General features: G+C 42.7%; 186 protein-coding genes, 2 tRNA genes and 5 pseudogenes (2 of these 193 only partly in view). 78 read left to right on the top strand and 115 right to left on the bottom strand.

What is annotated here, in order from left to right:
• Together HWQ47_RS19390 and HWQ47_RS19395 are read left to right on the top strand one after the other, a co-directional pair.
• Positions 1 to 1737 carry the 3' portion of a TonB-dependent receptor gene (locus HWQ47_RS19390; protein ID WP_269967679.1) on the top strand. It extends 492 nt beyond the left edge of the window, so 1737 of the gene's 2229 nt are visible here — the last part of the coding sequence; its start codon lies off the left edge, out of view; the stop codon is at positions 1735 to 1737.
• A 95-nt stretch (positions 1738 to 1832) separates the two neighbouring features.
• Entirely contained in the window at positions 1833 to 2513 is a 681-nt protein-coding gene (locus HWQ47_RS19395; protein WP_269967680.1) for a Fe2+-dependent dioxygenase, read from the top strand.
• 18 nt (positions 2514 to 2531) lie between these two features.
• Here the strand turns inward: HWQ47_RS19395 and HWQ47_RS19400 are convergent, their stop codons facing one another.
• Genes HWQ47_RS19400 through HWQ47_RS19410 form a run of 3 tightly spaced genes read right to left on the bottom strand, consistent with a single transcriptional unit; the run spans position 2532 to position 6779 of the window.
• The gene (locus tag HWQ47_RS19400) at positions 2532 to 3677 is read right to left on the bottom strand and encodes an NAD(P)/FAD-dependent oxidoreductase (protein WP_269967681.1); all 1146 of its coding nucleotides are present in this window, start codon (positions 3675 to 3677) and stop codon (positions 2532 to 2534) included.
• 16 nt (positions 3678 to 3693) lie between these two features.
• A complete protein-coding gene (locus HWQ47_RS19405; RefSeq protein WP_269967682.1) occupies positions 3694 to 5793 on the bottom strand; it encodes a LodA/GoxA family CTQ-dependent oxidase in 2100 nt (699 codons plus the stop codon).
• A gap of 11 nt (positions 5794 to 5804) precedes the next feature.
• On the bottom strand, positions 5805 to 6779 hold the full coding sequence (locus HWQ47_RS19410) for a ferritin-like domain-containing protein (protein ID WP_269967683.1): 975 nt from the start codon (positions 6777 to 6779) through the stop codon (positions 5805 to 5807).
• A gap of 269 nt (positions 6780 to 7048) precedes the next feature.
• Between HWQ47_RS19410 and HWQ47_RS19415 the strand changes: the two are divergent.
• Positions 7049 to 7126 (top strand): annotated as a pseudogene (locus tag HWQ47_RS19415) (PKHD-type hydroxylase); the annotation flags it as partial.
• Between the two features lie 424 nt (positions 7127 to 7550).
• Here HWQ47_RS19415 and HWQ47_RS19420 read toward each other — a convergent pair.
• From HWQ47_RS19420 to HWQ47_RS19435, 4 genes are all read right to left on the bottom strand, one after another.
• A complete protein-coding gene (locus tag HWQ47_RS19420) occupies positions 7551 to 8063 on the bottom strand; it encodes a superoxide dismutase family protein (RefSeq protein ID WP_269967684.1) in 513 nt (170 codons plus the stop codon).
• Positions 8064 to 8611: 548 nt separating this feature from the next.
• A complete protein-coding gene (locus tag HWQ47_RS19425; RefSeq protein WP_269971797.1) occupies positions 8612 to 8962 on the bottom strand; it encodes a VOC family protein in 351 nt (116 codons plus the stop codon).
• A 241-nt stretch (positions 8963 to 9203) separates the two neighbouring features.
• Positions 9204 to 9722, bottom strand: coding sequence for a YgjV family protein (locus HWQ47_RS19430; RefSeq protein WP_269967685.1), 519 nt, complete (start codon positions 9720 to 9722; stop codon positions 9204 to 9206).
• A 94-nt stretch (positions 9723 to 9816) separates the two neighbouring features.
• The gene (locus tag HWQ47_RS19435) at positions 9817 to 10395 is read right to left on the bottom strand and encodes a Crp/Fnr family transcriptional regulator (protein WP_269967686.1); all 579 of its coding nucleotides are present in this window, start codon (positions 10393 to 10395) and stop codon (positions 9817 to 9819) included.
• A gap of 315 nt (positions 10396 to 10710) precedes the next feature.
• Between HWQ47_RS19435 and HWQ47_RS19440 the strand changes: the two genes are divergently transcribed.
• Both HWQ47_RS19440 and HWQ47_RS19445 read left to right on the top strand, forming a co-directional pair.
• The gene (locus tag HWQ47_RS19440) at positions 10711 to 12222 is read left to right on the top strand and encodes a catalase (protein WP_269967687.1); all 1512 of its coding nucleotides are present in this window, start codon (positions 10711 to 10713) and stop codon (positions 12220 to 12222) included.
• Positions 12223 to 12404: 182 nt separating this feature from the next.
• Positions 12405 to 12983 (top strand): ankyrin repeat domain-containing protein, encoded by a 579-nt coding sequence (locus HWQ47_RS19445; RefSeq protein ID WP_269967688.1) that lies wholly within the window; start codon positions 12405 to 12407, stop codon positions 12981 to 12983.
• Positions 12984 to 13034: 51 nt separating this feature from the next.
• Here HWQ47_RS19445 and HWQ47_RS19450 read toward each other — a convergent pair whose 3' ends face one another.
• On the bottom strand, positions 13035 to 14669 hold the full coding sequence (locus HWQ47_RS19450; RefSeq protein ID WP_269967689.1) for an endonuclease: 1635 nt from the start codon (positions 14667 to 14669) through the stop codon (positions 13035 to 13037).
• Positions 14670 to 15203: 534 nt separating this feature from the next.
• Positions 15204 to 16523 carry a coproporphyrinogen III oxidase family protein gene (locus HWQ47_RS19455; RefSeq protein ID WP_269967690.1) on the bottom strand — a complete coding sequence of 440 codons (1320 nt, stop codon included), beginning with the start codon at positions 16521 to 16523 and terminating at the stop codon, positions 15204 to 15206.
• Between the two features lie 432 nt (positions 16524 to 16955).
• Here HWQ47_RS19455 and HWQ47_RS19460 point away from each other — a divergent pair, with 432 nt between their 5' ends.
• A complete protein-coding gene (locus tag HWQ47_RS19460) occupies positions 16956 to 17456 on the top strand; it encodes a GNAT family N-acetyltransferase (protein WP_269967691.1) in 501 nt (166 codons plus the stop codon).
• A 42-nt stretch (positions 17457 to 17498) separates the two neighbouring features.
• Here the strand turns inward: HWQ47_RS19460 and HWQ47_RS19465 are convergent, their stop codons facing one another.
• Positions 17499 to 19094, bottom strand: coding sequence for a methyl-accepting chemotaxis protein (locus tag HWQ47_RS19465; protein WP_269967692.1), 1596 nt, complete (start codon positions 19092 to 19094; stop codon positions 17499 to 17501).
• A 373-nt stretch (positions 19095 to 19467) separates the two neighbouring features.
• On the opposite strand from HWQ47_RS19465, the gene HWQ47_RS19470 reads away from it, so the two are divergent.
• The gene (locus tag HWQ47_RS19470) at positions 19468 to 21285 is read left to right on the top strand and encodes an alpha-1,3-galactosidase-related protein (protein WP_269967693.1); all 1818 of its coding nucleotides are present in this window, start codon (positions 19468 to 19470) and stop codon (positions 21283 to 21285) included.
• A 123-nt stretch (positions 21286 to 21408) separates the two neighbouring features.
• Here HWQ47_RS19470 and nqrF read toward each other — a convergent pair whose 3' ends face one another.
• From nqrF to HWQ47_RS19505, 7 genes are all read right to left on the bottom strand, one after another.
• Positions 21409 to 22626: an NADH:ubiquinone reductase (Na(+)-transporting) subunit F gene (gene nqrF, locus HWQ47_RS19475; RefSeq protein ID WP_269971798.1), complete on the bottom strand. Its 1218-nt coding sequence runs from the start codon at positions 22624 to 22626 to the stop codon at positions 21409 to 21411.
• A 77-nt stretch (positions 22627 to 22703) separates the two neighbouring features.
• Positions 22704 to 23312: an NADH:ubiquinone reductase (Na(+)-transporting) subunit E gene (gene nqrE / locus HWQ47_RS19480; protein WP_269967694.1), complete on the bottom strand. Its 609-nt coding sequence runs from the start codon at positions 23310 to 23312 to the stop codon at positions 22704 to 22706.
• A 9-nt stretch (positions 23313 to 23321) separates the two neighbouring features.
• Positions 23322 to 23945, bottom strand: a complete 624-nt coding sequence (locus HWQ47_RS19485; protein WP_269967695.1) for an NADH:ubiquinone reductase (Na(+)-transporting) subunit D — start codon at positions 23943 to 23945, stop codon at positions 23322 to 23324.
• Position 23946: 1 nt separating this feature from the next.
• Positions 23947 to 24717: a Na(+)-translocating NADH-quinone reductase subunit C gene (locus tag HWQ47_RS19490; RefSeq protein ID WP_269967696.1), complete on the bottom strand. Its 771-nt coding sequence runs from the start codon at positions 24715 to 24717 to the stop codon at positions 23947 to 23949.
• 2 nt (positions 24718 to 24719) lie between these two features.
• Entirely contained in the window at positions 24720 to 24857 is a 138-nt protein-coding gene (locus tag HWQ47_RS19495; protein WP_269967697.1) for a hypothetical protein, read from the bottom strand.
• Positions 24847 to 26061: an NADH:ubiquinone reductase (Na(+)-transporting) subunit B gene (locus HWQ47_RS19500; RefSeq protein WP_269967698.1), complete on the bottom strand. Its 1215-nt coding sequence runs from the start codon at positions 26059 to 26061 to the stop codon at positions 24847 to 24849. Before HWQ47_RS19500 ends, HWQ47_RS19495 begins: the two co-directional genes overlap by 11 nt.
• A gap of 91 nt (positions 26062 to 26152) precedes the next feature.
• On the bottom strand, positions 26153 to 27514 hold the full coding sequence (locus HWQ47_RS19505; protein ID WP_269967699.1) for a Na(+)-translocating NADH-quinone reductase subunit A: 1362 nt from the start codon (positions 27512 to 27514) through the stop codon (positions 26153 to 26155).
• A 413-nt stretch (positions 27515 to 27927) separates the two neighbouring features.
• Between HWQ47_RS19505 and HWQ47_RS19510 the strand changes: the two genes are divergently transcribed.
• Entirely contained in the window at positions 27928 to 29121 is a 1194-nt protein-coding gene (locus HWQ47_RS19510; RefSeq protein WP_269967700.1) for an Nramp family divalent metal transporter, read from the top strand.
• 16 nt (positions 29122 to 29137) lie between these two features.
• Here HWQ47_RS19510 and HWQ47_RS19515 read toward each other — a convergent pair whose 3' ends face one another.
• Positions 29138 to 29581 (bottom strand): hypothetical protein, encoded by a 444-nt coding sequence (locus HWQ47_RS19515; RefSeq protein WP_269967701.1) that lies wholly within the window; start codon positions 29579 to 29581, stop codon positions 29138 to 29140.
• A 58-nt stretch (positions 29582 to 29639) separates the two neighbouring features.
• Between HWQ47_RS19515 and HWQ47_RS19520 the strand changes: the two genes are divergently transcribed.
• A complete protein-coding gene (locus HWQ47_RS19520) occupies positions 29640 to 29816 on the top strand; it encodes a hypothetical protein (protein WP_269967702.1) in 177 nt (58 codons plus the stop codon).
• Positions 29817 to 29886: 70 nt separating this feature from the next.
• On the opposite strand, the gene HWQ47_RS19525 is transcribed toward HWQ47_RS19520, so the two are convergent.
• Together HWQ47_RS19525 and HWQ47_RS19530 are read right to left on the bottom strand one after the other, a co-directional pair.
• Entirely contained in the window at positions 29887 to 30606 is a 720-nt protein-coding gene (locus HWQ47_RS19525; protein WP_269967703.1) for a pseudouridine synthase, read from the bottom strand.
• 144 nt (positions 30607 to 30750) lie between these two features.
• Positions 30751 to 32358, bottom strand: a complete 1608-nt coding sequence (locus tag HWQ47_RS19530) for an NAD(P)/FAD-dependent oxidoreductase (RefSeq protein ID WP_269967704.1) — start codon at positions 32356 to 32358, stop codon at positions 30751 to 30753.
• 224 nt (positions 32359 to 32582) lie between these two features.
• Between HWQ47_RS19530 and fdxA the strand changes: the two genes are divergently transcribed.
• Positions 32583 to 32906, top strand: coding sequence for a ferredoxin FdxA (gene fdxA / locus HWQ47_RS19535; RefSeq protein WP_269967705.1), 324 nt, complete (start codon positions 32583 to 32585; stop codon positions 32904 to 32906).
• A gap of 113 nt (positions 32907 to 33019) precedes the next feature.
• Here the strand turns inward: fdxA and HWQ47_RS19540 are convergent, their stop codons facing one another.
• Together HWQ47_RS19540 and HWQ47_RS19545 are read right to left on the bottom strand one after the other, a co-directional pair.
• Positions 33020 to 33364 (bottom strand): hypothetical protein, encoded by a 345-nt coding sequence (locus HWQ47_RS19540; RefSeq protein WP_269967706.1) that lies wholly within the window; start codon positions 33362 to 33364, stop codon positions 33020 to 33022.
• A gap of 16 nt (positions 33365 to 33380) precedes the next feature.
• Complete coding sequence (locus HWQ47_RS19545; RefSeq protein WP_269967707.1) at positions 33381 to 35651, bottom strand: lipoxygenase family protein; 2271 nt, start codon at positions 35649 to 35651, stop codon at positions 33381 to 33383.
• A 560-nt stretch (positions 35652 to 36211) separates the two neighbouring features.
• On the opposite strand from HWQ47_RS19545, the gene HWQ47_RS19550 reads away from it, so the two are divergent.
• From HWQ47_RS19550 to HWQ47_RS19560, 3 genes are all read left to right on the top strand, one after another.
• A complete protein-coding gene (locus HWQ47_RS19550) occupies positions 36212 to 37081 on the top strand; it encodes a LysR family transcriptional regulator (protein WP_269967708.1) in 870 nt (289 codons plus the stop codon).
• A 172-nt stretch (positions 37082 to 37253) separates the two neighbouring features.
• Positions 37254 to 38057, top strand: a complete 804-nt coding sequence (locus tag HWQ47_RS19555) for a hypothetical protein (RefSeq protein ID WP_269967709.1) — start codon at positions 37254 to 37256, stop codon at positions 38055 to 38057.
• A gap of 63 nt (positions 38058 to 38120) precedes the next feature.
• A complete protein-coding gene (locus HWQ47_RS19560; protein WP_269967710.1) occupies positions 38121 to 38990 on the top strand; it encodes a hypothetical protein in 870 nt (289 codons plus the stop codon).
• Between the two features lie 68 nt (positions 38991 to 39058).
• Here HWQ47_RS19560 and HWQ47_RS19565 read toward each other — a convergent pair whose 3' ends face one another.
• Complete coding sequence (locus HWQ47_RS19565; protein WP_269967711.1) at positions 39059 to 39454, bottom strand: hypothetical protein; 396 nt, start codon at positions 39452 to 39454, stop codon at positions 39059 to 39061.
• 324 nt (positions 39455 to 39778) lie between these two features.
• On the opposite strand from HWQ47_RS19565, the gene deoD (HWQ47_RS19570) reads away from it, so the two are divergent.
• A complete protein-coding gene (gene deoD, locus HWQ47_RS19570; protein ID WP_269967712.1) occupies positions 39779 to 40483 on the top strand; it encodes a purine-nucleoside phosphorylase in 705 nt (234 codons plus the stop codon).
• A gap of 243 nt (positions 40484 to 40726) precedes the next feature.
• Positions 40727 to 41902 (top strand): MFS transporter TsgA, encoded by a 1176-nt coding sequence (gene tsgA / locus HWQ47_RS19575; protein WP_269971799.1) that lies wholly within the window; start codon positions 40727 to 40729, stop codon positions 41900 to 41902.
• Between the two features lie 296 nt (positions 41903 to 42198).
• Here the strand turns inward: tsgA and HWQ47_RS19580 are convergent, their stop codons facing one another.
• Entirely contained in the window at positions 42199 to 42873 is a 675-nt protein-coding gene (locus tag HWQ47_RS19580) for a Crp/Fnr family transcriptional regulator (protein ID WP_326515482.1), read from the bottom strand.
• A 372-nt stretch (positions 42874 to 43245) separates the two neighbouring features.
• Between HWQ47_RS19580 and HWQ47_RS19585 the strand changes: the two genes are divergently transcribed.
• Entirely contained in the window at positions 43246 to 43473 is a 228-nt protein-coding gene (locus tag HWQ47_RS19585) for a nuclear transport factor 2 family protein (protein WP_269967714.1), read from the top strand.
• Positions 43474 to 43734: 261 nt separating this feature from the next.
• Here HWQ47_RS19585 and HWQ47_RS19590 read toward each other — a convergent pair whose 3' ends face one another.
• From HWQ47_RS19590 to HWQ47_RS19605, 4 genes are all read right to left on the bottom strand, one after another.
• The gene (locus HWQ47_RS19590) at positions 43735 to 44610 is read right to left on the bottom strand and encodes a DUF3465 domain-containing protein (RefSeq protein WP_269967715.1); all 876 of its coding nucleotides are present in this window, start codon (positions 44608 to 44610) and stop codon (positions 43735 to 43737) included.
• Between the two features lie 321 nt (positions 44611 to 44931).
• Complete coding sequence (locus HWQ47_RS19595; protein WP_269967716.1) at positions 44932 to 48000, bottom strand: PKD domain-containing protein; 3069 nt, start codon at positions 47998 to 48000, stop codon at positions 44932 to 44934.
• A 327-nt stretch (positions 48001 to 48327) separates the two neighbouring features.
• Entirely contained in the window at positions 48328 to 49044 is a 717-nt protein-coding gene (locus tag HWQ47_RS19600) for a DUF599 domain-containing protein (protein ID WP_269971800.1), read from the bottom strand.
• Positions 49045 to 49309: 265 nt separating this feature from the next.
• Positions 49310 to 51133, bottom strand: coding sequence for a S8 family serine peptidase (locus HWQ47_RS19605; RefSeq protein ID WP_269967717.1), 1824 nt, complete (start codon positions 51131 to 51133; stop codon positions 49310 to 49312).
• Positions 51134 to 51579: 446 nt separating this feature from the next.
• Here HWQ47_RS19605 and HWQ47_RS19610 point away from each other — a divergent pair, with 446 nt between their 5' ends.
• Positions 51580 to 52251, top strand: a complete 672-nt coding sequence (locus HWQ47_RS19610) for a DUF2461 domain-containing protein (RefSeq protein ID WP_269967718.1) — start codon at positions 51580 to 51582, stop codon at positions 52249 to 52251.
• A 93-nt stretch (positions 52252 to 52344) separates the two neighbouring features.
• Here the strand turns inward: HWQ47_RS19610 and HWQ47_RS19615 are convergent, their stop codons facing one another.
• Positions 52345 to 52932 carry a TetR/AcrR family transcriptional regulator gene (locus HWQ47_RS19615; RefSeq protein ID WP_269967719.1) on the bottom strand — a complete coding sequence of 196 codons (588 nt, stop codon included), beginning with the start codon at positions 52930 to 52932 and terminating at the stop codon, positions 52345 to 52347.
• A 122-nt stretch (positions 52933 to 53054) separates the two neighbouring features.
• Between HWQ47_RS19615 and HWQ47_RS19620 the strand changes: the two genes are divergently transcribed.
• Together HWQ47_RS19620 and HWQ47_RS19625 are read left to right on the top strand one after the other, a co-directional pair.
• Positions 53055 to 53687, top strand: coding sequence for a glutathione S-transferase family protein (locus tag HWQ47_RS19620; protein ID WP_269967720.1), 633 nt, complete (start codon positions 53055 to 53057; stop codon positions 53685 to 53687).
• Positions 53688 to 53754: 67 nt separating this feature from the next.
• The gene (locus tag HWQ47_RS19625; protein ID WP_269967721.1) at positions 53755 to 54423 is read left to right on the top strand and encodes a glutathione S-transferase family protein; all 669 of its coding nucleotides are present in this window, start codon (positions 53755 to 53757) and stop codon (positions 54421 to 54423) included.
• Between the two features lie 135 nt (positions 54424 to 54558).
• Here HWQ47_RS19625 and yqfB read toward each other — a convergent pair whose 3' ends face one another.
• Positions 54559 to 54891 (bottom strand): N(4)-acetylcytidine aminohydrolase, encoded by a 333-nt coding sequence (gene yqfB, locus HWQ47_RS19630; RefSeq protein WP_269967722.1) that lies wholly within the window; start codon positions 54889 to 54891, stop codon positions 54559 to 54561.
• 305 nt (positions 54892 to 55196) lie between these two features.
• On the opposite strand from yqfB, the gene HWQ47_RS19635 reads away from it, so the two are divergent.
• The 4 genes and pseudogenes from HWQ47_RS19635 to HWQ47_RS19650 all read left to right on the top strand — a co-directional run bounded on the left by HWQ47_RS19635 (position 55197) and on the right by HWQ47_RS19650 (position 58793).
• Positions 55197 to 55643 carry a hypothetical protein gene (locus HWQ47_RS19635; protein ID WP_269967723.1) on the top strand — a complete coding sequence of 149 codons (447 nt, stop codon included), beginning with the start codon at positions 55197 to 55199 and terminating at the stop codon, positions 55641 to 55643.
• 321 nt (positions 55644 to 55964) lie between these two features.
• Positions 55965 to 56534 (top strand): NAD(P)H-dependent oxidoreductase, encoded by a 570-nt coding sequence (locus HWQ47_RS19640; RefSeq protein ID WP_269967724.1) that lies wholly within the window; start codon positions 55965 to 55967, stop codon positions 56532 to 56534.
• Between the two features lie 11 nt (positions 56535 to 56545).
• Positions 56546 to 57792: pseudogene (locus tag HWQ47_RS19645) on the top strand (NupC/NupG family nucleoside CNT transporter).
• A gap of 368 nt (positions 57793 to 58160) precedes the next feature.
• A complete protein-coding gene (locus HWQ47_RS19650; RefSeq protein WP_269967725.1) occupies positions 58161 to 58793 on the top strand; it encodes a DUF2076 domain-containing protein in 633 nt (210 codons plus the stop codon).
• 592 nt (positions 58794 to 59385) lie between these two features.
• Here HWQ47_RS19650 and HWQ47_RS19655 read toward each other — a convergent pair.
• The 7 genes from HWQ47_RS19655 to HWQ47_RS19685 form a co-directional block, all read right to left on the bottom strand.
• Complete coding sequence (locus HWQ47_RS19655) at positions 59386 to 60339, bottom strand: copper resistance D family protein (protein WP_269967726.1); 954 nt, start codon at positions 60337 to 60339, stop codon at positions 59386 to 59388.
• On the bottom strand, positions 60332 to 60730 hold the full coding sequence (locus tag HWQ47_RS19660) for a copper resistance CopC family protein (RefSeq protein WP_269967727.1): 399 nt from the start codon (positions 60728 to 60730) through the stop codon (positions 60332 to 60334). The genes HWQ47_RS19655 and HWQ47_RS19660 overlap by 8 nt, the downstream gene beginning before the upstream one ends.
• 44 nt (positions 60731 to 60774) lie before the next feature.
• On the bottom strand, positions 60775 to 61497 hold the full coding sequence (locus HWQ47_RS19665; protein ID WP_269967728.1) for a copper resistance protein B: 723 nt from the start codon (positions 61495 to 61497) through the stop codon (positions 60775 to 60777).
• 10 nt (positions 61498 to 61507) lie between these two features.
• Entirely contained in the window at positions 61508 to 63376 is a 1869-nt protein-coding gene (locus tag HWQ47_RS19670) for a copper resistance system multicopper oxidase (RefSeq protein WP_269971801.1), read from the bottom strand.
• A gap of 5 nt (positions 63377 to 63381) precedes the next feature.
• Complete coding sequence (locus tag HWQ47_RS19675) at positions 63382 to 63921, bottom strand: DUF411 domain-containing protein (protein WP_269967729.1); 540 nt, start codon at positions 63919 to 63921, stop codon at positions 63382 to 63384.
• Between the two features lie 222 nt (positions 63922 to 64143).
• The gene (locus HWQ47_RS19680) at positions 64144 to 64530 is read right to left on the bottom strand and encodes a hypothetical protein (protein WP_269967730.1); all 387 of its coding nucleotides are present in this window, start codon (positions 64528 to 64530) and stop codon (positions 64144 to 64146) included.
• A gap of 303 nt (positions 64531 to 64833) precedes the next feature.
• A complete protein-coding gene (locus HWQ47_RS19685; protein WP_269967731.1) occupies positions 64834 to 64956 on the bottom strand; it encodes a hypothetical protein in 123 nt (40 codons plus the stop codon).
• Between the two features lie 89 nt (positions 64957 to 65045).
• On the opposite strand from HWQ47_RS19685, the gene HWQ47_RS19690 reads away from it, so the two are divergent.
• The 3 genes from HWQ47_RS19690 (at position 65046) to HWQ47_RS19700 (ending at position 73698) form a co-directional block, all read left to right on the top strand.
• Positions 65046 to 65456, top strand: a complete 411-nt coding sequence (locus HWQ47_RS19690; RefSeq protein WP_269967732.1) for a helix-turn-helix domain-containing protein — start codon at positions 65046 to 65048, stop codon at positions 65454 to 65456.
• Positions 65457 to 65878: 422 nt separating this feature from the next.
• The gene (locus tag HWQ47_RS19695; RefSeq protein ID WP_269967733.1) at positions 65879 to 70924 is read left to right on the top strand and encodes a 2-oxoacid:acceptor oxidoreductase family protein; all 5046 of its coding nucleotides are present in this window, start codon (positions 65879 to 65881) and stop codon (positions 70922 to 70924) included.
• Positions 70925 to 70926: 2 nt separating this feature from the next.
• Positions 70927 to 73698, top strand: coding sequence for a sulfide/dihydroorotate dehydrogenase-like FAD/NAD-binding protein (locus HWQ47_RS19700; RefSeq protein ID WP_269967734.1), 2772 nt, complete (start codon positions 70927 to 70929; stop codon positions 73696 to 73698).
• 75 nt (positions 73699 to 73773) lie between these two features.
• Here the strand turns inward: HWQ47_RS19700 and HWQ47_RS19705 are convergent, their stop codons facing one another.
• From HWQ47_RS19705 to HWQ47_RS19715, 3 genes are all read right to left on the bottom strand, one after another.
• Positions 73774 to 74097 (bottom strand): hypothetical protein, encoded by a 324-nt coding sequence (locus HWQ47_RS19705; protein WP_269967735.1) that lies wholly within the window; start codon positions 74095 to 74097, stop codon positions 73774 to 73776.
• Between the two features lie 101 nt (positions 74098 to 74198).
• The gene (locus HWQ47_RS19710) at positions 74199 to 74564 is read right to left on the bottom strand and encodes a cupin domain-containing protein (protein WP_269967736.1); all 366 of its coding nucleotides are present in this window, start codon (positions 74562 to 74564) and stop codon (positions 74199 to 74201) included.
• A 265-nt stretch (positions 74565 to 74829) separates the two neighbouring features.
• A complete protein-coding gene (locus HWQ47_RS19715; protein ID WP_269967737.1) occupies positions 74830 to 75810 on the bottom strand; it encodes a transposase in 981 nt (326 codons plus the stop codon).
• 29 nt (positions 75811 to 75839) lie between these two features.
• Here HWQ47_RS19715 and HWQ47_RS19720 point away from each other — a divergent pair, with 29 nt between their 5' ends.
• The 5 genes from HWQ47_RS19720 (at position 75840) to HWQ47_RS19740 (ending at position 80810) form a co-directional block, all read left to right on the top strand.
• The gene (locus tag HWQ47_RS19720; protein ID WP_269971802.1) at positions 75840 to 76553 is read left to right on the top strand and encodes an alpha/beta fold hydrolase; all 714 of its coding nucleotides are present in this window, start codon (positions 75840 to 75842) and stop codon (positions 76551 to 76553) included.
• A 75-nt stretch (positions 76554 to 76628) separates the two neighbouring features.
• Complete coding sequence (locus HWQ47_RS19725; protein WP_269967738.1) at positions 76629 to 78749, top strand: oxidoreductase; 2121 nt, start codon at positions 76629 to 76631, stop codon at positions 78747 to 78749.
• Between the two features lie 336 nt (positions 78750 to 79085).
• Positions 79086 to 79607, top strand: a complete 522-nt coding sequence (locus HWQ47_RS19730) for a DUF1003 domain-containing protein (protein WP_269967739.1) — start codon at positions 79086 to 79088, stop codon at positions 79605 to 79607.
• Between the two features lie 258 nt (positions 79608 to 79865).
• Complete coding sequence (locus HWQ47_RS19735; RefSeq protein ID WP_269967740.1) at positions 79866 to 80387, top strand: DUF1003 domain-containing protein; 522 nt, start codon at positions 79866 to 79868, stop codon at positions 80385 to 80387.
• Positions 80388 to 80513: 126 nt separating this feature from the next.
• On the top strand, positions 80514 to 80810 hold the full coding sequence (locus HWQ47_RS19740; RefSeq protein WP_269967741.1) for an HdeA/HdeB family chaperone: 297 nt from the start codon (positions 80514 to 80516) through the stop codon (positions 80808 to 80810).
• A 181-nt stretch (positions 80811 to 80991) separates the two neighbouring features.
• Here the strand turns inward: HWQ47_RS19740 and HWQ47_RS19745 are convergent, their stop codons facing one another.
• The 3 genes and pseudogenes from HWQ47_RS19745 to HWQ47_RS19755 form a co-directional block, all read right to left on the bottom strand.
• On the bottom strand, positions 80992 to 81378 hold the full coding sequence (locus HWQ47_RS19745; RefSeq protein WP_269967742.1) for a VOC family protein: 387 nt from the start codon (positions 81376 to 81378) through the stop codon (positions 80992 to 80994).
• Between the two features lie 392 nt (positions 81379 to 81770).
• Positions 81771 to 82869 (bottom strand): annotated as a pseudogene (locus HWQ47_RS19750) (IS4 family transposase); the annotation flags it as partial.
• An 84-nt stretch (positions 82870 to 82953) separates the two neighbouring features.
• Positions 82954 to 83550, bottom strand: a complete 597-nt coding sequence (locus HWQ47_RS19755) for a hypothetical protein (RefSeq protein ID WP_269967743.1) — start codon at positions 83548 to 83550, stop codon at positions 82954 to 82956.
• A 526-nt stretch (positions 83551 to 84076) separates the two neighbouring features.
• Between HWQ47_RS19755 and HWQ47_RS19760 the strand changes: the two genes are divergently transcribed.
• Together HWQ47_RS19760 and HWQ47_RS19765 are read left to right on the top strand one after the other, a co-directional pair.
• Positions 84077 to 85126, top strand: a complete 1050-nt coding sequence (locus tag HWQ47_RS19760) for a lipase family protein (RefSeq protein WP_269967744.1) — start codon at positions 84077 to 84079, stop codon at positions 85124 to 85126.
• A gap of 683 nt (positions 85127 to 85809) precedes the next feature.
• Positions 85810 to 88287, top strand: a complete 2478-nt coding sequence (locus HWQ47_RS19765; RefSeq protein ID WP_269967745.1) for a PKD domain-containing protein — start codon at positions 85810 to 85812, stop codon at positions 88285 to 88287.
• Positions 88288 to 88817: 530 nt separating this feature from the next.
• Here HWQ47_RS19765 and HWQ47_RS19770 read toward each other — a convergent pair.
• The 3 genes from HWQ47_RS19770 to HWQ47_RS19780 form a co-directional block, all read right to left on the bottom strand.
• Complete coding sequence (locus HWQ47_RS19770) at positions 88818 to 90404, bottom strand: sulfatase family protein (protein ID WP_269967746.1); 1587 nt, start codon at positions 90402 to 90404, stop codon at positions 88818 to 88820.
• Positions 90405 to 90470: 66 nt separating this feature from the next.
• Complete coding sequence (locus HWQ47_RS19775) at positions 90471 to 92087, bottom strand: sulfatase-like hydrolase/transferase (protein ID WP_269967747.1); 1617 nt, start codon at positions 92085 to 92087, stop codon at positions 90471 to 90473.
• Positions 92088 to 92147: 60 nt separating this feature from the next.
• Positions 92148 to 93632 carry a sulfatase family protein gene (locus HWQ47_RS19780; RefSeq protein WP_326515445.1) on the bottom strand — a complete coding sequence of 495 codons (1485 nt, stop codon included), beginning with the start codon at positions 93630 to 93632 and terminating at the stop codon, positions 92148 to 92150.
• A 317-nt stretch (positions 93633 to 93949) separates the two neighbouring features.
• Here HWQ47_RS19780 and HWQ47_RS19785 point away from each other — a divergent pair, with 317 nt between their 5' ends.
• From HWQ47_RS19785 to HWQ47_RS19800, 4 genes are all read left to right on the top strand, one after another.
• A complete protein-coding gene (locus HWQ47_RS19785) occupies positions 93950 to 94855 on the top strand; it encodes a GntR family transcriptional regulator (RefSeq protein ID WP_269967748.1) in 906 nt (301 codons plus the stop codon).
• A gap of 325 nt (positions 94856 to 95180) precedes the next feature.
• On the top strand, positions 95181 to 96569 hold the full coding sequence (locus HWQ47_RS19790) for an RsmB/NOP family class I SAM-dependent RNA methyltransferase (RefSeq protein ID WP_269967749.1): 1389 nt from the start codon (positions 95181 to 95183) through the stop codon (positions 96567 to 96569).
• A gap of 162 nt (positions 96570 to 96731) precedes the next feature.
• The gene (locus tag HWQ47_RS19795; RefSeq protein WP_269967750.1) at positions 96732 to 96905 is read left to right on the top strand and encodes a hypothetical protein; all 174 of its coding nucleotides are present in this window, start codon (positions 96732 to 96734) and stop codon (positions 96903 to 96905) included.
• A 231-nt stretch (positions 96906 to 97136) separates the two neighbouring features.
• Positions 97137 to 100256, top strand: a complete 3120-nt coding sequence (locus tag HWQ47_RS19800; RefSeq protein ID WP_269967751.1) for an NAD(P)-binding protein — start codon at positions 97137 to 97139, stop codon at positions 100254 to 100256.
• A gap of 85 nt (positions 100257 to 100341) precedes the next feature.
• Here HWQ47_RS19800 and HWQ47_RS19805 read toward each other — a convergent pair whose 3' ends face one another.
• Positions 100342 to 102012, bottom strand: coding sequence for a sensor domain-containing diguanylate cyclase (locus tag HWQ47_RS19805; protein ID WP_269967752.1), 1671 nt, complete (start codon positions 102010 to 102012; stop codon positions 100342 to 100344).
• Between the two features lie 502 nt (positions 102013 to 102514).
• Positions 102515 to 103054: a YfaZ family outer membrane protein gene (locus tag HWQ47_RS19810; protein ID WP_269967753.1), complete on the bottom strand. Its 540-nt coding sequence runs from the start codon at positions 103052 to 103054 to the stop codon at positions 102515 to 102517.
• A gap of 324 nt (positions 103055 to 103378) precedes the next feature.
• Between HWQ47_RS19810 and HWQ47_RS19815 the strand changes: the two genes are divergently transcribed.
• On the top strand, positions 103379 to 103864 hold the full coding sequence (locus HWQ47_RS19815) for a glutathione peroxidase (protein ID WP_269967754.1): 486 nt from the start codon (positions 103379 to 103381) through the stop codon (positions 103862 to 103864).
• A gap of 517 nt (positions 103865 to 104381) precedes the next feature.
• Here HWQ47_RS19815 and HWQ47_RS19820 read toward each other — a convergent pair.
• Positions 104382 to 106172, bottom strand: a complete 1791-nt coding sequence (locus tag HWQ47_RS19820) for a M1 family metallopeptidase (protein ID WP_269967755.1) — start codon at positions 106170 to 106172, stop codon at positions 104382 to 104384.
• 135 nt (positions 106173 to 106307) lie between these two features.
• Between HWQ47_RS19820 and HWQ47_RS19825 the strand changes: the two genes are divergently transcribed.
• On the top strand, positions 106308 to 107189 hold the full coding sequence (locus tag HWQ47_RS19825; protein WP_269967756.1) for a collagenase: 882 nt from the start codon (positions 106308 to 106310) through the stop codon (positions 107187 to 107189).
• 678 nt (positions 107190 to 107867) lie between these two features.
• Here the strand turns inward: HWQ47_RS19825 and HWQ47_RS19830 are convergent.
• From HWQ47_RS19830 to HWQ47_RS19845, 4 genes are all read right to left on the bottom strand, one after another.
• On the bottom strand, positions 107868 to 108839 hold the full coding sequence (locus tag HWQ47_RS19830) for a PstS family phosphate ABC transporter substrate-binding protein (protein WP_269967757.1): 972 nt from the start codon (positions 108837 to 108839) through the stop codon (positions 107868 to 107870).
• Positions 108840 to 108971: 132 nt separating this feature from the next.
• Positions 108972 to 110273, bottom strand: coding sequence for a phosphate regulon sensor histidine kinase PhoR (gene phoR, locus HWQ47_RS19835; RefSeq protein WP_269967758.1), 1302 nt, complete (start codon positions 110271 to 110273; stop codon positions 108972 to 108974).
• Between the two features lie 103 nt (positions 110274 to 110376).
• Positions 110377 to 111066: a phosphate regulon transcriptional regulator PhoB gene (gene phoB / locus HWQ47_RS19840; protein ID WP_269967759.1), complete on the bottom strand. Its 690-nt coding sequence runs from the start codon at positions 111064 to 111066 to the stop codon at positions 110377 to 110379.
• A 205-nt stretch (positions 111067 to 111271) separates the two neighbouring features.
• The gene (locus HWQ47_RS19845) at positions 111272 to 112237 is read right to left on the bottom strand and encodes a porin (RefSeq protein ID WP_269967760.1); all 966 of its coding nucleotides are present in this window, start codon (positions 112235 to 112237) and stop codon (positions 111272 to 111274) included.
• Between the two features lie 293 nt (positions 112238 to 112530).
• Here HWQ47_RS19845 and rdgC point away from each other — a divergent pair, with 293 nt between their 5' ends.
• Positions 112531 to 113442 (top strand): recombination-associated protein RdgC, encoded by a 912-nt coding sequence (gene rdgC, locus HWQ47_RS19850; RefSeq protein WP_269967761.1) that lies wholly within the window; start codon positions 112531 to 112533, stop codon positions 113440 to 113442.
• A gap of 112 nt (positions 113443 to 113554) precedes the next feature.
• Here rdgC and HWQ47_RS19855 read toward each other — a convergent pair whose 3' ends face one another.
• Entirely contained in the window at positions 113555 to 115327 is a 1773-nt protein-coding gene (locus HWQ47_RS19855) for a M61 family metallopeptidase (RefSeq protein WP_269971804.1), read from the bottom strand.
• Between the two features lie 384 nt (positions 115328 to 115711).
• On the opposite strand from HWQ47_RS19855, the gene HWQ47_RS19860 reads away from it, so the two are divergent.
• From HWQ47_RS19860 to HWQ47_RS19875, 4 genes are all read left to right on the top strand, one after another.
• Complete coding sequence (locus HWQ47_RS19860) at positions 115712 to 117268, top strand: GGDEF domain-containing protein (protein WP_269967762.1); 1557 nt, start codon at positions 115712 to 115714, stop codon at positions 117266 to 117268.
• 101 nt (positions 117269 to 117369) lie between these two features.
• Positions 117370 to 118722: a nucleotide 5'-monophosphate nucleosidase PpnN gene (gene ppnN, locus HWQ47_RS19865; RefSeq protein ID WP_269967763.1), complete on the top strand. Its 1353-nt coding sequence runs from the start codon at positions 117370 to 117372 to the stop codon at positions 118720 to 118722.
• Between the two features lie 99 nt (positions 118723 to 118821).
• Positions 118822 to 119580 (top strand): flap endonuclease Xni, encoded by a 759-nt coding sequence (gene xni, locus HWQ47_RS19870; RefSeq protein ID WP_269967764.1) that lies wholly within the window; start codon positions 118822 to 118824, stop codon positions 119578 to 119580.
• 155 nt (positions 119581 to 119735) lie between these two features.
• Positions 119736 to 120131: a DUF3192 domain-containing protein gene (locus tag HWQ47_RS19875; protein WP_269967765.1), complete on the top strand. Its 396-nt coding sequence runs from the start codon at positions 119736 to 119738 to the stop codon at positions 120129 to 120131.
• 30 nt (positions 120132 to 120161) lie between these two features.
• On the opposite strand, the gene HWQ47_RS19880 is transcribed toward HWQ47_RS19875, so the two are convergent.
• The 4 genes and pseudogenes from HWQ47_RS19880 to HWQ47_RS19895 all read right to left on the bottom strand — a co-directional run bounded on the left by HWQ47_RS19880 (position 120162) and on the right by HWQ47_RS19895 (position 124358).
• The gene (locus HWQ47_RS19880; protein WP_269967766.1) at positions 120162 to 120317 is read right to left on the bottom strand and encodes a hypothetical protein; all 156 of its coding nucleotides are present in this window, start codon (positions 120315 to 120317) and stop codon (positions 120162 to 120164) included.
• A pseudogene (locus HWQ47_RS19885) lies at positions 120307 to 120803 on the bottom strand (SDR family oxidoreductase). The gene HWQ47_RS19880 and the pseudogene HWQ47_RS19885 overlap by 11 nt, the downstream one beginning before the upstream one ends.
• A gap of 47 nt (positions 120804 to 120850) precedes the next feature.
• A complete protein-coding gene (locus tag HWQ47_RS19890) occupies positions 120851 to 121318 on the bottom strand; it encodes a methyltransferase family protein (RefSeq protein ID WP_269967767.1) in 468 nt (155 codons plus the stop codon).
• Between the two features lie 211 nt (positions 121319 to 121529).
• Positions 121530 to 124358 (bottom strand): alpha/beta hydrolase family protein, encoded by a 2829-nt coding sequence (locus tag HWQ47_RS19895; protein ID WP_269967768.1) that lies wholly within the window; start codon positions 124356 to 124358, stop codon positions 121530 to 121532.
• A gap of 299 nt (positions 124359 to 124657) precedes the next feature.
• On the opposite strand from HWQ47_RS19895, the gene HWQ47_RS19900 reads away from it, so the two are divergent.
• Positions 124658 to 125665 (top strand): isocitrate dehydrogenase, encoded by a 1008-nt coding sequence (locus HWQ47_RS19900; RefSeq protein WP_269967769.1) that lies wholly within the window; start codon positions 124658 to 124660, stop codon positions 125663 to 125665.
• Between the two features lie 89 nt (positions 125666 to 125754).
• Here the strand turns inward: HWQ47_RS19900 and rlmM are convergent, their stop codons facing one another.
• The 4 genes from rlmM to HWQ47_RS19920 form a co-directional block, all read right to left on the bottom strand.
• Positions 125755 to 126834, bottom strand: coding sequence for a 23S rRNA (cytidine(2498)-2'-O)-methyltransferase RlmM (gene rlmM, locus HWQ47_RS19905; RefSeq protein WP_269967770.1), 1080 nt, complete (start codon positions 126832 to 126834; stop codon positions 125755 to 125757).
• A gap of 117 nt (positions 126835 to 126951) precedes the next feature.
• Positions 126952 to 127341, bottom strand: coding sequence for a DUF423 domain-containing protein (locus HWQ47_RS19910; protein WP_269967771.1), 390 nt, complete (start codon positions 127339 to 127341; stop codon positions 126952 to 126954).
• On the bottom strand, positions 127334 to 128011 hold the full coding sequence (locus tag HWQ47_RS19915) for an alpha/beta fold hydrolase (protein WP_269967772.1): 678 nt from the start codon (positions 128009 to 128011) through the stop codon (positions 127334 to 127336). Before HWQ47_RS19915 ends, HWQ47_RS19910 begins: the two co-directional genes overlap by 8 nt.
• Positions 127992 to 128903 (bottom strand): transcriptional regulator GcvA, encoded by a 912-nt coding sequence (locus HWQ47_RS19920; protein ID WP_269967773.1) that lies wholly within the window; start codon positions 128901 to 128903, stop codon positions 127992 to 127994. The genes HWQ47_RS19915 and HWQ47_RS19920 overlap by 20 nt, the downstream gene beginning before the upstream one ends.
• A 181-nt stretch (positions 128904 to 129084) precedes the next feature.
• On the opposite strand from HWQ47_RS19920, the gene HWQ47_RS19925 reads away from it, so the two are divergent.
• Positions 129085 to 129312 (top strand): hypothetical protein, encoded by a 228-nt coding sequence (locus tag HWQ47_RS19925; protein ID WP_269967774.1) that lies wholly within the window; start codon positions 129085 to 129087, stop codon positions 129310 to 129312.
• Positions 129313 to 129672: 360 nt separating this feature from the next.
• Here the strand turns inward: HWQ47_RS19925 and thiI are convergent, their stop codons facing one another.
• The 3 genes from thiI to pomA all read right to left on the bottom strand — a co-directional run bounded on the left by thiI (position 129673) and on the right by pomA (position 133049).
• The gene (thiI, locus tag HWQ47_RS19930; RefSeq protein ID WP_269967775.1) at positions 129673 to 131127 is read right to left on the bottom strand and encodes a tRNA uracil 4-sulfurtransferase ThiI; all 1455 of its coding nucleotides are present in this window, start codon (positions 131125 to 131127) and stop codon (positions 129673 to 129675) included.
• 187 nt (positions 131128 to 131314) lie between these two features.
• Entirely contained in the window at positions 131315 to 132277 is a 963-nt protein-coding gene (locus HWQ47_RS19935; RefSeq protein ID WP_269967776.1) for a flagellar motor protein MotB, read from the bottom strand.
• A 4-nt stretch (positions 132278 to 132281) separates the two neighbouring features.
• Positions 132282 to 133049 carry a flagellar motor protein PomA gene (gene pomA, locus HWQ47_RS19940; RefSeq protein WP_269967777.1) on the bottom strand — a complete coding sequence of 256 codons (768 nt, stop codon included), beginning with the start codon at positions 133047 to 133049 and terminating at the stop codon, positions 132282 to 132284.
• Between the two features lie 440 nt (positions 133050 to 133489).
• On the opposite strand from pomA, the gene xseB reads away from it, so the two are divergent.
• From xseB to dxs, 3 genes are read left to right on the top strand one after another with little or no spacing between them, the layout of a single operon-like run.
• A complete protein-coding gene (gene xseB / locus HWQ47_RS19945) occupies positions 133490 to 133729 on the top strand; it encodes an exodeoxyribonuclease VII small subunit (protein WP_269967778.1) in 240 nt (79 codons plus the stop codon).
• Positions 133730 to 134611: a (2E,6E)-farnesyl diphosphate synthase gene (gene ispA / locus HWQ47_RS19950; protein WP_269967779.1), complete on the top strand. Its 882-nt coding sequence runs from the start codon at positions 133730 to 133732 to the stop codon at positions 134609 to 134611. It begins immediately after the preceding gene.
• Between the two features lie 20 nt (positions 134612 to 134631).
• The gene (gene dxs, locus HWQ47_RS19955; protein WP_269967780.1) at positions 134632 to 136497 is read left to right on the top strand and encodes a 1-deoxy-D-xylulose-5-phosphate synthase; all 1866 of its coding nucleotides are present in this window, start codon (positions 134632 to 134634) and stop codon (positions 136495 to 136497) included.
• A 125-nt stretch (positions 136498 to 136622) separates the two neighbouring features.
• Here dxs and grpE read toward each other — a convergent pair whose 3' ends face one another.
• Positions 136623 to 137240, bottom strand: coding sequence for a nucleotide exchange factor GrpE (grpE, locus tag HWQ47_RS19960; RefSeq protein ID WP_269967781.1), 618 nt, complete (start codon positions 137238 to 137240; stop codon positions 136623 to 136625).
• A gap of 92 nt (positions 137241 to 137332) precedes the next feature.
• Here grpE and nadK point away from each other — a divergent pair, with 92 nt between their 5' ends.
• The gene (gene nadK / locus HWQ47_RS19965; protein ID WP_269967782.1) at positions 137333 to 138211 is read left to right on the top strand and encodes an NAD(+) kinase; all 879 of its coding nucleotides are present in this window, start codon (positions 137333 to 137335) and stop codon (positions 138209 to 138211) included.
• Between the two features lie 78 nt (positions 138212 to 138289).
• On the opposite strand, the gene HWQ47_RS19970 is transcribed toward nadK, so the two are convergent.
• Together HWQ47_RS19970 and HWQ47_RS19975 are read right to left on the bottom strand one after the other, a co-directional pair.
• Positions 138290 to 139387, bottom strand: coding sequence for an energy transducer TonB (locus tag HWQ47_RS19970; protein ID WP_269967783.1), 1098 nt, complete (start codon positions 139385 to 139387; stop codon positions 138290 to 138292).
• Between the two features lie 194 nt (positions 139388 to 139581).
• Entirely contained in the window at positions 139582 to 140637 is a 1056-nt protein-coding gene (locus HWQ47_RS19975) for a CobW family GTP-binding protein (RefSeq protein WP_269967784.1), read from the bottom strand.
• A 296-nt stretch (positions 140638 to 140933) separates the two neighbouring features.
• Here HWQ47_RS19975 and HWQ47_RS19980 point away from each other — a divergent pair, with 296 nt between their 5' ends.
• The 3 genes from HWQ47_RS19980 (at position 140934) to HWQ47_RS19990 (ending at position 143664) form a co-directional block, all read left to right on the top strand.
• On the top strand, positions 140934 to 142331 hold the full coding sequence (locus tag HWQ47_RS19980) for an endonuclease/exonuclease/phosphatase family protein (protein ID WP_269967785.1): 1398 nt from the start codon (positions 140934 to 140936) through the stop codon (positions 142329 to 142331).
• A gap of 236 nt (positions 142332 to 142567) precedes the next feature.
• Positions 142568 to 142981, top strand: coding sequence for an antitoxin Xre-like helix-turn-helix domain-containing protein (locus HWQ47_RS19985; protein ID WP_269967786.1), 414 nt, complete (start codon positions 142568 to 142570; stop codon positions 142979 to 142981).
• Positions 142981 to 143664 (top strand): RES family NAD+ phosphorylase, encoded by a 684-nt coding sequence (locus HWQ47_RS19990; protein WP_269967787.1) that lies wholly within the window; start codon positions 142981 to 142983, stop codon positions 143662 to 143664. Before HWQ47_RS19985 ends, HWQ47_RS19990 begins: the two co-directional genes overlap by 1 nt.
• A gap of 222 nt (positions 143665 to 143886) precedes the next feature.
• On the opposite strand, the gene HWQ47_RS19995 is transcribed toward HWQ47_RS19990, so the two are convergent.
• On the bottom strand, positions 143887 to 145185 hold the full coding sequence (locus HWQ47_RS19995; protein WP_269967788.1) for a DEAD/DEAH box helicase: 1299 nt from the start codon (positions 145183 to 145185) through the stop codon (positions 143887 to 143889).
• A 180-nt stretch (positions 145186 to 145365) separates the two neighbouring features.
• Here HWQ47_RS19995 and HWQ47_RS20000 point away from each other — a divergent pair, with 180 nt between their 5' ends.
• The gene (locus HWQ47_RS20000; protein WP_269967789.1) at positions 145366 to 145812 is read left to right on the top strand and encodes a thioesterase family protein; all 447 of its coding nucleotides are present in this window, start codon (positions 145366 to 145368) and stop codon (positions 145810 to 145812) included.
• Between the two features lie 53 nt (positions 145813 to 145865).
• Here HWQ47_RS20000 and HWQ47_RS20005 read toward each other — a convergent pair whose 3' ends face one another.
• Together HWQ47_RS20005 and HWQ47_RS20010 are read right to left on the bottom strand one after the other, a co-directional pair.
• Positions 145866 to 147377: a putative bifunctional diguanylate cyclase/phosphodiesterase gene (locus tag HWQ47_RS20005; RefSeq protein WP_269967790.1), complete on the bottom strand. Its 1512-nt coding sequence runs from the start codon at positions 147375 to 147377 to the stop codon at positions 145866 to 145868.
• 91 nt (positions 147378 to 147468) lie between these two features.
• Entirely contained in the window at positions 147469 to 148311 is an 843-nt protein-coding gene (locus tag HWQ47_RS20010) for an HDOD domain-containing protein (protein ID WP_269967791.1), read from the bottom strand.
• A 308-nt stretch (positions 148312 to 148619) separates the two neighbouring features.
• Between HWQ47_RS20010 and trhP the strand changes: the two genes are divergently transcribed.
• Positions 148620 to 150005 (top strand): prephenate-dependent tRNA uridine(34) hydroxylase TrhP, encoded by a 1386-nt coding sequence (gene trhP, locus HWQ47_RS20015; RefSeq protein WP_269967792.1) that lies wholly within the window; start codon positions 148620 to 148622, stop codon positions 150003 to 150005.
• A 79-nt stretch (positions 150006 to 150084) separates the two neighbouring features.
• Positions 150085 to 150345 (top strand): YfhL family 4Fe-4S dicluster ferredoxin, encoded by a 261-nt coding sequence (locus tag HWQ47_RS20020; RefSeq protein WP_269967793.1) that lies wholly within the window; start codon positions 150085 to 150087, stop codon positions 150343 to 150345.
• Positions 150346 to 150411: 66 nt separating this feature from the next.
• Here HWQ47_RS20020 and ubiT read toward each other — a convergent pair whose 3' ends face one another.
• Entirely contained in the window at positions 150412 to 150924 is a 513-nt protein-coding gene (ubiT, locus tag HWQ47_RS20025; RefSeq protein WP_269967794.1) for a ubiquinone anaerobic biosynthesis accessory factor UbiT, read from the bottom strand.
• A 173-nt stretch (positions 150925 to 151097) separates the two neighbouring features.
• Here ubiT and ubiU point away from each other — a divergent pair, with 173 nt between their 5' ends.
• Both ubiU and HWQ47_RS20035 read left to right on the top strand, forming a co-directional pair.
• Positions 151098 to 152099, top strand: a complete 1002-nt coding sequence (gene ubiU, locus HWQ47_RS20030) for a ubiquinone anaerobic biosynthesis protein UbiU (RefSeq protein WP_269967795.1) — start codon at positions 151098 to 151100, stop codon at positions 152097 to 152099.
• A gap of 14 nt (positions 152100 to 152113) precedes the next feature.
• Positions 152114 to 152977 carry a U32 family peptidase gene (locus HWQ47_RS20035; protein WP_269967796.1) on the top strand — a complete coding sequence of 288 codons (864 nt, stop codon included), beginning with the start codon at positions 152114 to 152116 and terminating at the stop codon, positions 152975 to 152977.
• Positions 152978 to 153056: 79 nt separating this feature from the next.
• Here HWQ47_RS20035 and HWQ47_RS20040 read toward each other — a convergent pair whose 3' ends face one another.
• The gene (locus tag HWQ47_RS20040) at positions 153057 to 153737 is read right to left on the bottom strand and encodes a hypothetical protein (protein WP_269967797.1); all 681 of its coding nucleotides are present in this window, start codon (positions 153735 to 153737) and stop codon (positions 153057 to 153059) included.
• A gap of 574 nt (positions 153738 to 154311) precedes the next feature.
• Here HWQ47_RS20040 and HWQ47_RS20045 point away from each other — a divergent pair.
• The 3 genes from HWQ47_RS20045 to HWQ47_RS20055 all read left to right on the top strand — a co-directional run bounded on the left by HWQ47_RS20045 (position 154312) and on the right by HWQ47_RS20055 (position 160024).
• On the top strand, positions 154312 to 155667 hold the full coding sequence (locus HWQ47_RS20045) for a YjiH family protein (RefSeq protein ID WP_269967798.1): 1356 nt from the start codon (positions 154312 to 154314) through the stop codon (positions 155665 to 155667).
• A 163-nt stretch (positions 155668 to 155830) separates the two neighbouring features.
• The gene (locus tag HWQ47_RS20050; protein WP_269967799.1) at positions 155831 to 159526 is read left to right on the top strand and encodes a two-component regulator propeller domain-containing protein; all 3696 of its coding nucleotides are present in this window, start codon (positions 155831 to 155833) and stop codon (positions 159524 to 159526) included.
• 90 nt (positions 159527 to 159616) lie between these two features.
• Positions 159617 to 160024: a CBS domain-containing protein gene (locus HWQ47_RS20055; protein WP_269967800.1), complete on the top strand. Its 408-nt coding sequence runs from the start codon at positions 159617 to 159619 to the stop codon at positions 160022 to 160024.
• A gap of 77 nt (positions 160025 to 160101) precedes the next feature.
• Here the strand turns inward: HWQ47_RS20055 and HWQ47_RS20060 are convergent, their stop codons facing one another.
• On the bottom strand, positions 160102 to 161478 hold the full coding sequence (locus HWQ47_RS20060; RefSeq protein ID WP_269967801.1) for an NCS2 family permease: 1377 nt from the start codon (positions 161476 to 161478) through the stop codon (positions 160102 to 160104).
• A 561-nt stretch (positions 161479 to 162039) separates the two neighbouring features.
• Between HWQ47_RS20060 and HWQ47_RS20065 the strand changes: the two genes are divergently transcribed.
• Genes HWQ47_RS20065 through torD form a run of 4 tightly spaced genes read left to right on the top strand, consistent with a single transcriptional unit; the run spans position 162040 to position 166629 of the window.
• Positions 162040 to 162210 (top strand): periplasmic nitrate reductase, NapE protein, encoded by a 171-nt coding sequence (locus HWQ47_RS20065; protein WP_269967802.1) that lies wholly within the window; start codon positions 162040 to 162042, stop codon positions 162208 to 162210.
• Positions 162211 to 162265: 55 nt separating this feature from the next.
• Positions 162266 to 163444: a pentaheme c-type cytochrome TorC gene (gene torC / locus HWQ47_RS20070; RefSeq protein WP_269967803.1), complete on the top strand. Its 1179-nt coding sequence runs from the start codon at positions 162266 to 162268 to the stop codon at positions 163442 to 163444.
• 20 nt (positions 163445 to 163464) lie between these two features.
• On the top strand, positions 163465 to 165957 hold the full coding sequence (gene torA, locus HWQ47_RS20075) for a trimethylamine-N-oxide reductase TorA (RefSeq protein WP_269967804.1): 2493 nt from the start codon (positions 163465 to 163467) through the stop codon (positions 165955 to 165957).
• 51 nt (positions 165958 to 166008) lie between these two features.
• Entirely contained in the window at positions 166009 to 166629 is a 621-nt protein-coding gene (torD, locus tag HWQ47_RS20080; RefSeq protein ID WP_269967805.1) for a molecular chaperone TorD, read from the top strand.
• 148 nt (positions 166630 to 166777) lie between these two features.
• Here torD and HWQ47_RS20085 read toward each other — a convergent pair whose 3' ends face one another.
• The gene (locus HWQ47_RS20085) at positions 166778 to 168037 is read right to left on the bottom strand and encodes a DEAD/DEAH box helicase (RefSeq protein WP_269967806.1); all 1260 of its coding nucleotides are present in this window, start codon (positions 168035 to 168037) and stop codon (positions 166778 to 166780) included.
• A 311-nt stretch (positions 168038 to 168348) separates the two neighbouring features.
• Here HWQ47_RS20085 and HWQ47_RS20090 point away from each other — a divergent pair, with 311 nt between their 5' ends.
• Positions 168349 to 168870 carry a YgjV family protein gene (locus tag HWQ47_RS20090; RefSeq protein WP_269971805.1) on the top strand — a complete coding sequence of 174 codons (522 nt, stop codon included), beginning with the start codon at positions 168349 to 168351 and terminating at the stop codon, positions 168868 to 168870.
• Positions 168871 to 168918: 48 nt separating this feature from the next.
• Here the strand turns inward: HWQ47_RS20090 and torS are convergent, their stop codons facing one another.
• Positions 168919 to 171888, bottom strand: coding sequence for a TMAO reductase system sensor histidine kinase/response regulator TorS (gene torS / locus HWQ47_RS20095; protein WP_269967807.1), 2970 nt, complete (start codon positions 171886 to 171888; stop codon positions 168919 to 168921).
• Positions 171889 to 172048: 160 nt separating this feature from the next.
• Here torS and torT point away from each other — a divergent pair, with 160 nt between their 5' ends.
• Entirely contained in the window at positions 172049 to 173089 is a 1041-nt protein-coding gene (torT, locus tag HWQ47_RS20100; protein ID WP_269967808.1) for a TMAO reductase system periplasmic protein TorT, read from the top strand.
• Here the strand turns inward: torT and torR are convergent.
• On the bottom strand, positions 173086 to 173817 hold the full coding sequence (gene torR, locus HWQ47_RS20105) for a two-component system response regulator TorR (RefSeq protein WP_269967809.1): 732 nt from the start codon (positions 173815 to 173817) through the stop codon (positions 173086 to 173088). The genes torT and torR overlap by 4 nt on opposite strands.
• Before the next feature lie 246 nt (positions 173818 to 174063).
• On the opposite strand from torR, the gene HWQ47_RS20110 reads away from it, so the two are divergent.
• The gene (locus HWQ47_RS20110; RefSeq protein WP_269967810.1) at positions 174064 to 174441 is read left to right on the top strand and encodes a PilZ domain-containing protein; all 378 of its coding nucleotides are present in this window, start codon (positions 174064 to 174066) and stop codon (positions 174439 to 174441) included.
• Between the two features lie 396 nt (positions 174442 to 174837).
• Here HWQ47_RS20110 and HWQ47_RS20115 read toward each other — a convergent pair whose 3' ends face one another.
• Positions 174838 to 175413 (bottom strand): sugar O-acetyltransferase, encoded by a 576-nt coding sequence (locus HWQ47_RS20115; RefSeq protein WP_269967811.1) that lies wholly within the window; start codon positions 175411 to 175413, stop codon positions 174838 to 174840.
• Positions 175414 to 176178: 765 nt separating this feature from the next.
• Here HWQ47_RS20115 and HWQ47_RS20120 point away from each other — a divergent pair.
• From HWQ47_RS20120 to HWQ47_RS20130, 3 genes and pseudogenes are all read left to right on the top strand, one after another.
• On the top strand, positions 176179 to 176541 hold the full coding sequence (locus HWQ47_RS20120; RefSeq protein WP_269967812.1) for a VOC family protein: 363 nt from the start codon (positions 176179 to 176181) through the stop codon (positions 176539 to 176541).
• Positions 176542 to 176912: 371 nt separating this feature from the next.
• Positions 176913 to 177137: pseudogene (locus tag HWQ47_RS20125) on the top strand (GNAT family N-acetyltransferase); the annotation flags it as partial.
• A gap of 267 nt (positions 177138 to 177404) precedes the next feature.
• Positions 177405 to 177626, top strand: coding sequence for an amphi-Trp domain-containing protein (locus HWQ47_RS20130; RefSeq protein WP_269967813.1), 222 nt, complete (start codon positions 177405 to 177407; stop codon positions 177624 to 177626).
• Positions 177627 to 177740: 114 nt separating this feature from the next.
• On the opposite strand, the gene radA is transcribed toward HWQ47_RS20130, so the two are convergent.
• Positions 177741 to 179114 (bottom strand): DNA repair protein RadA, encoded by a 1374-nt coding sequence (gene radA / locus HWQ47_RS20135; RefSeq protein WP_269967814.1) that lies wholly within the window; start codon positions 179112 to 179114, stop codon positions 177741 to 177743.
• A gap of 388 nt (positions 179115 to 179502) precedes the next feature.
• Here radA and HWQ47_RS20140 point away from each other — a divergent pair, with 388 nt between their 5' ends.
• Together HWQ47_RS20140 and HWQ47_RS20145 are read left to right on the top strand one after the other, a co-directional pair.
• On the top strand, positions 179503 to 181935 hold the full coding sequence (locus HWQ47_RS20140; protein WP_269967815.1) for a PilZ domain-containing protein: 2433 nt from the start codon (positions 179503 to 179505) through the stop codon (positions 181933 to 181935).
• A gap of 151 nt (positions 181936 to 182086) precedes the next feature.
• Positions 182087 to 183322: an alpha/beta hydrolase gene (locus tag HWQ47_RS20145; RefSeq protein WP_269967816.1), complete on the top strand. Its 1236-nt coding sequence runs from the start codon at positions 182087 to 182089 to the stop codon at positions 183320 to 183322.
• A 104-nt stretch (positions 183323 to 183426) separates the two neighbouring features.
• Here the strand turns inward: HWQ47_RS20145 and nrfD are convergent, their stop codons facing one another.
• From nrfD to HWQ47_RS20165, 4 genes are all read right to left on the bottom strand, one after another.
• Complete coding sequence (nrfD, locus tag HWQ47_RS20150; protein ID WP_269967817.1) at positions 183427 to 184374, bottom strand: NrfD/PsrC family molybdoenzyme membrane anchor subunit; 948 nt, start codon at positions 184372 to 184374, stop codon at positions 183427 to 183429.
• The gene (locus tag HWQ47_RS20155; RefSeq protein WP_269971806.1) at positions 184371 to 184943 is read right to left on the bottom strand and encodes a 4Fe-4S dicluster domain-containing protein; all 573 of its coding nucleotides are present in this window, start codon (positions 184941 to 184943) and stop codon (positions 184371 to 184373) included. The genes nrfD and HWQ47_RS20155 overlap by 4 nt, the downstream gene beginning before the upstream one ends.
• 12 nt (positions 184944 to 184955) lie before the next feature.
• Positions 184956 to 187235 (bottom strand): thiosulfate reductase PhsA, encoded by a 2280-nt coding sequence (gene phsA / locus HWQ47_RS20160; protein ID WP_269967818.1) that lies wholly within the window; start codon positions 187233 to 187235, stop codon positions 184956 to 184958.
• A gap of 349 nt (positions 187236 to 187584) precedes the next feature.
• Complete coding sequence (locus tag HWQ47_RS20165; RefSeq protein ID WP_269967819.1) at positions 187585 to 189369, bottom strand: sensor histidine kinase; 1785 nt, start codon at positions 189367 to 189369, stop codon at positions 187585 to 187587.
• Between the two features lie 232 nt (positions 189370 to 189601).
• Between HWQ47_RS20165 and HWQ47_RS20170 the strand changes: the two genes are divergently transcribed.
• On the top strand, positions 189602 to 190213 hold the full coding sequence (locus HWQ47_RS20170; protein WP_269967820.1) for a response regulator transcription factor: 612 nt from the start codon (positions 189602 to 189604) through the stop codon (positions 190211 to 190213).
• A 25-nt stretch (positions 190214 to 190238) separates the two neighbouring features.
• Here HWQ47_RS20170 and HWQ47_RS20175 read toward each other — a convergent pair whose 3' ends face one another.
• Positions 190239 to 191165, bottom strand: coding sequence for an alpha/beta fold hydrolase (locus HWQ47_RS20175; protein ID WP_269967821.1), 927 nt, complete (start codon positions 191163 to 191165; stop codon positions 190239 to 190241).
• A 239-nt stretch (positions 191166 to 191404) separates the two neighbouring features.
• The gene (gene serB / locus HWQ47_RS20180; protein WP_269967822.1) at positions 191405 to 192385 is read right to left on the bottom strand and encodes a phosphoserine phosphatase SerB; all 981 of its coding nucleotides are present in this window, start codon (positions 192383 to 192385) and stop codon (positions 191405 to 191407) included.
• 114 nt (positions 192386 to 192499) lie between these two features.
• Between serB and HWQ47_RS20185 the strand changes: the two genes are divergently transcribed.
• Entirely contained in the window at positions 192500 to 193129 is a 630-nt protein-coding gene (locus tag HWQ47_RS20185; protein ID WP_269967823.1) for an AhpA/YtjB family protein, read from the top strand.
• A 115-nt stretch (positions 193130 to 193244) separates the two neighbouring features.
• Here HWQ47_RS20185 and deoD (HWQ47_RS20190) read toward each other — a convergent pair whose 3' ends face one another.
• The 11 genes from deoD (HWQ47_RS20190) to pnp form a co-directional block, all read right to left on the bottom strand.
• Entirely contained in the window at positions 193245 to 193955 is a 711-nt protein-coding gene (gene deoD, locus HWQ47_RS20190; RefSeq protein WP_269967824.1) for a purine-nucleoside phosphorylase, read from the bottom strand.
• Positions 193956 to 194075: 120 nt separating this feature from the next.
• Positions 194076 to 195293, bottom strand: a complete 1218-nt coding sequence (locus tag HWQ47_RS20195; RefSeq protein ID WP_269967825.1) for a phosphopentomutase — start codon at positions 195291 to 195293, stop codon at positions 194076 to 194078.
• A 16-nt stretch (positions 195294 to 195309) separates the two neighbouring features.
• Positions 195310 to 196641, bottom strand: coding sequence for a thymidine phosphorylase (deoA, locus tag HWQ47_RS20200; protein ID WP_269967826.1), 1332 nt, complete (start codon positions 196639 to 196641; stop codon positions 195310 to 195312).
• A 206-nt stretch (positions 196642 to 196847) separates the two neighbouring features.
• Entirely contained in the window at positions 196848 to 197621 is a 774-nt protein-coding gene (gene deoC / locus HWQ47_RS20205) for a deoxyribose-phosphate aldolase (RefSeq protein ID WP_269967827.1), read from the bottom strand.
• A 453-nt stretch (positions 197622 to 198074) separates the two neighbouring features.
• On the bottom strand, positions 198075 to 198908 hold the full coding sequence (locus HWQ47_RS20210) for a nucleoside-specific channel-forming Tsx family protein (protein WP_269971807.1): 834 nt from the start codon (positions 198906 to 198908) through the stop codon (positions 198075 to 198077).
• Positions 198909 to 199266: 358 nt separating this feature from the next.
• Positions 199267 to 200526 carry a NupC/NupG family nucleoside CNT transporter gene (locus HWQ47_RS20215; protein ID WP_269967828.1) on the bottom strand — a complete coding sequence of 420 codons (1260 nt, stop codon included), beginning with the start codon at positions 200524 to 200526 and terminating at the stop codon, positions 199267 to 199269.
• A gap of 175 nt (positions 200527 to 200701) precedes the next feature.
• A complete protein-coding gene (locus tag HWQ47_RS20220; protein ID WP_269967829.1) occupies positions 200702 to 201502 on the bottom strand; it encodes a TatD family hydrolase in 801 nt (266 codons plus the stop codon).
• Positions 201495 to 201665 carry a hypothetical protein gene (locus tag HWQ47_RS20225; RefSeq protein ID WP_269967830.1) on the bottom strand — a complete coding sequence of 57 codons (171 nt, stop codon included), beginning with the start codon at positions 201663 to 201665 and terminating at the stop codon, positions 201495 to 201497. Before HWQ47_RS20225 ends, HWQ47_RS20220 begins: the two co-directional genes overlap by 8 nt.
• Before the next feature lie 270 nt (positions 201666 to 201935).
• Complete coding sequence (gene prfC / locus HWQ47_RS20230) at positions 201936 to 203516, bottom strand: peptide chain release factor 3 (RefSeq protein ID WP_269967831.1); 1581 nt, start codon at positions 203514 to 203516, stop codon at positions 201936 to 201938.
• A gap of 264 nt (positions 203517 to 203780) precedes the next feature.
• The gene (nlpI, locus tag HWQ47_RS20235; protein WP_269967832.1) at positions 203781 to 204689 is read right to left on the bottom strand and encodes a lipoprotein NlpI; all 909 of its coding nucleotides are present in this window, start codon (positions 204687 to 204689) and stop codon (positions 203781 to 203783) included.
• A gap of 187 nt (positions 204690 to 204876) precedes the next feature.
• Positions 204877 to 206985, bottom strand: coding sequence for a polyribonucleotide nucleotidyltransferase (gene pnp / locus HWQ47_RS20240; protein ID WP_269967833.1), 2109 nt, complete (start codon positions 206983 to 206985; stop codon positions 204877 to 204879).
• 196 nt (positions 206986 to 207181) lie between these two features.
• On the opposite strand from pnp, the gene HWQ47_RS20245 reads away from it, so the two are divergent.
• Positions 207182 to 209215 (top strand): putative bifunctional diguanylate cyclase/phosphodiesterase, encoded by a 2034-nt coding sequence (locus HWQ47_RS20245; protein WP_269967834.1) that lies wholly within the window; start codon positions 207182 to 207184, stop codon positions 209213 to 209215.
• Between the two features lie 273 nt (positions 209216 to 209488).
• On the opposite strand, the gene rpsO is transcribed toward HWQ47_RS20245, so the two are convergent.
• The 14 genes from rpsO to rlmE all read right to left on the bottom strand — a co-directional run bounded on the left by rpsO (position 209489) and on the right by rlmE (position 223044).
• Complete coding sequence (gene rpsO, locus HWQ47_RS20250; protein WP_012326155.1) at positions 209489 to 209758, bottom strand: 30S ribosomal protein S15; 270 nt, start codon at positions 209756 to 209758, stop codon at positions 209489 to 209491.
• Positions 209759 to 209876: 118 nt separating this feature from the next.
• Positions 209877 to 210830, bottom strand: a complete 954-nt coding sequence (truB, locus tag HWQ47_RS20255; protein ID WP_269967835.1) for a tRNA pseudouridine(55) synthase TruB — start codon at positions 210828 to 210830, stop codon at positions 209877 to 209879.
• The gene (gene rbfA / locus HWQ47_RS20260) at positions 210830 to 211255 is read right to left on the bottom strand and encodes a 30S ribosome-binding factor RbfA (protein WP_269967836.1); all 426 of its coding nucleotides are present in this window, start codon (positions 211253 to 211255) and stop codon (positions 210830 to 210832) included. Before rbfA ends, truB begins: the two co-directional genes overlap by 1 nt.
• A gap of 93 nt (positions 211256 to 211348) precedes the next feature.
• Positions 211349 to 214015 (bottom strand): translation initiation factor IF-2, encoded by a 2667-nt coding sequence (infB, locus tag HWQ47_RS20265; protein WP_269967837.1) that lies wholly within the window; start codon positions 214013 to 214015, stop codon positions 211349 to 211351.
• A 26-nt stretch (positions 214016 to 214041) separates the two neighbouring features.
• Complete coding sequence (gene nusA, locus HWQ47_RS20270) at positions 214042 to 215541, bottom strand: transcription termination factor NusA (protein ID WP_269967838.1); 1500 nt, start codon at positions 215539 to 215541, stop codon at positions 214042 to 214044.
• Between the two features lie 28 nt (positions 215542 to 215569).
• Positions 215570 to 216025 carry a ribosome maturation factor RimP gene (rimP, locus tag HWQ47_RS20275; protein ID WP_269967839.1) on the bottom strand — a complete coding sequence of 152 codons (456 nt, stop codon included), beginning with the start codon at positions 216023 to 216025 and terminating at the stop codon, positions 215570 to 215572.
• A 156-nt stretch (positions 216026 to 216181) separates the two neighbouring features.
• Positions 216182 to 216258: transfer RNA gene (locus tag HWQ47_RS20280), tRNA-Met, on the bottom strand.
• 118 nt (positions 216259 to 216376) lie between these two features.
• A tRNA-Leu gene (locus tag HWQ47_RS20285) sits at positions 216377 to 216463 on the bottom strand.
• Positions 216464 to 216573: 110 nt separating this feature from the next.
• Positions 216574 to 216918 carry a preprotein translocase subunit SecG gene (gene secG / locus HWQ47_RS20290; RefSeq protein WP_269967840.1) on the bottom strand — a complete coding sequence of 115 codons (345 nt, stop codon included), beginning with the start codon at positions 216916 to 216918 and terminating at the stop codon, positions 216574 to 216576.
• 1 nt (position 216919) lies between these two features.
• Positions 216920 to 217702 carry a triose-phosphate isomerase gene (tpiA, locus tag HWQ47_RS20295; protein ID WP_269967841.1) on the bottom strand — a complete coding sequence of 261 codons (783 nt, stop codon included), beginning with the start codon at positions 217700 to 217702 and terminating at the stop codon, positions 216920 to 216922.
• 206 nt (positions 217703 to 217908) lie between these two features.
• The gene (glmM, locus tag HWQ47_RS20300) at positions 217909 to 219246 is read right to left on the bottom strand and encodes a phosphoglucosamine mutase (RefSeq protein WP_269967842.1); all 1338 of its coding nucleotides are present in this window, start codon (positions 219244 to 219246) and stop codon (positions 217909 to 217911) included.
• Between the two features lie 139 nt (positions 219247 to 219385).
• On the bottom strand, positions 219386 to 220228 hold the full coding sequence (gene folP, locus HWQ47_RS20305) for a dihydropteroate synthase (protein WP_269967843.1): 843 nt from the start codon (positions 220226 to 220228) through the stop codon (positions 219386 to 219388).
• Positions 220229 to 220301: 73 nt separating this feature from the next.
• Entirely contained in the window at positions 220302 to 222266 is a 1965-nt protein-coding gene (gene ftsH / locus HWQ47_RS20310) for an ATP-dependent zinc metalloprotease FtsH (protein ID WP_269967844.1), read from the bottom strand.
• Between the two features lie 148 nt (positions 222267 to 222414).
• The gene (rlmE, locus tag HWQ47_RS20315; RefSeq protein ID WP_269967845.1) at positions 222415 to 223044 is read right to left on the bottom strand and encodes a 23S rRNA (uridine(2552)-2'-O)-methyltransferase RlmE; all 630 of its coding nucleotides are present in this window, start codon (positions 223042 to 223044) and stop codon (positions 222415 to 222417) included.
• Between the two features lie 91 nt (positions 223045 to 223135).
• Here rlmE and yhbY point away from each other — a divergent pair, with 91 nt between their 5' ends.
• Positions 223136 to 223435: a ribosome assembly RNA-binding protein YhbY gene (gene yhbY / locus HWQ47_RS20320; RefSeq protein ID WP_269967846.1), complete on the top strand. Its 300-nt coding sequence runs from the start codon at positions 223136 to 223138 to the stop codon at positions 223433 to 223435.
• 109 nt (positions 223436 to 223544) lie between these two features.
• Here the strand turns inward: yhbY and secF are convergent, their stop codons facing one another.
• The 4 genes from secF to greA all read right to left on the bottom strand — a co-directional run bounded on the left by secF (position 223545) and on the right by greA (position 227828).
• The gene (secF, locus tag HWQ47_RS20325; protein ID WP_269967847.1) at positions 223545 to 224489 is read right to left on the bottom strand and encodes a protein translocase subunit SecF; all 945 of its coding nucleotides are present in this window, start codon (positions 224487 to 224489) and stop codon (positions 223545 to 223547) included.
• A 1-nt stretch (position 224490) separates the two neighbouring features.
• Positions 224491 to 226305, bottom strand: a complete 1815-nt coding sequence (gene secD, locus HWQ47_RS20330) for a protein translocase subunit SecD (protein ID WP_269967848.1) — start codon at positions 226303 to 226305, stop codon at positions 224491 to 224493.
• A gap of 205 nt (positions 226306 to 226510) precedes the next feature.
• Positions 226511 to 227005 (bottom strand): hypothetical protein, encoded by a 495-nt coding sequence (locus tag HWQ47_RS20335; RefSeq protein ID WP_269967849.1) that lies wholly within the window; start codon positions 227003 to 227005, stop codon positions 226511 to 226513.
• A gap of 346 nt (positions 227006 to 227351) precedes the next feature.
• Complete coding sequence (greA, locus tag HWQ47_RS20340) at positions 227352 to 227828, bottom strand: transcription elongation factor GreA (RefSeq protein ID WP_269967850.1); 477 nt, start codon at positions 227826 to 227828, stop codon at positions 227352 to 227354.
• Positions 227829 to 228250: 422 nt separating this feature from the next.
• On the opposite strand from greA, the gene HWQ47_RS20345 reads away from it, so the two are divergent.
• On the top strand, positions 228251 to 228904 hold the full coding sequence (locus tag HWQ47_RS20345) for a TorF family putative porin (protein ID WP_269967851.1): 654 nt from the start codon (positions 228251 to 228253) through the stop codon (positions 228902 to 228904).
• Positions 228905 to 229006: 102 nt separating this feature from the next.
• On the opposite strand, the gene HWQ47_RS20350 is transcribed toward HWQ47_RS20345, so the two are convergent.
• A protein-coding gene (locus HWQ47_RS20350) for a methyl-accepting chemotaxis protein (protein WP_269967852.1) crosses the window boundary here: on the bottom strand, positions 229007 to 230686 show its 3' portion. 639 nt of this gene lie beyond the right edge of the window; the window shows 1680 of its 2319 coding nt (coding positions 640-2319); the start codon falls outside the window, past its right edge; the stop codon is at positions 229007 to 229009.

Below are 230686 nucleotides of genomic sequence, written 5' to 3' on the forward strand. Positions count from 1 at the left end.
GGCTCGTCAGGAGGAACCATCAACCTAGTCACTAAACGTGCCTTACAAGATGATTTTGTTACCAGTAACATCAGTTATGACCAAGCCGAACGTTTACGCTTTACTGCCGATGCTAACCAGCAGTTTTCAGACTCGGTTTCCGCGAGAATCAATGCCCTTTACACCAAAGGTGGTGATCCGTTAGATAATGATGTTGAAGATTATAAAACCTTAGCTATCGCCCCTTCTATGAAGTTTGTCGTCGGTGAAAAAACCAATATAGTGGCTGATTTTCTATATATGAAACAAGATAATAATCCTATGTTGGGCTTACCTTGGATTAACGCTAATGCAGCAACTCAGTTAGGACTACCAGAGGGCCCTATTGATACTTCATCATGGGGTAACTACTACGGGGTGGCAGATCGAGATTTCGAAAAGGTTGAAGTCGCAATGGGAACCTTGCTGATTGAACATCAGGTGAGTGATAACTTGATGCTTCGCAGTCAGACTCGTGTAGCAAGAAACGAAAAAAAGTCCACCGTTTCACGCCCTATCTTAAAAAATGATCGGGATCCCGAAACACGTGAATATACCTATTACAATGAAATAGATATTCACTCAAGAACGCAAAACATTGATCAAGAAAATAGCTTGTTTGTCACTCAATTTGATGCTGTCACTCAGTTAGATACAGCAGGCATAAATCATGATCTGGTACTGGGCGCTGAATACTATATAGAGGAAGTCACTAAGCAAAAGCTCATCGATAACCGAGTCTTTACTAATCCCTATGTTTCACTGACAAATCCTAACCCTAACCTCCCCTATACAGGCTCTGTCGATATCGATGGCAAACCGGCAAAGACCAAAGGAAAAGGTTGGGCCATCTATGCACTAGACACACTAACCATCACTGAAAATTGGTTACTGACTTTAGGGGCAAGATTCGAAGATTACCAAGCCACAGGATCGACTTATTTCCGTAGAGATCCAATCTTATATGAAAATATCAAAGTGGATGGTACCTTCGTCAGCTGGAATAGTTCAATTGCTTACAAGCCAAACGTAAACAGTACCTACTATATTGGTGTCGCAAACTCACAAGATCCAACTGGTGGAGAGTTAGCCTTCAGTGGCCGCAGCGAGGAGCAATTAAAGCAATACAATGCGTTAGATCCACAGGAAGCCACCAGTTATGATTTAGGCGCTAAATGGGATCTGTTAGATCAATCTTTGCAAATCAGTGCAGCCCTTTTCTTAACCAGAAAAACCGTGATAGACAGGGATGATAATAGAACGCCGTTTCTCAGCGGAGAACAGGAGGCAAAAGGTCTAGAACTAACCGTAACAGGAAAATTAAGTGACAACCTCAATATACTTGCCGGTTATACCCACCAAAAAACAGAAGTCACCCAAGATTTAAGTATAGAAACACAAGGTAATGGCTTAACAGCCGCCCCCGAAAATAGTGCAAATGTGTGGGTTACCTACGATATGGATAAATTAACCTTAGGGGCTGGAGGGCAATACTCATCAGGGGACATTTATTGGCGTCGTAACACTGAATATTTCGACTCAGGTAGCTTAACCCTCTTTAATGCGATGGCCTCATACACCTTTAGCGACAATTTGTTACTGCAATTTAACGTCGACAATATCGCCGACAAAGAGTACATAATAGATTTTAGTGCTAAAGGGCATTTCCGTCCAGGTCCAGGTCGTAACATGAAACTCAGTTTACGCTATCAGTTCTAGCCATAGCCATTAACCATAAGCAATATCGGCAGCTATTACTTAACACTGTCCATTAAGTAATAGCTGCCTTCATTTCATTAAAATAGGAATGCAAGATGTTAGTCCAAATCCCCAATGTATTGTCAAAAGCTCAGGTTGAAGAGTGCTGCAATTTATTAGAGCAAGCCAATTGGGTCGATGGTAAGAGCACCGCAGGACATCAAGCCATAAAAGCGAAACACAACCTGCAACTGCCACAAGGTTCTGAGTTATCCAATGAACTGGGTAACTTTATTTTGGCAACCTTAGCAAGATCGCAAACTTTTATGGCTGCAACCCTACCTAATAAAATCTACCCACCCATGTTCAACTGCTACCAAGGTGGTGGCACCTTTGGCGACCACGTAGATAACGCCATTCGCAGCATTCCAAATAGCCCAATAAAGGTAAGAACCGACATCTCCATGACACTGTTTCTCAGTGAACCACAAAGCTATGAGGGCGGTGAACTGATCATACAAGACACCTATGGCGAACAAAGCGTCAAGCTTGCCGCTGGCGACATGGTTATCTACCCTTCCACCAGCCTACACCAAGTCAGTCCAGTCACTTCAGGGCGCCGTTTAGCTTCATTTTTTTGGTTACAAAGCTTAATTCGCAGCGATGAACAACGGCGGATATTATTCGATCTTGATAACAGTATTCAGGCATTAACCAACCAAGACCCCAATCAGGTAGAGCTTGTCAGGCTTGCAGGGGTTTATCACAATCTGTTGCGTCAGTGGAGTGAGACATAGAACCCTTTCTATAGATTATCAGCATTCACTCTTAACCAATTGTGATAACTCAATACTATTACTTAACCGATTACGCCAGAAATGAGCATGACTCCAGCGGCGTTCAAGACTGTAAACATGGTTGCGATTGCGTATGTAGTCACCATATTGATTTTTTACCTGTTGCGAAAAGTGTAAATTATCTTCCCTGTTTTCAAACCAAGCCATGACTTTCTTACCAGCCTGCAATCCGTGACTTAATCCCTTATATATACCTTGCGCCGCTATTGGATCAAAACTGGAGACTGCATCACCAATCGCCATCCAATTGTGACCTTCCGCAGCCGATAACATGCCAGGCCGAATACAGTAGGTGTGGTAGCAGGGCTCTTTTAGATCCAACTTAGCAATACTTGGACCAATGAGAGTGGTGCTTCGCAGCGCATCATCAAACCCTTGAAACTCATGTTCTCGAAGGCTAACAAGATGCTTTTTTTCGGTGACAATCATGCTCACCACCTGTTCGGCCGGCAAGAGTGCGTGATAACACCAGCCATCTTCAAAAGCCTCTAACTGGATCTGTTTCGAACCTCTACCATGGACTAGAGTAGAAAAACGTACTGTGGCAAAAAGCTCATCATCGACAGATTTATTAATATCCAGCTTCCCAGCAAAACTGGCTTTCGATCCGGTGGCATCGATGACAAATCCTGCCTGAAGTTCACACTCTACCTCCTCTGATTTGCTAGCAAACTCTAATGTGAAACCTGCAGCTTCGGTGTCATTTTTTTGCGCATTGATAAAACGCGTCGACCAAGATATTTGAACACCGCAGGCTTGCGCTCTATCGGCTAACATCTTATCAAATACTTGTCGGTTTAAGCGCCAAGACGGTCCTTGAGGATTAACGATAAAATCATTGTAGCCCGTTGTGGCACGTCCCCATACAGAAGCATAACCTGGGCAAGTCTGATGGCCTGCAGCGTAAAACTCTTTTGCAACCCCAAGCTGCTTTAACAGTAGAACAATCTCTGGAGGGCAATTCTCGCCAACACGTATCTCACCTTGGGCTTGTCGCTCAACAAGCAATACTGATGCATTTGTGTTGGTTCGAATCGCGATGGCCGCCGCTAAACCAGCGGGGCCACCTCCCAAGATGACAACATCGTATCTTGTATTTAACATGTCGTTACCAACTCGATTAATGTGAACACTTTCGCTTCGCTTTGGGTGGATTAGCATTAAATGGCCATGCTGGTACCGGATCTGTTGCATCCCCAGGCCTGCTAAGTTGGCTCTCCACTTCAAGGTAGAACTCAGGAGAGAACTTTTGTGAATCGATCTCCACGTTAGTGCCTTGAATAATGAAGCCAATCTTATGCCAATCATTGACTGATTGTAACGGATCTTGGAAGGTAGCTGCCGCCGCAGGGTTTATCGCATAGGTTCCAGGCCCTCGAATAGACCACTGCTGTTTCGGCAGCACATTATTAAACACTTCCTCTGCCACATAAACCGCATCTGGACGCTGTGCTGGCCATGACCAGTACAAGGTCGATTCTGCGCCGTTACTTTTATTCACCCCATCAGTATTAATTGCTGTGGCGTGAATAGAGCAAGAGTTGTAGTCCGTTTGCCAAGGGGTAGCCATGAACTTAGAGATATCACCCGGTTGCAGCCCATCTTTCATCTCATGCATAGGGATCCAGCCACTGGTGAGGTAGGGAGTATCTTGCTTTAAATTGCTATAAGCTAATGCTGCAACATCATGTTTGATTCGAAATGGCCCAGAGCCAGACTCTTTCCAATCCTGAATATAGATCTCCTTATCCATAATGGTATAACTCACCTCAATACCCGGCACGTAGCGACCACCGAGACAGTTTGCCATTGACGCCATATCAATTCGCTCACCAGCAGAGAGTTTACTGTCGTCCCCTTTGGTAAACAGGCCGTTACTCCACTGCTCTAACATAAAGTACTGGGTTTTAGTGACCGTCATAAAGGATGTCCCCGCGGCACCTAAAGATAGAGGCATCAATGGAGCACCTATATTTGTTTCATCCTTATTGGGGTTTCTCACAAAGTTGAGCGCCGCCATAATGGTTTCATTTGGATCGTTCTGCTCTGTAATATTCACTACAGCACTGTGGGCATGTAACGCCATCGGTGGCAGGTTGGCAGTCCAACGCTGCAGATCGCAGGCGATGAAAATAGGTTTGATATCTTCGGCAAAATTAGGCTTGTAACTCTCTTTATAACTGCCCTCTGACTCACCATTTTTTTTGCTATAAAGATTATCTTGTAAGCTTAGTTTCTGCACAAACATGTCATAAACATCATCCCATACCGACACCACATTGCGGATTTGCGGCGCATATGCGGGATCTCCGCAGACAACCCAAGCACCGAAGGCCGCTTCAGTGCGGCCGTCGTCAAAGACAAGAGTGACATTAACAGGACCATCAGCAGCAGAATCAAACCAACCGACATTATTAAGATCGCCTGTCATCTGAATCGGCACACCATACTCATCATATTGACCCACAGCATTACCTGAACTTGGTAAAACCAGCAAACGGCCCTGATCATCGGTTAACATATCACCCAAGGTGTTTAATGGGCCATTAGGCTCGTAAAGCTCATCGTTATAGTCTTCTGGAAAGCGGATGGGATAATTAGGTAAGGGCTCTATCTGAGCATTTTCTCTGACACATGATGCTGTGGAGCAACGATTAAAGCTGGCGGTTTCATTACTCGAAGCGCGAATGGCCCTTGGCCCAGCATCAATCATCAAGACATTAAGCCGTGAAGGAGCATCTATCTCACCATGCACCTCAGGGTTACGCATCTGCGGAACTTGACCATCGGCATAAGCCTTAATGCCTTTATTGTTTACCACGTTATAAACCGCCGCCTTTTTGTTGGCGAGGTGGCTGGACCAGACAAGATCTGTCACCGTACGGCCATCTGGTAACTTGGTACCGATCGTCACTTCGATATCGACGCCATGGCTGTCCTTAAGCCCGTTGTTATCGGGGTAAGTTGCCTCACTCTGTTTTTCGTAGGCATAAATGCGAAAACGGGCTGCTTGCTTCTTTAAATTACCATCTTCATCACGCAAGTCTTTACTTGAGATCGGGGTAGTGTCAGTCCCTTTCTTAATCGGGAGGCCGCCAGTTACCTTGCTCCCTTTTTGGGGTAATCCTGCACTCGTTTCGGGCGAAAGAATATACTCCTCACTAGTACCAAATCGAGCAAAGTTAACGGTTGGGTGTACCCTAAATACGATATTATTCATTGCGACTTCCCTTAAAGTTGATTAGTTTTGCTGTACTTGGGTGTGACGCCATGCTTCCAGCAGTTAGTGATAGCAGCGCCTACGCCAGCCATCACAGGGAAGAAGTTCTGCGGGTTATCACCATTAAACAGGGCTTGAAGAAGTGCGGTTAACTGACCAAATTGCTGAATAAGGATCTGTTCTAATTTTTTATCTTCCGCAGTGTAATCACGAGGGTCTTTAACGGCATAGGTTTCTGGGAGTTTGCCGCTGTCTTTGATTTGCCTAAACTTTTCAAAGTGATCAATTTCTGGTTCTATGTCATCTGCTGTATTTTGAAATACTGCAGGTACCTCTATGCCATTTTTGCATTGTCCCTCTCCCTGATCGGTAATAAGGTCAATTAACAGATTCACTTGATCAAGACCCGTTCCTCCAGATTCAGAGATCACCATATTAGGCATGTTGCGATAAAAGGCAGAAAAAGCGTCAACCTGTTTTACGCCGCCTTTTATATCATTCTTTAAGGCTGATGCCCCAAAACGCAATGCATCGTAAAATGCACCAATACTGCTGTATTGATCGATGAGCGTTTCTAGTATTAACTCTGGTTTTGTCGTGCCTTGATCTGGCAGTTCAACAAAACACATGCCATTAACGCGCTCTTCATCAAGTGGCCCAATATCAAAACTATGATTCATGTATGGTTCAGTTACTGATGAAGGGTTAAAGCTCAAGTTGAGGTGTGGAATTTTGTTCTTTTCGTAAGTTGGTGGAGCTATGGTCGGCGATAACCCAAAGGCATTAGCAATATTGGCAGCAGATTGTAAGTGAAGCATCTCTTGATTAATGACGGTTCTAATTAATTGATATGCCTCTGAACTACGGTCTTTAATCGAATACATGGCTGACATGTAATAGGGGATAGTCCAAAGTTCTAGCTCTACTGCGCCTTGTAAATGGCTATTAAAATGTGTCGTAGCCCAGTCTAAGTGTTCTTTTTTCATGAGACTCCATTTCTCTAGGGTAAATAGGCACTAAAGAAGCACGGCTTATAATGTATATTGCAGTGTCATTCACAGCAGTCTTTGATACTTGAATGAGATACAAGATCAAACACTTACTAAGTGCCACTGATGGTGGTTTCAAAATACTAGTACCCCTATAATCAAAAAAATATTACACCGCATTACAAACGCTTAACATGTGAAATAATAGTTAGCATTTCCACAACACCGTTTCTCAGTGGTGGTTATCTACCCTTCGATTAGCCAACCAAGATCCCAATCAGGTAGAGCTTGTCAGGCTTGCAGGGATTTATCACAATCTGTTGCGTCAGTGGAGTGAGGCTTGACGTTTCAGTGAAAGTAACAAGGTTGATCAACTTGCCAGATAACAAGTTTAAAATTCTTTTTTGGGGTTCATTTAGCGGTTTGGGGATTTGGTTGGTTTGCTGGATACCATTACTTCAATGTTATTTATTGCTTGCAGCAGGCCAAATGTGTAAACGCTTCTGTGACACGGTGAGTGAAGCGCAGCTTCAAGCTCACGAACGAGAAGCATGGATGCTGAACTGGCACTGTAAAGTACAACTCCTCAGCATCCTTGCTGTCGAAACTCACAGCCGCATTCACACCTGAGTATTTATCTCTTCGATTTACCTTTTGGTTAGGTAGACCAGATGTTGTGAAGGATAGAAGAGCAACTAGGCCTCTTTTTCAGAGAGTTACCTAGCGTTAACTCATTTGGGTCATAAATCATCTTGATGTGGTTGTATATTATTTGATGACACCACAGACTAAACGAGCACCTCCGCCACCTAATGCACGGGGGTGATCTGAATGATTATCGCTACCAGCATGAATCATTAGTGTACGGCCGAATAGATCAGAAAGTTTAATTCGAGGAGACAAGACGGGCTGAACAGCATTTCCTCCCATATTAATATAAAGCGGTGGAAGATCACCTAAATGATTGTTAGTTGACCACGGAAAACCATGCTGACCTGTTTTCGTTGGATCGTAGTGTCCACCAGCAGCCCCACCTAAAACTGTTTTGCCATTATTCTCAGCAGTGCCACATGAATTATTTTCGTGGATATGAAAACCATGTAAACCTAGCGGTAATCCAGATAAGTTAGGACTAAAAACAACCCCATATTCATTTTGGTCTATCAATATAGAACCAACTGTTTTGCCTGAATTTAAATCCTTCATATCAACTGAAATAGTAGATGCACTAACTGCGGTTGATGCTAAAAACAAAGTGGAAAATATAAGTTTATTTATCATGGAATTATCCTTAGTTTTTAATTCCATTGTTTTATAGCATTATTGACACTTTAGAAATAACGGATAAAACCTGACCACCTAATCGCTTATACCTGTTAGGAGGTTATATCGAAAAAATAATTCAGGTTGCTCTCACTGCACAGCATGGCCAGCTTCTGGTATTACAAGTGTTTCACTACCAGATATTTCACGAATAGCGGTTCTCATCTTTGAAGGCGGTTGATATAAATCGGCTCCACCCGTGATAAAGAAAATTGGAGTATTAAGGCCGCAGATTTTATCCCACGTTATTTTACTTTTAACTGTTTGATGAATGCTAAGAAGAGTTGTGATCTAGAATTCAATGTTATGAGATGGTTTCATTGGGAAGCACCAAAAGCTTAAGTCTAGCTATTGGCGCCATAGTTTTTGTTAGATTTATTCTGCAAGTATACTAACTTTCGTTTGCGAAGATTCTGCTAAATCTAAAACCCCATACACAGAACTAATAAGGGAGACAAACCAACCGACAAGCTTAATGCTCCCAGCCTAGCTTTATGTGTATATAATCACTCAGACCAAACCGCAAATTCATTTCCATTTGGATCGCTAAAGTGAAACCTTCGCCCTCCAGGAAATGAGAATATAGGCTTAATTATTTTACCATCTGCTTTCTCAATTTTGTCTTGGGTTATCTCTAGTGAATTACTGTAAAGTACAATTAATGGACTGCCATTATGAGTGGATACAACTAAATCTGATTTAAAAAAACCTCCGTCGACCCCCTGAGCAGCGAAGCTACAATAATCAGGTCCATAATCCACAAAAGACCAACCGAAAACACGATTAAAGAAAGTTTTAGTAGCTTCAATATTTTTAGCCGGAATTTCAATATAATTAATTTGATTGTTTTTAGTCATTTCGGTGCTTCTATCCTTAATTTCACCTAAGTTTATTGCACTTGTGCTAGCAATAAATAAAGATAGCACCAATGCTAGAATATATTTCATAAACCATCCTGATCACATAGTGTCTTAATATGCTACCTGCGCGTTTCACTCCCTTTAGATAATCAATAACCTATCAGCAAACATTCAAGTTAGCCACTGATTTTCTGGATTATTAATGCACATACCTTCTAGAGAAAAATGTCATCAACCTTCACTCTATAGCCACTTCTTTAACCTGTAGACTACACCCATAATAGCGATAATACCCAACCAGATTACTGCCAATAAACAACACTTCCATCAAGACAGCTGAGGGCGATCCCGCAAGATAATTGTGTACTAACCAGAGTGATGTGCCGACTATCATCAGTTGCCGCAACCTTTGGTCGCTCAAGCAAAACGCAGCAGTGGTTTGAAAGACGGTGGCGCTGAAACTTAACACACTGAGTAAGCCTGAAAAGGTGCCGATGGTGATTGTTAACGCCGATAACAAAAAAACAGACATCAGACGTTTTGAGGTGGTAAAGATACTGCAGAAATATCGAATACTTGCCAGCATCAGCAAGCCTGCCGCCGTCCACTGTTCAAGTAATATAAAGTGCACACTAATCAAGACACCCGATACACACAAACAGCCGATAATCTGCCGCCGCTGCTTAAATTGAAATGAGGCAATGTCGAATACGATGGCAATGGCGATTAACACTTGAGACCAAACAAATACTGACACTAGATTCCCCTTACACCGCATCAATTAAACGAAACTGGATTATGCAGTTAAGTGATACCAAAGCAATTAACTTAAGTTAATCTCGCCAAGAAGTTTAGCGGATCAGACGGGCTTTCAATCTCGATAGGCTTACTGGGCTAATGCCGATATAACTGGCCAATTGAATATTATTGAGTGTTTCAGCCCATAAAGGCCACTCTGCTAGCAAATGCAGATATCGCTGCTCTGGGGTTTTTAGTAGTAAAAAAGCCTCTTTCTGCTCTTTAAACAGTAATTGTTGTTTCAGTAAATTCAGCTGAGCGGGGATCCATTTTGGCTCTGAGAGTAGGTTCAACGGCAGTTGGATCACCCGCACCTTGTCTATAGTTTCAATCTGATATTGTGCTGGCTCACCGGTTAACCAACTGGTGTAGAGAAAACACAGCTCGCCGGGGAAATAGAACTCCTTGCAGCGCACGACTCCCTGTTCCCCGAAATGACAGGCTCGTAAAATGCCCGCCAGAATAAAGTAACCATATTTCTGCTCACTGTTTTGAGTCAACAACACTTCACTACCACGTAAAGAGAGAGGTTTAGAGCGCAGAAAAGTGGCTTCGATGCTTGCGCTATCGAGCCCCAACTCTGATAGAAATTGAAATAGTCTTGCTGTCTCTTCTGGGATCATATCGGCCATCTGTTATTGCTGATTCATCGATTTTGGGCTGGATTTCATCATATGTGATAAAGCGAAATACTTGTTCGAACACTTTTACATATACAGGAGCAAACACAAGAACTAATGCCTCACCTTACGTCAGATTCAAATCAAATTTCAAGGGATAATATTTAGTTGATAATACTAAAAAGAATTAACAAATCCACATTAAATATAGGCTTAATAGGTTTTAATGATTCATCCAATCGATAAAGATCGCTTCTTTTAATCTCTATTTCCGTTCTACACTGTTTGCAGGCAGAAAGAGCGTGTGTTGTAGATAAAGAGAATCCAATGGATATAACAAAAAAAAGCTGTTTAGTACTATCGATGAGTTTGGTATTTAGTGTTCAGGCTGAAACCTTAACCCGTGACAATGGCGCTCCGGTAGGCGATAACCAAAACTCAATCACTGCAGGCAGTAACGGCAGCGTGCTTTTACAGGACGTTCAGTTGATTCAAAAACTACAACGTTTCGCTCGTGAACGTATTCCAGAGCGTGTTGTTCACGCCAGAGGCACTGGTGTGCATGGTGAATTTGTTGCCAGCGATGACCTAAGCCGTCTGACTCAAGCCGCCCCATTTGCCGAAAAAGGTAAAGTCACACCGGTATTTGTTCGCTTTTCAACTGTTATTCATTCAAAAGGCTCGCCAGAGACCTTGCGTGATCCTCGTGGATTCGCGACACGTTTCTATTCAGAGCAAGGTAATTGGGATCTGGTGGGTAATAACCTGCCTGTGTTCTTCATCCGTGATGCAATCAAGTTTCCAGACATGGTGCACTCACTAAAGCCGTCACCTATTACCAATATCCAAGACCCTAATCGTTACTTTGATTTCTTTAGTCATGAAGGCACGGCAACCAACATGCTGACCTGGGTTTACACTAATTTAGGCACGCCATCGAGCTACCGTAAAATGGATGGCTGGGGCGTACACGCCTATAAGTTTATTAATGACGATAACCAAGTTAAATACGTGAAGTTTCACTGGAAGAGTCAGCAAGGCGTTGAAGGGCTAAGACCAAGTGAAGTCACACAGATGCAAGGTAAAAACTTCAACCATCTGACCGACGACCTTTATACACAAATTAATAAAGGTAACTTCCCCAAGTGGGATCTGAAAGTCAAAGTTTTGAGTCCTGAAGATCTTAGCAAGTTTGATTACAACCCACTTGATGCAACTAAGATGTGGCTCGATGTGCCTGAAACAACAGTAGGCACCATGACTTTAAACCGTGTTCCAGGTAACTTCTTTCAAGAAACCGAACAGGTTGCATTTGCCCCTTCTAACTTGATCCCTGGTATCGAGCCATCGGAAGACAAACTGCTGCAAGGACGTATATTTTCCTATGCCGATACTCAGTTTTATCGTTTAGGCGCCAACTTGTCACAACTGCCGATTAACCAGACACGGGTGAAGATTGCAAACCACAACCAAGATGGTGCATCGAACTACGGCCACACCACCAGTGATGTTAACTATCAGCCAAGCAGTCATTTAGCGCTGGCAGAAGATAACCGTTATCGCTCAGTTAATACGCCAGTGACAGGAACCGTACTGCAACAAGTCATCTATAAACAGGATAACTTTACTCAAGCAGGTATCTTCTATCGCGGATTAAGCAAGCAAGATAAGAGCGACTTGATTGCTAACTTATCGGGCGATCTAGGACAGGTAAAAGACAACAATGTTAAGCACCAGATGTTGAGTTACTTTTACCGTGCTGACCAAGATTTTGGTAAACGACTCACTAAGGCCGTTAATGGTGACCTACACCAAGTGAAACAAAGGTCAAAAAGTTAATTTTCACAACAGCTAGAGAGACATCAAACGCTAAAGGGCAAGCATTGACGAGTACCGAGTAAGACCCGCAAGACGTAATTTTGCTCTTTTCTGCCCTGTTTAGAGTGCGTCTTGCGGGCAACTGGGAATCACCCGATATACAATCAAATCAATGGTATCGTTTTCTAATCGAGGTCTAATTAATGCTTAACTCACTGTCACTGAAATCAGTTTTTGTTTTGCTCAGTGCTAACTTAACAGCAAGTGTTTTCATCTCTTTGCTCTATGTCTCTTATTCACTAGCAGAGCCTGTTAAATTTGAACACGTTCAAAACAATGAGCAAGTAGAACTTGCCTCTACTGACAAGGATTTGAATAAACAGACCCAGTTGCTCATGGACTACTTCTTTGCCGCTGCCAGAACCGGTGATGTCGAGGTGTTAACCCACTTTATCCAAGCTGGATTTCCCGTCGATCAACGTAACGCACAAAGCTATACCGCGCTTATGGTTTCGGCCTATAACGGTCAGGAGCAAGCAACAACGGCTTTGCTCGAACAAGGTGCCAATGCATGCCTGCAGGATAAACGGGGGAACACAGCAATAATGGGCGCAGTGATCAAAGCAGAGTTTTCAATCATAAAGCAGCTTTACAGCCAAGAGTGTGACACTGAAATGACCAATAAATCTGGTATGTCACTTGACGATTTTGCCAGCTACTGGGGCCAAAGTGACAAGCTAAGAGATGCTAGCTTGGCGACTAAACAACAAACGCAGCCATAGGGTTGCGTTTGTTAAAAAACAGATTATATATCGTGATGTCACCTTAGCGATTTAAGGACAAGAACTCGCGTATATATCACTGGCCCAAGTGCTGTTATCGATAAAGGGATTACGATTGGTCTGCCATTCGAAAATACGGTTATTACGACGGCGCTCCCAATCACTGACAGGATCTTGTAAATGCCAGCTAAGCAAGGTACAAAGATCACCAAGCAAAGGCTGGCCAGTGCTTGTCGTCCCATTGGCAATGCTTAGATCTGGTGTGCCACTGCTATCATTACCTTCATACCTGACATCCATATAAAAAATCATACGCGCCACGTCACCCTTAACTTCATCTTTTGGCTCAAAACTATCAGAGTCAGTTCTGTTACCCGGCGCTTCAGATATTTCACTGCCGCCCATGGCAAAATCCTTATTACCTCGGCTACCGTTCACAGAGACATCTGAGGGACGTAGATGGTGCATATCCGTATAAGCGTGTTTGCCACTACTAGGGAAACCATGACTTTTAGCCCAAACATGCTCACGGTTCCATGCATCGGGTGAGTTACTCATGCCTGCACGATTGCTTTTCGGCTCAGAGCGGCCTGTGTATAGCAAAATCACGTTATTAGTATTGGCAGGATCTTCATCGGCATAACCCAAGCCATCCCAAACTTGGCTATAGCTGAAACGCGTATGGGCCTTAATTTTGCCATTAAGACTCGATTTTAATGCTGCACCTGTCTTACCTATGGCATTGGCATAATAGGTAGCATAGACATAGTCACCATTATCTCCACCAGAACCATCTCCTCCTCCGCCATCACCACCACCACTTCCTGCGGTGTAATTCAGCACTAAGCTCACTCCGCTAAAAGATTGGTAGGCTTGAATATTAACATAATAACGCCCGGCAACGGGATTGGTCACAGCGCACTGCTCATTATTACCCGTAAGGTAAGGAGCACAATCATAAGTATTCAATGTGGGTTCACTGCCTTGACGCAGATAAAGATCGGCATCACCTGTTCCCCCGCTCAGGATCACACTCACCTGCGTGGCACCAGCTGGAAGATCGGCAATATACTTAAGCGTCTGGCCTATACTTGCATTTAACCCTGTTTTAGCTTGGCCATTACCCAGTTGGTTATTATCCCCCCCTCCTCCATCTCCATTACCACCACAGCTTGTGGTTAAAGAGCCTGCACCTGGATCGCCAGCGTTATTACTGGCCGCCCAATCCGCCTCAGATTGAGTATTGATAGCTGTGGTGCGATGCAGAGATACATTACGCACATTCAACGACCAACCACTTATCCCGCCTTCCCAGGCCACAAGATCAACCTGCTCAGCGCCTTTTTTCAATCGAACAAAATCTCCTGAGTTACCCAGCGCTAGTGGCATAGGGAATTGATCTGGCGTAGCATTAAACAGATTGTTAAACCCAGATTCATTTGCTGCAATGGTAAAGTAAGCTCCCGACGCTAAATTGCCCTGTAGGTTATAACTGCTATTGTTATCACTGATTTGATATTGACTCAGATCAACGCTACTGCACCCTGCATTAAACAGCTCAACAAACTCCTCGACACTGTCATTATTAGGTGCGTCATATAAGACTTCACTAATCAATAGATTAGCATTGGCACTGAATGCCAATGCTGACAGCAGTGCGACCATAGATAATTTTGATATTTCCATCGTTAATATCACCCTTAGTTTTACGGTTATTAATTCAGCATCGATACCAAAACAGCTCCAAGATTCAGCAGATTGAAGTGGCTAAAGCATTCTGAACTGACCCCATGCTCTTCATCCATATTGATGAATTTAGAAAAGCACATGTAGCATACTAACCATACAAGGTTGCAACTTGAAACATTTAAAAAATACAATGTAACAAAAAGTGAGGATGTATATATAACGAGCAGACGTTCAAGATTAAATTAAATGAGATAGAACTCATTTAATCTCATTATTCAGTCATATAAAATTGATATGCTAGCAGATTAATTTATGTATAAGGATCAAGTATGCCAAATTCACAGTTTAAAACGGATTTCCTTAATCTATCTAATAAAATATTCACTGTGTATTTTGGCATTAACGCTTTACGGTAAACAGTGTGGTAATTATTGTGTAACAGACAGTTAAAAGATAATTTTCGGTGATCAATCTGCCACATTTTAAGCTCTTACTTCGCCAATATTTACATCAACGATTAAATAAACAAATCTACGCCATCTCGAACTCAACGTTTTTATAAGATAAAGGCAGTTCTCTTGCTTGCTCTCTCAAATAATCCATTCCCGAGAGGAAACCCGTGAACATCTTAAGGGCTATGAACTGTCCCTTTTCGGTAGTAATGTAATGCTTACCCTGCTTTTTAATGGCTCCCACCCCAAGCAGATAACTCATCTCTAACGGGAAAGCTTGCCATAAAGTTTTACCCGTATGGCTACTGAAAATCTGATTATCGAGACGTCCATGGCCCATCATTATCATTAAATGATGTTGCAGTAGTGCACTATTTTCAATATATTTAGTATAACAAGTGCCATTTTTTTGCTGTTTTATCCGCTCGATATAATCTGGAATATCAAAGCTTGAAATCCTGAACTGCTCACCAAATCGTCCAAAAGCTCCTGAACCAACACCTAAACAGTCTTCACCATCGAGTACATATTTGTTCTCTACAGGCTGGCCGAAATTACGGCTGAAGGTCCAAGGAAAATCCATCAAATAACGACTGCTAAGCGCCTCTTTTACCGCTAGAAATTGTGGCCACAACTCATGTGAATGTCCAGCGAGACAACCCGCCTTTTTACGGTTTTGTCCTATGCCAATCGTCAGTGGATAGGTGGTAATTTGATCGGGATGTAACCTGACCGTCTGGGCAAGATCCCAATGAATAGATTCAGGAGTCTGTACTTTAAAGCCATACATCATATCCAAATTAACGGTCGGGAAGATGTCGATAGCACGACTCACATAATCCGCCTGTTGCAGACCAGAACCAAACTTCTCAAAACGTCCACTGGCTTTTAAAATTTTGTCATCAAAACTCTGCACACCTATGGACATACGATCAACTAAGCCATTAAGCAGCTCAGGATGTCCCTCTTTAAAATAGATAGGATCACTCTCACAAGACACTTCTCTAATTTGAGTCAGGCCTTTAATCATCTCTATGGTTTTAATCAGTTCATCTTCTAATATGGTCGTGGTTCCCCCGCCAATATAAACTCGATTAAAACGATAACCTTTAGCAATAACTTCGCGGATCTCCTGCCGCAACGCTTTAAAATACTCCCTAGCCAAGGGCTCACTAAATTTTACTTTATGAAAAGAGCAAAATCGACACAAGGTGTGACAGAAAGGAATATGGATATATAAAGTTTCTATCGACGTATCAGGAATCAACTCTTCACGGCCACCCAAGGCTAACGGAGACGCATCATTCAAGGACAGTGAGTGTAGTATCGTCCGGTTTATCATCCAATCTAAACTATCAGTGGCAAGTGAAAGATATGCGCTTGAGAGTGATTTTTTCATTACATATTCCCCTACTGTTAACGCAATATCTATGATTAATATCATTCGAAATATTATAGATAAATGAAAACAATACTGAACAGAAAAACAAAGTATGCTCAGATTAATCAAAGCTGGGTTATTAAAATGATACATAAGCGAGGTATTGGATATTATCTGTTGAATTTCACCAAATTTGTCTATTAGCGCACATTCTTCAACTCTATGAGGGAATAGATTAACGATGACAAGGAACTCGTGACTATTTACCTATCGATTACTTAGTATGCTAAATTAACTATTTTCATGAAACTGAGTGCGTTAAACCTTTATTAGAGCTATGCCTGAGCAAGGGCTTGGACTAAACAGACCAAATTATGTTCAATAATGGTATAGTGTGTATTGATAAACAGAAATTAGAGGGCTTGATTACCTCAATAAGGAGAGCAAGCTTTGATTATTACCGAAACTGAACGACTCATATTACGCCGCTTCACCGCGGAGGATAAACATGCAGTTTTTCAATTAAATAGTATTCCAGAGATATTAACCTATATCCCAGGAGAGCCAATGTCGTCGGTTGATCAAGCCGAACAGATCTTAAACGACCTTGTCTTTCCTGGTTATGAAAAATTTGGATTTGGTCGTTGGGCAGTTGAGCATAAAGCTGATAACAAGGTGATCGGATTTTGTGGCCCCACATTTGTTCAGGAGTTTAATGAGGTTGAACTGGGTTATCGCTACCTTCCTGAATATTGGGGAACAGGAATAGGCTTTGAAGCAGCAAACGCCGCACTTGCGGTAATACCAAGCTTTGATGTTGACCATGTAATCGCCCTAATTCTATTAAGCAACAGAGGCTCAGAAGCGCTGGCCAGAAAAATAGGCATGACGGAACGAGGTCGCGACAGTTTTATGGGGCATAAAGTAAACGTATTCGAGAAGCAGCTTTAGATTTCAGTTGCAGAAATCTAAAGCACTATTGCTACGACGCACTTAAACAGCCTTAAATCCAACTCTAAAGCCGCCCCAATGTTTGCCTTTTACGAAAATAGGGACAGAAAGGTCGTGCATCACTTCCCCTGTATCTCGTTTATAGGTTTGCAATAAAACAGCCTGTGTATGCTGTCCACAGCGAATTCCTGTCGGATCATCAAACAGCCGCTTGGTACGATTATTAACGACATCTATTTCGACTCTACCAGTTAACTTTCTACTAAAACACAGGTTATGGGTCGGAAAATAGCCCTTCATATCCACACATCCCGCATACACTATCTCTTTGTGAATGCCGAGTATGGGTTCCTGAATCCCTGGAAAGTGGAGATCTGTGTAAGCATCAAACTCGGTTCTGTACTTCACAGGTTTAGTGTTCGCTATGGGCTGATAATGGGGAGAGAACAGCGCTCGCTCCTTAAACGTCCCCTTATCTAATCCTAATTCCAATAGTGCTCCGCACCGTTTGGCCCCCTCCTGAGCCTGTTTGAGTACGCTTTGATCTAAGGTCTGAGTATCGAAACTTGCCAGCTCAGTGAACACCACTTCTGTGGTCTTAGATAAGCCGAATGCTTGTTCTGATACCTTAATGCTTTGCGCAGCCGTACTTTCTAGCGATTCACGTATCTGACCTACAGAGTCTGAGATCTCATGGGTGGTATTGGTCGACTCTTTGAGTGCCTCCTCCATCTGGCTCAATGAGTCGGCTGATTGCGCTACCGATAAGGAGATTTGGTTAAAGCTTACATCTAGCCTTGCCATCACATCTACCGTTTGAGAAGTTCGGCTCACGACTTGCTCCATCAAAGCCGAAGTACGATCAGTTTCATCGCTGACCTCAAGCAGCATTTTAGCTATGTCACTGGTTGCTTGTGCCGTTTTACCTGCCAGATTGCGAACCTCATCGGCAACCACAGCAAAACCACGGCCCTGCTCACCTGCCCGTGCCGCTTCGATCGCCGCATTAAGCGCCAATAAGTTGGTTTGCTCAGCCACTGAATTAATCAATTCTGTAATATTTTGAATACTTTGTGCTTTCTCTTTTAATGACTGAACTTGACTAGCCGCGGTATTAATATCCAAGCTCAAAGATTCTATTGTATTAACGCCCACTTCAGCTTGAGCGCGCCCCTCAACACTGAAACGTTCAGCATCTTGCGCCTGCTGTAAAATGCGCGCCGCATTGTCACTTAGCTCACCAGTCGTCACACTTAACTCTTCTGCAGCCACTGAGATCTGACTGGCACTCTGGCCATTTTTATCAATAGAAAGATTGAGTCCGTCAATGAAGTGAGAGACTTCTGCCGCACCTATCGCAATCTTACTGGTGTGCAGACTTATCTGTTTAGCTGCCCTGTTAACCCGCTCAGTTTCAGCGGTTTGAAGTTGAGTACTCTCTACTTGATGTTCTCGACGATCTGCCCAGTGAAAACTCCCCCAGATACTCAAGGTGCCAACGAGGGCAATAAGCAAACTAGATAAACCTACATTTAACTGCCAAGGCACGCTTTCTAGCAGTAAACTACTAAGTAAAATAGTAAGGAAAATAGCAATTACTCGGTTTAATTTTAGATTTTTCTTTATTTGTTTAGCCATAGTTCACCAAGAGTTTTGCTCACTATCCATCAGCGTTGATAAAGAGATCAACACTCATTTATTGTCATCTCTTATAGTGTGCAAATTTTCATCTATTGGGGATTAGACTTTAGTCGCCTCTAACCAAAGCATCAAAAAATGGTGACTTTGACACAAAACAGGCTTTTTAAGCAATGAGCATCCATAGGTATTTAACTTTGTCAGGATAACTGACTAAGCTTAAATCGTTTGATAACAGCCAATTATATTTACAAACTACCATATCGCCACACCTTCATTGGTTAATGAAATGTAATGTTTCTTTCTTCTTAGTTATAAAGTAGTATAAATATTACTTATTAAATTAATTCCCCTCCTCGGATAAGAGATAGAGATGATGAAGTTTTTGTTACCCTTAGCGCTATTGATTGGTTGTAGCGTTTTTACTACCGACAGTGGAGCTGTACAGACTATCAAATTATCCCCTACGGCAGATGACATGACACCTGTGGTGCGTAAGGCACTGGCAGCAGTAAAGGATGATGAGTTAAAAATTGTATTTGAAGAAGGGATATATACTTTTTTACCTGATTATGCAGAATCTGGTTATAGGGTGATAACCAATCACGGTAATGGCGTAAAAAAAGTGATTTTCTCTCTAGAAGATTTCTCCTCAGTTGAAATTGAAGGTAATGGTGCAGAGCTAGTTTTTCATGGTCAAGTCGCCCCTTTTCAGTTTTACCGTAATAACAAAGTTTCAGTCAGTAACTTGTCTGTTGATTGGGATACGCCTTTTACCTTTACAGCTGAGGTAGTTGCAGTGAATCGTAAACAAGGCTGGTTGGATGTTAAACCTTTGCCAGGTATGAGTTTTAAGCTGGCTGGACAGAAAATCCTTTTCCCTAATATCGATGGTTTTAATTATCAATATTTAGGTTCAACCCTGTTTTTTGAGCCTGAGAAAAAGAAAGTGGTGCACGGCGCCTGGGATATTCACAGTAAACCCAGCAAAGTGGAAAAACGCACTGATGGTGTGCTGCGAATTAATGAAAAACTGAAATATTATCCACCAGTAGGCTCATGGTGGACATCAAAAGGGGATCGACACAACGACCGTTATGCTCCCGCTTTTCAAGTTCGCAATTCAAAAAATATACGCTTTAAAGATGTGGTGGTTCATCACGCATTAGGGATGGGATTTTTATTTGAACGCTCTGAAAACATTAAATTAATATCAAGTGGCGTCTATCTGCGAGATAAAGAAAACGGTAACCGAGTTATATCCTCCACTGCCGATGCGACTCATTTTGCCAACTGTAAGGGCGATATACTGATTGAAGACAGTCGTTTTGAAAACATGCTCGATGACGGTGTTAACGTACATGGTACCTATGTTGTTGTCGATGACTTGCTTGATAGCCATACGCTACGAGTAGAGCTCAAACATTTTGAACAACAAGGTTTTCAATTTGCTGTACCAGGGGATGAAGTGTGGTTTATTCACCAGCCCGATGTTCATCGCCGTACGGTGAATGAAGTGAGCGCCGTTGATACAATTAATGAGCAATATATACAGCTGACATTTAAAAAACCTTTACCCGCTCAACTCAAGACTGGCGATTTACTCGAGAACAAAACATGGAACCCGACATTCACTCTGCGCGATAGCTATATTGGCGATCATAGAGCCAGAAGTATTGTATTAAAAACCCCGAAGAAAGTGTTAATAGAAAATAATCACTTCTATTCCATGATGTCCTGTATTTTCTTTCGTGGGGAAAGTTTTTACTGGTATGAATCAGGGGCTGTTAACGATGTCACTATTCGTCAAAATAATTTTAATAACTGCGCTCACTCAGCTAAAGAACATGCGGTTGTCTACATCACTCCACGTTTGGGAAAAACCTTTGATGACACTCTATATTTCGACAGCAACATTCGTTTTGAAGACAACAATGTCACCACCTTTGATAATCGAATTATATGGGCCGACAGAGTAAACGGTCTAGTGATAAAAGGTAATACAATCACTAAGACCAAGGATGCTATGACCCCCTCTTTGCATGCCGATGCGCCAGTATTTGAATTTACCAATAGCAAGAATGTAGAGTTGATAAATAATCATTACTCCGGTGACATAGAAGAACTGCTCAAAACCGATGATGCCTCCCGTGCAACCCTTAAAAATGATGATTCGATTATCGAGAATTAACCATATCACTGTGATAACGAAATCCCACACCTCACTGTTTCGGATTTCATTCAAAAAACGCAGCCATCTGGCTGCGTCTCCTATTAACTATCTCATTTTCTGTTTCTGTTGCTAGTCTGAAGACTAGTCACCAAAGTCATCTAACAAGATATTTTCTTCTTCCACGCCGAAGCTTTCAAGCATGCTGATCACGGAGGAGTTCATGATCGGAGGTCCACACATGTAGAACTCACAATCTTCTGGTGCCTTGTGATTCTTAAGGTAATTCTCAAACAGCACATTATGGATAAAGCCAGTGTATCCAGTCCAATTATCTTCCGGAAGCGGCTCCGACAAGGCCACGTGCCAAACAAAGTTATCATTTTCAGCAGCCAACTTATCAAAATCTTCCTGATAGAATACTTCACGAGTTGATCGCGCACCGTACCAGAAGCTCATCTTACGCTTAGTCTTCTCACCTTTAAGTTGGTTAAAGATATGAGAACGCATAGGCGCCATACCCGCACCACCACCAACAAAGATCATCTCGGCATCGGTTTCTTTAACGAAAAACTCGCCAAATGGGCCAGAAATAGTGACCTTATCACCCGCTTTTAAATTAAAGATATAGGATGACATCTTGCCCGGTGGCAGTCCTTCCGATGGAGGCGTAGCAATACGCACGTTGAGCATGATGCGACCTTTCTCATCTGGGTAGTTCGCCATTGAGTAAGCACGCAATACATCTTCATCGACTCTTGAGACCAACTTAAACAGATCATACTTATCCCAGTCACCACGGTACTCTTCAGGGATATCAAAATCACTGTAGTTCACCTGATGCGCCGGCGCTTCGATCTGAATATAACCCCCAGCTTTAAACTTGACATCTTCGCCTTCAGGTAGTTTCAGTAGCAACTCTTTAATAAAAGTGGCCTTGTTATCGTTTGAGATAACCTCACATTGCCACTTCTTCACGCCGAAGATCTCATCCTCTACTTCAAGTTCCATGTCCGTTTTCACGGCAACCTGACACGCCAAACGACAGCCCTCTTTGGCCTCTTTCTTAGTAATATGATCGCGCTCTGTCGGCAAAATATCACCACCGCCAGATTTAACGATAACGCGGCACTGACCACATGTACCACCGCCACCACAGGCCGATGGGATAAAGATCTCCTTGTTTGCAAGTGCACCTAATAACTTATCACCCGCCGACGTAGTAATGCTTTTTTCATCGTCATCATTGATGCGAATCGTGACATCTCCCGTGGAGACCAGTTTACTTTTGGCGAATAAAATCACCATAACCAACACACTCACAACGAACGTGAACATGCCGATACCAATTGCCATTTCCATCGAATCTACCTTTTCTATCATTCGTATTCTTTAAGCCATGCTCTCTATAACAGGAGTTATCAATAAGAGAGAGTGACTTAAATAGAAATACCTGAGAAAGCCATAAAACCTAGTGCCATCAAGCCCGTCGTGATAAAGACAATGCCTATCCCTTGTAAGCCTTCAGGAATCGCATGAAACTTCATTCGTTCACGCAAGCCTGCCAGCATCACAATGGCCATTGCCCAACCAAAACCAGACCCCGCGGCAAACACCACCGACTCACCTAAGTTGTAATCACGGTTAGCCATGAAAATAACACCGGCGAAGATGGCGCAGTTTACGGTCAGTAGTGGTAAGAAGATCCCTAATGAGTCGTAGAGACTTGGGATGTACTTATCCAAAAACATCTCCAGAATCTGTACCAGCGCAGCTATCACACCGATAAAAGTAATCAACTGTAGGTAGCTCAGATTCAGCTCAGGATATCCAGCCCAAGCCAGTGCGCCAGGCGCAAGTACATTGGCGTAGATGATTTGGTTAATCGGTACTGCAATCATCATCACTGCGATAACGGCCACACCTAAACCAAAGGAGGTTGACACCTTCTTAGATACGGCAAGAAAGGTACACATGCCCATAAAGAAAGACAGCGCCATGTTGTCGATAAAGGCTGCTTGAATAAACAGATTAATGTAATGTTCCATATATCTTCCTTAACCTCGTTTACGTTGGATAACGTTAATGGACCAGATCATTAATCCAATGAGGAAAAACGCACTTGGAGGGAGTTTGAACATCTCATTGGCGAGGTACCAACCGCCGTTTTCAACGGTTTGTAGTACTTCATAGCCAAACAAGCTGCCGCTACCAAGAAGCTCACGCACAAAGGCAACGCCAAGCAAGATCACGCCATACCCCATCGCATTGCCTAAGGCATCAACGACCGCTAGGTGTGGCGGATTCTTCATGGCAAAAGCTTCGGCTCGACCCATGATGATACAGTTGGTGATGATCAGTCCGACAAAGACTGACAGCTGACGAGACAACTCGTAAGCCACGTCTTGCAGCACCATATCAACAATGATCACTAAGGATGCGATCACGGTCATCTGCGCAATAATACGCACGCTGTTTGGGATGAGCCTACGAATAGAGGAGATGATCAGGTTAGAGAACACCAATACGAAGGTCACAGCTAAGGTCATCACCAAAGCCGTTTTCATTGAGTTACTGACGGCCAACGCCGAACAGACCCCAAGCACCTGCATAGCAACAGGATTATTGGCAAAAATAGGACTCGTCAGTATATCGCGAGTGGATGTTGTATGAGTGCTCACCTTAAACCTCCGAAGCTTTTAACTTGTCAAAGAAGGTTTGATAACCTTCTTTGCCGAACCAAAACTGGATCGAGCGCTGGACACCACGACCGGTCATCGTTGCGCCGCTGACGGCATCAACACTATGGTTGTCACCCTCTTTTACGCTACCTTTAACAACTTTTATCGCCACATTGCCTTTCTCATCAAAGATCTGCTTATCACGGAATTTATCCGTCCACTCAGGATCATTAAGGAAATCACCAATACCAGGAGTTTCACCGTGCTCGTAAATAACCAAGTTTTCTATGGTGTTCATGTCAGGTTTTACTGCCACAAAGCCGTAAAGCATTGACCATAGACCTTTGCCATAAACAGGTACCACTAAACTTGCCAGCTCGCCCTTATCATCAAGAACCTTAAATACGCGTACTTGATTAGCTCGGGATTTAATTCTGGCGGTGTCTTTCTTTGGTTTGATTGAGGTCTCGGGATTGATGGACGCCATGCGATCATCAAAATCCATCACATTGCCTTCAGTGCTCACCACACCGGTGTCGAGTTCCACAAGCATAGGGATAACCGAGGTTTTGAATATTTCGCGGAAATCTTTATCACCGCTAATATCAACGTCAGCAGCTATCAACACATAACGTTGAAGCTCATCGCGTTTTTTGACTAACTTACGTTCTTTAAGCAGCTCAGCGGTGCCAGTGATCATAAATGAGCACAGTAAACAGAGCGTAACGGTAAAGATCATCGTTCCGACAATGGTATCTTTCTTAAAGGCCATACTTACTTAACCCCTACTTTATCTTGATCCGATGTATTTGAACGACCATACAAAAGGTATTCAAATATTGATGTCCAGATGTTGGCAACCTGAATCGCCAACATGCCTGCTGCAGGTGCAACTTTGTTGTTAGAGGGCATGGCGTTTCAATCTCCGCTTGATGTTCGCTTGCGCAACAAGATAATCAAAAATAGGTGCCCACAAGTTAGCGAATAGAATGGCTAACATGATGCTTTCTGGCATTTTTGGATTTATCACGCGGATAAGCACGGTCATAAAACCGATCAACAAACCGTAGGCTACTTTGCCTTTACGTGTGTATGAGGTCGTCACAGGATCGGTGGCCATGAACATCATACCCAACGCGAAACCACCGGTAACCAAATGCCAAGTCCATGGCATAGCAAACAGGTCATTCTTAGTCGAACCAATCAGGTTGAACATGATGGCAGTCAACACCATACCTAACATCACACCGGCAACAATGCGCCAGTCAGCTAAGCGGCTTAACAGCAATAATCCACCACCAATCAATAGAGCTAATGTACTGGTTTCACCAATGGCACCAGGCGTAAAGCCTAAGAAAGAGTTCCACCAATTAGGATCCTTAAACGCATCAAACCAAGCGTAATCGACAAAGCTAATTTTGCCCGCAGCGGTTTGCGCTAATGTTGTCGCCCCTGAGAAACCATCGACAGCCACAAGTTGACCTACGCTGGCAACTTCGGTTGGGTAAGCAAAGAAGATAAACGACAAACCCGCTAATGCTGGGTTAAGGAAGTTATATCCCATGCCGCCAAAGAGCTCTTTCGCTATCACAACACCAAAGGTAATACCCATAGCAACAATCCAAAGCGGGGTTGATACAGGCAAAATCAAAGTAAATAGCAGTGCGGTAACAAAGAAGCCTTCATGAAGCTCTTGACCACGCACCTTAGCAAACACCATCTCCCAAAACAGGCTCACCAACAGCGCAGTAAGATAGATAGGGAAATAGAAGCTCAAACCATAGAGGAACAAACCAATCAATCCGGTTTGTTCAGTTAAGCCGCCGGAAATAAGGTTGAATAAACCTAACTGCCACACATTCGGTGTCGATAAGCCAGAAACAACGGCAATTTGCGCCTGTAATCCCAAGTTATATAGACCAAATAGAATTGCTGGCAATAAACACAAGCCCACCATAGTCATGGTACGTTTCACGTCAATGGCATCACGAACATGCACTTTACCTTTAGTGCTACGACCATTAGCAATCACAAGGGATCTAAGATAGCCCTTCATCGCCTGACCAGGAGCATAATAGTCATCTTGTAAATCAGGCTTATTATCCTTGGCACTCATCAAGCTTTCCTCTCAATAGATACTTTTAAAAGCCCAGGCACATTCATTAATGACCCCAGTAGATCAGGGCTATTGTTAGCGTTAAAACTCATCACCCTTCCCTCTCAATAATATCTAGGCAAGCACGCAGCTCTTTACCAAAATCGTATTTGCCGGGGCAGACGAAGGTACAAAGTGCTAAATCTTCCTCATCCAATTCTAAAGCGCCTAACTGTTGTGCTTCATCGGTGTCACGAACCACAAGATCACGTACTAATAGGGTTGGCAGAATATCAAGTGGCATCACGCGATCCAGTTGACCAAAAGCCATCATGGCGCGAGCAGAACCACCGGTATGAGTTGTCATATCAAACAGCTTCTTCGCACCTTTAAAGCGTGAAGTCACTGCACGAGTGATAGAGAATTTTTCAGAACCGCCGCGCACCCAAGAAAGAAGCTCATGCTGAGCATCTTCAGTCAGTGCCGAGATCTGGTTGTGGAAACGACCTAGGTAATCATGCACACCCGTTGCAGTGTGTCCTGACAATACAGAACCTGATACCACTCGAGAGAAGCCAGGCTTAAGTTGGTCATTCACAATCTCACTTAACTCAGCGCCCAATTGGGTACGAATTAAACGAGGATTAATCACATTAGGGCCTGCCAGTGACACAACGCGGTCAGTGCATAACTCACCGGTCTGGAATAGCTTACCGAAGGCAATAACGTCCTGATAACCTATGTGCCAAACTTGACGCTCCAGACTCACTGGCAAGGTGAAGTGAATATGAGTGCCCACAAGACCGGCCGGATGAACGCCCGCGAACCGTTTAGTTTCAACTTGTGAAAAATCATTACCTGGTAATGCGCCACCACTATCCTGACACAAATACACTTTACCTTGGGTCAAACGTGTTAATGCCGCCATACCAGTAGCAAAGGCATCGGTATGCTCAGCAATAATAATGCGCGGGTCTGCAGCTAAAGGATTGGTGTCTATTGCAGTAACAAAAATGGCAGCAGGAGACGTATCAAGCTGAGCTAAGCGTGAAAATGGACGTGTACGCAGTGCTGTCCACAAACCACTATTGACTAAGTTTGCTTGTACCAGTTCGCGACTTAAGCGAGACACGTCTTTGTGGGCTTCAAATACCAGCGCTTCATCACCGTGACACTTGATCACAACGGATTGTAATACGCGGCGCTCACCACGGTTAATCGCGATGATTTCACCACTTGCTGGCGCAGTAAAGAAGACGCCCGGTGTCTTTTTATCTTCGAAAAGTGGTTGGCCTTTTTTGACCAGATCACCTATCTCAACCATCATAGTAGGTTTTAAACCGATATACTCTTCACCGAGAAGTGCGACATGAGAGGCATGGAACCTCTCTTCAATCACTTGTTTAGGCTCACCGGCTATGGGCACATCTAGCCCTTTTGTTACTGTTTTTATCTGGTCTTTAAACTCAGCCATCACAAACATCAACCGTTAAAAAATTGGATGCGTAATTCTAAATGTTTGTTAACATAAGATCCGATAAAGAGGTCACATTCCACCCCGAATCCGTAAGTCACAAACACAATTTCACTCAGTTATGTGACGATAATCACTTAATGCGGTAATGAATTAATCGGTATGTTGTTTTATGACAAAAAAGACAATAATAAGCCTTACTAAATGAGTATGAAGCCAAGCTTAAAAACCCATTTGAAAAATGATATTTTTTATAAACAGTTTATAAGAAGAACATATAATTCATTGCTAGCATTTTGATTCAGATAAGCGCTCTATTGATTGAATGTAATTTAACGACTGAGTCACCACTTCCAATTCTGAACTGCCTATGCAATATTACATTTGTTAAAAACAATAACAATAGATCAACTATGCAGAAACAATTATTCAGAGTTGGGCCTGGCGCTTTTGTTGCTGCTGCGTTTATTGGTCCGGGTACCATCACATTATGTACCCTAGCAGGTGTTCAGTTTGGCTACGGCTTACTCTGGGTAATGTTGCTGGCAATAGTGGCGACTTATACCCTGCAAGAGATGTCTGCTAGATTGGGACTTATTACACAAAAGGGTCTGGCTGCGGTCATTAAGGAGCAGATCCCCTCAGGTTGGCTACGCAATATTACCGTTCTGCTTATCTTTTCTGCCATCGTCATCGGCAATATAGCTTATGAAGCCGGTAACATATCAGGCGCCTCACTGGGTTTGTCAGCCCTATTAGGTCAAGATAGCTTACCTTTTCTGCCTATGTTTATCGGCACTGTATCAGCCTTGCTGCTGTTCATTGGCAGCTACAAGCTACTTGAGAAAGTGTTGATTGGACTCGTGCTCGCGATGAGCCTGTCATTCTTTATCACCGCTCTACTCACTCAACCTAATATAGGTGAAGTATTAAGTGGCTTATTCACCCCGCAAGTCTCGTCTCAAAACCTATTAATGGTGATTGGGCTGATAGGCACAACGGTGGTGCCTTACAACCTCTTTCTGCACGCCTCACTCGTCAAAGAGGTGTGGCATCACCCCAATGAACTTAATCTCGTCAAACAAGACACCTTTATCTCTGTAGGATTTGGCGGTGTGATTTCGATAGCTATCATCATCTGTGCAGCCTCAATACAGGGAGATAATGTGGAAAACCTGCTGGATCTAGCCAAAGGTCTGAATCCCCTGTTCGGCACTTTCTCGACCTTGTTTCTGGGAATTGGTATGTTCGCAGCTGGAATAACATCGGCTATCACAGCACCATTAGCCGCCGCATTTGTAGGTCAACACTGTTTTGGTTGGAAAGCGAACTTAAAAGACTTCCGGTTTAGATTAATCTGGCTAACGGTGATCATCACCGGCGTTACTTGCTCCTCTTTGCAACTTAGGCCAATTGAGATCATTAAGTTTGCACAGATCACCAATGGCTTATTACTGCCGCTTCTCGCGGCTCTTTTGCTTTGGATAGTCAACAAGACACAAGTGTTAGGACAATACAAAAACACACTGATACAGAATCTGTTCGGCGCCATCGTCGTTATTATCACTTTGATGTTAAGTGTAAAAACGCTCTACACTATTATTTAATACCCAGCACAAGTATTTAATATGGCGCGCAAGGCTGTGCGAGTAAATATTCCAGCTCATCTAGCACGGTTAACTTTTTCTCTTTATCGAGCTTATTATACTCATTAAATGCCAGCATCAACTCTGTGGATTGTTGAGTTGAAAAAGAAGCCATCAGAGGGTTAGATAAGCCAGCGTAAAGAGGCATATTTACCCCATCAAATTGATCCGCTGTGATGTCATAACTAAAGCCATTAACGACTAACCAATAATGATTTTCATGCATTAACTTGTTACAGCCATGGATTAGCTCAATATGAGCAGTAGGGAATCTGGCATTGATTAACACACCTAAATAGAGGGATGCTAACTGGCAACAGTTCTTGGGAAAGTGAATAAAGTTTGGTAGCTCAATATTCGCAGCTTCAGCCTCAAAGATCCCCCTAAGTCTCTGACTAAATCGCGTTATTTCTCTCTGCATCTATACTCCTTGTTTTTTGTTCTCACTTTCGTTGTTTCACGAAGGACTAAACCATATTATGGATCATAAACAACCGCTAGCCATGACCTTTTTAGCTCTGGCTGTTAGTAGTAGTTGCATTGCAGCCGATTATCAAGATCTCAACGATATTCCATTCCAAGACAGTCATTTTAAAACCTGTGTATTATCACAAAAAATTCTAAGCTCGATGACTATGAAGTGGATGACGATGTGAAAGTAAACGAATAGTTTAAGAATAAGAGGCTGTTGTTAATGCCCTTTTTACTTTCAACTCATGATAAAAGCTAGCTATATTGCGGAATGGAATCAACTTCATCAGCGGTTAGAAAGCGCCATTGTCCGACCGCTACATCGAGCTTAATCTCACCAACACTTTCGCGATGCAGACCATTGACTCGATTTCCTATACAAGCAAACATCCGTTTCACTTGATGATAGCGCCCTTCAGTAATCGTCAGTAATACTTCATTAGATGAAATAAACTCAAGTTTTGCAGGCAGAGTGAGCGCTTCCTCCCCCTGTAGTTGAAGTCCCTGTTCGAAGCGATTGCGAATATCCGTTGATATTTCTCCTGCTATATCGCCTTCAATGGAATCACGTAAGCGTACCCGATAGACCTTTTCACAGCGGTATTTAGGATTAAACACATTAAACGACCAGCGACCATCATCAGTTATCAAGAGTAAACCAGTGGTGTCAGCATCTAAACGTCCAGCAATGTGCAACTCACTGGTGTTATCCAGTTCTATACAATTAAACACACTCGGGTGATCGCCATCGACATTTGAGCTCAATGTATCGACAGGTTTATGCAACATAATATAGCGAGAAGCGCGCGCAGTAAGTTGCTGTCCATCTAAGGAAATATGGTTATTTTCATGAACCTGAGCCGAAGCACTATTCACACACTCTCCATTAACCTGCACGTTTCCGGCGAGGATCAAAGCGGTAGCCTCGCCACGAGTTAACTCAGTACTTTTACATAGAAATTTATCGAGGCGCATATGGCAACTTTTGACAAAAGTAAACGCTATCGGTTAATAGCTAGAGTGAATTTATACCCATGTCCTTCAAGAAAGTTAACATCGGTATTATAGATATAAAAAGGGCCCCAAAAGGCCCTATCTGTACTGAACAATCAATAGGGATTATTTAACTTGTTCGTTCATGCTTAACGCCATCGCTTCAGCGACTTTAATCCCATCAATGGCTGAAGACATAATGCCACCTGCGTAACCAGCACCCTCTCCCGATGGGTAGAAACCTTTGGTATTGATACTCTGGTAATCATCGCCACGCTTAATGCTGACCGGTGATGATGTCCGGGTTTCAACACCTGTAAGGGTTGCATCTTCCATGGCAAAACCGCGGATCTTCTTATTAAATTCAGGAATGGCTTCGCGTATTGCATCGACGCAGTATTGAGGTAATAAGCTCGTCATGTCGGTCAATTTAACACCTGGTTTATATGATGGCTCTACACCACCAATTGCAGCTGATGAGGTACCTTTCATAAAATCACCCACTAACTGAGCCGGTGCATCGTAATTTTCACCACCAAGTATATAGGCTGCTTTCTCAAGTTGACGCTGCAGATCAATCCCCGCCAAAGGATGATCAGGGTAATCACTTGGATCGATACCCACCACAATTGCGCTGTTTGCGTTACGCTCATTACGTGAATACTGACTCATACCATTAGTGACAACAGCAAACTCCTCAGAGGTCGCTGCAACAACGGTTCCACCTGGACACATACAGAAACTATACACAGAGCGACCTGACTTACAGTGGTGAACCAACTTGTAATCCGCCGCTCCTAAAATCGGGTGTCCAGCAAACTGACCAAACAAAGCTTTATCTATAACTGACTGATTATGCTCAATTCTAAAGCCCACAGAGAAAGGTTTAGCCTCGACATAAACGCCTCTGTCGTGGATCATCTGAAACGTATCGCGCGCACTATGCCCAATAGCTAGGGCGATATGCTTCGATTTTATTTCGGTGCCATCAGCTAAGGTTAATCCGAGTATTTGGCCATTTTCGATATGCAGATCGTCTACTCGAGCACTGAAACGGATCTCACCACCCAACTCGATAATCTTAGCGCGCATCTTCTCGACCATGCTAACCAGCTTAAACGTGCCGATATGAGGCTTGCTCACATATAAGATCTCTTCAGGTGCACCTGCCGCTACAAACTCATTAAGCACTTTACGGCCATAATGTTTCTTATCTTTAATCTGAGTCCAAAGTTTACCGTCAGAGAAAGTCCCCGCGCCGCCTTCACCAAATTGCACATTTGATTCAGTGTTTAACTTCTTGGTACGCCAAAAACCGAAGGTATCTTTAGTTCGCTCACGCACCTCTTTACCACGCTCAAGAATAATAGGCTTGTAGCCCATCTGAGCTAACACTAAACCGGCAAAAATACCACATGGACCGAAACCAACAACGACAGGTCGCTCGCCTAAATCTTTGGGTGCCTGAGCCACAAACTTATAGCTCATATCCGGCGTTGCTTTAATCGATTGATTATCAGCAAACTGCTCAAGCAAGGCTTCATCTTTTGATGTCGTCACGTCGAGAGTATAGAGTAGGAAGATTTGGTTTTTACTACGGGCATCGATACCACGACGAAACACCACGGTCTCGATCAGCTCATCAGCCGAGATGTTAAGCATGGTTAAGATAGCTTGAGTCAGCTCTTCGGGAGCGTGATCTAGGTCGAGTTTAATATTAGAGAGGCGTATCATGGTTTTTCCAGATTTATGTTACTTGGTTATAGTAAAAATAAACGTCAAAGTGGTGCGGTATACTGAGCAGACGGTTTTCATATGTTTATCAGGTCAATTCTGTCGTATTTGATGATATCGAAAAACATTGAAATTCGTGATTGGATCCGTATGATCCCGGCACTGCGAGTTAGACTTTCGGGCGGAAGTTTAACAGAAATCAAATCAAAGTTGCGAAGAATAATATGGCTTTTGTTGTCACAGATAATTGCATTAGATGTAAATACACAGACTGCGTAGCAGTTTGTCCCGTTGACGCGTTCCATGAAGGGCCTAATTTTTTAGCCATCAATCCAGATGTATGTATTGATTGTGAGCTCTGCGTGCCTGAATGTGCCGCAGGGGCTATCTTTCAAGAAGATGAACTCCCTGAAGGGATGGAGCAATATCTTGAGCTCAATGCCGAGCTCACAGAGATCTGGCCAGTGATAACAGAGGTAAAAGAGGCCCCTGTTGATGCCGAGGAGTGGGATGGCGTTAAAAATAAAAGAGAGCATTTAATTATTTAACGGCTTAACTCAAAAATACTTCACTTTACATCACAATCAAATAGCGAAAAAAAGTAAGCCAAAGGGGGAGACCTTTGGCTTAAAGCCATTAAACAGCTTAATTTCTTTGGGAACTATACAGCTCTATATTTCACACTCACCACAAACTCCCTCATCAAGGTCAACTCTTCTAAAGGAGACTTCAAACTCTCTTTTGGGTCAAAGTGCTTACCTTGATGCTGAATATAGCCCTGTGAGAATAGTCTTATTTCAGCAAGTGTAACTTGCTTATTATTCGCAAATTTCCGTGATAAAACCTTAACGATATACTCTTCAGGTGTAAGCGAGGCTGTATCAGCATCCTTGGATAGCAAAGCTGAAGTTGCCCTCACACTTGTGGAGGACAAGACAATACCGGCTGCTGTCACATTACCCACCAACTTCATCGCATTTCTACGGTTTATAGTATTTTCTGACATTTTTATCTCCTCTGTATTAGTTCCAAGGACTCACCGTCATTGTGGAAGGATACCTAAGATCATAGGCCCAGCGTCGGTTATCATTTTTCTCTCTTAGTCCATCATCAATCTCTTGGATTCGATCTTGAAAACGATGTAAGTGAGGATACACACGCGGATCATGCATAAAGTTCCCTTGCGGATATTTACCTAAAGAACGATGCCAAGGTGTAGGCAGGTCGACAAACAGACGAGTAAATTCAAATAGCGCCATACCCACGTTTAAGCGTGGACAAGCACCAAGCCAATCATATTTACTGCGGCCATGATTAGGATCCAGCGGTAAAGAGGAGTAATAACCCAAAGCACCTAAAGGCTGGAATGCGGAGAAGTTACCCAAAGCATGATTGACACTCATCCAATAAATAAAGTGAGTTAATGTCGTAACCAACTCGTCTACTGAAGAGGCTGAATGAGGGAAACCATTCACACCTGCGCCAGCAACATCGGTTAAAAATGCTTGTAGCTCATAGTCATCTATAACATCAGCGTTATTACTATAATAAAGACCTATGTAATCTTGTACCCATTGATGGATAGCGCCCCAAGTTTCGGTATTATCATCATGATGTGGAAAGTCACCAATGGCATTAAATGCAGGTGTTTCTGCGCGATTCACCGGCTGACCATGCTCAACAAAGTGATAATGTTTCGAACGTCTCACTGTGCCATCTAAAAATGATTTACTGCTGTAACCGGAGATCAACCTTACCGCACCTGTCAACAAACCATTATGTGGATCACCGTAAATCACATCCCCATTTTCATCTTCCAATTTAGTCCCCACTTCAAAGAAGATCCCGGTGAAATTGTTGAATGCTAACGACGTCAAATGCGGTAACAGCAGCGCTGAAAGCGGATGCATCTCGGGTATATTACGATAAAAACCCGTGGCTACTGGGTACAAAAATACATGGGTAGAGAGATGGTCGACAACATTGGACATCGAATACATGGTCGTAAATGTATTTTTGGCCATTTTCCATGTCCACTCGCTGTCTGCCGGAGTGATGATTTTCGAAGGCGGATTAGCATGATTACCCAAGCCAAAGGTGTACCACCAGAACCATTCAAAATCATGCGCTGGTGCTCTTTGTGTCGGTTGTATCGCAATAATTTTAAGCTTGTCACTATTTTGAGCGACAGCAAACAATGCGATAGAAGCATAGAGACGCCCACCTGAGCCTGGAACGTCTGAATCAGACCGGCCTGGTTGGAACTGAGCTAAAACTTCATCATTAAACTCATGAAAATCGGTAATAAACAATCGACCTTCATTCATCGCACCATCAAGATCATCATTTTCAAAACCCGCAATACGCCTAAACATGCTATTGGTGATGGGGAAATTATCCTGATGTTGAGTGTAAGGCTTAAAGTAGTCAAAAACGGGCGTTTGAGCGGCTGTTTGTAAATCCGCGATCACATCATCACTTTCCCAATCTTCATGCCAAGAAGGACGCGGGTACTGAGGGTCATCATGTCTTTGACCATTGGCGTCTACATCATAAGGGTAGAACAATAGATCACTTGCATCATGAACGCGCACAGGCGGCACTGCTGCAGTGATAGGCTCAATGATCTCAAATTTTGCATCTCCACCGGTTAAAATTAATTCAATTAACTTCGTCAGTAGAAAAATGAGACCAGATACCAGTGCTGGGCCACCAATGAGCACTAACCGCCCTAAGTTAGCAGTAACGTAACGAATACTTGCATCAAATAGTTGCCAATCATCTTCACGCTGTAAACACGCATCATCAACACCAAAGTCTCGCTCTTGTGCTCTATCTGCGCGAGATGCTGCCGTTCCTCTGATTGTCCAAGGAGTATTATTTTCCACCTCATCTGAGTTCACATTTCCATGAACAGGGGTACCATTTAATCTATCAAAATCATGCCAATTATTCTCAGAAGCGAGTTGGATTAACCGCTTACGTAAAATCTCGGTTGTCGTATCAGAATCCTGTGGCAGAACAGGAAATGGAAATTCTGCTAATTCATGCATACCTGCACCAGTGACCGCTCCAGGTTGATAGTTTGGATTATCAGGATCTATCGGACATAATCTTTGATAATCACTGACTGCAGCACGCTCAGAACTTCGGGTTGACATCGCACTACGTTGAAAAGCTGTATTTTCAGGGACACCATTTTTTCTTAAGTCCTCATACAGTGCCAGCTGTTCCTGTAGCTTAAGATATTCAGGCGAATCTAAAAACGCTTGATTGTCATTCTTATTTGTCATAACTGTGCCTATCTCACTCTAAAAAAGTGTGACCAGCTATGACTCATCATTGTTATGAATTGTCTTAAGCTAACCACAACCTAAATTTTAACAAGCAGTCAATACATCTAACTACTTGTCCCTATACCCTCTCGGGAAATGGATGTGGCCGCAGGAGTGAAACGTTAATTATCGTCTATCTATATACATACCGAACAATAGACAAACCTAGTGAAGCACCACATCTACATTTAATCTACACAATTTAAGTCATCTTTCGTTGTCATTGCATGCCAGTTTCTTATCTTGAAAAATACGGCTATGAAATAATAATTTTAAACAGTCACTTACAGTTACCCCATCCACTATGACATGCTGTTCTCCTACCGATTACAGTCACAGTATTAGGTTACATTTCACTTTAATGGGTCATTAACAACACTCATTACCCTGTGTAACGCTTCATTGATACAAAATATCATGGCTCTATTCGAGTACACTTTACGGTATGAAAAATAGACTACTCATCCTTTTTTACTTGTGCAAAAATACACCTCTAATACTCACTTAATGGGGTTGTGATGAAGATAAATAAGGACCGATTATCGGCTTTCTATCAGGTCGCCATTTCAAAGAATTTCCACAAAGCTGCCAGCGTCTTGTGTATCACTCAGCCCGCACTATCCCAGAGAATAATTAAATTAGAGCAGGAGATAGAAACCACGCTATTCATTAGAGGAAGTGGTGGTGTCACCCTCACTCAATCTGGCCAGTTGCTCTTAGAGTATGTTCGTAACATCTCCAGCATGGAATTAGAAGTGTTAGCTAAAATATCAGGGCATAGCAATGGACGAGGATGTGGCACCCTTAGAATTGCAGCCTACAGTTCGGTGTTGCGCTCGGTTATTATGCCGGCCCTTAAACCGATATTAGATAGCTCAGTGGATATCCATGTGGAATTTTTCAGTCGCGAAATGAGAGAATTACCTGGCATGTTAAAAACTGGGGAAGTTGATTTTATTGTGTTAGATCATTTCAACGATCTGGTTAACTTCAACAAAGTAAAAATAGGAGAAGAGGAGATAGTTCACGCTCGTCATAGGGATTGCACAGATGAAAATCAGGTATTTTTAGACCATGATATCCAAGATATGACTACTTTCAGTTTTTTTAAGAGTCAAGGATTGGGCGATGTCTGTCTAAAGCGCTGCTATTACGATGATATCTATGGGGTGATCGACGGTGTCAAACTAGGATTCGGTCAAGCTATCGTCTCCCGTCACCTGATCACAGAGTTAGGCCAAATAGAAATAATTCCCTACCCACAAGCCGTCACTAATCCATTGGTACTCTATTACCATAGTAATCAATACTTAACTCATCTCTATCAAGAAGTGATTAATACCTTGCTCAACAGAACATCTACATTTTTACGCCTTAAACAGTCCTAATTAAGCCGATTAAGTTCTTAGATTAAGCTTCAATCTTAAATCATCACCTTCTCCCATGATTAAAACTCCCGGTGATTAATTTAACTAATCATTCAATTGAAAATGACGATTTCACATGCTGTTTGAAGCCTTATATGGTGTTTGCTACGTAACACGCAGCGAGAACAAGCATATGAATGGACTCATCAAACCACAAACCAACCACACTCGAACTCATCTCTTATCGCTTCTTATTGCCATCAACTTGTGTATAGCTAATGTCAATGCCACCTCCCTAGAATTACCCAACGAAGAGGAATTAGGTTATCTCTGTTATGCCGATGGATATGAACAGAAAATATCAGTCGAAATGGCCAGTTGGCTCGCGAGAATGATAGATGGTGAAACCTATGGCCATCCTTCAATAACTGAGGCCAATACCATGTTATGGGCCGTAGCACAGCTATCCGCGGTTCGAAAAACAAAACCTAAACTAGTTTGGAAGCTAACAGAACTCGTCCAACTCTATTCACAGCCAATTAATCATAAATGGACCAAAACGGGCCATAAATGTAAACGATATTACGCTAAAGATTTTAAAGGACAGATCCCCAATAATTGCAGTAAGAAAAAGGTAACTCGACGTGAGAAAAACAGGATAAAACCTTGGAGTGAACTTGCGCCTGTCGCACAACAAGCAGTATTGCACTTTGCGAAAGGTAGCTCAACAAACTCTGCAATTGGCGTACAAGGCTGGTATGCCTCCGGCCTTTGGAATCGACGAGACAGGAAAAATATTAATACTCGAGAACATAAATTGTATCACTCAAGAATTGATAACAACGTGTTTTATACCCGCACTAAAAACCCAGCAACAAACAGGTGGGATGGTTTCGAAATCACAGTCGTTGGAGCAGATTCATTTTGTCCCATGATTATCAACCTCTCCTCTAACAATGATCCTGACTCTTTAACAAATAACTCAGAGAGAAGATAGAAAAACACCGCGACAAAGTTCAACAAATGGAATTCATTATTTAAAAAATAAAGGAGCTTCACCATGAAATACTTAACGTTAGCTTGGCTTATCACCCTGCCCCTATTGGGTATATCGAACGGCTATGTAGAGAATAGAAATCTGCCACAAAAAGCGACCATGATTAAGATGCAATATTTAACAAAGAGTAGCACTCAAGTAATGGATAAAGCGCTGGCTTTTAGCATTCCTAAGAGCATGAATAAAAAACTCAACGCCATTCAATGGACCATGAAGGCCGGCACGGTGGGGCGTCCCATACTCAGTGGCAATCATTATCAATTAGTCAACTTAGCCAGTAACCGAGGATTAAAACGTCAATCAAGAACCATAGCCGCCAACCTTGGTTTTCTGAAAACGTCTTCGAAGAAGATGAATATGTTAGTGAAGAGAAAAAAAGGAGCTGGACAGCTCAAGTACGGCGATATTGTCGCCCTTAATTTAAAGCCCTATGGCTGGTTAAAATATAAAAAACAAAGAAAAGGCATTAATATCAGTGATGATGATAGAAGACCTCATTATATTTGGAAAATTGGTGGAGGAAAAAATGGCACTAAACTACTTTCTGGTATGCCTTTTTCTCTGTACAACACGACACCTGAAAAAAACTATGTCGTTTACTGTAAAAGAACTTGGGGTATCGATCTTGGTTGGCTCAAAACCTCTAAATGTGGGGGGTGGGCAGCCAATCTATCTGCAAAGGCCTTCGGTGCAAATGGTGCACTATCCGGTGATGGTATGGCTGGAGGTCTAGCAAAAAATTGGCGGGATAAATTATGTAAAGCCGCCGTTGGCTCAGCATCAGCTTATATTACCGCACAATCCGGCGGCACTACTGGGGCAGCTGTTGCTGCTGCGGCGCCAAAGGCTATTAAGCAATGTAATAAATGGTAATGGCCTTAGGTCAGCTTGGTTCGACAAGCTGGCCTTTCAAAGCGATGAATACTTAGAGGAGGCTTGGCTTATTCCAACACTTTAGATGCCTGCACTGTATATTCAAAACCCGCTCCATTGGCGACGTTTCCCGAACTGGTCATACCTAAATGGAGCTTCTGATTTGCAGGTATTGTGTATGAGTCCGTTTTTTCCCAGCCAATTTCATTATTATATCTGGTCATCACATTTCTGAGAGTAACCTCTATGGCGACATCCAACATATTAATAAGGTACACAAACTGCCCAAAGAAACTGGGTTCCCCCTCTTTGTGTATTCGAGCAAAGACGGGGAATACATCTTTGTTATTCTTGTCTAGACTTTCATGCTGAAAAAGCTGGTTTCCCACCATCTCGACCAAGGATAAATCACTATATATCAACTCCAGTTCAACACTTATCTCATCTGCTAACGGTTTACTCATAACCCATCTCCTTGTTCTTTAATCTCATATATACATCCTTGTATTTCAGGCTAATTAACGGAAAAATAACTTACACTATTCGATACTACCAAAGTATTACATCAGATAACAAAGGAATACATTAGCAGAAAGCCTACCTTGAAGCAGACTCATATTCAGCCGACTAATTATTTCCCGTTTGAGTGAGGTAAAAGTCACTTTTATTTTGCAATGCGGACTTTTGTCCTCAAAGGTTTAGTCACACCGTCTTACCATCGGATAAATTTACTGCCTTCGTGCATCGTTAACGATGACAAAAAGCCTTTTGAAATAAAGAGTCCATATATGACCGCTCACATTAATGCCCAAGAGGGCGACTTCGCCGAAACCATTATCATGCCAGGCGATCCACTTCGTGCTAAATATATTGCAGAGACTTTTCTTACCGATGCAGTTGAAGTCACCAACGTACGTAACATGCTGGGTTATACTGGCTTCTACCAAGGTCAGCGTATCTCAGTGATGGGCCACGGTATGGGCATTCCTTCAATGGTGCTCTATGCTCATGAGTTAGTTAACGACTTTGGCGTCAAACGCATTATCCGTGTAGGAAGTCTAGGCGCGACTCAAAAAGATGTAAAATTGCACGATGTTATATTAGCTCAAGCGGCGGGCACTGACTCTCCGACCAATGCCAAACGCAGTAGCGGTTATCAAATGGCTACTTCAGCCACATTCTCACTACTGCATAAAGCCTATACAACAGCCCAAAATAAGCAGATCAGTGTCAAAGTCGGCAACATCTTCAGCGGCGACATGTATTACGATCCCGATGAAGATATGATCCCAGCTCTCGAACGCTTTGGGGTATTAGGTGTCGATATGGAAGTGGCTGGGCTATATGGATTAGCTCACCAACAAGGAATAGAATCTTTGGCCATTTTAACGGTTTCTGATCACTGTCTTACCGGCGAAGAGACCTCTGCTGAAGAGCGTCAACTGTCGTTTAATCAGATGATTGAGCTAGCATTAGAAACAGCCTGTAGCTGAACATAACCATCGCCTGAAACAGACAGTTATGACCATAGCAGTAGAGGAATATTGACGGTTTAAGCCTGTAGCGCTAACTGCAGACACTAAAAATAACCAACAATACTATCAAACATTTATTACATTAAACCACCGTTATCACAATGCCTAAAATAATTTTAACCTGTGATGATCTGTTGGTCATTGAGACTACAAAATGATGAATGCCTCTATTGTTATATCAAAAAGATTAAGGGATCTATGATGAGAAACAAAATTTCTTTAACGGTATTAAGCTTCCTCGCCAACTTCATTATGGCGGGTTTTGCGACCCAATTTGGCATGTTGATTGACCCTATTGCAGAGAAGTTTTCTGCAAATATTAATGAAGTGGCCTCTATATTTTCGCTACTCAATGGTGGTGCACTAGCAGGCACAATAGCGGCCTTCTTCCTGATTGAGAAGATAGGCGTTAAACGTATTACATTAATCAGTTATCTATTGATTGCAATCAGCGCCGCTAGCTTGCATTTCACCGCATCGTTAAGCGTAGTGATGATTGCCATGACCATTATCGGTATTTGTGGTGGTGTGGGTCTGTGTATCGCTGGCACTATCGTCGTATCCGTGTGGAAAGATAAGATTCAAAGCACCATGCTCGTGGTTCAAGATGCGACCTTCAATGTCGCAGGTGTCGTGTTCCCATTAATTACAACTTACGCCCTAAGTCATGCTCTTAACTGGAGTTACAGCTATCTAGCCGTAGGACTGGTAGCACTGGCCACCGCCAATATGGCACTGATGACTAACTTCGATCTGTGCGAGCCTAAGAGTGATGCGACGGGTAAACAGATCACCGAGAAATCAGAGTGGAACTTCTCGATAATAAGCGCAGGTATCGGCTTATTCCTTGGCATGTTAGCCCTGTATACCTTCTTAACTTGGGCACCGATGTTCGTTAAGGGTAAGTTCGATATTCCTTTTGAGGAAGCAGGCAATATCATTACCCAGTACTGGTCTGCAGCCCTTGTGGGGGCTTTAATTTCAACACTTATTGTTTCCAGAGTGAAGATTCAGTATTTCTTAATGGCCATGATGGCGCTGGCATTAGTGATCACTAGTTTGATTGTAACTACAGATAAACTGGAATGGATGGGTTACTTAACCTATGGCTACGGTTTCGCTTGTGCGGCCCTTTATAACGCCTTTATCGCCTACGGTGTCTCGTTTGTAAAACAGGCCAGCAGCAAGAATGTCTCTTATATTTTGATCAGCGGCAGTGCTGGTGCCATGTTTAGTCCTGCCATTAGCGCGATGTTCGAGACCATTATTGGTTTACAGGCTGTGATGTATGCCATCCCAGTCATATACGCCATCATTTTTGGTATGTTATTGTTTTCTCGTCGTCAAACGACCAAAAACAGTGTAGCGACCGCCTAATGTTGACAACAAGAAATGTTATCGTTAGCTCAACTTCAATGTTTAAAATGACAGAGATAGCCTAACAGCCATGCGTAAACCCAGAACAATTAGCGTTAAGACGAGAGTACGAAACATTAGAATGAGACGAACTAAAAGACGCTGTTTACTGCTGATGAAGGTCAATCAACAGCAAGAAAAACAACAGAATCTGTCGCAGTCTAATAATGAACAGTATAAAGCGGCTTAGATTAGCGGAAATGGTATAAGCTAGCCCCGATAAACTGACGTTTAGCGGGGCTTTTTCTAAGCTAAAATTACTCAATATAGCTTTTTAATCCTTCAAGATCACAGATCACTATGCCCTCCTCTTTATCACGCTGTATCAACCCCAGCTCCTCTAGCTTCTTTACCGCACGTCGATATACACGATCTGTTGTGGCAAAACGCTCAGCTTCCAAATAGCACTTAGTAAAGCCATCCACAGGCTGATCATTAAGGTGTTGATGATAGAGATCGTAGGCGATGTTATACGCGATGGGGTAGAGCATTCTGCGGGTAAAAATATCAACCGTATCTTGATAATCGATAGCAATAGCACTGGCAAAAAACAGAGCAAACATAGGTTTCTCTGTTAAAGCCCGTTGCAACTTATCACCACAAATAACTTCGATCTCCAGATTATCTTCAGCGATGATATCAAGTTGACACAGATAGTTACTAAAGAACTCCATCTCTCCGAATATTTGCGAGTCACATTCCATGGTTCCTAGTTGAAAACAGCGACCATTTCTGGCGGTATACCCCATAGAGATCCGTCCTCGCTTAACCAAAATAAGTGAGCTCACCTTCTGACCTTGCTCCATCAATTTATGATGAGCAGCCACTGTTCGGGTATCGCTGATGCAATCGGACATGATCTGCTCAATATCATGGTGCTCTTGCTGCCAGAGCGAGTGGAAGCGACCTTTAGAGAGTGGTTTAAGCTGCATATAAGTTAAGCGAATAGAGAAAGAAGCCCCCATTATAAGGTAAGTTAGACTGTAATTAACCTCTATCGCTGATATATTTGATCGATACAACTGAGAGCCCATGATAGAGTCTTTGTTAACATTGGGATAATCTGACAGAAAAATCTACGCAGCTAAATCCAAGTGGCCACAGTCAAACTGATGGTGCATCTCAAGCCGTTGATCTAGATAAAACCGCAGAGAATAAGAAATTAGTTAACGATTTAGTGAACACCATATTGGTAAAAGATGAGTTTGATAAACTCGCTAACTACTTCAATGGCGATCAATATATACAACATAACCCTCAAATAGGGTGATGGGGTTTCAGGCTTAGGAAAAGTGCTCGAAGCTATGGCTAAACAAGGCATTAAAATGGTCTATAGCCAAAACCATAAAATACTGGGGGAAGGTAACTTTGTCCTCAGTATCAGCGAAGGAACCTTTGCCGATAAAGAGAGTTCTTTCTACGATCTTTTCCGGATTGAAAACGGCAAAATTGCTGAACATTGGGATGTGATTGAGACCATAGCACCCATGGGGGAATGGCAGAATCAAAATGGCAAATTTGGCGGACTCTAAAGATATGATCGCTCAGTGAGAGTTTAGCGCTTCTGAGGCAAGGTCATTAATTGCTCCTGCATTAACGACATTCAGAACATCCATCTTCTTTACAACGAGTTAGGAACGTAGTTGAACTAGGTTTAAGCTCACAAGGGAACCACCATTCCATCATCCATTCGCCTTGAATTAATTTGTCAAAAAACACGCTGAGTAGATCACTTTCTTATACTGATTGGTATTAGACACCAATGCGACCTCGCAATTTAAGGTCGCTTATCACTATTTATAGATTTGTCCATCATGCTTAAGCCAGCCACCCGGATGACGAGCCTGAGGATCATCATGCGTCCAATGAACAACGCCCCCCTTATTATTAAACTCATACTGACCAGCAAACTCGACCTTATCCCCTAAACTAATGCTCTCGATGCGGGGAGCAAGGTCGATATTATGGGCTACCAGAAGAGTCTGATTATTGGATAAACGTAAGATAAATCTCTGATGTCGACTGCCCTCATTATCATCTTCTAATAATGTAATCACTGTACCTGAAGCTCTAACCTGTACACCGTTTAACTTATCTTGATATGCCTTAGCAAGGCTTACTACACCAGAATCTGTTGACCCTAGAGAACGGCTATCCAGGTTGACCGCAGACCCAGTCGATGCAGCAACAATGTGAGTGACACTATCAGATGGGTTGTTGCCAGTCCCGCTAGAGTTAACCACTCTGTTATAGGCAAAGCTAGCTCCTGCGAGGAGTAACATCATGATCCCAATACGGTAGAGTATTCCTCTGGTCGGACTGTCACTGTGGTCGCTAACCTTATTAGTTTTTCTTCTATCTGTGGCCACGTCTCTTTGCTGGCTGCGAAGACCTTTTTTAGTCTTGGAGTTATGCTCTAAGTCCGATTTAACCTCGACGCCATCAATATGCGCCTCAATAGCGTTGAGTTTACCATCAGGTTTATGCTCAATTTGAAAGAAGATAATGTCTCCCTCTAACGGACGTCGACTCATATGAGTTAATCGCGATGCGTGAATAAACACATCTTGTGATTTAGGCTCACCATTGACCTGCTCAGGTTCAATAAAACCAAAGCCTTTGTCATCTCTCCAACGAACTAATGTCCCTTTTACAATTTTGTTTTGCATCAATTTCTATTTGTTTCCATCAGAGCTAAACATTATGAGTACAATATAACACTGTTATACAGAGTGTTACCCACTATAACTCATTAAAGATCATTATATTTAGTCACCATTTTAATGGTCTCATAAGAAAGACTAAAGTTAATGGGGTAGTTAAGAGGTTGAATTTAAGTTCGATGATGAGATCCTGTAATGCCAATGCGTATCTTCGCCCAATGCAGAAAGTGAATACATTTTACTCATTGCGCTTAAAACCCAAAATATTTCACATAAAAAGCCAACTTGAAGGCCCCCAAGCTGGCTCTATGCCATCACTATAAACGCTTAAGGGTAACCTTCCACTTTAATATCATCGATGGCAATATCACCTTTCCAACCTCCGGCAGCTTCAGCACGGAATCGAACTGTAATATCACCCTCAAAAGAGGAGAGATCGACCTCTTGATACTGATAAGCTTCACTGCTGCTAAGCTGCTGCTCACCACTGACTTGAAAAAGCGCTGTTTGCCAGTTTCCTTGGTGGAAAATATCGACAGATAGACTCCCTATTTCAGCACCATACATATGGTAATGAAAACTAAGCAGACGTGCAGTTCCTGCTAATGTTGGACTGTCGAGGTATGCTGTATTTCCCGCGCTATAGGCAAAATCTTTTGAGGTTTCCAGATAAGCATAGGTACTTTGAGTATTGGCACCTGCAGCGGGTCCGGTTGAACTCGATGGCGTGGTTCCGGCTTCCGTTTCCCACTCGTGACTAGCACCAGTCCCATGACTCCAGCCATTGTTGAAACCAGCCTCAAAATCCAATGACGTGAGTGCTATTATTGTTGCCTCCACCACGTAAAGTTCAACTTGAGCCTCACTTGATGCACCTTGTGGATCTGTCACTCTAACCTGCATAGTATTCAGCCCAAGATCGGCACTTTCTGGTGTTCCCGAAATCAGACCATTCGCGGTAAGACTTATCCAAGCGGGAGCAGAAATAATACTGAAAGTAAGCACATCGCCGTCAGGATCGGTTGCTGCTGCAGAGATATCAGCGCGATAAGCAAGATCCACGCTAGCATCTGCAATGACACTTGGATTAAGTGTGAATACAGGTGCTTGATTTTCTGGTATAAACGGTGTGCCATACACTTGTAAATTATCAATGGCGATATCCCCTTTCCAACCTCCAGCAGCCACTGCCCTCAGTCTAAAACGGACAGCACCTGAGTATGCGGATAGGTCGACATTAGCTTGACGATAATCTTCTGTACTTGAGCTTTGCTGCTGACCAGATATCTGCCAAATATTATTGTTCCAACTGCCATCTTTAAACATATCGACCACCAAAGTGCCTATATTGGCACCATACATATGATAATCAAAACTAAAACGTGGCTGACTAACATTCCAATCACGACTTTCAATTACAGCCTGCTCGCCAGCGGTATAAGCGCCTTTGTTATTTGAAGTTTCAAGGTAGAGATAATAACCTTGCCCACCGACACCGGAATCAGGACCCGTTGAACTTGATGCTGTTGCACCGCTTAGACGGCTCCAATCCCAATCACTGCTGCTATTGTTGCTCCAATCTCCTAGACCCGACTCAAAATTCTCAGATGAGATTAACGTCTGGGCAGTAATCTCAATCAAGACTCTATGGCTGCTATATTCGCCTTCATTATCCGTCACCAACAACTCAACCCAATAGTTACCCGCTGTTTGATAGACATGCTTAGGTGCCTGTTCACTCGATTGACTATTGTCGCCAAAGTCCCATAGCCAGGATACTATCTGCCCATCAAGATCTTGGCTTTGATCGATAAAGTTGATGGTTAACCCCTGCGCGTTATAGATAAAATTAGCATCGGGTGCTTGATTCACGGCCCCTGCAGTAACACTGATAGTCTGACCGTTAGTGTTACTGGATCCCGCTTCGTCCGTCACCCGTAAAGAGACCTGATATTGTCCATTCGCTTGATATACATGGGTCGGTGATGATGCATTTGAAGTGGCGCCGTCACCAAAGTCCCATAATGTGGTCAAAATTTGATTATCAGGATCGCTGCTAACATCAGTAAAATCGACGCTCAAATCATTCGCGCTATAGATAAACGCTGCCACTGGAGGCAAATTACCATCGCCACCACTTCTGAATCCCGCCACTGTCGCGGCGGTTAAATTGAGTACTCTTGCGTTATCGTGGGTGCCCGTTGTTCCTCTGACAACACTTTGAAAACTGCGGGTAGGGTCGGACCAAAAGTTCTGCCTAGTACAGCAACTATTGCTGTTATAAGACATGATAGAACGCCAACCGCCTTGGCTATAGAGGAATCCATGACCAAAAGCATAGGGGGTGGTATTGCTGTCTTTTTCAGGGTTGTGACGCGCCGACATCAGGTGACCAAGCTCATGACCAAAAGAGTAATAACCGGTCGCACAACTGTCCTTTATCACCATAAAAGCAGTCTCTTCTGACGCCCCTATTTCTCTTGCACGCCCACATGCACTCGCATCGCCAATTAGGATCGCAGCCACATCGGCACTGTATTGCTCTCGAATCTGATAGACATCGTCCATATAACCATCATTTGGCAGATGAAATCGGTCCAGATCTAAACCGTGATCTCCTGATTCTGCATAGTTAAGCTCATAGCTATGGGCTAACTCAACCTGTGCATTGACTCCTGAATCTGTAAACCCTTGATTGGTTTCTGCAACGGCCAGATCGATTAACGCCTGCATGCCGGGATTTTGATTTAACGCTTCGCTGGTAAAACCCACGAGCACCCTAATCACAGAACTTGTTGTCGCCGATGGACTCACCGATAATGGTTTGACTGAGTATCCGCCTCGCTCGTTGAATATACTATTTTTACCTTCAGTTAACTCTTCACTGTGTTCATCGGGTAACAGAGTTTGATCTATCTCTTTTAGCTCAATCTGTTGGTTATTTGATGGCTTCATCTTAAACAATCGACCATTAAATTTGATCGTTGCCGACAGAAACTCATCTGATTTAACTAAGATAATCTGATTGTCACCGGGGAATAAAGCAGCATTTTGGTTAACTATCTCTCCTTGCCAAACCAAAGAGCCTGAGCCAGTAATATAGGCGAGTGTCTTTTTAGCAATAATGACACTTGCGTCTGGCAGTTCAAACTTTAGTGAACTGGTCTCCTGTTTAAAGCCCTCTAATTGCATGTTATAGCGTGTGACGCTTTTAACCTCCCGCTCTTTCGCCACTGCTTGTTTTAAAGCAGACTGAGTCCATGGAGCCTTGGTGATGATTTCAACTTCGCTACTTACCGACCACGCAGGCGCGATAAATAAACTGCTTAATATCACAGCTGAAATAGCCTTTAACTTGGGATATTTTACTTTTCTTGGGTTACTTAAGGTTATCATATGTTTATTCCTGTATAGGTTACACACAGCGAACAGCCATCAATACCGCTTTATTTGTCAGCAAGATCACTAAAGGGTCTAAAAACGAAGCCACGACCAGCTCCGAAATCAGACTGCTAAGCTATAACCGAATAGCGAATAGAAACACATGGGATAAACATCGTTTTTATCTCTATTTTCAGAGATGAAAAATAGATGTTTTATATAAACATACTCAATAAAAAGTGAAAATAAATGGGAGAGGTAACAAGATAAAAAATGCAGAACTATATTAAGAAAAAAACTGCGAGGTTAGCTCCTCACAGTTTTATATTTATCAATTAACTATTAATTTCCACGTTTATTATGCTCATTTAATACCTGCATTCCAACGGTAATGGCAATAACCGCCTTAGAGTTAAATTCACGCTGATATAAGGTGTACACCACGAACAAACTCACGCCAATAAATAGAATTGGGTGGAAAAACCAACTCAACACAGCCATGGCGAAATAGTAAGCTCGAAGTCCATAATTGTATGAATGCGCAGCTTGATCTTGAACAATGGCCATCTGAATCGCATAACTTTTCAAACGGTCATCTTTCATTAACTTATCAACTGGAGAAGCTCCAACCATCACATTAAGGAAACCATATTGGCGCATCGACCAAGTAAACTGAAAGAATGCCATTACAAAAATAAAGGTCAACAACGTGAGTTTAAGTTGGATCATCGTATGATTAGGCACACCAGTAAAAGGAATTGTGGCAATCACTGACTCTAATTTGTCGACTTGAGCAAATAAGGTTAATACACCAGCAAGTACCAATATTGTGGTGGAAGCAAAGAAGGTGATATTTCGCTCTAGGTTAGCCAATAATGCAGCGTCCCCAACTCTCACGTCTCGGCGAATCAATTCATTCATCCAGTAAATTCGATGTTGCTGCAGACAACGAGCAATACAATTTGTGGTCTTCGCCTTACGACGAGCAAAGCTGGTATAGCCTATCCAGCAAACAAAAAAACAGATAAGAGCAATGAGATCTAACACAGGAAAAAACATAACTAACTTTAAATACCATAGAGTCATTCTATTAAAGCACCTTTTAAACTTACTGGCCACACAGTGCTGATTAAATTCACGGGTAACGACTTGTTTTCAATGCCTATGAGTATAATAAAGTGATCTACTCAGCATTATTTTGAACAAACTAACTGTAGGAAATTAGATATGGGAATAGTCTTCTTGCTTAAATGATTTATCCTGAAGTAGGCCGTAAAAAAACCGCAAATAAATCTGCGGTTTTTTACCCTATCAAGCAACTTAATTAGAATATAACAACTTGCTCACTAGTACAGCTTGTTGTGCCTTCATCACATGCTTTATAAGTGTAACTTCCACCACCTTTACTGGTAATGGTATCGGTATAGATCGAGCTGGCCGACGTTGTGGCAATTATGCTGCCGTCACGGTAAACATCAACATTGCTACCTGCTGCACCATTAAAGCTTAGATCCACCTTTTTTACACCTTTGCTCTTATAACCATTTGCACTTAGGCTGAAATCGCCACCGGGTTCACCACCATCGCCACCCGCACAGCCATTAGCCGTTAGATAAGCGTCTGCTGCCGCAGCTTTGACAATTCCGTAGCCAAAATAAACATCGTTACCCGCTACACCAGCGTCCATCGCCGTCGCTTTTAATGCTTCACGGATTTCGTTACCGCTACACTGATTATGATTAGACCACACCAGCGCTGCGACACCCGATACTGCAGGAGTAGCCATCGAGGTTCCACTCATAAATCCATAATCAGATGTACCAATATCGATACTAATGTTAGATGCTGCTAACATAGCTGCGCGGTCTTCAAATGCTGCACCAACAGCCGGAATAGTCGTCGCATTAGTGTCACCTAAAGTACCAAATAACATACCTGCTTGATTATTGATAATGACCGCACCAACGCCTCCCGAACCTTCACAATTAGCGACCTTATCATGGAAAGAGATCATCCCTCGGTCGATAACACAAATATTGCCGTTTGCACCACTATCCATGACTTCGGCAGTACCCATATAGTAGGTGCCACCAGCAATTCCCCCTGCATTTTCCATTGCAGAGCTAGCATATGCAGCACCATCGACGGTCATATTTGATGCTGTCGCCATGCTTGCTGGATAGGTCGACAGCGTGTCAACGCCACCTGCGGTGACTTCAACACAGATGGTCTCGTCAGTCTTAACCTTCTTACCACGGCCAGTAGTACAACCTGGGAACTGTGAGAAATCGGCAATATTATTGTCTGCATCATTAGCACCGATCATCATTACTGATGGGTAACCTGCAGGATATGAACGAACATTATTACCATCATTTCCTGCAGCCGCGACAACGAGGCCACCTGCATCAACGAAAGATTGAAATGCATTCGATTCCGTTGAGTTTGCACCACCGCCACCTAAACTCATACTGATAATATTCGCACCAGCCGCACTACAAAGGTTTGCTGCGTGGGCTAAATCAGAAGAATATCCCCATCCATCATCATTAAAGACTTTAATGATGTGCATATCGACGCCAGGTGCCATACCGATCACGCCCACGCTATTGTCAGCAGCGCCTACAGTACCGGCTACATGTGTGCCGTGTGGACCACCATTTTCGTTCCAATTACCCGTACCAGAATCATTGTCACCTGAAATATTGTTCCACTCAAAGTCACTGTTACTAGCATCCAAACCTGAGTCGATAATACAGACTTTCATGCCTGCACTGGCGTTAAATGCCACTTGGTTAGCTTGAGATTGATAAACCGCATATGGCGTCACTTGTTGCGTCATCGGATTGCCCGCATCATCACTGTATGCCGACATTAATTGACGGCGTTGATCGGCTTCGACCAATTTAATATGTGGGTTCTTCAGCAAGCCTTTTACTTGAGAGAGATCTTTACCCGTAAATGTAGCCGAGATAAAACCATTACCATCAATATGAATCTCTCCCCCAAGCCTATTAGTTAGCGCCTTAACAACACCTTTATTACCATTGTCCACTTGAATAATGTAACGATTGTCATCAGCTTTTGCGGTCGTAGATACACTCACAGTCAGGGCTATGATAGCGCTCGCAATTTTCGATAATTTCATAAAGCTTCTCCGTTATATTTTTAATATAGAGTTACTGTTCAATCTGAAAATAGCGCAAAAACTATCGGCTGCGACTAACGCCATTTACGTTACTTTCAATTGGTTACATTGCCGAACCTACCAGAGGCCTTCTAAATTAACAAGTTACTAACATAGTGTATTGTGAGAAGTTTTGATTATTGTATAAAAAATACAGTAAAATAATTAGATCAGATTAAATCATTAAAATGAGCTGTCATCTCAATCCGATGGCGTTAGAGAGGAGTCGATAAGTCATCGTTAGTAGCAAACAAATACCCGTTGGAATAAAACCACTCTGTAACATCTATACCCAAACTACTTGGGTATAGATGAACTCGGGCCCGTTAATCTCAACTTATTTAATGTCAATGATATTGCACTTATGATACGTTTTATCATCCCTCTAAGTCAGGTGCCATATCCCTATGTTTAGCCCTAAGAGCTTCTCGTTTCTATCCCTACTCGCCAACAACAATGATCGTGAATGGTTCAAAACCAATCAGGTTCAATATGAGGCCGAAGTGCGTACCCCAGCCCTTAAGTTTATCGAGGCGATGCAACCTCATATTCTTACTTTGTCGCCTAGGCTCGTCGCACTACCTAAAAAAGTAGGCGGTAGCCTAATGCGTCCCCAAAGAGATGCTAGGTTCAGTAAAGATAAGACCCCCTATAAAACCAATGTCGGTATTCAATTCAGGCATTTTCAGGGCAAAGATGTTCACGCTCCGGGACTCTATATCCATATTGCTAATGAAGGTTGTTTTCTCGGCGCAGGGATTTGGCATCCAGATTCAAAAGCGCTCAATAAACTGCGTACTTGCATTGATGAAAATCCCAACGCTTATAAGAAGGCTCTCACTCAATTAAGATCAGCTGGGTTTGAGATGGAAGGAGACAGCTTAATCAGGCCACCAAAAGGCTACGATAAAACTCACCCTATGCTCGATGAATTAAAACGCAAAGACTTTATCGCCATCAAACCTATCGAAGCCACACAGATCCAAGATAAAGACTTTGTCCCTTGGTGTGCGAAAGAATTTGAACAGACGCAAAAGTTAATGGCCTATTTATGTTTTGCACTGGATCTGGATTACTAATTCGAACTGCGGAATAAAACCTCTTAATCAACGCTATTCATCACTGTGGTTAGAAAAGAAATTCTGTGGAGTGCTCCCGTTAACCTCACTCCGCTAACCCTGTTCTTTTAAAGAGATAAGATAGCTTTTCAATACCTGATAAGCCCCCTCAATCACCTCAAACTGGCCCGCTTTACCGAGTACCCGTATGCCCTGCATCTGCATTAAGAGGAAACGGCTGATCTGAATCGGATCAACATCAGTTCTGAGTTCACCGCTAGCCTTAGCATACTCAAGACTTGTACTAAACGCAGTGAACATGCCCTCGAACAGTCGCTCACACTGCAGCTTAACCACATCATCAGAGATAATTTTCTCCAGTATCGCATTTTGCAGGAAACAGCCATATTTTTGCTCCTTTTGTATCGCCACAAAGCGCTCAATATAGCTTAACAGTTCATCAAACCCTCCATTAGTAGCTAACGATTTCAATTTAGGCTGTGAGTACTGCTCTAAGTAATAGTTAAGTGATTCACGGTACAGACTTAATTTATCACCATAACTGTTATACAAGCTGAAGCGGTTTATCCCAAGGTAGGCAACCAGATCTGCAATTGAAGTGGCCTCATAGCCCTGTTGCCAAAATAGCTCCATGGCCAGTACCAATTTCTCTTCTCTGTCGAAATTACAACTTCTTGCCATAGATCTTTTTACTCTTATTTAGTCGAAACTTATTCTTGACCGAACGTTCAGGTATAGTTTAGATTCTAACCTAACCAATCGTTCCGTTAAAGTATTTACTGCCACTAACAGAAGAAACAATAATGAAATTATATGAACTGGCTCCAAGTCCAAGTGCTAGACGCGTTAATATCTTCCTTGCTGAGATGGGCATCGACGTTGACAGAGTCAGCGTCGATATTCGTGGTGGAGAAAATTTAACCGATGAGTTTAAAGCCATTAGCGTCAATGGTCGCATCCCCGTACTCAAGTTCGATAATGGTCAAACTCTGTGTGAATCCGTAGCCATCTGCCGCTACTTCGATGAGCTACACAAACCCGCTAATTCACTTTTTGGCAACAGCCCTATCGAAAAAGCAAACGTAGAGATGTGGCAACGAATCTGCGAACTTCAGGGCTTATTCGTCGGCTTTCAAGCCTTTAGAAATATCACAAAAATATATGGAGATAGAGAAAACTGCATCGAGGCTTGGGGAGAGGAGTCAAAAAAGAGGTTAATCGACTTTTTGCCCACATTAGACACTCAACTCAGTCAGCATGAGTATATTGCGGGTAACACTTTTTCTATTGCAGATATCACCGCTTATGTCATGGTAAGTTTTATTCAACATCTGGATGTCACCCCAAACTCGAAGCAGGTCTATCTCAAGCGATGGCAACAACAGATAGAACAAAGAGAATCGGTACAAACTGTCAATGCCGGCACTAATACTTAACCCAATTCTGTTCGAATTAACGGTTCAAATGAAACCACAATATTAACTAACACATTTTGGAGTCATCATGATAGACCTCTACACAGCAGCGACACCCAATGGCCATAAAATATCTATCGCATTAGAGGAGATGGGGCTCGAGTATCAAGTTCACCACCTGGATTTAATGGAGGCTGATCAAAAGAAGCCTGAATTTTTAACCATCAATCCTAATGGCCGGATCCCAGCCATCATCGATCGGGACAACGATGACTTCGTGGTGTTCGAATCCGGTGCAATTTTACTCTATCTAGCAGAAAAAACAGGCAAACTACTCCCTGCAAACCCTAAAAAGCGTTCTCAGGTTATTCAATGGCTGATGTTTCAGATGAGTGGGGTTGGACCTATGATGGGGCAAGCCAATGTATTTTTTCGTTACTTTCCAGAGAAGATCCCAGCAGCCATCGAGCGTTATCAAAACGAGAGTCGCCGTTTATTTGAGGTAATGGATAAACAACTCGCCACCAACCGTTACTTAGCTGGCGATGATTACACCATAGCCGATATTTCGACCTGGCCTTGGGTGCGTATTTATGAGTGGAGTGGCGTCGACATCTCAGGTCTGGATCACCTGCAACGTTGGATGAGCGAACTAGCAGAGCGTAAAGCTTGTCAGATAGGCATTGCCACACCGCCACCATCAGATCTTAGCGACGAAGAGCGGGCTGAACAGATTAGAAAGATGGTCTCTAAATAGAGAGCCACAAGTCTCCTGACGGCGACTGTTTTCCAACACTATAGATATCTGACTCCATACCTCAATGGAGTCAGAGATCAAATTACTCAAACAGGTACTCAAGCCAACCACATTCGTTCAATTTCATGATCAGCTTTATTTTACCAAATCATTAACCAGTTTGTATGAGATCACATAAAGCTGCTCAGTGTTTGGATACACCTCTGAAATTATCTCCTTGAGTTTAGCCAATTCCAGATACTCTTGCTTCGCGTGGAACTCATTTATCTCACTAAACAGAAGCGGCGCAACCGATAGTATCTCGATATCACAAACCTTAGTATCCGTTTCAAGGGTGAACACTTCCACTTGAGTACCAGGCACATAATGGCATTCAGACTCATCCCGAATGGTGATAGTCTTTTTCCCCGATGCTACAAAGGGCGTCAGGAACTCAAAAAAGGTAATCTTTGTTGGTATCTGTTTCATTTTTACTTCCAAGTTATCAATCCCATTCAGTCTGGTGCTCTCTGACTTCAACCACTACTTTACGCAAGTTTGATCCAGTACTAAAGCGGTATCAGCTCACTTTCCATCTCCAAGAATAATGCTGGTATCACTACTTAATAGATCACTTAAATTTCAAATACTTAATTAACGAGTAGGCCTTGCTCAAATTCACATTCGCGTACATGATATTGATAATTGAAGGTTAGATAAAAACTAAACAGAGTAACAAGCATCAACACAACAACAAAATAAGAGTTCAACATTGGAAGTTGCAGGAGTTCATTATGCGTTCACGACTGTGTATTACCGCTTTTCTCCTGCCATTTTCGCTAAGCTCAACGACAAGTCAGGTAACAAATATTAAACTCACCACTTACCTTGGTGGCACTCAGGGAAAGCTAACCGATAAACCTGCACTAATTTTTAAATTTGGCAACGGTTCAGCTGATAACACCTGTCGCATTATCACCACTGAACATTATCTTAGGCACGCTAAAAACCGCCTAGAGAATATTAATCTGAGTGAGTCTCGCTTTTACTTTGACTGTGAATGGAACGGAAACTATTATTTTTTATCGAATCGATACCGTACTTACGCAGAAGTAATAATCAAACAACCGGATACCCATTTCCCAATGTCGATGCACATAGAAGCAAAGCTGGTCAATCTACTAGGAGAAAAAGTCGACATTGTTAGTGGAGATATCTCACTAAGAAAAAACCATAAATAGTAAACCCATATATAATGAACAGCTTACAAAAAAATGCATCAAGTACGGTATCACCTCTGGCTATCTCTGATGAATTTACGTGCACCACTCGCAAGCTGATTAAAAACCTCCCAAAACCCAGCTTAAGTGTGACTTTAATATCAATATCTAACCAAGCCAATCTACTTTAACAGTCGCTTGTGCAATATTAGCGCGCTGCTGTTCTACACCTAATAAATGTCATTAACATATAACAATTGGCGGCCTCAAAACACCATCTCTTGAGGCGAGTTCAGTCAGCATTTTGATATTATTTTTTACTAACTTTTAAGTGCAGACAAAATGAACCACACAAACAGCAAGGTGCTGCTGATCTCGGGTCACCCCGATCTCAAACGCTCAATTGCGAACCATGAAATTCTGAAGAGACTGCAAACAGTGAGCCCTCTTTCAGTCCATAAGCTCGACCAAGCTTGTGCTAATTACAGTGTTGATGTGTCAGCGGAGCAAGCTCTTCTTGTGCAAGCCGACATTATTATCTTTCAGTTTCCCCTTTATTGGTCAACTTACCCAGCGTTAATGAAGCTTTGGTTTGATGAAGTGTTTTGCTACAACTTCGCTTTTGGCCCCAAAGGCGACCAGCTCAAACACAAAAAAGTCATTATCTCGATAACCTGCGGCGCCACCGAAAATTCCTATCAAGCAGGTGAGTTTAACTTCCTACCACTTGAGCAGTATCTACAGGCGGCAGTGCATCCGATTAAAGCGGCGCAAATGGATATCGTCGACACCATTATTAGCTTCGAAATGAACTCAACAGCCGATGAGGGTGGCAATCAAAACACGGTTATCGAACTGTCTCAGCAACATGCCGAGCGCTTAATCAATTCAATTAATCACATTCAACAATAGGTCTTGCCATCATGTTGCAATCTTTACTCGGTATCGCTGCCCTACTAGCCGTGGGCTATCTTTTTTGTAATGCTAAAAAAATGTTAACTGGCGCACTGTCGGTGGCGCGTTAATTATTCAGTTCTCTATCGCGGGCTTCGTGCTGGCCACCAGCTTTGGCGCAAACATGTTATTAGCTGTCTCAAATGGCGTAGCAAATGTGCTTGGCTTTGCAACCAAGGGCATTACCTTTGTGTTCGGTAACTTGGTGACATTCCAAGTGGAAAACTTAGGCTTCATTTTTGCTTTCCAAGTGCTACCAGCCATTATCTTCACCGCATCATTAGTCAGCTTGCTGCACTATATGGGGATCATGACATTTTTTGTCAAAATCCTCGGTGGCGGATTGCAAAAGGTGATTGGTTCCTCTAAAGCAGAATCGATGAACGCGATAGCTAACACTGTCTGTGGACAAACTGAGGCACCACTTTTTGTAAAGCCTTGGCACCCATATCTAACAAAATCTGAGATTTTTGCCATCATGGTTGGTGGTTTAGCCTCGATTGCAGGCTCTGTTTTGGCAGGCCTTGCCGGTATGGGCGTTGAAGTGCGATACCTAGTGATGGCGTGTTTTATGAGTGCGCCAGCAGGTTTATTGTTTGCAAAGTTGATGATCCCAGAAACAGAGCAGCCAATGAATGATGTCCCTGCCTTACCTGACGATCAGAAACCAACAAACTTTATCGACGCGATAGCTAAAGGCGCAATAACAGGTATGCAAATTGCAGCGGTTGTGGGCGCTATTTTGATTGCCTGTATTGGCTTAATGGCGATGCTCAACAGCATGATAGGCTGGACAGGCGGATTGTTTGGCTTTGAAAATATTACGTTAGAGCTATTACTAGGCTATGCGTTTTCGCCTATTGCTTGGCTAATTGGCGTTCCTTGGGTTGAAGCCAACATCGCGGGTAACTTCATTGCGCAAAAGCTAGTATTAAACGAGTTCGTTGCCTATGCAGGCTTTGCACCTTATATCTCTGGTGAAACTGTCGTTGCAGCCACTGGCGAAGTGATGTCACCTAAAGCCGTAGCCGTCATTACCGTTGCCCTATGTGGCTTCGCCAATATAGGCTCTGTGTCTATGGTAGTCGCAGCGCTAAGTACCATGATCCCTAAGCAGTCTAGCTATATTGCTTCTGTGGGCATGAAGGTACTGTTAGCTGCAACCCTTGCTAACCTACTATCAGCGACCGTTGTTGGCCTGTTTATGTCTATCTAAGACATAATTATCCGCGCCATAACAACTGCAAAGCGGTGATTACAGCACTGGCTATCATCACAAAATGCTTAGCTCATTTATCTGAGTCTAAGCATTTTCTATTCAGCCCTTTGCACAGCTAAGTCGTTCTAATCTCATCAAACCAGCCCCACACCTCTCCCTAAAAAGTGATACCCAAGGATCTCTTTTAGATAAAACTCTCTTAATCTTTGTAAGTTTTTAAAGCTGCTTGTTTGTTAATTGTTGTTAACCGGCTGTTATTTAAGCTGTTGATAATAATTAGCTTTATTATTTGTACGTCTGGAGTGAACCTTGAGATAGGATGCGTATTAAATATAAAATGATGTATCCCTTATTTAGGAATTAACATGACTCCACAAGAGAAAGAACTGATTCAAAGCGTCGCTGATAAATTAAAGGCGAGCCCAAATAATCCAAAAGACTCTGAAGCTGATAACCTCATTAGCCAAGAGATCGCATCTCAAGAAGATATCGTCTACAAACTGACTCAAGCTGTATTAGTGCAAGAGATGGCACTTAAAGACATGAAGTCAAAAAATGACTTTTTAACCTCACAGGTTGAGCACTTCAGAAAAGAATCTGAGCGTGGCACTTTGAGCCGTATGATAGGCGGCACCACTCCTGCGCCAGTTCAGCCGCAACCTGTTCGCCAACCAAGTGCCTTTGGTGGCTTTATGCAAACCGCCGCAAGTGTTGCAGCGGGTATGGTTGCAGGTCATCTTATTAGTAACGCACTGTTTGGTGATGATGAACCAACTGCAGAGGCGACACCTGAACCTGACGCAACAGATACTCAAACTGCAGCCACTGAACCTGACGCAGGAACCTCAGCAGATGACGGTGCAGATTCAAGTTTCTTAGGTGATAACTCAGGTTTTGCCTCTGAATATAACGATCCAAGCTCAGACTTCGGAGCTGACACATTAGCGAATAATGGCTTCGGTGAAGAAGAAAGCTTTGGCGACGACGAAGAGTTCTAATCGTTTGCACTGATACTAACCAATACCTTTGTTGATATTGGTATCATAACCCTCTTCAACCAGACTAAGTTGTCGAGGGTTAAAGGATAACTGAGAACCTCTTTAATTCTATCTTTGCGGCCCGGCTCACAGGCCAACAAAAACATAACAACCATTCAAACCTAAACAACTGTTAATAACAAACCACTCGTATATTATCGCCGTCTAATTTAATCATTAATCCATATGCAATGGCTTTAGCTTGCCTTAACAGGACGTTGGTATGGACAACAGCACAAGTGAAAAGCAACACCTGCAACTGGAACATAAGAAGTCGAATGAGATTAGCCCCTCATCCGACTTTATCGCACCGAGCTAATAATCTATGCTTTCATAACATCGTTAGTACTGGCGTATTCAAAAAATTCAAGGCAAATGGCGAAGGTGCTATTTTTCTTTAGTTAGACCAATGAATATGGACAATTTGCCAGAGACACAGGGGAAAACATAATGCTAGCGAGCAGCAATACGCTTGAAAATAGCATTGATATACCATTTATTTTATCTTTGTTCATTACACTTACTTCCTTTATTTGAACCGTTAACTTAGGCGTCAGGAAAAAATTTTAGGTCCTAAAACACTTGAAACGAACGCTGTGATGGATAAAATTAAGCAGGCGATAAGGATCTCAACTCCGATAGATCTCTTCAGTAATAAGCTTGGTCTTGGATCATTATCACTCGCACTCAGTCCGGGCACTAAGTTGAACTTATTCAGTGCCGCGATCATTAAGATTAGGGCAATGATAGACAGCTTGATTAATATTCCGAGACCGTAGTTGCTAGTAATGATCTCCATCGGAGTTTGCAAGAGTTGAGTCAGTAATATGCCACCCGTCAATGCAACAATGGCAACAATAAACATGGCGAGTCGACCGAATGATTCCATATATTGTTTCAGCTGTTCAGACGCTAAACAGCCACACATAGACCACAAGGGTAACAATGAACCTATCCAGACACCGATAGCGACGACATGAAGTGCCACTAACCACTTAGCAAACTTACCTAGCTCAGTACTGTGTCCTATTAGGGTAAAAGAATAGGCTAAACAAACCGTAGCAATTAACAGTAAGCTAAAGAGGAAAAAACGATTAGTTCGATTGAGCTTATTCGGGATCAGTGCCGCCAGTAACACTAAGCTAAACCCGGTAATACGCCAAGCAACTGAGCTGCCAAGATCACTCAGCCACAAAAGTTCGCTCATGGTGGGATCAAACAATCCCGCCCAGCCATCTTCAGCAAATGAGCCCACTTGAAGATAGAAATTCACCACCACGGCCCCTCCCCCGATGATTGCCCCTTTACACATATAACGGGTGAGTTCACGGTACTGAGTTAACAATCCCTGTTCTTGCTTATGGGTAAGACGTTTGCTCTCTAGCCCGGTGATCAGCATCATCATAAATAGGCCACCGATCACACTCGCTACCCCCCCATAGATTATCCATTTGGTGATAATTGCGACTAAATCGAACGGGTTGGTTTGTCCAATAAGATCAATCATTGGCGAGACCGTTCTGTTTCAAGTCATCGGTATCTGGGACAGTGGGACGCACCATAAAGCTAAAGGTGCCTTTCATTTTATGGACATCCTCTCCCATTATCATCCAGTTAACCGAATAGTTTGAGGACATCAACTCAGGCAGCGCTATAGCAAATTGCGTTGAACTCACAGAACGAGGTTTGAAGCCGATATTGATCTTCTTACCCTTGACATCATGCAGAGTCAGTTTGACGAGTCGGACCGAACTGTTAAATGAAAGTTCTAGAACTTTTGGCGAACCTTGTAACACCCCTTTGTTTGCCGGACTCGATGCTGTTAGTCCGGTATGGGCGATCGCGACAGAGCTGAAGATGAATGTAACGAGAACGAGTAATATTTTGATTATTTTCATTTTTATTTCCTTAGGTGGTATTAGTAGGTCTACATCAGTCGAGTTTAGAACCATGATCTGAAGCCTATGACGAACTGAGTTTCACTCTCATCCTCTCCCTTATCTCTTGCATAATCTGCGGTCTTACCAAACCTCTTGTTCCAACTTATGCCTATATAGGGGGCAAATTCCCTGACTAGCTCGTAACGTAATCTCAACCCTGCACCTAAATCTGACAACCCAGCCCCAACGCCGATCTGCGGATCATTTTGACCATAGAAATTTATTTCAACCTCTGGGGTTAAGATCAGTTTTTGGGTGATAAGCAGTTCATATTCACTGCTGAAACGAAAGGCTGTGCGACCCGCTTCGCTAATAAATAAGGCCGTATCGATTTCAAAAAAATAGGGCGCTAATCCCTGAACACCGAGTACAGCCCAATTTCGGGAGGGAGAGGATTCGATATCCCGCCTAATTCCCAGCTGTAGATCCCAGTAGGCCGCGATAGCACGACTATAGAGCGCCTGTATCTCGGCATCTTGGGTTTCGCTATCTGAATATTCCCCCTCAGTCTTAATCCAGAGTTTATGCAGATCATAGCCAAGCCAAGCTTGAGCACTCCAACTCGCGGTGTTACTGAGATCGCTTTCAACCTCATCTAACATCACCTTAGTTAAAAGAGGATCGTCGACCTCGGCAGCTAAGACTTGATCTATGCTGCTGAAATTGACCAGCATAAAGAGAACAAAAGCGGTTGTGAGGTAATGCTTTAACAGTATAATTTTCATATTTAACACCTTATGTAACAATGATTTTTCTGAACATACCTGCCATATGAAACAGCAAATGGCAGTGATAGGCCCAGCCTCCCATCGCGTCGGCTGTAACGAGGTAACTGATGGTCGATCCCGGTTGTACTATCACAGTATGTTTACGTGGGATAAAATCTGGATCCCCCGTCTCTAATTCACTCCACATACCATGTAGATGCATGGGATGAGTCATCATGGTGTCATTGACTAAGACTATTCGAACCCGTTCACCAAACTTAAGCTCCAGTGGGGCTGCATCGGCAAACTTGATGCCGTTTATCGACCACATGTAGCGGCTCATGTTTCCGGTGAGGTGTAGTTGGATCTCTCTGGTCGGTTCACGTTTATCTTGGGTTGGTGTGAGTCCTTTGATATCGGCGTAGGTGAGCACTTTACGTTGATACAGGCTCATATGTTCTCTCAGGCCTATGCCTGGATCGCGCAGACCATTCTTTGGGCTTTGGGCACGCATATCCACGTGAGGCCCAAATTCACTGGACTGATGCAAGATCTCACTGGTGCTGCCGAGTCCCGCTAAACCTAAAGCTGTGCTGCCTGAGCTCATTCCATCGCTCATGTCACTGCTCATCTTTGGAGTACTAATATCGGGAGCATCATGCCCCATGGCACTGTGATCTGTTAATTTAGACTTGTTCGAATCCATCTGCATTGTGCCATTATCCATCTCCGCCATGGCCATCCCCATATCTGAGTGGCCTAACACTGGCGCAGGATCCATATCTGGTAGTGTCGGCTCCAGTGCCATATCCGAGGTCAGGCTGCCATAGGTAAAGCCCGTTCGGTCATTACTTTGGGCAAAAATACAGTAAGCATTGTCGACTTGTGGTTCGACGATCACATCGTAGGTTTCCGCTACGCCTATGCGAAATTCATCGACACTGATAGGTTGGATATTCTGACCGTCGCTGGCTACAACCATCATCTTTAATCCTGGGATCCGTACATCGAAGATGGTCATCGCGGCACCGTTTATGAATCTGAGCCTAACGCGTTCGCCCTTACGGAATAACCCCTGCCACCCCTGTTCCGGTGTATTACCATTGAATAGGTAGGTATAGGTATAGCCAGTTACATCGGAAATATCCCTGTCACTCATGCGCCCCTTATTCCACATCGAACGCGCACTCCAGGTATTGGTTAAGCCATTTGTCCCTATCTCATCAAAGAGATCCATCAGGGTTCGTTCGCGAAAATTGTAGTAATCGGATTGTTTTTTGAGTTTGGCATAGATGGTCGAGGGATCTTCATCGGACCAATCTGACAGCATCACCACATATTCCCTGTCATAGAGCACGGGATCTACATCGATCGGATCGATGACTATCGCACCATACATTCCGGTTTGCTCTTGATAACCTGAATGACTGTGATACCAATAGGTGCCACTTTGCTCCACGTTAAATTGATATTCGAATGTTTCTCCGGGTTTAATCCCGGCATAACTAATCTCTGGAACACCGTCCATATTCGGTGGCAAAATGATGCCGTGCCAATGAATTGAACTATCATGGTCTAAATTATTAGTAACCCTGAGTATCACAGTTTCTCCCTCTTTCCAGCGCAGTACCGGTCCTGGGATACTTTGGTTAATGACCGTTGCCCTAGCTGTATTTCCGGTAAAATTGACTGTTTGATAATCGATACTTAGATCAAATACCTTGCCACTCAATATCGTTAGTCCTTTGCTTATAGAATTGGCTAATACACTTCGGCTAAAAGGTAAGTTGCTTAATACCATGGCCGCCGCGGCTCCCATGACGAAGCGACGACGCGAATTATTTGCCTCAATTTGCTCTGGAGATTGTGCCGCAGTTAATTGAGTTGATGTCTGCATCGTTTTCATAAAGTTGCTCCTGCTAATGCCTTGACTTCGGCGTAGACCTGACTCGATCCATCGCTGTTGAGTAATAACACCTTATAGGGTCTAAATTTGTCTCCGTATTCCATTCCCGGACTGCCGACTGGCATAGTGGGAACAGCTAAACCTATTGATCCTGAAGGAGTATTGTCTAAAAATTGATGCAGGTATTTGGCTGGGATATGACCTTCGAATACATAGCCTTCCGAGGATATTGCGGTATGACAGGATCTAAGGTTTATGGCTATGCCACTGGCCTGTTTGATGTTAGCCAGATGCTTGCTGTCGTGTGCCTTGGCATCGAATCCATGCCGGTTTATGTAGTTGATCCATTTATTGCAGCAGCCACATTTGGGATTTTTATAGACGTCCAATGATGGAATGAATGAGGTTATTTCCGCTTTGGTATTACTGGCTAATGTCTTAGGGGAGAAGACATAAACAATTGTACCAGCAACGAATAACGTCAATGTGATTAGAATTGAGGTAAATTTTATTTTAGCGCTAATTATTGAAAGCATAGAGCCTCCTGCACTCGCTCACCTGAAAATGACAACATGTTCAATTATGCTGCACTGGATACAGTGATATTTACCCTTGAGGGTCAATATATTTTCGGGCTCAGAGCTGAGTTTACGTTATTGAGAACAGGGAAAAGGTATCGATTAAACCCTGATTAAAAAGCGTGGATAGCTGGAAAGCACAGACAGAACGAATAAAATGTAGACGTAAGTGTGCCTTGTTTAGGCAAGTATCGGAGGACGATACAGAGAAGATGGGTACTGGTTTAACGTAAGCACTCGATATTGGCTGATGCCGACAAGAGCAAGTGGTGTAGTGATAAGCAGAGGAATGTCCATCGGAAGTGCGACAGAGGAGCAAAACTCCATGTTGCAGTGACAGGTACAAGTCTGATGTTCGTCATTCACCATAATTTGTGAGGGATTGGAATGAACTTGGTTCATGTCCATGGTGTTGACCTTGACCTCTAAATCTCCCTCATACATCGAGGCATTATTCACTTGCATCGAGCTCATTGACATAGCATAAGGCATTATCACGGCCGCGTATGCCTGACCGACAAAAGTCAGCAGCATAAACACCATGATTAACCTTTTACTAAGATTCAAAAAGACTCCAATAACACAAATATAACTTTCGCCAGCATAACGTAGGTATTAAAAAAATCAACACTATCCATGTAAACATTGTTAATCATACGTTTAGTTAGGTAAAGAATTCGGACGAATTGTTCAACCTAACTTCATTTAACGATCAAAAACAACTACAAAAATAACAAGTAGACTTGTTATTATGCCAATTTAATCAACACCCTAATTGAATGACTTTTAATATCCCCTTTGAATACGGAAAGCTTCGCTGCATAGGGTTCAAATTAACCAGCGTAGCCTCATCTCAATAACCATGCCGACTCAACGGCTTCCTTTTTCAAGGCCCAAGTTCGCAAAATACGTCACCAAAAGAGGATTTTCTTCCTGTTCGTGAAATGCGATCTCTCCCATCTCCCATTTTTTATGCCAAAAACTTGCCTTCATACAGCCTCCATTAATACTTCAATTTAGTATCAGCAGTTCAAGTCGACTTTAAATCAAGAGGCCATTACTCTCGAATAAAGGAGAAAAGTATGGATATTGGAAAAGTGGCTAAAATCTCTGGGCTACCCGCCTCAACGTTAAGGTTTTATGAAGAGAAAGGCCTGATTCGTGCCAGCGGTAGAAATGGATTGCGAAGAGTTTATCACTCAAGTGTTATAGAACGGCTCGCATTAATATCTTTAGGGCAAAATGCGGGTTTCTCACTCGAAGAGATAGGCGAGATGTTTACCTCTGAAGGGCCGACAATTAATCGAAGCCAACTGTTAACGAAGGCGGATGAGTTAGATAAAAAGATTGAAGACTTGATCGCCATGCGTGAAGGCCTGCGTCACGCTGCTGCTTGCAAATTTCCCAACCAATTAGACTGTCCCAAATTTCTTCGTATTCTGCGCATTGCGGGTAAAAACCGTTCGAGACAATCAAATATATTAAAGAGGTAACAACATAAAGCGACATGGAAAATCATCAATGCTTCTATCCGCTTTATTAGAGGAATATGAAGCCTTATTAGAATATTTAGGCATAGCTGTGGCTCTCAGAGCGACTATCAAAATGATTCTTTGGGTGATAATGCTATCATTATGATTCTAGAGGGTTTTAATTACACATTAGTTGGTAGTATTTCGAAAAACTCTCGTTTTTTTTGTGACGTCCCCCTCGTTTTCATCCTCAAAAATTGATGTAGTATCGAAGTATACCTCTTTTTGTATACCTGCATTTTAGGTATTTCTACCAACATTAGGCCTGAGCTAAGCGACGTCTTTTTTATTAGCGCCATCGGCGCTTTATGCAGATCAAATAGATAATTGATCACATATGGTAGACGACTGAACTAGCCTAATAAACTTAGGAACGTCATGCAATGTCTTCATCTGAGCAAAAGATCTGTAACAATAACAAACAAGAATGCACCTCTACACAATACCCAGGTTTAGATACCGTCATCCATGGAAATGGCGCGGTAGCCCACGTAATGAATTATGTTTGTGGCGGTGTGATTGGCTACCCCATTACACCATCGACAGAAATATCGGAAATCTATGAAGAGTTCCGCGCCCAAGGTGGTTGTAACCTTTGGGATCAACACCCTTTCTTCTTCGAGCCAGAAGGTGAGCACTCTGCACAAAGTGGTGCATTGGCCGCAGCCTTGACAGGGGGTAAGTACATCTCTAACGCTTCATCAAGCCAAGGTATTCTCTACGCATTAGAGTCCCACTATGTCACTGTTGGTAAGAAAACCGCAGGATTTGTGCTACATGTTGCAGCCCGCTCGGTTTCTCGCCACTCGCTAAACGTGATGGCAGGTCATGATGATGTTTACGCTCTACTTTCAGCAGGCTACACCACACTATTTGCCAGTAACGCCCAAGAAGCGGCTGATATGGCGGCTATCTCCTATAAAGTGAGCGCACAATCGCTTATCCCTGTGGCGAATGTTATGGATGGCTTTGCCACCAGCCACATTCAAAGCAAGGTACAACTTCCTGAGCCTGAGCTACTTAAGCACTTTCTTGGCAATCCAAGCGATCGCATTCCAGCCCCCACAGAAGCCCAACGCCTACTTTATGGTGCCAAGGGACGAGTATGGCAGCTAGGCCTCTTTATCGAGCAGAACCAAGATGAGTTCTGGCCAGAGAAGCTCACAGAACTGCAAGCGTACCTTGAACAGCACAGTGAGCAAGTCGAGATTGACAGCAGCGGCGAGCTAATTGGAGCAACAAAAGAGTGGGTTCCAACTGAGCTGAAAAACAAGTGGCGCCGCGCCTGGTTGAATGCCTATGAGAAAGACACTCGCCAACGCGTGCCGGCACTGGTTGATACCCACAACCCAGGATTAACCGGTGGCGTGCAAAACCAGCCTGATTATCAAGCGGGCATTGTCGACCATCACACTCACTTTTTAAGCGATGTACCCCAGTTTATCGAACAAGCTATGACTGAATACGCCGCGCTTTCAGGCCGTCACTATGAGCCAGTTATGGGCTTTATGTGTGAAGATGCCGAGCACGTCGTCATCGGGCTAGGCTCAGTCACCGATGACGCCGAAGCCGTTGCTAGTTACCTGCGCGGCCAAGGTAAAAAAGTCGGTGTACTCTCTATTAAGCAGCTCTATCCATTCCCTGAAGCAAAACTCATTGAAAAGCTTGTGGGCAAAAAATCGGTTACTGTGCTTGAGCGCTGTGATGAAACAAGATTGACTGCCAGCGTGTCACGCTCACTCATGAAAGCCGCTGAAAACGCCGACCAAGTACGTCACCCTGGTATTATGCCGCTGAAAAAGTTACCTCAACTAAGCACTGGTATCTTCGGCCTAGGTGGCCACGATCTGCAGCCATCTCACCTTATTGCTGTATTTGATAACATGTACGCCAAGGCGCCCAAGCCGTTTTTCTATGTGGGTACCACCTTCTTCGATAAAGAGGCTACAGGTGAATTAGAGCGGGTACAAAACCGCCTTCGTCAAGCTTATCCAGGCACAGAGCTGATGGCATTAGAGGTGGGTGAAAATCCAAATCTTCTTCCCGACAGCGCCATACGTATCCGTTTCCACTCTGTCGGTGGTTACGGCACTATTGCCACGGGTAAACTGCTTACCGATATTCTCTCTGGCGCACTGGGCTTACACTCTAAGTCGATGCCTAAATATGGTTCAGAAAAAAGTGGCGCCCCGACTAACTTTTTTATCACTTTATCACCGGATCCAATCAAGCTAACCAACGCCGAGCTACAGCAGGTTGAAGTGGTATTGTCACCGGATCATAAGGTGTTTATGCATACCAATCCGCTATCTGGTCTGCAAAAAAATGGTACCTTTATTCTACAAACCCAGCACAGCCCTGAGCAGGTATGGCAGGAGATCCCTGCCAGTGCCCGTCTGTATATTCGTGACAACAACATCCACTTCTACATTGTCGATGCGTTTGAGGTAGCACGTAAGCACGCGCCGACACCGGATCTCGAGATCCGCATGATGGGGATCGCCTTTATTGGCGCGTTATCGGGTCATGCGGATCAGGTCACTGGCGACACTGACCCTAAGCAGATGCTTGAGCGTATCGAGAAACAGATCAACAAGAAATTTGGCGCTAAAGGAGAGAAGATTGTTGCCGGTAACATGGCGGTGATCAATGATGGTATCGAAGCGACTCAAGCGGTTAACTATGCTGATTTTAGTGATGATATCCCAGCGGCACCTGCAAGTTCATGTAGCAAAAAACAGTCTCAAAGTCAGGCAAGCTGTGGTCTGTTCGATCAAAGCTATTTCAATAATATCGCGGGTCAAAAATATATCGACGGCACTATCGGTGATGCACCAGTGATCCCAGGATCTGGTATGTTTATCCCGCCTTCGAGCGCGATCACCAAAGATAAAGGACTGTTTCGCCTCAACGTGCCTAAGTTTAATCCGGACGCCTGTACTGGTTGTATGGAATGTACTATCGCCTGCCCCGATGGCGCGATCCCCAACGGAATTTACGAGTTACACGATCTACTCAGCTATGCCCTCAACAAGCTTGAGATCCCACCTGTTCAGCTAGAGCAGACTAAATCTCAGTTACAGCCCATTTGCGATGGTATTCGTCATAGCTATCGTAACCTTGCTAAAGGTGAGACACCCTCGCTGCCGCAAATCGTGGCACGGGTGGTCGATAAAATGGCCTTTACCGGTCCAGCAATGAAGCATATCGCCAGTATGTGCGTGGTACTTGAAACCATCCCTATGAGCTTTACTAAGCCATTTTTCGACGCGATGGAAAATGATATTTCAGGTTCAGGCGGGTTATTTAGTCTGGCGGTAGATCCAAGCAAGTGTACAGGCTGTATGGAATGTGTCGATGTTTGTGGTCCTAAGGCCCTTGAAAAATCGCGCCAAACCACTGAACTTAGCAATGAGATCCAACAACATTTCGATACCTTGGCCGAGCTACCCAATACGCCTATTCGGTTCCTTGAACAAGCCACCAAAAATCCAGGTGAAGCTAAGCGCCTACTACTGGATCGCAACAACTACTACGCCATGAGCTCAGGCCATGGTGCCTGTCGTGGTTGTGGTGAGGTCACTGCACTTAGACTCGTGACTTCGATTAACCGTGCCCTACAGCAACAGCGCTACAAGGCACATATAACTCAACTAGAGGAATTAATCGAGCAGCTAGAAACTAAGCAGGTTTGCCTTCTTGACGAAAACCTTTCAGATAGCAGCGATCCACAGCGCTTAGCCCGTATCAAACAAACCATTGCTCTGCTAGATAAGCGATTATATCTATTTGAGCAAGGTCCAACGGGCAAGGGGCCATCGGATGCATTGATCGCTAACGCCACAGGTTGTAGTAGTGTTTATGCGTCGACCTTCCCATCGAATCCATATCAAGATCCTTGGATAAACAGCCTATTCCAAGATACGCCAGCTATCGCAAAAGGCTTGTTCGAAGGGGAAGTGGTCAACCAACTGGCACAAATTAAAGCGGTTCGAAGTGCCAAGCTAGATATTAATGACCAATACGATCCACAGGTGCACGATAAGCAGCTTCGCTACCTTGAGTGGACAGGTCTTAGTGACAGCGAGCTTGCGCTACTGCCCACAGTATTTAGCATCGGGGGCGATGGTGCCACCTACGATATCGGTTTTGGTGCCTTATCCCGCCTACTGACTACATCGACGCCAGTTAAAGTACTGGTACTTAACACGGGCAGTTACTCTAATACTGGGGGTCAGGCTTCAACCTCAAGCTTCACCGGACAGGACTCAGACTTGAGCCGTGTTGGTCAGGCGCACAGTGGTAAGCAGGAGGTGCGTAAAGAGCTAGGTATTATTGCGAGTTTCCACCCTAAGGTGATGGTGATTCAAACCTCTACTGCACTACAAGGCCACTTTATGTCGAGCCTGATAGAGTATATTAACTATCAAGATGCCCCTGCACTGCTTGATGTTTACACCCCATGTATGGGTGAGCATGGTATCGCCGATGATGCCAGCACTCGTCACTCTCGCTTAGCCGTTGAGAGCCGTATGAACCCTGTGTTTATCCACGATCCACGCAAGGGTGAAACCTTAGCCGAGCGCTTCTCGCTGGACGGAAACCCTGAAGGCGATCAAGACTGGGCAACCCAGACCATCACTTATGTCGATAACGACGGTATGACCCAACTTAAGCAAATGCCATTTACCCCCGCCGACTTTGCCCTATTTGAGGGACGTTTCAAGAAGCAGTTTAAGGCCGTCAGTGCCAATGATGATGTCATCGAAGTGGCTGAGTACCTCAAGCTAAGCAAAACTGAACGCGCGGGTAAAACCCCGGTGATCTGGACAACAGATAAGCAGCAACACCTTATCCAGCTGGGTATCGTCGATTCTCTTGTCGCCCTTTGTGAAGAGCGCCTGCGTAACTGGAGGATGCTGCAATACCTAAGTGGTCAGCATATGAAGCAAGTTGAGCTTAGCTACCAACAGCAACTTAAGCAGTGGCGTCAGCGCTACGAGCAAGCGATGGAAGACAAAGAGCTCACTATCGACAACATGGCCAATGGCCTCGCTGAACTTGCGATGGCGGCAGGATCTTTTGCCTCTAACAATCTTGATCCTAAGAGTCGTATTGCGGTGACTCAGATAGATAACAGCACAAGTACAGCACAAGCTGCAGCTGGCAATCTGCCTATTGTGGTGATCAACGAAGATGAAAAAGCTGACTGTAACGATTGCAAGTCTTGCTACCAACAGGTGGGCGAACTGTTCCAAAAAACCACCATTATTCATAACGGTGAAGCTAAAGTAGTTGCTCAGGTGATCCCTGGTGCTGTCGACAGTGTCACGCTAACGGATGATCTAGTTCGCCGAGCGGCCCGAATAGTCGATGAATGCGACGCTGAGATCATCCACTTTAACGCACCAGCTAAGGTAGGAGCATAGTTATGACGGTTTCTTTATCTCAGCCCCAGCGCGACTTGCTGATGCTACGAATGGAGCAAGATCCCAAGCACTTCCAGCAGATGGTGATTGACGACAGCATGCAAGTCATTCGTCAAACCCTGAAAAATGGCAAACTTAACGCTGAATTTACCAGCAAGCTATGGGAGTTACTGCTAGAAGACAACGATCTTAGTGTCGCACTGCAGCGCTACTTGTGGCGCATTCCACTCAAACAGAAACGCGCCTTTGTTCTTGGGTTAGATCAGCACTTAAGTGATCGCTACCCCATGTTCAAAGGGCTATCAGAGGGCTGGCCGGGTAAAAACAATATTCCGCCCTATGTTCGCCCAGCCGAGGAGCGTCGCCGCGATTTCGACTTAGTCACCCAAGGTTACCTTGGCTATATGGGGCTAGGTTATAGCTTGCGGGAAGTCGAAATGTTTGTCTGGCTGGAGGTGATCCGCGACAAACAGTGTGAAGACCGACCCTGTGAAATTGGTGTGCCCGTCTGTAACGACAAAGGTGAAACGCAGGCCGAAAATGATGGTGGTTGCCCGGTTAAGATCCATATCCCTGAGGTATTAAACCTCATGGCCGAAGGCAAGCTCAGAGCCGCATTTGATCTGATCCGCGAAGCCAACCCACTGCCAAATATGACGGGGCGAGTCTGTCCCCAAGAGCTGCAGTGTCAAGGGGTATGTACCCATAATGAGTGTCCGATTGAAATTGGTCAACTCGAGTGGTTCCTGCCTCAACGTGAGCGTGAACTAGGCACTGATCTCCCTAAAGAGTGTGTCGTTAATCCCTGGGTTGCGGCAAATAAGCCACCCATCGCCATCATAGGTTCAGGCCCATCGGGACTGATCAACGCCTACCTGCTGGCCAATGAAGGGTATCCGGTCACGGTATTTGAAGCCTTCCACGCCTTAGGTGGGGTGCTGCGCTACGGTATTCCTGAGTTCCGTCTGCCCAACCAGCTGATCGATGATGTTGTCGCCAAAATTAAAGCCCTTGGCGGCCGCTTTGTGACTAACTATATCGCGGGTAAAACTGCAACCTTTGCCGATCTAAAACGTGCTGGTTTTACCCGGGTGTTTGTCGGTACGGGAGCTGGCCTACCGCGTTTTATGAATGTGCCCGGTGAGCACCTCAATAACATCATGTCGGCTAACGAGTTCTTAACTCGCGTCAACTTAATGCAGGCCCACAAAGAGGATTACGAGACGCCGCTGCCTGATGTGTACGGTAAAGAGGTGGTGGTTATTGGGGGTGGTAATACCGCCATGGATGCTGCACGTACTGCGTGTCGTCTAGGCGCAAACGTCACCATCGTCTATCGTCGCACCAAAGATGAGATGCCAGCCCGGGTCGAGGAGCTTCATCACGCACTTGAGGAGGGCATAATAGTTAAAGAGCTCTGCTCACCGAGTGAATTCCATGGCGATAGCCACCATGTACTTGCCAGTGCAACGCTCGACTTGATGTCATTGGGTGAGCCCGACGCTTCGGGCCGTCGTCGCCCACAGCGTACTGGTGAAACTGAGAGAATGAAGATCGACCTTGCCATTATGGCACTAGGTAACGATTCAAACCCTATCGTTAAAGATGCCGAGCCACGGCTTGAAACCTCTAAGTGGGGCACGTTAGTGGTCAAGAAGGGCTCGCAAGAGACCTCACTTAAGGGGATTTACAGCGGCGGTGATGCGACTCGTGGTGGTTCGACAGCAATTAAAGCCGCCGGAGATGGACAAGCCGCTGCGAAAGAGATCATCAACAGCTTGGATTTCAATCCTAAAGAGATCCAAACTATGGTTGCTGCGGCCAAAGCCTATACCGATATTGGTCAAATGCCCTCTAAGATAGTCGGTCGTCGTCAGCTAACCGAGGAGATTGTTGAGTTCACTATCAATGCGCCCTTTATTGCGCGCTCAGCCAAAGCGGGACAGTTTGTGCGGGTACTCGCCACCGAGAAAGGCGAGCTTATCCCGCTGACTCTTGCCGATTGGGACGCGGAAAAAGGCACCATCGACCTCGTTATTCAAGGTCTAGGTAGCAGCTCAAATCTTATCAATCAGATGCAAGAAGGCGACTGCTTTACCGCTATCGCTGGCCCACTGGGTCAACCTAGTCATGTACAGCCACATGATGGAAAGCGAGTCGTATTTGCCGCAGGTGGCGTAGGTCTACCCGCAGTACACCCCATCATGCGCGCTCACTTAGAAATAGGTAACAAGGTCACCTTGATCTCCGGTTTTAGAGGCAGCGAGCAACGCTTCTGGACTGATGAGGGCGATAAGGTCGAGGTATTGCGTGATAAATACCCAGATCAGTTAGCGGTGATCTACGCTAGTAACGATGGCAGCTTTGGTATCAAAGGCTTCGTGACGACTCCCCTTGAAACTATGTTGGAGCAACATAAGCAGCTGAGTGAAGGTGACAATGAGTCGATTTCTGGGCTAATCCCAGAGCTAATTGCAGAGGTCATCACCATCGGTCCACCTATGATGATGCGCGCAGTCAGCGATCAGACTTTGGGCTACAAGGTTCCCTGTGTCGCGAGCTTAAACGCCATCATGGTTGATGCTACCGGTATGTGCGGCGCTTGTATGGTGCCAGTGATGGAAAATGGCAAGTTGGTGCGAAAGCACGCCTGTATCGATGGCCCTGAAATTGATAGTCACACCATCGACTGGGATAAGTTGCTCCCTCGGTTTAATCAATTTAAAACCCAAGAGCGGCGCAGCCAGATAAAACATAAATTTATCGAAGAGTAGTAGGAATTAATCAGTCTAGTTTACACAACGGCTCTCTTTAATAGAGGGCCGTTTAATTGAGACCTGTAGCAGTAATTAACTAAACATTCCCATGACTAGGATTTCAGCCCCTATAGTTGTTATCAAATAAATAGCAGAAAGACTTGCTGCTCGTCGCTTGCTCCAATCAAATGCGTTCTTTGACATAAAAAAGACAATCACGATTCCAGCAATCAAAGCTATCAATAAAAACAGTTCATTTAAACTAAAAATAGCTATCGCCATATTGGCTAAAAAAATAACGATCGCAGGGACTAGAACCAACATAAACACTAAGCCAAAATCAACAACATCTCGATCTTTATGCATGAGTTTGATAGCACTGAACATAACTGTCGTTGTAATTAATAACGAAATCAAATCTTTCTCCTAAGATAAATAATTAGTTTATTTTTCACTCACAACCACGTCAAAAAGATCAAAGTAGAGATGATGCTATCAACTCAAATTGCAGTTGCTGTTTATATCCAAATATCGGTTTCTGCTGTGAGAACTCCCCCCGCATCCCCCGTATTAATAACCCCTTTGGGCTCAATAAGAAGAACCTGACATATGCCCTTTGCAAAAGGCTTGTGTTCAACACCTTTGGGGATGACAAACATTTCACCATCGGTGAGAGTCACGATCCCATCCCTAAATTCAATGTCTAATGTGCCATCTATGACCATGAAAACCTCATCCGTATCTTGATGAGAATGCCATACAAACTCCCCCTCTCCCTTCGCCAATTTAAATTGATAGTCATTCATCTCTGCTATTACTCGGGGAGACCAGAGATCCTCAAATTTAGAGAACTTATCTTTCAAATTTATTGCACTATATTTCATGATTATCTCGGTTGCTGCAGCTTGCTCATAAAACTATCACTACTAACAAACAGCTGCAAATTGATTGTTTTTTATTCTCAACAAGAAAGTTCAGAGTGACTATAAAAAGAAAAATATTGAACCATCCATTATTAATCAATAACATATAGAGTCTTTAGCAAGCATTCAACGATCTATAAAGTATCGACTATTTATCTGAAATCCAAACATAAAAAGTGCCAAACGGATGTCTGATTATAGAGTCGGTAGGTGACTTGTAGAGTTATTATGCGCTATCTAACCACCGGCGGCAGTTTGCTGCTCCTTGCCTTCGTTTACGCTCAGAGTGTGCACAATAAGCATCAAGCTCTTGAAGCGTTCCTACAGCGCCTTTAAATAGCTTGGTAAATTCACTGGTGATTTTCAACCAGTTTTCTTGGGGGAGGTTAAGCCTATCTAGCAACTGTAGTGAACTTTGAGTAATAGCCCCACGTTTATCACTTCTGATTATTCGCCCTGTATCATCAACAAGTTGCAGATAGTCCTTAGCATTAAACATCAACCCGTTGACCATATCTTTCCGCTCGTCCCCTACAAACGGTAACAATGACGTTGGTTGCTCACCTTTCATAGCTGCCTTAATGCGTCTTTGAATGCTGGTGAAATCGGAAGTGTCTGGCGTCTTGGCTATTTTTGCGCGTATCGGGTTTAAATCGACATATGCCATGCAAGCAAGAACCGCGGTTTCATCAAGTAGCGCTTGGGACTTAAACCTCCCCTCCCAAAATCGGCCTTTACACTTATCTTCAGCATTAGCTTTACGGGCAATAGGTTCATTCAATGCTCGCATGAACCACGAGATATCCATCAACCTTATACGATACTCTTTAACCCGTTTATTGATGATGGTTTGTTGATAGGATTCAAGTGTTTCACCTTTAATGAAGTCATGATTAAGGCTATCGCCTTTGAACAACTTTTGCCATTGAGACACCACTTCTATATCTGACCAGCTTCGAACCAAATCAGCATCAACTCGCAATACCAGATGTATATGATTACTCATCACTACATAGGCACAAATATCGATAGCGAACACAGAAGCTAACTCTAACAGTCGATTTTCAACCCAGCCTCGTCTATGCTCATATGACTGACCAGTATAACGATCAACTCCGCATAAAAAAGCCTTTCTAACACAACGAGATACACAGTGATAATAGAGTGTATCCTCCAAACTAACTAATGCTTTCCTTGGGGTTGGCATAACAAATCCTCCTCTACAACGCTTACTTAATCTTAGTCAAGGGATCTGCTTCTAACAATTTTGGGTGTCTTGGTTATTTTTCCAATGCTGGTTACCGTAATATTGTGTTGGATTTACCCGGCTTTGGTCGCTCAGATAAACCCGCTGACGTACAATACAATTTGGATTTTTTCGTCAGCGCACTCAATGGATTTCTGCAAGCATTAGACATTAAATCTTGTACTCTACTGGGTAACTCTCTTGGTGGTGCCATTGCGCTTGGGCAGGCATTAAAGCACCCAAGCACTGTCGAACGTCTTATTTTGATGGCACCCGGTGGAGTGGAAGAGAGAGAAACCTACTTTGCAATGGAAGGGATACGCAAAATGGTCGAGGTATACAGCCAAGGCCCAATGGGAGTGGAGCAGATGCGCACCGTCATGAGCCTGCAACTTTATGATGCCAGTCAACTTGATGACGCTATTTTAGCCGAGTGCGCTGCCGTGGCGGTGACCCAACCTGCCAATCTATTTTCCACCATGATGGTGCCTAATATGACGCAACAATTATCAGAATTAAGCTGCCCTGTTCTGGGGTTCTGGGGCACGGATGATGTGTTCAACCCACCAGCCGGAACCTTCAAGTTTCTCGACAATGTGCCACAAGCCAGATTCTTAATGCTCAACCGTTGCGGTCACTGGGTGCAGGTGGAACATCAGTCCTTATTTAATCGCACCTGCCTCGACTTTTTGGCCAATGGTTGAGCGGAACGTCTACCAAGATCCAGCTTGAAAGGTCATTGATACGAAAAGATGTAACGCTTATTAAGGAAAACACCCATGGCGAAATTTGAACAACTACAAAAGCCAGGCCAAATTGGCAGTATGACGCTTAAAAATCGAATGATTATGGCCCCAATGGGCTCAAACTTTGCCGAAGCGGATGGTCATTGTGGTGAGCGGATTCAAGCTTTTTACGAGGCAAGGGCCAAGGGTGGTGCGGCCATGCTGACCATGGGGGTCGGCGCTATCGCCTACCCAGCCGGAACCGCAGAGCCTTTTCAAGTTGGGATCTCCAGAGATGATTTTATTCCAGGGCTCAAGCAATTGACTGATCGAGTGCACAAGCACGGCGCAAAAATCGCGATACAACTGCAACATGCAGGTAAAACCGCAGTAAGAGATCTCGCCGAAGGCCGCGACCTATGGGTTCCCTCCATGCCACCGCCAATGAAAACCGACATGATGCAATCGCTGACTCAAGCTGAACTGGCTTCCTTTATTCGCCCCCAAGCGGGAGGCAAGATTTCCATTAGAGTGATGGATAAAGCTGATATTGCTCAAATGGTCGAATGGTTTGCCGCAGCCGCATTACGGGCTAAAACAGCAGGCTTTGATGGCATAGAGTTACACGCCGCGCACACTTATATTATTGCGGGTTTCCTCTCTCCCTATTACAACCAACGTAAAGATGAATACGGCGGGAGCCTTGAAAACCGAGCCAGATTACTACTTGAAGTCATCGACGCGGTGCACCTTAGGGTTGGTGCCGATTTCCCCCTTTGGCTTAGGCTTGATGCTGCTGAGCTTAGAACCCCAGGGGGCATTACCATTGATGACTGTATCGCCGTTGCCCAATTAGTTGAACAAGCCGGACTCGATGCGGTCAGCATCTCGGCCTATGCCAACACCAACACTGGTGATGCCTTTACTGAAGCGCCCTTGGTGCAGAAACCCGCAGGATTTTTAGACTGGGCAGCCGCGGTGAGTGAGAGTGTGACGATTCCAGTGATTGCCGTGGGGCGTTTAGAGCCTGAACTGGCCAATCGAGCCATAAGTGAACACAAATGCGCTTTTGTCGCCATGGGACGCAAACTATTGGCCGATGCTGAGCTGCCGAATAAAATTCTTGAAAATCGCCCAGCGGATATCCGCCCCTGTATCTACTGCTATGCCTGCGTTAGCCAGATTTTTATTAATCAAAGGGTGAAATGTGCGGTGAACCCCTTTACCGGCAAAGAAGCAGAACTGAACGTTATCATGACCGATAAACCTAAACACATCGTCGTCATCGGTGGTGGCCCAGGTGGCATGGAAGCGGCTAAAATCGCCAGTGACCGCGGCCATAAAGTGACCCTAATCGAGCGCTCAGGACGACTAGGTGGCATACTATTTTTTGCCGCTATGGCTTACCCAGAAAATGGCAAACTATTGAGTTATTTAAAACATAAACTAACGCAATCTAAGGTGGATATTCGACTCAATACCGAGGCGACTATTCCCTTGTTACAACAACTGACCCCCAATGAAGTGATTGTTGCCACCGGCGCTCAACGTAACTTACCTGATATCAATGGCGCTAAACTGCCCCATGTCTGGTCTGGCGATGAACTACGTCAATTGATGACAGGTGAAGCTAACCCTAAAACCTTAAAAAAGTTGGGTGGCACTTCAGCGTTACTACTTAAACTTGGCGCTATGACAGGCATTACCAGTAGCATTCAAGCCAGTCGAAAACTGTCAAACTTATGGATGCCGCTGGGCAAGAAGATCAGCATTATAGGGGGTGGCTTGGTCGGGCTGGAATTGGCTGAGTTTTTAGCTGCCAGAGGCCGACAAGTCACCGTACTTGAACCTGGACGAGACTTTGGTGCCGAGCTGTCTATCGTTCGCCGCTGGCGCGTATTGCACGAATTAAAACAGCTTGGGGTTAACTTAATTAATCAGCTACAACTTGATGCTATTCATCCCCGTCATATTGATTACACAGATAAAGAGGGAATAAAACAGACGCTCACCCTTGATACCGTGATCATGGCATTAGGCACAGAGCCAGACAATCGTTTAGTCCTAGAGATTGCCGCCGCAGGCTTTAAGGTGACCAATATCGGCGACAGTGATGAGATTGGTTATATTGAAGGTGCACTTAAATCAGCCACTCTAACTGCAGTATCGATTTAAATGCCTCACCAATGCGTCTTGAACTGAAAAGTTCTAAACCATTCTGAACTGATCACTCATGTAGTAGAGTTTGTATACATTGACTGAGCCCCTCTTAGCGGGAGCTCAGTCAATGTTCTCAAGCGATAGACTCAGCTACCAATTCACCTCAACCACCATACAATCCACTAACCAGACCTTTCCAGTCAACACAAAATGTTGTATTAATTAGAATCAAACACACAAAGGGGGCACAAAAACAACTTGTCGTAACAGATTATTCACCGTCATTACTACAATCAGTCAAGTTGATGCAGACGTTAGATTTCAAGTAGACATCCATCAAAAGGGGTTAATATGAACAATGGACCAGAAAATAATAATCACCATTTCAGGTTTCACATGCCATTTGCTCGTCTGTTCTCAGTATTTGGCGATGACTGGTTTTCGTTAAAGGCCGAGGCATTTGCACGATTTTTTGGTACACCTGTTTTTCTTATCACTCAAACTATCGTGGTTGCTACATGGATAACCCTCAATTTAACGGGTGTCGTAACCTTTGATTTGTATCCTTTTATATTATTAAATCTGGCTTTTAGTCTTCAGGCTGCTTATGCGGCACCATTAATTCTTCTGGCTCAAACTCGTCAAGCTGACAGAGATAAAGTGCATGCCGAAGCCGATGCTCAACATAGAGAGTCCCTTGCATCGGCGAGTGAGGAAAGAGAACTGTTTGCTAGAAAACAATCTGAACAATTACTGATCCTAATGGAACGAAATAACAAGCTCACAGAGATCACCATAGGGTTAAGTGAGCGAATTGAGTCGCTAACAAAGGAGATACACGGCAAGTTTATTAGTGACAAAAAGGGCGACTGAGCGTAAAGCCATTAATTAAAGTCATGGCCAGTAATTTCCCGCCGCCACACAAGTTCATTAGCACCAATCAAACAAATAGTGTCCAAGCAACACCTTCAAACATCTCCTTCTGTGAGATACTTTGTGTGCGAGCTATTTATATGTGACGTGTTGAGCTGACTGATAAGGCAAGTGAGCATGATCCAATAGCAATCTCGACCATCTGCCATATAGTCCCAAACATTAGGCTGAGAATAGAGATACATCCAAGGAATAAATATGAACGATGAACCAGAAAAAAATAATCATCATTTAAGATTTTACATGCCATTTTCTCGAGTGTTCTCAGTATTTGGCGATGACTGGTTTTCGTTAAAAGCTGAGGCATTTGCACGATTCTTTGGCACACCTACTTTTCTAATAATCCAAACGATAGTGGTAGGTGGATGGGTAGCCCTGAATTTAACGGGGATCTTAACATTCGACTTATATCCTTTTATATTATTAAATTTAGCATTCAGTCTTCAAGCAGCCTATGCGGCACCATTAATTCTTCTGGCTCAGACGCGTCAAGCAGATAGAGATAAAGCTCATGCAGAAGCTGATGCGCTTCATAGAGAGTCCCTTGCACTAGCATGTGAACAACGAGAACTGTTTGCCAGGAAACAGTCAGAACAGCTGCTGGATCTCATGGAGCGAAATACCAAGCTCACGGAAATTACGATTGGCCTAAGTGAAACCATCGAGTCACTCACAAAGGAGATACACGGCAAGTTTGTCAATGATAAAATAGCGGATTAGGGAATGCTTAAGTATGATATTACTTAAGCAGACTGAGATGTTGTTGCCCCAGCGCTTAACCATCGTTTAGACTCACCTCGAAGGCTGACATGGTCTTACATGCGCCCTTAATCTAAAGGTGATAATATGAAATTGAAAAATATACTATTTATCTCTCTGGCTTTATCCGTTATTCCTGCCGCACAAGCTGAAGCATCAAAAGGAATAGATGTTAAAGATATGACCTGTGCCCAGTTTTTAGATGTTGATTATGCAACTGTCCCTGTCGTGGTTGGCTTCCTATATCATTACAACTTCTGGACTGGTGACACGAGTGTCATAGAGGTTGACGATCTAGATGACGTCGAAGTGGATGACGTGATTGATTATTGTCAAAAAAATCCAACAGCAAAGGCAAGTTCTGCTGTTAAAAAAGCTAAATAGCTTAAACAAGCCTGAATGAAATTAAAACATGATTGTTCATTCAGGCTCTTTATTTAGTTTATAAGTACCTCACTAGATACTTAAATAAAAAGTATAAGCAGGCTTCGTTTGAAGGCTGCACACTATATGGTAGACCAGATAGTAGGTAGACTGGTGCTTACAACATGGCACATGAGGCATTTCATTGACCTTCTGGTGGTTGCCACAACTCAACCTTATTTCCTTCAGGATCTATAACCCAGGCAAACTTGCCAAACTCAGAGTCCTCATTCTTGTCGAGAACATTGCAGCCCTCGGTTTTAAGTACCGCAACTAAAACATCTAGGTCTTCAACGCGATAGTTAACCATAAATGGTGCATTGTTTGGTCCAAACTGCTCGCCGCTATCCGAACCAATACACCAAACCGTCGTTCCACCAGTAGGGTTACCATCCGAGTCAGCCCAATTGAATGCAGTGCCGCCCCAATCCTGAACATCTATACCAAGGTGGCGCTTGTACCAAGCCTGCAAAACCGCAGCATCCTTTGCCTTAAAGAAGATACCGCCAATACCCGTTACTCGCTTCATATAAACCTCCTGTATGTACATATGGAATGTCGCCAGCTCGATACCCTGACATTCAGTAAACTTATTTCTACGAGCAATTCAGCAAAGCTATTGATTAATGATTACCCTAACAAAATAGTGCTGAAATAACGAACTGCCACACTGAGCTCACGGAGAAGACTTGAAAGTAAAAAAGCTTTTGGCAATAGTTTCCTCCGTGTCCTTCGTGATCTCCGTGGTGAATAGCTTTAATTTATAAGCTATAAATACGGGGGTACAATGACTTAATTGCTGGGGCCATAGTTATTTAGCTAGTCATTTATTAGGATTTGAACTTAACCAATGTTGAATGTGGTGATTATCATTATTACCAATTATACCTATTGAAGGGTGACTTCGATTACCCACTACATGTAGGCTCTCAAGCCAATAAATTGGTTTGAGAGTACGTTACGATGTTTGATTGAGTTAGCTTGTTATTGTCTGTGCTTATCAGCAGCTTTGACAGCTAAACCTAGCAGATACAATATAAATTGAGATAGACAAGCAATGAGTAAGAGCACGCTTAGTTTATGCATAATCCTTGAGTCACTATCATTCATTTTAAAACCCGTTTTTATGTCCCTAAAACTCTCCTCTATCTGCATTCTCGTCGCATACATTTTAATAACTCGTATAGCAGTATCGCTGTTGATATACAGCGATGTTGCCAGTAACCAAGGCTCTTTTTCTCGTTCAGCACTTGCACGAGACTGCTTGCTCTGCCTGGCTTTATCACCTGTTGTTGTTTTATCTTTTCGCCCTTTAGGATTGCGCTTGAAAATAACTAAACGAGATTTGAAAGATACCTGTTCACCCAAAAGATATATGCCTAGATGTTTGGCTCTGGACTTTGCTTGAACATATAGTTTTTTAACTGGATACCAATCATCCTCTGAGCACTTTTTACAGTGAGTTCTATTTCTAAAACGCCCCACATAATCCCAGTTAAGTGACAAGATTTGCTTAAACCAAGGAATACGAAAACCTGCATCAGTTACGATGATAGCTCTGCAGTCATTAGGCAACATAGCCTTAAGTTTTGTCAAAAATAGTGGATGGGTTTTAAGTTTCTCTTTTTTATTTAGCCGATGTATTTCTTCATAGAGTGTAAGTGAGCATCCTTGAGAAGCGAGAGATGCTCGAATGAGAAAGTGCTGCTTCCTATCATCAAGATCTGACCAGTCAATATGAATAATTGGTTGCTTCATTTTACCGACTAATAAATGGACCATTCGAGTATACACAAACTCCATCTCACGATGGAGATTAGCATTATTACAAAGCCGATCTACACGTTTAATCTTATATTTTTCCTTAGCTTTATTTGTAATGTTACGGTCAAGGCTAGTAATGGAGAGAGCCTCCATTCATTGAACTTTCAGTCGCAGCAAACAGGCTTAAGCGTAACGTTTTGTGCATTAATGGGGTGACAAGTGAGAGGCATTTTGATAAAACTTGCTTTGCATTCATGGCATTTACTCGTGGTAATTTTTGTTTGGCGATAAATTTGATCACCAAATGCCATGAATGTTCCTCACTATTTTACCTATCTCATTATTTATTTTTATCTTTTTGTGGGGATTCGTCAGGGCTGAGTCTAACTGGGTGGAATAAGATGCGACTATCTTGTCCTCCGAGAAGGGGATCAGTAAAGCTAGTTTGCTGTATTGAATCAGCACTCTGAGCTATTTGTTGAGCATTTTCAGACCACATAGTACTTAACGAGGGAGTGTATTGGTTCTCTTGCTGTTGCTGTTGTTTTATCAGATTAGAGAGTTGAACAATATTGTGAACGCCATAGCTGTTAGCATTGCCTAATATCTTATTCTCACTATTCGCAAGCAAGATATCATCAAAGTTAATGTCTAATTGAGAGAGAACTTCGTTCAATTTTATATAAGAATATGCTTTACTCCTCCCCACTAACCTCTGTATACAAAGATGACCATCTCCCCCCATGTTGATTAAAACCTTAACACCATCTTCATTGTTAGTGTTTGAGTCATTGTCAGTCAGTTTATTAATAGATTGAGATGGAAATGACTTTTCACACACTCGACCATGGTCATCTTCTTCGTAACTATTACATTGGCTTCTTAGCGCCTGTATATCCTCATAAACAGTGAGTGCCTTGATTCTACTTAATTGCATATTGAGATTATCTTCCGCTTCTGAAAGTTGACGGAAGTAGTCGATATTTTTTTGATAAGTAAAGTAAATATAATAAGAGAGCCCGGCAGCAAGGACAAGTACAATATATGCACTGAAGTTATGATTTTTTTACCTTATTGGTAGTGTCCATAACAAGAGACGCCCATTCCTTAAGCCTTTGCTTAACTTACTCTTGGCGTAGTCAACAATCAACCCGTAAAGTCGGCAGCAAAAGAAATTCATCTATAATTTTATACTGGTTAGCATTAGGTAAACCACAGCTCCAACTTGTACTTTATCATGTTAGAAATTCAACTTAAGTAGAACAAACCTACTTTATGTTAAATTATTTTATTTATTCTTCTTTATGTTTTTCAAGAGGTTTTATTAAAACATCGAAAATGATTAGACCAAAGTATAGCGTGTTTTATTTGAATCTCCCTCAGTAAATCTGTACATATAATAAACACTGAATATTCAGCATTCATATTACATTTTTAATTTTAATTAATACGTGGAGAATAAGATGTTGAGTAACATAATAAAAAATTGTTTTATTAGCGCTATCATTTCAATGTTATATATTAGCCCTCAGGTACTTGCTGATGATACTGATGTTGAAAATTTTATAGGCTTTTTCAATAGTATAGGTAATCCAAATTATAACTATACTGACAGTAACACTGGCACCATCTACCCAGACAACAATCCACCATCTGTCAATAAAGCTCGCGGTGCACTGCAAATGCTTGAGTTTGCAGAAGCGTCTTATACAAGTGAACAAACCCCTAATGGATGGTCAAGACTGGAGGAACATGCAGAGGATTCTGGATTTAACGCTGTCGTATTTAGAGCTGAACCACACATAATCATCGCTTATCGAGGTAGTGAGCTTGGTAGTTCTGATTGGGTAACTGATGGAGAACTCACCGCAGGAGAGTTCCCCGAGCAGTATGCTCAGGCTATGGAGCTTGCCGAAAGTATCAAGGACCGTTACCCCAACGATGAGATCAAGCTTACTGGCCATAGTTTAGGCGGCGGACTCGCCACCGTGTCGGCTTTACACTCAGGTCTTAGCTCAACAGTATTTGATGCCACAGGGATCAACAACAATATATATCAGAATTTAATCAATGAGAAAGGAGAGGCTAGGGTTAAATTAAATGCTAAGTTAATTACCAATTTTAATCTTGAAGGGGAATTTGTTTCCGATACCGATCATCAACAAGATGCCGATGTTGTGGGTAATTTAGAGTCAGGAACTTTGCAATATGGAGATATATATTATCTTTCTGACAATAGATTCAACCCAATAATTTTTAGCCACTATCGAGTATTACCACTCGCTAAACACCTCACTCCACCATTGAGGGAGGAACTTAGTTTCCTATCTAATCCTTTTCATCGGTATAATCCATTTAACCTTAATGGAGCAAATAATGATATTAACCCATTTAACTTATATGTTGATTTAACCCCTGACGATATTGATATTGCCTTCTTCGTCATATTCTACATAGGCAATTCGCTCCCAAGTTTGATTAATGATTTTAATAGCATTATAAACAATCATTAAACGTTATACTAATTATTCATTTAGAACAAAGGACTAACAGTGGAAAACCCCTTTTCCTCCTTCACTGCAATGGAATGCATTTAGTTAATCTTGTGCTTGATCTTTCAAATTTGTTCAAATTCAAAGTTAAAGTGAGAGTTGAAAACACAGGATGATGAATATCAGCTCCCTATGTATAACGGCATTCAGTAAAAATGGAGTATGACTAGAGAGGTTTAATCTAATCAGAAGAATTGTTACAAACTTTATAAGTAGTAGATAAGTCGTAATTTTACAAATGAATTAAATATAAAAAAATGCATTTTAAAACAAACTACACGTATGCATTACCTCTACCCAAAATCAGAAACCCACTCCGAATATACGCCAAGCCACTAACTTATCTATTTAAAAATTAAACAACGTAAATTCACTGTCAATAAAACAACAAAATATTATAACTGATAAAGCATAAAAATGAACACAAATGAGCATAACCCATCAAAAATAGACAGTTTCATTTAAGTAAAAAAACAAATATAAAACTGATAGCGTTTTTGTATTTTAGACATAGTGGTGAAAATTTATCTGGGGCTAAGTTCGCAGGTACTTTTACGGTCTTATTTATTGAGTACGTTTAAATATTTCCATTAGTTTAATCCTCAATTTTGGATTAAAACTTCTGTCAAATCAATGAGGGTTTTATGAATATTAAATACATTAAATATCTTGGCTTAGCAGGTGCGTTTCTTTGCTTAAGCGCACAGAGTGCTCAAGCACCTCTGTCCTTGTCTCAACCTGACATATTAAATCAAACAAAATTACAAAAAATGCCGCCCTTGGATAACACCAAGCTCAGACAACGTGATGCGCTCGAACGGGCAACAAGCTCAGAAAACGTAATATTAAAATTTGCTGAGCCTATCAAGGTGGCTATCACGCCTAGCGATTGGCAATCACAACGCCAAACTCAAAATGGCAAAACAAGTGATATGTCTGTTTGGCGTACCAAAATAGTCTCTTCCGGTGCATTATCCTTGAACTTCGGTTTTAGCGAATATTTTATGCCAGAAGGTGGCTCATTACATATTTACACTCCAGATTATGCTCAAAAAATTCGCCCCTTCACGGTGAAAGACAATGATGACCACGGTCAATTGTGGACGCCAATGTTAAAAGGCGACACCGTCATCATTGAGGTCAATGTCCCCACCAAGCAACTTAAGCAACTTAAGCTCAAACTCAGTGCCGTTAACCACGGTTACCTAGGATCAGACCCTAAAGACATCTATGAAACACTGTCTGGTTCTTGTAATGTCGATGTATCGTGTAGCGCCGGAGACGAGTGGAGAGATCAGGTTCGCTCAGCTGCGGCAATTAGCTTGGGAGGCTCAGGATTCTGTTCAGGCGGCGCCTTAAATAACACTGCAAACGATGGGCGTGGATTCTTCCTAACCGCCTTTCACTGTGGCATTAATGCAGGTAACGCGCCTTCACTGGTAACCTACTGGAATTTTGAGAACAGTTTTTGTCGTGCGCCTGACAGTGGCGACAGTGGTGGACCGGGTGATGGTACTTTGGATCAGTTTAATACTGGCGCGATCTTCCGTGCAGGTCACTCACCTTCTGACATGACCTTGGTCGAGCTCGATGATCCTTTTGATCCTGGTCATAACGTTTTCCTTGCTGGTTGGAATGCGGTAGATGAAACCTCGACTTCTGCTGTCGCCATTCATCACCCCAATGTAGATGAAAAGCGAATTAGCTTTGAGGATGACGCGACTACAATCACTTCCTATAGCGGTAACGCAACGCCAGGAGATGGCACCCATGTTCGCGTCATCGATTGGGATTTAGGGACGACCGAAGGTGGCTCATCAGGTTCTCATCTGTTCGATCAAAACAAACGCGTCATTGGACAACTCCACGGCGGCGGTGCAGCATGTGGCAATGACCAGTCTGATTGGTATGGTAGAATTCACACTTCATGGGATGGCGGCGGTACAGCTAGCACCCGTCTAAGTACTTGGCTTGATCCGGAAAGTACTGGTCAAATGGCCATCGACGGCATGAATGCAACCGATCCTGGAGATAACCAACTTCCAGTTGCGAGCATCAATGGTCCATACCTAGGCTTTGTTGATACCGTCGTTAACTTCAGCAGCACAGGATCTGAAGATCCAGATGGTACTATTGTCAGCTACCTTTGGGGCTTTGGCGATGACAGTGATGCCAGTGAACTTGAAAATCCATCACACGTCTATTCTGCACGCGGAAACTTTGAAGTGTCTCTGAAAGTGACCGATGATGAAGGTGCATCAAGAACAGCCTATACTCAGGCAGCTGTTTTCGATCAGGGTCAAGATGAACTCATTTCAGGTGAACCAAGAACCGATCTCAGCGCTGAAACCGGTGAGCCAATCTACTTTTATATGCAAGTCCCCGCCAACGCCACGGCGTTGGAATTTGTCACCGCTGGCGCATCTGGTGATGCCGACCTGTATGTTAAGCAAGGTTCACTGCCGACATTAAGCGACTATGATTGTCGCTCATTCTCTGGAAGCAGTAACGAGACTTGTAGCTTCCCGACACCTGAGGCTGGGGTCTGGTATGTGATGGTCAATGCTTATGCTACTTACGATGGACTGACACTCACTGGCTCATTTGAAGCCGATGAGACGAATCAGCCACCTGTCGCCAGTTTCGACGCCAGTTTTAATGATGCTGATGGAACCTTCACCAGCACCAGCACAGATGCTGATGGCAACATCGTTAGCTGGGCTTGGGATTTCGGAGATGGTAATACTGACACTGGAGAAAATACCAGCCATAGCTATATCAGCTCAGGAAACTACACCGTTTCCTTAACCGTTACTGATGATGGTGGTGCTCAAGAGACAGCGAGTCAGAGTTACGATGTTACTGTGCCGGTAAGCGATATCGAAGCCTCCATAATCCGCACACTTAAGTCACGTCGAGGCAGTGTGATGGTTGATCTGTCTTGGAATGGTGCAAACGGTGACAAGGTCAGCATCTATCGTGATGATGAGATGGTTGCTGAAACCAATAACGACGGCCGCTTCCGTGACCGCTTCAGAACCAATGCCGACAGTCCAGACAGCGTTGACTACAAAATTTGTGACGCTTCAGGCTGCTCTAACACCATGACCGCTAACTACTAGATTTAATCCACTAAGAGGAAAAGACACGCTTTTCCTCTTATCTTTTACTCTCAATACACCTAAGCACCTAAGCAATAACAAAGCCATTCATCAACAACACACCTAGCTTATCGGCACTGTTCTATCCCAGTTCAATGATTAAACTCATCAATATCAACACTAGCCACAACATGTAGGTAATTCGATATTTCCCCCCTCCCATAGACAGCAACATCCATAGCTAATAATGTATAGCAATGCACAAACAACCTGCTAATGTAAGCTCTTGTATCTATTGAGCGCCCATAGGGTCATACTGATATCGTTATGTACTGACCTTAATAGCGTCACTGCGTAACCTCAGTCCTCAGGTTGGCTCAAACTGACTTTAGATTTTAGAGTTTACCTAAAAAGGAAAGCATTATGAGTAAAGGCCAAGACAGTAAAAAAAATGTCAAAAAGAAACCTCTTTTAACAGCAAAAGAGAAGAAAGCAGCAAAGGCTGCTAAGAAACCAGCAAGCGGTTCTGCCGTTCATTAAGCATCAAAAGGTCATCGAATTTTTTCGGTGACCTTTTTGAAGTTAGATGCATCAATGTTGTGCTCAGTGGGACGTGAATAGCCTTGCAGACGTATTTTCTGCAGTAACGTCTTAAGCTCTTCTGCCTTTTCAGGATGCTTTTCAATAACATTATGCCGTTGGCCACGATCGTTTTTTATATCAAACAATTGACCTTTCTCATTATCATCCGTTCGGTAACCATGCCTTTTCTGCCAATCGGCATAATTAAACCTGTCTAAGCGACCATTGTGATTACCTGTTTTAGCGGCAATTAAACTCCAGTCATGGCTGCGAATAGCATAGCTATTTTCATAGGTGTTATGAATAATCGAATCTCGTGTACTTCGTTTTGATTGACCCGTCCACAATGGCAGTAAATCATAAGAGTCTTCTGCAGCACTATTAGGTAATTCAAAACCGACTAAACTAGCAAGTGTTGCCATAATGTCGATCTGAGACACCAACTCATCGGTGTTACTGTTCATAAGGACTTTCCTCGGCCAACGCACTATCATAGGCACACGGTGCCCCCCTTCATATATATCTCGCTTTAATCCTCTATATGGAAAAGACGACCAGTGATCAAATTTTTCATCTCGTAAATATGCATAATTCTCTGGCCCATTATCCGATGAAAAAATCACTAACGTATTGTCGGCAATACCCGCCTCATTTAATGCGGTTAACAACTGACCAATAGAGTCGTCGGTTTCAACCATCAAGTCACCATAGGGGCCTGCTTTAGACGTATTATCAAATTCATCATTAGGAATAATCGGCGCATGGGGTGAAGGATAGGCAAAATATAAAAAAAATGGTTTATCACCTTTAGCCTGTTTTTTGATGTAATCAATTCCTTTTTGTGTGGTCATAGGAATATTCTCATAAGGATCCCAACCGGTGATCATGGGTCCCTTTCTGTATTCCATTTTACCTTCTTTATTTTTCCAAAGTCTTGCATCAACCATAGTATCGGGGACTTCAGTTACACGATCATTTTCTATCCAAACATAGGGAGGGAAATTAATCACAGTATCACCAAAATAATAATCAAAACCATGATCCAGTGGACCATCCGGTATCGCTTTAGACCAATCAAAATCCTCATGACTCACACCAAGGTTAACACCATTTTTGGGGCGAGCATCTTTACGAATAGCATCCCAGTTCCAACCAAGGTGCCATTTACCAATCGCTGCTGTGGTGTAACCTTTCTGTTGTAACATTTCAGGAAGAGTTAAACGCTCATCAGCAAAAACTGAAGGCCCGAAAGATTTAACAATACTATGGAATTTACGCCAATGATAACGGCCCGTGAGTAGAGCATAACGTGAAGGTGAGCATATTCCTGATGAAGAGTGTGCATCAGTAAAACTCATCCCTTGAGCAGCCAGTTGATCTAAATTAGGAGTGGGAATTTTGGAGTTTTGATTAAAACTGGTTAAATCACCTGAACCCATATCATCAGCATACAAAATAACAATATTGGGCTTAACCTCTGAAGCTAAAACATTGGTATGAGTAAACAAACCAATAACAAAGATAATATTTATTATCGTGACTAACTGTTTACACATACATATTCCTCATAATAACTTACTCCACAATTCGTGCTTGTTCGATAGCGGTTTAACCTTATTGATTCAAAAACGTCTCTTTTCATTGATGTGAGTATTGAGCGGTTTATCGCCTCGGTACTCCTTAACCAAATCAGCATTTATTGTCCGCAATTTTTTGATGACTTTTTGGTTTGCAGGCTCCTTAATAAGGTTTTTAATCTCGTTCGGATCATTAACTAAATCAAACAACTCCTCATAAATAGGCTGTTCACCATTAATAGAAGAAACACTCATATCAGCATAAAGCTGATCATTTCTTTTATCAAAATAACGGATATATTTCCATTGATGTGTTCTAACACCTTCCATACGAGGATAATTTTGAATGGTCATCATATTTTCAAGAAAAATTTCTTGTCGCCATTGAACTGTTTCAATTTGAATATCTTGCATTAATGGCTTCAAACTTTTACCTTGCATTTCATCAGGTACAGGCGTGTCGGTTAAATCAAGTAAGGTTGGTGCAAGATCAATCAAAGCGACGAGTTCATGACTTTTGTCTGCTTTATTTTTAATTCTAGGGTCATAAACCACCATTGGAATACATACCGATGGATCATAAAGGTGTACCTTCCCACCTAGACCAAATTCACCATGCATCAAGCCATGATCAGAGGTAAAAACGATAATAGTATTATCTGCGATTTTTTGTTTTTCTAAATTACCAACTAATTTCCCTAGTAACTTATCAATACCGGATATAGTTTGCATCTCTCTAATTTTACGCTCTTTCAAGTCATCTGCCGTTTTTACATAATTATAAGATTTGATATACTCGCCGCTGTAGACTGACTTTGGTAATTTAGGCATTTTGATATCTTTTTCTGCAATATAAGTTTCAGGAATAGTGACTTCAGCTAACTTGTCTCGATACGTTGTTTTATACAGTGCTAAATCACTATCTCGTAGTTGCATAGAGCCTGTGCTATTCGAATGAGGTACATTGAAATTGATTAATAAAGCAAAGGGCTGATCTTTAGGGCGACTATCAAGAAAGGTATATCCTGCTTTAAACGCCTCATTTGGCTCCATAAAGTTTTCCATACCTTCTTCAAGGATCTCAATTTGGCTGTCTGCTTGTGCATTTTTAAAAATAGCGTGACGTTTATGATCTTTTGGATAAAAGCTTAAATGACCATGACTGGCATACCAATAATCAAAACTACGCTCCATGACACCGCTGTTATAACCCAAAACACCTTGTGCATTTTTACCAATTGGAGTGTGATTTTTCCCCACCCAGCCAACAAAGTAACCAGCATCTTTGAGTAGCATTGGATAAGTTTGATTGTAAGCCTGCTGTATCATGCTGCTATTCGAATTAAAATTAATCCCGTGGCGTCGTTCGTATAAGCCGGTTAATAAGCTGGTACGACTTGGCATACAGACCGCACTAGTAGCAAAGCCTTTAGTAAACACAGTGCCATTGCGAGCCAACTTATCAATATTGGGGGTTTTGATAATCGGATGACCTTCATAACCAGTCACTCCTACTTGCATATCATCAGCAAGAATAACAATTATATTAGGTCGGTTCCTTGCTTCATTAGCTAAGCTCGCTACAGTCGTATTTTTAGAAACATAACAAGCTGCCACACTCAAAACAACGGCTATGCTTGATAATAATTTGAAAAGTTTCATTTTAATTTTCCATCATTGAGACGAAGCTCATCGTCTTATATTCCACTTATGGCCACTCCCTTATGGGAAGCTTTGTGGCCAACTATCAACGACTTTGAAATTTTCATTTGGGTAATCTTCACCACGATGACTTGCTTTTGCCGAAGCAATGAATATTTTAATTTTTCTTGTCATTGCTTTAACTATTTGAGGGTGTTTCATTGCAATATCGGTTGTTTCACTCCGGTCTAACTTCAAATTATATAACGTTGGTTTTTCAATATGATTAAAACTAGTTACTAACTTATAGTTGCCTTCTATTAGAGATAACTTATCTCTAATAGAAGGGATGGCTTTAGTGCGCTTCAATACTTGCTGCTCAGATTGCGTACTGTGAGAATTAGCGTTACCACCGACCAGTAATGATAAAATACTTGCGCCGTCTATTGGTCGATTATCAGGCATTTGATAATCAACGATTTCATTAATGGTAGGCAGGTAATCTAATGTAGAGGAAGCTGTATTAATAGTACTGCCAGCTTTAATATTGCCAGGCCATAAAGCAAAAGTTGGTACGCGAACTCCCCCCTCGTATAAATCTCGTTTCCGCCCTTTTAAGCCATCAGTTACGCCCGCGCTCCTGCCGTTAGCTTTCTCACCTTCCGGACCATTGTCACTAGTAAAAGTAATTAAGGTATTTTTATCTATACCAAGTCGTTTTAGCTCGTCTCTAAGACGGCCGATCTGTTGGTCCATTTCAGTCACTACGCCATAATAATGTGCCGCTTCACCATGACCTTTGTATTGTGCGAGATATTCAGGTCCTGCAACGACATCCATATGCGGTGCATGAAACCAAATAACAGTGAAAAACACTTGCCCTTTTTTAACCGCTTTCTCTATAAAAGGTAACACCCTATCCATAACAACTTTACTTGCTCCCCCTTTTAAGCTGACATCAGCTGGTTCAAGTGCAACGCCGTCAAGCCCAAATGGGGTATTAACAGCTATTTTTCCTTTGGATGGATCCCACAAGGCTACCGCTGATTCAGTCACAAAGGAGCTATCATAACCATGCAAAGTAGGCGGAGAAAAGTTTTCTAAGGGTTTACGTTTCTTACCCTTAGCTGAAAAGTCTTTACTCAAAGTCCCTAAATGCCACTTACCAAAATGTCCTGTCATGTAGCCCTTCTGCTGGAGAATTTCGCTTAGAGTGATCTCCTCTTTTGGTAAACGCCCAATATTTGCCCAGAATATGCCATAACGATAATGATGACGCCCAGTAAGGAAGGTACCACGCGTAGGAGAACACACAGAACCGCCAGAATGAAAGTTAGTCATAACAACGCCTTCTTTGGCCATTTGATCTAGACTTGGCGTTTTGATGATATTGTTACCAGTAAAGCCCGTATCACCGTAACCAAGGTCGTCCGCCATAATAAGAATTATATTAGGTCGGTTAACATTGACCCTTTGGCTATTTTCAGCATAGGCAGACCAACTACTGAAAGCAGAAACTAACCTAACAAAAAAGCACAACACAGTATTATTAAAGGACTCTGTCACTTAAATAACCCCACTAAGCTTTTGAGATCGACGACGGTCGACTTCACGATAGATTAATATACATTTTTATTGGCACTTCAAACCCAACCGATAGTTCTTTTATATATAAAAGAACAACCCTACTTTGATGAAGCTAACAAGTCAAGCTCACAAAAACAACACCTTCACAACGTAAGTTATTAACCAACTGTATTTACTGACATAAAAATACAGGTGCTATTTGTTTAAATGTAGATTTACCATTAAATAACTGTAAGATTGGGTATAAAGAACATTTTGAATATACGAATAGATTAAGGACATTAAGGAAGCTTTACATGAGCAATAAAACCTATTTATTTAAACAGTCTATTAATCGTATGCTGCAACATATTGCAGATCTTCCTAGTGGACAAAATATTATGGCGAATGATATTGAACTCACAAAATTACTGAGTATTAGTCGCACAACGGTGAGAGCCTGTGTAGAACATCTTTGTGAAATGGGAGTAATTAAGCGTAGTGGCCCGAATAAACTAGTGCTTCGCCAAGCAACTAAAAATGACTATTACGATATAGAAGACAAAAACTCAACCAAAGATGTACAGATAGAAAAATACTTCCTTAATCTTATCAATACAGGGAAACTACTGCCTGGAGATCGATTTTCTGAACTTAACCTTGCACAAAATTCTGGTTGTACCACCATTACCGTTCGTGAGTTTCTCATTAAATTTTCAAGTAATGGTTTAATAGAGAAAATACCTCGTGGTCGCTGGAAGATGGTAAAGTTTGACGAAGATTTTGCTCATGAATTAGTCTTGTTCAGACAAATGGTAGAAATGCGAGCTATCACTGAACTGCTAAAACAGCCTAAAGAAGATCCAATTTGGCATGAGCTTACACAATTGTTACTCCAACACCAAGCTGTGAGAGCTGATATAAAAAATCGTTATTTAGAATTCCCTGATTTAGATAAAGCATTACATTATGCGATTAAAAAAAGCACTAGAAATCGCTTTGTTAATCAATTTTACGATATTGTTTCTTTTGTCTGTCATTACCACTATCAGTGGGATAAAACAGGAGAGTTTGAACGTTTTACTGTCGCAATTGATGAACATATAGACATATTAAACAATCTTGTTACCCATAACACAGCAGGCGCTATTATGAGTATGGAGAAGCACTTACAAACGGCAGAAATCACATTACTTCGTTGTGTACATGGTTTAGAGCATTAATCGTTTCGGCTTACCAAGCTTATATTTAGATTAGGTAAATAGCCATTAAAATCAAACGCTTAACACAAGCTCGAATAAGGTGGGAGTTGAAACCATGAGCGGCTTAATTCAACTTTTGTGGACTTAACACCAACCAGTGATGAAAAATTAAGAAGTAAGGTGTCCGATTGGAGCTGATCAGAATATTCCAAGTGGCTTGACCATCGTTGTTCAACGACGACACTGCATCTATTTATAAGCTCACCTTCCTTTCAAACTCATCATATCGACAGAATCGAGCTTCTGTTATAATCCCAACATTGATACCACCCCTTGATAATTACCCATGGTCGACGCCTTGAACACAAGCCAAACTAACTCAACAGAGCAAGAAACAGATGCGCTCTCTTTCGACAATCTACACGCTGAGACTCCGGCACAAAAACGCGCGCTAAGTTATGCCAACACCATTTTCCAGCTATTTCATCAGGTCATGGATAAGCAACACCCCGCAGATCGCGTGGTGGGTGAGTACTTTCGAATCAATAAGAAACATGGTTCAAAAGACAGACGAGTGATCCGTGAGAGCGTATTTGCACTATTTCGTTGGTGGGGCTGGCTAAGCAAGTTCAATGTTCTACAAGAAACAGAACAAAAGGAGCAAGCTTGGTTCACCATTTTGACCATCAACGCCCATTTAGAATCTCATCCTTGGAATGACTTTATTTCGGCTTGGGAAGCATTTTCTGGTATCAAACAGATAAAATCAGTTACACAGTTCAACAGTGCAGTGCAAAGATGTGACTGGCTCAGTAATCAATTTGATTCACTCTCATTTACCACCGATGAACTGGTACCCGATTGGTTCTGGAAAGTGTGTCCCAACGACAATACAGAACAACGTTTAGCGTTAATAGAATCTCTGTCATCCCGTCCTCCAATCTGGGGACGGGTGCAAAACATTGATGTTCATGACGCCATAAACACGCTAACTAAATTAGATATCCCAGCGACTGGCAGTGAGTTTTTCAGTGATAGCATCAATCTAGGTAACAAGAATATTAACCTTAACGGTCTAGCACTTTATAAAGATGGCGAGTTAGAAATTCAAGATCTCGGTTCTCAAGTCGTTGGCCAGATCTGCCAACCTAAAGCTGATGATAACTGGTGGGACACTTGCAGTGGAGCCGGTGGAAAAAGCTTGCAGTTAAGATCTTTAATGCTGCAACAAAACAAACACGCGACAGGCACTATTGTCGCTTCTGATATTCGCAGAAAACCGCTTGAGGAGCTAACTAAACGCGCCAAACGTGCTGGTTTTAAAGGCATCACCACCGCCCCGTGGAAATCAGATGAATTGCCTGTTAAACATGCTCACTTTGATGGTGTGCTAGTGGATGCCCCTTGTAGTTGTACCGGCACTTGGCGGCGCAACCCTGATATGCGTTGGATAGATAACCTAAACGCAGTCATGGATAAACCCGCTCTTCAATTAGATATCTTGAGTCGTTCCAGTAAAGCGGTGAAAACCGGCGCTACCTTGGTATATGCCACATGCTCTCTCTCGCCTCTAGAAAATGAAGCGGTGGTTAAGGCATTTTTGGCATCAAATGATGACTTCAGCTTAGAGGTCACCACACATCCATTTACCAGTGTTCAAGCTACTATGCACACAGTGATGCCTTATCAGGCTGATACCGATGGTATGTTTGTAGCTCGAATGATTCGTAATTAACCGTTAATAAACAGCAATATTAAAGCGGCCTTAGGCTGCTTTTTTTTTCCTTGAAATCACTTTAATACTCTTGTCATAGAAGCTTTTTACTATCTATAATATGTCATTAAGTGAAGACTCTACATGCACTTAAAAAAACCTAGACTAAATTTTGGAATTCTAATGTCAAACTTCTACGATAATGATGATCTTCTCTGGGACAGTGAAATAAGTGACGCTCCCGAAGACAAGAGTAAAAGCAAACGAAATAAACATAACCGCAGACAATTATCAGATCAGAAACGCCAATCTCTCGATCAAGATCAGCCAAGCAACGCAAGTCATAGAAGAGGGTAACCCTATTAAAGATTTGATCTTACGAATTAATGGCTAAACGGCAACGTATTAGCCATTAATCTTATTGTGTTAAGCTGTTAACATATAAACACAAATTAATACCTGTTTTCCCCTTCCTACAATGTCATTATTCCTTAAACTCTAATATCCTAAACCTTTCATACGTAAGAGATACTCCCCGAAAATCATCCATCAGAGATGTAACAGTCATCATTAAGAAGGAATAAGTCTATGGAACAGATGCGCCCCGATTTTATCTATCCCTCCGGATCCATGTTAATGCACTCCCCTCTCATCCTGAACAGAGCCGATATGTACGGCTTCTTTATGAAGGGCAAAGAGAAAAACCTGCAAAAATCTATCGATACTAGCCTTAATCAAGTCGCCGGCAGTCGTATGTATTTTAAAGTCCTCTCTCCCTATGTATTAACCAGCTTTACTCGAGTGGATAAAGCCTATTCAGGTTATCCTGAAGACAGGGAGAAAGGCTGGATACAAGAAACAGATATCGTCACTTGGGTCATGGTTGGTAGACAAAATAGTGCTGACAGTGACGATATTAGTCATGTGTATTTTCACCCGCTTCATATATTTGTTAATGATGCCATGGCCCTAATCAATGGACGTGAGCTTTTTGGTTATCCAAAGTATCTATGTGAATATGAGATGCCGATGCCAGACCAGCCTCTCACAAAGCTAAGTCTATCCGCCAAGAGCTTTAAAATCTTCTCCCCCGAAACTGAACTATCGATGCACCCTCTACTAGAGGTTAATTGCGAAGCTAAAGAGGAGGATCAACTCTCTACCATCGAAGCAATAGCTCAAACCTGGCAACTACTTAAACAACAGACTGATTTCATTCCAGAGCTGGATAAATTAGGAGAAGATCAACTTTTCAGTTTGCTGTTTAAACCCGCTATCGATCAAGTTTTCTTAAAGCAACTTCCGGACTCATCAGGGCATAAAGCGGTTTATCAAGCGATCACAGCCTCGCCCGCTAAGATCAACAAGGTTCATTCACTCTCCCTGCTCGACAATGATCTCATCGCCACCGTTTTTGATAATGCCAGTTTCCCCTTCAAGGAGTCTCTGGGGGTGGAATTAGGTGAGCAACATGTGCTGCTCCCCTACCATGTTAACTTTGATTTCGAAGTGCCTGAGGGCGAAGTTCTGGTTGATAATTCAGTGGTTAAAAAAGAAAAAATTGCCATTTTGGGTGGCGGTGTTGCAGCCATTACTGCCGCTGCTTGTTTGACCGAACAAGCTGGGTGGCAAAACCGTTACGAGATAGATATTTACCAGATGGGTTGGCGAATTGGCGGTAAAGGAGCCAGTGGCCGTAATGCCGAGTGTGGTCAACGAATAGAGGAGCATGGCCTGCATATCTGGTTTGGTTTCTATCAAAATGCCTTTAACCTAATGCGCAAAGCCTATGAAGAGCTAGACCGTCCAGCTGGCAGTCCCCTTGCCACTTTCCTAGACGCCTTTAAACCTCATAATTTTATCGTACTTCAGGAAGACGTTGGCGGAGACTCTGACAGCTGGCCCATTGAGTTCCCTGAGCGAAGTGGCATACCAGGAGACAGCACCGAAATCCTCACTCTGTGGAAAGTAGTTAAAGCCGCTTTTAGTTGGATCCGTCACTGGTTATCGGACATGGATGACATTCTAGGTGAAGTGAATGCCGAATCAGCTAAACCCATTCATTGGTTTAGCGAAGCGTGGTTTGACCACCTTAACGATAAAATTGATGACTCTTTGGAAGATGCCAGAGAGAGTTTATTAACATTGGGGGACAAGTTGGAATGTCACATCAACCAGCTGATTGGACATGAATGTGAAGGTCATGTTCACGATATTGATCAAGGTTTATTTGAGGGTGCTGTAGACAGTCTTAGAGCCAGATTGGATGCACGCTTCATCGACAAATTAGAGTCCAATGATGAGCTACGCCGTCTCTACATTGCAACCGATCTTGGCCTGACCATACTAAAGGGGATGTTTACCGATGATGTATTCAAACAGGGATTCGATATCATTAATGATTACGATTACCGTGAGTGGCTTACTACACATGGGGCAAACCAAACATTCACAGTAGATTCTGCACCTGTTAGAGGTTTTTACGATCTGGTGTTCGCTTACGAACAAGGTAACTTCGATAAACCTAATCTTGAGGCGGGAACGATCATACGTTCAATGTTACGTATCGCACTATGTTATCAAGGCAGTGTAATGTGGAAGATGCAGGCGGGCATGGGAGATGTGGTATTTACTCCCTATTATGAACTCCTCAAACGTAGAGGTGTGAACTTCCACTTCTTTAATCGGGTCGACAACTTAGTCTGTGAAGATAATAGTATTCAAGCTATTGAGATCACTGAACAAGTGAAATTAAAAGATGAGATGAGTGAATACTATCCTTTCGTCGATGTAAAAGGATTAAATTGCTGGCCCAGCACACCTAATTATGATCAATTAGCCCCTGAACAAGCTCAGCTACTTAAAGACAACAATATCAATTTAGAGCAGTTTTGGAGTCATTGGGAGCAAGTCTATCAAGCTGAATTTAATGCCCCTCTACCCACTAAGCGACTAGAGAAAGGGGTGGACTTTGATAAGGTGATCTTCGGCCTGGCTATTGGCTCTGTCCCCCATGTTGCAAGCGAGGTTATGGCACAGAGTCAACCATTAGCTCAAGCCGTTGATAAGGTACAGACAGTAGCAACACAAGCCTATCAACTTTGGTTGAATAAAGATCTCCAAGAGATGGGCTGGTCTATCGAGAACGAGAACGGAGAGCAGCCAGTACTCTCAGCCTTTACAGAACCTTTCGACACTTGGGCCTCAATGGATCAGCTCCTCGATAAGGAGGATTGGCAAGGTATTGAACCTAAAAATGCCAGTTACTTCTGTTCAGCGCTTCCAGTCGATGAATATCCACCTCAAAGTGATATTAGCTTCCCTCAGATTAAAAACGCAGAAGCTAAATCTGGTGCTATCGGTCAGCTTAAGACCCAGATCCACAAACTTTGGGGCAATGTGGGTGATACATTCCCATGGGAGTGGCTACACGATCCAGAAAACAGGCAAGGAGAAGCCAGATTCGATAGCCAATATTGGCGGGCTAATGTTGACCCTTCAGAGCGCTATGTACTCTCAGTGAAAGGCAGCTCTCAATATCGAATCGATACTGATGGTACTGGGATCGACAATCTATTCGTCACCGGAGACTGGATTAATACAGGCATCAATGCGGGTTGTGTTGAAGCTGCAACGATGGCGGGGATGCACACATCCAAAGCCATTAGCGGACACCCGAATGTGATAAAGGGAGAGAAGGATTTCTAACACTCATGGTTTAATATCAATCGGTAAATAGTTATTAAATGAAGTGCTGGGAACCCAGCACTTTTTATTCGCTCCATAATACTTTTTAAACCAAGCGCTCATCTTGTAGCGCCATTTTTTCGATCCGCATCTCCCGCCGCTTTGCCGTTTTGCGTTTATACATGTCTCTATCTGCAGCCCTTAACCACTCACCGGCGTCTTTAACCTTAGTATTAAGTGCGTAGCCAAAACTGATACCAGTATTTTTATAAATCTGATTGGTAATAGAGTTTGATAGCTCCTCTATTGCTTTCAATATATCGGGTAGTTGCTTCTCTGAAATTAAAATAACAAAATTGTCCCCTCCTATACGGAACACCTTGGCTTTTTCCAACAGATCACAGCTTACTTTAAGTTCTTTGCCCGCATGAACCAATAAGCTATCCCCTTCATGATGCCCTAAGGTGTGATTCACCTGTTTCAAGCCATCGAGATCAAGCAAAATAAGGACTAAGTTTTTTTCAGCATTATCGACAAAAAAATTCTCAGACTGAATATACTCATCGAAAGCATGTCGATTGGGTAGCTGAGTTAATTGATCTTGTCTTGCCTTCTCCCAGGCAAGGTCTAAGGTTTCAATATAATTTTGGCGCTCTTCGGATAATAGTTTGATCTTATAAGCCAATGCCAGAGATAACATCAATGCATCCACAGTGCCGCCGATTAAGGTCGCCAACTCTGCATTTTCAATAAAATCCGATGTTATTCCCATATTTCCCGGCAATATGATCACAGCGGGGAGAAGCAGGCAAGTAAAAGCAAAAATAAAGTAACGTGCAGGGTAGAAACCTTTGATCAAACAGACATTACCACAAGTAATGGCCAAGGCTATCCAGAGCATGATCAATACCGAAGCGATAAGGGCTGTGTAGGAAACCAAAAAGATACTGGTAGGTAAAGCAAGAATACAGGTCCACATCAGTAGCTTACTTAGCCGCCATAGTTTAGGCGAATACTCTGGAAGCTGTAGGAAATGCTTATAAAATAAGATATTGAAGATCGGTAAGCCAATAAAAAATAGGTGATGTATCTCTAAACTATGGAAATCCCAAAGGTGAGCCCCAAGGTGAAAGGTTAACGCCCAACCAGTGAAGTAGGTGATAACATAAAGCCCATAATAAAGAAACGCTCGGTCTCGAATAGAGAAATAGATAAGCAAGTTATAACAGGCAATAAATAGCAAGCCCCCCAAACAGAGCATAACCAACATAGCTTCGATATCTGAACTGGCTTTATACTCACCGTACGGTTCAAGCTCTACCTTAGGTATCGATGAAAAGTAGCGACTTTCCATTCGGATCACAAACCAATAATCAACGCCATAATCGAGCTCAACCTCACGACCATAATCAAACAGAAACTCATAAGGTGCGTAATAGCCACTTTGACGATATTGTTTACTGCCATTACTGCCTAATAGCGTGTAATCCAATGACTCAAGGATCGAGTTTCGAACATTAATAACCCAATTTGTCTCCCTAGAATACACTTTAGTCGGTATTACCACCCAGTAACTTCCCCCCGTCAAACTGATGCCATCAGCCTTATCTAAGCTAGACATCCAATCGGTGACTTCTGGGTAGGTTGTCGGTGCAGTTTGACCCTCTTTCGCGTAAAAAATAAAAGATTGATCTAGCGAAGGAGCCCCGATAGATGTAAAGCTGCAGCCAACAAGACTAAATAATAAAAGTAAACAAGCTGTCACTCTGTGGCTCATTCAGTTAACACCCTTGATTAGCAAAAACTAGTTCCAAGATACGTGGACCAGCATGTCGAAAAATAACAGAGTTAAGAGTCAGTTATTAACCCTCTATACCTGTTATTCCCACCAGCTATGCTGATCTTCATGAAATAGCAGTAATCCTCACTCCAATTTCAGACTTTATTAAACTTAAACATAACGTTAACAAGCTACTGCCAATTCTATTAACACAAACAAGATAATTCAATACAATTCTCAAGCTCAAAGGTGTTTTCTGCCTTATTCGCCATTGTACCAATCAAATATAATGCCTAAATATGTGGCAACTTATGTATTTTCAGCACCCATTATCTAAGCTTAGACCTATTTATTATGAAGTGAGGAAAAAGGTAACTTTAGCTGTACCTAAGGGAGAAAAACCCATTGCGTTGAGCGGCAATGGGGCAACGTTTTTCCTAACCAATCGAATTTTGATATTGAAGTGATTTAAGGATATTAATAAGGTGATAAATTTAGACTAAAAACGAGCTGCAGCACCGATGTAAAATCCGCTGTCAAAGGTTGAGTTACTGGTATTATCATACTGAAAACGAATATATCTATAACCGGTAAACAGCGCCAAGTTTGGATTTAACTGAAACTGCATCTTACTGTCTAATTCATATTGACCATCAACACTGCCAAATGACAACACTGAAGGAGCATAGTATCCTGACGCATTGAATGATAAGTTGGAGCCTAAATCCATTTTATAACGTCCACCTACACCAACTGCACTGCCGTTGGGGCTTTTTTTAGCCCAAACATATGAGAACTCGGCACCGACTTCGAAATGATGAACACCTGCATCATGGGAAACGTGTATAGCAGCAGAAGTGAGGTGACCGCCATCATTGGAATAGATGTAACCTAAAACCGCATTAATATTCTTATTCAAGTCGAGAGCAAAATCGGTCGAAATCACGTCATCGTTTAACCCAACACTGAAATCATTAGCGTAAGCCGTCGTAGAAACACATGATATAAAAAGCAAACCACTCAATAATGTTAATCGCATATAAATCTCTAATTTTCTGTTTTGCGAATAGTATCAAACTCAACAAGAACATCCACTACAACACTGTTTTTAAAGATTAAACCAACTTACAAACACAACAACAAACCAAACAAACTGCAACATTTGTGTACCAAGCGTCGCCATCGACAACATAAGCTATCGTTAGGCAACAACTTGCATCAATCCGATCAAGTTTGTCCAATAATGATAAATAAGCAGCTATGGTTTAATTCGACACATGATATATAGGTTGCGCGCAATTTACATGCTCGCTATTATTTTAACTTTGTACCTTGGATTAACAATTAGAAATGGAGAAGAGAGATGTCAACATCAATTTGGGATTTTACCGTTAATAGTATACAAGGCAAGCCTATCCCTTTTACCGATTTCAAAGGTAAAGTACTCTTGATAGTTAATACCGCAAGTGGTTGTGGTTTTACTCCCCAATATAAAGGCTTACAAGCTCTGTATGACGCTTATGGACCTGATAAGTTTGTCGTTCTAGGCTTCCCATGCAATCAGTTCGGCCAACAAGAAAGTGCAAGTGAAGTTGAGATCCAATCTTTTTGTGAACTCAACTTTAATGTCAGTTTTCCACTATTTCAAAAAATAGAGGTTAACGGAGAGAATGCAGATCCACTGTATAGATACCTAAAATCTTCAGCTAAAGGGATCTTGGGTAGCGAAAGAATCAAATGGAATTTCACTAAATTCTTAATCGATGCCAATGGCAAAGTATTAGAGAGATACGCTCCAACGACTAAGCCTGAAGAAATAACAAAAAAAATTGAAGAATTATTATTGTAAATCAGGTGACTAGGAATTAGATCGCGGATCTTATAAAAAAGATCGATTGTTTTTTGAACTTTTGACATTCTGCAAACTCAAAGTTTATGAGCAGCGAAGAGTTTTTTCATGTTCATCATTCTCCCCGGGGCTTCTAGCGCAGTCCCCTTGACCTAACAGGTCATAAGGCAATCCTATGATTGCCCTTTTTTTTGCTTTTTTTACCAACGTCTATTCACCTTAAACAAAATAAATTGAATTATTTTAAGGAATGAATGAACTATTTTAATCAATGAGACTCTGACTATATGTAACGTTTGTAGTGTTACTCGTTTAATGTTTTCATCTGGTTCATCACCTCCCTTTAGGGCGCTCATTTGAGCCCCAGTGAGAAGAATTAAGTTTGACTGCTAGCGCTGACAGCTTAACTATTCTACATACTCATTCTTTAAAGAATGAAACGGCATCCCATCTCAGTAGAGATAATGGATGCCTTTTTTTTATCTGCTACCCCATAGGCATAGATAAAATTTCGGCTCTATTTAGTAAAATTCAAAATCTTATCTAACTGAGAAACGATGGAAGGATGATAGCCTTTACGCGCTTGGTTATAGATCTGTTGCACCTCAGTCTCATAACCCGCGACTTGTAACTCAGAGAAAAGTGGTCTGACAAACTTACCTCGACCGATACGAATAAGATAATCACTTAACGCGGGAAGCACTGGATCATAATGATTACGAATCGCTACCCTAAACCAGTCACAAGCGATCTCTGCATTTGTCGATTCAGTAAGCTTAAATTGTTCATCAAGATCCATAAGTTGTGACTGTGTTTGTATCTCTGGCAGACTATTTAAAAAATACTGCCAGTGATGGACACGCCAAAGTGTTGTATCTAACGAATTAGCTTTCGCACCTTTAGCCCACAAAGTGAGTGCAACATCGACTTTATCTAAACTATTCGATACTGGCGCCGAAAAATACTCAGGCATACCGCAACCATATACCCATTCATTAAGTTCTGCTGCTGAGATCTTGTCAACGTGCTCAACCAGCAAAGTAGTTTTAGCGTATTCAATAAAGATCTCTGTTGTAATAGCCTCAAACGCAAAGTGTTCAACATAAGTAAACAGAAACTTATCGAATGCCTCACGACCTATTCTTCTCTCAAGATCATGAACAAACATCGAAGCCTTATCATAAGTAAAACGATTGAATGCTTCATTTGGATCTTGTTGCTGTACATTAGCTGGTAAGTTTTGCTCAGCAAATTCAGTGGTGGCCAACTCCTCTTTTAAGCGCCCATATTCCAGAACGACTTCTAGCTCAGCTTGCTCCTTACCAAATACCGCTTCGACGATCCTATTGGTAAAGTAAGTGGTAAACCCTTCGTTTAACCAAAGATCACGCCAAGTCGCATTACTCACTAAATTCCCAGTCCAAGAGTGCGCTAGCTCGTGAGCAACCGTCGACACTAAACTCTTGTCACCTGCGATCAGCGTTGGTGTCATGAAGGCGAGGCGAGGGTTCTCCATACCACCGAAAGGAAAACTGGAGGGCAGCACTAACATGTCATATCGACCCCATGGATATGGACCTAACAAAGATTCAGCAATCTCAACCATCGTCTCTGTATCCTCAAACTCCTTTACTGCGGCCTCAAGCACCAGAGGTTCGGCATATACTCCGGTTCTTGGACCTATCTGGCCAAATGCTAACTCCCCCACCGCAATCGCAAGTAGGTGAGTTGGAATAGGTTTTTCCATGGAGAAAGTAAACTCGCCATTTAATGTCGCTGTCGCATCATTCATCGCACTCATCACTGCACGCATACCTAGGGGGACTGTGACGCTCGCTTCAAACGTGATCCGCGCTTTAGGCGTATCTTGCAGCGGGATCCAACTTCTGGCATTGACGGGCTGAGATTGACTAAATAAAAAAGGAAGCTTTTTGCTACTGGTTTGCTCTGGTGTAAGCCACTGCAGTCCTTCAGCATTGGCTGAGGTCACATAATGAATAGTGACTTTACTGGTCAGTGAAGATAACGCGATATTTAAGCGCTGACCCAATACGGGATCGTGTTTATCGATGGCATAATCCAGCTCAGATCCCGCATCATCTTCTACTTGAACAATGGTTAACTCTCTTAAGTCTAACCAAAGTTCACAGCAGTCTTTATCCACACGATCCAACTCCAGAGTGGCAATCCCCGATAACTGTTTAGTTTGGAAATTGACATCTAATACCAATAAAAGATGCGTTACTCTCACCTTCTCAACGTTGGAAAAAGAGTGATAGTCATGATTGTTATCCCATCGATTCAGCACTTAAATATCCTTTTGATTAACATGGTTTTAATAATAGCCATAGCAAAGCCAATTGTCATTGCCATCGTAATTGACTTCATTTCATTAAGATGAAAGACTTAATGGATATTATATACAAAATAAAGGTAATCCTTAATGAAGGTATTAAATCTGCTCCCTATCACTGCTATTTTATCCCTTTTCACTGTTACAGCAGAGGCTAAACCCGTAGCTCCTATTTCTGAAATCTTGGCTCAGGAGTATGCTTGCAGCGATACCATTGTTATCCGTTCCCAAGCTTTAACAACATTTCAAATAGAACAAGCATGTAAGTTACTGGGTAAGCAGGAAGCTAAGTTTCATCAACTCTTCGACACCCAAGGTAAACCCGTCGCCAATGACAACAACATCAGCATGCGAGCAAACGTCTATCACTCTCGGGAAGATTACACTCAATATGTCACCGCCCATTTTGATGTACCCAATGACAATGGTGGCATGTTCTTAGAGGGATCCCCTCATAAAGCAGGTAACCAAGCTGAGTTTGTCGCCTATGAAAAGAAAAGAGAGATTTGGAACTTAGCCCACGAATATGTGCATTATCTCGATGGTCACTTCAATCTCTATGGTGATTTTTGCGCATCACTCCATGATTCCCATAGTGCACCTGAATATTGCCCTAAACCTGCACCGCTCTTACCTCATCTTGTATGGTGGAGTGAAGGTTTAGGTGAATACATTTCTCTGGGAGATAACAATAAAGCAGCCATTGAATTAGCTAAAGAATCTTTGGCAACCGCAAGCACTTACTCTCTTAGTGAGCTATTTAATACCAGTTATGAAATAAACGGAGGTTCAGACAGAGTTTACCGTTGGGGCTATTTAGCCGTTCGCTTTATGATGGAACAACACAAAGACAAAATTGATACCATGTTAACCTTCACTCGAAAGGGAGATTACCCAAGATACCAGGCCTTGATTAAACAATGGGGTACTGATATGGATGCGAATTTTCAAGCTTGGCTCAACACACTTTAACCCAGTAAAGATATATTAAAATAATAATTGGTAAAAATATTGAACCAATGACATAAAGCTTAGTCTTATATAATGAACCTGTTGCACTGCATGATTATTTTGCTCTGTTTTTTGTTCATCATCATCTCCCTTTAAGAAACCTATTGGCTTCTTCTAAGAAGAGATAAGACTTTGCTAGCGCACACTGGACTTGAGTTTCAACCTAAACTTTGATAACCCAACGTCAGTGAATAGTCCTCTCCTCTTACTTTAATATGAAAGATCTTTGTGGCAGCCCTCGATTGTAGGAGCTGCCATTTTTTTATCTCTAACTTCCCTTTTACAGTCAATATTCAGTTCTAGTAAGCTCACTTTTCAACTTGATAGATCTTGGGATCAAAAAAAGATCCTAAATTTTGAAAATAATCTGAACTTTATCAACAAACAGGACTCTGAATATATGAACCGAATTGTTGTGTAAAGTTAACTTGTTATGCTGACTCTGCATTTTTTCACTGTTCATCATCATTCTCCTTAATTAGATAGTGTCTAGTACAGCTATCACCCTATTCCAAGTTTGGAACATGTAGCGACCTGATTAGGTCGCTTTTTTTTGTCTATCTGAAAGTAGAACATTTACGGCAGACACAAAAAAGCCTCACAAGGAAGCCTCTATCAAGTGTCGTTTAGGGTTTTAGTTTAAAGACGGATGCCGGCTTTAGCTAAATCCTTGGCAGTAACATTGCGAGGCAGTGGTACATAGCCATCTTTCTCAACAATTTGCTGACCTTGTTTAGACAGGACAAACTTAAGAAATTCACGGTCCATAGGAGATAAATCTTTATTGGGGTGCTTGTTCACGTAAACATATAAGTAACGCGATAGCGGGTAGGCACCACTTGCTGCATTAGCAGCAGTTGCTTCTATGTACTTAGTTCCTTTCTTCGCTATCGCTACCGCTTTTACACCAGCCGTCTTATAACCGATACCAGAGTAACCGATAGCATTAAGTGATTGAGACACAGACTGAACAACAGACGCTGAGCCAGGTTGTTCATTCACGTTCGCTTTAAAGTCACCTTTACATAGGGCTTTCTTTTTAAAATAACCGTAAGTGCCGGATACTGAGTTACGACCATAAAGCTGTATATCTTTGGCAGACCAGCCGCCTGCTAGCCCTACTTCGCCCCAGCGCCTAACGTCATCACCGCCGCACTTATGGGTTGCAGAAAAAAGGCTGTCGATCTGCTCTATGCTTAATCCTTTAATCGGATTGTCTTTATGGACGAATACAGCCAGTGCATCAATTGCAACACGAATAGCGGTTGGCTGGTAACCATAGCGCTTTTCAAAGGCTTCTACTTCATTAGGCTTCATTTTACGGCTCATAGGACCGAACTGAGAAGTGGCTTCTGTCAATGCCGGTGGTGCAGTAGAAGACCCAGCAGCCTGAATTTGAATGTTAACGTTAGGGTATATCTCTTTAAATTCTTCAGCCCAAAGTGTCATCATATTCGCCAAAGTATCTGAGCCTACCGATGATAGGTTACCCGATACGCCACTTGTTTTTTCATAAACAGGCAGTGACTTATCAATTGCAGCGATAGAGGTTGCAGAAAAAACACTTGCGACAGTTAAACTTACTGCACCGACAATTTGTTTCAGTTTCATTATTTGCTCCAGTAATACACGTACTTGCTTGAATAAATTAATAGCAAGTATCAATTGTCAGCGTGACAAGTCTATTACCTTGACGTGACATTTAGATGACATCCTAAATTCTGTCCTATGAAGTAATACAATTTAATAGTATGAGGTCGATATCAAATTTTCGGGAATAAGGAAACTAAACTGACTTCCCTCACCCAGTTCACTGGTAATAATCAGTTCACTCTGGTGATGACCAAGCGCATGCTTAGTTATCGCTAAACCAAGCCCTGTTCCTCCTTTTTGGCGTGTTCGAGCACTATCAACTCGATAGAAGCGTTCAGTTAACCGTCCAATATGTTGTGGTGCGATACCATCACCCGTATCAGCAACCGTAAACATCGCCCCTGAAGTCACTTTTTTCCAACTCACATCAATTTTTCCACCAGGTGGTGTATAACGGATCGCGTTTGAAATTAGGTTTGAGCATGCACTACGCAGTTCAATCTCAATACCGTATAAGTGGCAGTCTTCCTCACATATAAAGTTGAGATAATGCTGCCCGAGAGATAACGCTTCCGCCTCCTCTGTGAGTACATCCATCATGTGTGACATATTCACTTTGACCTCCAAATTATTCTCCGCAGAATCCTCAATACGCGACAATACCAGTAACTGTTCAACCATAGAGCGCATCCTGTGAGTCTGTTGTTGCATCTGCTCCATCGCTTTGGTGTTTGGAGAGTCGGGTTCTGCCATCTCCTGCATCATCTCAAGGTAGCCCTGTAATACCGTAAGTGGAGTCTTAAGCTCATGTGACACATTGGCCACAAAATCTTTACGCATACTTTCTAGCTGTCTGACTCGGGTAATATCACGGGCTATAAGTAGAAACTGCCCTGTCCCATAGCCCATGATTCGAATCTCAAGTACACGCCGCTCAGACAGCGGAGACGCTAACTCAAAGGGATCATGGTATATCTCTTTCTTTAAATAATTTGAAAAATCAGGGTGACGCAATAAGTTATCTATTCTCTGACCACTGTCTAATGGCCACACTAAACCCAGCAGCAGCTGAGCCAACTTATTACACCAAACAATATTGTAATCGGCATCAAGCACGACAGCAGCGTCCGGCAGCGCTTCAGCTCCCTGTCGAAAACGTCCCAAAAGAAAAGCTAGCTGCGACACTCGTTTGCGATTTTTTCCCTGCAGACGGTAGATGCCATTAAACACCCCTTCCCAACTGCCTTTTCCATTGGGGGGCGTGAGACGTTTATCTCGCCATAACCAAAAATTGAGTCTTGAAAGTTGGCGATAATGCCAAAAAAGAAGAGAGATAGCCCCGATAAGCAGGACCCAAACGATCTCTCCGATAAGGAGACCTAAAATAAAGCAGAGTATCAGGTAGGTTATTAAGCGAGATAACAGCCGATAACCTGAATATGATTCAAACATATATTACCAATTGCATTAAATATATCCAGACCATAGGAGAAGGTGAAGCGCAAGTTAACTCAAGTCACATACGCGCCTAACCTATCAAAACAGCTCATCGGTACTATGTTCGAGTAGAGAAACGGTAACCCGCACCTCGAACCGTTTGAATTAAACGATCATGACTCGAAGGTTCAATTGCTTTTCTCAATCGTCTGATATGCACATCTACCGTTCGATCTTCAACATAAACATTGGTACCCCATACATTATCGAGTAACTGTTCACGACTGTACACTCTCTCTGGATGCGTCATAAAGAAATGAAGCAACCTAAATTCAGTAGGCCCCATCTCCAATACTTTGTTGTCCACTGTTACTCTGTGGCTAATAGGATCTAACATCAAGCCCTGAACATCAATAGGTTCCTCAAGGCTCGTTGGAGAACTACGGCGGATCACAGCCTTAATTCTTGCCACTAACTCCTTTGGAGAAAATGGCTTAGTGATATAATCATCGGCTCCGACTTCCAAACCTCGTACTTTATCTTCCTCCTCACCACGAGCAGTCAACATAATGATGGGAATTTGGCGGGTAAATTCATCTTGGCGTAAACGTTTGGCCAATTGAATGCCGCTACCACCAGGAAACATCCAATCTAGTAAAACAAGATCGGGATAGGGTTCACAAACCATGTCTAACGCAGAGTCAAAATCTTCAGCAGCGGTAACAACAAAACCATGTTGTTCCAGCACAAAAGTTAGCATCTCTCTAATCGCTAACTCATCTTCAACAATCAATATCCTAGCAGCCATAAGCGATCTTCTGTCCGATGAATGTTCACACGTCTATTATTGGTCAGTTTTATTACAAAATTATGATCATCGGCACTATTTTGTCATAAATAGAGAAAACTTGTCATAAACTTAATCTTGCACTCTCAAGTAGCTTGGTTTTTTTTGCTTTTTATAAACAGCAATAAAAAGAGGCCTAAGCCTCTTTTTATTGCTGAATAGCACTTTAAAACTTGTGTTCTAATCCTAAACCTAAGAATTTGTCATCATTTTCAATATTGTCATATGAACGGTTCGAATAGAAAGCAAACAGCTTCGTCGGTTTACCTAACTTATAGTCACCACCGATTGACCAAGAATTACCTTTATCTTCCATATTTTGGTACTGAGCTTTAAGTACTATGGCATCGATAGCATAGGCAGCGCTGAACAGATAACCAGTATAACTATCACCATTGTATGGGTTAACTTCTCCATCGCTATCTAGGGTATACACCTTCTCTTCCTGCTGATACATACCGCCAAGTACTAGGCCTGCAATCTTCCCTTGCACTGTAGCACGCGCTATTTGGTAACCTTTAACATCTGAATCATAAGCGATAGATGCGTAGATTGGAGAACTCTTTAATTTAGCATCACCATACATAGCAGCTAAGCTGTAACCATCTTGCTTTAACTGGTCACTGTCTCCGCTAGCGGCATAGGTGACACCTAACTTAACGCCACTGAATGACGGCGAAAGATAAGTGGCTGTCTGAGCTAAACGACTCTCACCTTTAAACAAGTTTTTCAAGTCTGCAGAAAGGTCATTAAATTGATCTATTTTACCTTGAGATTGCTTAAGCATAGTATCATTACGACCAACAGATATGGCACCAAAATCTCCTCTTAACCCCACAAATTGATTGCGTGCCTTAAAGTTATTTTTAGTATCATCGCCGGTATCCACTTCATACTCTATGGTATAGAAAGCTTCCAATGAACTACTTAACTCAAAAGCTCCCTTCACACCTAAGCGTGACGCATTACTTTGAATGGTCGTTTCTGACTCACCGTTGACATCATTAGATTGAGCCGTGACGTTTAACTTACCGTAAACCGTTAATGGCTCAGCAGCATTTGCTGAAGCTGAAGCCAAAGTCACAGTAGCAAGAGCGGAAGCAAATAGTGTTTTACAAAAAGTGTTCATCATTAAATCCTTTCGACGTATCAGTTCGTCTTTGGTTATTGGTTTGGACGCCGAGGAGTTTGCAAGTTTTATGTTGCAGTTTTATTTCAATAAGGTTCTGTTCTGCCCAAGTATCATTAATTTAATATTAATATTCACATCAATCCCTTTAACACCAAGGGATACAAGCTTAAAAAAACCTATATGACACTTTTGTGAAATATGCATTAGACCTGAAGTTAGATAACTATATTTACGGTTTACCCGAGCTCTGCAATCGCTTACACTGCGCCTTTAATTTTGATTGGGCGCTCACTATGTGGTTTAAAAACCTGACTGTTTACCGTTTTAATAAACCTTTCTCTGTTGATCCTGAAGCGCTTGAGAAGTCATTGGAAGACTTCACCTTCTCTCCATGTTCAAGCCAAGATATCAGCAAGTTCGGCTTCTCTAATGCCTTAGGTAAGAAAGGCATTTCATTGGTACACAGTGCGAGCGGTCGTCACCTTATTTGTGCCACGAAAGAAGATAAAATTCTTCCTAGCCAAGTGATAAAAGAAGCACTCGAAGATAAAGTGGCTCAAATCGAAGCCGAAGAAGATCGTAAATTGGCGAAGAAAGAAAAAGACGCAATGAAAGAGGAGATCATCATGACTCTACTTCCTCGCGCCTTCACAAAACGTAGCCAAATCCATGCCTTAATCATCCCTGAAATTGAAATAATTTTAGTCGACAGCTCAAGTGCTGCTAAATCTGAAGAGCTTTTGGCTCTGTTAAGAAAAGCCTTAGGTTCTCTACCTATCATTCCTTTGAGCTTTAAGACTCCTATTGAAACTCAGCTAACTGAATGGGTAAAAGGAAACTGCACACCAGCACCTTTCATCATGCAAGATGAGGCTGAGCTTAAGGCTGATTCTGATGAGGGTGGTATTGTTCGCTTTAAACAGCAGGATCTAACAGAAAATGAAGTCCTAGCTCATATCGAAGTCGGTAAGCAAGTTCATAAACTGGCACTACATTTCGGCCAATCAATCGCTTTCATACTGCAGTCTGATGCCGCTATCAAGCGCCTTAAGTTCTCTGAAGAGTTCCGAGCAGGTAATGACGAAGTCGGCACTGAAGATCCAATGGCGCGTTTGGATGCTGACTTTGCACTTATGGGTAGTGAGCTTATTGCGCTGATGAACTCATTGGTGGAAGTCCTTGGCGGCGTAGATGACACCATTTAGGTGCATTGGCTAGACTAGACAATAATAAAAAAGGCGCTAATTAGCGCTTTTTTATTAGGCGCTGATTTATTGTCCTAAAGAGTTTGTCACTCTCAAACGTTAATCATCCACCTTAAGCTTGCCCCTTATCATCGAAAGGCCAATCTATGCCAGACCAGGCCTTGAAGAAGGCTTTCTGATCATGACTCGGCTTCTTTACACTCACAAGCTTAAGTTTACCGCTTTGCACTTCGTCTAAGGTCAAAGACACAGATTTAAGCTTGTCGTCACTAAACAATGTCACCTCAATTTCTACGCCTGGCTTAAAATCGTTAATACGCGCTTCAAATCCACCCGCTGTCACTTTAAGGCCGTTAATAGCAACTATTTCATCTCCCAACACAATGCCAGCTTTCCAAGCAGGACCTCCTCGTAACACCTGCTGTAATGTAAGCGACTCATCACTGGTTGTCATACCTGAGAAAGCGGTAACTTTTGAGTCCTCTCCATAGCTCAGCTGTAAACCTGCTTGAGATAACAACTCAGGGAAACCTAAGGTTAACGGCGTATTCACATGCTCGTGCCACCAGTCGCTATAATCTTCACCCGTCAGTTGTTGTAAAATCTGCTGCACATCAGCAACCCCATAACCCACAGGGAGTTTATGATCACGATACAGCGCTTTATGCACATCGCGGTAGGAAGAGTTCAAATTCGTTTCATCTAGCAAAGAAAAATCTAATGCCATGGAAACCAGAAAGCCTTCGGAATAGATATTAGTACTGTGGTTAATCGAATAATCGCCACCTGTACTGGTCCATTGGTTAGCACTCGCTTCGGCGACTGACTGAACCTCACGCCCAGGGGTTAGCTCACTCTTTGCGATACGTTTAGCCAGATCCTCTAAAAACTCCTGTGGGGTGATAACTCCGGCACGGAGCAATAACTGACTTTGAAAATAACTGGTCGAACCTTCAGCAATCCATAATAGCTCGCTGATATTCTCTTGCTGATAATCATATGGAACCAAGCCCTGAGGTCGATAAGCCTTCACATTCCAAGTATGAATAAACTCATGGGAGGCCGTTTTGATAAAGCCTAGATAATCTTCACGCTCACGATAACTAAATCTTGGTCGTTGAATAATGGTTGAATTAAGGTGCTCTGTTGCCCCACTCGCACCACTGGTCGCGTGGACCATATAGACATACCGTTCAAAAGGGTAACCATCCCATATAACATCGGCCTCACCACTGAGTTTGGTCAGATCGGTCACCATCTTCTCTACGTCATAATTCCCTTCGCCCCAGATCACCAGTTCATAATCACGACCGTCGGCAGAGAAGCGTCGGTGTTGGTTTATTCCTGTCTCGATTGGAGAGTCGACAAGTACATCATAGTTATCGGCAACAAATGTGTTGGCGAGTTCACCTGAATTCATCCCTGAATAACTACGCCAAGTCGATGGCACATTCATCTCGACACTTATGGGCTCATCTCTAAATTCTGGACTGTATACAAAAGCGCCGCTGGCGTCGATAAAGGCATGGCTGGCATCGATATGTCCCACTCTCTGCCCAAGCTTATTTAAGTAGAGCTGATAGCTAATGGATACGGCTGAGGGTTGGCTGAGCGAGATTGTCCATTCGCCATTGGCAGTTCGGGACACGGGTAACTCAGCCCCGCTATCATCTTTAGCACTGAAATATCTAATTGAATCGGCCAAGGGTAACACTTGATATTTACCGGTTCTCCACACTGGAAGTTGAACGTTAAGTTGTGATGCTTTCGATAAAGGAAAGTCAACGTTGACGAGGGCCAAATGATGCTGAGGTTGGGTCAAATCTATTCGATAATTGACGTCGGCGAGGGTTGGGATGGAAAAAAGCAGGCTAAAGGTTAACATTGATGGAATGGCAGATTTCACTCTTTCGTCCTTTTGTTATTATTTTTAGGTGATTTCGTTTGCGAGTATAACACCTAAATAATGACAGTTAGCCGCTCTCGTTACAGGTGTTCATTAAACCTGAACGACTTGGATGTACCTACTTTTAAGCGAAGGAATGAGAGAGGGGGATTACTTAAGGAAAAAGCCAACGGGGATAAACCCATAGATGCATCCCAAGTCGCACCAACAAAACAATTTCAATGTTTAAGCTAAAAATTATAGAAATTAGATGCTTAAGTCGCTATATTTAAAATGGCATTTGCACTCTAAAGAGATTGCTATAACATTATATGAAAGTTATCCCTTTCTATTTTGCCTTAAACAAGTAGGACATAGTTTATAATGAAGGATTCAATGGCCAGCGTTTCTCAGGTCAACTTATTAAAGCAAAAACTTCACCTCGCCAAAATAGCTCTCACCGAGCTTGCTGAAGAGCGAAATGAGAAATTACAAACGCTATTGCAATTTGTTGGTCATTTAAGCCTCGCCTGCAAAGGGCAAAATATAGAGCTGGATAATAAATTAGCTAAACTAAGGCATCTATTTACTAAGTTTGAAAATGTTGAAGAAGCCCTTCCCGAATTAGTCGAAGTCGAACACTTGTTAAAGCAGCAATATAATCATGTCATGGTTCAGCTCGAAGACAGCCGTGTTGGCCTTTCCCGGGTTATACGTCAGATCCAACGAATTGAATCCGCTCCGGACAAAATAAAAAAAGAGATTAACTACTTCAAAAAGGACTTAGCAAAGCCGTTTCATACCTTCTGGGATTACATACCGAAAGTAGAACAACTGGTTGGATTTTATGAAAGCATACTAGAAGACCAACTGAATCAAGGTGAAGCGATTATCGTTTCTCCTAAGCATCGTCAGTTAGCTCACGAACTTTCGCAGATGATCTCTGAAATTGAATTTAGAAAGCATCAAAGAGATCAGGTTCTCACCGTTAAAGAGAATCTCAGTAAAGATATCGAAGTTGATGGATTAATTGATGCGTACCAAACAATTTTAACACTGTTGTTAGACAATATTGCCCGTGAAAAATCAGCCTCTCAAGAGTTTCTTTATACGCTCAATGACTCACTTACCGCAGTTCGGGAAGTTGTCACAGATTCATACAATAACAACCAACGTAGTTTGCAACTTAAAAAACAAATTAACCGTGAGATCCATTCACGAGTTGATAATGTTGGTGAAGCCATAGTAGAAATTGATGACATTCATAGCCTAAAATCACAAGTGACAGAACAACTTGCCTCTATCAGAGCTTCATTAGAACGCAAAGAAGCGCTGGAAGAGCGGGAGCAAATTCTGCTCAAAAAATCAATGGAAACATTGAGAAAAGAAGTTAATGAACTAGGAAAAGAAGCGGCTTCCTATAAAGAACGCTTATTTGAACAGCAAAAAATCAACTTATTAGATTCACTCACTCAATTACCCAATCGTGCTGCACTAGAAGAGCGAATGGATCAAGAATTTAGAAATTTTCAACGCCAAAAACAACCATTGTGGGTTGCTGTGGCGGACATTGACCACTTCAAGAACATCAATGATAGTTTTGGTCATAGTACAGGAGATAAAACACTCCAAGTCATTGCCATGGCTCTAAAAAATTCTCTAAGAGATACAGAATTTGTTGCTCGATATGGTGGAGAAGAGTTTGTCCTGCTCATACCGGAAGTGAATGCTACCGATATAGAACAATTGCTAAACAGAGTGAGAGAGAAAATAAAAAGTATTCCGTTTAAGTTTAAAAATCAGAGAATTACAGTTACAGTATCTATAGGTGCTGCACAGATTTTAGATAATGAGCTTATCAATGAAACCTTTGATCGAGCAGATGCAGCACTTTACCGAGCTAAACATGAAAGCAGAGACAGAGTCATCATTGACGTGTAAGCCTATGGCGTTCGCATATTCAACACATTAGGCTCGACACCTTTACAACAAGGTGTCTTTACAACACATTCTTGAACTCAAGTCAGAGCTAAGGAGTTGTTATGATAGTAAATGTCAGTCCTCGAGGTAGCATGGATCAGCTTTCTCAACTGGAAGTAGATCGCCTCAAACAAAACTCGACAAGTGAACTTTATCAACTTTACCGCAGTTGTTCACTCGCAGTACTTGCCTCTGGCTTGCAGAGTGATAACGCTGAAAATCTCTTTGAACAATTCAAAGATTTCAATATCAATGTGCTCCGCCGTGAACGCGGCATTAAAATCGAACTCATCAATCCCCCTGAAGCCGCCTTTGTTGACGGCAAAATTATTGTTGGGATCCAAGAACATCTATTTGCCGTATTACGTGACATTGTTTTTCTCAGCGATAGATACGACAATCTCAAAAATATCAACCTGACTAATCCAAGTCACATCACCAATGTAGTCTTCGATATTTTGAGAAATGGTCGAGCGATGCCTCTTGAGGATCCCAGTATCGTAGTCTGTTGGGGAGGGCACAGTATCAATGATACCGAGTTCCATTATACCCAAGAAGTGGGTTATGAATTGGGACTGCGTGAAATGAACATCTGCACCGGCTGTGGACCCGGTGCCATGGAAGGACCGATGAAAGGGGCTACCATTGGGCATGCCAAACAGCGCATAAGTAAGGCACGTTATATCGGTCTCACAGAGCCAAGTATTATCGCCGCAGAGCCACCAAATCAAATCGTTAATGAACTCGTCATATTGCCCGATATTGAGAAGCGACTCGAAGCCTTTGTGCGTCTTGGTCACGGTATTGTCATCTTCCCCGGCGGAGCTGGTACGGCAGAAGAACTGCTCTACCTGTTAGGCATATTGCTTAATAAAGAGAATCAAGGTATTCCATTCCCATTAGTGCTTACAGGGCCTAAAGATAGTGCTGATTACTTCTTGAGGATCGATGAATTTATTGCCGCAACATTAGGTGAAGAAGCTCAAAACAAATATGAAATAATCATCGATGATCCTGTTCGTGTCGCTCGGATTATGAGCCATGGTATGGATATCGTTAAAGATCACAGGAAAACATCAGGTGACTCTTTTCAATATAACTGGTCACTGAAAATAGAGCCCGACTTCCAGCTTCCTTTTGATCCAACCCATGAAATGATGGGTAACCTCAACTTACATTTCCAATCTGATAAGGCTGAGCTTGCTGCAAACTTAAGACGAGCATTTTCAGGTATTGTCGCAGGTAATGTGAAGATGGAAACCATTAAGAATGTCGTCGAACATGGACCATTTGAACTTAATGGTGACAAAACTATGATGACATTAATGGATAAGCTGCTGAAGGCTTTCGTTAAACAACAAAGAATGAAGCTCCCAGGAAGCAAATATGTACCTTGTTATAAAATAAATACCTAAATAAGCACATATATCGAGTATTAACCTGCATATTAGGCTAATACTCGGTATGCTTAAATTCAGTTAACTCATTCGATAAGACAACTCTCGCGGCGACTCATGAACACTTTTTTAATCATAGATGGCCTAAACTTAGTACGCCGCATCCACGCAGCTCAACCTAATGAAAATGATGTTAATGGCTTGGATACGCGTGTAGGTTCTGCCTGTAAGAAGTTACTAAAATATCATCAACCCACCCATGTTGCAGTAGTATGGGATGGCGATGCCACCTCTTGGCGAAAGTCTCTATTTGAAGATTATAAAAAAGGCAGAAAGCCAATGCCTGAAGCGCTGGCGAATACACTACCAGCGTTGAAGTCCTACCTCAGTGAGCTCAATGTAAACTCAATTAATGCTGAATCAGAAGCTGATGATGTTATTGCTACTCTGGCCACTAAGCTGGTTCAAAGCCAAGGTAAAGCCATTATTGTTTCCACTGACAAAGGCTTTACACAATTAACTCATCCTAATATCGAGCGCTGGGATCATTTTAATCAAGCCTATATTACCATTGAGCAAAGAGAGGAAAAACTCGGCGTTGAACGCCGTCAGTTTATCGATTATTTAGCACTTGCTGGCGATAGTGGCAATAAGATCCCTGGTGTACCGGGAATAGGCCCAAAATCAGCAACTGAATTACTAAAAATATTCCGTTCTCTGACAAATATCTACGGATCTTTAGATAAAGTTGGCGCTAAACAAGCCAAGAAACTCGAAGATGGAAAACAGATGGCGAGAATGAGCTATAAACTAGTACAACTGCAAACTGATATTCCATTGAACACCCATTTAAGTCAATTTAGACTCCCCCATTAAATCATCGTAAGTTTCAAGTAAGATAAAGATTGGACTTGTAAATATCATGTTACCGATTTAACATTTACCTACTTGAGCGAGAAAGGTATATTGATACACTTGATATCCCCATTCATATTTAGCTTTTGCTTAAACCTGAAGGATCCTGTGCATAGATGAAATCTAAACTCCCCGTGATTGTCGGTTCTATTTTTGCTGCTTATCTCGCTTTTGTTATCGTGGTCGTTGTTATGTACGACCCAACGCCAGATGAGATGGACTGGGAAGATAGGCAAACCTATATTAATGAAAAGCTAACTGAAATAACCTTGGGACAGTCATTAGCCCAAATTAAAACACTTTTAGGCAGCGCTGATTTCAGCGAAGCCAGAATCGCTGATGAAAACACGATACAAGTACTTTTCTACCGCACTCACCACATGAAGTCTGATGGTGAAACCACCCGAGATGAATGCACCCCCTTACTGTTTAAAGATCAAAAGCTCATCGCTTGGGGAGAAGGCACTTACCAACAATATCTCACTAATGAAAATGCAAAAAATACATTTTAAAAAGTAAGACAATCTTTCTCTCTTTCAGGTTCACATGGCGACATGAGCAAACAGTTCCGCTTCTGGTAATCTATGAGTACTTGATGCCCATAATGTTGCAACAGTGTCAGCACGGTTCTCGGCGTTGTTATCTTTGGGATTTTTAGCATAAATAACACACATTTTTACGATTAAATTATCTGCCACCAGCAAGATCAATGAACGTACCAGTGACATAAGAAGCTTCATCCGAGAGTAACCAAGCGATAGCTGCTGCAACTTCCTCTGGTTCGCCGCCTCTTTGCATTGGGATCTGTGGTGAAAGACACTTCACTCTATCAGGCTCACCGCCATCGGCATGCATTTCAGTGTGAATAAATCCAGGTCTGACACTGTTCACCCTAATGCTATCTGCGGCTGTAATATCCCAGCATTATTCACTAATGCGGTTATCTTGCCTAAGTGCTCATCTAGGTAATGGAACATAGCCACGACTTCAGATTCTATTGATACATCAGCTTGAATAGCCAGAGCACGGCAACCTTGAGCTTGCAGTTGATCCACTAGCGCCTCAGCAGTTGCACTATTTTGTTTATAATTAACACCAATTGAATATCCAAGATCAGCGAGATGTTTAGCCGTTGCTGCGCCAATTCCGCGTCCTCCGCCGGTGATCAATGCCACTTTATCCATACCAGCCCCTCTGAGTTTGCCCTAGGCAACGTTCATAAATGATTAACTCATATCCAACGTCTTACCTTCTCCTGATAACGCAGATATTCGTCACCAAACTTACGCGTGAGATAAGCCTCTTCAGGTTTAATAGCTACGTAATACACACCAATACAGGAGGGCAATACGCTGGAGATAAGCCATACATCACTGAAATATAAACCTAAGCCCACAGGAACCGTGCAAAAAGCCAGATAGATAGGATTTCGAGAATAGGCGTAAACACCGGTCTTAATAATGGAAGAGGTGGGTTGCCAAGGTTCTACTGCAGTTTTAGCTGTTTTGAATTGATATAGCAGATACAGTAACAAGGTCACCCCAACCATTAGCAGAGCTAAACCCAAGTAGGTAATGGGTGCAGAAAAAGTCAGCTCAATGGGCGAAAACACGCTATTAAGATAAGCCAACAGCATAAACAAAATAAATATCACCGGTGGGGGAATTTTAACGCCTGGTCCATTAACATCCTTCTCCATTAATCTCTCCTTGATATAACTAAGTATGGATACTCACAATGGTGAATATCCATGACCGTGAATCGAAAACTTCAAATTAGACTACGCATAAACAACTTAAATCACAAGCAGCTAAAGTAAAATGTTCAAGGTAATAAAAAAGCCAAGTAAATTGAAATTACTCGGCTTTTTCAAATAACTCGACGCGGTTCGTCGCTGTCAGTATTGAAGCTTAATCTGCCTTTTTATACTCAGTATATGCTTCACCTTGGGTCAACCAACTCGGTGCAGGTTCTCCTTTAAGGTAATGACCGAAATATTCCATCATACGAATACTATAATCGAGTTTATTGGGGTACTTTTTGAGATGATGAGGTTCATCTTCATATTGTAAAAAGACCACATCTTTACCCGCACGACGCATGGCAAGATAAAGCTCAATCCCTTGCTCCCACGGCACGGCATCATCTTTATCACCAAACATTATCATCATAGGAGTCTTAATACGCTCAGCATAGAAGATAGGTGAGTTCTCGATATATTTTTGTGGTGCCCTAAATAGACTCTCACCGATACGGCTTTGCCCTGTCTCATACTGGAACTGACGTGCTAAACCACTGCCGTGTCTTATTCCGCTATAAGCACTGGTCATGTTCGATACCGGAGCACCGGTAACAGCAGCCTTAAATATATGCGTTTGTGTCACAGCAAAAGCAGTCTGATACCCACCCCATGAATGCCCTTGAATACCAATAGCATCTGGATCTGCCACACCCATCTCGATAATTTTCTGCACACCAGAGGTTAGTGCCTGCACCGATGTAGCACCGGGATACCCCACCTCAAAACGAATATCGGGTAGGAAGATGGCGTAGCCATTATCAGCATACCAAGCAAAGTTAGGTCTGTGATTGAGCTTCATCGAAGGAAAAGCGTTCAGTCTGTCACTCATAAAGCGATAAAAATAAACCAGCACAGGGTAACGCTTGCCCTCAACATAGTTCGTTGGCTTAATAAGCACACCATCGAGCGGCTGACCGTCACCGTTTGTCCAGTGTACTAGCTCAGATTCACCCCAATTAAATTGACGCTTTTGAACATCTAAATCGGTTTGACGCTCAGCTTTCTGAGGCGCCGAATAATCCGCACTATACAGATCAGGGAAAAGATCATAACGCTCTTTTGAAAAGACAATCGTCTGTGCATCTTCACTGCGGACTAATGTCTTTAACTTATAATCACCTTCCATCAAGGTAATGACACCAGAGGTGCCTAACTTCGCCTGATAATAACCATCACCTTTGGTTCTTTCGTTATAGCCATGCAATAGCACAGCTTGATTACTGGCTAATACAGCAGGCTTATTTTCATCTTTAACTAAACCGGTCACCCGATACTGAATTCCCTGTTTGCGCCCTTTTCCTGCCGTTAGTTTAAAGCCCTCTAGAGAAGCGGTGTTCATCTGCCAGATATCATACTTATCGTAAATCAGCAGACCCCCATCATTTTCCAACCAAGGGCCAAAACCATAGCCTGGAGCATTAGAGGGATAATCATGATCTTCATCGGCAAACGAGACCGTTAAACCTTTGGTTAAATTATGGCGACGAGCTTGAGAGACTTGATACAGGTATACATCACCCTGTTGATAATACGCAGCGAAACGTCCGTTTGGAGACAAACTAGGAGCTTGACTACTGGGTTGTTGAACCAAGATTGAAGTCTTGTACCCGGTATTAAGATCAATAAGATAATAATCACGATAGAATCCCGCCCAGGTGATCATCTTGCGATACGGGATATCTGAGCTGCCAATAACAAAGCGCGATTGCTCCTGCAGGTCTACATCAGGAACGACCGTGTCAGCGAGCTGAACTAAGTTATTTCCCTTAAGGTGTAACACCGCTAGATAGGTACGCTTCTGCTCTTTTTTGTATTGTTTAATCTCATTCGGTTTAATACGGGCATCTTCTCCATGCCAAATCCTCAAACCGCGCTGTCCAGTGACAACCTCTTGATCAAACAAGTCATCTTGTGTTGCTATCTTTTTAAGTTCTACTTGCTGACTCACCTGAGGCACCCGTCCAAAGAAGAGTCGTTTGCTATCCTCAGAGAAACGGAGTTGGGTGTAACGATTCAACTTCCAACCTTTAGATACTGGTGCAGGTTTTACATCTCCAGTTGCAATGTCTAACAGCGAAAGGTGGTAATCACGGCCATAAGGCGCTTGCTTACTATCACCATGGGTGAAGGCAATATATTTTCCATCTTCACTTAAAGAGACTTCACCAATCTGCTGATTATTGAACTGGCGAACTACCTCTTTGGTATTACTCTCTAAAGACACCAACACCAACTGATGTTTCTTAGCCTTGGTATCGTTACTCGCTAACACAAGATGATGACCCACTTTGTCGAAATAGAAGCGATTTACATTCGCTACTTTCTGACTTGCGCCGGTTTTAAGCGCCACTAAAGTAAAATCACTGCCCTTATCAAATTTATCGACCTTGGTCTTTTTCTCTTTATTCTCTGTTGACTGTCCTACAGCAGCCTTGTCTTTATCATCGCTGTTATCGGCTTCTTCTGGCTCAAACCAAACAGCTAAATGCGTTCCGGATTGATTAAAACTAAACTCTTTTACACGTTCAAAGTGTTGCTCTTTGCCTGTCTGAGTATCGAGCAGTGTCATGCCTGATTTGAGTTTTTCTCTCTCTTTGCTCAATGCCACTTCTTTTTCTAATAATGGCGTATCGATAACAAAAGCGACAAAACGACCGTCATGACTGATCTGCGGTTTTGAACCACCATCGACGATAAATGCCTGAGATGAAGTCAATGATTTAACTAAACCATGGCTATCGCCACGATCCGGTGCAACTTCAACCGCTAATACATTACCCTGAGTAGAAACCACAGGTTGCTTTAACGATTCAAATTTCATGATCTCGTTGGTTGTCATTGTTTTAAGATGAGATTGTGAGTCCTTTGCAGCATAAGCGCTAACAGAGACTATACTTACAGCAGCAAGCAATAAATATGTGATGGATAGTGACTTCAAGGTCTTCCTCATTTTTCTTATTTTAGTGAAGTAGGCTGAGTGATAACTTTTAATTATTCGGCTTTTATTAGACTAAAGTAGACTTTTTTAACCTTTAACGATCAATCATCGCCATAAGCCCTCTTTAATGCAAGTTACACTATATAAAAAAACGTGAGACTGCTCACTATTTCCTGTGAAAAATGTGTAAAAGTGTTTAAAATAAAGAGGTAGATTATAATAAATCATATTAAATCATCTCGCTGTGTCTTTTGACATGGTCAGACAATAGCAGTACAACGAAACGTTGAAGGACTCTCATGTCAAAAAGAACTATAACCGTGATCCCTGGTGATGGGATTGGACCTAGTATTATCGATGCCGCAATAAAAATTCTTGATAAAGCTGGTTGTGATTTTGAATACGAGTTTGCTGATGCTGGTTTAGTCGCCCTTGAGAAACAAGGTGAATTATTGCCTCAGCGTACTCTTGATATGATAGAGAAAAACCGTATAACGCTTAAAGGTCCCTTAACCACCCCTGTGGGCGAAGGTTTTACCTCTATCAATGTCTCACTACGTAAAAAATTCAGCCTCTACGCTAATATTCGTCCGGTCTTGTCCTTTAAGGGCACTCAGGCTCGCTACGAAAATATTGATATCATCACCGTTCGAGAAAACACTGAAGGTATGTATTCAGGTTTAGGGCAGACCGTTTCTGAGGACGGCTCAACGGCTGAAGCGACCAGTATCATTACTCGTCAAGGTGCAGAACAGATCACGGTTTTTGCTTACGAACTCGCTCGTAAAGAAAACCGTAAGAAAGTCACTATCGTACACAAAGCAAATATCATGAAGTCGACCTCAGGCCTGTTCTTGAAAGTCGCCCGCGAAGTGAGTTTGCGCTACCCAGACATCATCACAGAAGAGATGATTGTCGATGCAACCTGTATGAAGCTAGTTATGAATCCTGAAAACTTTGACGTTATGGTAACGACCAACCTATTTGGCGATATCCTATCTGATCTGTGTGCAGGTCTTGTCGGAGGTCTAGGCATGGCGCCTGGCGCCAACATAGGTAAAGATACCGCAATTTTCGAAGCAGTACACGGCAGTGCTCCTGATATTGCGGGTAAAAACCTAGCTAACCCTACTTCAGTAATTTTAGCGTCAATCCAGATGCTTGAATATTTGGGGATGGCTGATAAAGCTGAACTCATTCGTGCTGCGGTTACTGCAGTTATTGCTGAAGGCGACCGGACGACCCGTGATCTTGGTGGTACCCATGGTACAACTGATTTCACTCAAGCAGTTATCGATCGCCTATAAATTTAGTCGAAACTATACCAGTAAAAAGGCCCTATGCTTTCACATAGGGCCTTTTTTATAAAATTGTATTTCATCCTAAGACAAACTAACTAAACTTGAGTCGGATTCAGACTCAAATAAACCGTCACTTCATCACGATCATGATAAAGGTGCTTACATTTGATCGAGAAGTTCTTTATTTCATTCTCTTTAAGCACGGCAGCCATGGTTTCCAGCATAATAGTCACGTCTTGATAGCGGCTCTTCATCGGCAACTTAAGGTTAAACATCGCCTCTTTAAACCAACCATTAATCGCCCATGCTTCAATTAGTTCAGCAACACGAGATGGTTTTTCAATCATGTCACAAACTAACCAGTAGATATTCTTACGTGGTGGCTCAAAACGGAAACCATCGGCCTGATAATGTTTAACCTGTCCGGTCTCCATTAAACGTTCATCCATCGCGCCATTATCAACCGCTGCGACAAACATGCCGCGACGCACTAACTGATATGTCCAACCACCAGGACAAGCCCCTAAGTCAACAGCATTCATACCACTGCTTAATCTTAGCTCATGCTCTTCTTCTGGAATAAAGTGGATAAACGCTTCATCAAGTTTAAGTGTTGAACGACTGGGTGCATCACTGGCCATTTTCAGTCTTGGGATCCCCATTGGATAGGGAGAGCTATTGTTACTAAAAGAAAAGCCAACATAAGCCGTACCAGCTGCGATAAAGCAAACATGAATGATAGGGCGACTACAGCTCTCTTTTCTGAGTAAGTTACCGGCACTCTTCAATTTCTGTCTTAAAGGAACGGTAAACTTACGACAGAAAGCGGTTCGCTCTTTCGCTTCATTGGTGTCAGGAGTTTCAACTCTCAGCTCGCCCGCATTTCTAACATCTGATAACGCTTGCATAATAGGCGTGATCCGATCGTTTTCGGGTAAGTTTTTCAGCAGCTCTTTCGCGGCAAACATCTGTCTGGCAAAAATGAGCGAATCCAATTTAATTTTTTGCGCCAAGATAGTGGCATCACCAGGGGTAAAACACTGGAAAATTACATAGCCATCTTTTTTATTGGTTTTAACAAAACCACCAATATTGAGTTCTGCAGCACGATGTTGTATCTCAGCTGCACACTCTTTTTCATAGCCTGAACGGCAATATAAAAATAGGTTGATCATTGGAATTCCTGAAGCGAGCCAAAAGGCATGTAATGCCTAAAATAACGGCCATCAAATCGATAATGGCCGCTATTCTACACTTTATAGATTGTGAATACGATTTAAACAAGCTAAGCCTTAATCGTTGAGTTCAACCACTCTATTACGCCACACGGTAAGCGCAATCAACAACCAAGCAACTAAGAAACAAACACCGCCTATTGGCGTGATAGGTCCAGTCCACTTAGTACCAAGCAAAGCATAAACATACAAAGAACCTGAAAATAAGATAATACCCACAATGAACAGATAACCAGCCCAATCTAGCAAGCGAGAGCTAAACCAATGACCAGCAAATGCAACGACAATCAACGCGAAGGTATGGTAGAACTGATATTCCACCCCTAAATTAAAAATGGCAATCATCTCAGGAGATGCCACATTTTTTAATCCGTGAGCCCCAAATGCACCTAGCGCCACAGAGATAAATCCACTTAACGCCGCCAACAATAGAAAACCTTTACGCATCCAGCCCCCGAATAAAATTAATACAATGAGAAATAGCAGTGTCTAGATTAGCCTCTTCGGTCGTGCCTGACGACTTCCTAGGCACAAAACTATGATCGCCATCCATTAACCAATGTCGCTGAGCCTTTTGCATCACAGGCCAAGTTTCGACCAATTCTTTACCACCAAATTTATCTCTCTCTCCTTGAATAATACACAAAGGAGCAGTGCATAACTCAATCGGGGCGAGTCTTGGCTCTCCGCCTTTTAACGGAATAAAGGGGTAACCTAAACAGATAACGCCATCAACTACTGTTTGCTCAGCCACAATGACCGCCATACGCCCCCCCATGGACTTCCCCATCAGAACAATACGCTTAGGAGTATATTCAGCTTTAATCGCTGCTATATGTAGATTAAAGTCTTTGAGCAATTTAGGTGCTCTATCTGGAGGACGTCGTTTACCATCAATGGCATTGGCACGCATATAAGGTAAATTAAAACGAATAACACCAATATCGGCCTGCTGACTTAACCCCTTTGCCATCTTATTCATAAAATCAGTCGTCATATTAGCGCCTGCACCATGAGTAAAAATAACCAGAGTCTCCCCTACCTCACCATCAATAATGCACTGACTCTCTAACAAACCTTGAGCTTCTAAAGAGGTTTTAACCAGGAAGTAACTCACTGCGCGACTCCTCCTCAAACATATCTAACATCCACTCTCTAAAGGCTGCCACTTTACCGATATCTGAATGGTTTTGCTGACACACAAGATAATAAGCATCTTTGCTGACCAACACTTCAGGGAAAGGGCAGACGAGTCGTCCTGCTTTAATGTCAGGTCTAGCGAGAACACTGTAACCTAATGCCACCCCTTGACCGTGTGCTGCAGCTTGAAGCACAAGTGAGGAATGACTGAAAATAGGGCCATGATTCACATTAATATCATTAATCCCACACTGCTTAAACCAAGCCTGCCAATCGTGTCGTCCCATATCATGTAATAACGTGTGATATTTCAGATCACTAGGCTTCTCAAGTGGTTTAGGACCAGTGAGTAACATGGGAGAACAAACTGGAATTAACACCTCATTTTTCAACTTATCAGCTCTTAGACCGGGCCAATTACCCTGCCCATAATAGATAGCAACATCCACATCATCAGACAGAGAGCCTCCTTCATCATCAACCGCTTTGATGCGCACATCAATATCAGGGTTTTTTTCACTAAATTTCGCTAATCTAGGCACTAACCACTGAATAGCAAAACTGGGTGAAGTACTGACTGTGAGTGAGCCAATGGCACTTCTGGCTAACAATCTGTTCGTCGCTTCGGCTAATTGAACAAATATATCTTTAATATCTAAAAAGTAGCTTTGTCCCTCTTCAGTAAGTAGAAGAGAACGATTCTTTCGACGGAATAATTTTAAACCAAGATACTCCTCTAGCGCCTTAATTTGATGACTTACAGCAGCTTGAGTTACAAACAACTCTTCGGCGGCACGAGTAAAGCTGAGGTGTCTTGCAGCTGCTTCAAAAGCTTTTACTGAATTTAAGGGCGGTAAGCGTCTAGACATAGTGATCCCTGTCTTGTTTTTTAATTAGTTTTCCTAATCCTTATTGTTACATTTTATCGTTTGTAAAGGGAAGTGATTTTGGTTAAATTTTGCGCCAACGAAATGACTATAGTTAGACAGCCTCTACGACGTAAATGGGAAATGTCTGACAACCCAAAATATCCGCCTGGAGGCGACTATTATGCTAAACCTTAAAACTGTTTTTGTGCTTGCATTCCTTTCAATGGCAACAAGCGTACAAGCTGATGAATCAACGATTGATATGACAGATCTTTATGCAACGATTAACGCGCAACTGATTGAAGGAATGGCAGTCATGCAGCAAGATCTCACTGAAGATCTTAATGCTCTTATGCATACTGAAAATAAAACGGTGCAAACAGAAGTGACCGTATTACGCGCTGAGTAATACCACTCTCACGAGAATATAAACCAAACACTAGAAGCCGCGTTGCATATTATGCCGCGGCTTTTTTGTGTCTGACCATAAATATTCCCTTGGCAAAATCAATAATTCAGTATAAAACGCACTCTAGATTACAAGAGTACCCCATCAAAGAAGACTTTGTGCAAGCCCACTTCGGTGCTGCATTAGCTTAAAATGGAATCACTATTCCTACGCCAATACGTCTAGAATTAAACTCGTGCAAAGCCTCTGAAACGAGCAATCTCAGGTCGTTTGAGTATAAAAAAGCCGCAGCGATAATAAAATCGATACGGCAATTCTTGTAAACCCGCCTGCATTAGAGAAATTGAGTTGCTAGCAATGCTAAGGACGATAAACTTTCACGTTCTCATAGCCCTGCTCTTGAAGATACAGCGCTTGTAACTTGCTCATGACGCCTCTGTCACAATAAAGCAGATAGGTTTTACTCTTATCTAGCTCAGCAAACTGAGTCGCAAGTCTAAAGAAAGGGATAGTCTTAACTTCAATACCCGCAATATTTAAAGGCGACTGTTCCTCCTCTTCTGGCGCACGAACATCGATAATAATTTCACCGGAGTTGATATCATCGACAGTTTCGGTAGCCGTAATTTTCGTCTCCATACTTGTGGCTATCTCTTTGATGTCGATCATCACAGCGGCTTCCACTACACGGTCAATAAGATCTTCTGAAAACTTAAGCTCCTCAGCTTCAATCTTAGACAATACCGCTTTTACTGTTGGCCGCTGGGAGATCACGCCACAATATTCAGGAATTGTTTTAGAGAGGTCTTCCGTGCCTATCTTACGACTGATATTGATAATATCTTGCTTATCCATGGCGATCAGTGGACGTAAGATTAGATGGTCAGTACAACGATCGATCACATTAAGATTGGTTAATGTTTGACTTGAAACTTGCCCCATCGCTTCACCAGTAACCAAGGCTTGAACGCCCATTTTTCTCGCTATTTTAGCGGCTGCTCGCATCATCATACGCTTAAGGACAACGCCCATCTGGCCGTTATCAATCTTCTCTAAGATCTCAGTCACAACGGGATCAAAAGGCACTGAGATAAACTTAACCTTGTGAGATTCACCATATTTCTGCCATAGATGATAAGCAACCTGCTTAACACCGATCTCATGCTGATCCCCTCCTAAATTAAAGAAGCAGTAATGGGTACGTGAACCACGTTTGATAAACTGATAACTAGATACACCAGAATCAAATCCACCGGAAATAAGCGACAATACATCCTCTTGAGTCGCCATTGGATAGCCACCTAACCCTTGAATACGCTTATTGACCAGATAGAGACTCTCTTTATCTATCTCAAGGTTGATCGTCATATCAGGGTTTTTCAATCTCACGCCAGCAGCGTCGGTAAATTGATTTAATCCACCGCCTACATAGCGCTCAACTTCGATAGACTTAAAGTCATGATTACCAACTCGCTTAACACGAACACAGAAGGTTTTACCTGCTAGCTCATCTTTATAAACAGCTAAGGTCTGCTGGTAGATGTCATCGACTGACTCGAATGTACTTTCGTTCACTTGAAGTACATGAGCAATACCGGGAATACAAGCTAATCTATCGGCAAAAGCCTCGACTAAATCTTGTCTATCGTCCGGTACCAGCACCATGATCTTATCCCATTCACGCTTAACTTTAGCTGTTTCATCGACTTTTTTAAGCACGTTACGGATATTAGTTTCAAGCATTTTGGTAAAACGTGTTCTTACCGGTTTGCTTTTCATCATGATTTCAGGGAACAATTTTACGATAAATTTCATCAGGTTTTCCGAGGTAGAACTAGAGAGTAAAAATATTGGCCGCATTATACCAAGATCATTAGAAAAATGCTTATCTAGATATACGAACTCAACGAGTATAGTGCGAAGGTTATTTGTCTTAACATCTAAAAAAGGCGCTAAGAGATTTCTCTTAACGCCTTACTCGATAAGTCATAGATAAAGATACTTATGTTCCAACCGTTATCTCATCAGACTCTATCGCTTTACCTTGTTCGATAGCAATTTCAACTCTTCGATTACGAGCCCGCTTACTGCTGCTGTCATTGTCGACCAGAGGGTCCGAATTTGCCATTCCGACCACTTTCATCCTCTGTTGATCAAACCCTTTCACCTTAATCAGCTCATGGGCAACAGCGACGGCTCGCTTACTGGAAAGATCCCAGTTAGAACTATAAAGCTCATTGTTGATGTTCATATCATCAGTATGTCCAGATACCGTAATAATGCCTGGTACATCTTTAAGTAACTCACCGATACGTCGAATAACGGGTTTAAACCTGGGTTGTAGGAAGCCAGAACCTGATGAGAAAGCGCCCTTCTCGCGAATACGAATAATGATCTGTTGACCTAATGACTCGATCTCAATCGCTCCATCAACAATCTCAGTGTTAAGCTCTTGAGCCATCTTCTTAACTTGTTCATTAATATTGTCCTGAGCTGCAGCTTCAGCATCTGACTTTTCTTTAGCTTGAGCCTCGGATTCCGCCTTAGATTCAGCGACAGACTGCTCTTGGGCTGCGGCAGCGGCTTCACCACCTCTTTGTTGTCCCTGTTGTTGTTGCATTCCACCAGAACTATCATCTTCACCGGCTTGGTACTCAATCACAGGCTCAGTAATCTCACTAGTCTGCTGGTTGATGGTCTCAATCGGGGTGGGTTCTGGTCGACCGGGTCTAAACTCAAGGGCGATCACAGAAGTGCCTTTAGGAATATCTTTAACTTCGACTTTATTCTGGACACCAAACGCATATTTCATCGAACCCGCAATCTGCTTAAATTTTTGCACATCCATTTCTGAAAATGAAAGCAGTAACACGAAAAAACACATCAAGAGTGACATAAGATCGGCAAAAGTCGCCAGCCAGAGTGGTGCTCCGGGGGGTGGACAGTTACACTTTGGTTTAGCCATGGGGTTACTCCCCGTCCGTAGTATCTACTTGTCGTTGTTTCTCTGAGAGGTAATTCTTTAAGAACCCTTCAATCACGCGAGGATTTTGACCATCTTGAATCGCCAATACCGCATCCATAATCAAATTACGATTCATCATCTCTTCTTTCATTCTAAGTTCTAACTTACCAGCAATAGGAATTGCCACCATGTTAGCTACCATAGCGCCATAAAGTGTTGTTAACAAAGCAATGGCCATTGCAGGGCCAATCGACTTAGGATCATCCATGTTAGACAACATCCCCACCAAACCAACTAACGTGCCGATCATCCCCATTGCTGGGGCAACATCACCTATTGTTGAAAAGATACTAATACCCACTTTATGCCGCTCTTCGGTCAACGCGATATCTTTTTCCAGTGCATCACGTACAACATCACCATCATGACCATCGACTAACATATCAACGGCTTTCTGCATAAAGCTGTTGCTTATTTCAGCCTCCTCAAGGGCCAAAAAACCGCCCTTACGCGCCGCATCAGCCATCGTCACCGACTGTTCTATCAACTCATCTGGCTTATCAATTTTAAAGATAAAAGCTTTAGCCGCAATTTTAATGGAGCCAAGAAATTGCTTCAGGTTATATTTCATCATAACCACAAAAAAGGAACCACATATAACAATCAGCACCGATGCCACATCGATAAAAATACCAATACCACCACTCGTTGCCATTGCACCGAGAATAAATCCGAACGCACCGATGAGTCCTATCAGGGTAGCTAAATCCACAACCGCTCCTCAAATGAAACTAACCCCAGACAAACCATCTGAACTTAGTATAAATATACGCAATGCCAATAAAATAACTCTTTTATAACCTTAACTTTATAACAAAGATAGAAATAAACCCAAGATCATCTGAGAATATTATGCAAGACAACAACAGAACTAAATGCGCCAAATAAAATGTATGTCGTCTTCCTGGAAGCTCTCATAAACAAGGAAGGAACATATCAATTCCATTTTGAATAAAAAGCCATATCAATCATAATTTTCTAATACCTACTCTCAATTATCGGACAGCTTACACGCAAGTTTAGCTACAAATTCAAATTTTTATAAAAAAATCACAATAAAGCGTGCTGACGGGCAAATTTACTGCAGTGCAATTTGACCACCGCCGCTGGCTACGATACCGTGTGTCACGCTAATCTCAAGGAAACATTACCGTGGCAAAAAAACCTGAAAATCTCACTTTTGAAGAATCCCTTTGTGAACTCGAGCGCATCGTTTCAGAACTTGAACAAGGCGATGTTTCCCTAGATGACGCATTAAAGCAGTTTGAGCGTGGCATTAAACTGGTACGCAACAGCCAAGGCAAGTTAGAGCAAGCCCAACAGAAGGTCGCTATTTTGATGGCCGACGATGAAAATGCGCCACTAACTCCCTTTTCACCTGAGGTAGAATAAGTGCTAGCTCAAGCCTTCACTCAATATCAACAACGTGTTGATACCCAATTAAAGCAAAGATTTGAAGCACAAACTGTAACAGATCCTCAACTGTTGGCGGCCATGAAACATGGCACACTTATCGGTGGTAAGCGTATTCGCCCATTTCTAGTTTATGCTGTTGGCGAGATGCTTAATGTACCACTAGCAACACTCGATACTTGCGCAGCTGCAATTGAATCAATACATGCATACTCTTTAATCCATGACGACCTGCCAGCCATGGATGATGACGCTCTGCGTCGAGGACAACCCACTGTCCATATCGCCTTTGATGAAGCAATTGCTATTCTTGCGGGGGATGCCCTACAAGCGTTAGCCTTCGATATATTAAGTGAACCGATCGATGATCTGACACCAACACAGAACCTTGCTATGGTGAAGGCGTTAGCCAAAGCCTCTGGTTACTCTGGAATGTGTGGAGGTCAAGCCATGGATCTTAACGCAACCGATCAACAGGTAGATTTAGCCACCCTGACACAACTGCACAAACTCAAAACAGGGGCCTTAATCCGCTGCGCAGTCGAGCTGCCCATGATAGCCGCCAATATCTCGATTGAAGAACAGGCACTATTGATGACCTTCGCCGATGCCATTGGCTTAGCTTTTCAAGTACAAGACGATGTCATTGATATCATCTCCAGTACCGAAGAGCTGGGAAAACCACAGGGTTCAGACTGTGATTCCAATAAGAGTACTTACCCGAAACTGCTTGGATTGGCTGACGCACAGGCCACCGCCGAGAGATTGATACAGGATGCTCTATCTGCGCTGACAAAATTACCATACAATAGTCAGCTAATTGCCGAATTCGCCCGCTTTATCATTGAGCGAAGAGTATAATCAAGAGACCAATTACCTCGATGAGTTTGGATATTTCTCAATACCCTGTGCTTGCACAGGCTAATACCCCTGATGAGCTAAGACAGCTCCCTCAAGCCGTGCTACCACAATTAGCCGACGAGCTTAGAGGTTTCCTTTTGAAATCAGTGGGCAAGTCTAGTGGCCATTTCGCCTCAGGACTCGGCACTGTGGAACTCACTGTGGCGCTTCACTATGTCTATAACACACCATTTGATCGCTTAATCTGGGATGTGGGTCATCAAGCTTACCCCCATAAAATATTAACAGGTCGCCGTGACAAGATGCACACCATACGTCAAAAAGGCGGGATCCATCCCTTCCCTTGGCGTGAAGAGAGCGAATACGACACCTTTAGCGTGGGTCACTCGGGTACCTCTATCAGTGCAGCCCTCGCGATGGCCGTTGCTGCTGATAGAGAAAAAGCAGGCCGTAAAGTTGTTGCCGTTATCGGTGATGGCGCCATGACGGGCGGCATGGTATTTGAGGCCATGAATCATGCAGGTGACTTGCACAATGATATGTTGGTTGTTCTCAATGATAATGAGATGTCGATCTCTGAAAATGTAGGAGCACTCAATAACCATCTAGCTCAGCTAATGTCAGGACGTTTTTATACTACGATCCGTGAGAGCAGCAAGAAAGTGCTACAAGGAATGCCTGTCATCAAAGAGATGGCCAAGCGTACCGAAGAGCATTTAAAAGGCATGGTCGTTCCTGGCACCATGTTTGAAGAGCTAGGCTTTAACTATATTGGTCCTATTGATGGGCACGATGTTGATGCACTGGTTGAAACCATGCGCAATATGCGTAACTTATCCGGCCCTCAAATATTACATATCATGACCAAGAAAGGTCGTGGCTATGAACCTGCCGAAAAAGACCCTATTGGTTGGCATGCCGTGCCTAAATTTGATCCATCGACCTTTGAAAAGCCAGCGTCAAAACCCAGCAATCCAACCTTCTCTCAAGTGTTCGGAAAATGGCTTTGTGATGTTGCTGAAAAAGATGACAAAGTATTAGGTATCACTCCTGCGATGCGTGAAGGCTCAGGTATGGTTGAGTTCTCTCAGCGTTTTCCTAAACAGTACTTCGACGCCGCGATTGCAGAGCAGCACGCAGTGACCTTAGGAGCAGGATTCGCCTGTGAAGGCTTAAAACCCGTAGTCGCTATTTACTCTACCTTCCTACAACGCGGGTACGATCAACTGATCCACGATGTTGCTTTGCAGAAACTGCCCGTGCTCTTTGCTATTGACCGTGGTGGCATTGTTGGTGCCGATGGCCCCACTCATCAAGGGGCCTTTGATCTCAGTTTTATGCGTACTGTACCAAATATGATCATCATGACACCTTCGGATGAAAATGAATGTCGACAGATGCTTTATACCGGTTATTGTTATCGCGATGGACCTACCGCTGTGCGTTATCCAAGAGGCAGCGCTACTGGAGAACCGCAAATCGAAGAGATGACAGCCCTGCCTATCGGCAAAGGCATAATCAAGCGTCAGGGTAAAAAAGTCGCCATTCTCAACTTTGGCACTTTGTTAGCCAGCGTATTAACGGCCGCAGAATCTTTGGATGCTACTGTCGCCGACATGCGATTTGTGAAACCTCTTGATGTTGAGCTTATTCAAGAGCTAGCTCAATCTCACGATGTGTTGGTGACCGTTGAAGAGAATGCCATTATGGGGGGAGCAGGCTCCGGTGTGCTCGAACTATTACAGCAACTGAAGTTGCCAATGCCGGTGCTTCAATTAGGCTTGCCTGATGAGTTTATTAAGCACGGGGATTCGAGTGAAATTATTACTGAGTTACAACTCGATGCTGCCGGTATTTTAGGGCAAATAGAGCGCTATTTAGCTTAAACCACCTTAAATAATAGCTAAAGCTGAGTATAGTAAGACAAGAGTTTGCGCTAATATCCATGTGAACAGCAAATATAAAAAAGGACTGCGATTGCAGTCCTTTTCGTTAGCTCACCGAAACAAGTTTACACTTGTGTATCGACAGCCGAACCACCTTGAGAAACCATCACCATCGCAGGGCGAAGTAAGCGATCATTTAAGATATAACCCTTCTGCATTACCATCATGACAGTATTTGCTGGGAACTCAGGGCTTGGCTGCATACCGATAGCCTGATGATGTTCAGGGTTAAAAGCTTCCCCTTGTGGATTAACTTCTTTAAGACCAAACTTATCAACCGTACTCACAAAACTCTTCAATGTTAGCTCAACACCTTCGTAGATAGCCTTGCTCGCTTCCGCTTCTGCATCGGTACCATGAAGCGCTCGCTCCATGTTATCAATAACAGGCAAAAGTTCATTAGCAAACTTTTCCAATGCAAATTTATGTGCTTTTTCAACATCTTGAGATGCTCTGCGACGAATATTCGCCTCAGAAGCTGCTGCACGAGTCACAGAATCTTTCTGCTCTTCAATCTTTGCATTTGCTTCGACAAGAGCCTGCTCTAACTCTTCAACACGGAAATTCGCTTGAGTGAGTTCATCCATTAAGCTGGCATCGTCACTGCTCGTTTCAGTTAGGATTTCACCTTCTACGGCTTCATCGACTTGGTTCTGTTTCGCTTTACTCGTATCGTTGCTCATTCTAACTCCGCTAAAAATACTTTGTTTCTTCCTGCTCTGAGGATAATATGGGGATCACATTCAAGGTTTCAAGCCCTAGCACTAAGATAAATATGCCTAAAGCTTTTCAAACTATCGGTCTTATCGGTAAGCCAAATCACCATGGTACCAACCTCACCCTTAAACGATTGCACCACTGGTTAAAGATGCAGGGATTCGAGATCTTGGTTGAAGAACGGGTTGCAGTCGAAATGGGACCTAATTGCCAATCCGTGGATCTATTGGAACTTGGTGAAAAATGTGATCTAGCCATCGTTGTGGGGGGGGATGGCAATATGCTCGGTGCAGCCAGAGTCCTCGCACGTTTCGATATAGGTGTCATTGGGGTTAATAGAGGCAATCTAGGCTTTTTAACAGATTTACCACCGGATTCATTTGAAGCCGCTTTAAGCGAAGTACTCGACGGGAAATTTGAGACTGAATTTCGCTTTCTACTTGAAACCCAAGTTCATCGACATGGCAATATGAAATCCAGTAATACGGCGGTTAATGAGGCTGTTTTACACCCGGGGAAAATTGCTCATATGATTGAATTTGAAGTCTATATAGACGGCACATTCATGTACAGTCAGCGCGCCGATGGTATGATAGTTTCAACCCCGACAGGATCGACGGCTTATTCATTGTCGGCTGGCGGAGCTATTTTAACTCCTAACCTTGAAGCACTCATTTTAGTGCCTATGTTTCCGCACACACTCTCGAGTCGACCTATCGTGGTCGATGCTGCGAGTATTATCAAAATAGTAGTATCCCCCGATAATGGCGACAACTTAGAGGTAAGCTGTGACGGCCATGTGATGTTACCGGTGCTGCCTGGTGATGAAATTATTATCAAACGCAGTCATGAACGTTTGAGACTCATTCACCCTAAGGGACATAACTACTTCCATGTATTAAGAAACAAATTAGGCTGGGGTAGTAAGCTGTTTTAGATCGAACGACAAACAAAAAAGCCTCATGCTTTCTACTCGATAGAAAGCATGAGGCTTTTTAAGTTTATCTTTTCTAACCTAAGATTTTGACAGGGTGTAATCCAACTGTACCGTACTTGGTGCGGCAACAGCTTTGCCATCAACAAACTTAGGAGCATAACGCCATTTTTTTATCACTTTAAGAGATTCAGTCTCGAAACGACTTCCTCCTTTTGAATCGATAATTTTAGGCTCATCGACGAAGCCACTTTCGTCGATGATAAAAGAGAGTTGAACCCAACCTTCTTTCCCATTTCTTATATATGACTTAGGGTAATTGGGGTGATGACGATAGAGCGGCACCTGCTCTTGATCACCTAACCAAGGACGCATACCGCCTATAGCGATACAGTGTTGAGTCGATTTACTACTCTCCCCTTCGTGTTCATACAAGTCGACAAGGTAAGCATGAGCCCTAAGCTCATAAGGATGATTATAATCCAACACCGAAAACTGTTTTACCACCTCTTCTAACAGCATGATAGTTTCTTTCGTCTTTCTCTTCTCTACAAAATTAATTGAAGCCACTGTAAAAGCTGATGTGACTCTTTTCAGTGCACTTTCAGGTAGTTCCACTTTATATATATCATAAGCATCAAACATAAAATCACGTACTTTACGATTATATAAACCCGTTCTGCTTAAATGATCAAATGCAGCTTTCAGCATATCCCCATGAACCAGTTTATTGTCAGCCTCTTCAGTTAACTCTAGTGCTTCATAAAAAAGCTCCCTAGCTTCTTTGGCACTGGCGCTTGTCTGAGCGGCACCAACAAGCGGATCAATCAACTCAATCGCCTCATTACCAAATTCGACTCTGTAACTGGCTAAAACAGCAAGATAAAGCCTATTGGCTTCCTCATGCTTATCTGTAAAATTAGCCAACTCACCTGCATAATTTAAAGTTAAATTGGCGAGGTTTATACTACCTTTATCAAACTTTTCGAGCCCTAACCTATAGGTTTGTCCTGCAAGTTTCAGCGATTTGTCATCATCATTATCAGTAACTGCTTGAAGATACGCTGAGTAACTATCAGAAAACTCTGATGCCAAAACGGGTAAGCAACTAACACTAACGAGCGTCAGACCTAAGGTTGTAGCAAGAAACTGACGATGTAAACCAAACTGAAACTTCATAAATATCCTTATTTATACTTGATAGCATGAATTTCCCACGCATCAAAATGACTCATTAGTGTAACTAATTAACCTCAAAAATCCAACTTGATAAACCCGCGATTTCGAGACTCGCTTTAATGCTAAACCCATCCAGATAATGAGCATACAGCTACAACACGCCAAGGACATTCAGATCCCCGTTTTACCAAATATCAAAAGCTGAACCGCTTAGAAGTAGTAAAAAGTCGACGCGCTAACTCATCGATTGCCAGCGGCAATAAACTGATGATCTCAAGCCTTGAATCCATCGCATCATCAAGTTCAATAACACTCATCTCCCCATCAATCACATTGAATCCCGCGATACCCTCATCAGTAATAAGCACGGCCTTAATGCGAGCTACATCCAAGGATTTGATAACCTTAATCACCTCATCAAAATTAAATTCATAACTGAGATCAAATACCCAACCACAGGAGTAAAATCCTTCACCACTGTTTTGTTTAGTTAATACCCCTCGCTCATCAAATCCAGCAGCGGTTTCAACAGCTTCAATGTCAAAAACACTTATTGAACGCCCCGTCAGCAGGCTTGATCGCGTCGAAGATACTGACTTTGGTGCCTTTCCAGCACTGTCGAGTAAACTCAACAATTCTATTGGTAAATTCGGAGTTAACCTAGGTAATAAGCTGAGGAAAAAATAGCGCTTTTGGTCTGAATCCACCAAATCTAAGTCTTCTTCGACATAAGCGATTAAATCCAAATACTCCTTATCAGAATAGAGATCGGACTTAGTGGCCAATATGATGTCTGCCACCGCCAGTTGTTGATTAAAAATGTCATGGTTTTTATATCGATCATCAGATATTTTTCTTGCATCGACCAAGCACACGGTTGATTTAAGGGCGATAACGTTTTGATAGTGAGGTTGACTTAACAGCTTAATCACCTCTTTGGGATGCCCTAACCCCGTAGGCTCAATTAATAATCTATCAGGCTTTGCTTTAGCGATAAGCTGATTAACGGCAACTTGCATAGGCACACTCGCAGCACAACATAAACATCCGCCCGCCACTTCGCGGATCTCAATGCTCTCCCCACCGCCTGATAACAAGGCGCCATCTATACCAATTTCACCAAACTCATTGACTAAAATAGCCCAAGTCTCTCCCTCTGGTTTACCCGCTAATAACTGCTTAATGAAGGTCGTTTTACCCACGCCCAAAAAGCCAGTGATCACATTGGTAGGAATAGGTTTTAGTATCATGATGGATCTCAAGTGACATGAAAGATCCGACAGTGTAGGTGGAAACCTGACAAGTCTCAATCTCTAGCCCCTTAACAGCAAGCACAAACAAAACCCAACCGTAACACCTCTGGATCATTTTCATCACAACACCGTAAAGAGTGTAAGTTTCTGCGTAAAAAGTCCGCACCCAGTCTCAAAAATCACGCTATTTTATAGCAAGCGAATTGACAGCTGTATAGAATCCTTCCGAAGCTCAAACAAATGAGCTCAAGATAATAATTACGATTAATAATAAAAATATGATGGGTCATAAAATGAAACTACTTAAAACCGCAGCAGCGGCCGCTATCTCTATGGCGTTATTAGCAGGATGTAATGACGACACAACCAACATTACCAATCCAGTTGAGCCAACGCCAGATGCAACGAACGTTCGCTTCAGCACATACAACCTCTCTTTCGACCGTTCTACGTTTGAAGAGCTTGTTACTGAGATGCAAATTACAGCTCCAGAGCAAGAAGTATTAATGCAAGGTTGGTTTGATGAAACCTTAACTGAGGCTGACCTTAAAATTGCTGAAAAGGTTATCCAGATCCGTAACGTGGCAGCGATTATTCAAACTGAGCGTCCAGCAGTATTGATGATGGGTGAGTTTAACAATGACGGTATCGCTAAAAACCAAGATGCTATCAAAGGTTTCCGCTTAAACTACCTTGCCGTACCTCAAAATAGTTTAGGAACAACATCTGATGAAAAGAAGATGCTTAAGCCGATTCAGTTCGCTTACGCTGAAAATTTCTCAACCAATACAGGTCTATTAAGTGACTTCGATCTAGACAGAGATGGAAAAGTTGCACTACCAGGCGATGCATGGGGCTTTGGCTTCTATCACGGTCAATATGCATTTGGCCTATTATCTCAGTACCCAATTGATACTGATAACATCCGTACTTTCCAAAACTTTAAATGGAAAGATATGCCGGGTGAAGTCAATCCAACTATCGTGAATTGTGACGATGATAAAAACCCAATTCCAGACGGCATGAAGTGTGGTGACGAGTGGTACTCAGCTGAAGCGTGGGCAGAAAAACCGCTTTCATCTAAAAACCATGTGGATGCACCGATCCTAATCCCAACCGCCACTGGCGAGAAAGTGGTTCATCTACTGCTATCACATCCAACACCGCCAGTATTCGATACAGTGACTGAAAATAACAAGTTATTGAATCGTGCTGAGATCGACTTCTGGAATGATTATGTTGCTGGTGAAGACTATATCTATGATGACGCAGGCAAAAAAGGCGGCTTAAGTTTAGATGCTTCGTTTGTTGTCATGGGCGATCTTAACGCCGATCCTGAAAATGGTGACGGCTTCCTTGATGCCATCCAAGATCTAATGAATCATAACCGTGTAAACACATTGGCTACAGACGGTGTCTACGCACCTAGCAGCTTTGGCTCTACAGAGTGTTATGCATTAGGTTTCTGTAAAGAGAACACCTTCCCAGAGCGAGTGACCAGTACCTTTGGCCTTCGTGTTGACCATGCCATTCCATCAAACGACCTTAACATCATAGATTCTGGTGTTTTCTGGCCTGCCACTTTCGAAGAGGGCTATATGTTGATGAATGATAAGCGTGTTGGAAAATGGGGTAACGGCAAAGATATCTCTTCTGATCACCGCTTAGTCTGGATTGAAGCTGAGCTTTAATCTGAAATAAACATCGCTTAATTAACCTAAAGGGAGCCAATTGGCTCCCTTATTTTTTACTATCCCATGGGGAAGTGAAGGTATAACCAGAAATGGCAAGCTTTCCACTGTCCTCCTTTAAAAATATGGACATGACAATGAAACCATAGTAAGTATTTAACACACAAAAGTCCAAATGTAGACTTTAAATAGATAAAAGTCTATTATTAAACTAGTGATTTATGAGAGGACCGATCATGCCTAACACTAACATTCAACATCAACACCTTGGTATTAACTCCGCTCACGCGTCTAAAGTGGGTTTTGACGCAGCAGTAACCATCCTTCAACACTGGGGATGTAAGACTGAGGCCATAACCCATATTTTGAGGGTTAACCGTTCATCTTACTTTGCCTATAAATCAGGTAAAAAAGCCTTCGTTTTGGATAAAGACCAACTCACTCGAATTAGCTATATTCTTAATATTCATGCCGCATTGAGACAGTTTTTCACCAACCCAGAAAACGTCTATGGCTATATGAATATGGTCAATAATAACCCCTACTTCGAAGGCCGTAAACCGCTTGAAATAATCGAAGCTGGAGATTTCGGAGCATTACACGAAGTTTACAAACGAGTTGATCAATTACGCAGTGGTGGATGGTCATAGTGAGTTCAACATTAACAAATAAAAAGACCTATCGTCTGGTTAATACAAGATTTCCTGCAATCGACATCTTTGATGACTGTGCCAATATCGATGAGTTTGAGGTTTTGTATGCTCTACAAAGCTTAACAAACCCTAGATTGCAAAATGAAACGGGGGATCTCACGTTATTAAATCTCGACCAAATTCCGTTTGGAATTAATGGCTGCTCCTATGCAACGGCTTCTTTTACTCACATAAATAGAGACGGCAGTAGATTCTCTAATGGCGAGTTCGGGGTTTTATACCTAGCTGACACTATGGAAACGGCTATTGCAGAAACTCGTTATCATGTTCAAAAGATGTTATCCCTTATTGAAGGGCTGCATTTTGAAATGATAGTGATGAAAGGTTTATCTTGTACCATAAGCGGCGATTTAATCGATATTAGTGCCAACACAATGGCAGAGATGCAAGCTACTGACATTTATCATCATAGTGATTACAGCACTTCCCAGCATTTAGGGTTTAAATACCGCAAACAAGGAGTAGAAGGATTGCACTATACGAGTGTGCGAAATCCAATGTCCAGTTGCTACGCCCTGTTTACGCCCAAAGGAGTCACAGAGATCATTCAGTCTGCGCATTACGAATATGTGTGGGATGGTAAGTCAATAGAAGTGAGAGGCATAACAGCGATTTGGTAAACATGTCGGATAACAAGGCTTAAGTGTCTTTTTGTTGGGTTCATTAATGTCTATTGTTTGCAGTATGCTTATATGCACACCGCAGGTGATAGGTACGAGCTTCAAATATTTCAGCCAATATCAATTCAGCCAGAAGCTCAAACTAGAACTAGAACTAGAAGATGCCATCAGCCTTCATTAGAAGGCTGAATATCATAATGATGTAAGGTTAATTCACCGTAATTAACGCTTCTTTTCACCTCTACGACTTGCATAGCTTGGTTTGTCGGCAGATTGACCGCCTGAACGTTTATGGGCTTGGCCTCTTTTAGCACTTGGCTTGCCTTTGCGTCTATCGACGTGCTTCTTAGCCGATGACTCTTCTGTATTTTCTCGATAACGAGCAGGAAGTGGAGTCCCCTCTTCATAACCTGGCACCACGATGCGAGGCAGCTTAAGTTCGATTAGTGCTTCGATCTCTGCAAGCTTCTTCTCATCGGCTGGACACACAAAAGAGATAGAATGTCCGGTGAGACCAGCACGTCCCGTACGTCCGATACGGTGAATGTAATCTTCAGCCTCAAATGGCAGCTCTATATTAACCACCAAAGGTAGGGCTTGAATGTCTAGCCCTCTGGCTGCGACATCAGTGGCCACCAGCACACGCAGTGCGCCGCTCTTAAACTCATCTAACGCACGGTTACGTGCGCCTTGGGTTTTATCACCGTGGAATACGGCACTCTTGAGTCCATCAAGCGTTAACTCTTTTTGAATATGTTCTGCGCTCTCTTTTGAACTGGCGAACACAAGTACTTGCTGCCAGTTATTACGACCGACTAATTCAGACAAGAGCTCTGACTTTCTGCGCTTATCGACTAAATACACTTCTTGTTCGACACTCGAGGCTGACTTACTGGTGGCCACATTGATCCACTTAGGCGCAGACAACATCTTCTCAGCTAAGATTTTTACATCATCGCTGTACGTAGCCGAAAAGAAGTGAGTCACATGCTGACGAGCGACCAAGGCTTTTACACGTTCAATATCACGCACAAATCCCATGTCCAGCATTCTGTCAGCTTCATCGATCACTAAGCTGGTGACGCTAGCAAGATCTAAACCATGCTGACCAATAAAGTCGAACAGTCGTCCAGGGGTAGCCACTAGAATGTCGACACCTGCATTTAGTGCTTTACGCTGCGGATTCATATTGGCACCGCCATAAACCGCCAAGGTTTTTAGCGAGGTGAACTGACTGTAACGGGTAATATTGTCGGCAACTTGAATGGCAAGCTCTCGTGTCGGCGTCAGTATTAATCCTCGCAGTGAGCTTACACTTAACGACTCCCGAAGCAGTTTTTCCAATAATGGTAGAGCAAATGCTGCTGTTTTCCCGGTTCCAGTTTCAGCGCAAGCCATGAGATCACAACCCGTTAAGGCTACAGGGATCACTTCTGATTGCACCTGAGTCAGTTTTTGATAACCACATGCCTCTATGGCTTCAATAATTGAAGGGGCTAAATCAAGTGTTTCGAATTTCATGGAAAGCGTGTCCGGGAAAATAAATGAGGCGGGAGTCTACCAAAATCATTGCTTATTGGCTATTAAGATAGCGGTTCATGGTGCAACTAAACTCTCTCAAATTAAGATAATAACAGGTATAACCTCTCTTAAATGCGGATATGCTAGACTAGCGCCAATTATCCTCGAGCCCATGACACCATGCAAAATAAAAAAGAGATGAATTACAGTAAAACCTTTCACTTCCCAATTCAGATCTATTATGAAGACACCGACTTTTCAGGTGTGGTTTATCACCCCAACTTTCTAAAGTATTTTGAGCGAGCAAGAGAGCATGTGATCGGCGCTAATGTCCTCGCTTCACTCTGGGAAGTACAAGGTTTAGGTTTTGCCGTATATCGCAGTGATATGCTTTGCCATGATGGGGTTGAGTTTGCGGATATTATCGATGTTCGAACCCAGTTCTACTTCGAGAGCAAATATAGAACGGTATGGAAGCAAGAGATTTGGCGTCCCAACGCTAGCAAGCCCGCAGTGACCGCGACCATAGAGATGGTGTGCATGAATAAAGCACGTCAACTGGCGCCTATGACACCAAGCTTACAGGCCCTACTAAACCAATCTTTCGAGTCTATCGTGACAATCTAACGATGTAAGCGATACCGAATTTGGGAATACAAGTGGTCTGTGAGTCAACGGCTTTATTTAGCTTGAAGCCGTTGCCAGTTTACCTCTAACTCTAAAGCACTCATTGGTTTTGCGAATAGGTCACCCTGAATTTTATCGACCCCCATCTCCACCAATAACTGCTTAATATCTTCGGTTTCAACCCCTTCCACGGTGACGCTAAAACCTAAGCCTTTAGCGAGTTCTATACTCGACTTCATAATATGTCTGGCATGTTTGTCAACCATCAACTCATCGATAAAAGCTTTATCAATTTTGACTTCATCGACCGGGAAATATTTAAGATAGGCAAGTGAAGAGTGACCTGTACCAAAATCATCAATCGCCACATCGACGCCAATCGTCTTCAGTTTTTTAATTGTTTCAACAGCCACCTCCATGTTATCCATCAACTTACTCTCAGTTATCTCGATGGAGAGCAGATTGGCCTCTAATCCATATTTATCAAACTTAGCTTGAATGTCGTCACACAAGGTGCCGCTAATAATATCTTTAGAGGAGAGGTTAACCGCCACTTGCAACACTAGGCCCGATTCATGCCATTTTGCTTGTTGGGAGATAACTTGATCCAGAGCCCATTGACTGACCAACTCGATCATTCCAGCATATTCAACAAGTGGGATAAATTCGGCGGGGGATATCATGCCTAAATCTTCATGGTCCCAGCGCATTAGCGCTTCAACTTGGCTACAACCTCCAGTTAATACATTTAATTTAGGTTGGTACACCATATACAACTCCCCTCTATCTAATGCCTTAGGAAGTTGGTTAATAATACCGAGTTGGCGTTGCTGGCTTAGATCATCCCCTTCTGAATAACTGGCAAATAGGTACTTATTCTCTTTGGCTTTAATCAGAGCTAAATCCAGTCGTCTTAATAGTTGACTCACATAGGTATGATGCAGTCCGAGATCCAGGTAGCCCATTTGAATTTGAATCGCTATTGGGATAGCCTGAATATCAAATGGAACTGCAAGTTCATTGCGGATCGTTAACAATGCAGTTTCATTTTGAGGTTGCTCAAAATAAAGCAGAAATTCATCTTCATTCATTCGAGCAAGAAAAGTAGCCGGGTTTTCGAGTTTATGTAGCCGCTCAGATAATGTCTGCAACAGTTTATCACCAATAGAGAAACCGAAGAGGTCATTGACGAATCGAAAATGATAAATATCAATAAGCACTAACGTACCTTGAGTAATAGGCATCAAGCTAAGGAAACGAGATTTAAGACCTAAACGATTGGCAAGTCCCGTCAGCTTGTCCTTGTCGTTTGGAACAGGCAATCCTTTGATGAAGTCGTGCCACGTGCTATACAGGGTTTGATATTTTTTAGGCACTGCAACATCAGCAAACTGTTCTGAAGCGATATGCCCTAAATGAAGGGTGTCTTCTTTACTCTTAAGAAGCTCCATTTGCTGTGTAAAAGATTGAATGAAATTAGCTTCATACTTTCTATACCGGTACCAAAAAATGGTACAAGCGATACAGACGATCAATAATAAAACTAAACACCAGCCAATTCCCACGCGAGTAACTCCCCTCCCCAACACATAAAAAAGTTAAATAAAGGCCCAATAACAAACTTTAAGGTTACCCTAATACCATCTCAAACCACAACTATTCGTAACTCGACTTAATCGAGTGATACTTTTCTAAAAACTCATCGTCAGCCAGCTGCTCCGCTGATACAGGTAGACCCCGTCTTGCGTACACATCTAACCTCTCTTCAAGTTCAACTCCAGCTCTCAACTCTCCAGTATAGAAAGCTGCCGCCCTGACAAAATCTAGGTAGCCTACATTATCCGGCAAGTAAGATAGATCCGACCACCTTTCTACTACTTCTGTCACTTCCGGAGCAAACTCCCAACTTTTAAGGACTGCGCGACCTATGGGTCCTTGCATCTTTCTCACCAGAGCCCTTAATTGATCTATGCTGGTAAATAACTCTGGACGGGCTTCCGCCTCTTTAAGTACCGGTAGAGCACCTATGTTATGTACCAAGCCCGCTAAGGTCAGCGTATCAAAACTGAGTCCGCTACCTTTATGGGTTTTACTATAAATATGTAGCATCGCACAGGCTGCTGAAGTGACTTCAATAGAGCAGCCCCATACTTCATCCATCACCTCCCACACCATCTCATTAGTTGAGATAAATAGCTGTTCCATCGCAGCGGATGTAGCAATGGATTTAATCTGAGTTAAGCCAATTCTAGTAACAGCACAGTTAACATTTTCAGCTTTTATGCCCCTGCTATAAAGTGCACTATTGGCGACCTTAATCATCCGTGCTGAAATCGCAGCATCTTGGCCAATAATTTCGGCAACTTGCTTAGGGCTTGAATCTGGTTTAGAAACCACTTCCTGAACTCTCATCGCGACCTCAGGCAAAGTCGGTAATACTAATGCATCTGCTTTCAACTTCTTTAAAAGGGCGACTAACAGTTGATGTTCAGTTGACATTTTTCATCCCCGTTTTGACTCAAAATTAATTATAGTTATAGATAAAGATGACCAAATTAGCCCTACCGTTAAATCCATTAACCGCATGCAGCAAATTGGTTAACAACCTGTTTAGATTCTAGCTAACTTTAGGATTTTTAGGGAGTAAAATAACTTTTTTTAGAAAATACTTATCCCCCCTGCTGTTGAGTAAAACTTGATATACTAGCGATGTGGAAGTTTCTGGGGCAAAATTTGATAACCACACCAACATTAAGTAGAATGCCCGCCCGTTTGTCACCCCAATATTTAGTTAACTGAGAGTAATTATGTTTAAACCTGAGCTACTGTCTCCCGCTGGGACACTGAAAAATATGCGTTATGCTTTTGCCTATGGAGCAGATGCTGTCTATGCAGGCCAGCCAAGATATAGCCTTAGGGTAAGAAATAATGACTTTAAACTAGAAAACCTAGCAACCGGTATTCAAGAAGCCCACGATCTTGGTAAGAAACTCTATGTGGTCAGTAACATTGCGCCGCACAATACCAAATTGAAAACCTATATTAAGGATATGGTTCCAGTGGTTGACATGAATCCAGATGCGATCATCATGTCAGATCCAGGCCTTATCATGTTGGCAAGAGAAGCCTTTCCCGATCAGGTAGTGCATCTTTCAGTTCAAGCCAATGCAATCAACTGGGCATCGGTTAAATTTTGGCAACAACAAGGCATTAAACGCGTCATTTTATCCCGAGAGCTTTCTCTCGATGAAATTGAAGAGATACGCCAACGTTGCCCAGATATTGAACTAGAAGTCTTCGTTCATGGTGCACTTTGTATGGCTTACTCAGGCCGTTGTTTATTGTCTGGCTATATCAACAAGCGTGATCCTAACCAAGGCACTTGCACTAACTCGTGCCGTTGGAAATATGACGCCCATGAAGCGAAAGAAACCATGGAAGGCGATATAGTTGCAGTAAACCCTCAAGCACTTGTGGATCAACATGGTGTCCAAATTCAGACGCCAACTTTAGGTGAAGGTCAGCCAAGCGATCAAATCGTCCTGCTACAAGAAGCAGGCCGTCCGGGCGAGTATATGCCAGCCTTTGAAGATGAGCATGGTACCTATATCATGAACTCAAAAGATCTTCGGGCGATTCAACACGTTGAACGTTTAAGTAAGATGGGCATTGATTCACTGAAAATCGAAGGCCGTACTAAGTCATTCTATTATGTTGCCCGTACGGCACAACTTTACCGTCAAGCGATTGAAGATGCGGCATCAGGCAAAGATTTTGATCGAACATTGATGCATAACCTAGAAGGTCTTGCACATCGGGGCTATACTGAAGGCTTCCTACGTCGTCATGTACATGATGAGTATCAAAACTATGATTACGGCTACTCTATCAGTGATACTCAGCAATTTGTCGGTGAGTTTACCGGTAAGCGTAATGATGCAGGTATGGCTGAGATCGATGTTAAAAATAAATTCTCTGTTGGCGACAGTGTTGAAGTCATGACCCCCCAAGGTAATCTGACTTTAACCATTAAAGAGCTATTGAACCGTAAAGGTGAAAGCGTTGAGGCTGGGTTAGGTTCAGGACATTTTGTCTTCTTAGCCTTACCTGCTGGTGTTGAGACAGACAAAGCCGTATTACTACGTAACTTACCCCAAGGTCAAGATACCCGTAATCCCCACGCACAAGCTTAACCATGCAAAATGCAAAGATATGACCCTACAAGCAACCTGTTGGGTCATAAACGTAAAAGAACAAACGAGTAGATAGATAATGGCTTTATTAATCGATGATAGCTGTATCAACTGTGATATGTGCGAACCCGAATGCCCCAATCAAGCGATCACTATGGGCGAGGAGATCTACGAGATAGATCCAGACCTATGCACTGAATGTGTCGGTCACTACGATAAGCCAACCTGTATTTCGGTATGCCCTATCGATTGTATTGATCCGGATCCAAACCACAAAGAGTCCGATGACGAGCTCTTAGTGAAGTACCATCTTATTACCGGAAAACCAGTAAGCGAATAAGCTCAAACGGCATATTTTCAAAAATGGAGTCCATTGGCTCCATTTTCTGTTTTAACATCACAAACACTACACTGATTCTGGATTAGCCTTAAGTTGGAGCTGTTGAATCATCTTCGCTATTTTTTCGATACTGTATCTAATTGGAGACGGCATAGTGTCAAACTCTATGCTCAAGAGTAAATTTTTAACTTCTAGACCTAATTCTGTATCGCCCTCTATCGACAACTTACGCTGAAAAAACAGTGTATCTGGATCTTCCTTACCCGCAGCGACTAGAATAAGCTCTTTAGAGTCACCAGAAAAAGTCACCGCCGCCACTTGAGGTTCACGCACTAACCAACGACCATCGAAACTGACCTCAAACAATAACCCCATGTCGACAACATCAATAGCAACCCAATTTCCCTTTAAAAACGCCAATTCATCATCGTCAGACTGCTCTGAAAGAAGTTGACCTAATAGACGCGCCAACAATTCAGCCTTCACACGAAAGGGGATCAAACTTAATGGGCCACGAGCGAACTTAGGCGCTAGCACTAATAGTTGCTTAGCCATATTGTTTAAAAAAGGTGCTTGCATATCAATCTCGATCCTTAATACAGAGAACAGATCTCTTCCTATAACAGAAGAGTTAAAAAGAAAAAGAGTTTAACCAGATTTTATGATCACAAACCTGTTTTATATCAAGTATTCGACAGCCAATCCCTTTTAAACTCCAAAATCAAATTTTGGGAGCATCTCGGAGCAATAATATGGAACTGTTGTGCCCAGCAGGTAATTTGGCATCATTGAAAGTAGCCCTCAATGCAGGAGCCGATGCCGTCTACTTAGGCTTAAAAAATGATACGAATGCACGATCATTCGCGGGTCTTAACTTTACCCCAAAAAAATTACAAGAAGCCGCTGTATATACTAAACAACAGGGCAAGAAGATCTTCCTTACTATTAATACATTCCCTAAACCCGGTGAAGAGAAACGTTGGTATGAAGCGGTAGATATTGCGGCTAACACGGGTATGGATGCCTTAATCATCGCCGATCTGTCACTGCTCGATTATGCCCATACTCATTACCCGCACATGCCTCTACATCTGTCAGTGCAAGCTAGTGCAACAAACCTAGGGGCTCTGAAGCTTTATAAAGAGGAGTTCAATATCCAGCGGGCCGTATTACCAAGAGTGTTATCGATGAAACAGGTAAGAGACTTAAGTAAGGTTACTCCGGTTGATCTTGAAGTCTTTGCTTTCGGTAGTCTATGTATTATGGCGGAAGGCCGTTGTCATCTCTCATCCTATATAACCGGGCAATCACCAAACACTGGCGGTTCATGCTCACCAGCCAAACATGTTCGCTGGCAAGAGGAAGGCTCAAACAGATTAACTCGCCTCAATGAGGTCTTAATCGATAAGTCTGGCATCAACGAACAGATGGGATATCCGGTAGTCTGTAAAGGTCGCTATACCACGGAACATAGTAGCGAACCGACGCACTTGTTAGAATCGCCTACCAGCCTCAACACCTTAAGCTTGTTACCTGAATTGGCCAAAGCCAATGTCGTCTCGTTAAAGATAGAGGGGCGTCAACGCAGCCCCGCATACGTTGAGCAGGTTACCAGCGTATGGCGCCGAGCCATTGATACCTACATGAACGATCCTGAAAACTATCAAACTCAAGCTGAATGGAATCGAGCATTAGCAAAGGTTTCTGAAGGGCAAACGACCACTTTGGGTGCCTATGAGCGCACCTGGCAATAATTGAGGAGAAAACAATGAAAGCATCACTCGGCCCTATCTTATATTGCTGGCCCAAAGAGAAAGTTATCGAATTTTATACTCAAGTTGCCAACAGCAGTATCCCTCTCGTGTATCTAGGAGAAACCATTTGCAGCCGTCGTCGCGAACTAAAGTTTAGCGACTATTTGGACTTAGCACATATGTTAAAGGCTTCAGGTAAAGAGGTGGTGATTTCAACCTTAGCCTTGCTTGAGGCACCCTCTGAGTTTACAGAGTTAAAGAAACAGGTCGAAAATGGTGAGTTTGTCATAGAAGCTAATGATATGGGGGGCGTCCAAGCAGCAAAAGAAAATAAACTGCCTTTTATCTGCGGACCAACGATTAATAACTATAACCTTGCCAGTTTGAATACCTTGCATAAATGGGGAATGCAGCGCTTTGTCATGCCAGTTGAACTCTCTAAACATTGGCTTGACAGTGTTATCTCTGTTGAAAAGCCTAAATTTGAAATAGAAGTGTTTGGTCATGGTTTCTTACCTCTTGCACTATCGGCTCGTTGCTTTACCGCAAGACAAAAAGGGTTAGTTAAGGATAAATGCCAAACGATCTGTATCGAAAACCCTAAAGGGCTGTTGGCTCAAACACTAGAATCACAACCTCTACTCAGGTTAAACGGCATACAGACACAATCAGCGGCATGCATTGATTTGACCTCTGAGCTGTCAGTCATGAATGAGATGGGTATCGATTACTTTCGAGTGTCTCCATCTAGCATGCAATGCATTGAAAAGGCCGATAAACTATTTGATTTGATCCATGTAACGACAAACTCGAGTACCGATCCCAACTGTAATGGCTACTGGCATCAAGAAGCTGGATTTAATCATTTAGCTGGTTAGAAGTACAAGCTTTAGGGCTTTAGGGCTTTAGGGCTTTAGGGCTTTAGGGCTTTAGGGCTTTAAGCCCTAAAGCAGCCAGTTATATTCGAATTTTTGCGCTTCTCACCATGCCACAGCACCAAGCCAGAAAGAGTGCGAGACTAAGCCACTCTAAAGCCACTGGACACCATAATATCGGTCTGGGTACCTCCATCACCATCTCTTGATAAAAAGGTTGATCGCTGCCAATTAAACCTAGGTTCATATGAGACAAGAGTATAAAGCAGCTAAAACTGATAAAGGTTAATGTGCCAGTAACTATATTCCATCTGGAATAAAAAACACCTCCATTCCATATCAGGTATACACAAAATAGTGCACTACTACAGGTGCCTAAATAGAAGAAATATTTAATCGCGGCAGTGTGCAGATGATAGACATTGACAGGAAAAAGCCCGACAGCCGCCAAACAAAAAAATGTTCCAGCCAGAGAGAAAAAGAGAGGATATAGCCATTTATTATCGACTAATTGGATTGAAAAAAGAGCAAATAAACTCATGCTCAAGCTACCAAAAAATAGCCCTCCGTTAATCATCACCGCTAGTGTCGAGTGACCATAGTGACCTAACTCACTAAGAGTATGATTTAAAAAATTAAAAACATTCCCTTCAGAATCTTGAAAAACAGCAACCGATAGCACGATACTGATGAGAAGTCCTGCAATCCCAAGAGCACCAAACTTATAGGCTAGACTCGACAGTCTTTTACTCTTATCTACCATATTCCTTTAGTGCACCACTCTCCATATCCATATATAGAATCAAGTTTTATTCACGAGGTCTCGCGCAAACCCTCACTATTCAAATTTAATAACCATAAAAAATGTTTTGTTTTCAAGATAAACTACTCGAATATAGGTAAAAAAACAAAAATGATAGTGATTACCACTCATTAACAGCAATGAATCAGTTAACTAACGCCCATTCCAACACAATGAAAGTAATGTCATACGTTCGATTAAAGCGATAGACAAAACACACTAAACAATGTCGCTACAAAAAATCATCAACCACAACAAAAACACATGAGCAATACTTTGTATTAACATGCATTTTACCAAAAACACTCTAGCTAAATCCATCGACTGTAAGCTACAATATAAATACTCAAAAAGATGCAATAACTATTCTCCCATGATGTGGATCACCATAGGATTAGATAGGGTTTTACATCGCGGAAATTAGGAGGTAACCTTGCCTTCCTTGAGTTGAATGGATATTCAAACACAATTTGAATTCCGATAAGATGATAACGTCTTTCAATTATGCCGAATCGGTAATTTAGAGTATAAAAAAGTGGCTGAAAAACAAAATTATAACATTAGAACCATACTGACATTTATTATTCCGTCATTAATAGGCCTGCTTCTATTCGTGACGCCGATCAGTTATCAAGACGCAATTACTATCCCAATTGCTATCATTTCTAAAGGATTGCAAGCATTTCTTGGGGATTCATTAACTGCGATAGTAACGGGTGTCGTCTGTTTGACTGCTGTCGCCTCCATCCTCACCAAGCTGTTCAAACCTGCTTTTATTACGCAACATAGTTTTTTTAACTCATTGCTCAACGTGTCACCTATGTGGCTTATTATTCGTACCTTAGGTGCAGTATTCATTCTGCTTACATTCGCACAAATTGGCCCCGAAGCAATCCGCTCCGGTAACACAGGTGCATTAGTACTCAATGATCTGCTTCCTGTACTATTTTGCGTATTTATTTTTGCAGGTATGTTGTTACCCCTTTTGCTCAATTTCGGTTTATTAGAGATGTTTGGTACTTTACTGACAAAGGTGATGCGTCCAGTATTCAACCTTCCAGGCCGTAGTGCTATCGACTGTATGGCCTCTTGGTTAGGCGATGGTAGTGTCGGTATCTTAATGACGAGCAAACAGTATGAAGCTCGCTTTTATACTCAAAGAGAAGCGGCTGTAATTGGTACCACATTCTCAGCGGTATCGATAACCTTCTCTCTAGTCGTCATCTCTCAGGTTAAATTAGAACATCTGTTTGTGCCCTTTTACCTTACTGTCTGCTGTGCTGGCATTATCGCTGCCGTCATAGTGCCTAAGCTGCCACCTTTATCATGGAAGAAAGATATTTATATCGATGACACTCCAAGGCACCCTGATGATGAAATGATCCCAACAGGCAAAGGTGTTTTCTCATGGGGATTAGAGCAAGCATTAAACAAGGCTTCTAAAGCTGGTGGCCTGAAGCACACGTTTAATGATGGTATGAAAAACGTCATTGACATGGTGTTTGGTGTTATCCCAGTGGTCATGGCTATTGGTACGCTTGCGCTTATCGTTGCTGAATATACGCCGATTTTCGACTATTTGGGAATGCCTTTTATTCCACTACTGGAACTACTACAAGTCCCTGAAGCCGCTGCTGCATCGAAGACCATTGTGGTAGGCTTTGCCGATATGTTCCTGCCTTCAATTCTAGCAAGTTCGATTCAATCGGATATGACACGTTTTATTATAGCTGCGATGTCAGTGACCCAACTTATCTACATGAGCGAAGTGGGAGCACTGCTAATAGGAAGTAAAATCCCGGTTAATATACTCGAACTCTTTGTCGTATTTATCCTTAGAACGTTAGTGACTCTGCCTGTTATCGCTGGTATCGCTCATCTAATATTCTAATAATCCAACTCAGCTTCAAACTAAAAAAGAGTGGCAATTGCCGCTCTTTTTTTATTCAAAAATTTGTCACTTCCCCCCTCGCACTTTTGTAATTTACTACTAAACTTAACAACTTAACATTCATAAACATAAAGTGGTATAACTCTATCAGATGAGAATTCTCATGTTATTTTTACTCTGGTTAATTGGTTACCCCCTTTTAGCCATGGAAAACCAACCAACTTTTGATGCTTATACAGCCGAACAAGGGCTGTCTATGAATACAATCAATGACATAGTGATAGATGACAAAGGATTCCTCTGGATAGCCACTCAAGCCGGTCTAAATCGATATGACGGCAAACACTTTAAACTATACCAAGTAAGCCATCACAATAAAGGTCCAACAGATAAACATATCAAGAAGCTATTTTTTGGTCAGAAAAAGCAGTTATGGCTGCTAACTAATGGCAATGGTTTAAACTTATACCAACCAGAATCTGATACTTTTATACCATTTAATGAATCCAATAGTCCCCTACCCAATAATGAGATAGTCGATCTCGACCAAGATGTTAATGGCAACCTATGGTTAGCGACTAACAGTAATGGACTGCTGCTCTTCTCACCCAGCGAAAATAGAATAATCGATCACCTCTTTTTATCCGCAGGTAATAAGCGAAATAGAATAACCAAAATATTAGGAGATCAATTTGAGCGGCTCTGGGTTGTATCAGATAAAGGCTTGTCATCGGTCGACAAGGGAAACAACATCACCAACTACCCCGAAATAAATCACCTTTTAGCTGGGAGCATCACCAGCTTAGAAGTCGATGAAAATAATACTTTATGGATTGGTACTAAAGAAAAAGGACTGTATCAATTCAATATCCCAACCAAATCTCTCAAACCTATTTCAGCAACTTCACAACTCAATGGCGACACCGTCAACCTACTTAAAAAAGACATCTATGGTCATTTATGGATAGCGATTCACGGCAAAGGAATAGCTAAATACTCTCCCCAATTAAATAAATTGTATTTTGTCAGTAATTCAGCAGCAGATAACAACAGTCTTAACAGTGCCCATATCACCTCCTTTACCATAGATAGTGAACAGCAACTCTGGGTTGGTACTCAAGGTAATGGACTCCACAAGACATATCTGGAATCTGAAAGCTTTGGCCCTAACAACATGGTTAACCTAAAAGATAAAGTATTAGGTAATACCAATGTCAGAAGCATATACAGAGATCGCCATCAACAGCTTTGGATTGGAACAAGCACAGGTTTATATCGAGCTCACGAAGACATCAACAATGAGATCATAGGTTTTTCCCTATTTGATATTACAGGTTTCCAAATGAGTGATCTCTTCATCAGCTTCATCCAAGAAGATGATCAAGACCGGCTTTGGGTGGGTACCAGGGGCAAAGGTTTGTTTATTTTTACCCTCGATAAACTTAGTTATATTCACTACCAATATAATGCTGACAATATAAAAGGACTACCCAGCAACTACTTATACAGTTTATATTTCGATCGTGATAATCACGCCTGGATCACCACTAGAGATGGTGGAGTAGCAAAATATATAGATGAAGAGCAAGGTTTTATTCAATACAAGCATATCAAGGGTGATGTTAACTCCCTACCGAGTAATGAGATAACCAAGCTGATCCAAGATATCGAAGGCAACTACTGGTTCACCTCATACGATAATGGGCTGAGCAAATTAGACAGCCAAGGTCAATTTACCCATTTTAACACTCAAACCGAATCACCTATTCCCTCTCAACATTTGATGTCGATCCATTTGGGCGATAACAATACTTTATGGGTAAGTAGCACTGATGGGGTATTTTCATTTAACAGCCAAAGTTACGAAACTGAGCTGTTTAACACTGAAGCTGGATTAATCGGTAATCTGGCTTACTTAACAATCATGGATCACACGAAAAACCTCTGGATTGGTACCGCTTCAGGTTTGAGCATGCTCAACACTCACAACTTTAACATCAGAAACTTTACTTATATTGATGGACTCCAAGATAATGAATTTAATTTTGGTGCGGGTTTCATCGATACCGATAATCACATTTATCTAGGAGGGATCAATGGATTTAATCACTTTTTCCCCTCCCAGTTACCTCAATTGTCCCATCCTAACCAACCCATATTGGACACGCTTACCATTTTAAATCAATATCAAACAAACAACTCAGAGACACAAACATCGAGCATTATTCAATCTGAAAAAATAACACTCCCCTACCAGCAAAGTATATTTTCCCTCTCGTTTCTAAGTCCATCACTGCACAGAGCTAAGCGCTTAAAATATGAATATAAAATGTTAGGTTTACATGACAACTGGTTAGTTGCCAACGCCAACCAAACAACTCAATTTACCGGACTTTCATCTGGAAGTTACTCTTTCCTATTAAGAGCAAAAGATATCGATGGCAAGTACAGTCCGATTCGCAGACTCGACATAAAAATATTAGCAGCACCTTGGTTATCCTGGTGGGCCTACACTCTCTATATTTTAGTTTTTATCACACTATTTTTTCTGCTTTATTATTCAAGGATTAAAAAGTACAACCAACAAAACTTGTTACTTAAAGAGATTGCGCAGAGTGAACAAAGGTTGCAGCTTTCATTATGGGGAAGTGGTGATGAGTTTTGGGATTGGAACATTACCAACAAACAAATTGTTCGCACCAATGTATTTCTTAAATACCCAGATAATGAAACTCACCTCAATGACACTATGATGCATAGCGTTCACCCTGAAGACCTTCCAGATATAACCACTGAAATTGATGCCTGTATGAATAAAGGCAAAGACAAGTTCGAACTAACCTACCGCTCTAAACTCATCGATGGAAACTGGCTATGGGTACTAAATCGTGGACAAGTCATTACTCGGGATAACTTAGCTCGTCCAACAAGGCTCGCCGGAACGATCAAAAATATTCAATCACAGAAAGAGACTGAATTCGCTTTACGATCATTAAATCAAGATTTAGAGAAAAGGGTATTGAGTCGAACCAACGAATTACAACAAAGTAACGATGAGCTCAAAGCAACGCTCAAAGAGCTAAAATTGACCCAAACTGAGCTCTTAGACAAAGAAAAAATGGCAACATTAGGAGGTCTAGTTGCCAGTATTACCCACGAAATTAACACGCCTATAGGGGTTAGTGTAACTGCAGCATCTCATCTGCAGACCTGTGTCGAAAGGTTCAATCAACACTATGCTAGTGGAGAGGTATCCCATGAAGAGTTTGAAGAATATCAAGTTGAGGTTGTCGATTGTTCAAAATTAATGCTCACTAATCTAGAACGAGCTACAAAGTTGATACAGAGTTTCAAAAAAGTCTCAGTGGATCAATCACATGAAGATATCAGAGAATTTAACCTAAAGAGTTATTTGGATGAGATTTTCTTATCGTTAAACCCAATGCTCTCTCGAACGCTGCACCAATGTCATTACCAATGCCAAGACAATATAATCGTCAAAAGCAACCCAGGTGCATTTTACCAAATTATCAGTAATCTCATCAATAATTCCATTGTGCATGCGTTTCCTAATGGCCGTGTGGGGAACCTAAGTCTTAAAATTATTATCTCAGAGTCAGACTTTGAGATCCTATACAAGGATGATGGCTGCGGCATGACTGAAGATGTACAGCAGAAAATATTCTCCCCATTCTTTACCACTAGACGTGGCAAAGGCGGCAGCGGCTTAGGTATGAACATTGTTTATAACTTAGTGACACAAGTCTTAAAAGGACAAATAAAATTATCCTCGACAATCGATGAAGGTTGTCTTTTCAAGATATCCCTACCTCAATCAATTCTAGTCAAAAAGATATGATTTTATTGCCTATTTTATCACCTAGATGTTATATATATACCTTGTAGTGAGTGCAGTTATATCTCTACTTAACATAAAGGGAGTGCCATTATGGATATAATAGTATCGCAAATAATGACCGGTAGGGTTGTCACCATAGAGATGGATGACAGATTAGTGATTGCAAAAGAGATCTTCGATAACGCGCCATTTCATCACCTATTAGTTGTCGAAAACGGCGAATTACAAGGTGTCCTCTCTGAACGAGATTTTTTACGTGCATTAAGTCCAAATATTGGCAATGTTAATGAAACTGAACGAGACAGCGATACCTTACTCAAACGTGTCCATCAGGTCATGACTAGAGATCCTATAACCACAAGTCCCAACAAATCAATTAAAGATGCCAGCAAGCTATTACTTGAGCATGGCATTGGCTCACTACCTGTATTGGATCTAGGTCAATTAGTTGGCATCATCACTTGGAAAGATCTGCTACGGGCATACTCAGACTTATAGACCAGCACCCATTATCTTATTTAGGCTAAGATCAACCAACGAACTTTGCCTAAATAAGAATAAGTGTATGACTAAAACTAAATAGCCCAACCACCCATATAAAAAATGACCAAACCTAAGGTTATCGCAACAATACCAGGTTTTAATTGACGCCACTCACCACTACAAAGTCTGCCTATCACTAAAGTGACAAAACCAAGCATAATACCGGTGACAATATTACAGCTTAAGATGATAAACACGGCGCAGGTGAGTCCAGCCATCGCATCAACCTTATCGTTAAAATCAAGCTTAGTCACATTACTCAACATCAATAAACCCACATACATCAACGCTGGTGCAGTCGCATAAGCTGGAACAAGATAACTTAATGGCGCAAGAAACATCATCAATAAGAATAAAATACCAACAATTGTTGCCGTTAATCCTGTTTTACCACCCGCAGCGGTACCCGCAGCTGATTCTATATATACAGCTGCGGGAGCACCACCGACAACGCTAGCCACAATGCTGCTCACTGAATCTGAGGTCAGCGCTTTACCGCCGCTGACAATATTGTCATTTTCATCAAGCAACTCAGCTTGCCCTGCAACCGCTCGGATGGTACCTGTGGCATCAAAGATTGCCGTCATCACCAAGGCTAATACTATTGGTAATACTACAGGGTTTAATGCTCCCATGATGTCCAACTGACCAATCAGTGACTGTTCAGACATTAGGTTAGGCCAAGCAAATAATCCCTGATATTGCACCGCTGGATCGAATATCAAACCAAACACTGACAGGGCAATAATCACAATAAGAATACCGCCTGGAGTACCACGACGTTCTAAGCCTATTATCGCCGCAAGACCGATGATCGCAGCCAAAACAGGAAGACTATGAATGTCGCCAAGTTTGACGGGTAAACCAGCATCACTAGCCACAATTAATTGCACACTGTTAGTCGCAATCAAGAGTAAAAACAGACCAATGCCTATGCCCGTACCGTGGGCGATACCCTTAGGTAAATTAGTCAACACCCACTGACGAATTCCAGTCACGCTCACCAATGTGAACACCACACCCATCAGAAAAATAGCACCTAAAGTAACAGGGATGGAGATCCCTTGTCCTAACACCATGCTAAATGCGGTAAAGGCGGTTAATGAAATAGCACAGCCGATCGCCATGGGTAAATTGGCCCACAGTCCCATCAACAGCGAACCAAAAGCGGCTATTAAACAGGTCGCAATAAAAACAGCACCGGTGTCAAACCCTGCCGCTCCTAACATATTTGGTACAACAATCACTGAATAAACCATTGCGAGGAAGGTGGTTAAACCTGCGATTAATTCACGTTTCAACGTACTACCGCGTGCAGAAATGGAAAAGTAACGATCCAGTAAAGAAACTAAACTTAGAGCTTGAGTAGATGTAACATCTTGCGTAGGGCGAGTCTGTTCGGACTGCATAATCTTGATACCTTTCTTTGATCTCTGAAAATTTGGAAGGCGATGGCAGGTAAGAGCCCCGATATATCGGGTGAGAGATCCACTTATACGATGAGTATTTAAAGTGACCTGCGTGCTGTTCAATAGTGACGAATATGCCACAATTTTTCGCTATACCCGTGCTTTCTCCATAAAGAAAGTCAATGGCAACACAGCCTTTGTTGGCGGCGGATTCTACAGTAATATTTAAAAAGGACAAAGTGCAAACCATGCAAATTGTGACTTACCTTAATGCAATTAAATTGACTCACAACACGCCTACATTTGAGATCGACTGCGGCTATAATATTAATGGAGATGACTCATCTCAATAGTGGAAAGAGTCATCACATCACCATTTTGCACAGCCAATAGCTGTGCGCCTAAACTTTAAACTACCGAGTTAAACAATAACTGCAGATGATATCTGTTCATATTCTTTCATATTTTCATAAATATCATTCATTCATCGTATTACTCTTGTTCACAAACATGCTTTATATTGGTGTAATCAAAGATCAGATCACATAAAGAGAATCTATTATGGCAGATCAACAGCTAACAGAGTCACCTTCTGAAGTGAAATCTAAAGAATTAAAGGCCTTAGGTTTCATCATATTTCTACTTTTCCCAATACTCACCTTCATCGGTGTTGGAGCTTACGGCTTAATCATTTGGATAATCCAAACTTTGAGTGGCGTCGCAGCTCACTAACTCCAAGCCTGAATAGTTTAACAATAATAAATTTAAGATTTTAAAGGATACTGCTATGAAGTGGATCATGAATATTTGGCGCACGTTAACCAAGCCAGCCAAATTTCTTACCTTAGGCTCGATTAGTCTTTCAGCCTTCCTAATGGGCGTTATCTTTTGGGGCGGCTTCAATACCGCGCTAGAGATGACCAATACCGAAGAGTTCTGCATTAGCTGCCACAGTATGGAGAGTATTCCATACAAAGAACTACAAGATACAGTGCATTGGTCAAATCACTCAGGTGTACGGGCAACTTGCCCCGATTGCCACGTTCCACACAACTGGGGACGTAAAATAGCCCGTAAACTCGAAGCATCTCATGACGTATGGGGCTGGATGCTACAAACGGTTAATACTCCAGAAAAATTTGAAGCGAAGCGCTTAGAGATGGCGAGTCGCGAATGGAAACGTTTCGATCTTGATAACTCTTTAGCTTGTAAAAACTGCCATAGCTACGACTCAATGAAGTGGGAAAGCATGTCTAAGCTTGCCCAAAAGCAGATGAAACGCGCTGCTGAACTCGATCAAAGCTGTATTGATTGCCACAAAGGTATTGCACATAAATTACCAAACATGGGCGTTGCTCGTGCACCGGAGCTAATCGCTCAAGTGGGTCGCGGTGTCACTTCACCTGAAGACGGACAAGCTTACTACTCTGCACTGACTAAACCACTTTTCTTCAACGCTACTACAGACGTTGAAGCCGGTACATTAAACATCGCGACTAAGGTGACCATTTTAGAAGCTGATGGTAACCGTGTAAAGATTGCTATCGATGGCTGGCGTAAGAGAATAGGTGCTGGACGCGTTATCTACTACGATTTCGGTCTAAACATTCTATCAGCTCAGTTAACTAAAGATGCAGCCCAAGAAGAGGGTGTAATGGAAGTGTTTGAAGAACAAGTGGATCCATTAACCGGTCTTACATGGCAACGTGTCGAAGCTAAGATCTGGACAGATAAAGAGTACTTAATTACCGATCTGCAGCCACTTTGGGATTACGCACGCTCAACGTACAACACTAGTTGTAGTGTATGTCACACTCAACCTGCAGAAGCACACTTCGATGCCAACACTTGGCCTGGTATGTTCCAAGGCATGATAGCCTTCGTCAATATGGATCAAGACACACAAGCTTTGGTTCAGAAATACCTACAAGAGCATTCATCTACTTTTGATAAGTCTGCGCACTAGCACTAAATAGGATTAAGAAAATGAAAAGAAGAGATTTTCTAAAAGGATTAATATCAACATCTTATGTAGTCCTAAGCGGTGCATCAGTACTTGCCCCCCTCAATGCGCTAGCGGCAGCAGGTGCCAAGGATGATGACGTTTGGTTGACTACCGGTTCACATTTTGGCGCATTCAAAATGAAACGTAAGAATGGTGTTATCGACCAAGTCATTCCCTTTGACAGTGATAAATATCCATCGGATATGATCAATGGCATAAAAGGCCTAGTGTATAACCCATCACGGGTTCGCTACCCTATGGTACGCTTAGATTTTTTACTTAATGGCTTTGAAAGTAACACCAGTCAACGCGGCGACTTTCGTTTCGTTCGTGTAACTTGGGACAAGGCATTACATCTATTTAAAGACTCTCTCGATGAGGTACAGACTAAATATGGTCCATCGGGTCTTCATGCGGGTCAAACAGGCTGGCGTGCAACAGGTCAACTGCATTCATGTACTAGTCATATGCAACGTGCTGTTGCCATGCATGGTAATTTCGTTAAAAAAATAGGCGATTACTCTACTGGTGCAGGTCAGACAATCTTGCCATACATCTTAGGTTCGACCGAAGTGTATGCACAGGGCACCTCTTGGTCACTAATCCTTGAAAAGTCGGACACCATTGTTTTATGGTCCAACGATCCTTACAAGAACCTACAGGTAGGTTGGAATGCTGAAACACATGAGTCATATGCCTATCTTGCTCAACTTAAAGAGAAGGTTAAACAGGGCAAGATCCGCGTGATCAGTATTGACCCTGTTGTCACTAAGACTCAAGAGTATCTAGGATGTGAGCAACTTTACGTTAACCCACAAACCGATGTGCCGTTAATGTTAGGTATCGCCCATGAAATGGTGACTCAAAACTTACATGACACTAAGTTTATCGAAGGATATAGCTTAGGTTTCGATCAATTCCTTCCTTACCTCATGGGTGAAAGTGACGGTATTCCTAAGACACCTGAATGGGCATCAACAATATCAGGTGTCAGTCCTGAAGTTATCCGTGATTTAGCCAAAGTCATGACTAAAGGCCGTACTCAGATAATGATGGGCTGGTGTGTTCAGCGTCAACAACACGGCGAACAGCCTTATTGGATGGCTGCAGTACTTGCCACCATGATAGGGCAGATTGGTTTGCCTGGTGGCGGAATAAGCTATGGTCATCACTACTCAGGTATTGGTGTTCCTTCATCGGGCGCGGCAGCACCTGGCGCGTTCCCACGTAACTTGGATGAAGATCAGAAACCTATCTTTGACAGCACTGATTTCAAAGGTGCCAGCAACACGATCCCTGTCGCACGTTGGATTGATTCAATCTTAGAGCCGGGTAAAACTATCGACTCTAATGGTTCGAAAGTGACCTACCCAGATATCAAAATGATGATATTTTCAGGTAACAACCCATGGAATCATCATCAAGATAGAAACAGAATGAAGAAAGCCTTCATGAAACTGAAATGTATTGTCTCTATCGACATGAACTGGACAGCAACATGTCGTTTCTCTGATATTGTTTTGCCAGCTTGTACCACGTTTGAACGTAACGATATCGACATCTATGGCAGCTATGCCAATCGTGGTTTGTTATCGATGCAAAAGATGGTAGAGCCCCTTTATGAGAGTTTGTCTGACTTTGAGATTTTCACTCGTTTTGCAGCCGTTTTGGGCAAAGAGAAAGAATATACCCGTGGCATGACGGAAAGAGATTGGCTAGTTAAGTTATATAACGATTGTAAAGCGGCTAACGCAGGCAAGTTCGACATGCCTCTTTTTGAGGAGTTTTGGCAAGCGGGTTACGTTTACTTTGGTGAAGGCAAGCCATGGACTCGTCACGCCGACTTCAGAAACGATCCGGAGATCAACCCACTTGGTACACCTTCTGGTTTGATTGAAATCTTTAGCCGTAAGATTGCTCAATATAACTATGACGATTGCCCAGGTCACCCGACTTGGATGGAAAAGGCTGAACGTAGTCATGGTGGACCCGGTTCGAAAAAATTCCCAATATGTCTGCAATCTTGTCACCCAGATAAGCGTCTTCATTCGCAGATGTGTGAATCGCAAGAGTTCCGTGAAACATATACGGTAAAAGGCAGAGAGCCTGTTTACATTAGTCCAGCGGATGCAAAAGAGCGCGGGATTAAAAGTGGCGATATCGTTCGTGTGTTTAACGATCGTGGTCAGTTACTTGCCGGCGCAGTGGTATCAAATAATTATCCACAAAGTATTATTCGTATTCAAGAAGGTGCATGGTATGGCCCTGTTGGACCCAATGGTCATAAAGATGGCGGTGCCGTCATTGGCGCAATATGTAGCTATGGTGATCCAAACACGCTTACGCTAGATATTGGTACATCTAAGCTAGCTCAAGCCTGTTCAGCTTATACTTGTCTGGTTGATTTTGAGAAATACAAAGGTAAAGTACCTGAAGTCAGCTCATTTAGTGGTCCTATTCAAGTTCAGATTTAGTCTTATACCAATTAGCATAAGGAATTAGTTAAGCGTATGGATGGTAGTGATATGAATAAAGCGGCAATAAATCAGGCAAGAGCGATGGTCTATCGACTTCTCTCATCCCTGTTTGCTAAAGAAGTTGATCATCAAGTTTTACATGAATTAACAGGTGAGCAAGCACAAGCTTTCTTAGCACAACTTGCTAGTGAACCTGCATTCAAACAAGATATCGGCACATTAATATCTATTCTGAATACGCTAAAAACAGATAAGGCGCTATTGGAACTAGCAGCGGATTACTGTGGTTTATTCCTCGTGGGATCTAAACACAGTGCTTCGCCCTATGCCAGTTTATACCTTAATGGTAGTAGCCATGAAGCACCTCTGTTTGGAGAACAGCATCAACAGATGGTGCTCTTTCTTAAGCAGAGTCAGCTACAAGTTCAGACAAGCTTTCCTGAACCTGCCGATCATCTGGCTGTGATTTTAGCTTACGTAGAATACCTTTGTCTGCACAGTGATAAGGCGACTCAGCTGAACTTTATTGAGTCCAACCTTAATAACTGGCTCGATAACTTTACCGCTAAAGTCATCGAATGTGACAGTGGACAGTTTTACAGTGCACTTGCTCGTTTGACACAAAACTGGGTAGCATCTGATCTTGATGATTTAAAATCAGAGATGTAAACAGTTTAATATCAAAAAAAGCGCTGAACACTCAACGCTTTTTTATTTTATACCCAAACTACTTGGGTATGTATGGACTCGAACGACTTGTCTTCTAACTGTTACCCGATCTGCCTCTAACCCCTTGTTCCTAAACTGACGTTATGGATTAACGTTGCCTGCTACGACCGCCTGCCGCTCTGCGTCTAGCGCGTTGTTTCTGCGCTGACTTACTGTTTTTTCTTAAATCAGGCGAACTTTTAGTGAGATCCGGTTCGAAACCAGCCAACCATTGCTGAGGTAACCGCGTATCGAGCACTGCCTCAACTTCTTCAAGCAACAAAGCATCCTCTTCACTATACAAAGTGATAGCAATACCTGAATTTCCAGCTCTACCTGTACGACCTATACGATGAACATAATCCTCAGCGATAAAGGGCAACTCATAATTCACCACCACAGCTAATGACTCAACATCCAGACCTCGAGCCGCAACGTCGGTAGCAACCAGCACCTGCACTTCCCCCAGCTTAAACTGCTGTAACACCTTTTCGCGGGCACCTTGAGAGAGATCCCCATGAAACGCCAGAGCCTTAATACCCGCATTAATCAAGGCTAAAGCTATTTTATCTGCCCCCTGCTTCTTACGGCTAAAAATCAACACTTGTTGCCACTTTTTAGTGAGTAATAGATGACATAATAGTTCAATTTTCCGCTGTGAATCGACTGCATAAACACGCTGCTCAACCTTTCCAGCAGCCGCATTTCGCTTACCCACTTCGATAAGCTTAGGCTCCTTAAGCAAAGCCTTACTTAATCCAAATACAGCATCATCAAATGTGGCAGAAAATAACAGAGTCTGTCTCTGCTTTGAAACCTGTTTAAGAATGGCATCAATCTCCTCCTTAAACCCCATATCGAGCATTCGATCAGCCTCATCAAACACTAAAAAAGCTAACTGTTTAAGGGTAAGCGAACCACGCCTTAAATGATCAAGCAAACGCCCGGGGGTCGCGATCAGTATGTCCACTCCAGCCTTTAAAATATCGGATTGAGCATCGATACTCACGCCGCCATAAACAATCGCGCTATTAAGGCTCGATAGCTTGCCATATTTAACAAAACTATGGTGCACCTGCAATGCGAGCTCACGAGTAGGTGTTAAAATTAACGCTCGAACTGGCTTAATCTCAGTGTCTAACGGGTTAATTTGGCCTTTCTCGCTAGATACCTGCGTGCTTAGCTGGTTAATAATAGGCAAAGCAAACGCTGCCGTTTTCCCGGTGCCGGTTTGGGCTCTCGCCATCACATCATACCCAGCTAAGATCACAGGAATGGTTTCAACCTGCACCGCTGTTGGAACAAGGTAGCCCAGTTCAGACAAAACAGTGACTAAATCAGCACTTAAGCCCATTGAAGAAAAAGACATAAAAAACACCAATAAGAAGCCCAACAACATTGACGTGCAGTGTAACAGAAAGCGACTCTTTCCCCGCCAAATATCTCAATAATGACAGACTGTTGGGCTCCTCATCGCTGCTTTCGATGGGGAGTATCCCGCTCACACTACGGCTCATTTTCCTTTTACTCTCGAATATAAAACGCAATATAAAAGCAATGTGGATCACAAAGAGCATAATTAGCACCGACTAAATTAGATAAACACATCAAGATCACAGTTCTTCTGTTCAAAATAACGACAATAGCCCGTTGTTAAATTTTATCGGATTATCTGTTTCAGTGTTTGACGTTATTCATCACGCTCTCGCCCAAGGTATAGGTTTCATCTCCATGTTTATAGCCTGGTGGGCAAACGCACAAAAAAAGGATCAGAAGCTCCTTACTGGGAACATAGTTGCAGCAAGCTTAACCTCTATTCACTTAGGCTTACTCGGAAGCACTCTAGGTATGGCTAACCAGCTGTTGAATATGGGGCGATTTTACTCTGGTCGTTGCTGCCGCCTTCCCATACTCGCGCCCATTTTCGCTTCACTGGCTATACTTCTGGGCTGGTTTTGGGCTCAACATTGGAGTGAGTGGTGTGCCGTCTTTGCCGCTGTCATCATGAGCTTTGCGCTCATCCACACTTCAGGGATCCAACTACGATTGGCAATGCTAGTAAGCAATATCTGTAATTTAAGCCTGTCACTTCATCTCAATTCCTGGTCTGGGATCTTATATCAAGTGATCACCATCGCGATCATCGGCTATCAAATTAGAGAAAGCCTGCGCCCCCAGCAGTTTATTAGCGAGATCCCTTAATTAAAGAAGCTCTTCATGAAAAATCGAGTCTAAGGCAAGCAGATCTGACTAATGTTCAATGAGCTTAGTTAATATAAAAAGGGAATCCCGATGTAACCGTTCCAGCTCTATATGCTCATCCGTGTAATAATCTAATTTTTCAAGGCGCTTACAGAGCTCAGATAGCGCCATCAATCCCATGCTGGCGCTACTCCCTTTTAGCGCATGGAGCACAGTATTTCGGTTTTCACTTTTCTTAGACAATGCAGACAATTGAATCTGACTTGAGTCTCGAAACAGATCCAGCATCTCAACTACCGCCCCTACACCCAGGTACTCGACATCTTGTTTTATCTGTTCTAGATCGATTAAATCATCTTTATCGACTACACCATCCCTCTGCTTATTAAGTGGATTCGCAACGCCAACCCATGGGGCTAACAGCTGCATGTTCAGAGGTTTACCAAGTACAAGGTCAAACCCCATCGCTTGATAGTTGGCCATGTCATCGGGTTGAATTTGTGCCGTAAATGCCGCAATTTCCACATTGTGGCAGGCTTGATGGGCCATCTCTCTTAACTCATTTAATAGCTCGAGCCCTGATCCATCACCCAACTGAATATCCAACATGATGGCATCGAAACTATCGACACCACTTTTATAAATCTGGCGAGCCTCTGCACAACTGCTCGCGAGTTCGGACTCATGCCCTAAGTGTGCGAGAAAGCCTTGAGCCACCATCGCATTCACTTTATTATCCTCTATCACCAAAATACGTTTCTTGTTCACTTCTCTTTGCCGTTCCTGAACATATTCATGAACTTGATCGCAGATAATAAGCGGTACATTAAAGCCAAAACGACTTCCCCTGCCCACTTCACTTTCAACCCAGAGTGGCAAGTAATGATCTTCAACCACCTTATCAGTGTCATACCCAGATGTACGACACATAAGATCCACCAGCTCTTTACTGATGGCAAGTCCAAGGCCAGTGCCTCGAGAACGCCCCTGATTCAGATGCGTACTGTAAGCTTTAAATAGCTGCTCTTTAGCTTGTTCACCGATCCCCATTCCAGTATCTATAACAGCAAAGCACAAGGCTCTGTCATCAATCCAAACTTTTAATCTCACTTCGCCTTTTGGGGTGAACTTAATCCCATTACCAATGAGGTTAAACAATACTTGGCGCAATTTAGGACCGTCGATATTGATCCAGTCTGGCAACTTTGAACAGTCAAGCACTAGGTTTAGCCCTGCAAGACCCGCCCCTGCGAGCATAATTGCAACCACATCATCGAGCAGATCCTTGATTGCCACAGGACGAGGTTCATTCGTTAACTTTCCTTGTTCTAATCGTGAAAAATCTAAAATGTCATTGAGTACAGTCTGCAGTAAGGTGCCACTATATTGCGAGAGCGCTAACATCTGTTTCTGAGCGACTGGAAGCTCTGAATGTCCCAGTAATGTCAGGGTGCCTAACAAGCCATTTAAGGGGGTGCGGATCTCATGGCTCATGGTCGCTAAAAAGAGGGATTTGGCTTGATTGGCCTGCTCAGCCATATTTCGTGCTTGCGCGTGCCCTTTTGCTTCAGAATCTAAGCGTTTGTTGGCAATTGCCAGTTCCTGTGTACGCGCCTCAACTGTTATTTCCAGCGCAGCTTTATGTTCACTGAGGTCATCAGCGCTCTCTCGTAACTCACGCTGAAGTTTCTGATTATGTGCTGTTTTTTGCTTAAAAGCCTCAATAGCACTTGCCATCGCGGTTAGCTCATCGTCACCATAGGAGTTTATGGCCACTTGAGTATCTCCCAAACTCAACCTTGAAAGCGCATAGGTTGCTTCATTTAACCTTACCGCTATCCCTTTATAGATCACTCTATAAACGACAAATAAAATGACAATTAGCATCAATATGCCAGTTCCCATAAGCCCGGCCTTAGCCCAATCTATTTGCTGCAGATAATCAAGACGGGCCACTTCAGCCTCTTGCTGCTGAATAGACATCGCATGGTCGACAGTTTGGTTAAGTTCATAAAGTTTATTAGAAAGCATTTGCAGCTGCTTATTTTGCGCAGCCATCAAATATATGTACTGTTTTTGTATGCTTAGTCCTTCTGAAACTCGCCTTAACACGACAAACTCTTTCTCTAATTCTCTTGCCCTAACCGGATCCCTTACTAGGCCTTTAAGCAGTTCCAGAGCCATGAGATCCACTTGTATATAAGGTTCTGAAGTTGAGTTATTGGGATCGATATAAGTTTGAGGTGTAGATACCGATCCAGATGAAATGGGTAATGCAGTAGACGACATCTGTGACATGCTGGTAAGCACAGTCGACAAACCGCTTTCCAGTTGAGGAGATTGAAGCAGTTGACCAATAAGAGCAACATTATGAACCAGTTTTAACGCGCGATTAAGGCGTTCTTGAATATCGATATCATACTCTATTACAGTATCGAGCAACTGAGCACTTCTCTCATCCCCTGCAATCTCAGGGTAAGCCAAGCTCAACTTCGCGAGCACAGAGGAATCAACCACGGCCAACTCGGCTTCAAGCAGTTTAATGCTATTACTCGACGCTAATACTAGGGCTTCTCCTTGTTCCGTTAGCATGCCTGCTACGGACAATCGTGTTCCAACTTGTGTACCGAGTTGTGACAGATCATAAATGATCTCTCCAGCGGTCAATTCAAGACGCAAATCGCTTTGAACCTGCAGGCTTTTAAGCTTAGCGATAGCACGGAGCATGTTAGCACTATTGATTGATAAATTACGTCCAATAAACTGCCGCAAGTGCTCCTCTTCTACTCTGCCTAACGCCTGGGCATTCTCAGCCAGAGCATTTGAAGATTGCGCCAACTCTCTAGCCGCTTCTGACGCAGGCAAAGCTTTGTCATAGAGGTAAGCGTCGGCTTGATTAACCCAATATAAACTCATATTTCCTAATGAGACCAAGAGCAATAATAGTAAGCCAAGGACACCAAAAGCTAACATTAATCGTCCGACCAAACTTTTTCTTGATAGTGATAAAGGACTCACTCTTATTCCTTCTATGACTGATATAATATATACCCAAGCTACCTCAAAGTGCTGAATCCTGCATCTTGAAGTGGTTTGGGTATATAACTCAACAACACTAATCTATGGGAGTTAGTTAACAGTGCCTTTCAGCAAAAAGATATCAATAATTGTTTGTATTGTGTCATTTTTTTTTACTCCACATATATATGCGCAAACCTGGTCATTAGAGCAACGTAGTCCCTTTAATGTCAAAATTCAAACGGTCAACAAGCTTGCATACACACCTTTAATACAAACCAGTAAACCATGGAAAATCTGCGCTTTAGTTCCTCACTTAAAGGATGCCTACTGGATTGGTATAGATTATGGCTTGGTGCAACAAGCTAGCAAACTTAAGATTGAACTCCAGCTATTTGAAGCTGGCAGCTATTATGAAAAAAATAAACAATTAAACCAACTCACCAAGTGTATGAAGGGCGACTTTGATGCCATTTTACTCGGCGCAGTCGACCCCCAATTACTTGCATATTACCATGGCCCTATCACTAAGCCAGTTATCGCACTGGTGAATAGAATCGATAGCCCAAGTATCACAACTCGAGTCGGGGTTAACTGGTATCAGATGGGCTGGAATGCAGGCCAATTTATAAAAAATAACCTATCCACAGTCTCAAAACTAAATGCAGGGAAAAAGGTCAATGTCTCGCTGCTTACCGGCCCTGAAAAATTGGGAGGAAGTGACTGGGTAGATCAAGGTATTTTAGCTGCTCTCAAAGACAGTAGAATAACCATATCTTCAATACGCCACACTGATAATAGTCGCAATCTTTATCGAGATCAGCTGCATCACCTACTTGAGAATCAAAATCCAGACTACATTTTAGGCAGTGCAGTCGCCATAGAAGCAGCTATCGGTGACATCCGCATGAAGAAATTAGAAACTCAAGTAAAGCTTGTTAGTAGCTACCTATCCCCAGGCATTCTCAGAGGATTATTCAGACATAAGGTCGCTTTTAGTAATGATGATCTTGTGGTATTGCAGGGCAAGCTTGCAATCGACGTGATAGTCAAAGCGCTGGAAGGTGAACTTATCACCGGGGATATTGGGCCTAAGATCCAACAGATCGTTAGTAAGGAACTGAATCAACATAATATTAAAAACAAGCTTAATATTAGTTTAGCTCCCGCCGATTTTTACCCCATCTATAATGTGGATTAATCCTCAACCTTGGCTGAAAATAGATAACCTTCACCATGAATTGTCACAAACAGTTCAGGATTAAGTTTATTACGCAATCTTCTGAGGATCACATCTATGGTTCTATCATTGACATCTTGATTTCGATGACTCGTCTGCTGCATAAGGCGTTCACGAGATAGTACCTGCTGGGGATGGAGTGCAAATGCTGCTAATAACTCAAATTCGGCCTTAGTTAACTTGATAATATTTTCACCGTGGAGTAATTTTCGGCTATTAAGCTCAAGTGCATAACCATCGAATATAATCACATCGTCTTTCTTTTCAAGTTGTGCAATCACCTCTTTCTCAGCCTTACGCACAAGGGAGATACGCCAGAGAAGGTTCTTCACCCTGACAAGTAGTTCACGTAGCTCAAAAGGTTTAGTCACATAATCATCGGCCCCCATTTCAAGACCAATAATCTTATCGATGGCTTCATCACGGCCGGTAACCAAAATGATACCGACATCAGAACGACTTCGCAGCTCCCGAGTCAGACTTAAGCCATCAACACCAGAAGTCAAACTATTGATGCCTTGCAGATTAATATCAAGAATAACGAGATCAATATGTTGACGATTAAACTCATGCCACATTTGCTCGCCATTTTGAGCCTGATGGACACGGTAGCCCTCCTTCTCAAAATACCCTTTTAATCTCGCACGAATGACAGACTCATCATCGACAACCAACACGTTATACGCCATGGTGCATATTCCTTACAGTAAAACGATTTTCATTTTTCATATTTTTTCATATTTTTTCATATTTGCATATAAGCAATGTGTAAAATATCCTTTTTGAACGATATTCGTCCAACTTTTAATAGGTTTTATCGGATCTTGGCTAATTATCTTGATAGAATTTTTACACCTATCGCAAAGTGGCATATGCTTATAACTAAGCATATAAATTTTTTAGATGCTTTCTAACTTGTACATTAAGGATACCTTATGGATGAAAGGCGTCAGTTTTCCCGTATTTTATTTGATACCAAAGCCTATCTTAATCAAGGCGATAAAATGTGGACGACTAAAATTCATGACTTAAGCCTCAATGGAGTACTCGTTGAAAAGCCTGTGGACTTCGCCCCTAACGAGAAATCAATCACATTAGGCTTCTCCCTTCCAGACTCAGATATTGAATTAGGTATGGAAGCGACACTCGTGTACCAAAAAGACAACCTTTTAGGACTAAAGTGTGTCCATATCGATGTAGAAAGCATCAGTCACCTTAGGCGCATATTAGAACTTAACCTAGGCGACTCCTCCCTTCTCAATCGTGAATTAGAGAACTTTATTGATGCACATGATATGCCGACCTTGGAATGAAGGTTGATTACACTTTCTATATGTTAACTTTTGTCTGAATTGGTACCGGGTTGGATTGTTGAAGATTGTACTTCCATTGTCATCTATTGACTGCCGCAGGTGCCGTGTATGGATACACCAATGTCGTGATCACATGGTCAATGATGTTCCCTACATCATAATGACATTTCCCATATCCCTATGGGTCAGATGTGAAAGAACGACCTTACCTCTCGCTCAAAGAGTTTCACTGGGTGAAACTTCGCCCTGAAATCGAAGTCCTCAAGCTCACTTGCACCTGTTAATAAGTCTCTTCGATTTAGCTTTAATTGGTAAGGACTAACTCGTTTCAGCCCCATTGTGTATTGTAACGGTGGCGGTGCATAAGATTTTTGGAAAACTCAGTCTCCTTATAGCCTATTCGTTCTCATAACCCTGCTCATTCTCATCAATCATCCTGATTAACTTAGCAGGCGTCCCACCATACAGTGAATCAGGCGGCACATCTGTATTAACAACTGAGTTAGCCGCAATCACAGCTCGCGCACCAATGGTCACACCTTTGTTGATCACAACATTACCACCAATCCACACATCATCCTCAATGGTAATAGGACCGCAGATGGTTTCCCAGTTACGACGTTTGAGATAGTTCAAGTCGTGGCTAGCACAGTAAAGTTGCGTGTTAGGGCCAATCAACACGTTATTGCCAATAGTAATTTTGGCACCATCCAGCATAGTTACATTCATGTTGATGAAAGTTTTTTCTCCAATCGAAATCGTCTTGCCGAATTCACAATAAAATGGAGAGCGGACTATACTAGAAGCCGAAATATTGCCCATTAGCTGTTGAAACTGTTCACTACGTTGAGAGTTATCTGTATTTTGGTTAATGGCCTGCAATAAATTCGAAGCATTTTGACGGATATGATTAATACTGTCTGCACCGCCGTCAAAGTCTTTGCCTGCAAGCATCTTTTCGAATTCGGTCATATTGTCTCTCAACTTTATTATATAGGTTTGTTGAAACAACATTGTATCACTTGCAGTGTCACCTACTCCTCACCCCATTCGTAACTTAGCGCTAGTGCACACTTCTTGTTACCTCACGCGCAAAAAGCACCCGAGTACGCCTTACGCAGAGTGTCTCAAAGTGATATCACAACTGTGTTGGTAAGTATTATCCAAAAAAAAGTTGGAACCCAAAGAACCTAAATCGAAGAAATTAATATTCAGGTGTGAATGCGGCTGTGACCTTCGACAGCAGGGCGAGATTTTACAAGGTGAAACTCTTCAAGTGGGAGATAGAGATATCGAACTGGCCTTTTAACAGGGAGGTTATTGGCTGTCATAGAGCCCACAGGTATTGTGCTTTACAACGATATCCCTATCTAAAGCCAGTTCAGCATCCATGCTTCTCGTTCGTGAGCTTGAAGCTGCGCTTCACTCACCGTGTCGCAGAAGTGTTTACACGTTCAGGCCGTTCACTCACATCCGTGTGATCACGACATTCGTATATCCATATACAGCACCGCCGCAGGCTATAGATAACAATGGAGCTATGATTCCCAACAAACCATCAAACACTAAACCGGCCAAATGAACTCAATCTAAAAAGATACTTCAAACTTATTATTCGACAAGTAAAGACAACTGACTTTAACTCATCTAGGGTAACTTGCTCATTGAACAGAAACGACTGACAAGATATGTTGATTACTCATAGGCAACTGTATTTTAAGCCACTAGGTGCATGTAATGAACTCAACAACCGTACCAATAATCAGATATCAAAATGCAAGAGAAACAATGTCATGGCTATGTGATGTCATTGGTTTTGACGTTTTCTTAGAGATCTCTGGCAACGATAACAAGATTGAACATGCGAGACTAACACTAGGGTCGAGTATGGTAATGCTTGCATCTCTTGGACGTGATGGTCAGTTCGAAAGTAAGTTTAAGACTCCTCGGACTGTTAAATGTATTACACAATGTACATCTATTTTCGTGGAAGACCCCAGTGTTATTTATAATAGAGCTGTTACTGCTGGTGCAAATATCGTCCAAGAAATAGAGCGCTTTGAATTTGGTGGTGAAACTTTTATATTTGAAGAGATTTAATACCAATTACATTAAATATGTAGTCAATTCAGAGGCGCTCAAATTTTTCAATTCAAGGCGCATTGATGAGAGAATGGTTACTCCCTTGTTAGTCAATGCAAAGCAGAAGTGGAATATTTGAGAGCCTCCCACAGGGCGGGTTTCAAAGCCCTGGATACTGTGTTGAATGATTTAGATATAGAATAACTATTAGCTTCAACCATCCGCCTAGTCTTCAGCACTTTGAATTCCCGCTGAATGAACAGATACTTAATGTAATTGGTATCGTCCCACATGTGGGTCATTACAAGTCACGATCCATGGAAGGTCACATGGTGAAATATATCAATCAATTTGAAAGGAACAAGTATGGTTGAAGTAGAGGCGGTCACCTTGGGCGGATTGCCATTTTAAATGAATATCGTGGTAAAGGCTTGGGCTCGAAAATTATTGCATCATTAACCCAAATTGCAGTTGCAAATGGTTATGCTCGTGTTTATCTCGATTCACAAAAACAGGCTATTGAGTTCTATGAGAAACTGGGTTTTACACCATTTGGTGATGAATATATTGAGGCCAATATTGAACATATTTCAATGGAAAAAACCTTAATTTAACTCACTACTCAGGATTTAGTGAGTGGGAGAGACATCCTGCAGGTGATGAATTAGTACAAGTTATTGAAGGTGAATACATTTAGTGCTCTTGGATAATGGTGTTGAAACTAAACAGAGGTTTATGCCAGGAGAACTAATAGTCGTGCCCCAAGGTGTATAGCATAGATTCGAATCCCCCAACGAGTTAAAAGTATTGACCATAACACCACCTCCGACAGAACATAGTATTATAATGCCAAAGTGAATATCACCAAAAGGATGACGGTAATGAGGGTTAAAAAAGAGAGAGATATCGAGAAGAGTTACACCAACGCAGAGTTTGTAGCCAAATTGAGACGTCTGGCTGATTCATTAGAAAGCGGTAATAAATTTGAAATACAGATCGCCGGTGAAAGGATCTATGTTCCCGTCCGGGCCATTTACAATATTGAACATGAGCGTGAAGGCACTGAAGAGGAGATTGAGTTTCAAATCAAATGGTCTAACTAAGCACTTTTACTCAAAAAGCATGCTAGAAGTAATGTGATGACACAGGGATAACCTAGCAAGCGTCCAAGAGCCTCTTTCAATGCTCTTGGACTTAGTGATATCAACTGTTAGCCGTTAATTAATCAACTCCATCAGTTCGTGAATCGTCTTAACCGGGTTTATTTTAGCCCCTAAACCTTCCATTGATTTATGATAATTGCGGAATGGAATAAAGATCTCAGTAAAACCATGTTGAACTGCTTCCTTCACTCGTGGAACGCCGCTGTCGATAGGGCGAACATCGCCGTTTAAACTGAGTTCCCCCATGATGCAGGTCGTTCTTGGCACCACGAAATCATTCAAACTGCTGAGTAAGGCTGTGACTAAGGCTAAATCGATACAAGTTTCAGACTCATCGATTTTCAAGCCACCGACTATATTGAAATAGGTATCATGAAAAATCTTCGTCTTAGTGTGTTTACGCAATATTCCTGTCAGCATCTTAATACGGTTCATATTCAGGCCAACACAGACTCGTTGTGGAAACTCACCTTCTGTTTCTGTGGTTAAACACTGGATCTCTAGCAATAAGTTGCGATTTCCTTTCCGAATACAAGTAATTGTCGCACCTGCAGACTCGGTGGTTGATCCAGAAAGGAATATTTCACTCGGGTTATCGACACTGAGCATACCCCGCTCAGTCATTCTGAAAATACCGACAGTATCGACATCACCAAAGCGGTTTTTATTCGCCCTAAGAGTTCGTATTTGCCCATCGTTACACTCTAAATGAGTTAAGCAATCAACAATATGAATCAAAGTCTGCGGGCCTGCAGTCTCGTTATTTTTATTCACATGAGCCACTAAGAACATGGTGACGTTATTTTGTTTACAGTATTGAGTGAGCGACTGTGCACTGCTTTTTACTTGGGAGGGAGAACCTGGACTACCATTGGCCAAATCCGTAACGACCGCTTGTATCGAGTCGATAACAGCAAACTTAACCTGTTTAGCATCAAGCTCGGCAATAATCGCCTCAACACTGGTTTCCGCCATCAAATAGAGATTTTCTTCGTTGCAGTCTAACTTGAGGCGATTGACACGATTCTTAAACTGCGACAATGACTCTTCAGCAGTACAGTAGAGCGATGGCATAATTTGAGACATGCGAGCAACAAGATCCGATAGCAAGGTAGTTTTACCCGCTCCAGGATCACCTGAGATAATATTGACCGACCCAGTGGTTAAACCGCCACACAAGACGCGGTCTAATTCACCAATGCCCGTCAGCATTTTTTCCGCTTCAAACTCCTTTATTTCACTCAACTTCTTAGAGCCACCACCCACGGCGCCAGCATAACCTGCCACAGAAGAGCTAGATGACTTGCTAGTACCTAAACGGACTTCGGTAATGGTATTCCACTCTTGGCATGCACTACACTGCCCCTGCCATCGAGGAAAGTCTTGGCCACACTCATTGCACACATATGCTGTTTTATTCTTCGCCATATCTCTTCATAATTGGTATACCCCCTTAAACTAGGGGGATAAGTCGGTTTAATTTAATAGTAACAACACACTCTTTATCCGAATGCTAAACTGCTTATGATTAACCGAATATTACCACCCGGTTATTATGCAATCGAATTGTGAACATTTTTATAATGGTTAAGTCATAATAACAGCTTATAGTCAAACTGATCGGTATTCGTTATCAAGAAATCTCGGCAACTGCCGACATAAGATTAGCTAGCGACAAGGTTATCAGTCATGGAATCATTTATACTCTATGTTAAAAATAATGAATCCTAATTTGTCTGCTGCACAGTTCATGTCACGGGTTTAAATAACATCGAATAATAATGAAAAGTCCCCCTACTAATAATAAGAGTGAGTGATGAGTTTAGACGAACACAGCGCCTTAATTGAACAACTAAAACCCCTGCTAATGGAACCCGATTTCCAGTCGCTTTTCGACATGCTAACGAAAGATGAATCAAACTCAACCCGTTTTTTGCTAAAAATGGAACTAAATCGTATCTCAACGCTCTGTACACGACTTATCGATTTAAGGGATAAATCCGAACTACCTTGTGATGAGGTGACACAGGGAAGCCTACATCATTACTTAGATGAACCAGCAAAAGAGTGCTTTAACGAGTCCATGGCTTTATATCATGGCAATTATACACTCGGGGTTTATGAACATGTTCTCGACACTCATAAACGTCGTAAGGCTAAGCTTCAAGAGGTCGGTCAAGTCATCGAACCCTCGCTATCTGAACCTTTTATTGCAAAAGGCGTGGTGCTGGGGAGCTACTTCAATCGCAGTGAAGAGAGGATGAATTACAGCATTCGAATTGCCGTTTTTCAGCCCGGAACCGTGGAAATCTCAGGGATAACGGTCGATCTCTCTGTTGGAGGCGCACGTATACGTTTGCCTTTGAAACATGATTTAAACCTCGATACTCCTATTAAGGTAAAGTTACTGGAACTGAGTGAGGAGTATTATTTTGAAGACTTACAAAAAGGTGTCGACTATCAAATAGTTGACACTCAAATAAACTCTGAATACTGCTGGATGCGACTTAAGCGTATTGGCGGAAAAGATGCGCTCACCGAGATGCTATCTAACCTGATTAAGGGACATAAATTCAGATATAAAGTCGACATCAATGATATTTTAGTGGCCGCTACTGGACTTGGATTTGAACGCCATTATCTGCCTCACCTTCCCCATCTACCTCTGTTTATCGAATCAGGGAATCAGGATGAGAATGTAACATATAAAATTACCCATAAACTTCTCAGTCGTGACAATCAACAACTGCAGTATTATTTTCAGGATGAGCAAAATATAAGTCAGCTCTCAAACATGATAACCAGTGACAGAATAAAATCCTTGATAAACGAGCCAAACAATAAAGATCATAGCCTATTATTCAGTTTCACTTTCCATACAAATGGCAGGATTTACTTCTATTCCGCTACATTGGCTGAACTAAAAAAGACCAAATTACTCCCTCTATTTTTAAGTTTTGGCTCTGCTAAACCCTCATGGAAAACCCTAAAACTCACCCATCATGCCATAGAGCATAGGAAGTCTTATAAAGCGAGTTTATTACCTGGCGACGATAGCTGTTACTCGGCGCTAACTGAAGCTCAACTTAAACGCTTCTCCCATGTGTTACAACTGATCGACTTAACCGACCCAAATGCTAAGGAGCATTATCAAAGCTGGAGCAAAGAGTGTGTAAATACTGCCAATGAACTAAAGCGCTTCGGTCAGCAAAAAAAGCAGAAAGATACCATAAAATTACTCTCCCTCCAGTTCAGTGAACGACGAAATGAAGCTCGATTCTCATTTAAGACTCAAGTTAAGGTGACTCAGGGGAAAAAAACGATAACGGGCTTTTCCCAAGATATCTCAAGTAAAGGATTACAAGTATTATTGGAACAAGCGGGGGATTTTGATAAAACGGCCCCTCTTCAGCTTAGCTTCCCAAAGCTTCAGACTATTGCGGGCAAGATTCAACTCAATCAGCTTCCCTATCGACTTATAAGAGCCAGACAGTCTGGAGCAAATGTACATCTAGCAGCTGTGATGGGCCACAACCCTCACATAGGTGTCGAATTTATGAATAAGCTCATCACCAGTAACCGCGATAAACTGGAAAAACTGACCGAAGCCAACAGTGAGATGAAGGAACTGGCTGACGGCTTAAAAAACTTGCTGATGCGAAACTTAGTGTCTGTGCCCTATTTTATCGAAAAAACGGTTAAAAGTGCCAAATTAAGTACCTTAGGAGTCGGAACGCATAAAAATGAAATCACTGATATTTTCGCTGCTTCAGCACCACAATCACTGGAATACAATCTGGAGTCTTTACTAAAAGATGGACGATTAAAACACGATTTCATCGATCCACTACGCACTCTGAAAACTCAACCAGGTCTCAATTTTTTCGAACTGTATCTGCAAGTATCCAGACAATCCCTCGGCCAAGTAAAAGTAAGATGTGTCACTCCAGATGAAATTGGCGATATCCGTGCTAGGGAGCATTTTATAAATCAAAGCCATAATTTAGGTCGCTTTATGGCATTAAGGGTCTATCGAGGTGTCACCGCAAAACCAGACCTTACCTATATAAGACGAGAGTTGGAATATATTGCGATCCATGCGCACCATAAAGCAAAGCAACTGCAAGAACTATTATGGAGAGTGGTAGGCGTCGGCGAGTTTCTTGATATCACTGAAGAGGTGTTACTTAGGTACCCTAGTATCTATCAAGAACTGGATCTTGAGGCAAACAAAACCACCCCAGCTTAGCTTCAACGGCTTGACAGCACAGGGCTGTCGAGCCGAATATTCATCACTTCACTCAACTTTGCCTAACTTTCACAGTGCTTTACCTAAGTTAACCCGTCTTTAAGCGAAAAACATGTAGGCTAATACTTTTCCTAACAAGATAGGCTACCTGATGAAAAGAGTCTTAACTGCGATACTAATCACTGGTTTTATCCTTACAAGTAGTCTTAAAGCAAGTGCTAACACCTTAGATAAACGGCCGATAATCGACGGCTACCAACATCATTCGCGACTACTTGCAGAAAACAGACGCTATATGCTCTCCCTTCCTGAACGCTATCATGTGAACCAACGCCGCTATCCCAGTCTCTACATTATTGATGCAGATTTTCAATTTCAACATGTGTCATCAATCACCAAGCACCTCACTCGAATGGGAAAGCTGCCACCAATGATTGTCATTGGGATCGCCAACCAAGGGGATGCTGACTACCTTAAAAGTACAACTTGGCCAGATGGTAAAGATGATGCATTCGGTGGCGCGCAGCAGTTCCACTCCTATTTAAAACAAGAGTTACTGCCCCTAATAGATACTCAATTTAGAACCGATAACCAAAAAGCCCTTGCTGGATACTCCCTCGGTGGTCTATTTACTCTGTACAGCATGATGCAAGAACACACCCCATTTAATGCCTTTTTGGCGATGAGCCCCAGTGTCTGGCATGACGATTATAGCCTGCCGAGCAAAATAGAACCCTTGCTAAAACAGCAACAATTAACCGCTCCTGTATTTATTTCACTGGCTAACGAAGAAGAGATGGGAGTCGATAAGTTGGTTGAAGTGTTCGAGCAATCCGCCCCTAAAACGCTCAACTGGCAGTATAAGCATTACCCTAACGAAAACCACTTCACCACAGCCCTACCTGCACTCTATGATGCACTGCTGTTCCTCGCGCCTAATTACGCCATTGATGCCTCAGACATGTTGGCTATAGGTGACTATCAACAGGTGTTAGCTCACTTTAGCCAACAGCAGAAAAACTGGGCTGGATTTCAGTTTGAGTGGCTTCAGGCTTACCAATTTGCTAAGTATCTGTTTTGGTCAAAGCAGTTAGATAAGGTCAATGATGTACTCAAAGCCATAAAACTTCAATTTCCACAATCCTTAACCAATGTCAGTATTCAACTTGCTAAAGGCTTTAATAAAAAGGAAGATTATGTTCGTGTCGCCCAACTACTAAACAGTGTACAAGCAGAAGGAAAATCGTTACCAGGTTGGCATAAACAGATGAGTATCTATCTTGCCAAAATAAATAAGCCTGAACAGGCCAAAAAGCATCAGAATATTGTGCTTCAATTAGCCCAAGATCTTCAATTGGAGAGCTGGGAAATGTGGGAGCTTAAGTAAATTAACTGCTTTTTCACAGCATGATGAAATATACACCATACAAAAATGCCCAAGTATCAACCTGGGCATTTTAGTTAACGCTGATTTACCTTAACTGACTTACGTTAACTGATATAGCTTTGCCCTGCATAAACCACAAAGTGTCTCAGTGCTAGTACGCCAAGAATGGTGCTACACGATACAGTGATTAAAAAGCCTTTACTGTGACGCCAAGACTTAGGTGCTAACGTGCTAGCCAGTACAGGAACGACTAAACCAAGCCCCACTACACCAATCCAAAATACGCTCGCCCACGCCCCAGTTGTTATCGCCGCTGTTGCCGCTTGTGCTGCAGGACCTGAGAAATTAAGACCCACAAACAGTAGCACTAAACATAAGGCTTCGTTAAAGGCTACTGGGTACTCGATACGATGCACCTGTTCGATACAGTCAGACTCTTTTTTACTGAAGAACAAGGTCGCCACTAAAATATTACCCGCAGAGCCAACTGACAAGGCTGATGCTAAAAACAGGGCAGGCAATACTGCGGTGTTTAAAATTGGGTAACTAATCAGGGCTGAAAGTAAGAAGCCAGTATAAACCCCCACACCGAGACCTAGAGCAAAAATCAGCTTATTAATACTGTTTTCTAACTGGCGACAAACTTTTAATGTTCCAGCAAGCCAAGGTGCATAATGCAACACTTGCTTTTCAAACACAATCGCAGCAAAAACAAACACTAATGGGATATAAACCAGCAGAGCTATCACACCCCAAGCCATCACCGAAGTCAGGTTGTAGTTAAGCAGGATGTGATAAAACTCAAAGGGTTTAGTCAAATCCAGTACTAGCAGTGCCATGCCTAAACTGATAGCCACTGGACCAATTACCGCTGCGGCCTTTATAACCGGTAAACCTTCTGTCGGCTGACCACGGCTTTGTTTGTACCATTTAAGCCCGATAGCCACCAGCATAGAGCCTGCTGATAAGCCTGCCATAAACAAGTAAACCGCGATGATCCAGTTCCACACTACTGGATCGTATTGTTCCATTGAACCCCAGATATTGTTCATGCTTTAATCCCTCCTTTACGGCTAGGAATGCGATAAACCCTTGGCTCAGTGCCTAGATTTACCTTTTGTTGGTAGTGCGGTTTGGTGTCTAACACTTTACGTACTGCTGATGTCATATCATTAGCATCACCAAAGGTTAATGCCTGAGTTGGACAAACAGTCACACATGCAGGTTCTTCACCGCGTGCTAAGCGAGTTTCTTTACAGAAATCACACTTATCTGGCACTCTTGTTTCAGGGTTAATAAAACGAACCTTGTATGGGCAAGCTGCAACACAATACAGGCAGCCAACACATTTCTTTTCGTTAATCGATACAATGCCGTCATCATTAACATAAGCAGCACCCGTTGGGCATACTTTAACGCAAGGTGCATTTTCACACTGCTCGCACGAAACGCGATTATATTTAAAATGTAGGTGTGGGAAATTGCCGTACGGCCCCTCGATTCTTACCTGAATTCGAGTTACCGACTCAGGCACATTGTTTTCACTACGGCAGGCCACGTTACACGCTTGGCAGCCAATGCACTTGTTTTCATCGTGCACGAGAACATAACGTTTAGTCATCATTAACTCCGATTAAATCTTGGCAATCTTTACACCGGTGGTATGCAGGTTCATACCTGTCACCGGAGCAATCACATGGGGAAGTAAGTTACCGCAATGCACACCTTTACCGGTTGCACGGGCAAGCTCTTTATTCTTTGAACCACAGCCCATATAGGCAAATACGGTGTCAGGACGAATGCCTGGTGTGACCAAGGCATGACCCTCTTCACTGCCGGTATCGTTATAGATCCTAATCTTGTCGCCACTTGAAATATTCAACAGGCCCGCAGTAATAGGGTGGATCCACAAGGCGTTATCAGACATTAAGTTAGCCAGCATCGGGACGTTCTGAGTACCTGAGTTGGTATGAACAGCCACTTTGCCTTGGATGAAAAACAGCTCATCGGCTTTCTTCATGGTGACTTCGCGATAGCGAATAACGCCACGCCCAGGTGCCATTTTTTCAACTTTGGCAGAGCTAAGCTCAATCTTGCCAGACGGTGTCTTAAAGCTTAACTGGCTGGCATAAGTCCCGTCGGCATCAACGGCTTTAGCATTGGGGTATGCACCAACAAAGTCTCTAACCATACCGCGCTCACGCAACATCAAAGGTTTACCAAAGCTAACGAAACCTTCGTCTTTTATTTTTCTGAGTAAGTTCAAATCACGCTGTACTTGGAACAGCTGTAAGGTCTCCATATTGTCCCAAGGGAAAAACTGACCTTGACCTAACTGGGTCGCAAGCTCTTTCCAGATAAGCCAGCTTGGCTTGGTATCTCCAATCGTTTCAACCACGCGTTGACGTACATAATAAGCAGGGTTTTTACTCGACTTATCGGCAATCTCTTCATCACGCTCTAGGTAAGTTGACTCAGGTAAGAAGATGTCGGCATACGCTGCTGACTCACTAATGTAGATATCGCACGCCACGATAAAATCGAGCTTCTGCATTGTTTTAACAATACGAGCTCTATCGGTCATGGTTTGCATTGGGTTGGTACGGCTCATTACCCAAGCGCGCAGTTGGTATGGCGTCGCGTCTAAAGTTGCATCTAGAATCGTTTGATAAATACCGCCTGATGACCATGTTAAGGCATACTGTTCATCGACCATATCAATACGCTTGGCAGTGATTTTTGGCATGCCCTCAACACCAGGCTTAGCCAAAATTGGAGCGACGGTATCGCCAGCAAACTTGTTATAGCTAGCGGCTTTTTTACCAAAGAACAACCCCCCCTTACGCTCAATGTTACCCACGAGCACGTTGGCGGCATATAACGCACGGCGCATCTCAAACTCTTCAGTAGTAAACGATGAGCGGTGACCAAAATCCACTAACGCATGGGGCGCTGCTGCTGCGTATTCATGGGTTATGCGGCGAATATCCTCAGCAGGAACATCACTGACCGATTCAGCCCACTCAGGAGTATAAGCTTTAACTTCCTTGGCAAATTCATCAAAACCAGATACATATTGGGCGACAAAGGCTCTATCGTACAGGTCATCTTCAATCAGGACATGGCATATCGCCAATGCAACCGCAACGTCAGTACCGGGTTTAATCGCATACCATTCATCCGCCTTATCCGCCACAATGGAAAAACGCGGCTCAAAAACGACTAACTTAGCACCCTTCTCCATTTGTGCATTCATCATGCCTCTGGTTTCAGACATGTTAATGCCTTCGTAAAGGTTGTGACCAAAGTTGATGATGTATTTAGAGTTGCTTAAATCGCGCTTAACTTTGCCACCAAATATCGCTTTAGCCGCAATGACATAACTGCCAGGGCAAGTCGATGCGTGAGTAAATGTATTTGGGCTGCCAAAGGCTTTGGCTAAATGAAACAGGTGGCCTGAGAGTGAGCCCGACTTTGATGAGAAGGCTACCGTCTCTGCGCCATGCTCAGCTTTAATCTTATTCAAGTTTTTAGCAATGATACTGTAGGCTTCATCCCACTCAATCTCTTGCCAGTTACCTTCACCACGCTCACCAACACGCTTTAATGGTTTAACGATACGTTGTTTATCATAAAGCTGACTGTGACCTGCACCACCACGAGCACACACTGCGCCACCAAATGATTTAGCGTTCTGGTTACCCAAAATAGACACGTTCTTGCCGTTAACAACACGTGCCGAGATCGGACAACGGGTTGAACACATTTCACAAATACTTGCGACAGACTCTGCACTACCTTGCAGTGGTGAATGTCCAAGGGCAGCCAAAGAGCCAGGGAGCGTTGTTGCTAATGCGCAAGTCGCTGTGCCCGCTCCGGCTCCTTTGATGAAGGTTCGCCGATCTAGTTTCATGATAAATCTCCAATGACGGTGGTGCTTAGGTTTAATGTGTATAGCCCTTAATCGCTGTAGGCAATCAAGGTCATTCCTAAGGTTTTCATCATTGTCACTGAGAGGTGTGAAAGTAGATATTGTGGTAAACCACATACAGATAAAGTGTTGAAGCCGTTTGTGAAGCAGTTCACAGTTCAATTTTCAATCAACACAGCTATGTGTAGCTGTATATTGTGGTAAACCACATAACGAAAAGAAGAGTCTTTTTTTGCTAGCTACAGCATACTTTTAATATAAATTGCGCAACTAAACAGTCGCACAATTCATAGGTTAAACTTCCATTTAAATCATTGATAGTAAAATTAATTTAGATTTGTATAGCTTGTTCGCTGCCCCGTTTTTTTAAGCTCAATGAGGCAACACATCCAGTTTCATTGTCACAACGATTACTCAATGTAAACCGGCCTTCATGCTCATGCATCACCTCATTGCATATTGCGAGTCCCAAGCCCAAACCATCGGCTTTAGTGGTATAAAAAGTGGCCATCAAAGCCTCAGCCCCCAGCGTAAGACCGGGGCCATTGTCCTTGATAAATATATTGACCTGATACTCTTTAAAATCTAACTCTATATGGATTTTACCTGTACTTGCATTGGGCGAATCAGCTATCGCATCAAGGCTATTTTTAATCAAATTGATCAGTACCTGAAGTAAGCCGACACGATCAGCGGTAATGAAAAAAGGCTCACCTTTAATCTGGGTGTTAACTTGAATATCACGTCTGGCGAGCTCAATCCTCAACAGCGCAATGCTCTCTTCCACTAAGGTGAGAATATTCACATCAAGCATGACAGCTTCACGTCGTTTCAATAAACCTCTGATGCGATGAACCACCTCACCCGCTCGAGTCGATTGATTATGAATTTTTTCAAGCAGTTTAATGCACGCTTCAACATCCGCTTCTTTTTTCCCTTGCAAGCGCATTATCCCCCCTTCGCTATAGCTAGTAATGGCGGCGATGGGTTGATTTATTTCATGGGCAAGACCTGCACCAATCTCACCAATGATGGATGCACTTTGCAGGCGCTCTAACGCAATAGCTTGCTGCTTTAGCTGACGCTCAGTTGCAATTAACGACTCACTTTTCTGATGAAAACGATATTCAATCCACAGGTGATAAAACGTAGCCACTAAAAATATAAGTACTGATAGAATGCCCCAGTGTCGATTATCATCCAGCCAATTTTTAACGATCTCCCAGCGACTACTATCGGGCGACTTGACGTGTAACTCTCTAAATAACTTAATCACCGCTAGCTGGCTAATTGGCGAGGTCCACCCCTGTAGTTGTGCCTTCACCGCCGCGGGGTGAGTAGATGGCAAATCCATTAACGCTTGGCTTATCTCTTTGCTCAACTCGGTATTGACACTCTCAATGGCGGCAAAGGACCAATTGGGATAAAGATGAGTACTACATTGACACTCAACACTTTTTGGACGACTCGGATTAAGCACTCGAAAATCGCCGAGATTGATGAGTCCACGGCCGACCATATCCTCCAAGGTGCATAAAGGAGTAATTGCCGCATCAACATTGCCATCTCGCACTTGATACAGCAGAGGATCGAGGGGGAAGCCGAGAAACTTTACTTGCTTAAAATAGTTATCAGGGGCCATCCCCAATCGGTGCATTAAGCCAACCGTCGCTTGAAACCCTCCAAGAGCATGAGGATCACTTGCAGCAACCACTTTGCCTTTTAAGTCATACAAGGTGCGATAGTCACTATCAGCCCTAACGATGATTGCCGAGCCTATGGCTGAGGTTGTGCCGTTATGACGCCTTGAACGCATTGTGGCGAGCCAAGACAAAGGATATTGGCTAGAAAGATAAAGGTATTGTCCAGGGTTGGTAATAATAAACTGGATTTGACCTAGCTCCATCGCTAGGTTTAATGCTTCAAAATCACCAGGATAAACATGAAACTGTGCCTCTGGCACACGCTCATTAAGGTACTCCATCATCGGAGTCCAGCGCTCAACAGCCTGTTGATGTCCCCAATTAGCCAGCACTCCCACATGAAATGGTTGCGAATTTGCCCAGATCGAAGATGAGAAAAGCAACACAGAGATGCACAATAAGATCCGCAACAAACTTACTTCCTAAAAATATGCTCCACTTGTTAATCAATACTGCCATCACACTGCTATTTGAGAGTTTGAGGGTGAAAAGTGGAGTGTGGTTGATTAGCGATAGCTTACGCTAGGTGGCCGTTATCACAGCGTGATGCAATTCATGCTTTATAGAAAATAGTTGGCTAAAAACAGTAAATTGAGATACTTATCATTTATTATTTATCTCCTACACCTATATAGAGAATACCCAGTGCAACTACACATCAACGGACCTGTCTATTTAGTCGATGACGACGACGCTATTATCGATTCAATCAGCTTTTTAATGGAGGGGTACGGCTACACGTTAATCAGCTTTACCAACGGCGATAGCTTTTTAAGCAAAGTAGATTTAAACCAAGCGGGTTGCGTGATCTTAGATGCCAGAATGCCAGGGCTCACAGGTCCTCAAATTCAACTACTGCTCAGCGACGCTAAAAGCCCACTGTCAGTCATATTTTTAACTGGCCACGGTGATGTTCCCATGGCGGTAGATGCATTTAAAAATGGGGCGTTCGATTTCTTTCAAAAACCGGTTCAAGGGAGCCTATTGTCACAAGCTATCGAAAAGGGATTAGTCCATAGCCAGAGCCAATTTCAACAACTCAGTAATCAAGTACTGATTAATAACTTATCGGATCGTGAAACCCAGATATTCCAATTAATCATTGCCGGAAACACCAACAAACAGATGTCGAATCAATTGTGTGTAGCCATTAGAACCATTGAAGTACATCGAGCTAAACTCATGACGAAGTTAGGGGTGAGTAACTTAGCTGAGTTAGTGAAACTTGGTCCATCTCACCTATCAAATAACTCATGAGCTAGAAAATAATACAGAGTCCAAGCTAAAGTGACATGTTAAAGTTAAGGTACCAGTCTCTCACCCGAGGGAAGTGGTCATCAACAGCATCTTTATGGATCAACATTTCAGCATGGCCATAGTCATGTTTGTTCCCCTCCGACTTTGATAATAAAGTGTATTCAACATTTGCTAAATTACACTCTTGAATCATGCGTTGCACATCGGCAGGGTTACCTAATACGTCGTCCCCAAGACCCGCTATAAACCAAGAGCTCGGCCACTTATCACGACTCGCAACACTTTGTGCCGCCTTGGCATAATCGAAGCCATCGTCATGATCTATCCAATCACCTCTTACCCAATCGATAGTTTGTGACAGTGAACGACGACTCTCATTGTCCATCCCCATTCCCCAACGGTCAGCAGCAAGGTAGCCATGTCCCCAAGCAATCATTTGCGCCATCTTGTTCCAACCAATATCGACCATCATATATTTCTTAAACGACTTAATCTTAATGGTGCGTTTGGTGCCGAAAGTAAGCAGAGAAGCCACACTCTCTTGAAAGAGAGGAAAACGAGAGATGGCACTGGCCATTAAGACACCGCCCCATGAGTGAGCACACCAATGAACCGTCGATACGTGAGGATGTAGGCCCATAATATAGTGTTGCACTAAGGGCAGTTGCTCGCGGATAACTTGTCCTTGACCGCCTTTAAAGCCCCTGTGAATTTTCGGCGTACTTAAGCCACGGCCTTGAGTGTCGAGCACATAGACAACAAAGCCTGATTTTGCCAGAAAACAAGCAAGACCTCGCCCGGTCTCACTGTAAAAAACTTTGCCATTCGACATGGCGCCATGGAGCATTAAGATAGGCGGCTGTTGCATGTTGGCATGCTCTGCCTTTATCTGTCTCAGATGCAATTGACCTTCAAGGTAAGGGATAAAAATAGAGTGCTGTTCTATGTCCACATTAAATATTACTTTAGTTAAGTGAATGCAATAACTTACTAACTTAAAATGAAAAAACAAGAGTAAATACTCAATAAAAGATGATGTGAACCACCGAGCTAGGATAAGACGAGTGAGTTCATATTGATACGGACTCATTTAAAACATAAATATATTTTAGCTTTTAGGTTTAAAGAAAAGATTTTCGAGGATTAAAGGAAAAGGAAAGCGAAATACTTTCCTTTTCACTCTACTGTGTGTTAAACCAATTGCAGTAGATAAGGCAGTACTTTCAAATCCAGCTTTTTAATTGCCACATCTGCCGCCGCTTCAAGTTTAGGTTTTGCATGGTAAGCGATACCAAAGTCAGCAATTTCAATCATAGGAATATCGTTAGCACCATCACCGATAGCCAATTTCTGACCTGGCGCTATGTTCCAGATCTCAGCACAGCGTTCAACCGTGTCGGCTTTAAACTGGGCATCGACAACTTGACCGGTAACTTGACCGGTAAGCTGACCATTTTCAATGACAAGCTCATTGGCATAAGCGGCATCAAACTCTAAAAGTTGTTTAAGATGACCCACAAAAGGGGTAAAACCACCCGATGCGACCACGAGTCGCCAACCATATGATTGCAACTCCTTGACCATCTCAGTTAAGCCGGGCATTAGCGGCAGTTTGTCACACAAGGTCTGAATAATCGCCTCATCGGCCCCTGTTAATTGAGCGACTCTCGCTCTTAGGCTTTCCTCAAAATCTAACTCACCCTGCATGGCGCGCTCGGTGACCTCAGCAACGGCTTCACCGACACCCGCCATAGTGGCCAGCTCATCGATACACTCAATCTCAATTGCGGTTGAATCCATGTCCATCACTAATAAGCCTGGACGATTAAGCACTGCTTGAGTCTCGCTGATAGCAAATACCTCAAGCGATTCAATAGCGGAAAGCAGTGTGAGTTGAGTGATATCGAGCGGGGTATTCAAACAAAACTCAACACAATGTAATCCATTTTGTCTAACGATATGAGCCAAACTCACAGGTTGAGCAAATGCTTGAATAAACGAGGCTAATTCAGTTTCAGCCGCCGTATTAACATAAACACATCTGTACTTAACCATACCTTTAGGTGCATCTGACTCAAGGTGTCGAGATATAGCCAGCGTTTGGGGATGTAAACGAGCGGTTTTATCCTCTTTCAACCATGAAAAAAGTGGAACTTGGTTAAGACTTTCCATTTGCAATACTTCTCCAACTATCAGGCGCGGGCATAATCAATTATCATAGGGTAAACCCATATCAAATTCAGGTACAAAGTGTTTTTTCTTAAAGGACTGAAAAAGAGACAGAGAGTGAGCAGATTTCTGCAAATCGTAATTGCACTGGCATTGGCAGTGGGTCTCTTTCAGCTATGGGAAACTAGCCTACTACAAGGACAGCAGCTTCTAAAGTCCCAAACTGAAAAGATGGCCAGATTGTTAGTTCAACAAACCGCTTATGGCGCTGCGCCGGCTTTACTGCTGCAAAATGACGAACAGCTACAGTGGTTAGCCACAGCCTTAGTATTAGATCCCAAAGTCATGTCAGCCAACATTTTTAGCGAAGATGGCCAGCGACTCTCTTTTGCTCAAAGTGTCACCGACGAGGAGTTAGAGCCGGAGTCCAAGGAACTAGATGCCCTACTAGCCCCCTATCCTCCCTATGTTGAAGCAGTATCTCAAGATGGCAACAATCTAGGTTTTATCGAAGTCAGGTTAGAACCTCGCCTGTTTTTTAATGAGATAAAAGAGGCTCACCAAATAAACATGCAGCAACAACAAGTGATGCTAATCATCGCTGGGTTAATCGGTATGTTGTTGTCGCGAGCACTGTCGTTTAAACGAGCCGACTTCGACCGCAGAAAGACGCGGTTTAAACTGAGGAAAAAACCGCTAAAGCTTAAGAAAGAGGCGTTGCCGGAAGAGATAACGAGTAGCGAGTAGCAAAAGAATAAAGAGAAGAGAAAACAAAAAAGTAGATATAAAAAAATGGGCCCATAAATATGGGCCCATTTTCGTGAAGCATCCCCGCTAAGGGAAACTCGCTTAATCAAATAGATTAAAGCGTGATAGCCGCTTCTAGTGTCATCTCAATCATTTCGTTAAATGTAGTTTGACGCTCATCAGAAGAGGTCTTTTCACCAGTACGAATATGATCAGATACAGTACAAACACACAGCGCTTTAGCGCCAAACTCAGCAGCAACACCATAAAGGCCAGCAGCTTCCATCTCGACACCTAAGATATTCATCTTTTCCATTACGTCGAACATAGATGGATCTGGCGTGTAGAACAAGTCAGCTGAGAAAACATTACCAACGCGGAACTTAGTCCCTTTAGCTTCAGCCGCTTTTACAACAGCGCTAAGTAAGCCGTAATCAGCAATCGCGGCAAAGTCTTGGCCCTTGAAGCGTAAACGGTTAACTTGAGAGTCAGTACAAGCACCCATTCCAATGATAACGTCACGTACTTTTACATCAGTGCTTACAGCACCACAAGTACCAACACGGATAAGGTTCTTCACGCCGTAGTCTTTAATCAACTCAGTTGCATAGATCGAAGCTGAAGGTATGCCCATACCTGAACCCATAACAGAGATGCGAGTCCCTTTATAAGTACCAGTGTAACCAAACATGTTACGTACATCAGTCACTTGCTCAACGTTCTCTAGGAAAGTTTCAGCAATGTACTTAGCACGTAGTGGATCGCCTGGGAAAAGTACTGTTTCAGCAAAAGCACCGTCTACTGCATTAATATGTGGTGTAGCCATCTATATAACCCCTTATATATGTGTAACTTAAATTCGTTGACTTAAGTCTTGTAACTGGCGGCCATCGTCTAACCGCCAAATTTAAATTCTTAACGAATAACTCGTCGTTGTAGCTCAAACTTACTTGATGAACGATTCACCGTATTCCATTGGCTCAAGCTCAAAATAGCTTGCAATGGATTGACCAATATCGGCAAAACTATTACGGCGGCCAAGAGAGCCTGCTGCCAATCCTGCACCGTACGCTAATACAGGCACCCGCTCACGGGTATGATCACTGCCTTTCCAACTTGGGTCACAACCATGATCCGCTGTTAGTATTAATAGATCGTCTTCACTCAACAACTCAAAAATCTCAGGTAAACGAGAATCAAAGTACTCAAGCGCTTTCGCATAACCAGGAATATCACGGCGATGACCGTAATGGGAGTCGAAGTCGACAAAGTTAGTGAAGATAATCGTCTTATCTCCCGCCAACTTAACCTGCTCAAGCGTCGCATCAAATAGCGCCTTCAAACCGGTTGCTTTCACTTTTTTAGTAATACCACAATGGGCATAAATATCGGAAATTTTACCCACGCTGACCACTTCACCACCGGCCTCTTTCATCTTATCGAGTACGGTTTTTGCTGGTGGTTCAACCGCATAATCACGACGATTACCAGTACGAGCAAAATCACTGGGATCAGTACCGACAAAAGCACGTGCTATTACGCGACCTATATTATAAGGCTCTAGCTCTTCACGGGCGATGATACATAAGTTGTAAAGGTTCTCTAAGCCAAAACTCTCTTCATGACACGCAATCTGGAAAACGGAGTCCGCAGAAGTATAGAAAATCGGTTGCCCCGTGCGCATATGCTCTTCGCCTAGCTCTTCCAGAATTGCCGTTCCAGATGCATGACAGTTACCTAAATAACCATCAAGACCGGCTCTAGCTAGAATCTTATCCGTTAACTCTTTAGGAAAAGAGTTAGTTAAGTCACTGAAGTAGCCCCATTCATAAAGCACTGGCACACCTGCCATCTCCCAGTGACCACTTGGCGTATCTTTACCTGTGCTGAGCTCGTCTGCATGACCATAAGCGCCAATCACTTCAACATCGTCACTAAAGCCTTCAGCAAAGGCTCCTGTACTCTCTTTCGCAGCTAGGGCTAAACCTAATTTGGCTAGATTGGGTAGTTTAAGTGGGCCCTCACGGCCGACATCAGCTCTTCCCTCTGCGCAAGCCTTAGCTATGCTACCGAAAGTGTCAGAACCAACATCGCCGAAAGATTCAGCGTCTGTCGCTGCTCCTACGCCAAATGAGTCCAACATCATTATGATTGTTCTTTTCATATTTACCTCTACTTCTTTACAGATCTTCGCTGCGAATATAACGATAAATCTCAGGTGTTTTCTCTGGACGAGTATCACCAATATGAATCGCTTTTCTCACCGCACTTTCGGCTTCTGCGAACGCTGTTTCTGTCTGAGCATGTATCATGGCAATGGGTTTATCTTGTGATATTTCATCACCTAGCGCACAAACTTGAGTCAGACCAACACTATAATCAAGAGCATCACCTGGTTTGCGGCGTCCACCACCTAAGGTCACGACAGCAAGACCAAGTTCACGGGTGTCCATCGACGTTGCAAAACCTGTTTGCTCCGCGTATACCGGACGAATAATTTTTGATTCAGGTAGATATAAGCCTGGGTTTTCAACAAAATCAGCTGGTCCACCAAGACCTGAGATCATGCGACCAAAAATTTCAGCAGCTTTACCATTATCCAATACTCTGTTTAACTTCTCACGCGCTTCAGTTTCGTTTGCGGCAAGGCCACCTAATAGCAACATTTCGGCGCAAAGACCCATAGTCACTTCATAAAGACGTGGATTACGATATTTCCCCGTGAGGAAATCGATAGCCTCTTTCACTTCAACTGCGTTACCAGCACAAGATGCAAGCACTTGATTCATATCAGTAAGCAATGCGGTGGTCTTAGTCCCTGCGCCATTCGCTACCGCAGTGATGCTGCGCGCTAACTCTTCAGATGCTGCGTAAGTGGGCATAAATGCGCCACTGCCCACTTTGACATCCATCGCTAATGCATCAAGACCTGCTGCAAGTTTTTTAGAAAGGATAGAAGCCGTAATAAGGGAGATTGACTCAACCGTCGCGGTATTATCACGGATAGAGTAGAAACGCTTGTCGGCAGGAACAAGATCGCCTGTCTGACCAATAATGGCGACACCGACCTCTTTAACGACCTTTCTGAAAAGTGCGCTGTCAGGCTCGGTTTGATAACCAGGAATAGCATCAAATTTATCGAGTGTGCCACCAGTATGGCCCAGACCACGACCAGAGATCATAGGCACATAACCACCACATGCGGCAGCCATAGGGCCAAGCATTAAGCTAATTACATCACCCACGCCGCCAGTGCTATGCTTGTCGATGATAGGACCGTTTAAACCCAGACTCTGCCAGTTAAGTACTGTGCCAGAGTCTCGCATGGATGTTGTCAACGCGATGCGCTCATCCATATTCATATCGTTGAAGTAAACCGCCATGCCGAACGCTGCAATTTGACCTTCTGAAACGGTATTGTCAGTGATGCCTTTAACGAAGAACTGGATCTCCTGTTTCGATAAAGCTTCAGCATTGCGTTTTTTACGAATTATCTCTTGTGCTAGAAACATGGTACTGCCTCCAAGTTTGTAACTGAAATTCAAGCTTTAGTAACAAACCTTAGTTTGAAACACCGATATCAAGTATAAAATACTAAATATAGTAACTTTACTACACCTGATAGTAACTAAATTTCGATATAACCAACTAGATTTAGATCACACTTAACTAAAAAAAAGCCCTGTTTTCAAATGAAAAAGGGCTAATCATAACGTGTCTAGTATCCCTGCTGACCTTTAACTTCTTCACCTAACTCTAAGGTGTGCAGCAAATTAACCAGTAAACTTGAAGCACCAAAACGGAAGGTCGCAGGCGTCGCCCAATCATCACCTAATAGGCGACTAGCAACACCTAAAAACTCAGCCGCTGCAGCAGCGTCTTTTACGCCGCCAGCAGGCTTAAAGCCCACTTTAGGATTCTTTTCACTGATCACTGTCATCATGATTTCAGCCGCTTCAAGTGTCGCATTGACTGGCACTTTACCCGTTGATGTTTTGATGAAATCAGCACCCGCATCGATAGACAACTCAGAGGCCTTACGAATAAGCGCTGGGTCTTGCAATACACCAGACTCAATGATCACCTTCAGGATCGCATCTTCACCACAGGCTTCTTTACACGCCTTAACGAGTTCAAAACCTAGCGTTTCATTGCCTTCCATCAATGAGCGGTATGGGAAAACGACGTCAACTTCATCAGCGCCATAAGCAACTGCAGCACGGGTCTCTAATACTGCGATCGCAATATCATCATTCCCATGGGGGAAGTTGGTTACTGTGGCGATTTTGACATCTTCACAACCCATATCATTTAGGGTTTTACGCGCTATTGGGATAAATCTTGGATAGATACAGATAGCGGCAGTGTTACCCGCTGGGGTCTTAGCTTTATGACAAAGTTCGATCACTTTTTGATCTGTATCGTCATCATTTAACGTCGTAAGATCCATCAGTTCAATGGCTTTTTGTGCTGCTTTTTTTAAATCGCTCATAATATGTCTCCAAAACAAATTCAAATGTGTAAAAATCAAAGTGAAATATAAATAGAAATTGTAATCTAAGTGAGACAGCGTTTCGGCTGGGCATTATTATGATTTTTTGGCCGGGCCTTCGGGCATCGTCACAGAGTTCACTCAGAGTGAACGCTAATAATTCAGGTATTCAATGCTATTACCAAAACGGTATTAGCTATCTGACACTAAGGTCACGACTTGAATCCTTGAAGACCGGGAAGGTGAACGCAAAATATGGGCTTCAACCTTTCCGCGAAAATTCCATTTTAGCGCGTGTATTTTATGCTTTCGGTATTGCTATAGAGTTAGTTAAACCTTTACATAAATAGACTCAGTAAAGAACATATTTATGTAAAAGTTAAGCTGTTTAAAATGTCATTAATAAAAAAGTAGAGCCACGCTAGGCGTGGCTCTAACAGCGATTACAAAGTCTTAGAACTTGTAAGTTGCTGTGAAGTAATGTGCGAAACCAGTTGATTCTAGACCAACACTACCGCCATCATCTTTAACTAGATACACATCTTGGTATGCTTTTAGACCATAACCAAGCGCATAGTTATCTGTATGCCAATGTAGACCGAAGTAAGCCGCACCGCCGCTAGATGTTTTAGGAACAAACGCATCATCAACTGCATCAGCACCAAACTGGTAATCTACATAGCCTTGGAAAGAAACAAAGGTACCGTTGTCGAAATTAATCACTGGCTTGAACCAGTTCATAGAGAACTGGTAACCGTTCCACTCTTTCTCGTTCAGGTCATAGTAACCGTACAGGTTCATACCTGTCTTACCCAACCATGGCACCATTACATCGGCACCTACACCCCAGAATGTAGAGTTAACACCTTCGCCAACACTTCCATCCCAGTTGAATAAAGTCGAGAAGAAAACTTCTTGGATAGGACCAACAGAAAGATCCATACCGGTCATTGCATCGATAGAGAAGCGTGGCGCAAACTTCATGAATATCTTGCTTGCGCCTTTACCTGCGCCTTTGTCACCGTAGTCACGGTTAGTCACGTTGAACACATCAACATAACCATAAAGATCAACGATGCCAGCGCGACCGCCAAATTCCATTTCCATGTAATCATGGCCGCCGTCAGTCGAACCATCACGTGGAAGTTCGTTTACAGCGTACATTGCGTTGAACTGCATCCAGCTGTAATCGCCAGAACGTAGGTCTGTACGATCTGCAGCAAAAGTAGGTGCAGACATAGCTGCTACAGCAGTTGCTGCTAGTGCTAAAGTTTTAACGTTTTTCATCATCAACCCCATTTATTTATGGTTTGCTGTCCTTTTTTATAAAGAGTCAGCGTTTCTTTTTTATGGCGCGCATTTTACTTATTTTGTGCTAAAGCACAACTTTATTAATGTAAAAATGCGAACACTAAGTTTTAACAAACAAATAAACATCTATCTAGTAACTGATTTCGTCATAGAAACTAAAGCAAAATCCATTAATAAATTGTATTCATTCACACATCTCTACCATTCTTTACGAATTTATCTAGTGATGCTATACAACATAAAGCTGAAAAATGGTTAGGTTAACTGAGGCGCTACTCACATGAGCGGCGCCAGAGTTAAAGGAGAGAAAATTCCCCTTTAAGAGCTTCTAAGCTTAAAGCGCTAAGAATAGACCCGCTAGCGTTGCACTCATCAAGTTTGCAAGCGAACCTGCGATAACCGCGCGGATACCAAGCTTAGCTAGATCATGGCGACGTGTAGGAGCCATAGAACCTAGACCACCCAATAGAATCGCAATTGAAGATAGGTTAGCAAAACCACACAATGCAAATGAGATGATAGCTTTCGTTCTATCAGACATAGCTACGCCAGTTTCAGCAACAAGCATACCGCCATCGGCAACATCTTTTAGGTACGGAGCGAAGTTTAGGTAGGCAACGAATTCGTTAACAACTATCTTCTGACCGATGAAAGAACCAGCAACAAGCGCTTCGTTCCAAGGGACACCGATAAGGAATGCGAGTGGCATAAAGATATAACCTAGAATTAATTCTAGTGTTAGGCCTTCCATACCGATAAAGCCACCTAGGCCACCGATAATACCGTTAACCATGGCGATAAGGCCAACAAATGCGAGTAGCATTGCACCAACGTTAAGCGCTAAGTGCATACCTGATGAAGCACCTGCAGCTGCAGCATCAAGCACGTTAGCAGGCTTATCAGGATCTTCAGGAAGATCGCTCATGTCGTTTTTAGCTTCTTCAGTCTCAGGGTGCATCAGTTTAGCCATTAATAGACCACCTGGTGCTGCCATGAATGAAGCGGCAACGAGATATTCGATAGGTACACCCATCTGTGCGTAACCAGCCATTACTGAACCAGCAATAGACGCTAATCCACCTACCATGACGGCAAATAGTTCAGAGTTAGTCATCGTCGGGATAAACGGACGAATCACAAGTGGTGCTTCAGTTTGACCAACGAAGATGTTTGCTGTTGCAGACATTGACTCAGTACGACTTGTGCCTAGTGCTTTTTGAAGTGCGCCACCGATAATACGGATGATCCACTGCATGATGCCAAGGTAGTAAAGTACTGCAATTAGAGAAGAGAAGAATACGATAATTGGTAGAACGTTAATGGCAAAAATAAAACCAACTTTAAAGTTAGCCAAATCGCCAAACAAGAAACCAATACCGCTTTGAGCATAACCAATAACGCTTGATACGGCATCAGATGCGGTCTGAAGTATATCTTTACCAATTGGTACATACAAAACGAAACCACCGAAAGCGGCTTGAATTGCTAGCGCACCGAATACAGTACGCTTATTAATTGCTTTTTTATTATTAGATAGCGCGAACGCTATCGCTAGTAAGGTAACCACCCCTACTAAACTCATTAAAATATCCATTAACCATCACCCTATTGTTAATACTTTTTAATTATGTTGTTAACCAACCTTTTTCGGCTCCGATTATACCCGACCGTAGGGTTAAAATCGTGGTTTCGATCAATTTTTTGAAGTTTAATTTCAGCATCTTAGTGGAAACTTATGGTGCGACCAACACCTGTTTAATCAAATTAAATTAAAGGTCAAAGAGTTGCGTTACATTATTAAACATTCGTTCTGTAACCAGAACACTCGATTTATTTTGCAATTTTGCAATTTCATCAATAATTAACGGTAAAATGTGAGGTGTATTACGTTTTACGAGGGCATTTTTAGGAGACATAGCAGGTGAATCGGTTTCAATTATGATTGAATCTAGAGAAATATTTGTCACGCAAGCTTTGAGCTTTCTCGTGTCATTGTTCAGTATTAAACCGCCGATCCCGAGTTTATAGCCTAATTTAATATACTCGTTTGCAAGTTCAACCGAACCATAAAATCCATGTATAACTCCTCTCTTAGCCAATTTATAGCGTTTTAAAAGTGGCATAATCTCATTATGAGCCTTAACGACATGTAAAATCACTGGCAAATTTAGTGACTCAGCCAGCATCAATTGATGCTCAAGCACCTTTACCTGTACCTCCCAATCACTCTTATGCAACTTATCTAAGCCACACTCTCCGATGGCTATAAATCGAGGATCTTGAACGCTGTCATTAATCCGCTTATCCAGATCAGCAAGCGCATTTGAGGAATGTTCGTCGCAAAACCAAGGGTGGATCCCCAATGCATAAGGGCAGGCATATTGAGCCGCTATTTGGCGTTGTTTATCCCAATGAGCAGGGGACACTCCTGGAATAATAGCGGTTTGAATACCAAGTCGCTTCATCGATTTAAAAATCTCGTCGCGATCTACATCGAACTCAGCAAAGTCCAGATGAGCATGACTGTCGATGATTTTTAACAGGTGAACAGGCTTGGTTACCTCAGGCATCAGATCTACTCTTGGAAGATGGGAGCTTATCTGGGTCATGTTTAATCGACATCAGCTCAGGGTCTTGTAATCTTGGTGCACAGCTACGTCGATTATCAGGCGTCAATCCCATACGGTCACACCAAACTATGTAGCCTCGCCACACCTTTACAATCCAATTCATACTGCTTCCTAGGATATATAAAACTAACCAGACTCAATAATAACGCTATTAAGACTATATACCCAAACTAAGCTACCCCAGAATCGAGGATAGGCACTTCAGACCCAAGGGCCGACATTACTCAGGCATATCCATATCTCTATGCGGGCTGGAGGAAAAGGCGAATAAATGTCTGAAACCTTATTTATAAAGAAAATGGGGCCATGTGCAAAAAAGCCCCAAACTTTCGTTCGAGGCTTAATCAAATTGGTCACGTTCAACCGTTAAATGTTAATTTTCACGCGTCTTAGCAAATTGAATGTCGGGGTAACGTTCCATCGACAGATTCAAATTCACCATAGTTGGAGCGATGTAAGTCAAGTTATCACCACCATCCAGTGCCAAGTTATTACTGCACTTACGGCGGAAATCTTCAAGCTTACGCTCATCATCACAATAGACCCAACGCGCTGTTGCTACGTTGATCCCTTCATAGATAGCTTCAACTTTATACTCGCTCTTCAAGCGGCCAACAACCACTTCAAACTGCAAGACACCTACAGCACCAACGATCAGATCATTAGAGTCTATCGGTCTGAATACCTGAACAGCGCCCTCTTCGGAAAGCTGTACTAGTCCTTTAAGGAGTTGTTTCTGTTTTAATGGATCTTTTAAACGAATGCGGCGGAACATCTCAGGTGCAAAGTTTGGAATACCGGTAAAACGAAACTTCTCACCTTGAGTAAAAGTATCACCAATACGCATAGTGCCGTGATTATGTAAGCCAATAATATCACCTGGGTAGGCAAGTTCAGCACGATTACGATCGCCAGCCATAAAGGTCAACGCATCACTCACGTTTACATCCTTACCAAGGCGTACGTGGTGCATCTTCATACCCTGCTCATAACGACCCGAGCAAACACGCATAAACGCGACTCTGTCTCTGTGTTTTGGATCCATGTTAGCTTGGATTTTAAACACAAAACCACTGAACTTTTCATCTTCAGGAAGAATATCTCTTACTTCTGTCGCACGAGGCTGTGGCTTAGGAGCCCATTCGATAATACCATCAAGAATATGATCAACACCAAAGTTACCTAAAGCAGTACCAAAAAACACAGGAGTCAATTCACCGGCCAGAAACATCTCAAGATCAAACTTGTTAGAGGCACCAAGAACAAGTTCGAGTTCTTCACGAACCTCAGCAGCATATGCACCGATAGCTTCGTCTAGCTCGGGATTATTCAACCCTTTAATGATTCTAGAGTTTTGAATAGTGTGACCTTGGCCACTCTGATAAAGGATCACTTCATCACGCAACAGGTGATATACACCTTTAAACTCTTTACCTGAACTGATGGGCCAAGTGATCGGAGCACAAGCGATGTTAAGCACCTCTTCAACTTCATCCATCAGCTCTACCGGATCACGAATATCACGATCCAGCTTGTTCATAAAAGTCACAATAGGCGTATCACGCAGACGAGTAACTTCCATTAATTTAATGGTACGTTGCTCAACACCCTTGGCTGAATCGATCACCATTAAACAGGAATCAACCGCGGTAAGCGTACGGTAAGTATCTTCAGAGAAGTCTTCGTGACCCGGAGTATCGAGTAGATTCACCAAAGCGCCGCCGTAAGGAAATTGCATCACAGAGGTCGTGATCGAAATACCACGCTCTTTTTCCATCTCCATCCAATCAGACTTCGCATGCTGTCCAGACTTTTTGCCTTTTACTGTGCCCGCCTTTTGTAATGCGTTGCCGAATAAAAGTACCTTCTCGGTAATGGTGGTCTTACCCGCATCGGGGTGAGAGATAATGGCGAAAGTACGACGCTTGTCGACCTCAACTTTATAGCCTGACATGTTAACCTGCAGATTCATGGTGTGCGGAAAGGCGGCAATTATAGCGTCAAGATTGCTAAATGGCTACCTAAGACAAAGAGATTAGTCATAAGCTAGAAACCGTGTCCAGAAAGGTCAAAAATTAATAGCGTCAATACCGCTAATTGGCTACCTAAGACAAAGAGATTCACCATAAGCTAGAGACCATGCCCAGAAAGGTCAGAGATTAATAATCACCATGCCGACATTCTTAAGCCTGCATGGTGAAAAACAATTACAGGGTAATTAATGTGCTGTATTATTGGCTTCCAATACTGACATAACAGCATTCATCTTTGCCAACTCAACTCTGGCATATCTATGTTCAACGAAGTCATAAATATTAGTGGCTAGCGCAAGCCTAAAATAGTTTGCAGCATCAATATTCTGCCCTTGTTGCTGTGCAATTTTAGCGATATAAAAATATGCCTCACATAAGCGCTCTGCATATTCATTGGGATGGGAAAGCCCCTCTTTTGCAGCAGTAAAAACCTCATCTCTACTCTTATTGCCTAAGTAATAGTCAACCAATGTACTAGACCAAGCATCAGCTGAAAGGCTTAATCTATTGCTCGCTAGGTTGTGTTTAGCTTTTTCAACATCTGCAGCACTTTCAATAATGTAAAGCCAAAGCGCTCGATAACCATCCTGTGGATTCAATGAGTAAAATGACTCCATATCTACGATGGCAAGATCGTTGCGGTTGCCATAGTAGAGTGCTATACCACGATTTAAGAAGGCGTAATCATATTCTGGAGATAACTCAAGCACAGCATCAAATGCCTCATAGGCACTTTCAAACTCACCTTCTTGTGTAAAGTAGATGCCGATAAAGTTATAAGCATCAGCGATGTTTGGTTGTATCTTTAATGCTTGATGAAAGTCAATACGACTGAGTATACGCAGCCCAACACTGTCATAGATAACACCTCGGTCATAATGGAACCTCGCTCTTTGTACGTCCGTTAACTCTGCCGACGACAAGATTTGATTTAATTTAGCCAATTTGATTTCAAGCTTATAATCAGGCATTACGGGCTCAACCATGACCTTACCTTGTTCGCTGCTTTCCGACTGAGTAGATACACACCCTGTAAGGAAAATACTCACGCCTGTCAATATCACGACAGCAGCAGTCCGCACTTTTTGAATCATCCATTTAACCCTTTGAATTCACCTATAGCTGTAATCATAGCAATCTGCTATCCCAACGGCTATTAAGGATTTATTTATTTCATCGATACTAGCACTTCTTGTTCGATACCCATCGATATTATTCAAAAAATTCAACCAATAAAAAAGGAGACCCTAAGGTCTCCTTTCATTGTTAGCGCGTTAACGCTTATTCAGCAGCTGGTGCAGCTTCAGCTTTAGGCGCAGCTTCTTTCATCGAAAGACGTACACGGCCTTGACGATCAACTTCCATCACCTTAACTTTAACTTCTTGACCTACTTGTAGGTAATCAGAAACGTTAGCAACACGCTCTTCAGCAATCTGAGAGATGTGAACTAGACCGTCTTTACCTGGAAGAATCGTGATGAATGCACCGAAATCAACGATACGAACCACTTTACCGTTATAAATAGTGCCCACTTCAACTTCAGCAGTAATCTCTTCGATACGACGAATAGCTTCTTGCGTAGCTTCATTGTTTGAAGAGGCAATTTTCACAGTACCATCATCATCAAGTTCGATAGTTGTACCCGTTTCTTCGGTAAGAGCACGAATAGTCGCGCCACCTTTACCAATAACGTCACGGATCTTCTCTGGGTTGATCTTGATAGTAGTGATACGTGGAGCATGCTCAGAGATATCGCCACGATGTGAACCAATAGCTTGATCCATAACGTTAAGGATATGAACTCGTGCACCGTAAGCTTGCTTTAGTGCGATCTGCATGATCTCTTGAGTGATACCTTCAATCTTGATATCCATCTGCAGTGCAGTAATACCATCACGAGTACCGGCAACTTTAAAGTCCATGTCACCAAGATGATCTTCATCACCTAGAATGTCAGAAAGAACAACGAAATCATCGCCTTCTTTAACTAGACCCATTGCAATACCAGCAACCGAAGTTTTGATTGGTACACCAGCATCCATAAGTGCTAATGAAGTACCACAAACTGATGCCATTGAGCTTGAACCGTTAGATTCTGTGATTTCAGATACAACACGAATGCTGTATGGGAAATCTTCAGCAGAAGGCATAACCGCATTCATACCGCGCCAAGCTAGCTTACCATGACCAATTTCACGACGCTTAGGCGAACCGACCATGCCAGTTTCACCCACTGAGTATGGAGGGAAGTTATAGTGAAGCATAAAGCGATTAGTGTATTCGCCCATGATGCTGTCAACTTTCTGTGCATCACGCTCAGTACCAAGCGTACAAGTAACAAGCGCCTGAGTTTCACCACGAGTAAACAGTGCACTACCGTGAGTACGAGGGAGCACACCAGCCATGACGTTAAGTGCACGAACCATATCAGGCTCACGACCATCGATACGTGGGCTACCAGCAATAATACGACCACGTACGACTTTCTTCTCTAAGCTACCAAGTAACTTATCGACTTCACGTAGATCAATATCTGCATTCTCTGCAACAAGCTGTGCAACGGCAACACTTTTAAGTGCTGTAACGGCATCACGACGTTCATGCTTATCAGCTATCTGGTATGCAGCTGCATATTCAGCTTCTGCAAGAGTTTTAATTTTTGCAACTAAAACGGCATCGGCAACAGGTGCAGTCCAATCCCATTTAGTTTTACCAGCTTCAGCTGTAAATTCATTAATAGCATCAATAACGATTTGTTGTTGAGCATGACCATAAGCAACACCACCCAACATCACTTCTTCAGGTAATGAGGCAGCTTCAGACTCAACCATTAATACAGCACCCTGCGTACCCGCAACAACGAGGTCTAGGTCACTGTCCACAAGCTGGCTAACTTCAGGGTTTAGTATGTACTCGCCATTAATGTAACCAACGCGCGCAACACCTAGTGGTCCTTTGAATGGGAGTTCTGAAATGCAAAGTGCAGCAGAAGTACCAATCATTGAGATGATATCTGGATTAATTTGAGGATCAACTGAAACGACAGTGATGATAACCTGAACTTCATTTTTGAAACCGTTCGGGAAAAGAGGACGGATTGGACGGTCAATTAGACGTGCAATCAAAGTTTCATTTTCTGAAGGACGGCCTTCACGTTTGAAGAAACCACCAGGGATTTTACCCGCTGCGTATGTTTTTTCCTGATAGTTAACAGTTAAAGGAAAAAAGTCACGGCCCACGTCTTCTGCTTTCTTTCCAACGACAGTGACTAATACTGTTGTATCACCCATACTTGCTAAAACGGCTGCATTTGCCTGACGTGCAATAACCCCTGTTTCCAAGGTGACTGTATGTTGACCATATTCAAAACTTTTTACGATTGGATTCACGTGAACCATTCCTTAAATTTAATAACCTTAATTTCGCGCATAAGTATACTTCATCTCTATTCAAGAGATAAAGAGCACAGAGTGATGACAAAGGCGAAAGTTTTCTCTAAAGTGAGTACTTTCAAGAATATTTTGTTATGGAACAGGGCTAAAAGAGTTTTTTTGAGTATCAACGCCCTAATAAAAGGATTGGCAAATGTCTGCCAGCTTTAAATCACTTACTTGGAAACAGACTAACTTAGTGGTGTTTTCTGCACTTTTTTTTGCGATTGCAATTTTTATCGTGGAAATAGCCCTTGTTGGCGTATCCGCCAGAGATCAACTTAAAGCTTCTCAAAAAGAGCTATTAGACTCAGTAGAACAACCTGCTGCGAACGCAGTGTGGGCACTCGATGATAACTTAGCTCAACAGACCATTGAAGGCGTACTTAAGATTCAACATGTAAGCTCAGCCGTCATTGAACTTGACGATGGCTCTTTATTTGTCTCGGTATCCAGTCCCAATGCGGATGCTAATATTTTTAAGAAACTGAGCCATCACCTTTTCGGCGATCTCAAAGAGATCTCCCGTTCACTGTTAAGACCTTTCTATTTTGAAGGCACTGAAAAAAAACACTTTATTGGTACCCTGACTATATTTTATGATACGCAGGGGCTCACTGATTCATTGTTTGCCCAATTAAAGTTCAGCCTTATTGCTACGTTAGCCCGTGCCCTGCTAATCACGCTGGTGCTATCCATTGTATTCCATCGATTCCTGACCCGCCCTATCGCCCAAATCAGTGAAGCCATTGATAAAATTAATCCTGAATCACCGGATGAAAACCTTCTACCGATAGATCAATCGCATATTGACGATGAGTTAGGCTTAGTCACCTCGAAATTTAATCAAATTTTGATTCAATTCAGCCAAACACAAAGTAAATTAAGAAAAATGGCAACTCGAGATCCTTTAACTGGACTGCCTAATCGCACCTTGTTGCTTGAGACCATTGCAGTTACCATTCAGCGCGCCCGGGTTCACAAAAACCAATTTAGCATGGTGTTTATCGATCTCGACCGCTTTAAAAACGTCAATGATTCGTTGGGACATGCCCTAGGGGATAAGTTTCTTGCACGGATAGCCCGGGTATTAGAGCGAGTCGTCAGTAACAAGGGAACCGTAGCCAGACTCGGTGGTGATGAATTTGTTATTCTAGCCGATGAGATCCAAACTCCGGAGCAGGCGGCTGACTTTGTTGATAACCTACTGCTTCAACTTAACACTCCCATGCAGCTCAACGAACATACAATACATCCTGCCGCCTCTGTCGGAATATCTATCTATCCAGATGATGGCGTCACCGCAGAGGAGCTTATTCGTCATGCCGATATCGCAATGTACAGTGCCAAAGCTGCAGGCTCGAATCAATGGGCCTTTTTCAAGCAACAGATGACAGAGCGAGCCGCTGTCCGATTAAGAACTGAAGCATCACTTCATGATGCGCTTAAACATGATGAATTCCTGCTGCATTTTCAACCTAAGTTTGATATTAAAACGGGTAAAATACTCGCCTGTGAAGCCTTGATTCGATGGAAGAAAGACGGCCGTTTAATCAGTCCGCTCTCTTTTATTCCTGTGGCTGAGGAAACAGGGATCATCATACCCATCGGTCGTTGGGTCATCGAAGAGGCCTGTAAAACCTTGAGGGAATGGAAAGTAAAATATAATTTCGTTCTGCCCATTGCTGTCAATGTGGCCTCACAACAGTTCGCCGATGCCAGCTTAATCCCCGATATCAAGCAGCTCGCGTTAAGATACCAAATCGATCCTAAATTTTTAGAGATAGAGATTACAGAAACCTCATTGATGAATGATATAGAGTTGGCTATCACTAAACTACAGCAGCTAAAATCAGCAGGGTTTGGTATTGCCGTTGATGATTTTGGCACAGGTTATTCATCACTTTCCTATTTGCGACACCTGCCTATCACAACGATGAAAATTGATCGTTGTTTCGTCACTGACCTTCCAAATGAAAGCGCCATAGCGTCGACTATATTGATGTTAGGAAAACAGTTAAATCTTAGCGTTGTAGCTGAAGGAATTGAAAATAAAGAACAACTTGATTGGCTAAATAACAATGAGTGCCTAATCGGGCAAGGTTTCTATTTCAGTAAACCGTTACCTATAGATGAGTTTATTGAAAAGTATATAAGACCCAACACAGCAAGTGTCAGCAATATTTAAATGACATCTTTGTATTGATTGAATTACTTCAGAGCATCTTACTCTACTTCCCGTGGCAACTCTCAGCCCTTCTTATAGAGTAATAATACTCAGGCCTTCGGGTACTGATGTTAATCGCTTCAACATCGACTCACTTTCTTACAGGAACAAAGTAGATTTACATAAATGTTCCAGACACAAATCCCCTCAATCGCTATCCATGCGATCAGGGATAAAAACATCCATGTACAAAAAAGGAGGCCTAAGCCTCCTTGAATCTAAATCTTGTCGATATTAACGACGTAGACCTAGCTTCTTGATTAGTTCCTGGTAACGTACGTTTTCAGTACGCTTTAGGTATGCAAGAAGTTTACGACGGGTATTAACCATACGTAATAGACCACGACGTGAGTGGTGATCGTGCTTATGCTCTTTAAAGTGACCTTGCAGATGGTTAATCTGTGCAGTTAAAAGAGCTACCTGAACTTCAGTAGAACCAGTATCGTTTTCACAACGACCGAATTCAGCTAGGATAGATGCAGTTTGTTCAGCATTTAGTGACATGTTGTCTCTCCAAATAATACATTAATAAATCTTTAGCCAATCACTAACTCAGCTAAAGCGAGCGCGGATTTTACCTATTTTAGGCAAGATACGCAACCAATAACTTTATCCTGCACAATTAAACGATCTCTTCGTCTTCACGAATCACAATTAAGCGCTTAGGTGCTAACATGCCATCATCATTCATGCTGCCTATGCCGACAAACTGACGCTCATCACCTATTGTAATGCGCACAATTTCATCCGCTTCTAAGCCAGAAGCTTGAACTGGATTGCCGTTCATTAAGTAGGGAGCCAGCGACTCTGGTAAGTTTATCTCTTTAAATTGACTGACAGCTGTGTCCATAGGCAATAGTAAAGGATCTAACACTGATTTAGGCTCAACACCGTCTGCTTCTGCTTGAGTCACCATCTCATTGAGCTGAGCTAAACTCACCATACGTTCGTAGGGATAGCCTGCAACCTGAGTTCTTCTCAACATGATCACGTGAGCGCCACAACCTAACATTTCACCAAGATCATCAGTGATTGTGCGTATGTAAGTCCCTTTAGAGCAATGAATATCTAACGTAAGCTCATCACCTTCCAAACTAATAAAATTTAGCTCAAAGACATTGATCGGCCGTGCTTTACGAGGAACCTCAATGCCTTCACGGGCATATTTATACAGAGGCTGACCTTCATGTTTAAGCGCAGAATACATCGATGGCACTTGCATAGTTTCACCACGAAAATGCTCCAACGACTCCATCAGAAGCTCCTGGGTAAAGTTAATTGGACGCGTTTGCACCACTTCACCATCAGAATCACTAGTGTCGGTTCTTTCACCCAGTTTAGCTGTCACGGTATAACGCTTGTCCGCGTCTAGCAGGTGTTGTGAAAACTTGGTTGCTTCTCCTAGACAAATAGGCAGCATCCCTGTCGCTAATGGATCTAGCGCGCCCGTATGTCCAGCCTTATTGGCATTGAAAATACGCTTGACTCTTTGCAACGCAAAGTTCGAACTCATGCCGGTATCTTTATCTAGGAGTATAATTCCATCAATAAAACGACCACGAGGACGACGAGCCATTACTCTTCACCTTCCGGCTTATCCGCAGCATCACTTTGCTCAACGTTGCCATGTTTCTTTTGCTTAGCTTCGTCATCATGAATAATACGCGTCACTAAGTTAGACATACGCATACCTTCGACAAGCGAAGCATCGTATACAAACCTAAGTTCAGGCATAACACGTAACTTCATGCGTCCAGCCACTAACGAACGAACATAACCAGAAGCCGTTGTTAATGCTGCTAATTTCTCTTCTACGACCTTGTTATCTTCTTCAAAGAAGGTAACAAAAACTTTGGCGTAACTTAAATCACGTGACACTTCAACGTCATTCACCGTTACCATGCCAATACGAGGATCCTTTATATCACGCTGTAACACTTGAGCCAGCTCTTGCTGTAACTGCTGTGCAATACGACGTGTCCGACTAAATTCTCTTGCCATAATAATTTGCCACTCGGTTAAATAAATAGCGATTTATTAACGCTACTTAAACGAAAAAAGGGCGGCTACTGCCGCCCCCTTAGCTACAATCTCTTAGAGAGAACGTGCTATTTCAACAGTTTCAAAGACTTCAATCTGATCGCCAACTCTGACGTCATTGTAGTTCTTAACACCGATACCACATTCCATGCCATTACGAACATCGCTAACGTCATCTTTAAAGCGACGAAGTGATTCTAGTTCGCCTTCGTAGATCACTATGTTGTCACGTAGTACACGGATTGGTGCGCTACGCTTGATAGTACCTTCAGTTACCATACAACCAGCGATTGCGCCAATCTTAGGAGACTTAAAGACATCACGAACTTCAGCCAGACCAATGATCTCTTGTCTAAACTCAGGTGCAAGTAGACCACTCATCGCATCTCTAACTTCATCGATCAATTGATAGATAATGCTGTAGTAACGTAGATCGACACTTTCGCTATCGATAACTTTTCGCGCTTGTGCATCGGCACGAACGTTAAAGCCAATCATGATTGCATTTGAAGCTGCAGCCAAAGTTGCGTCAGTTTCAGTTAATCCACCCACGCCACGTGCGATGATATTAACTTTCACTTCGTCAGTTGAAAGACCATTTAACGAATCACTAATAGCTTCCAGTGAACCTTGAACGTCAGCCTTAAGCACGATGTTCAACTCTTCAACTTCGCCTTCTGTCATGTTAGCAAACATGTTTTCAAGCTTTGACTTCTGCTGGCGAGCCAGTTTGATATCGCGGAACTTACCTTGACGGTATAGTGCAACTTCACGTGCTTTACGCTCATCACGTACAACCGTTGCTTCATCACCCGCCGAAGGTACACCTGAAAGACCTAAGATCTCAACAGGAATAGATGGACCCGCTTCTGTGATAGAGTTACCGTTTTCATCGCGCATAGCACGGACTTTACCGTACTCAAGGCCACAAAGAACGATATCACCTTGCTTAAGTGTACCTTCCTGAACCAATACAGTTGCAACTGGACCACGGCCCTTATCCAACTTAGATTCAACAACGACACCAGAAGCCATGCCTTCTTTGATTGCTTTAAGTTCAAGTACTTCAGCTTCCAGAAGAATACCTTCCAGTAACTCATCGATACCTTGACCACTCTTAGCTGAAACGTGAACAAACATGTTGTTTCCGCCCCAATCTTCAGACATCACACCGTGTTGTGAAAGTTCACTCTTCACACGCTCTGGATCTGCTTCTGGCTTATCCATCTTGTTCACTGCAACAATTAGAGGCACTTTAGCCGCTTTTGCGTGCTGGATAGCTTCAATAGTCTGCGGCATAACGCCATCATCAGCAGCGACAACCAAGATGACGATATCGGTAGCTTTAGCACCACGAGCACGCATAGCGGTAAACGCCGCGTGACCTGGAGTATCCAGGAAGGTGATCATGCCATTATCAGTCTCAACGTGGTATGCACCAATGTGCTGGGTAATACCACCCGCTTCACCTGATGCAACTTTAGCACGACGGATATAATCAAGCAGCGAAGTCTTACCATGGTCGACGTGACCCATAATAGTAACAACTGGTGCACGTGATACCGCTTCGATGTTACCATCACGATCAGCAAGCACCTGATGTTCAAGCTCGTTTTCACGAGTCAATATCACTTTATGGCCCATCTCTTCAGCAACCATTTGAGCAGTTTCCTGATCAAGTACCTGGTTAATGGTAACCATAGAGCCCATCTTCATCATCTGCTTGATGATTTCAGTGGCTTTAATTGACATTTTTGATGCCAATTCAGAAACAGAGACCGTCTCACCAATGCTCACGTCTGTCTTAACGACTGCGACAGGCTTTGTGAACGCGTGATCCATAGATTCTGGCGCTACACTGCGATTATTACGAGCGTTACGGCCGCCATTGCGGCTATCTCTACGAGAGTCTTTACCACCTCTACGCTTGCCTTTTCCTGTATTAGCAGGTGCACTTGCAGGTGTTGGAGTCGGTGCCTTACGAGGACGACGATCACGCTTTTCAGCGTTAGCATCAGCTGTATCTTCTGCAGCACGAGCTTCTGTTGACGTCGTGATATGATGATCAACCGTTTTCTCTGACTCTTTACGCTGCTTCTCTTCTTCAGCCCAACGTGCCGAGTTTTCTTCAGCAAGTATACGAGCCGCTTCAGTTGCCGCTTTAGCATCAATATCAGCCTTAACTTTAGCAACATCATCTTTAGCGGCTTGAAGTTTATCTGCTTCATCTTGAGCAGCTTTCTCTTCAGCAGTCGGTGCAATTTTCACTTTCGCAGCAGCATTAGTTTTTGCTTTTTCTTTCGCCTCAACATCCGCTTTATTCTTAGCTTCTGCTTTGGCTTTAGCCTCAGCTTTATCTACAACCTCTGCTGCAGCTTTGGCTTCCGCCACTACTTTAGCGGCAGCGGCGGCTTCAGCTTCTGCTGCTGGATCACGTTTAACAAACGTACGAGTCTTACGAACTTCGACTTTAACATCTTTAGAGTCGCTACCAGAGCCCACACTTAATGTCGACACTGATTTACGTTGTAGCGTCATCTTAGTTGGCGCTACATCTCCACCGTGCTTTTTCTTTAAAAATTCAAGTAATTGTTGCTTTTCTGACTCAGATACGGAGTCAGTCTTACTCTTCTTAATACCGGCTTCGGAAAACTGCTCAACCAAACGGTCTGCGCTTTTCCCCACTTCTGTGGCCAGTGTTGCTACTGTTGTTTCTGCCATCTGTATAATCCCCTCTGTCGCTCGACTTATGCTTCTTCGCCAAACCAACAGATATTGCGGGCTGCCATGATGAGCTCACCAGCCTTTTCTTCTGTCAATTCTTCAATGTCGATCAAGTCATCAATGCCTTGTTCGGCTAAATCTTCTAATGTAATAACGCCTTTACTTGCAAATACAAATGCAAGGTGTCTCTCTAGACCTTCGAGTGCAAGTAGGTCTTCACTTGGTGAAACACCATCTAATGCTTCTTCCGAAGCAAGTGCACGAGTAGAGATTGCCGCTTTAGCGCGCTCTCTCAAGGCTTCAACGATCTCTTCGTCAAAACCATCGATATCTATTAGCTCAGATGCTGGTACGTAGGCCACTTCCTCTAGCGAAGTAAAACCTTCATCAGCAAGAACTTGAGCAAAATCTTCATCAACACCTAATGCCGAAACAAATAAGTTAACGACTTTAGCGCTTTCTGCTTGATGTTTGGCTTGCATATCAGCCACAGTCATCACGTTCAATACCCAACCTGTAAGCTGAGTTGCTAGACGAACGTTTTGTCCGTTACGGCCAATAGCCTGAGCTAAACTGTCTGCTTCAACAGCAATATCCATAGAGTGGTTATCTTCATCGACTATGATGGAGGCAACATCAGCAGGGGACATAGCATTGATAACATACTGAGCTGGATTATCATCCCAAAGCACGATATCAACACGTTCGCCATTTAACTCATTAGATACGGCTTGTACACGTGCGCCACGCATACCAACGCAAGCACCGATAGGATCGATACGCTTGTCGTTAGACTTAACAGCAATCTTGGCACGTGAACCAGGATCACGAGCAGCGCCCATGATCTCAATCATTTCATCAGCTATTTCCGGTACTTCAACACGGAAAAGCTCAATAAGCATATCAGGCTTTGTACGTGATAAGAACAACTGTGCACCGCGTGCTTCTGGACGAACAGCAAAAAGTAGTGCGCGAATACGATCGCCAGGGCGGAAGCTTTCACGTGAGATCAAATCTTCTTTGAATAATACAGCATCTGCATTGTTACCAAGATCGACCACAACACTTTCACGATTACTCTTCTTAACAACGCCGGTGATTAGCTCACCTTCTTTGTCTTTAAATTGATCGACAATTTGAGCGCGTTCAGCTTCACGTACTTTCTGTACAATCACTTGTTTAGCTGTTTGAGTCGTAATACGGTCAAACACAACTGACTCTATATCGTCTTCGATATAGTCACCAACTTGAATTTCAGGATCTTCATATTGGGCCGCTTCTAGTGTAATTTCACTAAAAGGATTCTCCAAAGGTTCTCCCTTGTCGTCAACAACCATCCAACGACGATATGTGTCATATCCGCCAGTTTTACGGTCTATCTCTACACGAACTTCAATATCGCCTTCATACTTTTTCTTGGTAGCTGTTGCTAAAGCAATTTCCAACGCTTCGAAAATTTTCTCGCGAGGAACGCCTTTCTCATTTGAAACCGCCTCAGCGACTAGCAAAATCTCTTTATTCATCCTCTTGCCTCGTTGATTCTTGAATCCATCAAAACTTAGCGATTAGATTGCCTTTACGGATATTATCCAAAGCAATAATCAGTTCGTTACCATCAACCGTTAATGTGAGCATCTGCCCCTCAACAGCAGTGACGGTCCCCTTTAAATTACGACTACCCGCTACAGGCATAGTCAGTTGAACTTTTACTGTCTCATCGATGTAAGCTGTATATTGCACGGCACTAAATAACGGCCTATCTACACCGGGAGAAGAAACTTCTAATGTGTATTCGGTTGAGATAGGATCTTCAACATCTAGCACAGCACTTACCTGACGGCTGACCTCGGCACAATCTTCAATGAAGATGCCTTTCTCATTATCAATATAAACGCGTAAGATTGAGTGTTTACCCGCTTGGATATACTCTAATCCCCAAAGTGTGTGGCCTAGTGCCTCAACTGGAGATTTAAGTATCTCTTCCAGTTTCTTTTCTATCGTTGCCAAGGTGACCCCCCGAAAAACAAAAAAGGGCTAAATAGCCCCAGACAACACCGAATTAACGGCATTTAATAAGTTCCAGATAACAAAAAACCCCGTAATAACGAGGTCGTTGATTTTAGAACCTGTAAACAATCATAGGCATTGCTATGATTGAGAAGCTGGTTGCGGGGACCGGATTTGAACCGATGACCTTCGGGTTATGAGCCCGACGAGCTACCAAACTGCTCCACCCCGCGTCAACTGCTGCAAGTATATTGACAAATCAAACTACTTGCAATAATAAAGCGAATAACATTCGATTTATTATCTTTTTAATTTACCTACAATTTAAATAATTGAAGGTAAACTCTAAACTGGTGCGGATGGGGGGACTTGAACCCCCACGAGCTTGCGCTCACCAGCCCCTCAAGCTGGCGTGTCTACCAATTCCACCACATCCGCAAAATCTATATTGACTGTTTACTTGCTTGCTATTCTTAAGAGGTGAATAACAAATTAACAGTCGGTATTAATCGAACCCGATTAATACTTTTCATAAGTAAACTTATGATTTAGTCAGGAATTTTATCTTCTGACTTTTCAGTCTCTACCGCACTATCAGTAACTTGTTCAGTTACCTGCGTTGCACCAGGACTCAAATCTTTCCATGCATCTGCAGATGCAGCATGATTTGCACTTAAGTTACCAATAATTAGACTTAGTGCAAAAAAACCAATTGCTAAAATCGCAGTTGAACGAGTCAAAAAGTTACCAGCACCAGATGAACCGAACAGAGTTGCTGATGCACCGGCGCCAAATGAGGCTCCCATGTCAGCACCTTTACCTTGTTGGATTAAAATCAGGCCTACAAGACCAATTGAAACCAACAGATATACAACCATCAATACTTCGTACATATTATGCGCTCATTGCTATGGAACATAAACTTAAAAACTCGGTAGAGTTTAAGCTCACACCGCCAATCAATCCACCATCGACATCAGGTTGAGCAAATAAATCTGCTGCATTACTCGGTGTTACGCTACCACCGTACAAAATCCTGATATTCTCTCCAATAAAGGGAGACACTTCAGAGAGACGTTTGCGAATAAACGCATGAACTTCTTGAGCCTGCTCTGGCGTAGCACTTTTACCGGTCCCTACTGCCCATAAAGGCTCGTAGGCGATAATTGCGTTATCAAAAGCCATGGTGCCATTTTTCTCAATGACAATGTCTAACTCTTCTGCGATGACTTCAAAAGTTCGTCTCGCTTCTCTAGCTGGACCTGACTCACCAACACACAAGATTGGAGTCAAACCATGTTTCTGAGCTGCTGCAAATTTATCTGCAACAATATCACTCGTCTCTCCGTACATACGGCGACGTTCGGAGTGTCCGATAATAACATATCGGCATCCTGAATCTTTTAACATCTGCCCTGACACTTCACCAGTATAAGCACCAAAATCATGTTGACTAAGGTTTTGAGCGCCCATTCTGACTAGACAACCGTTTAAGGCTTCCTTGTTAGCATCTAACTGCTGACGTACACTCTCTAGATAAATACTTGGCGGACACAAAACCACTTCCGCTGAATCGTTTTGAAGCTTAGTAGCGAACTTAGTGAATAGCTCTTGTGCAAGTTGTGCACTGCCATTCATTTTCCAGTTACCAGCGACCATTGGACGTCTGAGTGCCATCTGTGTCTCCTCTGAAAGCGGTGAGGATAATAGCGAACCACTTAGAAACTTACAATAGCTAAAGTGGTAATAATTCAGATTAAATGTCGGAACGCTGCTTTTTCAGTCTTGTTAAACTATTTATTAAGCAAATCATACAAAAAAACAGCACCCAAACAAATGTCAGCCGATAAAAGCCTCTGACTCCTCCTCACAACACACTCGCCTCACACTAAGTTTCTCACTGCATCAGCAATATAGTTTGCATGTTTAAGCACATCAGCTTCAACATCACCTTCTACCATGACCCGGATTAAAGGCTCGGTGCCAGACTTTCTCAATAATACGCGACCACGTTCTCCAAGCTGTGATTCAACCATTTTCTGTGCTTCAAGTACTTCTTCAGAAGTCAGCGGGTTATGTTCACCTTCAAAGCGGACGTTAATCAATACTTGCGGCAGCATTGTAATATTGGCAGTCAGCTCTTCAAGTGTTGCATTTTGACGACACATAGCAGCTAACACCAAAATACCCGCGACAATACCATCACCTGTGGTGCCATGATCTAAATTCAGGATATGACCCGAGTTTTCACCGCCAATACGCCAGCCTTTCTCTTTTAGCATGGTCATGACATAACGGTCACCGACATTAGAACGGTCAAAGGGGATATCTAACGCCTGTAGCGCAAGATGCAAACCTAAATTTGACATTAATGTGCCAACAACACCGCCACAAAGAACACCGCGAGATTGTGCATCACAAGCCAAAATATAGAGAATCTCATCACCATCAATCACCTTACCATGACGATTGACCATCATGATGCGATCACCATCACCGTCTAAAGCAATACCAAGATCAGCCTTTTCTGAGAGGACTGTTTCACAAATTTTAGCCATCGAAGTGGCACCGACCTCATGATTAATATTCAATCCGTCAGGTTTATCACCAATAGTAATAACATCTGCACCTAGCTCGCGAAAAACATTGGGCGCAATATGGTAGGTTGCGCCATGGGCACAATCGACAACTATTTTTAATCCGCGTAAGGTGTACTCTGCAGGAAAGTTACCTTTACAGTATTCAATATAACGACCAGGGGCATCATCAATGCGTGATACTTTGCCTAATAGATGTGATTCAACACAAATAAGGGGTTTTTCAAGTTCACGTTCGATTTCAAGCTCTATCTCATCATCAAGCTTACTGCCATCGGTCGAGAAAAACTTGATACCGTTATCGTAATAAGGGTTATGAGATGCACTGATAACGACCCCTGCTTCGGCCCTGAAAGTTCTTGTCAAATATGCAACAGCTGGTGTCGGCATCGGACCCACTAACATCACATTAAGTCCAGCAGCAGATAAACCCGCTTCCATCGCAGACTCAAATAGATAACCAGATATACGGGTATCTTTACCTATAATTACTTTCTGAGTGCCAGTTCGAGACAATACTCTCCCCGCAGCCCAACCAAGTTTTAATGCCAGTTCAGGTGTCATTTTTCCCGCGCCGACTTTACCTCGAATACCATCAGTTCCAAAAAATTTTTTCATAGTCATAACCCCAATTTTATTCCTTTAATAAACAGAGAAATAAAAGATAAAAAACGCCATCAGTCTACTGTTCCAAACCTAACCTAAGCTGAACAGGAGCAAATGCTATTATTTTGTTTCTAAGAATATAGGTGTAAAACTGACGCTAAACATTGTCATAATTAGCCGTCGCCTTCATCACCTTTAATACATCTAAGGTCTGAGGAACATCATGCACTCTAAAGATATGTCCCCCGCCTTGTGCCGCCAGTAATACACCAGCCAAACTCCCCGCAAGACGTTCAGAAACATCACGATGCAGTAGATTCCCCATCATACTCTTACGAGATAAGCCGATTAAAAGAGGTAAGCCTAGCACCTTAAACTCACTCAAACGGTTAAGTAATTCATAGTTATGAGATAACGTCTTACCAAAACCAAAACCTGGATCTAAAATAATGTTTTCACGCTTAATACCAGCGTCCAAACATGCCTGAATTCGCATCTCAAAAAAGGCCCTGATATCTGCAACCACATCCATGTATTCAGGCGAAGCTTGCATAGTTCTAGGTTGCCCTTGCATATGCATAAGACACACAGGAACCTGTAACTTTGCCGTTATATCTAAAGCTCCACACTCTTGCAGCGCACGCACATCATTAATCAGATCTGCCCCAGCATTAACAGCAGCCTCCATCACCGCCGCTTTACTGGTATCAATCGATATCCATACTTCATGATGATGCTTAGCCACATATTCGATCAGAGGAATAACCCGACTAAGCTCCTCCTCTAGCGTGACCTCTACCGCCCCGGGTCTTGTGGATTCACCACCAATATCGATACATTTAGCACCTTGAGCAACCATCATATCGACATGGTTACATGCTAGTGTAAAGCTGGAAAACTGGCCGCCATCGGAAAATGAATCAGGTGTGACATTAAGGATCCCCATCACGATAGGACTTCCAAGATCTAAACATTTATTACCACTTTTAAGTTTAAACACCAAGACTCCAGAATAAAGGGACTTAAACAAGAAAACCCCATTACGGGGTTTTCTTCAATTCAGCAAAAACTAATTACTTAGCTGTAGATTCATCTATTTCATTGACGTCTGTAGCATTGGCTTGTTCAGGCTCAGCTTTCACTTCATCCTCAACAGCTTTATCCTCAGATGTCGCTGGTTTTTCACCTTTATCATTGCTTGAACCATTATCATCCATGTTCCAATCTTTTGGCGCTCTCACCTCACGGCGTTGCATCAGATCTTCTATCATGGTTGCGTCTATGGTTTCATACTTCATCAACGCATCTTTCATCGCATGGAGAATATCCATGTTATCCTGCAAGTATGTCTGCGCACGTTGATAGTTATTATTGATAATGGTTTTAACCTCAAAATCAATAATACTGGCTGTTTCATCTGACATATGCTGTGACTTACCCATACTACGCCCTAAGAAAACTTCGTTTTCATCTTCGGCATAAAGGACTGGTCCTAACGTCTCAGAGAAACCCCACTGAGTAACCATGTTACGCGCAATTGAAGTCGCATATTTAATGTCTTGAGAAGCACCCGTTGATACTCTCTCGCTGCCATAAATGATCTCTTCAGCTAGTCGTCCACCATAAGCCACTGAGATTTGACTCTCTAACTTACGACGACTCTGACTGATCGAATCAGCTTCTGGCAAGAAGAAAGTCACACCTAAAGCGCGGCCACGAGGAATAATAGTCACCTTATGAACAGGATCATGCTCAGGCACTAAACAGCCCACAATTGCATGACCGGCCTCATGGTAAGCAGTCATCTCTTTCTCTTCTTCAGACATAACCATAGTACGGCGCTCAGCACCCATCATGATCTTATCTTTAGCGCTTTCAAACTCTTCCATACCAACAATGCGGCGATTACCACGAGCAGCAAACAGCGCAGCTTCGTTAACTAAGTTAGCCAGATCCGCACCAGAAAACCCAGGGGTGCCACGAGCAATAACGCTAGCTTTAACATCGTCGGCTAAAGGCACTTTGCGCATATGCACTTTTAAGATCTGCTCACGACCACGAACGTCAGGAAGACCTACTACGACTTGACGGTCAAAACGACCTGGACGAAGCAACGCAGCATCTAATACATCTGGACGGTTAGTTGCAGCAATCACTATCACGCCTTCATTACCTTCAAAGCCATCCATCTCAACCAATAACTGGTTAAGTGTCTGCTCACGCTCATCATGTCCACCACCAACACCGGCGCCACGTTGACGACCTACGGCATCGATCTCATCGATAAAGATAATACAAGGCGCTGACTTCTTGGCTTGTTCGAACATGTCACGCACACGAGATGCACCGACACCGACAAACATTTCAACGAAATCTGAACCTGAAATGGTAAAGAAAGGTACCTTAGCTTCACCGGCTATCGCCTTAGCAAGCAAGGTTTTACCTGTACCTGGAGGACCGACTAGCAAAATACCCGTAGGAATTCGCCCACCTAGCTTTTGAAATCTAGTCGGTTCTTTAAGGTAATCAACCAATTCTTTAACGTCTTCTTTAGCTTCGTCACAACCAGCTACATCACTAAAGGTCGTCTTGATTTGATCTTCGCTCATCAATTTGGCTTTACTCTTGCCAAATGACATTGCACCTTTACCACCACCACCTTGCATCTGACGCATGAAGAATATCCACACACCAATAAGTAGCAGCATGGGGAACCAAGAGATAAATATCTGAGTTAAAAACCCTGACTCTTCAGCTTCCTGTCCCTTCAACGTTATCCCTTTGCGATCAAGATCATTAATAAGATCTCTATCAAACAACGGCATAATCGTCGTGAATTTTTCCCCGGTACGCAGAGTTCCTTCAATCGTACGCTGGTCACTTTTTATTTCAACGGTATTAACCTGTCCACTACGAACATCATCTAAAAAAGCAGAATAATCCATCTTCGACACAGTGGAAGAAGAGGGGGAATAACCCTGAAATACAGTCATCAACACAACGGCGATGACTACCCAGAGAATTAAATTTTTTGCCATATCACTCAAAATTACTAGACCTCATGCAGTCTTGCGATTATTGACCATGGAATACGAAAATTCGTATCCAATCAGCCTTGCGATTATCTATGTTAGAGCACGACAATTTGCGCCCTACCAAAGTCTTGCGATTATTGACGTTAGAGTACTACAACTTGTACCCTGTCGCCACAAGATAGACTTCGCGCGAACGAGCTCGCGAAGAGTCTGGCTTACGTGTTTTGACGGTTTTAAACGCCTCTTTTACTGATTTCATGTACTCTTCAAAGCCCTCCCCCTGAAAGACCTTAACAGCAAAGCAACCATTGGGTGCCAACACTTGATGACACATGTCTAATGCTAACTCAACTAAATACATAGCGCGAGGTTGATCTACACCGCCAGTACCACTCATATTAGGGGCCATGTCAGATAAAACAACATCTACTTTGGCATCACCTACACGAGTTAATAAAGCATCGAGCACTTTTCCCTCTCTAAAATCTCCTTGAAGAAAGTCTACACCGACGATAGGATCCATAGGTAAAATATCACATGCGATAACTTTACCCTTGTCTCCCGCTAATTTAACTGCAACTTGTGACCAACCACCAGGGGCGGCTCCTAAATCTACCACAGTCATTCCAGGGCGAATTAATTTATCTTTCTCCTGGATCTCCTCTATTTTAAACGCTGCACGTGAACGAAATCCCCGCTTTTGAGCTAATTTGACATAATGATCATCAAAATGTTCCTGCATCCAACGGGAGGAACTCGCCGTTCGTTTTTTTCCTGACATTTAAAATCCGCAACAAATGAGAGTTACATAATGAGTATATAAGGGTAGAATAGCCGTTTTTCAACAGTAACTCAGCATAAAGTTGGTAGAAATGAACTTAACAACCAAACAAAAACAGCACTTAAAAGGCTTAGCACATGATTTGAAGCCTGTAGTGATGCTTGGTTCCAATGGCCTGACTGAAGGTGTGCTGGCGGAAATTGATAATGCACTCGCTTATCATGAACTGATCAAAGTGAAAATAGCCTCTGGTGACAGAGAGTTAAAAAATGCAGTCGTTGATGCCATTGTACGTGAAACTCAAGCTGTAAAAGTACAGCAGATCGGTCACGTCCTTGTACTATTCCGTCAATCTGAAGAGATGAAAATTGCTGTTCCAAAAGCAAAGTAATCTTTTTTGATCGCAATTTACTATCTCTAAACTTCCATAGAAATAGTAAAGCAGAATACCCATAGGTATAAAATAAAACGAGCCACTGAATTTTCAGTGGCTCGTTTTATTATGGCGTATCGTTAATAGGTACCAGCTTATAGTGCTCTGAGTTCACACCCAACAACTCTGGTAAGCAAGTTCCTATAGAGATTGAAGACCAAGTTCCTGTAATAATACCGATAAACATCGCTATCGAGAAACTCTCAAGGGGAGCGCCCCCCATAAACCACAGTGCGCTGATCGTCAGTAAGGTGGTTCCACTTGTCACCATAGTTCGCGCAAAAGTGGCGCGCACCGCTTCATCATTAACTTGTGTCGTTGTCCAACTGGTTTTGATGGTCAGTAACTCTCTTATCCTGTCGGCAATCACAATCGAATCATTAAGTGAATAGCCCAACACGGCCATGACCGCAGCGAGTACAGTCAAGTTAAACTCCATTTGCGTCAAAGAGAAAAATGCCAGCACTAGCAATACATCATGCAACAGAGCTAACAGAGAGCCACTCGCTAAGCGCCACTCAAAACGGTAACTCAAATAGGCCATGATACACAATACTGATACAAGTAAAGCCAGCCCACCTTGATCCGCTAACTCCTGCCCCACTTGAGGTCCAACAATACTGCTGTTAAGCACTTCAAGATTACTGTCTAAAGGTAACAGAACTGCTGCGATATCAATGGCATTGTTGCCTACATTCTCATCAGTAGTCGGTAAGCTATAGCGCAGCACCCAGCGACCGGGTTCGTTAGCAGAGATCACACTCACATCCTGCTCTGATGTTTGACTCAGCAACGCCTGTATCTCATTGCTCGTGACTAAGCTATCAAGTTGCACCTCTGTGACCACACCCCCGGTGAAATCTAACCCCCAGTTAAACCCTTTTACTGAGATAACAACAAGTGATGAGATTATTAAGATGACAGAGAGCACACTGGTGAAATATCTAAGCTTAGTGAGTACAGCCGCTTTACTAAACGTCGTGATGGCTTTGTTCATATTAGTTGAGTTCATATTACACCTTCAAGTCACGGCTGAAATTATGCCCATAGGCTAAATTAGTTAATGCTCTGGATACAAAAATACCAGTGAACATACTCGTTAACAGCCCTAGACCTAAAGTCAGGGCAAAGCCTTGAATGGGGCCGTTACCGATTGAATAGAGCACCACAGCTGTGATCATAGTGGTCAGGTTTGCATCTAATATGGTCGAAAATGCACTATCGAACCCCCTATCTATCGCATGTGCAAACTCTCTACCCTCTCTTAAATTATCCCGAATACGCTCAAAAATAAGAACATTGGTATCGACCGCCATTCCCACTGTTAACACTAAACCTGCAATACCTGGTAAAGTCAAAACCGCACCAGGAATAAGCGCTATCAAACCAAACAAAATGACCATGTTGAAGATAAGAGCCACATTAGCAATCCAACCTAGACGACGATACCAAAACGCCATAAACAACAAGGTCATCGCCAGGCCTAATGCTAAAGCCGCAAACCCATTAGCAATATTCTCGGCACCTAAACTCGGGCCTATAGTTCGCTCCTCAACAATGGTCACAGGCGCAGTCATTGAGCCAGCTCTTAGCAGCAAGGCTAATTGCTGCGCCTCTTCATAAGTACCCGAGCCCGTAATAACAAAACGTTTGCCCAACTGAGCTTGAATGGTTGCAACACTGATAATCTCGGTCGTTTGACGAACTTTACCCTTCTCATCTCGTGAGTATTCGCTATATGATGTCGCCATCGGTTCACCTATCTTGTCTCGGGTAAAGTCAGACATCATGCTTGCCCCCGTTGCATCTAAGGTGATGTTCACTTCAGCTCCTCCCATTTCACCGACCCCAGCTCTAGCATCGACAATATGTTCGCCACCAAGTACCGCTCTACGTGCTACATATACAGGCGTATTAGCTTTATCCTTAAGTATTTTTGCATTAACTGAGCCTGATTCCATTACGGCATAAAACGCCAGACTCGCAGTGGCCCCGATAACACTCTTAGCAGCTCCAGGATCTTGCACACCGGGTAATTCGATGCGAATTCGATGTTCACCCTGACGCTGAACGAGCGCCTCAGAGATCCCGAGTTGTTCGATACGACTACGCATAATTTGTAAATTCTGCTTTACCGTCAGATCTCGCAGTAATATTTTTTCCTCCTCTTTCAATGCTATAACAAATGTGGCTTCCCCTTGCTTCTGAACTTGCCAAGCAGGGTATTGAGTAGAAAAAAATGTTTTAAACTTGCCAATGTTTGCAAGGTTTGTCACCGTCATTGTGACGCTCTCACCATCAACGACGTGCACTTTAGTGCCCATTATCTTATTTTCTCTGGAATAATGACGTATCGAGTCGACCAAAGATTGGGCGTGCAAACGGTAAACAGGTTCGAGATCCACATCCAGTAAAAACTGCACTCCACCACGAAGATCAAGTCCTAGCTTTATCGGGTTAACCCCAAGAGACAGCAGCCAGTTCGGTGCCGCAGGAGCGAGTGCAAGAGTTAGCTCATCAGGCTTAAGTACGTATGAAGTGAGCAATTGTTTAGCTTGTGCTTGTTGGCTCTGGGAGCCCAGTACTACAAAGGTTTTTCCTTGGTTCTGGTCAATGCGCTTTACATTAAAACCCGCCTCAGTCAAGGTCTGGTTCAGTGCTACCACTGAAAGGGTTAATCCTGCCTTCTCACCAATTTGAACTGCTGCATCTTCACCATAAAAGCTCGGCAGCGCACTGAAAAACATCACAATAACGGTGATGATAATGACAATATATTTCCAAACTGAAAAATGATTTAACAGCTGTTTACTCTGAGTTCTTCTCATAAGAATTATTGCCTCTAGGGCATCCATTTAATGCTAATAACCACCTGCTTAGCGATTCGTCACAATCCATTCAAAATATGATTGTGTTATGAACATAATCAGCCATTGCCCTCAAAAATGAGTGGACAGTTACGCCATACAGTAAGCAGGTAAAATTAAGCCAGTCATAGAGATATGACTTAGCTAAAAAGTGCAGAAAATGAACTTAGGAGATCTGTTGCGAGAAACGGTACAGCAGGTTTGACTCTTTCCAACCTGATATTTTAGACGGTTTAGGGGTCGCACTTAGGCGCCAATCGAGTGAAGCACTAAAATCTACTCGATATCCAATACAAAACGAGGGCGAGTCTGGAGCTGCAAACTCGTAGGCAAGAATGTAGTTAGGGCGACACTGATGTGGATCATGTTGTGCGAAGCCGAGTCGGCGTGGTGAGGAGAGGAGAACAAAACTTGCGTCATCTTGTTGCTCAGTCCAGCTTTTATGTTGAAGAGGCTGTGGTTTATGCTCTAAAACTGTATTGTCACCGCCACAGGCACTAACCTGCGATGGTTTATATTCAGCACTAAAACAGGTAGCTGAGATAGAAACGACATGCTCGGCAAATGCACTTTCTGATAGTTGTGCATTAGCAGGACTGAGAGAAAAACCCCAAGCCAATAGCAACATCATTCCCATGCGAATAAAAGCCAACAAACTCATTTCACCTCATTATTATGTCCAGCGATGTTAAAACTAGATACAGATAAATACAAACAGTTTTTGATAATAATGAGAGTTATCCCCAAACAGTCTCAGTTCCCTACATCAAGACAACTGTAGAGTGATGGCAAAAGACAACAGATGCCGAATAAATATCTAGAACCTTATTTATAAACAAGAGGGCCCATATGCAAATTCTCTCAATCGCTATGACCGCAAAGGACTGTGGAAATGTGCAACAGATGTCTGGAACATCTGGCACCCTGCGATCAAGGATAAGCACATCCATGTGCAAAAAAACCGCAATGATGCGGTTTTAAAAAAGAATATCAGCACTTAATATCAATTAGATATATTCAACGGCCGTTATCTCATACTCAGTCATACCACCCGGTGTTTTTATGGTCACTTCATCATCGACACTCTTGCCGATTAGACCCCGTGCAATCGGTGAGCTCACAGAAAGTAGATTCTCTTTAATGTTAGCCTCGTCGTCACCGACAATTCGATAGGTCACTTCAACTTCAGTATCAAGATTTAAAATAGTCACAGTGGTACCAAAAATAATACGTCCTGTATTGGGTATTTTTGTCACATCTATGATCTGAACGTTAGAAAGCTTACCTTCGATATCACGTATTCTAGCTTCGCTTAAACCTTGCTCTTCACGAGCAGCATGGTACTCAGCATTCTCTTTAAGATCGCCAAGCTCACGGGCTGTTCCGATCGCCTCTGTAATTTTAGGCCGTTTCTCAAACTTTAAATAATCTAACTCTTTACGAAGTTGATCTGCACCAACAACCGTCATAGGAACCTTGTTCATAATACTCTTTCGTCTCCTTTAAAACAAAAGCAGCCAATGCTGACTAATTAAGAGTCAACACAGTAATAATCATTAATATTGGAATGTCACTATTCTATACATAGAGTGACCATGATGCCAGTGGTGAACGAAGCAAGCTAGGTAAGCTTTCACGCAGTTTTCAGTTTTTCTATCAGATAACGCATTGTTTAAGAGTTAAATAATCGCTAATTTCACAAACTAAAACTAAATTCCAGAAAGACAAAACTCCAGACCCGTTTTTCTACGTCAGTCCATTCAAAATCCATATAAAACCCCATGTCGTGCAATTTATGAAATATCCACTAGACTTCAAGTGAACTGTAAGTGTTCTAGCTATCTGAATACTATTAACTTTAAGCAGTATTCAACTAGCCTGAACTAACATAATATAGGGAATGATGATGAACAAATATCTTGGACTGGCCCTTGGGCTATCTGCAGCTTTTAATTACTCCTCAATGGCCCATGCAACTGAAGGCTTATCAGCGAATATTGGCGTCACCAATAACTACATCTGGCGAGGTGTTACTCAGACGAATGATAAACCCGCTGTTTCAGGAGGTATCGATTATTCAGCAGATACAGGAGTTTATATAGGAACTTGGGCTTCAAACATAGATTTTGGAGACGATGCCTCAACCGAGTTAGACCTCTATTTAGGCTTTGCAAATGATGTTGGCGAATTTAGCTATGACTTTGGCTACGTCTACTATGGCTATCCGGACGGCGATGACTTAAATTTTGGTGAAGTCTATGGTTCTGTAGGATGGAACTTTATCTCGGTAGGAGTATCCACAACCGCCCACTCTGATTGGTCATCAAATTTTGGAGATGATACCTATATTGAAGTCAATCTCAGCTTCGAAGTATTAGGTGATGTTGAGCTGGGTTTACATGCTGGCAGCTATAATTTCGATGATGGTCTCGACTATCAGGACTACAATGTTAGCCTAAGTAAAAGCGGGTTTGGCTTTATGCTCAGTCAAGTTAGCGAAGATGAGATTGATGATGACTATAAAGTTGTCGTGAGTTACACCCATGACATAGATCTTTAATTCCAAGTTAACGAAAAAGAAAGAGGCCATTTAGGCCTCTTTCTTTTTTATCACCAAACTCACTTCTACGGGTTGAGTTTACAGGTCAATCTAGGTAAAGCCTTACAATTTAAACTCTCTCATCTTCTCTTCTAAGTTAATGACTAAAGAGCTCAAGTTCTGTACATCACATTTACTCAGCTCAGCTTTACTGGATATATTGAGTGACGTACTGGCAATCTCAGTAATGTTTCTATTTATCTCTCCCACCACTGAACTTTGCTCCTCTGATGCTGTGGCAATCTGCATATTCATATCGCTGAGCTGAGAAACCAAGGCCAAAACCTCACCTAATATTTTACGATTTTCTTCACAGGCGCCAATACTGGCACTCGCCATTTGACTCGATGAATTCACCATTTTAACCGTAGTTTGGGTCTCCTGTTGCAAAGAGTTTATTTTCTCTCTGATATCTTCTGTCGATTGCTGAGTACGCGAAGCAAGCGTTCTAACTTCATCAGCCACGACAGCAAAACCTCTACCCTGCTCTCCAGCACGAGCGGCCTCAATGGCGGCATTAAGAGCAAGCAAGTTAGTCTGCTCTGCAATCGCTTGGATCACATCGAGTACTGAGCCAATCGACTCACTTTCCTGAGCTAACTTCTCAATTGAAGCAGAAGCTGAACTCATCTGGATATTTAGCTCAGACATATCACTCTCTAGTCGCCCGGCAACCTGGCTGGTTTCCTGACACTTCAATTCTGTTTCCCTTACCGATCCAGACGCGCTTGCCGCATTTCTTGCAACTTCTTGAATCGTCGCGAGTAACTGATTCGTCGCGACAGCGACACTATCGGCATTATTAGACTGCTGTTGCGTTTGATCTGTTGTCTCTCCAATATTGACCAACATATTTCCCGTTGATGCCAGTAAAGTAGCAGCAAGTTCCTCTACGCTGTTTAAGACCTCCTGTAACCCCTGCATTAACTGATTAAAAGAGGTTGCTAATGAGAACAACTCATCATTGCCTTTATAATCAATTCTCATTGTAAGATCTTTTTCATCCGCCACTTTATTCACTTGAGCGATAAAATTATTAATTGGATTTGATATTCCTCGACCAACTAAAAAAGCAGCCACTAAGATCAAAGGCATTAAGATAAGCATGATAACCAAGATAACTTGCCAGATAGTTACCAACATCTCATCTTTATCCTGCATCGCTTCAGCGACATCAATCTCACTTAGTATCGCCCAATTTACCCCTTTAATGTTCAACGGAGCAAAAGCTGAGAGTACCTCGACATTACGATAATCTTTGATAGTTTTAATGTCAGTCTGACCAGATAAAGCAGCGTTTGCCCCCTCACTTACCACCTTTTGATAGCCGATAGCTGAGCCACTCGCCGCTATTTTATCAACTATCTTAGCCTCAATCCCTCCTGCGGTTAATGCTGCAAGGTACCCATCCTTATCATCAAGTAAAAAACGACTCTGGCTTCGTAGTAGATGATCTTCACCCACTAAATAGGTTTCACCTGAATTTCCCATGCCGACCTTAGTCCACTCAGTTTCAAACGTCATCAAACTATTGATTTCATCAATTGGCATCTGAAATACTAGAATACCTAACTTTTTGCCTGCACTTGAATAGATAGGAGAGGATATAAATGCCGCGGCGGCTTCATAGGAGGGAAAGTAAGGTTTAAAATCAACGAGAAAAGTCTCATTTTTTTGAGAACTGGCATTGGCTAGCCTAAACGCTTCAGCCAATCCAGTTTCTTTATAAGGGCCAGTTAGAAG

This window comes from Shewanella sp. MTB7, from assembly GCF_027571385.1.
In the GTDB taxonomy this organism is placed as follows: domain Bacteria; phylum Pseudomonadota; class Gammaproteobacteria; order Enterobacterales; family Shewanellaceae; genus Shewanella.

What these genes read in the sequence shown, in the direction of transcription:
- HWQ47_RS19395 (WP_269967680.1), top strand. Translation starts at nt 1,833, where the DNA reads ATGTTAGTCCAAATCCCCAATGTATTGTCAAAAGCTCAGGTTGAAGAG.
- HWQ47_RS19400 (WP_269967681.1), bottom strand. Translation starts at nt 3,677, where the DNA reads ATGTTAAATACAAGATACGATGTTGTCATCTTGGGAGGTGGCCCCGCT.
- HWQ47_RS19405 (WP_269967682.1), bottom strand. Translation starts at nt 5,793, where the DNA reads ATGAATAATATCGTATTTAGGGTACACCCAACCGTTAACTTTGCTCGA.
- HWQ47_RS19410 (WP_269967683.1), bottom strand. Translation starts at nt 6,779, where the DNA reads ATGAAAAAAGAACACTTAGACTGGGCTACGACACATTTTAATAGCCAT.
- HWQ47_RS19420 (WP_269967684.1), bottom strand. Translation starts at nt 8,063, where the DNA reads ATGATAAATAAACTTATATTTTCCACTTTGTTTTTAGCATCAACCGCA.
- HWQ47_RS19425 (WP_269971797.1), bottom strand. Translation starts at nt 8,962, where the DNA reads ATGACTAAAAACAATCAAATTAATTATATTGAAATTCCGGCTAAAAAT.
- HWQ47_RS19435 (WP_269967686.1), bottom strand. Translation starts at nt 10,395, where the DNA reads ATGGCCGATATGATCCCAGAAGAGACAGCAAGACTATTTCAATTTCTA.
- HWQ47_RS19440 (WP_269967687.1), top strand. Translation starts at nt 10,711, where the DNA reads ATGGATATAACAAAAAAAAGCTGTTTAGTACTATCGATGAGTTTGGTA.
- HWQ47_RS19445 (WP_269967688.1), top strand. Translation starts at nt 12,405, where the DNA reads ATGCTTAACTCACTGTCACTGAAATCAGTTTTTGTTTTGCTCAGTGCT.
- HWQ47_RS19450 (WP_269967689.1), bottom strand. Translation starts at nt 14,669, where the DNA reads ATGGAAATATCAAAATTATCTATGGTCGCACTGCTGTCAGCATTGGCA.
- HWQ47_RS19455 (WP_269967690.1), bottom strand. Translation starts at nt 16,523, where the DNA reads ATGAAAAAATCACTCTCAAGCGCATATCTTTCACTTGCCACTGATAGT.
- HWQ47_RS19465 (WP_269967692.1), bottom strand. Translation starts at nt 19,094, where the DNA reads ATGGCTAAACAAATAAAGAAAAATCTAAAATTAAACCGAGTAATTGCT.
- HWQ47_RS19470 (WP_269967693.1), top strand. Translation starts at nt 19,468, where the DNA reads ATGATGAAGTTTTTGTTACCCTTAGCGCTATTGATTGGTTGTAGCGTT.
- nqrF (WP_269971798.1), bottom strand. Translation starts at nt 22,626, where the DNA reads ATGGAAATGGCAATTGGTATCGGCATGTTCACGTTCGTTGTGAGTGTG.
- nqrE (WP_269967694.1), bottom strand. Translation starts at nt 23,312, where the DNA reads ATGGAACATTACATTAATCTGTTTATTCAAGCAGCCTTTATCGACAAC.
- HWQ47_RS19490 (WP_269967696.1), bottom strand. Translation starts at nt 24,717, where the DNA reads ATGGCCTTTAAGAAAGATACCATTGTCGGAACGATGATCTTTACCGTT.
- HWQ47_RS19495 (WP_269967697.1), bottom strand. Translation starts at nt 24,857, where the DNA reads ATGCCCTCTAACAACAAAGTTGCACCTGCAGCAGGCATGTTGGCGATT.
- HWQ47_RS19500 (WP_269967698.1), bottom strand. Translation starts at nt 26,061, where the DNA reads ATGAGTGCCAAGGATAATAAGCCTGATTTACAAGATGACTATTATGCT.
- HWQ47_RS19505 (WP_269967699.1), bottom strand. Translation starts at nt 27,514, where the DNA reads ATGGCTGAGTTTAAAGACCAGATAAAAACAGTAACAAAAGGGCTAGAT.
- HWQ47_RS19510 (WP_269967700.1), top strand. Translation starts at nt 27,928, where the DNA reads ATGCAGAAACAATTATTCAGAGTTGGGCCTGGCGCTTTTGTTGCTGCT.
- HWQ47_RS19515 (WP_269967701.1), bottom strand. Translation starts at nt 29,581, where the DNA reads ATGCAGAGAGAAATAACGCGATTTAGTCAGAGACTTAGGGGGATCTTT.
- HWQ47_RS19520 (WP_269967702.1), top strand. Translation starts at nt 29,640, where the DNA reads ATGGATCATAAACAACCGCTAGCCATGACCTTTTTAGCTCTGGCTGTT.
- HWQ47_RS19525 (WP_269967703.1), bottom strand. Translation starts at nt 30,606, where the DNA reads ATGCGCCTCGATAAATTTCTATGTAAAAGTACTGAGTTAACTCGTGGC.
- HWQ47_RS19530 (WP_269967704.1), bottom strand. Translation starts at nt 32,358, where the DNA reads ATGATACGCCTCTCTAATATTAAACTCGACCTAGATCACGCTCCCGAA.
- fdxA (WP_269967705.1), top strand. Translation starts at nt 32,583, where the DNA reads ATGGCTTTTGTTGTCACAGATAATTGCATTAGATGTAAATACACAGAC.
- HWQ47_RS19540 (WP_269967706.1), bottom strand. Translation starts at nt 33,364, where the DNA reads ATGTCAGAAAATACTATAAACCGTAGAAATGCGATGAAGTTGGTGGGT.
- HWQ47_RS19545 (WP_269967707.1), bottom strand. Translation starts at nt 35,651, where the DNA reads ATGACAAATAAGAATGACAATCAAGCGTTTTTAGATTCGCCTGAATAT.
- HWQ47_RS19550 (WP_269967708.1), top strand. Translation starts at nt 36,212, where the DNA reads ATGAAGATAAATAAGGACCGATTATCGGCTTTCTATCAGGTCGCCATT.
- HWQ47_RS19555 (WP_269967709.1), top strand. Translation starts at nt 37,254, where the DNA reads ATGAATGGACTCATCAAACCACAAACCAACCACACTCGAACTCATCTC.
- HWQ47_RS19560 (WP_269967710.1), top strand. Translation starts at nt 38,121, where the DNA reads ATGAAATACTTAACGTTAGCTTGGCTTATCACCCTGCCCCTATTGGGT.
- HWQ47_RS19565 (WP_269967711.1), bottom strand. Translation starts at nt 39,454, where the DNA reads ATGAGTAAACCGTTAGCAGATGAGATAAGTGTTGAACTGGAGTTGATA.
- deoD (WP_269967712.1), top strand. Translation starts at nt 39,779, where the DNA reads ATGACCGCTCACATTAATGCCCAAGAGGGCGACTTCGCCGAAACCATT.
- tsgA (WP_269971799.1), top strand. Translation starts at nt 40,727, where the DNA reads ATGAGAAACAAAATTTCTTTAACGGTATTAAGCTTCCTCGCCAACTTC.
- HWQ47_RS19580 (WP_326515482.1), bottom strand. Translation starts at nt 42,873, where the DNA reads ATGCAGCTTAAACCACTCTCTAAAGGTCGCTTCCACTCGCTCTGGCAG.
- HWQ47_RS19585 (WP_269967714.1), top strand. Translation starts at nt 43,246, where the DNA reads ATGGCTAAACAAGGCATTAAAATGGTCTATAGCCAAAACCATAAAATA.
- HWQ47_RS19590 (WP_269967715.1), bottom strand. Translation starts at nt 44,610, where the DNA reads ATGCAAAACAAAATTGTAAAAGGGACATTAGTTCGTTGGAGAGATGAC.
- HWQ47_RS19595 (WP_269967716.1), bottom strand. Translation starts at nt 48,000, where the DNA reads ATGATAACCTTAAGTAACCCAAGAAAAGTAAAATATCCCAAGTTAAAG.
- HWQ47_RS19600 (WP_269971800.1), bottom strand. Translation starts at nt 49,044, where the DNA reads ATGTTTTTTCCTGTGTTAGATCTCATTGCTCTTATCTGTTTTTTTGTT.
- HWQ47_RS19605 (WP_269967717.1), bottom strand. Translation starts at nt 51,133, where the DNA reads ATGAAATTATCGAAAATTGCGAGCGCTATCATAGCCCTGACTGTGAGT.
- HWQ47_RS19610 (WP_269967718.1), top strand. Translation starts at nt 51,580, where the DNA reads ATGTTTAGCCCTAAGAGCTTCTCGTTTCTATCCCTACTCGCCAACAAC.
- HWQ47_RS19615 (WP_269967719.1), bottom strand. Translation starts at nt 52,932, where the DNA reads ATGGCAAGAAGTTGTAATTTCGACAGAGAAGAGAAATTGGTACTGGCC.
- HWQ47_RS19620 (WP_269967720.1), top strand. Translation starts at nt 53,055, where the DNA reads ATGAAATTATATGAACTGGCTCCAAGTCCAAGTGCTAGACGCGTTAAT.
- HWQ47_RS19625 (WP_269967721.1), top strand. Translation starts at nt 53,755, where the DNA reads ATGATAGACCTCTACACAGCAGCGACACCCAATGGCCATAAAATATCT.
- yqfB (WP_269967722.1), bottom strand. Translation starts at nt 54,891, where the DNA reads ATGAAACAGATACCAACAAAGATTACCTTTTTTGAGTTCCTGACGCCC.
- HWQ47_RS19635 (WP_269967723.1), top strand. Translation starts at nt 55,197, where the DNA reads ATGCGTTCACGACTGTGTATTACCGCTTTTCTCCTGCCATTTTCGCTA.
- HWQ47_RS19640 (WP_269967724.1), top strand. Translation starts at nt 55,965, where the DNA reads ATGAACCACACAAACAGCAAGGTGCTGCTGATCTCGGGTCACCCCGAT.
- HWQ47_RS19650 (WP_269967725.1), top strand. Translation starts at nt 58,161, where the DNA reads ATGACTCCACAAGAGAAAGAACTGATTCAAAGCGTCGCTGATAAATTA.
- HWQ47_RS19655 (WP_269967726.1), bottom strand. Translation starts at nt 60,339, where the DNA reads ATGATTGATCTTATTGGACAAACCAACCCGTTCGATTTAGTCGCAATT.
- HWQ47_RS19660 (WP_269967727.1), bottom strand. Translation starts at nt 60,730, where the DNA reads ATGAAAATAATCAAAATATTACTCGTTCTCGTTACATTCATCTTCAGC.
- HWQ47_RS19665 (WP_269967728.1), bottom strand. Translation starts at nt 61,497, where the DNA reads ATGAAAATTATACTGTTAAAGCATTACCTCACAACCGCTTTTGTTCTC.
- HWQ47_RS19670 (WP_269971801.1), bottom strand. Translation starts at nt 63,376, where the DNA reads ATGCAGACATCAACTCAATTAACTGCGGCACAATCTCCAGAGCAAATT.
- HWQ47_RS19675 (WP_269967729.1), bottom strand. Translation starts at nt 63,921, where the DNA reads ATGCTTTCAATAATTAGCGCTAAAATAAAATTTACCTCAATTCTAATC.
- HWQ47_RS19685 (WP_269967731.1), bottom strand. Translation starts at nt 64,956, where the DNA reads ATGAAGGCAAGTTTTTGGCATAAAAAATGGGAGATGGGAGAGATCGCA.
- HWQ47_RS19690 (WP_269967732.1), top strand. Translation starts at nt 65,046, where the DNA reads ATGGATATTGGAAAAGTGGCTAAAATCTCTGGGCTACCCGCCTCAACG.
- HWQ47_RS19695 (WP_269967733.1), top strand. Translation starts at nt 65,879, where the DNA reads ATGTCTTCATCTGAGCAAAAGATCTGTAACAATAACAAACAAGAATGC.
- HWQ47_RS19700 (WP_269967734.1), top strand. Translation starts at nt 70,927, where the DNA reads ATGACGGTTTCTTTATCTCAGCCCCAGCGCGACTTGCTGATGCTACGA.
- HWQ47_RS19710 (WP_269967736.1), bottom strand. Translation starts at nt 74,564, where the DNA reads ATGAAATATAGTGCAATAAATTTGAAAGATAAGTTCTCTAAATTTGAG.
- HWQ47_RS19715 (WP_269967737.1), bottom strand. Translation starts at nt 75,810, where the DNA reads ATGCCAACCCCAAGGAAAGCATTAGTTAGTTTGGAGGATACACTCTAT.
- HWQ47_RS19725 (WP_269967738.1), top strand. Translation starts at nt 76,629, where the DNA reads ATGGCGAAATTTGAACAACTACAAAAGCCAGGCCAAATTGGCAGTATG.
- HWQ47_RS19730 (WP_269967739.1), top strand. Translation starts at nt 79,086, where the DNA reads ATGAACAATGGACCAGAAAATAATAATCACCATTTCAGGTTTCACATG.
- HWQ47_RS19735 (WP_269967740.1), top strand. Translation starts at nt 79,866, where the DNA reads ATGAACGATGAACCAGAAAAAAATAATCATCATTTAAGATTTTACATG.
- HWQ47_RS19740 (WP_269967741.1), top strand. Translation starts at nt 80,514, where the DNA reads ATGAAATTGAAAAATATACTATTTATCTCTCTGGCTTTATCCGTTATT.
- HWQ47_RS19745 (WP_269967742.1), bottom strand. Translation starts at nt 81,378, where the DNA reads ATGAAGCGAGTAACGGGTATTGGCGGTATCTTCTTTAAGGCAAAGGAT.
- HWQ47_RS19755 (WP_269967743.1), bottom strand. Translation starts at nt 83,550, where the DNA reads ATGCAATTAAGTAGAATCAAGGCACTCACTGTTTATGAGGATATACAG.
- HWQ47_RS19760 (WP_269967744.1), top strand. Translation starts at nt 84,077, where the DNA reads ATGTTGAGTAACATAATAAAAAATTGTTTTATTAGCGCTATCATTTCA.
- HWQ47_RS19765 (WP_269967745.1), top strand. Translation starts at nt 85,810, where the DNA reads ATGAATATTAAATACATTAAATATCTTGGCTTAGCAGGTGCGTTTCTT.
- HWQ47_RS19770 (WP_269967746.1), bottom strand. Translation starts at nt 90,404, where the DNA reads ATGTGTAAACAGTTAGTCACGATAATAAATATTATCTTTGTTATTGGT.
- HWQ47_RS19775 (WP_269967747.1), bottom strand. Translation starts at nt 92,087, where the DNA reads ATGAAACTTTTCAAATTATTATCAAGCATAGCCGTTGTTTTGAGTGTG.
- HWQ47_RS19785 (WP_269967748.1), top strand. Translation starts at nt 93,950, where the DNA reads ATGAGCAATAAAACCTATTTATTTAAACAGTCTATTAATCGTATGCTG.
- HWQ47_RS19790 (WP_269967749.1), top strand. Translation starts at nt 95,181, where the DNA reads ATGGTCGACGCCTTGAACACAAGCCAAACTAACTCAACAGAGCAAGAA.
- HWQ47_RS19795 (WP_269967750.1), top strand. Translation starts at nt 96,732, where the DNA reads ATGTCAAACTTCTACGATAATGATGATCTTCTCTGGGACAGTGAAATA.
- HWQ47_RS19800 (WP_269967751.1), top strand. Translation starts at nt 97,137, where the DNA reads ATGGAACAGATGCGCCCCGATTTTATCTATCCCTCCGGATCCATGTTA.
- HWQ47_RS19805 (WP_269967752.1), bottom strand. Translation starts at nt 102,012, where the DNA reads ATGAGCCACAGAGTGACAGCTTGTTTACTTTTATTATTTAGTCTTGTT.
- HWQ47_RS19810 (WP_269967753.1), bottom strand. Translation starts at nt 103,054, where the DNA reads ATGCGATTAACATTATTGAGTGGTTTGCTTTTTATATCATGTGTTTCT.
- HWQ47_RS19815 (WP_269967754.1), top strand. Translation starts at nt 103,379, where the DNA reads ATGTCAACATCAATTTGGGATTTTACCGTTAATAGTATACAAGGCAAG.
- HWQ47_RS19825 (WP_269967756.1), top strand. Translation starts at nt 106,308, where the DNA reads ATGAAGGTATTAAATCTGCTCCCTATCACTGCTATTTTATCCCTTTTC.
- HWQ47_RS19830 (WP_269967757.1), bottom strand. Translation starts at nt 108,839, where the DNA reads ATGAAACTGAAACAAATTGTCGGTGCAGTAAGTTTAACTGTCGCAAGT.
- phoR (WP_269967758.1), bottom strand. Translation starts at nt 110,273, where the DNA reads ATGTTTGAATCATATTCAGGTTATCGGCTGTTATCTCGCTTAATAACC.
- phoB (WP_269967759.1), bottom strand. Translation starts at nt 111,066, where the DNA reads ATGGCTGCTAGGATATTGATTGTTGAAGATGAGTTAGCGATTAGAGAG.
- HWQ47_RS19845 (WP_269967760.1), bottom strand. Translation starts at nt 112,237, where the DNA reads ATGATGAACACTTTTTGTAAAACACTATTTGCTTCCGCTCTTGCTACT.
- rdgC (WP_269967761.1), top strand. Translation starts at nt 112,531, where the DNA reads ATGTGGTTTAAAAACCTGACTGTTTACCGTTTTAATAAACCTTTCTCT.
- HWQ47_RS19855 (WP_269971804.1), bottom strand. Translation starts at nt 115,327, where the DNA reads ATGTTAACCTTTAGCCTGCTTTTTTCCATCCCAACCCTCGCCGACGTC.
- HWQ47_RS19860 (WP_269967762.1), top strand. Translation starts at nt 115,712, where the DNA reads ATGAAGGATTCAATGGCCAGCGTTTCTCAGGTCAACTTATTAAAGCAA.
- ppnN (WP_269967763.1), top strand. Translation starts at nt 117,370, where the DNA reads ATGATAGTAAATGTCAGTCCTCGAGGTAGCATGGATCAGCTTTCTCAA.
- xni (WP_269967764.1), top strand. Translation starts at nt 118,822, where the DNA reads ATGAACACTTTTTTAATCATAGATGGCCTAAACTTAGTACGCCGCATC.
- HWQ47_RS19875 (WP_269967765.1), top strand. Translation starts at nt 119,736, where the DNA reads ATGAAATCTAAACTCCCCGTGATTGTCGGTTCTATTTTTGCTGCTTAT.
- HWQ47_RS19890 (WP_269967767.1), bottom strand. Translation starts at nt 121,318, where the DNA reads ATGGAGAAGGATGTTAATGGACCAGGCGTTAAAATTCCCCCACCGGTG.
- HWQ47_RS19900 (WP_269967769.1), top strand. Translation starts at nt 124,658, where the DNA reads ATGTCAAAAAGAACTATAACCGTGATCCCTGGTGATGGGATTGGACCT.
- rlmM (WP_269967770.1), bottom strand. Translation starts at nt 126,834, where the DNA reads ATGATCAACCTATTTTTATATTGCCGTTCAGGCTATGAAAAAGAGTGT.
- HWQ47_RS19910 (WP_269967771.1), bottom strand. Translation starts at nt 127,341, where the DNA reads ATGCGTAAAGGTTTTCTATTGTTGGCGGCGTTAAGTGGATTTATCTCT.
- HWQ47_RS19920 (WP_269967773.1), bottom strand. Translation starts at nt 128,903, where the DNA reads ATGTCTAGACGCTTACCGCCCTTAAATTCAGTAAAAGCTTTTGAAGCA.
- HWQ47_RS19925 (WP_269967774.1), top strand. Translation starts at nt 129,085, where the DNA reads ATGCTAAACCTTAAAACTGTTTTTGTGCTTGCATTCCTTTCAATGGCA.
- thiI (WP_269967775.1), bottom strand. Translation starts at nt 131,127, where the DNA reads ATGAAATTTATCGTAAAATTGTTCCCTGAAATCATGATGAAAAGCAAA.
- HWQ47_RS19935 (WP_269967776.1), bottom strand. Translation starts at nt 132,277, where the DNA reads ATGGCTAAACCAAAGTGTAACTGTCCACCCCCCGGAGCACCACTCTGG.
- dxs (WP_269967780.1), top strand. Translation starts at nt 134,632, where the DNA reads ATGAGTTTGGATATTTCTCAATACCCTGTGCTTGCACAGGCTAATACC.
- grpE (WP_269967781.1), bottom strand. Translation starts at nt 137,240, where the DNA reads ATGAGCAACGATACGAGTAAAGCGAAACAGAACCAAGTCGATGAAGCC.
- nadK (WP_269967782.1), top strand. Translation starts at nt 137,333, where the DNA reads ATGCCTAAAGCTTTTCAAACTATCGGTCTTATCGGTAAGCCAAATCAC.
- HWQ47_RS19970 (WP_269967783.1), bottom strand. Translation starts at nt 139,387, where the DNA reads ATGAAGTTTCAGTTTGGTTTACATCGTCAGTTTCTTGCTACAACCTTA.
- HWQ47_RS19975 (WP_269967784.1), bottom strand. Translation starts at nt 140,637, where the DNA reads ATGATACTAAAACCTATTCCTACCAATGTGATCACTGGCTTTTTGGGC.
- HWQ47_RS19980 (WP_269967785.1), top strand. Translation starts at nt 140,934, where the DNA reads ATGAAACTACTTAAAACCGCAGCAGCGGCCGCTATCTCTATGGCGTTA.
- HWQ47_RS19985 (WP_269967786.1), top strand. Translation starts at nt 142,568, where the DNA reads ATGCCTAACACTAACATTCAACATCAACACCTTGGTATTAACTCCGCT.
- HWQ47_RS19995 (WP_269967788.1), bottom strand. Translation starts at nt 145,185, where the DNA reads ATGAAATTCGAAACACTTGATTTAGCCCCTTCAATTATTGAAGCCATA.
- HWQ47_RS20000 (WP_269967789.1), top strand. Translation starts at nt 145,366, where the DNA reads ATGCAAAATAAAAAAGAGATGAATTACAGTAAAACCTTTCACTTCCCA.
- HWQ47_RS20010 (WP_269967791.1), bottom strand. Translation starts at nt 148,311, where the DNA reads ATGTCAACTGAACATCAACTGTTAGTCGCCCTTTTAAAGAAGTTGAAA.
- trhP (WP_269967792.1), top strand. Translation starts at nt 148,620, where the DNA reads ATGTTTAAACCTGAGCTACTGTCTCCCGCTGGGACACTGAAAAATATG.
- HWQ47_RS20020 (WP_269967793.1), top strand. Translation starts at nt 150,085, where the DNA reads ATGGCTTTATTAATCGATGATAGCTGTATCAACTGTGATATGTGCGAA.
- ubiT (WP_269967794.1), bottom strand. Translation starts at nt 150,924, where the DNA reads ATGCAAGCACCTTTTTTAAACAATATGGCTAAGCAACTATTAGTGCTA.
- ubiU (WP_269967795.1), top strand. Translation starts at nt 151,098, where the DNA reads ATGGAACTGTTGTGCCCAGCAGGTAATTTGGCATCATTGAAAGTAGCC.
- HWQ47_RS20035 (WP_269967796.1), top strand. Translation starts at nt 152,114, where the DNA reads ATGAAAGCATCACTCGGCCCTATCTTATATTGCTGGCCCAAAGAGAAA.
- HWQ47_RS20040 (WP_269967797.1), bottom strand. Translation starts at nt 153,737, where the DNA reads ATGGTAGATAAGAGTAAAAGACTGTCGAGTCTAGCCTATAAGTTTGGT.
- HWQ47_RS20050 (WP_269967799.1), top strand. Translation starts at nt 155,831, where the DNA reads ATGTTATTTTTACTCTGGTTAATTGGTTACCCCCTTTTAGCCATGGAA.
- HWQ47_RS20055 (WP_269967800.1), top strand. Translation starts at nt 159,617, where the DNA reads ATGGATATAATAGTATCGCAAATAATGACCGGTAGGGTTGTCACCATA.
- HWQ47_RS20060 (WP_269967801.1), bottom strand. Translation starts at nt 161,478, where the DNA reads ATGCAGTCCGAACAGACTCGCCCTACGCAAGATGTTACATCTACTCAA.
- HWQ47_RS20065 (WP_269967802.1), top strand. Translation starts at nt 162,040, where the DNA reads ATGGCAGATCAACAGCTAACAGAGTCACCTTCTGAAGTGAAATCTAAA.
- torC (WP_269967803.1), top strand. Translation starts at nt 162,266, where the DNA reads ATGAAGTGGATCATGAATATTTGGCGCACGTTAACCAAGCCAGCCAAA.
- torA (WP_269967804.1), top strand. Translation starts at nt 163,465, where the DNA reads ATGAAAAGAAGAGATTTTCTAAAAGGATTAATATCAACATCTTATGTA.
- torD (WP_269967805.1), top strand. Translation starts at nt 166,009, where the DNA reads ATGAATAAAGCGGCAATAAATCAGGCAAGAGCGATGGTCTATCGACTT.
- HWQ47_RS20085 (WP_269967806.1), bottom strand. Translation starts at nt 168,037, where the DNA reads ATGTCTTTTTCTTCAATGGGCTTAAGTGCTGATTTAGTCACTGTTTTG.
- torR (WP_269967809.1), bottom strand. Translation starts at nt 173,817, where the DNA reads ATGGCGTATAACGTGTTGGTTGTCGATGATGAGTCTGTCATTCGTGCG.
- HWQ47_RS20110 (WP_269967810.1), top strand. Translation starts at nt 174,064, where the DNA reads ATGGATGAAAGGCGTCAGTTTTCCCGTATTTTATTTGATACCAAAGCC.
- HWQ47_RS20115 (WP_269967811.1), bottom strand. Translation starts at nt 175,413, where the DNA reads ATGACCGAATTCGAAAAGATGCTTGCAGGCAAAGACTTTGACGGCGGT.
- HWQ47_RS20120 (WP_269967812.1), top strand. Translation starts at nt 176,179, where the DNA reads ATGAACTCAACAACCGTACCAATAATCAGATATCAAAATGCAAGAGAA.
- HWQ47_RS20130 (WP_269967813.1), top strand. Translation starts at nt 177,405, where the DNA reads ATGAGGGTTAAAAAAGAGAGAGATATCGAGAAGAGTTACACCAACGCA.
- radA (WP_269967814.1), bottom strand. Translation starts at nt 179,114, where the DNA reads ATGGCGAAGAATAAAACAGCATATGTGTGCAATGAGTGTGGCCAAGAC.
- HWQ47_RS20140 (WP_269967815.1), top strand. Translation starts at nt 179,503, where the DNA reads ATGAGTTTAGACGAACACAGCGCCTTAATTGAACAACTAAAACCCCTG.
- HWQ47_RS20145 (WP_269967816.1), top strand. Translation starts at nt 182,087, where the DNA reads ATGAAAAGAGTCTTAACTGCGATACTAATCACTGGTTTTATCCTTACA.
- nrfD (WP_269967817.1), bottom strand. Translation starts at nt 184,374, where the DNA reads ATGAACAATATCTGGGGTTCAATGGAACAATACGATCCAGTAGTGTGG.
- HWQ47_RS20155 (WP_269971806.1), bottom strand. Translation starts at nt 184,943, where the DNA reads ATGACTAAACGTTATGTTCTCGTGCACGATGAAAACAAGTGCATTGGC.
- phsA (WP_269967818.1), bottom strand. Translation starts at nt 187,235, where the DNA reads ATGAAACTAGATCGGCGAACCTTCATCAAAGGAGCCGGAGCGGGCACA.
- serB (WP_269967822.1), bottom strand. Translation starts at nt 192,385, where the DNA reads ATGGAAAGTCTTAACCAAGTTCCACTTTTTTCATGGTTGAAAGAGGAT.
- deoD (WP_269967824.1), bottom strand. Translation starts at nt 193,955, where the DNA reads ATGGCTACACCACATATTAATGCAGTAGACGGTGCTTTTGCTGAAACA.
- HWQ47_RS20195 (WP_269967825.1), bottom strand. Translation starts at nt 195,293, where the DNA reads ATGAAAAGAACAATCATAATGATGTTGGACTCATTTGGCGTAGGAGCA.
- deoA (WP_269967826.1), bottom strand. Translation starts at nt 196,641, where the DNA reads ATGTTTCTAGCACAAGAGATAATTCGTAAAAAACGCAATGCTGAAGCT.
- deoC (WP_269967827.1), bottom strand. Translation starts at nt 197,621, where the DNA reads ATGAGCGATTTAAAAAAAGCAGCACAAAAAGCCATTGAACTGATGGAT.
- HWQ47_RS20210 (WP_269971807.1), bottom strand. Translation starts at nt 198,908, where the DNA reads ATGAAAAACGTTAAAACTTTAGCACTAGCAGCAACTGCTGTAGCAGCT.
- HWQ47_RS20215 (WP_269967828.1), bottom strand. Translation starts at nt 200,526, where the DNA reads ATGGATATTTTAATGAGTTTAGTAGGGGTGGTTACCTTACTAGCGATA.
- HWQ47_RS20220 (WP_269967829.1), bottom strand. Translation starts at nt 201,502, where the DNA reads ATGCCTGAGGTAACCAAGCCTGTTCACCTGTTAAAAATCATCGACAGT.
- HWQ47_RS20225 (WP_269967830.1), bottom strand. Translation starts at nt 201,665, where the DNA reads ATGAATTGGATTGTAAAGGTGTGGCGAGGCTACATAGTTTGGTGTGAC.
- prfC (WP_269967831.1), bottom strand. Translation starts at nt 203,516, where the DNA reads ATGTCAGGCTATAAAGTTGAGGTCGACAAGCGTCGTACTTTCGCCATT.
- nlpI (WP_269967832.1), bottom strand. Translation starts at nt 204,689, where the DNA reads ATGATTCAAAAAGTGCGGACTGCTGCTGTCGTGATATTGACAGGCGTG.
- HWQ47_RS20245 (WP_269967834.1), top strand. Translation starts at nt 207,182, where the DNA reads ATGTCTGCCAGCTTTAAATCACTTACTTGGAAACAGACTAACTTAGTG.
- rpsO (WP_012326155.1), bottom strand. Translation starts at nt 209,758, where the DNA reads ATGTCACTAAATGCTGAACAAACTGCATCTATCCTAGCTGAATTCGGT.
- truB (WP_269967835.1), bottom strand. Translation starts at nt 210,830, where the DNA reads ATGGCTCGTCGTCCTCGTGGTCGTTTTATTGATGGAATTATACTCCTA.
- rbfA (WP_269967836.1), bottom strand. Translation starts at nt 211,255, where the DNA reads ATGGCAAGAGAATTTAGTCGGACACGTCGTATTGCACAGCAGTTACAG.
- infB (WP_269967837.1), bottom strand. Translation starts at nt 214,015, where the DNA reads ATGGCAGAAACAACAGTAGCAACACTGGCCACAGAAGTGGGGAAAAGC.
- nusA (WP_269967838.1), bottom strand. Translation starts at nt 215,541, where the DNA reads ATGAATAAAGAGATTTTGCTAGTCGCTGAGGCGGTTTCAAATGAGAAA.
- secG (WP_269967840.1), bottom strand. Translation starts at nt 216,918, where the DNA reads ATGTACGAAGTATTGATGGTTGTATATCTGTTGGTTTCAATTGGTCTT.
- tpiA (WP_269967841.1), bottom strand. Translation starts at nt 217,702, where the DNA reads ATGGCACTCAGACGTCCAATGGTCGCTGGTAACTGGAAAATGAATGGC.
- glmM (WP_269967842.1), bottom strand. Translation starts at nt 219,246, where the DNA reads ATGACTATGAAAAAATTTTTTGGAACTGATGGTATTCGAGGTAAAGTC.
- ftsH (WP_269967844.1), bottom strand. Translation starts at nt 222,266, where the DNA reads ATGGCAAAAAATTTAATTCTCTGGGTAGTCATCGCCGTTGTGTTGATG.
- rlmE (WP_269967845.1), bottom strand. Translation starts at nt 223,044, where the DNA reads ATGTCAGGAAAAAAACGAACGGCGAGTTCCTCCCGTTGGATGCAGGAA.
- yhbY (WP_269967846.1), top strand. Translation starts at nt 223,136, where the DNA reads ATGAACTTAACAACCAAACAAAAACAGCACTTAAAAGGCTTAGCACAT.
- secF (WP_269967847.1), bottom strand. Translation starts at nt 224,489, where the DNA reads ATGAACTCAACTAATATGAACAAAGCCATCACGACGTTTAGTAAAGCG.
- secD (WP_269967848.1), bottom strand. Translation starts at nt 226,305, where the DNA reads ATGAGAAGAACTCAGAGTAAACAGCTGTTAAATCATTTTTCAGTTTGG.
- HWQ47_RS20335 (WP_269967849.1), bottom strand. Translation starts at nt 227,005, where the DNA reads ATGAGTTTGTTGGCTTTTATTCGCATGGGAATGATGTTGCTATTGGCT.
- greA (WP_269967850.1), bottom strand. Translation starts at nt 227,828, where the DNA reads ATGAACAAGGTTCCTATGACGGTTGTTGGTGCAGATCAACTTCGTAAA.
- HWQ47_RS20345 (WP_269967851.1), top strand. Translation starts at nt 228,251, where the DNA reads ATGAACAAATATCTTGGACTGGCCCTTGGGCTATCTGCAGCTTTTAAT.